Origin of the sequence: Pseudomonas sp. ChxA, from assembly GCF_030263855.1 — a bacterium.
GTDB lineage: Bacteria > Pseudomonadota > Gammaproteobacteria > Pseudomonadales > Pseudomonadaceae > Aquipseudomonas > Aquipseudomonas fluorescens_CB.
On sequence record NZ_JARPMK010000001.1, the window covers coordinates 4,424,170 to 4,653,159 of the forward strand.

General features: G+C 60.5%; 212 protein-coding genes and 4 pseudogenes (1 of these 216 only partly in view). 114 read left to right on the plus strand and 102 right to left on the minus strand.

The genetic code is table 11. The features are described 5' to 3' along the window. Positions 1–129 precede the first annotated feature (129 nt). The 4 genes from P5706_RS19505 to P5706_RS19520 all read left to right on the plus strand — a co-directional run bounded on the left by P5706_RS19505 (position 130) and on the right by P5706_RS19520 (position 4,325). Positions 130–738 carry an SCO family protein gene (locus P5706_RS19505; RefSeq protein WP_017134494.1) on the plus strand — a complete coding sequence of 203 codons (609 nt, stop codon included), beginning with the start codon at positions 130–132 and terminating at the stop codon, positions 736–738. After that, the gene (locus P5706_RS19510) at positions 738–1,214 is read left to right on the plus strand and encodes a copper chaperone PCu(A)C (RefSeq protein ID WP_285681015.1); all 477 of its coding nucleotides are present in this window, start codon (positions 738–740) and stop codon (positions 1,212–1,214) included. The genes P5706_RS19505 and P5706_RS19510 overlap by 1 nt, the downstream gene beginning before the upstream one ends. A gap of 476 nt (positions 1,215–1,690) precedes the next feature. Next, positions 1,691–3,319 (plus strand): argininosuccinate lyase, encoded by a 1,629-nt coding sequence (locus P5706_RS19515; RefSeq protein WP_285681017.1) that lies wholly within the window; start codon positions 1,691–1,693, stop codon positions 3,317–3,319. Positions 3,320–3,410: 91 nt separating this feature from the next. After that, positions 3,411–4,325 (plus strand): LysR family transcriptional regulator, encoded by a 915-nt coding sequence (locus P5706_RS19520; RefSeq protein ID WP_285681019.1) that lies wholly within the window; start codon positions 3,411–3,413, stop codon positions 4,323–4,325. Here P5706_RS19520 and P5706_RS19525 read toward each other — a convergent pair. Next, positions 4,279–5,214, minus strand: a complete 936-nt coding sequence (locus P5706_RS19525) for a LysR family transcriptional regulator (protein WP_285681021.1) — start codon at positions 5,212–5,214, stop codon at positions 4,279–4,281. The two genes, P5706_RS19520 and P5706_RS19525, sit on opposite strands and share 47 nt — an antisense overlap. An 86-nt stretch (positions 5,215–5,300) precedes the next feature. Here P5706_RS19525 and curA point away from each other — a divergent pair, with 86 nt between their 5' ends. Beyond that, positions 5,301–6,332, plus strand: a complete 1,032-nt coding sequence (gene curA, locus P5706_RS19530) for an NADPH-dependent curcumin/dihydrocurcumin reductase (RefSeq protein ID WP_285681023.1) — start codon at positions 5,301–5,303, stop codon at positions 6,330–6,332. On the opposite strand, the gene P5706_RS19535 is transcribed toward curA, so the two are convergent. Beyond that, positions 6,319–6,648, minus strand: a complete 330-nt coding sequence (locus P5706_RS19535) for a DHCW motif cupin fold protein (RefSeq protein ID WP_285681026.1) — start codon at positions 6,646–6,648, stop codon at positions 6,319–6,321. The two genes, curA and P5706_RS19535, sit on opposite strands and share 14 nt — an antisense overlap. Positions 6,649–6,787: 139 nt before the next feature. On the opposite strand from P5706_RS19535, the gene P5706_RS19540 reads away from it, so the two are divergent. Beyond that, positions 6,788–7,270, plus strand: a complete 483-nt coding sequence (locus tag P5706_RS19540) for an HIT family protein (RefSeq protein WP_285681028.1) — start codon at positions 6,788–6,790, stop codon at positions 7,268–7,270. 18 nt (positions 7,271–7,288) lie between these two features. On the opposite strand, the gene P5706_RS19545 is transcribed toward P5706_RS19540, so the two are convergent. The 6 genes from P5706_RS19545 to P5706_RS19570 all read right to left on the minus strand — a co-directional run bounded on the left by P5706_RS19545 (position 7,289) and on the right by P5706_RS19570 (position 13,547). Beyond that, positions 7,289–7,753 (minus strand): GNAT family N-acetyltransferase, encoded by a 465-nt coding sequence (locus tag P5706_RS19545; protein WP_285681030.1) that lies wholly within the window; start codon positions 7,751–7,753, stop codon positions 7,289–7,291. 12 nt (positions 7,754–7,765) lie between these two features. Next, positions 7,766–8,200 (minus strand): GNAT family N-acetyltransferase, encoded by a 435-nt coding sequence (locus P5706_RS19550; protein WP_285681032.1) that lies wholly within the window; start codon positions 8,198–8,200, stop codon positions 7,766–7,768. A gap of 90 nt (positions 8,201–8,290) precedes the next feature. Next, positions 8,291–9,781 (minus strand): aldehyde dehydrogenase, encoded by a 1,491-nt coding sequence (locus tag P5706_RS19555; RefSeq protein WP_285681034.1) that lies wholly within the window; start codon positions 9,779–9,781, stop codon positions 8,291–8,293. A 39-nt stretch (positions 9,782–9,820) separates the two neighbouring features. After that, positions 9,821–11,200: an APC family permease gene (locus tag P5706_RS19560; protein ID WP_285681035.1), complete on the minus strand. Its 1,380-nt coding sequence runs from the start codon at positions 11,198–11,200 to the stop codon at positions 9,821–9,823. Between the two features lie 120 nt (positions 11,201–11,320). Next, positions 11,321–12,703, minus strand: a complete 1,383-nt coding sequence (locus tag P5706_RS19565; RefSeq protein WP_285681037.1) for an aspartate aminotransferase family protein — start codon at positions 12,701–12,703, stop codon at positions 11,321–11,323. 46 nt (positions 12,704–12,749) lie between these two features. Next, positions 12,750–13,547 (minus strand): helix-turn-helix domain-containing protein, encoded by a 798-nt coding sequence (locus tag P5706_RS19570; RefSeq protein WP_200433390.1) that lies wholly within the window; start codon positions 13,545–13,547, stop codon positions 12,750–12,752. Between the two features lie 195 nt (positions 13,548–13,742). On the opposite strand from P5706_RS19570, the gene P5706_RS19575 reads away from it, so the two are divergent. The 4 genes from P5706_RS19575 to argE are packed head-to-tail and all read left to right on the plus strand — an operon-like array spanning position 13,743 to position 17,338. Next, positions 13,743–15,074, plus strand: coding sequence for a flavin-containing monooxygenase (locus P5706_RS19575; RefSeq protein WP_502945499.1), 1,332 nt, complete (start codon positions 13,743–13,745; stop codon positions 15,072–15,074). Between the two features lie 23 nt (positions 15,075–15,097). Next, entirely contained in the window at positions 15,098–15,508 is a 411-nt protein-coding gene (locus P5706_RS19580) for a RidA family protein (RefSeq protein ID WP_003207327.1), read from the plus strand. A gap of 10 nt (positions 15,509–15,518) precedes the next feature. Beyond that, the gene (locus tag P5706_RS19585; protein ID WP_058421955.1) at positions 15,519–16,196 is read left to right on the plus strand and encodes a DUF1028 domain-containing protein; all 678 of its coding nucleotides are present in this window, start codon (positions 15,519–15,521) and stop codon (positions 16,194–16,196) included. Then, positions 16,193–17,338, plus strand: coding sequence for an acetylornithine deacetylase (gene argE, locus P5706_RS19590; protein WP_285681044.1), 1,146 nt, complete (start codon positions 16,193–16,195; stop codon positions 17,336–17,338). The genes P5706_RS19585 and argE overlap by 4 nt, the downstream gene beginning before the upstream one ends. A gap of 284 nt (positions 17,339–17,622) precedes the next feature. Here argE and P5706_RS19595 read toward each other — a convergent pair whose 3' ends face one another. Then, positions 17,623–18,534 (minus strand): LysR substrate-binding domain-containing protein, encoded by a 912-nt coding sequence (locus P5706_RS19595; RefSeq protein ID WP_285681046.1) that lies wholly within the window; start codon positions 18,532–18,534, stop codon positions 17,623–17,625. A 250-nt stretch (positions 18,535–18,784) separates the two neighbouring features. Between P5706_RS19595 and P5706_RS19600 the strand changes: the two genes are divergently transcribed. Then, the gene (locus tag P5706_RS19600; RefSeq protein WP_200433362.1) at positions 18,785–20,200 is read left to right on the plus strand and encodes a purine-cytosine permease family protein; all 1,416 of its coding nucleotides are present in this window, start codon (positions 18,785–18,787) and stop codon (positions 20,198–20,200) included. 57 nt (positions 20,201–20,257) lie between these two features. On the opposite strand, the gene P5706_RS19605 is transcribed toward P5706_RS19600, so the two are convergent. Together P5706_RS19605 and P5706_RS19610 are read right to left on the minus strand one after the other, a co-directional pair. After that, a complete protein-coding gene (locus tag P5706_RS19605; RefSeq protein ID WP_285681048.1) occupies positions 20,258–21,763 on the minus strand; it encodes a sensor domain-containing diguanylate cyclase in 1,506 nt (501 codons plus the stop codon). Positions 21,764–21,944: 181 nt separating this feature from the next. Next, positions 21,945–22,838 (minus strand): LysR family transcriptional regulator, encoded by an 894-nt coding sequence (locus P5706_RS19610; RefSeq protein ID WP_285681050.1) that lies wholly within the window; start codon positions 22,836–22,838, stop codon positions 21,945–21,947. Between the two features lie 94 nt (positions 22,839–22,932). Between P5706_RS19610 and P5706_RS19615 the strand changes: the two genes are divergently transcribed. Beyond that, complete coding sequence (locus P5706_RS19615; protein ID WP_285681052.1) at positions 22,933–24,102, plus strand: MFS transporter; 1,170 nt, start codon at positions 22,933–22,935, stop codon at positions 24,100–24,102. Between the two features lie 173 nt (positions 24,103–24,275). Here the strand turns inward: P5706_RS19615 and P5706_RS19620 are convergent, their stop codons facing one another. Both P5706_RS19620 and P5706_RS19625 read right to left on the minus strand, forming a co-directional pair. Further along, positions 24,276–25,079, minus strand: coding sequence for a YnfC family lipoprotein (locus P5706_RS19620; protein WP_285681055.1), 804 nt, complete (start codon positions 25,077–25,079; stop codon positions 24,276–24,278). Between the two features lie 319 nt (positions 25,080–25,398). Beyond that, positions 25,399–25,656: pseudogene (locus tag P5706_RS19625) on the minus strand (transposase); the annotation flags it as partial. Positions 25,657–25,789: 133 nt separating this feature from the next. On the opposite strand from P5706_RS19625, the gene P5706_RS19630 reads away from it, so the two are divergent. Beyond that, positions 25,790–26,248 carry a GNAT family N-acetyltransferase gene (locus P5706_RS19630; RefSeq protein WP_285681057.1) on the plus strand — a complete coding sequence of 153 codons (459 nt, stop codon included), beginning with the start codon at positions 25,790–25,792 and terminating at the stop codon, positions 26,246–26,248. A 158-nt stretch (positions 26,249–26,406) separates the two neighbouring features. Here the strand turns inward: P5706_RS19630 and P5706_RS19635 are convergent, their stop codons facing one another. Together P5706_RS19635 and P5706_RS19640 are read right to left on the minus strand one after the other, a co-directional pair. Further along, positions 26,407–26,889, minus strand: coding sequence for a GNAT family N-acetyltransferase (locus P5706_RS19635; protein WP_285681059.1), 483 nt, complete (start codon positions 26,887–26,889; stop codon positions 26,407–26,409). Between the two features lie 82 nt (positions 26,890–26,971). Next, a complete protein-coding gene (locus tag P5706_RS19640; protein ID WP_285681061.1) occupies positions 26,972–27,226 on the minus strand; it encodes a hypothetical protein in 255 nt (84 codons plus the stop codon). A gap of 188 nt (positions 27,227–27,414) precedes the next feature. Between P5706_RS19640 and P5706_RS19645 the strand changes: the two genes are divergently transcribed. The 4 genes from P5706_RS19645 to P5706_RS19660 all read left to right on the plus strand — a co-directional run bounded on the left by P5706_RS19645 (position 27,415) and on the right by P5706_RS19660 (position 30,693). Next, on the plus strand, positions 27,415–27,894 hold the full coding sequence (locus P5706_RS19645) for a hypothetical protein (protein WP_285681063.1): 480 nt from the start codon (positions 27,415–27,417) through the stop codon (positions 27,892–27,894). A gap of 323 nt (positions 27,895–28,217) precedes the next feature. After that, the gene (locus P5706_RS19650) at positions 28,218–28,631 is read left to right on the plus strand and encodes a hypothetical protein (protein ID WP_285681065.1); all 414 of its coding nucleotides are present in this window, start codon (positions 28,218–28,220) and stop codon (positions 28,629–28,631) included. A 529-nt stretch (positions 28,632–29,160) separates the two neighbouring features. Next, complete coding sequence (gene fabI, locus P5706_RS19655; RefSeq protein WP_057014706.1) at positions 29,161–29,955, plus strand: enoyl-ACP reductase FabI; 795 nt, start codon at positions 29,161–29,163, stop codon at positions 29,953–29,955. A 312-nt stretch (positions 29,956–30,267) separates the two neighbouring features. After that, entirely contained in the window at positions 30,268–30,693 is a 426-nt protein-coding gene (locus P5706_RS19660) for a hypothetical protein (protein WP_285681069.1), read from the plus strand. A gap of 55 nt (positions 30,694–30,748) precedes the next feature. Here the strand turns inward: P5706_RS19660 and P5706_RS19665 are convergent, their stop codons facing one another. After that, positions 30,749–31,123, minus strand: coding sequence for a tautomerase family protein (locus P5706_RS19665; protein WP_285681071.1), 375 nt, complete (start codon positions 31,121–31,123; stop codon positions 30,749–30,751). Between the two features lie 6 nt (positions 31,124–31,129). Then, positions 31,130–31,465, minus strand: coding sequence for a carboxymuconolactone decarboxylase family protein (locus tag P5706_RS19670; protein ID WP_285681075.1), 336 nt, complete (start codon positions 31,463–31,465; stop codon positions 31,130–31,132). A gap of 110 nt (positions 31,466–31,575) precedes the next feature. Between P5706_RS19670 and P5706_RS19675 the strand changes: the two genes are divergently transcribed. Together P5706_RS19675 and P5706_RS19680 are read left to right on the plus strand one after the other, a co-directional pair. After that, on the plus strand, positions 31,576–32,463 hold the full coding sequence (locus tag P5706_RS19675; protein WP_285681077.1) for a LysR substrate-binding domain-containing protein: 888 nt from the start codon (positions 31,576–31,578) through the stop codon (positions 32,461–32,463). Positions 32,464–32,623: 160 nt separating this feature from the next. Next, on the plus strand, positions 32,624–33,109 hold the full coding sequence (locus P5706_RS19680; RefSeq protein WP_285681080.1) for a MarR family winged helix-turn-helix transcriptional regulator: 486 nt from the start codon (positions 32,624–32,626) through the stop codon (positions 33,107–33,109). Here P5706_RS19680 and P5706_RS19685 read toward each other — a convergent pair. Both P5706_RS19685 and P5706_RS19695 read right to left on the minus strand, forming a co-directional pair. Then, entirely contained in the window at positions 33,101–33,511 is a 411-nt protein-coding gene (locus P5706_RS19685) for an ester cyclase (protein WP_017139675.1), read from the minus strand. The genes P5706_RS19680 and P5706_RS19685 overlap by 9 nt on opposite strands. Positions 33,512–33,743: 232 nt before the next feature. Further along, positions 33,744–34,958, minus strand: coding sequence for an aldose 1-epimerase family protein (locus tag P5706_RS19695; protein ID WP_285681082.1), 1,215 nt, complete (start codon positions 34,956–34,958; stop codon positions 33,744–33,746). 441 nt (positions 34,959–35,399) lie between these two features. On the opposite strand from P5706_RS19695, the gene P5706_RS19700 reads away from it, so the two are divergent. Both P5706_RS19700 and P5706_RS19705 read left to right on the plus strand, forming a co-directional pair. Further along, positions 35,400–35,693 (plus strand): hypothetical protein, encoded by a 294-nt coding sequence (locus P5706_RS19700; protein ID WP_056859523.1) that lies wholly within the window; start codon positions 35,400–35,402, stop codon positions 35,691–35,693. Positions 35,694–35,915: 222 nt separating this feature from the next. Next, positions 35,916–36,902: an F-box protein gene (locus tag P5706_RS19705; protein ID WP_285681085.1), complete on the plus strand. Its 987-nt coding sequence runs from the start codon at positions 35,916–35,918 to the stop codon at positions 36,900–36,902. Positions 36,903–37,099: 197 nt separating this feature from the next. Here the strand turns inward: P5706_RS19705 and P5706_RS19710 are convergent, their stop codons facing one another. After that, positions 37,100–37,291 carry a hypothetical protein gene (locus P5706_RS19710; protein ID WP_200433369.1) on the minus strand — a complete coding sequence of 64 codons (192 nt, stop codon included), beginning with the start codon at positions 37,289–37,291 and terminating at the stop codon, positions 37,100–37,102. 15 nt (positions 37,292–37,306) lie between these two features. Here P5706_RS19710 and P5706_RS19715 point away from each other — a divergent pair, with 15 nt between their 5' ends. Further along, positions 37,307–38,599: an ankyrin repeat domain-containing protein gene (locus P5706_RS19715; protein WP_285681087.1), complete on the plus strand. Its 1,293-nt coding sequence runs from the start codon at positions 37,307–37,309 to the stop codon at positions 38,597–38,599. A 13-nt stretch (positions 38,600–38,612) separates the two neighbouring features. Further along, positions 38,613–38,828: pseudogene (locus tag P5706_RS19720) on the plus strand (fructose-bisphosphate aldolase); the annotation flags it as partial. 56 nt (positions 38,829–38,884) lie between these two features. On the opposite strand, the gene P5706_RS19725 reads toward P5706_RS19720, so the two are convergent. Continuing rightward, on the minus strand, positions 38,885–39,796 hold the full coding sequence (locus P5706_RS19725) for an AraC family transcriptional regulator (protein ID WP_285681089.1): 912 nt from the start codon (positions 39,794–39,796) through the stop codon (positions 38,885–38,887). 257 nt (positions 39,797–40,053) lie between these two features. On the opposite strand from P5706_RS19725, the gene P5706_RS19730 reads away from it, so the two are divergent. The 4 genes from P5706_RS19730 (at position 40,054) to P5706_RS19745 (ending at position 42,777) form a co-directional block, all read left to right on the plus strand. Next, entirely contained in the window at positions 40,054–40,437 is a 384-nt protein-coding gene (locus P5706_RS19730) for a RidA family protein (protein WP_285681091.1), read from the plus strand. A gap of 548 nt (positions 40,438–40,985) precedes the next feature. Then, positions 40,986–41,417, plus strand: coding sequence for a hypothetical protein (locus P5706_RS19735; RefSeq protein WP_200433372.1), 432 nt, complete (start codon positions 40,986–40,988; stop codon positions 41,415–41,417). Positions 41,418–41,788: 371 nt separating this feature from the next. Then, positions 41,789–42,286: a GNAT family N-acetyltransferase gene (locus P5706_RS19740; protein ID WP_285681093.1), complete on the plus strand. Its 498-nt coding sequence runs from the start codon at positions 41,789–41,791 to the stop codon at positions 42,284–42,286. Positions 42,287–42,342: 56 nt separating this feature from the next. Beyond that, the gene (locus P5706_RS19745; RefSeq protein ID WP_285681095.1) at positions 42,343–42,777 is read left to right on the plus strand and encodes a MerR family transcriptional regulator; all 435 of its coding nucleotides are present in this window, start codon (positions 42,343–42,345) and stop codon (positions 42,775–42,777) included. Here the strand turns inward: P5706_RS19745 and P5706_RS19750 are convergent. Then, positions 42,665–43,675, minus strand: a complete 1,011-nt coding sequence (locus P5706_RS19750; RefSeq protein ID WP_285681097.1) for an NAD-dependent epimerase/dehydratase family protein — start codon at positions 43,673–43,675, stop codon at positions 42,665–42,667. The genes P5706_RS19745 and P5706_RS19750 overlap by 113 nt on opposite strands. 1,494 nt (positions 43,676–45,169) lie before the next feature. After that, complete coding sequence (locus P5706_RS19755) at positions 45,170–46,609, minus strand: amidase (protein ID WP_285681099.1); 1,440 nt, start codon at positions 46,607–46,609, stop codon at positions 45,170–45,172. A 101-nt stretch (positions 46,610–46,710) separates the two neighbouring features. Between P5706_RS19755 and P5706_RS19760 the strand changes: the two genes are divergently transcribed. The 3 genes from P5706_RS19760 (at position 46,711) to P5706_RS19770 (ending at position 48,667) form a co-directional block, all read left to right on the plus strand. After that, positions 46,711–47,304, plus strand: coding sequence for a TetR/AcrR family transcriptional regulator (locus P5706_RS19760; protein ID WP_285681101.1), 594 nt, complete (start codon positions 46,711–46,713; stop codon positions 47,302–47,304). After that, positions 47,291–47,710 carry a GNAT family N-acetyltransferase gene (locus tag P5706_RS19765; protein ID WP_285681103.1) on the plus strand — a complete coding sequence of 140 codons (420 nt, stop codon included), beginning with the start codon at positions 47,291–47,293 and terminating at the stop codon, positions 47,708–47,710. The genes P5706_RS19760 and P5706_RS19765 overlap by 14 nt, the downstream gene beginning before the upstream one ends. 63 nt (positions 47,711–47,773) lie before the next feature. Next, on the plus strand, positions 47,774–48,667 hold the full coding sequence (locus tag P5706_RS19770) for an AraC family transcriptional regulator (protein ID WP_285681105.1): 894 nt from the start codon (positions 47,774–47,776) through the stop codon (positions 48,665–48,667). On the opposite strand, the gene P5706_RS19775 is transcribed toward P5706_RS19770, so the two are convergent. Together P5706_RS19775 and P5706_RS19780 are read right to left on the minus strand one after the other, a co-directional pair. After that, on the minus strand, positions 48,609–49,196 hold the full coding sequence (locus tag P5706_RS19775; RefSeq protein WP_285681107.1) for a LysE family translocator: 588 nt from the start codon (positions 49,194–49,196) through the stop codon (positions 48,609–48,611). The two genes, P5706_RS19770 and P5706_RS19775, sit on opposite strands and share 59 nt — an antisense overlap. 308 nt (positions 49,197–49,504) lie before the next feature. After that, positions 49,505–49,945 carry a winged helix-turn-helix transcriptional regulator gene (locus tag P5706_RS19780; RefSeq protein ID WP_285681109.1) on the minus strand — a complete coding sequence of 147 codons (441 nt, stop codon included), beginning with the start codon at positions 49,943–49,945 and terminating at the stop codon, positions 49,505–49,507. A gap of 107 nt (positions 49,946–50,052) precedes the next feature. Here P5706_RS19780 and P5706_RS19785 point away from each other — a divergent pair, with 107 nt between their 5' ends. Further along, on the plus strand, positions 50,053–50,751 hold the full coding sequence (locus tag P5706_RS19785; RefSeq protein WP_285681111.1) for an SDR family oxidoreductase: 699 nt from the start codon (positions 50,053–50,055) through the stop codon (positions 50,749–50,751). 189 nt (positions 50,752–50,940) lie between these two features. On the opposite strand, the gene P5706_RS19790 is transcribed toward P5706_RS19785, so the two are convergent. The 3 genes from P5706_RS19790 to P5706_RS19800 form a co-directional block, all read right to left on the minus strand. After that, positions 50,941–52,386, minus strand: a complete 1,446-nt coding sequence (locus P5706_RS19790; RefSeq protein WP_285681113.1) for a mechanosensitive ion channel family protein — start codon at positions 52,384–52,386, stop codon at positions 50,941–50,943. A gap of 231 nt (positions 52,387–52,617) precedes the next feature. Continuing rightward, positions 52,618–53,244, minus strand: a complete 627-nt coding sequence (gene ycaC, locus P5706_RS19795) for an isochorismate family cysteine hydrolase YcaC (RefSeq protein WP_285681115.1) — start codon at positions 53,242–53,244, stop codon at positions 52,618–52,620. Between the two features lie 85 nt (positions 53,245–53,329). Then, positions 53,330–54,196 (minus strand): pirin family protein, encoded by an 867-nt coding sequence (locus tag P5706_RS19800; protein WP_138815657.1) that lies wholly within the window; start codon positions 54,194–54,196, stop codon positions 53,330–53,332. A gap of 106 nt (positions 54,197–54,302) precedes the next feature. On the opposite strand from P5706_RS19800, the gene P5706_RS19805 reads away from it, so the two are divergent. Further along, entirely contained in the window at positions 54,303–55,211 is a 909-nt protein-coding gene (locus tag P5706_RS19805; RefSeq protein ID WP_285682779.1) for a LysR family transcriptional regulator, read from the plus strand. Positions 55,212–55,328: 117 nt separating this feature from the next. Here P5706_RS19805 and P5706_RS19810 read toward each other — a convergent pair whose 3' ends face one another. Continuing rightward, positions 55,329–56,531: a multidrug effflux MFS transporter gene (locus tag P5706_RS19810; RefSeq protein WP_285681121.1), complete on the minus strand. Its 1,203-nt coding sequence runs from the start codon at positions 56,529–56,531 to the stop codon at positions 55,329–55,331. A 101-nt stretch (positions 56,532–56,632) separates the two neighbouring features. Between P5706_RS19810 and P5706_RS19815 the strand changes: the two genes are divergently transcribed. The 4 genes from P5706_RS19815 (at position 56,633) to P5706_RS19830 (ending at position 65,968) form a co-directional block, all read left to right on the plus strand. Next, positions 56,633–57,739 (plus strand): efflux RND transporter periplasmic adaptor subunit, encoded by a 1,107-nt coding sequence (locus P5706_RS19815; RefSeq protein ID WP_285681123.1) that lies wholly within the window; start codon positions 56,633–56,635, stop codon positions 57,737–57,739. Between the two features lie 2 nt (positions 57,740–57,741). Then, positions 57,742–60,825: an efflux RND transporter permease subunit gene (locus P5706_RS19820; RefSeq protein WP_285681125.1), complete on the plus strand. Its 3,084-nt coding sequence runs from the start codon at positions 57,742–57,744 to the stop codon at positions 60,823–60,825. A 158-nt stretch (positions 60,826–60,983) separates the two neighbouring features. After that, positions 60,984–65,657 carry an RHS repeat-associated core domain-containing protein gene (locus P5706_RS19825; RefSeq protein ID WP_285682781.1) on the plus strand — a complete coding sequence of 1,558 codons (4,674 nt, stop codon included), beginning with the start codon at positions 60,984–60,986 and terminating at the stop codon, positions 65,655–65,657. After that, positions 65,654–65,968, plus strand: a complete 315-nt coding sequence (locus tag P5706_RS19830; protein ID WP_285681127.1) for a contact-dependent growth inhibition system immunity protein — start codon at positions 65,654–65,656, stop codon at positions 65,966–65,968. Before P5706_RS19825 ends, P5706_RS19830 begins: the two co-directional genes overlap by 4 nt. A gap of 1,309 nt (positions 65,969–67,277) precedes the next feature. On the opposite strand, the gene P5706_RS19835 is transcribed toward P5706_RS19830, so the two are convergent. From P5706_RS19835 to P5706_RS19855, 5 genes are all read right to left on the minus strand, one after another. Beyond that, positions 67,278–68,507: a M20/M25/M40 family metallo-hydrolase gene (locus P5706_RS19835; RefSeq protein WP_285681130.1), complete on the minus strand. Its 1,230-nt coding sequence runs from the start codon at positions 68,505–68,507 to the stop codon at positions 67,278–67,280. Positions 68,508–68,554: 47 nt separating this feature from the next. After that, entirely contained in the window at positions 68,555–69,613 is a 1,059-nt protein-coding gene (locus P5706_RS19840; RefSeq protein WP_285681132.1) for a diguanylate cyclase, read from the minus strand. An 80-nt stretch (positions 69,614–69,693) separates the two neighbouring features. Beyond that, positions 69,694–70,326 (minus strand): LysE family translocator, encoded by a 633-nt coding sequence (locus P5706_RS19845; RefSeq protein ID WP_285681134.1) that lies wholly within the window; start codon positions 70,324–70,326, stop codon positions 69,694–69,696. Between the two features lie 67 nt (positions 70,327–70,393). Next, the gene (locus tag P5706_RS19850) at positions 70,394–71,263 is read right to left on the minus strand and encodes a sugar phosphate isomerase/epimerase family protein (protein WP_200434702.1); all 870 of its coding nucleotides are present in this window, start codon (positions 71,261–71,263) and stop codon (positions 70,394–70,396) included. A gap of 27 nt (positions 71,264–71,290) precedes the next feature. After that, positions 71,291–71,455, minus strand: a complete 165-nt coding sequence (locus P5706_RS19855; RefSeq protein WP_016968943.1) for a rubredoxin — start codon at positions 71,453–71,455, stop codon at positions 71,291–71,293. A gap of 158 nt (positions 71,456–71,613) precedes the next feature. On the opposite strand from P5706_RS19855, the gene P5706_RS19860 reads away from it, so the two are divergent. The 4 genes from P5706_RS19860 to P5706_RS19875 all read left to right on the plus strand — a co-directional run bounded on the left by P5706_RS19860 (position 71,614) and on the right by P5706_RS19875 (position 76,581). Next, positions 71,614–73,023: an aminotransferase-like domain-containing protein gene (locus tag P5706_RS19860; protein WP_285681136.1), complete on the plus strand. Its 1,410-nt coding sequence runs from the start codon at positions 71,614–71,616 to the stop codon at positions 73,021–73,023. Between the two features lie 117 nt (positions 73,024–73,140). Next, the gene (locus P5706_RS19865) at positions 73,141–73,881 is read left to right on the plus strand and encodes a response regulator (protein WP_285681138.1); all 741 of its coding nucleotides are present in this window, start codon (positions 73,141–73,143) and stop codon (positions 73,879–73,881) included. Then, the gene (locus P5706_RS19870; protein ID WP_285681140.1) at positions 73,878–75,185 is read left to right on the plus strand and encodes an ATP-binding protein; all 1,308 of its coding nucleotides are present in this window, start codon (positions 73,878–73,880) and stop codon (positions 75,183–75,185) included. Before P5706_RS19865 ends, P5706_RS19870 begins: the two co-directional genes overlap by 4 nt. A gap of 313 nt (positions 75,186–75,498) precedes the next feature. Then, a complete protein-coding gene (locus tag P5706_RS19875; protein ID WP_285681143.1) occupies positions 75,499–76,581 on the plus strand; it encodes an LLM class flavin-dependent oxidoreductase in 1,083 nt (360 codons plus the stop codon). Positions 76,582–76,728: 147 nt separating this feature from the next. Here the strand turns inward: P5706_RS19875 and P5706_RS19880 are convergent, their stop codons facing one another. Together P5706_RS19880 and P5706_RS19885 are read right to left on the minus strand one after the other, a co-directional pair. Continuing rightward, positions 76,729–77,523, minus strand: coding sequence for a class II aldolase/adducin family protein (locus P5706_RS19880; RefSeq protein ID WP_285681146.1), 795 nt, complete (start codon positions 77,521–77,523; stop codon positions 76,729–76,731). Positions 77,524–78,174: 651 nt separating this feature from the next. After that, on the minus strand, positions 78,175–79,080 hold the full coding sequence (locus tag P5706_RS19885; RefSeq protein ID WP_200434298.1) for a LysR family transcriptional regulator: 906 nt from the start codon (positions 79,078–79,080) through the stop codon (positions 78,175–78,177). Positions 79,081–79,305: 225 nt separating this feature from the next. Between P5706_RS19885 and P5706_RS19890 the strand changes: the two genes are divergently transcribed. Together P5706_RS19890 and P5706_RS19895 are read left to right on the plus strand one after the other, a co-directional pair. After that, positions 79,306–79,917: a cysteine dioxygenase family protein gene (locus tag P5706_RS19890; RefSeq protein ID WP_200434299.1), complete on the plus strand. Its 612-nt coding sequence runs from the start codon at positions 79,306–79,308 to the stop codon at positions 79,915–79,917. Then, a complete protein-coding gene (locus tag P5706_RS19895) occupies positions 79,914–81,497 on the plus strand; it encodes a rhodanese-related sulfurtransferase (RefSeq protein ID WP_200434300.1) in 1,584 nt (527 codons plus the stop codon). The genes P5706_RS19890 and P5706_RS19895 overlap by 4 nt, the downstream gene beginning before the upstream one ends. A 37-nt stretch (positions 81,498–81,534) precedes the next feature. Here the strand turns inward: P5706_RS19895 and P5706_RS19900 are convergent, their stop codons facing one another. From P5706_RS19900 to P5706_RS19920, 5 genes are all read right to left on the minus strand, one after another. Beyond that, entirely contained in the window at positions 81,535–82,314 is a 780-nt protein-coding gene (locus P5706_RS19900) for a Type III secretion system effector HopBA1 (protein ID WP_285681150.1), read from the minus strand. A 228-nt stretch (positions 82,315–82,542) separates the two neighbouring features. Beyond that, a complete protein-coding gene (locus P5706_RS19905; protein ID WP_285681152.1) occupies positions 82,543–83,904 on the minus strand; it encodes a hypothetical protein in 1,362 nt (453 codons plus the stop codon). Between the two features lie 60 nt (positions 83,905–83,964). Beyond that, positions 83,965–84,933: a lytic transglycosylase domain-containing protein gene (locus P5706_RS19910; RefSeq protein ID WP_285681154.1), complete on the minus strand. Its 969-nt coding sequence runs from the start codon at positions 84,931–84,933 to the stop codon at positions 83,965–83,967. Positions 84,934–84,977: 44 nt separating this feature from the next. Beyond that, on the minus strand, positions 84,978–87,320 hold the full coding sequence (locus tag P5706_RS19915; protein ID WP_285681157.1) for a type III effector HrpK domain-containing protein: 2,343 nt from the start codon (positions 87,318–87,320) through the stop codon (positions 84,978–84,980). 102 nt (positions 87,321–87,422) lie between these two features. Further along, positions 87,423–87,959: an RNA polymerase sigma factor gene (locus tag P5706_RS19920; RefSeq protein WP_200434308.1), complete on the minus strand. Its 537-nt coding sequence runs from the start codon at positions 87,957–87,959 to the stop codon at positions 87,423–87,425. Positions 87,960–88,204: 245 nt separating this feature from the next. On the opposite strand from P5706_RS19920, the gene sctW reads away from it, so the two are divergent. The 14 genes and pseudogenes from sctW (at position 88,205) to P5706_RS19990 (ending at position 100,975) form a co-directional block, all read left to right on the plus strand. Next, complete coding sequence (gene sctW / locus P5706_RS19925; RefSeq protein WP_200434309.1) at positions 88,205–89,320, plus strand: type III secretion system gatekeeper subunit SctW; 1,116 nt, start codon at positions 88,205–88,207, stop codon at positions 89,318–89,320. Then, positions 89,320–91,416 carry a type III secretion system export apparatus subunit SctV gene (gene sctV, locus P5706_RS19930; protein WP_200434310.1) on the plus strand — a complete coding sequence of 699 codons (2,097 nt, stop codon included), beginning with the start codon at positions 89,320–89,322 and terminating at the stop codon, positions 91,414–91,416. Before sctW ends, sctV begins: the two co-directional genes overlap by 1 nt. Before the next feature lie 17 nt (positions 91,417–91,433). Further along, positions 91,434–92,378, plus strand: coding sequence for an FHA domain-containing protein (locus tag P5706_RS19935; protein WP_285681160.1), 945 nt, complete (start codon positions 91,434–91,436; stop codon positions 92,376–92,378). Beyond that, positions 92,375–93,724, plus strand: coding sequence for a FliI/YscN family ATPase (locus P5706_RS19940; RefSeq protein ID WP_200434312.1), 1,350 nt, complete (start codon positions 92,375–92,377; stop codon positions 93,722–93,724). Before P5706_RS19935 ends, P5706_RS19940 begins: the two co-directional genes overlap by 4 nt. 2 nt (positions 93,725–93,726) lie before the next feature. After that, the gene (locus P5706_RS19945; protein WP_200434313.1) at positions 93,727–94,170 is read left to right on the plus strand and encodes a YscO family type III secretion system apparatus protein; all 444 of its coding nucleotides are present in this window, start codon (positions 93,727–93,729) and stop codon (positions 94,168–94,170) included. After that, entirely contained in the window at positions 94,160–94,714 is a 555-nt protein-coding gene (locus P5706_RS19950) for a type III secretion system HrpP C-terminal domain-containing protein (RefSeq protein WP_200434314.1), read from the plus strand. The genes P5706_RS19945 and P5706_RS19950 overlap by 11 nt, the downstream gene beginning before the upstream one ends. Further along, positions 94,711–95,433: a type III secretion system protein gene (locus P5706_RS19955; protein ID WP_200434315.1), complete on the plus strand. Its 723-nt coding sequence runs from the start codon at positions 94,711–94,713 to the stop codon at positions 95,431–95,433. Before P5706_RS19950 ends, P5706_RS19955 begins: the two co-directional genes overlap by 4 nt. Continuing rightward, positions 95,426–95,788, plus strand: coding sequence for a FliM/FliN family flagellar motor switch protein (locus tag P5706_RS19960; protein ID WP_285681163.1), 363 nt, complete (start codon positions 95,426–95,428; stop codon positions 95,786–95,788). The genes P5706_RS19955 and P5706_RS19960 overlap by 8 nt, the downstream gene beginning before the upstream one ends. Next, positions 95,785–96,438 carry a type III secretion system export apparatus subunit SctR gene (gene sctR / locus P5706_RS19965; protein WP_200434317.1) on the plus strand — a complete coding sequence of 218 codons (654 nt, stop codon included), beginning with the start codon at positions 95,785–95,787 and terminating at the stop codon, positions 96,436–96,438. The genes P5706_RS19960 and sctR overlap by 4 nt, the downstream gene beginning before the upstream one ends. 8 nt (positions 96,439–96,446) lie before the next feature. Next, on the plus strand, positions 96,447–96,713 hold the full coding sequence (gene sctS, locus P5706_RS19970; protein ID WP_200434318.1) for a type III secretion system export apparatus subunit SctS: 267 nt from the start codon (positions 96,447–96,449) through the stop codon (positions 96,711–96,713). Further along, a complete protein-coding gene (gene sctT, locus P5706_RS19975; protein WP_285682783.1) occupies positions 96,713–97,507 on the plus strand; it encodes a type III secretion system export apparatus subunit SctT in 795 nt (264 codons plus the stop codon). Before sctS ends, sctT begins: the two co-directional genes overlap by 1 nt. After that, positions 97,504–98,579 (plus strand): annotated as a pseudogene (gene sctU / locus P5706_RS19980) (type III secretion system export apparatus subunit SctU). The gene sctT and the pseudogene sctU overlap by 4 nt, the downstream one beginning before the upstream one ends. A gap of 75 nt (positions 98,580–98,654) precedes the next feature. Beyond that, positions 98,655–99,584 carry a hypothetical protein gene (locus P5706_RS19985; protein WP_285681166.1) on the plus strand — a complete coding sequence of 310 codons (930 nt, stop codon included), beginning with the start codon at positions 98,655–98,657 and terminating at the stop codon, positions 99,582–99,584. Further along, positions 99,575–100,975, plus strand: coding sequence for a hypothetical protein (locus P5706_RS19990; protein ID WP_285681168.1), 1,401 nt, complete (start codon positions 99,575–99,577; stop codon positions 100,973–100,975). The genes P5706_RS19985 and P5706_RS19990 overlap by 10 nt, the downstream gene beginning before the upstream one ends. 1,008 nt (positions 100,976–101,983) lie before the next feature. On the opposite strand, the gene P5706_RS19995 is transcribed toward P5706_RS19990, so the two are convergent. The 12 genes from P5706_RS19995 to P5706_RS20050 all read right to left on the minus strand — a co-directional run bounded on the left by P5706_RS19995 (position 101,984) and on the right by P5706_RS20050 (position 110,166). Then, positions 101,984–102,331 carry a type III secretion protein HrpV gene (locus P5706_RS19995; protein ID WP_285682785.1) on the minus strand — a complete coding sequence of 116 codons (348 nt, stop codon included), beginning with the start codon at positions 102,329–102,331 and terminating at the stop codon, positions 101,984–101,986. Positions 102,332–102,336: 5 nt separating this feature from the next. Continuing rightward, positions 102,337–102,546, minus strand: a complete 210-nt coding sequence (hrpT, locus tag P5706_RS20000; RefSeq protein ID WP_285681170.1) for an HrpT family type III secretion system protein — start codon at positions 102,544–102,546, stop codon at positions 102,337–102,339. Continuing rightward, a complete protein-coding gene (gene sctC / locus P5706_RS20005) occupies positions 102,543–104,669 on the minus strand; it encodes a type III secretion system outer membrane ring subunit SctC (RefSeq protein ID WP_200434746.1) in 2,127 nt (708 codons plus the stop codon). The genes hrpT and sctC overlap by 4 nt, the downstream gene beginning before the upstream one ends. A 1-nt stretch (position 104,670) precedes the next feature. Continuing rightward, positions 104,671–105,099 carry a type III secretion protein gene (locus P5706_RS20010; protein WP_200434745.1) on the minus strand — a complete coding sequence of 143 codons (429 nt, stop codon included), beginning with the start codon at positions 105,097–105,099 and terminating at the stop codon, positions 104,671–104,673. After that, positions 105,086–105,310 (minus strand): type III secretion protein, encoded by a 225-nt coding sequence (locus P5706_RS20015; protein ID WP_064455080.1) that lies wholly within the window; start codon positions 105,308–105,310, stop codon positions 105,086–105,088. The genes P5706_RS20010 and P5706_RS20015 overlap by 14 nt, the downstream gene beginning before the upstream one ends. Before the next feature lie 101 nt (positions 105,311–105,411). Continuing rightward, positions 105,412–105,987 (minus strand): type III secretion system stator protein SctL, encoded by a 576-nt coding sequence (sctL, locus tag P5706_RS20020; RefSeq protein WP_285681174.1) that lies wholly within the window; start codon positions 105,985–105,987, stop codon positions 105,412–105,414. Positions 105,988–106,000: 13 nt separating this feature from the next. Continuing rightward, complete coding sequence (locus P5706_RS20025) at positions 106,001–106,504, minus strand: type III secretion protein (RefSeq protein WP_285681176.1); 504 nt, start codon at positions 106,502–106,504, stop codon at positions 106,001–106,003. Next, entirely contained in the window at positions 106,501–107,304 is an 804-nt protein-coding gene (gene sctJ, locus P5706_RS20030; RefSeq protein WP_285681178.1) for a type III secretion system inner membrane ring lipoprotein SctJ, read from the minus strand. The genes P5706_RS20025 and sctJ overlap by 4 nt, the downstream gene beginning before the upstream one ends. Positions 107,305–107,311: 7 nt before the next feature. Beyond that, positions 107,312–107,668 (minus strand): type III secretion system inner rod subunit SctI, encoded by a 357-nt coding sequence (gene sctI, locus P5706_RS20035; RefSeq protein WP_200434742.1) that lies wholly within the window; start codon positions 107,666–107,668, stop codon positions 107,312–107,314. 57 nt (positions 107,669–107,725) lie between these two features. Next, a complete protein-coding gene (locus P5706_RS20040) occupies positions 107,726–108,745 on the minus strand; it encodes a hypothetical protein (protein ID WP_285681180.1) in 1,020 nt (339 codons plus the stop codon). Positions 108,746–108,804: 59 nt separating this feature from the next. Next, positions 108,805–109,155 carry a type III secretion system major pilin HrpA gene (locus P5706_RS20045; protein ID WP_200434740.1) on the minus strand — a complete coding sequence of 117 codons (351 nt, stop codon included), beginning with the start codon at positions 109,153–109,155 and terminating at the stop codon, positions 108,805–108,807. A 27-nt stretch (positions 109,156–109,182) separates the two neighbouring features. After that, the gene (locus P5706_RS20050; protein ID WP_200434739.1) at positions 109,183–110,166 is read right to left on the minus strand and encodes a sigma 54-interacting transcriptional regulator; all 984 of its coding nucleotides are present in this window, start codon (positions 110,164–110,166) and stop codon (positions 109,183–109,185) included. A gap of 829 nt (positions 110,167–110,995) precedes the next feature. Here P5706_RS20050 and P5706_RS20055 point away from each other — a divergent pair. The 4 genes from P5706_RS20055 (at position 110,996) to P5706_RS20070 (ending at position 117,264) form a co-directional block, all read left to right on the plus strand. Beyond that, the gene (locus tag P5706_RS20055) at positions 110,996–111,427 is read left to right on the plus strand and encodes a type III secretion system chaperone family protein (RefSeq protein ID WP_200434738.1); all 432 of its coding nucleotides are present in this window, start codon (positions 110,996–110,998) and stop codon (positions 111,425–111,427) included. Then, entirely contained in the window at positions 111,427–113,547 is a 2,121-nt protein-coding gene (locus P5706_RS20060; RefSeq protein WP_285681185.1) for a hypothetical protein, read from the plus strand. The genes P5706_RS20055 and P5706_RS20060 overlap by 1 nt, the downstream gene beginning before the upstream one ends. Before the next feature lie 1,323 nt (positions 113,548–114,870). Continuing rightward, positions 114,871–115,800, plus strand: coding sequence for a hypothetical protein (locus P5706_RS20065; protein WP_285681187.1), 930 nt, complete (start codon positions 114,871–114,873; stop codon positions 115,798–115,800). Between the two features lie 15 nt (positions 115,801–115,815). Next, positions 115,816–117,264 carry a hypothetical protein gene (locus tag P5706_RS20070; RefSeq protein WP_285681189.1) on the plus strand — a complete coding sequence of 483 codons (1,449 nt, stop codon included), beginning with the start codon at positions 115,816–115,818 and terminating at the stop codon, positions 117,262–117,264. Between the two features lie 46 nt (positions 117,265–117,310). Here the strand turns inward: P5706_RS20070 and P5706_RS20075 are convergent, their stop codons facing one another. Beyond that, the gene (locus P5706_RS20075; protein ID WP_200434830.1) at positions 117,311–117,781 is read right to left on the minus strand and encodes a CesT family type III secretion system chaperone; all 471 of its coding nucleotides are present in this window, start codon (positions 117,779–117,781) and stop codon (positions 117,311–117,313) included. A gap of 329 nt (positions 117,782–118,110) precedes the next feature. Here P5706_RS20075 and P5706_RS20080 point away from each other — a divergent pair, with 329 nt between their 5' ends. From P5706_RS20080 to P5706_RS20095, 4 genes are read left to right on the plus strand one after another with little or no spacing between them, the layout of a single operon-like run. Next, positions 118,111–119,085: an ABC transporter substrate-binding protein gene (locus P5706_RS20080; protein ID WP_200434829.1), complete on the plus strand. Its 975-nt coding sequence runs from the start codon at positions 118,111–118,113 to the stop codon at positions 119,083–119,085. A 14-nt stretch (positions 119,086–119,099) separates the two neighbouring features. Then, entirely contained in the window at positions 119,100–120,440 is a 1,341-nt protein-coding gene (locus P5706_RS20085; protein ID WP_200434828.1) for an LLM class flavin-dependent oxidoreductase, read from the plus strand. Then, complete coding sequence (locus P5706_RS20090; RefSeq protein ID WP_285681193.1) at positions 120,437–121,693, plus strand: acyl-CoA dehydrogenase family protein; 1,257 nt, start codon at positions 120,437–120,439, stop codon at positions 121,691–121,693. Before P5706_RS20085 ends, P5706_RS20090 begins: the two co-directional genes overlap by 4 nt. A 13-nt stretch (positions 121,694–121,706) precedes the next feature. Next, positions 121,707–122,654 (plus strand): D-isomer specific 2-hydroxyacid dehydrogenase family protein, encoded by a 948-nt coding sequence (locus P5706_RS20095; RefSeq protein ID WP_200434827.1) that lies wholly within the window; start codon positions 121,707–121,709, stop codon positions 122,652–122,654. A gap of 122 nt (positions 122,655–122,776) precedes the next feature. Here the strand turns inward: P5706_RS20095 and P5706_RS20100 are convergent, their stop codons facing one another. Then, complete coding sequence (locus P5706_RS20100; protein ID WP_200434826.1) at positions 122,777–123,658, minus strand: LysR family transcriptional regulator; 882 nt, start codon at positions 123,656–123,658, stop codon at positions 122,777–122,779. 954 nt (positions 123,659–124,612) lie between these two features. Beyond that, positions 124,613–126,451 (minus strand): amidohydrolase, encoded by a 1,839-nt coding sequence (locus P5706_RS20105; RefSeq protein ID WP_285681196.1) that lies wholly within the window; start codon positions 126,449–126,451, stop codon positions 124,613–124,615. A 135-nt stretch (positions 126,452–126,586) separates the two neighbouring features. Between P5706_RS20105 and P5706_RS20110 the strand changes: the two genes are divergently transcribed. The 3 genes from P5706_RS20110 (at position 126,587) to P5706_RS20120 (ending at position 128,308) form a co-directional block, all read left to right on the plus strand. Then, positions 126,587–127,009 (plus strand): helix-turn-helix domain-containing protein, encoded by a 423-nt coding sequence (locus P5706_RS20110; RefSeq protein WP_138453781.1) that lies wholly within the window; start codon positions 126,587–126,589, stop codon positions 127,007–127,009. An 83-nt stretch (positions 127,010–127,092) separates the two neighbouring features. Next, positions 127,093–127,815 (plus strand): pirin family protein, encoded by a 723-nt coding sequence (locus P5706_RS20115; RefSeq protein WP_285681198.1) that lies wholly within the window; start codon positions 127,093–127,095, stop codon positions 127,813–127,815. A gap of 145 nt (positions 127,816–127,960) precedes the next feature. Continuing rightward, positions 127,961–128,308, plus strand: a complete 348-nt coding sequence (locus tag P5706_RS20120) for a hypothetical protein (RefSeq protein ID WP_285681201.1) — start codon at positions 127,961–127,963, stop codon at positions 128,306–128,308. 400 nt (positions 128,309–128,708) lie between these two features. Here P5706_RS20120 and P5706_RS20125 read toward each other — a convergent pair whose 3' ends face one another. Then, the gene (locus tag P5706_RS20125; RefSeq protein WP_285681204.1) at positions 128,709–129,707 is read right to left on the minus strand and encodes a quinone oxidoreductase family protein; all 999 of its coding nucleotides are present in this window, start codon (positions 129,705–129,707) and stop codon (positions 128,709–128,711) included. Between the two features lie 102 nt (positions 129,708–129,809). Between P5706_RS20125 and P5706_RS20130 the strand changes: the two genes are divergently transcribed. Continuing rightward, positions 129,810–130,673 (plus strand): LysR family transcriptional regulator, encoded by an 864-nt coding sequence (locus P5706_RS20130; protein WP_285681207.1) that lies wholly within the window; start codon positions 129,810–129,812, stop codon positions 130,671–130,673. A 1-nt stretch (position 130,674) separates the two neighbouring features. Here the strand turns inward: P5706_RS20130 and P5706_RS20135 are convergent, their stop codons facing one another. Continuing rightward, entirely contained in the window at positions 130,675–131,631 is a 957-nt protein-coding gene (locus P5706_RS20135; protein WP_285681209.1) for a GlxA family transcriptional regulator, read from the minus strand. A gap of 106 nt (positions 131,632–131,737) precedes the next feature. On the opposite strand from P5706_RS20135, the gene P5706_RS20140 reads away from it, so the two are divergent. Continuing rightward, positions 131,738–132,280, plus strand: a complete 543-nt coding sequence (locus tag P5706_RS20140) for an acyl-CoA thioesterase (protein WP_285681211.1) — start codon at positions 131,738–131,740, stop codon at positions 132,278–132,280. Between the two features lie 6 nt (positions 132,281–132,286). Here the strand turns inward: P5706_RS20140 and P5706_RS20145 are convergent, their stop codons facing one another. Both P5706_RS20145 and P5706_RS20150 read right to left on the minus strand, forming a co-directional pair. Beyond that, positions 132,287–133,639 (minus strand): Fic family protein, encoded by a 1,353-nt coding sequence (locus tag P5706_RS20145; protein WP_285681213.1) that lies wholly within the window; start codon positions 133,637–133,639, stop codon positions 132,287–132,289. Between the two features lie 154 nt (positions 133,640–133,793). After that, positions 133,794–134,684 carry a LysR family transcriptional regulator gene (locus P5706_RS20150; RefSeq protein ID WP_200433618.1) on the minus strand — a complete coding sequence of 297 codons (891 nt, stop codon included), beginning with the start codon at positions 134,682–134,684 and terminating at the stop codon, positions 133,794–133,796. 118 nt (positions 134,685–134,802) lie between these two features. Here P5706_RS20150 and P5706_RS20155 point away from each other — a divergent pair, with 118 nt between their 5' ends. Further along, the gene (locus P5706_RS20155; RefSeq protein ID WP_200433617.1) at positions 134,803–135,237 is read left to right on the plus strand and encodes a GFA family protein; all 435 of its coding nucleotides are present in this window, start codon (positions 134,803–134,805) and stop codon (positions 135,235–135,237) included. Positions 135,238–135,240: 3 nt separating this feature from the next. Here the strand turns inward: P5706_RS20155 and P5706_RS20160 are convergent, their stop codons facing one another. From P5706_RS20160 to P5706_RS20175, 4 genes are all read right to left on the minus strand, one after another. Continuing rightward, positions 135,241–136,029: an ABC transporter ATP-binding protein gene (locus P5706_RS20160; protein WP_285681217.1), complete on the minus strand. Its 789-nt coding sequence runs from the start codon at positions 136,027–136,029 to the stop codon at positions 135,241–135,243. Continuing rightward, the gene (locus P5706_RS20165) at positions 136,023–137,012 is read right to left on the minus strand and encodes an ABC transporter permease (protein ID WP_285681219.1); all 990 of its coding nucleotides are present in this window, start codon (positions 137,010–137,012) and stop codon (positions 136,023–136,025) included. The genes P5706_RS20160 and P5706_RS20165 overlap by 7 nt, the downstream gene beginning before the upstream one ends. Continuing rightward, positions 136,999–138,057 carry an ABC transporter substrate-binding protein gene (locus tag P5706_RS20170; protein ID WP_200433614.1) on the minus strand — a complete coding sequence of 353 codons (1,059 nt, stop codon included), beginning with the start codon at positions 138,055–138,057 and terminating at the stop codon, positions 136,999–137,001. The genes P5706_RS20165 and P5706_RS20170 overlap by 14 nt, the downstream gene beginning before the upstream one ends. 163 nt (positions 138,058–138,220) lie before the next feature. After that, positions 138,221–139,552 (minus strand): LLM class flavin-dependent oxidoreductase, encoded by a 1,332-nt coding sequence (locus P5706_RS20175; RefSeq protein WP_285681222.1) that lies wholly within the window; start codon positions 139,550–139,552, stop codon positions 138,221–138,223. Between the two features lie 195 nt (positions 139,553–139,747). Between P5706_RS20175 and P5706_RS20180 the strand changes: the two genes are divergently transcribed. Further along, positions 139,748–140,692 carry an aliphatic sulfonate ABC transporter substrate-binding protein gene (locus tag P5706_RS20180; protein WP_200433612.1) on the plus strand — a complete coding sequence of 315 codons (945 nt, stop codon included), beginning with the start codon at positions 139,748–139,750 and terminating at the stop codon, positions 140,690–140,692. A gap of 107 nt (positions 140,693–140,799) precedes the next feature. Here P5706_RS20180 and P5706_RS20185 read toward each other — a convergent pair whose 3' ends face one another. From P5706_RS20185 to P5706_RS20195, 3 genes are read right to left on the minus strand one after another with little or no spacing between them, the layout of a single operon-like run. Beyond that, positions 140,800–142,275, minus strand: coding sequence for an FGGY family carbohydrate kinase (locus P5706_RS20185; protein ID WP_285681225.1), 1,476 nt, complete (start codon positions 142,273–142,275; stop codon positions 140,800–140,802). Positions 142,276–142,280: 5 nt separating this feature from the next. Then, positions 142,281–143,213 (minus strand): transketolase family protein, encoded by a 933-nt coding sequence (locus P5706_RS20190; RefSeq protein ID WP_200433610.1) that lies wholly within the window; start codon positions 143,211–143,213, stop codon positions 142,281–142,283. Then, positions 143,203–144,039 carry a transketolase gene (locus P5706_RS20195; protein WP_285681227.1) on the minus strand — a complete coding sequence of 279 codons (837 nt, stop codon included), beginning with the start codon at positions 144,037–144,039 and terminating at the stop codon, positions 143,203–143,205. Before P5706_RS20195 ends, P5706_RS20190 begins: the two co-directional genes overlap by 11 nt. A gap of 362 nt (positions 144,040–144,401) precedes the next feature. On the opposite strand from P5706_RS20195, the gene P5706_RS20200 reads away from it, so the two are divergent. From P5706_RS20200 to tal, 7 genes are all read left to right on the plus strand, one after another. Next, positions 144,402–145,406 carry an ABC transporter permease gene (locus P5706_RS20200; RefSeq protein ID WP_200433608.1) on the plus strand — a complete coding sequence of 335 codons (1,005 nt, stop codon included), beginning with the start codon at positions 144,402–144,404 and terminating at the stop codon, positions 145,404–145,406. A gap of 50 nt (positions 145,407–145,456) precedes the next feature. After that, entirely contained in the window at positions 145,457–146,389 is a 933-nt protein-coding gene (locus tag P5706_RS20205) for a sugar ABC transporter substrate-binding protein (protein ID WP_056857914.1), read from the plus strand. 15 nt (positions 146,390–146,404) lie between these two features. Then, the gene (locus P5706_RS20210) at positions 146,405–147,913 is read left to right on the plus strand and encodes a sugar ABC transporter ATP-binding protein (protein ID WP_285681232.1); all 1,509 of its coding nucleotides are present in this window, start codon (positions 146,405–146,407) and stop codon (positions 147,911–147,913) included. Positions 147,914–148,060: 147 nt separating this feature from the next. Further along, a complete protein-coding gene (locus tag P5706_RS20215; protein WP_285681235.1) occupies positions 148,061–148,825 on the plus strand; it encodes an SDR family oxidoreductase in 765 nt (254 codons plus the stop codon). A 20-nt stretch (positions 148,826–148,845) separates the two neighbouring features. Next, on the plus strand, positions 148,846–149,646 hold the full coding sequence (locus P5706_RS20220) for an SDR family oxidoreductase (protein WP_285681237.1): 801 nt from the start codon (positions 148,846–148,848) through the stop codon (positions 149,644–149,646). 45 nt (positions 149,647–149,691) lie between these two features. Beyond that, positions 149,692–150,645, plus strand: coding sequence for a sugar-binding transcriptional regulator (locus P5706_RS20225; protein ID WP_200433604.1), 954 nt, complete (start codon positions 149,692–149,694; stop codon positions 150,643–150,645). A gap of 24 nt (positions 150,646–150,669) precedes the next feature. Continuing rightward, positions 150,670–151,593 carry a transaldolase gene (gene tal / locus P5706_RS20230; protein ID WP_285681240.1) on the plus strand — a complete coding sequence of 308 codons (924 nt, stop codon included), beginning with the start codon at positions 150,670–150,672 and terminating at the stop codon, positions 151,591–151,593. 164 nt (positions 151,594–151,757) lie between these two features. Here the strand turns inward: tal and P5706_RS20235 are convergent, their stop codons facing one another. The 4 genes from P5706_RS20235 to P5706_RS20250 form a co-directional block, all read right to left on the minus strand. Beyond that, a complete protein-coding gene (locus P5706_RS20235) occupies positions 151,758–152,114 on the minus strand; it encodes a lysozyme inhibitor LprI family protein (RefSeq protein WP_056857920.1) in 357 nt (118 codons plus the stop codon). 13 nt (positions 152,115–152,127) lie between these two features. Continuing rightward, complete coding sequence (locus tag P5706_RS20240) at positions 152,128–153,312, minus strand: sugar transporter (RefSeq protein ID WP_285681243.1); 1,185 nt, start codon at positions 153,310–153,312, stop codon at positions 152,128–152,130. A 111-nt stretch (positions 153,313–153,423) separates the two neighbouring features. Continuing rightward, a complete protein-coding gene (locus tag P5706_RS20245) occupies positions 153,424–153,786 on the minus strand; it encodes a type 1 fimbrial protein (protein WP_285681245.1) in 363 nt (120 codons plus the stop codon). Between the two features lie 86 nt (positions 153,787–153,872). Further along, positions 153,873–154,871, minus strand: coding sequence for a bile acid:sodium symporter family protein (locus tag P5706_RS20250; RefSeq protein ID WP_065930231.1), 999 nt, complete (start codon positions 154,869–154,871; stop codon positions 153,873–153,875). An 85-nt stretch (positions 154,872–154,956) separates the two neighbouring features. Between P5706_RS20250 and P5706_RS20255 the strand changes: the two genes are divergently transcribed. Further along, positions 154,957–155,745, plus strand: coding sequence for an AraC family transcriptional regulator (locus P5706_RS20255; protein ID WP_285681248.1), 789 nt, complete (start codon positions 154,957–154,959; stop codon positions 155,743–155,745). 1,018 nt (positions 155,746–156,763) lie between these two features. Here the strand turns inward: P5706_RS20255 and P5706_RS20260 are convergent. After that, complete coding sequence (locus P5706_RS20260; protein ID WP_285681250.1) at positions 156,764–157,777, minus strand: ABC transporter substrate-binding protein; 1,014 nt, start codon at positions 157,775–157,777, stop codon at positions 156,764–156,766. 165 nt (positions 157,778–157,942) lie between these two features. Here P5706_RS20260 and P5706_RS20265 point away from each other — a divergent pair, with 165 nt between their 5' ends. After that, positions 157,943–158,371 (plus strand): hypothetical protein, encoded by a 429-nt coding sequence (locus P5706_RS20265; protein WP_285681253.1) that lies wholly within the window; start codon positions 157,943–157,945, stop codon positions 158,369–158,371. 134 nt (positions 158,372–158,505) lie between these two features. On the opposite strand, the gene P5706_RS20270 is transcribed toward P5706_RS20265, so the two are convergent. The 6 genes from P5706_RS20270 to P5706_RS20295 are packed head-to-tail and all read right to left on the minus strand — an operon-like array spanning position 158,506 to position 164,430. Next, complete coding sequence (locus P5706_RS20270) at positions 158,506–160,248, minus strand: ABC transporter substrate-binding protein (RefSeq protein WP_065930235.1); 1,743 nt, start codon at positions 160,246–160,248, stop codon at positions 158,506–158,508. Positions 160,249–160,280: 32 nt separating this feature from the next. Next, on the minus strand, positions 160,281–160,553 hold the full coding sequence (locus P5706_RS20275; RefSeq protein ID WP_285682787.1) for a DUF2160 domain-containing protein: 273 nt from the start codon (positions 160,551–160,553) through the stop codon (positions 160,281–160,283). Between the two features lie 11 nt (positions 160,554–160,564). After that, on the minus strand, positions 160,565–161,365 hold the full coding sequence (locus tag P5706_RS20280; protein WP_003174634.1) for a carbohydrate ABC transporter permease: 801 nt from the start codon (positions 161,363–161,365) through the stop codon (positions 160,565–160,567). A 10-nt stretch (positions 161,366–161,375) separates the two neighbouring features. Beyond that, the gene (locus tag P5706_RS20285) at positions 161,376–162,242 is read right to left on the minus strand and encodes a carbohydrate ABC transporter permease (RefSeq protein ID WP_017137728.1); all 867 of its coding nucleotides are present in this window, start codon (positions 162,240–162,242) and stop codon (positions 161,376–161,378) included. Continuing rightward, a complete protein-coding gene (locus P5706_RS20290; RefSeq protein WP_285681257.1) occupies positions 162,239–163,336 on the minus strand; it encodes an ABC transporter ATP-binding protein in 1,098 nt (365 codons plus the stop codon). The genes P5706_RS20285 and P5706_RS20290 overlap by 4 nt, the downstream gene beginning before the upstream one ends. Continuing rightward, positions 163,336–164,430, minus strand: coding sequence for an ABC transporter ATP-binding protein (locus tag P5706_RS20295; RefSeq protein WP_058421312.1), 1,095 nt, complete (start codon positions 164,428–164,430; stop codon positions 163,336–163,338). Before P5706_RS20295 ends, P5706_RS20290 begins: the two co-directional genes overlap by 1 nt. Before the next feature lie 366 nt (positions 164,431–164,796). Between P5706_RS20295 and P5706_RS20300 the strand changes: the two genes are divergently transcribed. After that, positions 164,797–166,614 carry a sigma-54-dependent Fis family transcriptional regulator gene (locus tag P5706_RS20300; RefSeq protein WP_285681261.1) on the plus strand — a complete coding sequence of 606 codons (1,818 nt, stop codon included), beginning with the start codon at positions 164,797–164,799 and terminating at the stop codon, positions 166,612–166,614. 1 nt (position 166,615) lies between these two features. On the opposite strand, the gene P5706_RS20305 is transcribed toward P5706_RS20300, so the two are convergent. The 3 genes from P5706_RS20305 to P5706_RS20315 all read right to left on the minus strand — a co-directional run bounded on the left by P5706_RS20305 (position 166,616) and on the right by P5706_RS20315 (position 170,521). Continuing rightward, positions 166,616–167,548 (minus strand): FecR family protein, encoded by a 933-nt coding sequence (locus tag P5706_RS20305; protein ID WP_285681264.1) that lies wholly within the window; start codon positions 167,546–167,548, stop codon positions 166,616–166,618. Continuing rightward, the gene (locus P5706_RS20310; protein ID WP_285681267.1) at positions 167,545–168,087 is read right to left on the minus strand and encodes a sigma-70 family RNA polymerase sigma factor; all 543 of its coding nucleotides are present in this window, start codon (positions 168,085–168,087) and stop codon (positions 167,545–167,547) included. The genes P5706_RS20305 and P5706_RS20310 overlap by 4 nt, the downstream gene beginning before the upstream one ends. Before the next feature lie 319 nt (positions 168,088–168,406). After that, positions 168,407–170,521 carry a TonB-dependent receptor family protein gene (locus P5706_RS20315; protein ID WP_285681270.1) on the minus strand — a complete coding sequence of 705 codons (2,115 nt, stop codon included), beginning with the start codon at positions 170,519–170,521 and terminating at the stop codon, positions 168,407–168,409. Between the two features lie 242 nt (positions 170,522–170,763). On the opposite strand from P5706_RS20315, the gene P5706_RS20320 reads away from it, so the two are divergent. The 3 genes from P5706_RS20320 (at position 170,764) to P5706_RS20330 (ending at position 172,133) form a co-directional block, all read left to right on the plus strand. Beyond that, positions 170,764–170,922, plus strand: coding sequence for a hypothetical protein (locus P5706_RS20320; protein ID WP_285681272.1), 159 nt, complete (start codon positions 170,764–170,766; stop codon positions 170,920–170,922). 5 nt (positions 170,923–170,927) lie between these two features. After that, entirely contained in the window at positions 170,928–171,554 is a 627-nt protein-coding gene (locus P5706_RS20325) for a helix-turn-helix domain-containing protein (protein ID WP_285681275.1), read from the plus strand. A gap of 63 nt (positions 171,555–171,617) precedes the next feature. Then, a complete protein-coding gene (locus P5706_RS20330; protein WP_285682789.1) occupies positions 171,618–172,133 on the plus strand; it encodes a hypothetical protein in 516 nt (171 codons plus the stop codon). Positions 172,134–172,373: 240 nt separating this feature from the next. Here P5706_RS20330 and P5706_RS20335 read toward each other — a convergent pair whose 3' ends face one another. Both P5706_RS20335 and P5706_RS20340 read right to left on the minus strand, forming a co-directional pair. Then, positions 172,374–172,673, minus strand: a complete 300-nt coding sequence (locus P5706_RS20335; protein ID WP_200433589.1) for a hypothetical protein — start codon at positions 172,671–172,673, stop codon at positions 172,374–172,376. 117 nt (positions 172,674–172,790) lie between these two features. Continuing rightward, the gene (locus P5706_RS20340) at positions 172,791–173,531 is read right to left on the minus strand and encodes a hypothetical protein (RefSeq protein WP_285681278.1); all 741 of its coding nucleotides are present in this window, start codon (positions 173,529–173,531) and stop codon (positions 172,791–172,793) included. Positions 173,532–173,959: 428 nt separating this feature from the next. Here P5706_RS20340 and P5706_RS20345 point away from each other — a divergent pair, with 428 nt between their 5' ends. From P5706_RS20345 to P5706_RS20355, 3 genes are read left to right on the plus strand one after another with little or no spacing between them, the layout of a single operon-like run. Then, complete coding sequence (locus tag P5706_RS20345) at positions 173,960–174,418, plus strand: (2Fe-2S)-binding protein (RefSeq protein WP_285681280.1); 459 nt, start codon at positions 173,960–173,962, stop codon at positions 174,416–174,418. Continuing rightward, the gene (locus tag P5706_RS20350) at positions 174,418–176,655 is read left to right on the plus strand and encodes a xanthine dehydrogenase family protein molybdopterin-binding subunit (RefSeq protein ID WP_285681283.1); all 2,238 of its coding nucleotides are present in this window, start codon (positions 174,418–174,420) and stop codon (positions 176,653–176,655) included. Before P5706_RS20345 ends, P5706_RS20350 begins: the two co-directional genes overlap by 1 nt. A 16-nt stretch (positions 176,656–176,671) precedes the next feature. Beyond that, entirely contained in the window at positions 176,672–178,009 is a 1,338-nt protein-coding gene (locus P5706_RS20355) for a c-type cytochrome (protein WP_285681285.1), read from the plus strand. Between the two features lie 146 nt (positions 178,010–178,155). On the opposite strand, the gene P5706_RS20360 is transcribed toward P5706_RS20355, so the two are convergent. Together P5706_RS20360 and P5706_RS20365 are read right to left on the minus strand one after the other, a co-directional pair. Next, the gene (locus P5706_RS20360; protein WP_285681288.1) at positions 178,156–178,518 is read right to left on the minus strand and encodes a hypothetical protein; all 363 of its coding nucleotides are present in this window, start codon (positions 178,516–178,518) and stop codon (positions 178,156–178,158) included. Between the two features lie 2 nt (positions 178,519–178,520). After that, positions 178,521–179,509, minus strand: a pseudogene (locus P5706_RS20365) (hypothetical protein). A gap of 612 nt (positions 179,510–180,121) precedes the next feature. On the opposite strand from P5706_RS20365, the gene P5706_RS20370 reads away from it, so the two are divergent. The 4 genes from P5706_RS20370 to P5706_RS20385 all read left to right on the plus strand — a co-directional run bounded on the left by P5706_RS20370 (position 180,122) and on the right by P5706_RS20385 (position 183,471). Next, the gene (locus tag P5706_RS20370; RefSeq protein ID WP_285681291.1) at positions 180,122–180,436 is read left to right on the plus strand and encodes a DUF6124 family protein; all 315 of its coding nucleotides are present in this window, start codon (positions 180,122–180,124) and stop codon (positions 180,434–180,436) included. Positions 180,437–180,742: 306 nt separating this feature from the next. Continuing rightward, positions 180,743–181,690 carry an ornithine cyclodeaminase family protein gene (locus P5706_RS20375; protein WP_285681293.1) on the plus strand — a complete coding sequence of 316 codons (948 nt, stop codon included), beginning with the start codon at positions 180,743–180,745 and terminating at the stop codon, positions 181,688–181,690. Between the two features lie 21 nt (positions 181,691–181,711). Continuing rightward, the gene (locus P5706_RS20380) at positions 181,712–182,845 is read left to right on the plus strand and encodes an NAD(P)/FAD-dependent oxidoreductase (RefSeq protein WP_200434876.1); all 1,134 of its coding nucleotides are present in this window, start codon (positions 181,712–181,714) and stop codon (positions 182,843–182,845) included. Further along, positions 182,845–183,471 (plus strand): helix-turn-helix transcriptional regulator, encoded by a 627-nt coding sequence (locus P5706_RS20385; RefSeq protein WP_138815588.1) that lies wholly within the window; start codon positions 182,845–182,847, stop codon positions 183,469–183,471. The genes P5706_RS20380 and P5706_RS20385 overlap by 1 nt, the downstream gene beginning before the upstream one ends. Before the next feature lie 1,165 nt (positions 183,472–184,636). Here the strand turns inward: P5706_RS20385 and aotJ are convergent. Next, the gene (gene aotJ / locus P5706_RS20390) at positions 184,637–185,413 is read right to left on the minus strand and encodes an L-arginine-binding protein AotJ (RefSeq protein ID WP_285681298.1); all 777 of its coding nucleotides are present in this window, start codon (positions 185,411–185,413) and stop codon (positions 184,637–184,639) included. Positions 185,414–185,802: 389 nt separating this feature from the next. Here aotJ and P5706_RS20395 point away from each other — a divergent pair, with 389 nt between their 5' ends. From P5706_RS20395 to P5706_RS20405, 3 genes are all read left to right on the plus strand, one after another. Then, positions 185,803–186,552 (plus strand): response regulator, encoded by a 750-nt coding sequence (locus P5706_RS20395; protein WP_200434097.1) that lies wholly within the window; start codon positions 185,803–185,805, stop codon positions 186,550–186,552. Continuing rightward, complete coding sequence (locus tag P5706_RS20400; protein WP_200434096.1) at positions 186,549–187,610, plus strand: ATP-binding protein; 1,062 nt, start codon at positions 186,549–186,551, stop codon at positions 187,608–187,610. Before P5706_RS20395 ends, P5706_RS20400 begins: the two co-directional genes overlap by 4 nt. Before the next feature lie 220 nt (positions 187,611–187,830). Further along, on the plus strand, positions 187,831–188,136 hold the full coding sequence (locus tag P5706_RS20405) for a hypothetical protein (RefSeq protein ID WP_200434095.1): 306 nt from the start codon (positions 187,831–187,833) through the stop codon (positions 188,134–188,136). A 259-nt stretch (positions 188,137–188,395) separates the two neighbouring features. On the opposite strand, the gene P5706_RS20410 is transcribed toward P5706_RS20405, so the two are convergent. The 4 genes from P5706_RS20410 to moaB all read right to left on the minus strand — a co-directional run bounded on the left by P5706_RS20410 (position 188,396) and on the right by moaB (position 192,367). Further along, a complete protein-coding gene (locus tag P5706_RS20410) occupies positions 188,396–189,250 on the minus strand; it encodes a DNA/RNA non-specific endonuclease (protein ID WP_285681302.1) in 855 nt (284 codons plus the stop codon). Positions 189,251–189,395: 145 nt separating this feature from the next. After that, the gene (locus P5706_RS20415; protein WP_285681305.1) at positions 189,396–190,337 is read right to left on the minus strand and encodes an AEC family transporter; all 942 of its coding nucleotides are present in this window, start codon (positions 190,335–190,337) and stop codon (positions 189,396–189,398) included. Positions 190,338–190,640: 303 nt separating this feature from the next. Next, on the minus strand, positions 190,641–191,828 hold the full coding sequence (locus P5706_RS20420; protein ID WP_502945511.1) for a molybdopterin molybdotransferase MoeA: 1,188 nt from the start codon (positions 191,826–191,828) through the stop codon (positions 190,641–190,643). Then, the gene (gene moaB, locus P5706_RS20425) at positions 191,828–192,367 is read right to left on the minus strand and encodes a molybdenum cofactor biosynthesis protein B (RefSeq protein ID WP_200434091.1); all 540 of its coding nucleotides are present in this window, start codon (positions 192,365–192,367) and stop codon (positions 191,828–191,830) included. The genes P5706_RS20420 and moaB overlap by 1 nt, the downstream gene beginning before the upstream one ends. A gap of 219 nt (positions 192,368–192,586) precedes the next feature. Between moaB and P5706_RS20430 the strand changes: the two genes are divergently transcribed. Beyond that, positions 192,587–193,483, plus strand: a complete 897-nt coding sequence (locus P5706_RS20430; protein ID WP_200434090.1) for a LysR family transcriptional regulator — start codon at positions 192,587–192,589, stop codon at positions 193,481–193,483. Between the two features lie 200 nt (positions 193,484–193,683). On the opposite strand, the gene P5706_RS20435 is transcribed toward P5706_RS20430, so the two are convergent. Both P5706_RS20435 and P5706_RS20440 read right to left on the minus strand, forming a co-directional pair. Continuing rightward, positions 193,684–193,983, minus strand: coding sequence for a putative quinol monooxygenase (locus P5706_RS20435; RefSeq protein ID WP_058421281.1), 300 nt, complete (start codon positions 193,981–193,983; stop codon positions 193,684–193,686). Positions 193,984–194,358: 375 nt separating this feature from the next. After that, a complete protein-coding gene (locus P5706_RS20440; protein WP_285681314.1) occupies positions 194,359–194,847 on the minus strand; it encodes a DUF2938 domain-containing protein in 489 nt (162 codons plus the stop codon). Between the two features lie 81 nt (positions 194,848–194,928). Between P5706_RS20440 and P5706_RS20445 the strand changes: the two genes are divergently transcribed. Further along, the gene (locus P5706_RS20445; protein ID WP_285681317.1) at positions 194,929–195,354 is read left to right on the plus strand and encodes a helix-turn-helix domain-containing protein; all 426 of its coding nucleotides are present in this window, start codon (positions 194,929–194,931) and stop codon (positions 195,352–195,354) included. Between the two features lie 3 nt (positions 195,355–195,357). On the opposite strand, the gene P5706_RS20450 is transcribed toward P5706_RS20445, so the two are convergent. Further along, entirely contained in the window at positions 195,358–196,242 is an 885-nt protein-coding gene (locus P5706_RS20450) for a LysR family transcriptional regulator (protein WP_285681320.1), read from the minus strand. Positions 196,243–196,361: 119 nt separating this feature from the next. Here P5706_RS20450 and P5706_RS20455 point away from each other — a divergent pair, with 119 nt between their 5' ends. Together P5706_RS20455 and P5706_RS20460 are read left to right on the plus strand one after the other, a co-directional pair. Next, positions 196,362–197,747 (plus strand): M20 family metallopeptidase, encoded by a 1,386-nt coding sequence (locus P5706_RS20455; protein ID WP_285681323.1) that lies wholly within the window; start codon positions 196,362–196,364, stop codon positions 197,745–197,747. Positions 197,748–197,813: 66 nt separating this feature from the next. Beyond that, positions 197,814–199,103, plus strand: a complete 1,290-nt coding sequence (locus tag P5706_RS20460; RefSeq protein ID WP_200434085.1) for an MFS transporter — start codon at positions 197,814–197,816, stop codon at positions 199,101–199,103. Between the two features lie 73 nt (positions 199,104–199,176). Here the strand turns inward: P5706_RS20460 and P5706_RS20465 are convergent, their stop codons facing one another. Together P5706_RS20465 and P5706_RS20470 are read right to left on the minus strand one after the other, a co-directional pair. Next, the gene (locus tag P5706_RS20465; RefSeq protein WP_352231401.1) at positions 199,177–200,541 is read right to left on the minus strand and encodes an ArnT family glycosyltransferase; all 1,365 of its coding nucleotides are present in this window, start codon (positions 200,539–200,541) and stop codon (positions 199,177–199,179) included. Between the two features lie 180 nt (positions 200,542–200,721). Beyond that, complete coding sequence (locus P5706_RS20470; protein WP_285681330.1) at positions 200,722–201,531, minus strand: AraC family transcriptional regulator; 810 nt, start codon at positions 201,529–201,531, stop codon at positions 200,722–200,724. 96 nt (positions 201,532–201,627) lie between these two features. Between P5706_RS20470 and P5706_RS20475 the strand changes: the two genes are divergently transcribed. From P5706_RS20475 to P5706_RS20495, 5 genes are all read left to right on the plus strand, one after another. Further along, a complete protein-coding gene (locus P5706_RS20475; RefSeq protein WP_200434083.1) occupies positions 201,628–201,879 on the plus strand; it encodes a hypothetical protein in 252 nt (83 codons plus the stop codon). A gap of 394 nt (positions 201,880–202,273) precedes the next feature. Beyond that, positions 202,274–203,050, plus strand: coding sequence for a hypothetical protein (locus tag P5706_RS20480; RefSeq protein ID WP_285681333.1), 777 nt, complete (start codon positions 202,274–202,276; stop codon positions 203,048–203,050). A gap of 147 nt (positions 203,051–203,197) precedes the next feature. Next, complete coding sequence (locus P5706_RS20485) at positions 203,198–203,653, plus strand: GNAT family N-acetyltransferase (RefSeq protein ID WP_285681336.1); 456 nt, start codon at positions 203,198–203,200, stop codon at positions 203,651–203,653. A 15-nt stretch (positions 203,654–203,668) separates the two neighbouring features. Then, a complete protein-coding gene (locus P5706_RS20490) occupies positions 203,669–204,700 on the plus strand; it encodes an alpha/beta hydrolase (protein ID WP_285681339.1) in 1,032 nt (343 codons plus the stop codon). Next, the gene (locus P5706_RS20495) at positions 204,700–205,164 is read left to right on the plus strand and encodes an LOG family protein (RefSeq protein ID WP_285681342.1); all 465 of its coding nucleotides are present in this window, start codon (positions 204,700–204,702) and stop codon (positions 205,162–205,164) included. The genes P5706_RS20490 and P5706_RS20495 overlap by 1 nt, the downstream gene beginning before the upstream one ends. Before the next feature lie 400 nt (positions 205,165–205,564). Here P5706_RS20495 and tssM read toward each other — a convergent pair whose 3' ends face one another. From tssM to vasI, 7 genes are all read right to left on the minus strand, one after another. Then, a complete protein-coding gene (gene tssM / locus P5706_RS20500) occupies positions 205,565–209,188 on the minus strand; it encodes a type VI secretion system membrane subunit TssM (RefSeq protein WP_285681344.1) in 3,624 nt (1,207 codons plus the stop codon). A gap of 85 nt (positions 209,189–209,273) precedes the next feature. Then, positions 209,274–210,524 carry a T6SS immunity protein Tli4 family protein gene (locus P5706_RS20505; RefSeq protein ID WP_285681347.1) on the minus strand — a complete coding sequence of 417 codons (1,251 nt, stop codon included), beginning with the start codon at positions 210,522–210,524 and terminating at the stop codon, positions 209,274–209,276. Beyond that, a complete protein-coding gene (locus P5706_RS20510) occupies positions 210,524–211,765 on the minus strand; it encodes a T6SS immunity protein Tli4 family protein (protein ID WP_285681350.1) in 1,242 nt (413 codons plus the stop codon). Before P5706_RS20510 ends, P5706_RS20505 begins: the two co-directional genes overlap by 1 nt. After that, on the minus strand, positions 211,762–213,567 hold the full coding sequence (locus P5706_RS20515) for an esterase/lipase family protein (protein ID WP_285681353.1): 1,806 nt from the start codon (positions 213,565–213,567) through the stop codon (positions 211,762–211,764). The genes P5706_RS20510 and P5706_RS20515 overlap by 4 nt, the downstream gene beginning before the upstream one ends. Further along, positions 213,564–216,086 carry a type VI secretion system Vgr family protein gene (locus P5706_RS20520; protein ID WP_285681356.1) on the minus strand — a complete coding sequence of 841 codons (2,523 nt, stop codon included), beginning with the start codon at positions 216,084–216,086 and terminating at the stop codon, positions 213,564–213,566. Before P5706_RS20520 ends, P5706_RS20515 begins: the two co-directional genes overlap by 4 nt. 4 nt (positions 216,087–216,090) lie before the next feature. Continuing rightward, positions 216,091–217,509 carry a type VI secretion system protein TssA gene (tssA, locus tag P5706_RS20525; RefSeq protein ID WP_285681359.1) on the minus strand — a complete coding sequence of 473 codons (1,419 nt, stop codon included), beginning with the start codon at positions 217,507–217,509 and terminating at the stop codon, positions 216,091–216,093. Then, the gene (gene vasI, locus P5706_RS20530; protein ID WP_244657919.1) at positions 217,497–218,159 is read right to left on the minus strand and encodes a type VI secretion system-associated protein VasI; all 663 of its coding nucleotides are present in this window, start codon (positions 218,157–218,159) and stop codon (positions 217,497–217,499) included. Before vasI ends, tssA begins: the two co-directional genes overlap by 13 nt. Positions 218,160–218,494: 335 nt before the next feature. Here vasI and tssB point away from each other — a divergent pair, with 335 nt between their 5' ends. The 11 genes from tssB to P5706_RS20585 all read left to right on the plus strand — a co-directional run. Next, positions 218,495–218,998, plus strand: coding sequence for a type VI secretion system contractile sheath small subunit (gene tssB / locus P5706_RS20535; RefSeq protein WP_200434728.1), 504 nt, complete (start codon positions 218,495–218,497; stop codon positions 218,996–218,998). A gap of 37 nt (positions 218,999–219,035) precedes the next feature. Then, positions 219,036–220,508: a type VI secretion system contractile sheath large subunit gene (gene tssC, locus P5706_RS20540; protein ID WP_200434735.1), complete on the plus strand. Its 1,473-nt coding sequence runs from the start codon at positions 219,036–219,038 to the stop codon at positions 220,506–220,508. After that, complete coding sequence (gene tssE, locus P5706_RS20545; protein WP_285681364.1) at positions 220,509–220,922, plus strand: type VI secretion system baseplate subunit TssE; 414 nt, start codon at positions 220,509–220,511, stop codon at positions 220,920–220,922. Between the two features lie 7 nt (positions 220,923–220,929). Then, positions 220,930–222,696 (plus strand): type VI secretion system baseplate subunit TssF, encoded by a 1,767-nt coding sequence (tssF, locus tag P5706_RS20550; RefSeq protein WP_285681367.1) that lies wholly within the window; start codon positions 220,930–220,932, stop codon positions 222,694–222,696. Further along, positions 222,660–223,682, plus strand: coding sequence for a type VI secretion system baseplate subunit TssG (gene tssG / locus P5706_RS20555; RefSeq protein ID WP_285681370.1), 1,023 nt, complete (start codon positions 222,660–222,662; stop codon positions 223,680–223,682). Before tssF ends, tssG begins: the two co-directional genes overlap by 37 nt. Beyond that, positions 223,679–225,028, plus strand: coding sequence for a type VI secretion system lipoprotein TssJ (gene tssJ, locus P5706_RS20560; RefSeq protein ID WP_285681373.1), 1,350 nt, complete (start codon positions 223,679–223,681; stop codon positions 225,026–225,028). Before tssG ends, tssJ begins: the two co-directional genes overlap by 4 nt. Before the next feature lie 37 nt (positions 225,029–225,065). Next, positions 225,066–226,412 carry a type VI secretion system baseplate subunit TssK gene (gene tssK / locus P5706_RS20565; RefSeq protein ID WP_285681375.1) on the plus strand — a complete coding sequence of 449 codons (1,347 nt, stop codon included), beginning with the start codon at positions 225,066–225,068 and terminating at the stop codon, positions 226,410–226,412. A 1-nt stretch (position 226,413) separates the two neighbouring features. Then, entirely contained in the window at positions 226,414–227,250 is an 837-nt protein-coding gene (icmH, locus tag P5706_RS20570) for a type IVB secretion system protein IcmH/DotU (protein ID WP_285682791.1), read from the plus strand. Between the two features lie 105 nt (positions 227,251–227,355). Further along, entirely contained in the window at positions 227,356–227,868 is a 513-nt protein-coding gene (locus tag P5706_RS20575; RefSeq protein WP_285681378.1) for an Hcp family type VI secretion system effector, read from the plus strand. A gap of 79 nt (positions 227,869–227,947) precedes the next feature. Further along, positions 227,948–228,205, plus strand: coding sequence for a PAAR domain-containing protein (locus tag P5706_RS20580; RefSeq protein ID WP_285681381.1), 258 nt, complete (start codon positions 227,948–227,950; stop codon positions 228,203–228,205). Between the two features lie 25 nt (positions 228,206–228,230). Next, a protein-coding gene (locus P5706_RS20585) for a type VI secretion system Vgr family protein (protein WP_285681383.1) crosses the window boundary here: on the plus strand, positions 228,231–228,990 show its 5' end (the start). The gene runs 1,178 nt beyond the window's last position; the window shows 760 of its 1,938 coding nt (coding positions 1–760); its start codon is at positions 228,231–228,233; the stop codon falls past the right edge of the window.

Sequence of the window (228,990 nt, forward strand, 5' to 3'; positions counted from 1 at the left end):
TGTGGCAGAACGTCGCAGATTACGTGGGCTGGCCGGGGTTGGTAGACTGTGCGCCCGCATCATTACTCCTTTTCAAAGCCTGAACTGTAGATCCAGAGCAATGCAGGCGTTTCACAGGATGCACAGTTGATGAGTACGTTATTCACCCGCCGCAAAGTGCTGACCGGTATGGGCCTGCTGGGCCTGGGCAGCCTGCTGGGCGGCTGTGACTACAGCCCCAAGCTGAACTTCAAGTACGGCAAGGACCTCAGTGACAAGATTATGGGCCGCACCTTCAAGCTCAAGAACACCGACGGCGAAACCGTCACCCTGAGCTCGTACCGTGGCCTGATGCCGGTGGTGTTCTTCGGCTTCACCCAGTGCCCGGCCGTATGTCCCACCACCCTGGCCCGTGCCGCCCAGGCCAAGAAGCTGATGGGCCGCGATGGCAAGATCATGCAAGTGGTGTTTATCACCCTCGACCCCGAGCGCGACACCCCCGAATTGCTCGACCGCTACGTCAAGGCCTTCGACCCCAGCTTCGAAGCGCTGTACGGCACCCCGGAAGAAATCGCCGTGGCCGCCAAGGAGTTCGGGATTTTTTATGAAAAAATCCCGGCCGGGGACACCTACACCCTGTCCCACACCTCCACCAGTTTCGTGTTCGACACCCGCGGCAATCTGCGCCTGGGCCTGTCGGCATCCCTTACCGCTAAAGAGTGCGCAGAAGACCTGCTCACCGTCATGGAGGTCTGCTAATGACTGCCGTTCAAACCCTCAAGCGCCTGACATTCGGCCTCACCTTGCTGGGCCTCGCGGCGCACGCCAGCGCCCAGGTACAGGTCAGCGACGCGTGGGTACGCGCAACCGTGGCGGGCCAGACCTCCAGCGGCGCGTTCATGACCGTCACCGCCGACAGCGACAGCAAACTGCTCAGCGTGGCCTCGCCTGTGGCCAAGGACGTGCAGATTCATGAGATGAGCATGAAAGATGACGTGATGCGCATGGGCCCGGTGGATTCGGTGGCCCTGCCTGCCGGCAAAGCGATCAAGCTCGACCCGGAGGGCTACCACGTGATGCTCATGGGCCTCACCGGCCAGATCAAGCAAGGCGACCAGGTGCCGCTGACCTTGACCGTGGAAAACGCCAAGGGTGAGAAGCAGACCGTTGAAGTAACAGCCCCGGCCCGCGCGCTGACCGATATGGGTGACATGGACCACAGCAAGATGCACTAAACCGCCCGTGGGGAGAGCCCGACTTGCTGTGGCTGGCAAGAGGCTCTGGGGCAAGCAGGATTGTTGTGGCGAGCCTGCTTGTTGTGGCAAGCCTGCTTGTTGTGGCAAGCCTGCTTGTTGTGGCAAGCCTGCTTGCTGTGGCAAACCTGCTTGTTGTGGCGAGCAGGCTTGCCCTGCGCTGGGGCGCGAAGCGGCCCTAAAACCAGACGCCGCATTCTTGCTGATTAAACGCGGTGGCCCTATTGGGGCCGCTGCGCAGCCCAACGCAGGGCAAGCCTGCTCGCCACAACAGCCTTGAGCCACAGCAAGTCCTCTAACCACAACAAGCCTTTAAGCCACCCCCAGCCCCTTTCACGCCCATATCCAAAACCTCTGCCATCAACACTTTCTATATATTTTCAATCTACCCAAACACCCGCTAGCCTGATTTAGCCGCAACGACGGCCCATAATTCCAACAATAAATCAGGTGTCTCTGTGAACAACACATCCCCCCAACGTGCTGTGAAAAGCCTGCTTTCCCTTGCCGTGGCCTTTGCCCTGTTCAACAGCCTCAGCGTCTATGCCGCCAACACTGGCGAGCTGCCCTGCACCACCACCGAACAATGTGCGGCACAGGCGGCGAAAGTCGGCGCCACGCCCGACAGTTCCCAAACCGAACACAAGGCCAAGGGCGACCCCACCCAGACCCAATTCGCCTGGCTCAACCGCATCAACAAAGCCTCGATCGTGATGCTCACCGAAGAAGGCATCGTCAAACCCGAGATGGGCCAGAAAATCGCCGGGGGTGTGCGCTACGCCATCGCCCAGGCCGACCAGCCCGGCGGCACGCGCCCCAGTGATGTGCTGCAACTGGAAAAAATCATGACCGACAAGATCGGTCCCGAAGCTTCCTTGATCCACTCCGGCCGCAGCCGCCAGGACATGCTCGCCACCTACCGCCTGGCCGCCCTGCGCAGCCAAGTGCTGGCCTACAGCGAAGCGCTCAACGCCACACGCCAGCGCCTGCTGAACATCGCCGACAAAAACGTCGACACCCTGGTGCCCGCCTACACCAACGGCGTGCAGGCCATGCCCATCAGCTATGCGCATTACCTGCTGGCCTTTGAAGCCGCGTTCGACCGCGACGGCCAGCGTATTCGCGAGCTGTACACACGCCTCAACCAGAGCCCGATGGGCACCGCCGTGCTGGCGAACTCGGCGTACCCGCTGAACCGTGAGCGCCTGGCCGAGCTGCTGGGCTTTGATGGCGTGCGCGAGAACTCGCTGGATTCAAGCCAGGTCTCGACCTATGACATTCCCATCGAAGCGGCCAATATGGCGTCATCGTCTGCCATCCGTGTGGGCGCGATGATTGGCGATATTCACACCCAGTACCATCAGATCCGCCCCTGGTTGCTGCTCGATGAAGAAGCCACCTACACCAGCAGCGCCATGCCGCAAAAACGCAACCCAGGTTTGCTGATGCGCGCGCGGGAGAGCGCCTCGGACGTGGTGGGGCTGGCCCAGGCCGTAACCTTGCGCGCGCATAACGTCACCACCGGCATGACCGACTACAAGTTCGCCTTCGATTCGCTGGGCGTGTTCCGCTCGACCCAGGAGATGTTCCACAGCCTGGACGCGGTGCTCGACGCGCTGCAGATCAACCCGCAGCGCGCGCTCGAAGAACTGGAGTCGGAATGGACCACCTCGATGGAATTGGCCGACACGCTTGAGCGCCAGTACAAAGTGCCGTTCCGCATCGGCCATAGCTTTGCCTCGCTGATCGTCACCGAAGCGCGCAGCAACGGCACCACGCCGAAGACCTTCGCCTATGCCGACGCGCAGAAGCTCTATAACCAGGCGGCGGACAAGTACAAATGGACGCCCAATACCCTGCCGCTCGATGAAGCAGGTTTTAGAGCGGCGCTGTCGCCCACCAACATGGTCCAGACCCGCAAAGGCACCGGCGGCCCACAGCCGCAAGAGGTCAAGCGCATGCTGGTGGAGGCACGCAAGACGCTGCAGGCTGATCAGCAGTGGCTCAAGGAGCGGCGTGAAAAGCTCAAAGGCGCCGAAACCCATCTCGACCAGGCCTTCGATAAGCTGGCCGACAGCAAGCGCTGAACGGATTGTGGTGGTCGCAGGCTTTGGGCATATTGACGGCCGGGCCGCTCGCGGCCACCCACCACTGCGTCTTGTCACGGGATAGGCCACCATGGAACTACGCCATTTACGCTATTTCATTATGGTGGCCGAAGAACGACATTTCACCCGCGCCGCCGCACGCCTGAACATGCAACAACCGCCGCTGAGCCAGCAGATTCGTGCGCTGGAGCAGGAGTTGGGATTCGATCTGTTCAAGCGCCACCCCAAGGGCGTGGACCTGACGGCCGGCGGCCTGGTGTTTCTTGAAGAAGCGCGGATCATCCTGGCGCGTGTCGAGCATGGCGCGCTCAAGGCCTCCCGCGTGGCCCAAGGCATCGAGGGCACCCTGGCCATCGGTTTCACCAGCTCGGCCGCCGCTCACGCGCTGATCCCACGCATCATCCGCGCCTACCGCGAGCGCTACCCGGCGGTAGAGCTTTCGATCAATGAAGGCAGCGCCCGGGAATTGACCGAAGACGCCATCGAAAAACGCATCGACATCGGCATCCTGCGCGCCCCGGTCCGCACCCATCAAAGCCTGACCTTCCACCGCCTGCTCAACGAAGAAATGCTGCTGGTGCTGCCCACCGGCCACCCATTGCTGGCCGCCGCCGGCAGCGCCATCCCCATTGCCGCACTCAAGGACGAACGCTTTATTCTGGTACGCCGCCCGGGCGCGCCGGGCATGTACGCCAACCTGATCACCGCCTGCCAGAACGCCGGCTTCGAAGCCAAAATCGCCTTTGAAGTGGAACGCATGCTGACCAACGTCAGCCTGGTGGCGGCTGGCGAAGGCATCTCCGTGGTGCCTGCGTCAATGCGCGATGTACACCGTGACAGCGTGGTGTATTGCCGAATCAAAGACGCCAGGCCCAAGCTGCTGGCGCCGATTACGCTGGTGCGGCGCACGTTTAATCCGTCGGCACCGTTGCAGAATTTTATCGGGCTGGCGCGGGAGCTGGGGGCGGTGTATCGAAAAGGGTGAGACCCTTCACCCTTGGTTTCGTCATCAAGTGAAACCCCTCGCTGAGCAATTCGACCGTGGCACGGATGCTTTCGGTCTGGCGCGGCACCGCGAACAACCCATAGTTGACGCCCAATGCGGCATTGCCAGCGGGCGTCAGCGCAATCACGCGCATGGTGTGTGGGTTGATATTGTCGGCAGGCAACAGGGCAACGCCCAGACCGTTTTCGACAGCCGCGCTGATCACACCGACGTTCGGGCTGGTGACGGTCACGCGAAAGTCGCGACCGGCCGCCAGTAATGCGTCGAACATCAAGCGTCGCCACGCGCAAGGCTCGGCGTACACGATCACGTCCAGAGGCAGCGCCGGATCGACTTCATCGTCAATCGCGCACACCCAATAAAGCGGCACATTCCAGGTGCGTACCGGGTCGGCGGCGAATACCGAGCTGACGCCGATGGCCACATCCAACAGGCCGTCGTGCCAGCGCTGCGCTAACGCATCGCCATGGTCCACGGTGATTTCCATGTGCATATGCGGGCAGGTGCGACGTAAACGGCCCAACGCCGCCGGCAAGGTGGTGACCGCCACGTCTTCGGACAAGCCCACGCGCACAGTGCCCATCACCGTACGCTCCTTCAAGCGTGTGGCGACCGTTTCACCCAGCGCCAGGATGCGAGTGGCGTAGCTGAGCAACAACTCGCCCTCAGTGGTGGGCACCACGCCACGCCCGGTTCGGCGCAGCAGGCGTTGCCCAAGCACTTCCTCCAGACGGCGAATCTGCGCACTCAGGGCCGATTGCGCTCTGCCCGCCTGCAGGGCGGCGCCACTGAGGCTGCCGTGGTGGCACACCGCGACGAAAGTGCGCAGCAAATACGGTTCGAAGGCATCGGATATCATGTTTGCCATAACTCTGAATCAACTGTTATGAGCCTACCTTGATAGCTTACCGATGGCTACGCTGCTCAGCCTGTTCAATCAGTGAGTAATACGCCATGAACCACACCGAAAACACACGCATCGTTTTGGCTGCACGCCCCGACGGACGCCCGAAAACCAGCGACTTCCGCCTGGAACACTCACCGGTCCCCGAACCCGCCGACGGCGAAGTGTTGCTGGAAAATCTCTACCTGTCCCTCGACCCCTATATGCGCTGGCGCATGAGCGCGGCCAAATCCTATGCCGAGCCGGTGGGCATTGGCGAGGTGATGGTGGGTGGCACCGTCGCGCGCATCAAACAGTCGCGTCACAGCGATTGGCACGAAGGCGATATTGTTCTGGCCTACGCCGGTTGGCAGCGTTTTGCCTTATCCAACGGCCAGGATCTGCGCCGCCTCGATCCCAGCATCGCGCATCCCACCACCGCTCTTGGTGTACTCGGCATGCCGGGGTTTACCGCCTACGCCGGGCTGCTGAATATCGGCAAGCCCAAACCGGGCGATACCGTCGTGGTGGCAGCGGCCAGTGGTGCCGTCGGTTCGGTGGTCGGCCAGATCGCCCAGCTGCAGAGTGCCCGCGCCGTGGGGATCGCCGGCGGCGCCGACAAGTGCGCCTTCGTGAAGGATGAACTGGGCTTTGTTGCAGTCATCGACCACCGCGCCCCGGACTTTGCCGAGCAACTGGCCAAAGTCTGCCCGGACGGCATTGATGTGTACTTCGAAAACGTCGCCGGGCCGGTGTGGGACGCGGTACGCCCACTGCTCAATAACTTCGCGCGGATTCCGGTGTGCGGGCTGATCGCCCACTACAACGACGGCGCCATCCAGCACGCACAGGCCGACCGATTGCCGGCGACAATGCATGACATCCTCGCCAAGAGCCTGACGGTGCGCGGGTTTATCCAGACCGAATTTGTCGACCAACACCAAGACAGGTTCTTGCAGGAAGCTGCGCAGTGGATCGCCGAGGGCAAACTGAAATTTCGCGAAGACATCATTGACGGCCTGGCCCAGGCACCTGAAGCGTTTATCGGGCTGCTGGAGGGGCGCAATTTCGGCAAGTTGATCGTGCGCCTCAGTCCACAATAAACAGCTTCGCGCCACTGTGGGTGGATGAGCGATGGCCTTCCATGTCATTGCCCACCTGGTAACTCATCCCGGCCGTCAGCGTGAACTGGCAGCCGTCCTCCAATTCGGTGTGCAATTCCCCTTCCAGGCACAGCAGAATATGCCCGCGCCAGCACCAGTGATCGGCCAGGTAACCGGAGGTGTACTCGACCATGCGCACGCGGGTGGTGCCGAAGTTGCAGGTTCGCCACAGGGCACTCCCGGTAATGCCTGGGTGAAGTTCGGGCTCGACGGTAGACCAGTCGGTGGTGCCAAACGGGACAGCGGTCAGTTCCATGGTGGGCTCGGTCGTCAGTTAACGTGGCACGACAATATCCGCGTGGCACCCGCAGCGACAGACACAGATCGCCAGCTTTTGTGCGATACAGGCGCCCACGCTTGTTATCCTGCCACCCTGCCCTCATGGACGCGTGCTTATGCAGATTGACCCCGCTTTCATCCTTCATGAAACCGAGCACTGGCGGCTCAACCATCACCTGGTGTCAAAGCTGCCGGGCTACCTGATGCTGGGCGCCAAAGCGCCGATCGACTCCCTGGCTGCTATGCCCGAGGCCGCGCTGGCTGAACTGGGTGGCCTGCTCGCCAAAACCCAACGGGTGATGGAGACGCAGCTGCGGCCGAAATGGCTGTACATCAGCCGCTACGGACACATGCCAGGCTTGCCGCTGCACTTTCACTTCATCCCGGTGTATGACTGGGTGGAGCAGGCGTTTTGGCGAGATGAGCGCTATCGGGTGCTGCAAGATTTTGGCACGCAGGAACAGGCGCTCACCGATGGGGCCGAGCTGACGCTGTTTGTATGGCGTGAATTTGGCGAGAGCCTCACGCCGCCGGCCATCCAGGGTCCCACCGTGGAGCACGTTATTCAGCGACTGCGCACGGCCTTCAGCGCTGGTTGAAATCAACGGTGGGAGCGGTCAAAGCCGCTTTACCATTGGGATACACGCCAACGCCAATCCCGAGGGCGAGTGATACACCGCCTGCTTCTCACACACATACCCGCAGGCCCGGTAGAAACTCGCCGCATTCAACGTCGAATCCAGCACCACCTCTTCAATCGCCAGTTCTCGCGCGAGCTTTTCCAGGTGATCAAGCATGGTCTTGCCGTAACCACGACCCGTAAACGCGGGCAGCACAAACAGCGCGCCCACTTCGTTGTTGTCCAGATCGAGCATGCCGGTGGCGACCGGTTCGTCGTTGACCCAGCCCAGGTAAAACGGCTTGTCCATCAGTGTGTCGTAGCCGTCTTCAGCGCTGCCGCGTGTCCACAGCGCCATTTGCTCGGCGGTGTAGGCGCCGACGCATTGGCTGCGAATCGCTTCGCGGCGGATGTCAAAAGCGGTGGTGGCGTCGTCGCGAGTGGCCCGTTTGATTTGCAGCATTGAGTCCTTCCTTCATGCGTTTTCATTACCCTTTTGGGTGAATGAATAACGGTCGATATCCGTTCGTAGCGTCCAGCCCTGGCCTTGCCAATACTCGGCGGCATGGGTGTTGGTCTTGAACACGTCGAGGTGGCATTTGTGGATGCCCTGTTGCTCGAGCGCACTGAGGCAACGCTCGACCAACGCTTGGGCGATGCCCTGGCGGCGGTAGTCCGGCAGCACCAGCAGATGTTGCAGGTAGCCCCGCCGGCCATCATGGCCGCACATCACACAGGCGATCACGCGGCCTTCGGCTTCAGCGACAAAACTCATCTGCGGGTTGCGGACCAGGTAGCGCGCGGTGGCCTCGCGGGAGTCGGCGTCGCGCAGGGAAATGCCAGGCGTGTTTTGCATCAATTCGAGTACGGCGTCGTAATCGCCAGCCTGCATGACGCGGATATTGACCATGGTGATAACAACCCTCTGAGTGATGCACCAGTTTGCCTGCATCCGTGCCGGCCGTGCACCCATGAATACACGACCGGCTGACCGTTTTGGCTATCGCAGCGCAAACCAGGTGGTTTTCAGCTGCGTGTACTTATCGAAGGCGTGCAGCGACAAGTCGCGCCCGAACCCGGATTGCTTGCCGCCGCCGAACGGCACCGCGACATCCAGGGCATCGACGGTGTTGACCGAGACGGTGCCGACATTCAGTGCACGCGCCACCCGATGCGCACGGTTGAGGTTGTCACTCCAGACCGAGGCCGCCAGCCCATAGACGCTGTCATTGGCTTGTTGCACCGCTTGCTCTTCAGTGTCAAAGGCGCTGATCGCCAACACCGGGCCAAACACTTCATCGCGCGAGAGCTGCATGTCGCCGGTCACCTCAGCAAAAATCGTCGGCTGGATGAAATTGGAGGAGCCATTAATGCTCACTTGCTCGCCACCCGCCAGCAGCTTGGCGCCCTCGCCCTGGGCCTGATTGATCGCCCGCATGATACGAGCGGTTTGCTCACTGTCGACAATCGCACCGGCAGCGCTGCCAGGGTCCAGCGGATCACCCGGCATCCAGGCACGTGCCTTGGCAATCACACGCTCGACAAATTCAGCATGGATGGAACGTTGCACATACAGCCGCGAGTTGGCCGAGCACACTTCGCCCTGGTTGAAGAAAATCCCGAAGGCGGCTTTCTCGGCCGCCAGGTCCAGGTCCTGGCAGTCGTCAAACACCAGGTTCGCGCTCTTGCCGCCACACTCCAGCCACACCTGCTTCAAGTTGGACTGCGCTGAGTACTGCATAAAGTATTTGCCGACCTGCGTGGAGCCGGTGAACACCAGGCAATCCACGTCAGGGTGCAGCCCAAGCGCCTTGCCGGCACTTTCGCCAAGGCCCGGTACCACGTTCAGCACACCTTCGGGGATACCCGCTTCCAGGGCCAGCTGGGCCAGGCGCAGGGCCGAAAAGGGCGACTGCTCGGCCGGTTTAAGCACCACGCTGTTACCGGCTGCCAACGCCGGTGCGAGCTTCCAGGCCGCCATGTCCAGTGGGAAGTTCCACGGCACCACCGCCGCAACGACGCCCAATGCTTCACGGGTGATGGTCGCCAATGCGTTGCGCGCGGTGGGTGCGACTTGATCGTAGAGTTTGTCCAGTGCCTCGCCGTACCAGGCAAATACATTGGCGGCGCCGGGCACATCAATGTTGTAGGCGTCCATCACCGGCTTGCCCATGTTCAGCGAATCCAGGAGCGCCAGCTCTTCGCGGTGAGTCATCAGCAACTCGGAGAGCCTGATCAGGATTTTCTTGCGTTCCACCGGCGGCATACGCCGCCAAGGGCCGGTGTCAAAGGCCTGGCGGGCGCTGCGCACGGCCAGGTCTACCTCTGCGTCGCCACAGGCGGCCACACGCGCCAGCAACTGGTGGGTGGCAGGGTTGATTGCATCAAAAGTCGCCCCGCAGGCTGCGCTAACGGGCCGACCACCGATCAAGGCGGTGTCGATGAACGTCTGGCGGGCAACGCGCTGTTGCCAGTAATGAAGGTCGAACACGGTGTACTCCCAATCAAGGTCGATGGACAGGTGAAGGTTTTATTCTGCGATCTGCAATTCAGGCATCTTCACGCGCAAGCCGCGCGTGATCCCCAGCAGACAAATCAGGCCAACGCCCATCCAGCACAGACCGATGGTGAAGGACAGGCTCGACAGGCTGGTCCACAGCCAAATAGTGCTAAGGAACCCCAGCGCCGGCAGTGCGGCATACAGCAGGTAGTTGCGGGTGCCGCGTAATTGCTGGTCGACCACGTAATGCTTGATCACCGCCAGGTTCACCGCCGAGAACGCGAACAGCGCGCCGAAGCTGATCATGTTGGCCACCGTGTCGAGGGTGATAAACAGCGCAATCAACGAGAACAGGCTGACCAGCACAATCGCCGTAGCCGGCACGCGTTTTTTCGTCACCAGCTTGCCGAGCACGCGAGGCAGCGCGCCGTCACGGCCCATGGCGAACAACACCCGCGACACACTGGCCTGGGAGACCATCGCCGAGGCGAAACAGCCGGCCACATAAGTGGCGGTAAACGCCGTCACCAGCACCTCGCCACCGACCCGGCGCATTACATCCACCGAGGCCGAATCCGGGTCGGCGAAGGTGTTCCATTCCGGGAAGACCATTTGCGCGAAATACGACACCAGCAAAAACAGCAAGCCGCCGAACAACGACACCACCATGATCGCCAGTGGAATGGTGCGACGCGGGTTGGGGGTTTCCTCGGCCATGGTCGACACCGCATCGAAGCCCAGGAACGACAAGCACAGCACCGCCGCACCGGCCATGATCAAGGGTGCGCTGAAGCCTTCATGATGGAATGGCGCCAGCAGCGAAACGGGCGCCGGCTGACCGCTGAGGTTGTGCACCGACAGCGCCACGAACACCGCGATGAACACCAACTGGGCCACGATCAGGACCCAGTTGACCCGAGTGATGGACTCGATGCCCACTAGGTTCAGCGTGGTCACCAGCGCAATCGAGCCGAGCACCCACACGGCGGTCGGCACGCTGGGGAAGTACTCGGACATGTAGATGCCGATCAACAAATAACTGAGCAGCGGCAAAAAGATGTAGTCGAGCAGTAAGGTCCAGCCGGCGATAAAACCGAAATACGCGCCGAACGCCTTGCGCGTATAGGAGTAGACCGAGCCGGAAAATGGATGCGCCTGGACCATGCGCCCATAGCTGTAAGCAGTCAGCAACATCGCCGCCAGGGTCAGCATATAGGCGGTCGGCAAGTGCCCCTTGGTCATCTGCGTGACCAGCCCGTAGGTGGTAAACACCGCCAGCGGCACCATGTAGGCCAGGCCGAACAGCACCAGCCCGACCAGCCCCAGCGGCTGGCGAAAGCGCCGCGTTGAAGCGGCTTTGGGTGAAGTGTGATGGGAGGGAGTTTCGGCCACGCTTGTTATTGTATTCATGGGTGACTCCTGGAAAGAGGGATGCAGGCCATCGCGGCAGTCGATGGACTCGCTGCCGTTCAAGCCGTATCTGATGCAGGCTGCTCACCACCCCGCACCCAGGGTGGTGACCAGGTCACTTCAGAGTTTTCCCGCGATCCGTGCGGTGCGGTCTACCGCAATGCGGGTCTTGTCGACCAGTTCATCCAGCTCTGCGCGTGTGGCCACCAGGGCCGGCGCCATGATCATGCGGCCCAGGGTCGAGCGGATGATCACGCCCTCTTCAAAACCAAAGGTGCGGCATTGCCAGGCCAGGTCGTTTTCGTTGGCAAAGCGTTTGCGCGTGGCCTTGTCTTCGACGAACTGCAACGCCCCGAGCAGGCCCGTGCCCTGGATCTCGCCGACCATTGGGTGGTTGCCAAACGCGTCGTGCAGCAGTTGCTGCAAGTACGGCCCGGTGTCGTCCTTCACCTGACGCACGATGCCTTCATCGCGCAGCGCCTTGAGGTTGGCCAGCGCAACCGCCGCCGCCACCGGGTGGCCGGAATAGGTCAGCCCGTGGGCGAACACACCGCCCTGCTCCACCAGCGCCTCGGCGATGCGCTTGCTCAGCACCAGGCCACCCATGGGCAGGTAGCCGGAGGTCAGGCCCTTGGCAATCGACAACGTGTCGGGCTCAAAGCCGAAGTGTTGGTGGGCGAACCACTCGCCGGTACGGCCAAAACCACCAATCACCTCATCGGCGCACAGCAGCACATCGTATTGACGGCAAATGCGCTGGATTTCGGGCCAGTAGCTTTCAGGCGGGAAGATCATGCCACCCGCGCCCTGGAACGGCTCGGCGATAAACCCGGCGACGTTTTCGGCGCCCAGTTCCAGAATCTTTTCTTCCAATTGCAGCGCGCACCGACGACCAAACTCGGCCGGTGTCAGCTCGCCGCCATGGGCAAACCAATACGGCTCGTCAATGTGCGCGACGTCGGGAATCATGCCGCCCATCTCGTGCATGAACTTCATCCCGCCCAGCGCCGAGGCCGCGAGCGTTGAGCCGTGATAGCCGTTCCAGCGGCCGATCATGATTTTCTTCTGCGGCTGGCCGACCACTTGCCAATAACGGCGCACGGTACGGATCAACACCTCGTTGGCCTCGGAGCCGGAGTTGGTGTAGATCACGTGGCTGTAGTGCCCCGGCAACAGGCTGAAGAGCAGCTCCGACAGCTCGATCACCGCCGGGTGGGTGGTGTGAAAGAACATGTTGTAGTACGCCAGCTGGTCCATCTGCGCGGCCGCGGCGGCGGTCAAATCCCGACGCCCATAACCCAGTTGGGTACACCACAGGCCGGACATGCCGTCCAGGTAACGCTTGCCTTCGCTGTCCCACAGGTACAAGCCTTCGCCACGCACCATCACACGCGGGCCTTCAGCATTCAGCGCCTTCTGGTCGACAAACCCATGGATATGGTGGGCCGCATCAGACTGTTGGTAATCCTCGGTGCGACGGTTGATTTGGGCGGGTAGATTCATGGCTTTTCTCTCTTATTGGTCGTGACGCAAGGGCTAGCAAGGCCGCTCAGCGGTGCTTGCTCATGTAACTTTCAAGCGGGTCTTTGCTCAGCACGCCCTGGGCTTCGGCGAGCGAGTCGATAAACAACGCAAACAGTTCCGACTGCGCGCCGATATCGAGTTTGGTGTAGATGTGTTTGCGATGGGACTTGATGGTGTCTTCCGACACCTCAAGGCGCTCGGCCAGCGAGCGGGTGGAATGCCCGCGCAAAATGAGTTGGGCGATGCGGCATTCACGCTCGGTCAGGATCGACGAGCCGAAGTTGTTCAATGCTGCGTGAATGCGTTGCTCCAGCAGGTTTTCGAAGCGTGCACCGTGGGCATCCAGGCCGACAAAATGTTTGCCCAGCACGGCCAATACCCAAGGGGCTATGCGCTTGAATAGTGCGGTGGTGGCGGCGTCGAGCTTTTGCGTAAACGCCAGCGACACCGCCAGGCTGGAGCCTTTGCTCGATTGCAGGATGTAATTGAGCTCGTCTTCGAGCTGAGAGTGCCGGTAGAACGACTGGAAGTATTCGCTCATTTCGAAGTGGTCAGGCGCAACGTCGGCCAAGGCATAACAGCCTGAGCTGACGCCTTCCACGCAGGCGTCGTAAAACGGGTCGAGCAAGTAAAAGCCCGACAGGTACTGGCGCACATTGCCTTGCGGCAACCACGGCCCGTCCAGCTCGAACAGGGCACTGGGCATGCCGCCACGCGGGTAAAAATACAGCGTCGTGGCCTGTATCGGCTGCACACACCCGAGGGCATTGAACAAGGCGGCAGCGAACCCCGATTGCCCGATGTTCTCGGTCACCAGGGCCATCTGTTCAAACCATTGCGCAGAAGAAAGCCGGTCGTTTTCCACGTCGAAGCCTCGCTCAAAGAACTGCGAGGATGGTCACACACCCGCCGCGTCCTCGAAATCACCCGATAGGGTGAGCTTGCATCCGATATTTATGCTCACTCCAAAGCTTAATAATATTTTATTAAAAATCGCCCTCCCCCTAGCCTTGAAGCCATGCCCAAGCTGAATCCAACTGCATTACGCAAGGACAGACACATGACTCAAGCCATAACAAAAACAGACACGCTGGTAGTGGGAGCCGGTCAGGCCGGTGTGGCCATGAGCGAGCACCTGAGCAAGCAAGGCGTGCCGCACCTGGTGCTGGAGCGCAGCCGTATTGCCGAGCGCTGGCGCACCGGGCGCTGGGATTCGCTGGTCGCCAACGGCCCGGCCTGGCATGACCGCTTTCCTGGCCTGGAATTTAATGATGTAGCCGCCGATGGTTTTGCGCCAAAAGAGCGCGTGGCCGATTACTTCGAAGCCTATGCCCGCAAGTTCAACGCGCCGATCCGCACCGGCGTGGAGGTGACCTCTGTGGTGCGTAACGTCGGCCGCCCAGGCTTTACCGTGCACACCAGCGAAGGCGTGATCGAAGCCAACCGCGTGGTCGCCGCCACCGGGCCGTTCCAGAAGCCGGTGATCCCGGCCATCGCGCCTGAAGACAGTGCGCTGCATCAGATCCACTCCGCCGACTACCGCAACCCCGCACAACTGCCCGCCGGCGCGGTGCTGGTGGTCGGCGCCGGCTCATCCGGCGTGCAAATTGCCGATGAATTGCAGCGCTCCGGGCGCCAGGTGTACCTGTCGGTCGGCGCCCACGACCGCCCGCCGCGTGCTTACCGCAACCGCGACTTCTGCTGGTGGCTGGGCGTGCTGGGCGAGTGGGACCAGGCCGCGATGAAACCCGGTCGCGAGCACGTGACCATTGCCGTGAGTGGCGCCCACGGCGGCAAGACCATCGATTTTCGTGAGCTGGCCCAGCAAGGCATGACCCTGGTCGGCCTCACCCAAGCCTTCGACGGCAGCGTCGCGCGCTTCCAAGCCAACCTGGTTGAAAACCTGGCACGCGGCGACGAGAACTACCTGGCCCTGCTGGATGCCGCAGACGCCTACATCGAGCGTAACGGCCTCGACCTGCCGCTGGAGCCCGAAGCGCGCCGCGTGTTCGCGGATGCCGAGTGCATCAAAAACCCGATCCTGGAACTGGACTTGGCCAAGGCCGGTATCACTTCGATTATCTGGGCCACCGGTTTTGCCGTGGATTACAGCTGGCTGAAAGTCGATGCGTTTGATGCCGCCGGCAAGCCGCAGCACCAGCGCGGTGTGGCCAGCGAGTCGGGCATCTACTTCCTCGGTTTGCCGTGGCAGTCGCGCCGGGGTTCGTCGTTTATCTGGGGCGTGTGGCATGACGCCAAGTACGTGGCCGACCACATCGCCATCCAGCGCCAATACCTTGAATACCGCGAACCTGTACCGGTTGCGCAAAAATCGCCTGTCATTGCCTGAGCACTTTTTTCGGAGTTTTTTTGATGCCTACTCACACTCGCATCCGCATGTTCAACACCAAGGAAACCTACCCTAACCAGAGCCTCGACAACGACCTGTGCCAGGCCGTGCGTGCCGGCAACACCGTGTATGTGCGCGGCCAGGTGGGCACCGATTTCGACGGCAACCTGATTGGCCTTGGCGACCCGCGCGCCCAGGCTGAGCAAGCGATGAAAAACGTCAAGCAACTGCTCGAAGAAGCCGGTTCGGACTTGAGCCACATTGTAAAAACCACCACTTACCTGATCGACCCGCGCTACCGTGAGCCGGTGTACCAGGAAGTCGGCAAGTGGCTCAAAGGCGTGTTCCCGATCTCCACCGGGCTGGTGGTGTCGGCACTGGGCCAGCCACAGTGGCTGATGGAAATTGACGTGATCGCCGTAATCCCCGAATAAGGAGCTGCCCATGACCTTTTCAATCGTCGCCCGTTGCGCGGACACCGGCCAGCTCGGCATCGCCATCAGCTCCTCAAGCATCGCCGTAGGCGCCCGCTGCCCATGGTTGCGGCCCGGTGTGGGCGCAGTGTCGACCCAGAACATCACGTTGCCGGCTTTGGGCCCCGACGTGCTCGACCTGCTGGAACAAGGCCTCGACCCTGCGGCCGCCGTCGACAAAGCCCTGACGAGCAACGGCTACAGCCAATACCGACAACTGACGGCGATTGATCACCTGGGCCGCAGTGTGCATTTCAGCGGCAGCGAAACCCTTGGCACCCACCATGCCGTGTCGGGCGAACAGTGTGTGGCGGCGGGCAATATGCTCGCCGACCGCGCAGTAATCGAAGCGATGGTGCATGCCTTCGAACACGGCGAAGGCCAGCTCGCCGATCGACTGCTGGCGGCGATGCACGCCGCCATCAACGCCGGTGGCGAAGCCGGGCCGGTGCATTCCGCCGCGCTGGTGGTGGTGGGCGAACTGACCTGGCCGATCATCAACCTGCGCGTGGACTGGGCCGATGAACAGCCCATCGCCGAACTGCAAAAGCTCTGGGATGCCTACCGCCCGCAAGTGCAGGACTACATCGACCGCGCCCTCGCCCCCGACCGCTCACCGGGCTACGGCGTGGCCGGAGACGAGCGATGAGCCGCAGCCGCGAACTGCTGCAGACGCTGGTGGGGTTTGATACCACCAGCCGCGAGTCCAACCTGCTGCTGATCGAATTTGTGCGCGACTACCTCGCAGGCTTCGGCGTGGCGTGCGAGCTGGTCTACAACGAGGCACGTAGCAAGGCCAACCTGTTCGCCAGCATCGGCCCGGTGCAATTGCCGGGCATTGTGCTGTCCGGGCATACCGACGTGGTGCCGGTGGACGGCCAACCGTGGACGGTGCCACCGTTTGAATTGACCGAGCGCGAGGGCAAGCTGTTTGGCCGCGGCACGGCGGATATGAAGGGTTATATCGCCTGTGTGCTGGCGTTGGTGCCAGCGTTAGTGAAAGCCAACTTGCGTATCCCGGTGCATATCGCCCTGTCTTACGACGAAGAAGTCGGCTGCCTGGGTGTGCGCTCGCTGCTCGCGGTGCTGGAGCAGCGGCCGGTCAAACCGATGCTATGCATTATCGGCGAGCCGACCGAGCTGAAACCGGTGCTCGGCCACAAAGGCAAACTGGCGATGCGTTGCGATGTGCATGGCGAGGCCTGCCACTCGGCGTATGCGCCGTATGGCGTGAACGCGATTGAGCACGCCGCCGAGTTGATTGGCGAGCTGGGGCGCATTGGCCAGCGCCTGCGCGAACACCAGGACCCGCGGTTTGACCCGCCGTTCAGCACGGTGCAGACCGGCGTGATTGCGGGCGGCAAGGCCTTGAATATCGTGCCTGCCGACTGCCGCTTTGATTTTGAAGTGCGCGCATTGCCGTCGATGGACCCGGGTGAAGTGGCTGAAGAACTGCAAGCCTATGCCATGCAACAGGTGCTGCCGCGTATGCAGGCCGTGAGTAAACAGAGCGCGATTCGGTTTACTGAGCTTTCGGCATATCCGGGCTTAGTCACCGACGAGCGCAGCCAGGCCGCGCAGTTGATTGCCGCGTTCAGTGGCTCGCGGGACTTCGGCACCGTGGCGTTTGGCACCGAAGGTGGATTGTTTGATGCGGTGGGCATTCCCACGGTGGCGTGTGGGCCGGGGAGCATGGACCAGGGGCATAAGCCGGATGAGTTTGTGAGCCTCGAACAGTTGGCCGGATGTGATGCCATGCTGGAGCGCATGCTCGATTCAATCCGCGCTTGAGCCATCTCCCTACCAAACACCACAGATCAACTGTGGGAGCGGGCTTGCTCGCGAAAGCGGTCTGTCAGACACATGGATGCTGGCTGGACCACCGCATTCGCGAGCAAGCCCGCTCCCACATTTTTTGCCCTATGCTCCAATCCAACCACCGCCCAACCTGTGGGAGCCGGGCTTGCCCGCGATGGCGGTGTATCAGGTGGCACATTTGCAGCGGACCCACCGCTATCGCAGGCAAGCCCGCTCCCACAGTAGAGCTTTAATATTTATCAGAGGGTATTTCAAGGTTAGCCCAGCAAACGGGCGAGCTCTTCGCGGCAGTAATCCACAAACAACTGCACCGGCTTGGTCAACGGCGCCCGTCGCAGCCAGACGGCGGATAGTCCTGAGCCGGTGACCGTTTCTGCCAGCGGCACACACACCACCTTCTGCCCATCGTAGGTGTACTCGGTAAACGGCTTGGTCACCAGAATCGAAAAGCCAAACCCGCGCCCTACCATGCCGCGCACCATTTCGATGGACGGCGAGCTGAACACAATATTCGGCGTTAACCCGCGCTCTTCAAAGATGCTCACGAAGTACGTTCGGCTCGGCAGCACATCCAGCAAAATCATCGGTTCCAGCACCAGGTCCGCCAGCGACACCTTGGCTTGTTGCGCAAAGCGGTGATCGGCCGGCAACAGCGCATACGGCTGCTGCGGCGGCATCAATGGGGTGGTTTCGATGGTGCCGCCCAGGTCATGCTCAAACAGCATTGCCACATCGATACTGCCGGCCGTCAGCGCCTGCACCAACTCTTGCTGCTCGCCGTCGCGAATGCGGATTTCCACCCCCGGCCACAGCGCCTTGAACCCCGCGATCAAGCGCGGCAAGTACAACGGCGCTACCGTCTCAAAGCAGCCGATATCGATCTGCCCCGCCACCACATCATTGTCGGCCAGAGCGTTTTGCTCGAACTCATGGGCTACCCGCAGCAACTCCAGCGCCTTGCGATAAAACCTTGCACCGCTGGGCGTCAGCGAAACGCCCTGGGCGTGATGGCGGATAAACAGCTGCACGCCAAAGCTGTCTTCGAGCTGTTTGATCGCGGTCGACACCGACGGCTGGGCGATATACAGCTTGCGCGATGCCTCGGCGACGCTGCCGCACTCGGCCGTGGTAACAAAATATTTGAGCTGGCGCAGGTTATAGGCAGCCATCGGGACCTCCAGAAACGTGGGACTTCGCCCCAAACAAGTGCGTAAAAATCGGCTTTTTCACACTGATTCAAGACCATGCAACATACCGGAGCAAAAAATCCGATGAGCTATATTTTTTAAGGTCTATAGCAACAAACTTACTAATTTACCTCCCTGCGCCCATTGCAGATGATCACTCCAACAACAAAGCGCCGCCTTGGCTGCGCACAGCGAAGTACGTCAACGTACTCACCTTGCCTTGGAGCTCGTCATGGTCACCACTGCAACATCCTCCGCCCCGCTTATCGAAAAACACACGATCGGATACGTGCCCCCCGAAGACCGCCATGGAAAGGTAAGAGACCTGTTCACCCTGTGGTTCGGCGGCAACATCGCGCCGTTGCCGATCGTGACCGGCGCGCTGGGTGTGCAATTGTTCCACTTGAACCTGGTATGGGGCATCGTCGCCATCCTGGTTGGCCACCTGGTAGGCGGCGTGCTGATGGCGCTGCACTCGGCCCAAGGCCCGCAAATGGGCATCCCGCAAATGATCCAGAGCCGCGCGCAATTCGGCTCCCTCGGTGCCCTGCTGGTGGTGGTGATCGCCGGCGTCATGTACATCGGCTTTTTCGCCTCCAACATCGTACTGGCGGGTAAATCCCTGCACGGCGTGGTCGACAGCGTGCCCGTGCCCGTGGGCATCGTGATCGGTGCGATTGGTTCCGGCATCATCGGCATCATCGGCTACCGCTTTATCCACGTGCTCAACCGCATCGGCACCTGGGTGCTCGGTGCCGGCATCGTGCTGGGTTTTGGCTACATCTTCACCCACGTGCAAACCACCGACTTTTTGACCCGTGGCAGCTTCAATATCTCTGGCTGGCTGGCGACTGTGTCGCTGGCTGCGCTGTGGCAGATCGCCTTTGCGCCTTACGTGTCGGACTACTCGCGCTACCTGCCGGCCGACGTACCGGTGGCATCGACCTTCTGGACCACCTATCTGGGCTCCGCCCTCGGCTCCAGCCTGGCTTTCATCTTCGGCGCCGTCGCCGTGCTCGCCACCCCGGTGGGCATGGACACCATGGAGGCGGTAAAACTCGCCACCGGCGCCATCGGCCCGCTGATGCTGGTGCTGTTCCTGCTCAGCGTGATCAGCCACAACGCCCTTAACCTCTACGGCGCCGTACTGTCGATCATCACCCTGATCCAGACCTTCGCCTACCGCTGGATCCCCACCGCCAAAAGCCGTGCGGTGATCTCCACCCTGGTGCTGGCCGCCTGCGCCATCGCCGCCGTGTTCGCCTCCAAAGACTTTATCGGCCACTTCGTCGACATGGTGCTGGTGCTGCTGGTAGTGCTGGTGCCGTGGACGGCAATCAACCTGATCGACTTCTACGCGATTCACAAAGGCAAGTACGACATTGCCTCGATCTTCCGCGTCGATGGCGGCATCTACGGCAAGTACAACCCGCAGGCGCTGCTGGCGTATGCAATCGGGATTGCGGTGCAGATTCCGTTCATGAACACGCCGCTGTATGTGGGGCCGATTTCCGCGCACATCAACGGGGCGGATTTGTCCTGGGTGGTGGGGCTGCTGGTGACGTCGCCGTTGTATTACTGGCTGGCGAGTCGGGACAGTGCGTATAAGCGCCGGATGGACGGTGGGAAGTTGGTCAGTGGGGTTTGAGCTAACTGACTGAAACGGGCTGGCCCCGTTCAATAGGGGTTCGATTGTGAACCCCTGTCACCAGTGCCCCGTCATGCACTGGTTACGCCCCGCCGCCTTGGCGCTATACAACGCTTGATCCGCCACCTCAACCAACCCTTGCAAATCCTCCAGTTGATCGCCTGCGGCCGCCGCAAAGCCGATGCTCGCTGTCAGCCGCCCGAACGGGCTGGTGCTGTGCATGATGTTCTCTTGCTTCAACAGGTCGAGAATCAGCTCGGCCACCACGGCGGCGCCGTCCCTGTCGGTGTCCGGCATGATGATGCCGATCTCCTCGCCGCCATAACGCGCCACCAGGTCTGACGGCCGCTTTACACTTGCCTCGAAGATTCGGCTCACTGCCTGCAAGCAGGCGTCCCCTGCCACATGCCCGTACGCGTCGTTAAAGCGCTTGAAATAGTCGATATCAATCATCAGCAACGCCAGCGTCGTGCCCTCACGTTTGGCGCGCAGTGCTTCCATGGCGAGGCTCTCATCAAAACAGCGGCGGTTGGCCAACCCCGTCAGCGCATCCTTCATCGCCAGCAACTCAAGCTGCCCGTTCGAGGTGAGCAACTGCTGCTGGGTTTCACGCAATTGATCTTCTGCTTCGGTGCGCCGACGAATATCCAGGATCAAAAACCAGCCGATAAGACCGGTAAGCCCCAGCAGCCCCGCCACCACCACCGCCGACAGCAGCGCCTCGGTGCGCCACGCGGCGAGGGCTTCACGTTTGCCGAGCGCCACCGTGGTGATCAGCGGCAGCCGGTCACTTTTGCGGAAGGCGTAAAGCCGCTCCACGCCGTCGAGGCTGGAGGTAAACGAGGCGGTGCCGACTGACTGATCAACCAGGTACTTTACATAGATGGGCGACGTGGAAAAGTTGCGCCCCATGTCCTGCTCGCGAAACGGATAGCGCACCAGCAACGTACCGTCGGTGTGCGACAAGCCGATCGCGCCGTCCTGCCCAACGTCGATCTTGCCAAATAACCGCAAGAAGTTTTCGATGCCCAAGGTCACCGATACGACGCCGGCAAAATCACCGCGCGAATCATTGAAACGCCGGCTGATGGTCATCACCCATTCCTGATTCGACCGGCTGATAATCGGCGGGCCGATAAAAATCTCGCGGGAAGGATCGTCACGGTGATGAATGAAATAGGCACGGTCGGCGCTGTTGGCGCCCGCCGGAATCGGCCGGTTGGAGGACATCAACCAGTGCCCATGACTATCGTAGATCGTGATACCACTGAGCTGCGGCATCAACGGCTGCTGGCGGCCGACCAATGTGCTCAGCCGCTGGATTTGCGCAGGCCCGCTGCCTTCGGTCTCCAGGCGCTCGACAAGCCCGAGCAACAACAACGCGCTTTGGCGCACGATGCCGTCGGAATAAGTAGACAGCGCCTGGGTAAGGTTCAGGCCATGGACGTTCACCTCCTGCAGGGCGCGATCTCGAGAGGCAAACACCTTCCAGACCGTCAATGACGCCAGGGAGCAACCGATAACGACCAGCAAAAGCACAACCAGGTGGGTATCACGCTTCACATTGCTACCTTTGGCAAGCACGGTTTTCCATAACAGCGGACAGTGGACCTGGGCACCGGCGACAGCCATTCGCCCTTTTTCGCGGGCAAGGATACAAGCAGTTATAAGCCGCCGCAGCAACAGATTATGCGCACGAAAAAGGTTCACATTGCCGCGCCTCACGGTGCCCGCAAACCGACGCTTACCGCTGATGATGTTCGAGCAAGAAGTCCACAAACAAGCGCACCCGCGCCGGCATGGCCGCGCCGCCGACGAACACCGCGTGAATCGGCTCAACGTCGCCGGGGTTCCAGGCTTGCAGCAGCGGTATCAGCTCGCCGCGCCGCAGGTCTTCGCTGACGGTGAACTCGCCGATACGCGCAATACCGGCCCCCACACGAGCAAGCTGCGCCAGCGCCTCACCACTGCTGCATTCGATATTGCCGCTCACCTTGAGGGAAAACGCTTGCCCGTCGCGCATAAACGGCCAGTTGGGTTCGGCACGCCGAAAGTTGAAGCGCAGGCAATTGTGCCGCAGCAGGTCTTCGGGTTGCTGCGGGGTGCCATGGCGCTGCAGGTACTCGGGCGAGGCCACCACCACCTGGCCGGTTTCACCGAGCCTGCGCGCCGTCAGCGGGCTGTCGGGCAGATGGCCAAAGCGTATCGCCACATCGGCCTGGCCGCCGAGAATGTCGACCACCTCATCGCCCAGGGTCAGGTCGACCACGATGTTCGGGTAGCGCGCGCTGAAGGCGGCCACCAAGGGCACGATCGTCATGCGCCCATGGCCCAGGGCGGCGCTGACCCGCAACCGGCCCTTCGGCACACCCTGGTCGGCGATGGCCTCTTCCACCTCGTCCATGTCGGCCAGGATACGCCGGGCACCCCGCAGGAACGCCTCGCCCTCGGCGGTAAAGGTGATCGCGCGCGTGGTGCGCAACAGCAGCCGAGTGCCGAGGCGTTGTTCGGCCCGCGCGATGATCCGGCTGACCGCCGACGGCGTAAGCCCCAACACGCGCGCGGCCGCCGACAAGCTGCCCTCCTGCGCCACGCTGGCGAATACCAACATCTCACCCGACCTGCCGTTGAAGTCCATTTGTGCCTCTTACGCAAAGGTGATTGCCAAAAACGCCATCTACCGCCTTCAAAGGCTGGATCGTAGCATTGGCGGCATAGATAAGGAGCCTTCCATGCGTATCAATCCACCCCTCGTTGCACTCGCCATGGGTGCCTTTGGCATCGGCGTCACCGAATTCGCCCCCATGGGCATGTTGCCGGGCATCGCCGCCGACCTCGGCGTATCGATTCCTGCCGCCGGCCTGTTGGTCAGTGCGTACGCCCTTGGCGTACTGCTCGGCGCGCCGCTGATGACCCTGACAACCGGCAAGATCCCTCGGCGCTATTTGCTGATCGGGCTGATGGCGATTTTCACCCTGGGCAACCTGATGTCCGCCCTCGCTACCGACTACTACAGCCTGATGATCGCCAGAGTCGTCACCTCGCTGAACCACGGCGCGTTCTTTGGCGTGGGCTCCGTGGTCGCCGCCAGCGTGGTTGCCCCGGAGAAACGTGCCGGCGCGGTGGCCGCCATGTTTATGGGCCTTACCCTCGCGACCATCGGCGGCGTGCCGCTGGCCGCCTGGTTCGGTGAACTGTTCGGCTGGCGCACCGCGTTCTGGGGCATTACCGGCCTCGGCGTTGTCGCCATGGCAGCGCTGTGGTTCGCCCTGCCCAACCTCAAGGCGCCGCCACACGTCAGCGTGATGGCCGAAATCCGCGTATTGGGGCGTGGCCCGGTGTTGGGCGCACTGGCCCTCACCGTCATCGGCTCGGGCGCCATGTTCACCGTATTCACCTACATCGCGCCGATTCTCAGCAGCGAAACCCACGCCTCCACCGCCTACATCACCGCCATGCTCGTACTGTTCGGCGTAGGCCTGACCCTCGGCAACCTGTGGGGCGGCAAGGCGGCGGATCGCTCGATAGACCGCACCTTGATCGTGTCGCTGAGCGTGCTGATTGCGGTGTTGCTGGCGTTCACCGTACTGATGCGCTGGCCGCTGCCGGCGGCCGTGGCCATCTTGATATGGGGCGTGGCCAGTTTTGCCCTGGTGCCGCCGTTGCAGATGCGGGTGATGGAGGCGGCCAAGGACGCGCCTAACCTGGCGTCGGCGGTGAATATCGGGGCGTTTAATTTTGGCAATGCGATTGGGGCGCTGCTGGGCGGTGTGGTAATTAATGCGGGGTGGGGCTATCCGGCGATTTCGCTGGCGGGGGCTGGGATGGCGGGCTTGGGGTTGTTGATGGTGGTGGGGTTTGCTTGGCGGTCGAGGGTAAAGGGGCTGTTAGCCGCCAATTAGGCGTGACGGCCAGCGCTCCAGACTGTGCCAAAACGGACGCCGAGGAGCATCCTGTCCAGCTAGAGCAGCATCGGGGTAGCAGCATCGGGGTCAGCCCCTTAGGCCTTAGGGATTCCTCAGGGTTTGACCCCGATTTCTGACCCCGATCTCCCAGCGAGATAAAAGCTGAAAGATCAATAATAGTTGTTTTTGTACATGTATTTTATATTTTTATTTTCAGAATTTATATTACGAGCCACGTCACAATACGATGGATTTCTATTGGCATCAAAGTCAAAGCATGTCGCTTCTTCATTTGCTGAACTGCCCCCCATGTGAACAGAGGTTACAATCCCCGTTGTGGTATTTTTACTTTTTAGATACTCTAATTTCTGCACATATTCATAGGGTGCATATTGGGTGACTTCAATGAGCTCATTTTTAGCGTTAAATTTGAAGCTTTTTACAATCTCTCCATTTTTCCTCACCTCGGATATCAAATTATTTTCATAGAGATACTCTTCATTGGTTTTTATATTTTTTACTATCCTGCAATCAGCATCAAGATCATAATATCCCTCTTCAGCCTTCCCGTGAAATGAGGTCATTTTGTTTTTTATTTTTTTTAAGTTCACAGAAGCCTCCCCAGCATATGTATTTTGCAATTTCATGGACTCAATGCATCCATTTGCACCAAAAGAAACAAAGTATTCTTTCGTGACTTTTCCATCCTCGACATATCTAATAAATTGAAGGCTATCTTTAACATTCCCATGCATAGGTTCAAATCCAATCAAGGCTGCATAGGATGCTATTGCATCTGAATATTCTTTTTCAGTGGGTGCACCCTGGCTACCAGCAGCTGCAGTAGTTGCAAAAACACTCAATAGAATTAAAAGAAAACTCCCGATATGGTTAAAGGTCTTGAAAGGCAGCCTTGGATTGCTATTGGGATCGTTCACTTTCATCAGGTTGGGTTCAGTTCTACTATCGATCATTTGCAAAGTCCTTTTTATTGCGGCTAGAGCACTCGATTATTATTTGTAACGACCTGCACCAGGTTCAGAAATAGACAGAGTCATGGGTGCGCCTCGATTTACGGAAATATTTTCTTCTGGCATATCGATTTCCTTTTTCAAACTGAGATCAAAAATAAGAGCCAGAACAAGCTTATTTGAATGAAAGTCTTCTGACTAGTCAATGATCGCCCTCCTGTATCTACGACGCGTTAGAGGACACAAGCCAACACACAGAAAAACTGTTTATAAACACAGCGATTCCTCAGGGCCTGACCCTGATTTATGAGCCTGATTTATGCTCGGCCTCACGGTCAAGCCGGTGACTGGACTGAATACGATTGAGATAGCCGTAGATGTAGATCTTCAGCAAGACCGCTGGGTGATAGGCAGGACGACCCGTTGCAGCAGGATCGACACCCTCAAATCCGAGTGCACCCAAGTCGAGTTCATCGACGAAGACATCAACCAGACGCACCGTTTTTTCTTCCGTCACGTAATCGTCCAAACACTCCGACAGTAAGGTAACTGAGCCCGAGCATTCCATGAACCACTTCATCATCGCCTCCGCTGTCTCTGTGCTCAAAGGTTAGACGATCCCCCTGACGTTGACATAGTCTGTACCGCAGGCAGACGGCTGTATGACTGTCACTACCCCTACCCGCCTGACAAATACATAAGGAGCGTTTCAGATGCTGCGAGTGGATTGGCTCGATAAACAAATGGACAAGTGCGGCGTTATGGCCGAATGGCTTTATCGGGAATTCAGTTATGAGTTTACGCAGCAATCTCTGTCGAGTTGGAAGCGCGAGTTCGCTGATGGACAGCGTGATGGCAGTTGGAAGTGTCTGATCGCAATGGAACGAGGTCAGTTGCTAGGTGGCGCTACGCTTGCCAATAACGACCTATCTGACCGGCCGGATCTAGGCCCGTGGCTTGCGTGTGTGTTCATCGCACCTGATGCCCGAAGAAGAGGGCTCGCAGCGCAGCTAATCGAAGGCATCTGTGCCCATGCAAGAGACGCTGGGTTCACTACTTTGTACTTGCACACCCACAGCCAGAGCAATTATTACACCAAGCTTGGCTGGAAAGTGTTGGAGCGCTTTGAGGCTTGGGGGAAAGAGCAATACCTTATGTCACGGAGTTTATAGTCATAGCCGACTTCAAATTTCCGCCGATTTTTATAAGCAGCAAAACTCTGATATGTCGTCTGCGTTTTCACACAGCCTGGGTCGATAGCAGCTCTTCACGACAGGCAGCTATCGGCCCAGAATGTGCCAAAACGGACGCCAAGGAGCATCCCGTCCAGCTAGCAAGCCGGGCCAATCGCCGGAACACTCCGGCGAACATAATAATGGTCGAATTCACCGCTTTCCATGAATTGGAAACCATGGCGGATATAAAAGCGATTCGAAGCGCTTTCTTTGAGAGCACCCACTTTAATAGGGAGCGCAGCGGCATCGGCCTCTTTGAAAATTTGAGTGAGCACCGCAGACCCTATACCTGATCCTTGCGCGCCCGGCCTCACATACAAATGGTCGAGCAAGAGCTCATTGTGGTGATGCTTGACCACTACAAAACCAACCCTCTCGCCAACTGCCTCGATGTAGCGTGTGTTGCGAGCTTCAAAACCGCCAACAAACCGCTCGCGCGCGCGCACTGGATCAAATCGCCCAACACGCTCCAGGCTTTCGCGCATGGCCTCAATCCGAATGGCTACCAGATCATCCAAGTCACTTTCTTGAGCCGGGACCAAAATGATTGGGGAGTTTTGATTGGGTGTGACGGGCATGGTCTGCGCTCAACTACCATCCTGGGATGGCCAGTATAAAGAGCCTGGCATGAGGCTCCCAGGTGTAGGAATGCGGGGTGGTTCAGTTTTCTAAAAAGAACCAGCTGATAGCCATCCCTGTGATTGATACATCCGCGACGAGTGGCGGCATAACCATCCAGAATTCGAGACGTTGTGGGTTTTTTTCAACGTCCTCAACCCGTACCCAATGCCGCCACTGAAACACTTTGGGAATAAGAATGATGAGAGCCATGACGACTACGCGCACGTGCCGCCCCCCAAAATGAGCATTACGGAAAATATGCCTGTGCCCGACTACATAGTCGCTGCGTTGCATGTAGGGCTCTGCAACATGAAGTTTTTTAACATCACGTAAAAAGTAAGCGGAATGCTGAGTACCATGAGGATGAGGGAGCACGTACCCAACAGGGGGCCACAAGCAGCCCATCGTGATCAGAAACGTTTGACGTCAACGCGCGGCTCTCGCACTCTGTTTTACCCCCTATTTCTTCACAAGGCTTCCCTATGTCATTCGCAACCGTAGTGCTGCTCGACTCCTGGCCACAGCCAAGTACGTCGCCCGAACCCGTCGTGTTTGCCACGGACACGCAGCTATGTTTACGGTATTGCACCGCAGAGGAAGAAATAGCTGTAATCCATTTTCCCCTAGTTAAAAAAATTCAGTTCGGCTCACCAAACGACGAGGCTTTGGGCGGCCATCCGCTTATTAGACTTGGCATCAAGCCTTATCAAATTCATCGAATAGATAATTCGCCTTGGCTAGCAGAGCTTGAGCACAGAAACGCCATTCATCCGCGACACGAAAAGCAGCGGTTTCTAAAAGACGCCATCCATTATGTCTTTACGTTTCAGGATTCCACACTGGAATGCATCGTAATTGAGGGGCAGTTCTGGCATCCAAAAGTACAAATATTTACCTCGGAGCAGAAGGCACAAGATGCCTGGCGCGAACTGATAAACGACGTGGACGCATGGCCCCAATAGTCACGAGTGGATGATCGCTTTGGGTCGTTTTGAGTCTTTCTCGACCGACAGCAATCGACCATGTAGCGCCCAAGTTATGCTTGTGAAAAAAACTGTACTCGGAGCGGAAACTTAGCGTGTGCCGTTCAGTCTGAATGGATAGTGGCATGCTGCCATGCCAGCTGGTCCAGATGTATGTGAAAGCCGCGTTTCTATCTAGGCCTGATCAGCCGGATCGAAATACTGTGCCACTCAGACGTTCTATCGTATGCCAATCGCTCTCGCATGGTCGCGTGGGGCTGATGTCTCGCCATTAATCTCGAGATCTATCGTAAGGAATTTTCATGAAGCTTAAGGCTGTTCTGCTGGGTTCGATTCTATTTGTATCGCCGCTGTATCCTGTCTTGGCTGACAGTTGCAGTGCAAATATTAAAGGGGGTTACGATTGTCGATACGACGATGGTACAACCTCAACCAGCAGTTCAAACATCAAGGGTGGGCAGGATACGCAATACAGTGACGGGCGCCGCTCAAGCAGCCGTGCAAACATCAAAGGCGGGCAGGACACGGAATACAGTGACGGGCGTCGCTCAAGCAGCAATGCAAACATCAAGGGCGGGCAGGACACGCAATACAGTGACGGGCGTCGCTCAAGCAGCCGTGCAAACATCAAGGGCGGGCAGGATACGGAATACAGTGACGGGCGTCGTTCAAGCAGCCGTGCAAACATCAAGGGCGGGCAGGATACAAGCTATTAGAAAGACGATTTAAACGGGAGTTTCTCTGGCCGTACTAGAAGCTTAATGCCCCTTCCTGAAGGACCATGCCTTAAGACCTTCAGTCGCTTGCAGTAGTACTCTTGCGACTGCTCGGTGTTTCCGTCATGAGTATATCGTCGCAGATGGTTGGATGAATATGTTCCTCCTTATAAGTGGCCGCTTCCGGCCAAAAGGAGCCAGTCGGATGCCTCCAGGAAATCAGGGCCGATTCACCTCGTCGAATTATTCGCAACCCGCCTTCATGATGAACTTTCACCCGTTGAACTGCCGTCGCGTGTAACTCCATGATAGTTTCCCGCGTCACATCAGCGTTGCAGCGCCCACCGCTCTGCGTTCCGAGGCTCCCTGATTTGGGATGCCAAGAACAGAGCACAGCAACCCGTCCGCTGCTCCTCGAGTAACGGCGGTTAAGTCATGGTGGGATTTCAAGCGCAAAAAATGGCGTTGTTTAGAGCCTATTAAATGCGCACGACACACTATTGGATAGTTAGACATCAAGGAGCTACACATGGGTTTTCTCACAGGCAAACGCGTTCTGATCGTCGGTGTAGCCAGTAAACTGTCAATAGCCTCCGGTATCGCTTCAGCCATGCATCGCGAGGGCGCCGAGCTTGCCTTCACCTACCAGAATGAAAAACTCAGAAGTCGAGTGGAAGAGTTCGCGACTGAATGGGGTTCAAGCCCTGAGCTGTGCTTCCCCTGCGATGTCGCCAGCGATGAGGACATCGCTGGCGTGTTTGAAAAGCTGGGACTGCAATGGGATGCACTGGATTGCATCGTCCATTCTGTAGGTTTCGCGCCAGGTGACCAACTGGATGGAGACTTCACAGAGGTCACGACACGTGACGGTTTCCGCATCGCGCACGACATCAGCGCATACAGTTTCGTAGCCTTGGCGAAAGCCGGTCGCTCAATGATGCAGGGCCGTAACGGTAGTCTCCTGACTTTGTCCTACTTGGGCGCAGAGCGAACTATGCCGAACTACAACGTCATGGGTATGGCCAAGGCTAGCCTGGAGGCAGGTGTGCGCTATCTGGCGGGTAGTCTTGGTCCGGACGGTACTCGGGTCAACGCAGTGTCGGCAGGCCCCATTCGTACCCTTGCAGCCACCGGTATAAAGAACTTTCGCAAGATGCTGGCAGCCAACGAAGCGCAAACTCCATTGCGCCGGAATGTGACTATCGAAGAGGTAGGCAATGCTGGTGCCTTCCTTTGCTCCGACCTGGCATCTGGTATCAGCGGTGAAATCTTGTACGTGGACGGCGGTTTCAATACGACCGCAATGGGGAATGTAGACGATTAATCCAGCAGGGCGCCGTGGGGCGTTAGCGAATGTTGGCATGATTGCTGTGCTTGAAATGGGCAGCAATCGGCCAAAAGAGGCCATTGCGCCTAGCTAATAAACCGAGGGCGACTCACCTTTATTTCAAACCTGGTCAGACGCCATTCTTCGCAGTTATTGCTTGACTCATTCTGATTGATCAGGCCTGTTAACGCCGCCTCTACCGCCATTAATAAGGAAATTATGAAGCCTCTTTACCTGTGCTCAGTTCTGCTACTTGCAGGCTGCGCCCCAGTGCCTAAATACCTTGTGCCTGCGGGGGCGCCCCAGGCGATGATCCGCAGCGAATTGGTGTCGATGGAAAATTATCGAAACAACGTGACGCTGGTCCAGGCGCCAGCCATCGGCTGCAAATACGGCAGAACCGTGGCGACTGAGTCGGGAATGGGGAAGCAGTTGGTTTCCGTTTCTGAGAACGTCTCGACGCCGGAGGGTTATTTCCCGATTGAAGCCGGCAAGCCTATGCATTTGGAAATGCGCGGCATGGCCAATGCCAATCGCTCGTGCAGCGTATCGTTTATCAGCGAATTTGCGCCGGGCGCACGCTATGTGATCAAAGGCGGGATTGCTGACGTCCCGGGCTCGTTGAGCCGTTGTTACATCGACATATTCAATGTCGATACGGGCGTGCGCGTGCCTACGGCCAAAGAGCCGAAAATAGAACGTAGTTGTGCGTTGGATCGGCTGCCGACGCTGTAGCGTAAAAACGGGATCATACTTAGCTGTTGTATGAACCCGGTTTTAATGAAAAAGCCTAGTTGCCCCGCCCTCCCCCAAACGACCACTCATCACCGGCCGTGGTGGTGATCACCACCATCACGTCTTCCGCGTTCAACCCAGTCGCCCGCCCCAGTTTCTCGACCAGATCACGATAAAAATGCTGTTTAGTCGTAACACTTCGAGCACGCCCGGCAGTAATCGCGATCAGCACAAAGTCATGGCTACGCGGCCCACCCATGTAGTGGGGATCGAATATCAACTCGCCGACCTCATGTTGGTGAATGACTTGGAATCGATCTGTCTTCGGCACTTCGAAGCTCTCGACCAAAGCGTCGTGCACCCCCTGAGACAACGCCTGTAAATACTCGGCCGACTTGCCTCGGTGCAGTGAAATTCGTGCAAACGGCATCAGCGCTTACTCCTGGCGTGCTGAAAGGCAAAGCTGTAGTTCGCTCAGCACATTCAGCGCCGAAGCGGCCGTCGGCCAGCCTGAATAAAACGCCAGATGGGTGATAACTTCGGCCAGTTCGTCGGTACTCACGCCGTTATCCAGCGCACGCTGCAAATGAAACGGCAGTTGCTCAAGACGGTACATCGCCACCAGCGCCGCCACCGTCACCAAACTGCGTTCACGGGGCTTGAGCTGCGTGCGCGTCCACATGTCGCCGAACAATACGTTGTCGGTCAGCTCGGCAAACTTCTGCGGGTAGTTGCCCTGGGCTTCTCGCACAGTGGCCGTCGATGCATTCATGATGGTTTTCCCTCCGATGTCCCACTCTGAAGGATGAAAATTATCAAGTCGCAACCCTTCCGAATATCAGATTTAATAGCACCGATCATCCAGAATTAGTGGACTATTGAATGCGCCGCCCCACCTTCGACCTTGATGTATTACGTACCTTCGTCACGGGTGTGGAGTTCAACAGCTTTGCCAAAGCTGCGGATCGTCTCGGTCGGTCGACATCTGCCGTGAGTGCTCAGTTAAAGAAACTTGAGGAGCAGATAGGCACGCCGGTATTGGCTAAATCCGGTCGCGGGCTGATCTTGACCCCCGCAGGAGAATCACTGCTTAGCCACGCCCGTCGGTTACTGGAGTTGAACGACAGCATTTTCCACAGCGTGCATCAAAGCCAGACCGCCGGGACCCTGCGCCTGGGGCTTCAAGAGGACTTTGGCGAACATTTCCTAAGCGATATCCTGCGACGCTTCGTACAGACTTACCCGAGGGTGAGCCTCGAAGTCAGGATCGCCCGTAATGCCGAACTGCTGACGCTGGTCGAAAGTGCAGCCCTGGACCTGGCACTGACTTGGGACACCGGGCCCATGTCGCCCTACGCTACGCGCCTGGGCGAAACACCGATGCACTGGATCGGGCCGCGCGATACGCCATCGCCGACCGCCGCCGACGACTCACCGCTGCCCTTGATAATGTTCGACGCGCCTTGCGTACTCCGCAGCGCCGCCACCCAGGCGCTGGACGCCGCGCAAATACCCTGGCGCATCGCCCTCACCAGCCCCAGCGTGGCGGGTATCTGGGCGGCCGTCGCCGCCGGGTTGGGCGTGACGCTGCGTACCCGCATTGGGCTGCCGAGCCATCTCAGTGTTGTTTCCGGCTTACCCGTCGTGCCAAGCCTTGGTTATGTGCTGCACAGCGGTGGCGGCGAGCCCACTGCGGCGGCCCAGCAATTGGCTGCTTTGATCGAAGCGGGCCTGCAAGAACAGGCGTTTCGTTTTACGGTTGCGACATAATTGAAAATGCGTAAGGGTTTAGTACGAGTGATATGGATGGGGAGCGTAACTGAGCAGAATCGGCCCAAAAGCAGTCGTTGGCGATGGACAGCTCCTGGTCAGAAGCGGTCATTCTGAACTCATGTATGCTTATCTGCTCAACCACATCTGAGAAAGCCCATTGTCCTCCCCTTCAGAATCTCCCAATCATCACTCTGCTTCTTTTGAAGAGGCAGTTGAACAGTTAGCCGAAGATCTGCGAAGCGTGGTCGGCAATCTTGTCCGGGAAGTGCGCAGTGGGTCGGACACACCGTCCTCGGCACAATCTGAAACGCTAGGTTTGCTTGACCGTCATGGCCCCGCGAGCATAAGCGCGCTTGCTGCACATCGTCACGTCAAGCATCAAAGCATGCGGCTGGTTATCGCCCAGTTGGAGCAGCAGCAGCGGGTTACACGAGGTCCTGATCCGAGCGATGCACGAAAGCAGCTCTTTGAGCTGACGCACGCTGGTCGAGCTGCGCTTGAACACAGTCGTCTTCAGCGCAGTGACTGGCTGGCACGCCAGCTTAAGGAAAAAGCCACCGCGTCACAGCTGCAAACACTCGAAGCTGCGGTCAGAATCCTGGAGCAATTGATTGCCGCCGCGCCAAACGGTCAGTCAACCTGAGCGCAAAGCCGCCAGCACACTCGGCAACGAATTGACGCCCCAGTGCTCGACATATTGGCCGTTGCGGATGCGAACGATGTCGATGATATCAATGGACACTGCACGTCCCGTTGCCTGTATTCCGGCAATCACCCCGGAGTGGCGGCCGGTAATGCGCTTTCGGGTCGTCACCTTGTCGTCTTCAGCAACCTGATCCAGCACCTCGACCTGGAGGTCGGACAAGCCCGGATGCAGAACATTGTGAAAGGTATGCCATAGACCTTCCCGACCGCCGTCTTGCCCCGCCGCCGCTGAATGGTTTATGAAATCTTGCGCCACGAGCACTTCAAATTCGTGGCGGTCGCAGTTCTCAATAACCTTCTGATTGAAACGACGGACGATAGCTTTGTTCACTGCTGACATAACGCCACCTGATGCTTGAATGCGTAGAATCTCAAATATATACAGTTAGACTGTACATATCCAGAGCATCAGTGAGCGCTGTCCGATGACATCCGCAGGGCATTGATCTATTGCTGCCAGTCGCAGGCTCAAGGTCACGCGCTCGCGGGCGGACCTTGAACAAGCCGACGGGATCGGACGCGAACACTTGGCCGTGGGGTTAAAATATCGGCCCACAATGTTCCAGCCGGCATCACTCCTTGGTCAGATCAACCAACGGCGTCTGCCGCACCTCAGTCTCCCGCCCATCCTGAATCTCACTCACCTGCTTCAAGGCCTTATCCACCGCTGCCTTATCCGCTAACAAGCTGTAGCTGATGCGGAACTGCTTGTGTTCCTTGGGCCCAATTGTCGGTACCAGGTTCAGTGGCCGCTGGTAACGGCGGTTGTAGGAAAAACTTGTTCCTGGCTCCAGCCCCGTGACATAGCCCTGGCCTTGGGTGTCGGTGTTTTTCCACAGGGAAAACACCGGCAGTGTCTGGGTATTGAAGCCGACCGAAACGCCCAGGCTGCCGGCCTTGTTATGCAACACGGTCAACGTATCGCCGTTGGCATCGGCATACGGCACCACGTTGTAAACCGTTTCGTCGTAGTCCTTGGTCGGTGCGCGGTAGGTTTGCCAGTCGGGCAGATCGCCCTTGGCCTTGTCGTTGAACGGCGATACCTGTTTCACCGGCGCGGCGAAACGAGCGTCCTGCTCCAGGAACGGGGTGCTGAAGTTGCTGTGATACAGCGCCTGGTATTCCTTCGGATAGTCGCCGTTGTTGGTCAGGGTGTCATTGAGGGCGAACACGACGCTGCCGGGTTCGGTGACCAGTTCGGTCGCGACCGAGAAGTCGACCTTTTTGAACGCCTGCTCTTTCAATTCGCCGCGCAGGGTGATGGCGTACGGTGGTTTTTCATCGATATGCAGCGTGACTTTGTTCGCAGGAATGTTAGCGGCCCGACCGTGCAGGGTCAGCAGTTCGCCGTTGTCGACGCCGGGGTGGCCGACCCATTCGTATCCGCAGCGGGCGACCAGTTCATTGAAACCTTCCAACCAGCCCAGACCACCGCGGCCATTGAGTTCGATGAAGGACGGATTGACCACTTCCTTGACCGGAGAATCCCAGCCCATGCGCACACTGCCGACCGAGGCCTGCAAGACGTTCATGCCGCGAGTCGGCACTACCGAGAGTTTCATGGTGCCGTTATCGATGTCGACGATGCTGACGCCCTCCTGGCGACCGCCATGCAAGGTGCGCAGGCTAACGCTGAAGGGCTTGTCGGTTTTTATTCCGAGTTGCTGGCTGGTGATCTGCCAACTCTGAGCGGCTTTGTCGGTGTCGAGCAGAACGTAATCCCAGGCCATGGCGTGGGAGGCAGCGGACAGCGCGCTGAGGGCAACGAAGAGTTTGAGCGGGGTCATGGCGACAGCCTTTCTTGGAGTTGTGCCATTTTTATAAACTTGATGAAACGTTTCAGCAAGCTAAAAATGGACTCAAATCCGACGAGATTGGCAGCGTGCAGTGAGCGCGGGGCAAAAACGGTAATGGGGAAAAGTTAATGACTGAGGTTGATACATCCTCTCAGTTGCACCCTGGCTACCCACACCTTATAGTTCGCCCCGTCGCCGACCTCAGTCAGCGATTGGGTTTCGCAGCCCTACCAAAATAGAATCAACCTGCACAGTCATCAGACCCTCAGGCGGAGCCCGCCTGCGTCTTGTTTATGGCGGCTGTGCGTGGGAGACCTTCGGGTCTGCCGGGGGTGATTCTTCCTGGTCTGCGAACCCGCGCACAGTTGCCACCCAGGCTGTTTCGCAGCAGCAAGGTGGCAGTTCTTTTTTCCCAAAATAGAATCGAACCTTATGACTACTCAACACCCGCCCCGCCGCTTCACCCCCATGTCCCAAACCGCAACCGAATACCCTGTCCTGCTCATCGACAGCGACGCCCCGCTCAGCGAGCTCCACGCCTGCGCCAGCGAGCGTCTCAATGCTGCCCTCGCCTACCTGCACCTGATGGCCTGTTCCAATGTGTCCGACTATGCCGAGCATGATGTGAATACCGTCGCCAATACCGCGCGGATCATGATCCAGGACGTGTCGGATGTGTTTACGGTGATGGAGCGGCGCGGGTTTGATGTGCCTGCTGTGAGTTGATGTGATGTGAGCTGTGAGGAAACCCGCCTTTGCGGGTTTTCTGACTTTTGGGGCGGCTACTGCCTACCAGACTTGATGTATCTAAATAAATGCATCCCCTTTTCCCACGTCCCCTTTTCCCATATCAGGCAAGTCGCTAGCGCTCGTCGGCATGGGAACCAGAACCTCTGCACACCCACTCACTGCCCGTACATTCGTACTGACCTGGTGGGGATAGATGAGATGTTGCAGCGCATCATGGGTAAAAGTGTCAACAATACAAACGCCGATCCAAGCCAACCAAAAGCCAAATCCAAGCGCCAGGACCCACCCGCTCACTCAGCCGAGTCATTGCGGCCACCCCGCCCCGATGCCCCCCGCTCGACTCCCCGCGCCTCGGCCCTGACGCAAAGCCAGCTTGAACGCAGCCTGCAAGCGGGAGCCTCACAGACGAGTCGTTGGAATGAAATGCCCACTGAGATGCAGCTTGAGGTGGTCAAGCACTTGCCTATCAGTGCCCAGGCGACGTTCTCTAAAGTCTCGCGTGACACGCAAGACCTACTGCCGGTTGCGCGCCAGGATCATCGACAGTTCAACACCTTGATCAAAAACCTGGGGGACGAGCTCCACAACTCTGAATTCAAGTACACACTGCGCGCTATGGCGCTGCTCGAGGGCGGGCTTCATCCCGACGACAGCGCAAAGTTAATGCACAATTTGCTGTGGAACATGAACCTTCAGTTAAGCCAGCTAAAGCTGCGGAACAATCAACCGCAGGTCATCAAAGAAGTGTTCAAAAAAGCCATCGTGCTGTTAAAGGCCGTGGAAAATCCAAACGATAAAATGCGCCTAGCGCAGGCCATCAGCCAGAAATTGCCTGTTCTCGCGGACTTCCCGGGTTCCTCGATTACTCAGTCGGTGCCCTACCAACTGCGCGACACTGTCGGCAGAGCAGACACCACCCGCCTCTCCCGCGAGGGCGCGCAGCACATGGCGAGTACGTTGGTGAACTTGAACCGCCACGGGATCGAGCATGGTCCTGAACAGCACCGTCAAGACGCATTCGACTTTCACATCATGGCGATGAAAAACCTCCACGCCGTAAACCCGCCACTGACTGCCGCACAAAACCCACTGCCGACTGCGTTGCACCTTGTCGCAAGTTTTGCGCCGCAGTCCAAAGCACGGGCCCTGTATAACCTGAACAAATTGAACCACTGGAAAACCTGAGGCCCCCAACGCAAAGGTGCTGGCGGAATCAGCTGCCAGCTCTTCCGCGCGATACACCGCCACACGATAGTGGGTACTAGTCGCGAAGGTCTGGAAGGCCAATGCTGTTTGCAACTCAAGCAGATGTTCAGGTCGGGTCTGCTCCCGCTGTCCATAGTCTTGCCGCTAACCTTCCGGCACCTTGAGTGGGTCCGTTACTAATCTCCAGGCAGCAGACAAAACTGACCTTGGTTGCCTGCATTGACAAAGGCTTGCGTGCCAGCCTTTTCAGAATCGACACGCCCAATAGCACGATGAAATAAACCGCTTGATGTCATCCCGCTCAGATCAAAAAAAGGAACCGAAAACATGATATTGCCACTCATTACAGAATGTTTTCTGTTATTCACGTAGGGGCTCTATTTATGATCTCTAGTCGGTATACACAACCTGCCCACGTTAGCAGTCAACCTGCTGCCGAACCTTTTCATGATGCCGTTAAACGGGGTGATGCTTCCCAGATCAAACAGCTGCGCCAACAGGGGCTGCTGGCCAACCAATTGGACACCCAGGACCGCTCACCTCTCGACATCCTGGACAGTATGCGAAATATCGATTCGCGCAGCCGTTCAAGTATTCGTATGGCTCTGCTTGAGTCGCTGAACAACACCGCGCCGCGAGGCCATATGAAACCTGAGGCGTTTCACGGCACACCCTGGGGGTTGGAGGTATTAGTGTCGGGCGGCCTAATGGGCGGGGCCAATGACAAAAAGGGTGGCAGTCAATCGCTGGAAGGACAGGTATTTTTTTCAGACCGAACTCAGGAAAGCGATGGTGACAAAACTACGCGCAAGGGGCTTCGCACCAAACCGCGTATTTACGCAAAAGGCGCGGGAATGAAGCCCAGCAACGCATTTTCACGAGCACTGCAACACGGTCTAACTCAAGTAATACTTAAAAACCTGGACAGCGGTCAGGTGCTTAAGCCAGAGATGCAGCCCGGTAAAATCAATGTTGCCAATCTGAACCATATAACGGCGCAAGAAGCAGTTACCTGGCTTCAACAAATGCTACACGATAGCCACATCATGAAAGGCAATCACAAAACACCCGGAGATTTGTACGCACTCGGAAAATTCCTCCCGACGTCCGTAGTTCTACAGCAGGGAGAACAGCAAAAAGTACTGAAAGGCGATTCGCTGCGTCGTTTTTATCAGGACACAGTCAATACCTTGCAACGGGATCTGGAAAACGGCAAAGCGCCTTTTTTGAGTCTTTTGAACCAAGGTAATGTGGTCCCGATGGTTTTTGGTTTTGAGAAAATCAATCACCTGTCGTCTCATTCGATTAACAACACGCTCACCAGAAAAACGAGCCACTTCTCTTACCAAAGCCAAGCGCACCCACTTCAAGGTGGCCCCAATGGCGGAAAGCTCAAAGAGCTGGAAGTCCGCAGCCTGGATGATCTCGCTACACTCTGCCTGGGATGCGCAGCCAAGGGCACAGCCCTACCCCAAGGGTTGGTCGTACGTTTGAAGGCTCGTAAAGATGTTAAGGCGCAGTACCTGGATGCATCGAAGGTCACTCGATTCCAAACGGAAATTCTTCGTCAGGCCCAGCATCTGGCGGGTAATCAACAGTTGGGCGGACAGCCTATGGAGCGCCTCCAGTCGATTAATGTAAAACTTCGTTCTAACAATCTGCATAGCTTAGTGTAAAAGCGGAGGCCCTGCCGACGCCCCGCTCAGCGAGCTCCACGCCTGCGCCAGCGAGCGTCTCAATGCTGCCCTCGCCTACCTGCACCTGATGGCCTGTTCCAATGTGTCCGACTATGCCGAGCATGACGTTAATACCGTCGCAAATACAGCGCGGATCATGATCCAGGACGTGTCGGATGTGTTTACGGTGATGGAGCGGCGCGGATTTGATTTGCCTGCTGTGAGTTGAGGTGATTTGAGTTGTGAGGAAACCCGCTTTGGCGGGTTTTCTGGTTTTGGGGGCGGCTACTGCCTACCGGTCTTGATGTTCACAACGTTCTTCCTAGGCGGCTCGCCAAACAGGCGTTTGTATTCTCGACCAAATTGATTGGCACTTTCATAGCCGACCGCCAAGGCGGCCTGGATAACATCGTAATGTTCAACCAGCATCAGGCGCTGCGCTTCATCTAAGCGCAGGCGTTTCTGATATTGCAGGGGGCTGAGCGAGGTGACTTCCTTGAAGTGTTTGTAGAGTGTGGAAGGCGCCATATTGAGTGTTTCGGCCAATTGATCTACCTGCAATATTTCTCGGTAGTTTTCCCGCAGCCATGTGATTGCCTGATCAATCTTGTTAGTTTGAGAACCCACTGTATTCAAAAGGCGAAGTTGATGCCCGAAGGGTGTGGTGAGTAGGCGGTAGTGAATTTCTTGATAGATCAGCGCGCCCAATGCCTTGGCCTGCTCGGGATGATCGAGTAACTCCAGCATGCGTAAAAATGCGTCCAGCAGTTCCGGGCTTAGTGCTTGCACCGCTGCGCCCAGGGCAGTGTCGGCGTTGTATTCACTGGGCTGTGGCGTTTTAGCGGCCAGGGCGGCCATCAGGTGTCTGTCCAGGTCCAGGGACATCGACAGGTAGGGCATTTGCGGGGTCGCTTCGACGAGACAGCTGGTGACGGGCATGTTCACACCGGCGATAAAACACGTGTGCTCGCCGAATGAAATGTCTTTGATACCGATACGCACCCACTTCTTGCCCTGCACGGCGACGATCAGTATCGGGTTGTAGAAATGTGGCTTTGCTGTGTCTGGATGGTCATAGCGGTGCAGCGCAAAACCCTCAATGGGCGTTGGGAACCGGCCCGCTTCAGGCAGGTGCTCAAGTAGTATTTCCCTGAGCGCTGCGCGCCCCTCCTCAACTGAGAAACGATAGTTCTTCACCCGCTCGACCCTCCTGTATAGAACTATTGGGTATGCCCGCTATTTACACGCTGCAAAAAGAAACTATGACACACGCAGCAAGTGCAGAACATTAACAATATTAGGCACATAGAGAATCAGGCAGTAACTGTATAGAAACGTGACTGTTGTGTATTAACGGCTTTTGAGAGTATATCCAACTCGTATACGGCCTGACCAAGTGCATGACGCCAGGCATACCAAGATCACTTATCCACTAGAAGTTTGGAGACAATAAGATGCCAGGCACTGCTATCCAACGTAAAACTTACGCTGCACTTCCGCCTGCCGTGGGGCCTTACTCGCACGCAGTGAAACATGACAATACGCTGTATCTGTCAGGCTTCACTGCATTTGGTACCGAGGCTCAAGGCCAGAGCCTTGAGAAACAGGCCCATGCTATTTTTGAGCAGATTAAAACGGTTGCCGCCGAGGAAGGCACCTATATGTCTTCCCTGTTGAAAGTGACTCTATTCATCACCGATTTCGGCCAGGTGGGTGAACTGCGCAAGGTGTTGGCGCAACACTATGATGGGCATTTTCCGGCCAGCTCGCTGGTGGAGGTCTCCAAGTTGTTTTCGCCGGAACTTAATATCGAAATTGAAGCCATTTTTGGGGTGTAAGAGGGGCACGAAGCCTGATTCACCGTCACCTCTGCTATTGGCGGACGTGGCTGTTGGGAAACCCGCTTTGGCGGGTTTTCTGGTTTTTGTGGGGCTGGAAACGGGGAGTTGATCCAGCCTTGTTGGTAGCTGTGCCGCCGCCTTCGCTGCCTCGCTGGGGCTCGAGAGCTCCCACAGTTTGATGGGTGTTCGTCACCGGCGCGGCATGAGAGGGTGATGGCACCTTAGGTGGTTATTTTTCTGTTGACCTTTGTGTATAGGGATTTTTTGCCCGTCAGTCGCGCTTGAAGGGCAACAGTGCTTCAACAGGTAAGAAGCGTTCCTCCATCGCCAACTTCTGGCGCTCAACTTGAATCGTCGCACAACAATTCAAGCCACGAACTACAGACGTACAACTCGCGCTGTGAGTGCAGCCAGCGGCGTTTCATCCCGTTACATCCGCCAAAAATCAACGCATTGAATGTCTTTGTACGGCTCAGTAGCCTGCGAATCACCTGGCCGGAATAGGTTCCGGCGGGTGTTTTGTTGACCATCAAAGAGGTGCACGTATGCTTTCAATCAATGCTTCAACCGCTTCGTTCTACGCTCACTATGAAGCCGGCAAGGCCAATAGCGAGAAACCCACACACAACCCTTCCGAATACGAGGATGGAAATGACGTGCTGGTAGGCGGCCCGCAAAGCGGGAATGATGTCCTGATTGGCGGACTGAAGCCAAGAGATCTGCAAACCATCCACGCTATGTACGAGCGTTTTTACAAAGAGCTTGAAGCAGAACAGTTCGATAACGACACCCCCATGCACAACGCCAGTGATAGCACCGCCGGTGATGATGCCGAGGTGTTCGACCCCGCTACACAAACCTGGCAACCCACCCAATCAGCCGGTAACGGCCAGTACACCTCGCTGGGCGATCCTTACCGCGAGGCCATAGACTTCGAGATCAAGGCCGATAACATGGGAGGCTGGCAACGGGCGTGAAGCAACCGGCGATATGCCCGCCGATAACCCTGGCGCATACCGCTCAACCGGCACCGATCAAGAGCCAATGATGAACGCCGAACCTCATTGAAGCGTGCGGCGGGATTGGCGCCGCTTCACCTTGCGATGCAGAACCCAACCGAATCCCGGACAAGGTCGAGCAACACCGGTTGCAACGGCTGGTTTTTGGGATGGTGTGATGTGAGGCTTAGCTGGATTTAGGGTGGCTGTCCTGCCGCCTTCGCAGCCTCGCTTGGGCTCGAGAGCTCCCACAGTTTGATGGGGGCTCGTCACCGGTTGAGCGTGAGATGGCGAGGGGTTGGGCACACCGCTATGATGTGGCCTTTCGCTTAATGCCCCAGGAACCTCCCATGCCCGCCCTCACCTTCCGCAACGCCCTGCCCGCCGACGCCGCGCGTTGCTTTGAAATCGAAACCAGCGCCTACGAAGGCGACGAAGCCGCGACGCTGGAGAAGATCGCCACGCGTATTGCGCAGTACCCCGAGGGCTTTTTGATTTTGGAGGCGGATGGCGCGGTGGTGGGGTTTATCAATTGTGGCTGCGCCCATCAGGTGGTGATGTCGGATGAGGCGTTCAAGGAGTTGGTGGGTCATGCGGCCGAGGCGCCGAATGTGGTGATCATGTCGGTGGTGGTCGACCCGGCGCAGCAAGGTAAGGGGTACTCCACATTGCTGATGACTGAGTTTGTGCAGCGCATGCGCGCGATGGGCAAGCAGACGATTCATTTGATGTGCAAGGAGCAGCATGTGCCGTTGTATACGCGCATGGGTTACGGCTATGTGCAGCCGTCGCCGTCGGCGCATGGCGGGATGGCGTGGCATGAGATGGTGATGACGTTGCAAGCCTGACGCTGCAACTGCCTTGGCATTGACGCCATTCAACACCCCAGGAAAGGATCACCTGCATGTTTATCGGTCGCCTCGCCCATCTGACGGACTGTACGCCAAAAGCCATCAGGCTGTATGAGCAGATGGGCCTGATCAACCCGCCCCAGCGCAGCGGGCGGTATCGGGTGTATAACGCGCACCATGTGCAGATGGTGCACTTGATCCGCAAGGCGCAGGTGGCGGGTTTCAAGCTGGTGGAAATGGCGCCGTTGCTGGCGGCCAAGCAGGTGTTGAAGGCCTTTCCGCTGGGGTTGGCCAACGAGGCCGTGGATGCCAAGCGGTTGGAGTTGCAGGCCAGCATCTGCGCGTTGCAGGCCTTGGACGCGCACTTGGCGGGGCTTAAGTCGCAGATGAACGAGATGTTCGGTGAACAGGTTCATACGGCTGAACCTGGCGCTTGTCCAGATAGGCAAACGCTTCACGCAACGCCTGTTGCGGTGGTCGCGGGCTGAAGCCCAGTTCTCCCCTGGCCTTGGCGATGGTGTAGTGCTGGCGCACGTTGTGGAACAGGCGCACTTGGCTGATCAGCAACTGGGCCGGTTTGCCGCTGAGTTGCGCCCAGCGCTCTTGCATCCAGGCAACGCCCATCAATAGCCATCGGGGCGCGCGTGGGGGTTGGCGGTAGCCCAGAATAGTGTGCATGTCGGCCAGGGAGGATGGATGCTCGTTGGCCAGGATGTAGCGCTGGCCTGCGCGACCTTTTTGCGCGGCGAGCAGCAGCCCTGTGGCCACGTCGCGCACGTCCACGAAGTTGAAATGAAAACCGGGGTCCAGTGCCAGCTTGCGGTCTTTGACTGATTGCACGAATCCCATGGTGTCGGTCAGGCGTGCGGCGTTCGGGCCGACCATTGCGGAGGGTAATACCGAGACCATCCAAAGCCCCAGCGCGTTGGCGGTTTGCCAAGCCATGTGCTCGGACAGCATTTTTGAGCGGTAGTAAGGGTTTGCCAACTCCGCGCTCCACGTGGACTCATCCAGCGCGCTGCCGTCATGCCCGACGGCGGCTACCGAGCTGACATACACCACGCGTTTGACCCCGGCACGGCTGGCGGCCTGCAGCACGGCGCGCGTGCCTTGCACATTGGGTTGGACGATTTCCTGCTCCGGGTTCCTGGCCCAATGTTTGAACACAGCGGCGACTTGAAACAACACCTCCACACCGTCCAGCGCGTTGAGCATGGCTGGCTCATCAAGCAATTCGGCATACACCAACTCGCAATCCAGCCCGGCAAACGGCGCGTGGTTGTGAATGTCGCGCACGCCTGCACGCACGCGATGGCCTTGTTCGAGCAGCGTTCTGACCAGAGTATTGCCAAGATGCCCATTGGCACCGGTTACCAGACACAGCATGCATTAACGTCCTTTTTCGCTTGGAAACCTGAGGGGTGTGGAGCGAAAACAGCATGGCGTCTGCCCCTTGGGACAGAGTCAAGGCTCAGCAGAACGGGTGGCACAAAACGATCTGTGGCGAGCCGGATTTTTGTTGTTGTGGCGAGCAGGCTTGCCCTGCGTTGGGTGGCGAAGCCGCCCCAATCCAGACGGCGCGGTGAGTCCGGTACAAAGAACTGGGACTGCTGCGCAGCCCAACGCAGGGCAAGCCTGCTCGCCACAATAAGCCTGCACGCCACGGGGGGTGTTTTTCCTTGGCGGATGAAAAACCTTTAAGCACGGCGGGCCAGATGTTGAGCGGGCAAGAAGCAACCTATGGCGAGCCGGTTTTTTGTTGTTGTGGCGAGCAGGCTTGCCCTGCGTTGGGTGGCGAAGCCGCCCTAATCCAGACGGCGCGGTGAGTCCGGCACAAAGAGCTGGGGCTGCTGCGCAGCCCAACGCAGGGCAAGCCTGCTCGCCACAATAAGCCTGCACGCCACGGGGGGTGTTTTTCCTTGGCGGATGAAAAACTTTTAAGCACGGCGGGCCAGATGCAGAGCGGGCAAGAAGCAACCTATGGCGATCCGATTTTTTGTTGTTGTGGCGAGCAGGCTTGCCCTGCGTTGGGTGGCGAAGCCGCCCCAATCCAGACGGCACGATGAGTCCGGTACAAAGAGCTGGGGCTGCTGCGCAGCCCAACGCAGGGCAAGCCTGCTCGCCACAATAAGCCTGCACGCCACGGGGGGTGTTTTTCCTTGGTGGATGAAAAACCTTTAAGCACGGCGGGCCAGGTGCAGAGCGGGCAAGAAGCAACCTATGGCGAGTCGGATTTTTGTTGTTGTGGCGAGCAGGCTTGCCCTGCGTTGGGTGGCGAAGCCGCCCCAATCCAGACGGCACGGTGAGTCCGGTACAAAGAGCTGGGGCTGCTGCGCAGCCCAACGCAGGGCAAGCCTGCTCGCCACAATAAGCCTGCACGCCACGGGGGGTGTTTTTCCTTGGCGGATGAAAAACTTTTAAGCACGGCGGGCCAGATGTTGAGCGGGCAAGAAGCAACCTATGGCGAGCCGGATTTTTGTTGTTGTGGCGAGCAGGCTTGCCCTGCGTTGGGTGGCGAAGCCGCCCTAATCCAGACGGCGCGGTGAGTCCGGTACAAAGAACTGGGACTGCTGCGCAGCCCAACGCAGGGCAAGCCTGCTCGCCACAATAAGCCTGCACGCCACGGGGGTGTTTTTCCTTGGCGGATGAAAAACCTTTAAGCACGGCGGGCCAGATGTTGAGCGGGCAAGAAGCAATCTGTGGCGAGCCGGTTTTTTGTTGTTGTGGCGAGCAGGCTTGCCCTGCGTTGGGTGGCGAAGCCGCCCTAATCCTGACGGCGCGGTGAGTCCGGTACAAAGAGCTGGGGCTGCTGCGCTGCCCAACGCAGGGCAAGCCTGCTCGCCACAATAAGCCTGCACGCCACGGGGGTGGTGTTTATCCTTAACTGATGGGTATTTCGCCGGCCCACACTTTGGGTCGTCGGGCCGCCCACGGGGCCGCTTGCTCCAATTGTGCCCCCAACGCCAACAGCAACCCTTCACAACCAAACGCGCCCATAAACTGCATGCCGATCGGCATTCCATCGTGCATGCCCAAGGGCACGGACATCGCCGGGCTGCCGGTCACGTTGGCCAGCGCGGTGAAGGGCGAATGGGCGAACACCCGTTGCATCCAGCCTCGGCCGTCGAGCTGTTCCTGGCCTTGGTTGTAGTCGCCGATTTCGGGCGCCAGCCCAGGCAGTGTGGGTGACAGCAGTACGTCGTAGCGTTGGAACAGCTGCCCCATGTGTCGAGCAACGAGGTTGCGCTCCCACAGGGCGCCGAGCAGGTCGGTGGCGTGCAGCGATTTGCCCAATGCATACAGGCTCAAGGTCGCAGGCTCCAGGTACTGGGCGCTGACTTCGCGCCCGGTGGCGGCGGCGATGGCGTCGATCCAGGCGGCGGTGTTGGTGGACCAGAAGCGCGTATTAAGTTCGACGAAGGCTTCCCAGCTCAAACCGATATCCGGCTGGATTTCTTCGACGTGATGGCCGAGTGCTTGCAACTGCCGCGCCGTATCCAGCAGCGTCTTTTGCACCGCCGGGTGCAGCGCCTGGCCATTCAGCGGGCGGGTTTGCAGGGCAATGCGCAGGGCTTTGGGTTCATGTTGGGACAGCGCCGCAAAGCTGTGCTGCGGTGGCGCAATCTGGAACGGGTCGCCCGGCGCGGCGCCGTGGATGGCGTCCAGCAGGGCCGCGCTGTCGCGGACCGAGCGGGTCAGCACGCCGTGTACGGCGAGGCCGCTCCACACTTCGTCGACGTCCGGCCCCATGGGCACACGGCCGCGACTGGGTTTGAGGCCGAACAGGCCGCAGAGTGACGCCGGTACGCGGATCGAGCCGCCACCGTCGGTGGCGTGGGCCACCGGTACCAACCCGGCGGCCACGGCGGCGGCGGAACCACCGCTGGAGCCGCCGGCGCTGCGTTGCAGGTGCCAGGGGTTGCGCGTAGGGCCGCACAGGCGGCTTTCGGTGGTGGTGCTGGCGGCGAATTCCGGTGTGGTGGTGCGGCCCAGCGGCAGCAGGCCGGCGCGGCGAAAACGCGTCATCAGTTCGGAGTCCGCCTCGGCGGTGCAGCCCTGGGCCAGGGCGCTGCCCAGTTCGTTGCGGCGTCCGGCAGCGCTGATGCCGACGTCCTTGAGCAACATCGGCACGCCGTGAAAGGCGCCGGGTGCTGCGGATGGTTCGTCGCTCCAGGTGTCCACCAGGGCATTAATCTGCGGGTTGAGGGCGGCCATGGCATGCAGTGCGGCGCGGCGTACTTCATCGGCGCTGACGGCTTTGGCGTGGATCAGCCGCGCCAGGCCGGTGGCGTCCTGGGCAGCGTATTCGGACAGGTACATGGGTGGCTCCAAACGGGTATGATGGATACTCATCGGTATCGAACGATACCGGTTAGTATCATGCGATACTCATGGGTATCGCTGTCAAGCGGAGATTCTGCATGCGTGTGCAACAAGCCCCTCAACTGCCGCCCCGGGAGCGTATTGTCGAGGCCGCGCAAAGCCTGTTTGCGCAGCAGGGCATCACCCGTGTGAGCGTGGATGCGATTGCCGCGCTGGCCGCCTCGACCAAGATGACGGTGTACCGGCATTTCGAAAACAAAGACGCGCTGGTGCTGGAATGGCTGCAACGCCTGACCGAAAGCTACAGCGAGGTGCTCGACAGCCTGGCGCAGCAATACCCCGACTCGCCCCGCGAGCAGTTGCTGGGCTTTACCGGGTTTACCGTGGATGACCTGCAACGCGCGGGTTATCGCGGCTGCCCGTTTACCAACAGCCTGGCCGAAATACCCGAGCCGGATCACCCGGCACGCCAATTGATCGAGGCGCACAAGCAGCGCCAATTTGCGCGGGTCGCTACGCTGTGTGAGCAGATGGGCGCGCAAGCGCCGCAGGCGTTGGCGCAGGAGCTATCACTGTTGATGGAAGGCGCGCAGGTGGTGGCGCAAAACAAAGGCTTCGATCGGGTGGGTGAACGGCTGATGCATATGGTGCGCCAGCGGCTTTCAGAAGCAGGAACGCATGAGCATGATTGAAATCAGCGACCAACCCAACCCCGACGCCGAGCGCCTGCTGGGCGATGGCCTTGCCGCGTTCAATGAGGCCTTTACTGGCTGCAATGATCGTCGGCCGTTGATGGTGTTGCTCAAAGACCCGGACACCCAGCAGATCCTGGGTGGCATCACGGGCAAAACCACCCTGGGCATGGCCTTCCTCGACCTGTTCCACTTGCCCGATGCCCTGCGCGGTTCGGGCCTGGGCAGCCAGTTGCTGCACGCCTTTGAAGACGAGGCGCGGCGCCGGGGTTGCCGGAATGCGGTGCTGTACACGATCAGCTTCCAGGCACCAGGATTTTACGAGAAACAGGGGTGGGTGCGGTTTGGTGAAATACCTTGCCAGCCCGAAGGCAGCAGCCGGGTGTTTTTGTCCAAGCAGCTTTGAAGCTGACGACCATGGCGGTCTGTGCAATGATCGCAACTCGCCTCAAGGGATGGAGCCACCGCCATGTCGCTGAACACCCCGCCTCACCTCGCGCACGCGCCACGCTTCTGGCGTGACGAGCGCTTGCCGTTCATCGAGGCGCGCACCATTGCTGACGGGCGCAAGGTCACTTACACCCGTCACGCGCACGAACATTTTTCCATCGGCGCCATCACCAGCGGGCGCAGTTATTACCACTACGGGGCGCAGACCTTCGAGATCAGCGCCGGCACGGTGGTGCTGATGAACCCCGGCGATGTGCATGCGTGCAACCCGATCCACGACCAGCATTGGTCGTATCACATGCTTTACCTCGACACACCGTGGCTCACGGACCTGCAATACCAGCTGGGTTTCAGTACCGAGCAGGGTTATCGGTCGTTCAATACGCCGCATACCCGTGACACTGTTTTGTATAACGGCCTGCTCGATCTGTACGCAATACTGCTGGATGAACAGGCCGAACTGCTACAGAAAGAGAGTGCGCTGGTGAGTTATTTCACCGAGGTGCAACAGCGCTTGAACCCGCCGCTGACGCCGGTGCGTGAGGTCAACCACAAGCTCGAGCGCGCCGCCGAGTACATCCGCGCGCACTGCACCGAAGCGTTGAAGCTGGAAGATATTTGCCTGGCGGCCGAGCTGTCGCCGTCGTATCTGATTCGTGCGTTCAAGCAGTATTACGGGCTCACGCCCCATGCGTTTCTGGTCAACCGGCGCATTCAGTTTGCCCGCACGCAATTGCGCAATGGCGAGCTGATCGCCGATGTGGCGCTGGCCGCCGGGTTTGCCGACCAGGCGCATTTTCAGCGCACTTTCAAACTGCATTTCGCCGCCACGCCGGGGCAATACCGCGACTTGCTCAAGCCATCAGCAAATAACCCACACTGGCCACCAGCAACGCGGCCATTGAGCGGTTGAACAGGCGCACGCCTTGCGGGTTGCTCAAGTAGCGCCGCAAGAAGGTTCCGGCGTAGGCCCAGCACGCCACCGACAGGTAGCAGATCACCAGGTACAGCGCCGCAAACAGCCACACTTGGCGCGCATCGCCATCGGCCACGAACAAGCCCATGCCCGCCACGCAGGCCAGCCAGGCCTTGGGGTTGAGCCATTGCATGATCGCGCCGTAGAGCATCGATGGCGCGGTGGCAGTGCCTTCGGCGTCGAGCCGACCATCGTCGGCTGTGAGTTTCCAGGCCATGTAGAGCAAAAACGCGACCCCGCCCCACTGGATCAACTGGGTGAGGATCGGCCAGCGCACCAGCACTTCATGCAGGCCCAGGCCGATCAGCACCAGCAGCAAGGTAAAGCCCACGGCGGCGCCGACTACGTGTTTCTGGCTGGCGGCAAAGCCGAAACGCGCGCCCGAACTGAGCGCCACCACATTGACCGGGCCGGGTGTGATGGAAGTGGCCAAAGCGAAGGCGGCCATGGAGATGATCAAGCTCATTGCAGTTCCTTTTGGTGATGCCGAGTGACGATGGCCTCACGGTAAAGGGCTGAACGGCGGTGGTATTGAAGAAAATGCCCCTGAGGTCTTGGAGGCTTTGTCTGAGAGCGTTTCAGGTCGCCATGTTGTTATGGCGAGCAGGCCGGTTGTGGCGAGCAGGCTTGCCCTGCGTTGGGCTGCGAAGCAGCCCCAGCTTTTTCTGCCTGACTCACCGCACCGCCTGGATTGGGGCGGCTTCGCCACCCAGCGCAGGGCAAGCCTGCTCGCCACAACAGCCCATTTGCCACAGGTTTTGTGTAAATAGATACCTAGGCTAATGCCGCCGGTGGCTGGGTGATGATGTCTTCCAGGCCCAGCACCCGGCCGTCTTCGGACACGATCTCGACCTTGCGCAGGGGCTTGAGCAAACGTGCATCCAGCAAGTGGGTGCTGCCATCGGCCGGCTGCGTGAAGGTTTCGCCCCATTGCGCCAGGGTTACCAGCACCGGCATCAGCGCACGGCCTTTGTCGGTGAGTTGATATTCGCTGCGCGCGCCCACTTCACTGGTTTGCAACAGGCCTTGTTCGACCATGTCCTTGAGGCGCGTGGCGAGGATGTTTTTTGCCACGCCCAAGTGTTTTTGGAAGTCACCGAAGCGCGTCACCCCGGCGTAGGCATCGCGGATGATCAACAGCGTCCACCAATCCCCCACCACGTCGAGTGCGCGGGCGACCGGGCAGCAGTCGCCTTCCAGGCATTTGCGTTTCATCGTCGGGCCTCCGGGTATGCTGAAATATTAGGTTGCATTATAGAACCAACAGGCTCAGGATAAAAACGGTTTCATTATTAAACCTAATTCATCGCCTGGAGTGCATCATGGATATTCGTGGAAAAGTGGTGTTGGTTACAGGTGCCAATCGTGGCCTGGGCAAAGCGTTTGTCACCGCGCTGCTGGCAGCGGGTGCGGCCAAGGTGTATGCCGGTGCGCGCGACCCGGCCAGCGTGGATATCCCCGGCAGCACGCCGATTGCCCTGGACATCACCGACGCGGCCAGCGTACAGCGCGCCGCCGAGCAGTGTGGCGATGTCAGCGTGTTGATCAACAACGCGGGCTGGCTCAAGTACGGCTCGTTGCTGGCCGAAGACAGCATCGAAAACCTGCAGCAGCATTTTGAGGTGAACACCTTCGGCACCTTGCGCCTGAGCCGCGCGTTTGCGCCGATCCTGGCCCAGCACGGCGGCGGCGCACTGATCAACATCCTTTCGGTACTGAGCTGGCTGAGCCCGCCCGGCTCCGGCGGCTACAGCACCTCCAAGTCGGCGCAGTGGGGCCTCACCAATGGCTTGCGCGGTGAATTGCGCGAGCAGAACACGTTGGTGATCGGCGTGCACCCGGCCTATATCGACACGGACATGGTGGCGGATGTGCAGGCACCGAAAAGTACCCCGCAGGAAGTGGTGGCCATTACCCTTAAAGCACTGAGCGAAGACCGCGAAGAAGCGCTGATCACCGACATGACCCACGCGGTAAAAGCCTCGCTGTCCACCGACAGCCCGGTGTATTTGAGTCATTGAGCAAACGCACACTGCCCAACTGAGACCACTCGGTCTGAATGTGGGAGCTGGCTTGCCTGCGATGCAGACACCTCGGTCTATCAGCCATACCGAGGTGATGCCATCGCAGGCAAGCCAGCTCCCACACTAGTCAGCTTCCAGGCAAGCCAGCTCCCACAGGTTTCGCTTTTGATTTGAGGCGTTACGGGCTCACAACCCGCGGTTACGCAGCCATTGCAAAAAGCCTTTCTTGACTGGCACCACGGGCGCGTCCTGGGTCAGGGCTTGTGCGGCGTGCACGCGGAAATCCAGCAGCGCTTTCATCGCTTCGCTGATGTCGTGGCGCGCGTCCAGGCAGGGTTTGAGGTATTCATTCTCGATGCGGTACAGCGTGCAGAAGGTCTTGGCGGTAAAGTCTGCCAGCGCCGCTTGATCGGACAAAATCCCCGACTCGCCAATCACCTCGCCCGGCCCCATGCGCCCGGCTTCGAACTTGTGGCCATCCTTGATCAACATCACCGAGACCACGCCGGATTCGACGATAAACAAATGGTCGCTGACCTCCCCCGCCGGCAGGATCATCTCGCCGGCACGATAGGTGTGCAGGGTCATGTTCTGGCTGAAGGTGTCTTTCTCCTCTTGGCGCAGCGTGGAGAATATCGACGAACGCTCCAGCAACGCCCGTGCTTGGGACATCACCGGTGGCGCGCTGCTTTCGGTGGCCGAAAGCACGCCCACGCCCGCCGCTTGCAGGTGACGGAACGCCAGATCGTAAAGCTGGTTACGCACTTCACGTTTTTGGCCCATGGCCGGCACAAACCCGCTGATCTCGTATTCCACGCCGCCACTGGCTGAAGCCTTGAATGCCACGCTGGGCGCGGGCTTGGCCAGCAATGGCCGGCAACCTTGCATCGCGCGCTCCAGCGCTTCGATCACGGTTTGCGGGCGCGCATGCGGGCTGACTTGCAGGCTGACCGCCAGGCCGAACATGTCCGCCGGGCGTGAGAAGTTGATGATCTTGGCCTTGGCCGCCAGGGAGTTAGGGATTACCGCCATGCTGCCCTGTGAGGTTTGCAGGCGCGTGGCGCGCCAGTCGATATCGGTGACGCGCCCTTCGGTGCCGTCGATGGAGATCCAGTCATCCACCTGATACGGCTTGGTGGTGTTGAGCACGATCCCGGAAAACACGTCGCTCAAAGTGCTTTGCAGCGCCAGGCCGACGATGATCGCCACCGCCCCGGAGGTGGCGAGCACGCCCTTGACCGGCAGGTCGAGCACATAGGCCATGGCGGCGATGATCGCGATCAAAAAGATCACCGCGCCCAGCAGGTCTTGCAACAAGCGCCCGCCGTGCCCGACCCGGTTCATCATCACGGTGCCGAGCAATACCGTGAGGGTCCGCGCGGCAAACAGCCACCAGCCGATCTGCAACGCCGTAGCCGCCAGGTGCAGCGCCGTGTTGTCGGCATAGGGCGCGAGTTGCATAGGGTTCATGCCGTCGTTGAACAACACGGCGCTGAACACCGCAAAGATCGCCAGGCGCGCCGCCAGTTTCCAGTTGGCGAGGTTGACGGAAATAAGCCGCCACACGGCGATGTCGATAAAGATCAGCGCCACGGCGCACAGCATCGGGTGATCAGCGATAAATGAGGGCATCCAGGCGACTCCAGGGTGTATGGCGAGAAGATCGCATGAATCGGCAATACTGAATAACAAAATGTGGGAACAGGCTTAATGTGGAAGCAGGCTTTGTGTGGGAGCTGGCTTGCCTGCGATGCGGACACCTCGGTATGACTGATAAACCGAGGTGATGCCATCGCAGGCAAGCCAGCTCCCACACTAACCCGCTCCACACAGGGGGTATGTGGCAACCCTTGGGTCTTGCGCTTACTTAGCGCCAGTCAGCGCGTTATAGCTGGTAAACAGGTTGCGATAGTCCGGGATATGGTTGGCAAACAAGGTGCCCAGGCCTTCGATATCGTTGCGCCAATCGCGGTGCAGCTCACAGGCCAGGCCGAACCAGGTCATCAGTTGCGCGCCGTTGGCCGACATGCGATCCCAGGCCGAATGGCGGGTGATCTCGTTGAAGGTGCCGGAGGCATCCGTGACTACAAACACCTCAAACCCTTCCGCCAAAGCCGACAGCGCTGGGAACGCCACGCAAACCTCGGTCACCACCCCGGCGATGATCAGTTGTTTCTTGCCGGTGGCCTTGATCGCCTTGACGAAATCTTCGTTGTCCCAGGCATTGATCTGGCCAGGGCGCGCAATGTACGGCGCGTCCGGGAACAGTGCCTTCAGCTCCGGTACCAGTGGGCCGTTGGGGCCGGTTTCGAAGCTGGTGGTGAGGATGGTCGGCAGCTTGAAGTACTTGGCCAGGTCAGCCAGGGCCAGCACGTTGTTCTTGAACTTGTCCGGTTCGATATCTCGCACCAGAGACAGCAGGCCAGCCTGATGATCAACCAGCAGAACGGCGGCGTTGTCCTTGTCCAGACGCGTGTAGGGAGTAGTCATGAGTGCTTCCTCTTTTCCATGGGCGACAGCCATCCTTGGCCGGTAAACCGGCCTGGCCATCTGGGTTGGGTGTTGCGGGGGTGAATCAGTGATGCATCTGGCCGAACTGGCCGGACTGGAAGTCGGCAAAAGCCTGGTGGATCTCTTGCTCGGTGTTCATCACGAACGGGCCGTGGCCGACGATGGGTTCGTCGATAGGCTCGCCGCTGAGCAGCAGGAACATCGCGTCGTTGTTGGACTCCAGCGCGAGTTGATCACCGTCGCGTTCGAACAATGCCAGTTGCCCTTCGCGCACCAATTCCTGGCCATTAACCTGCACAGTGCCTTTGAGCACCACCAGCGCGGTGTTGCGCCCGGCGTGCAGGTCGAGGGTCACGGCCTTGCCGGCGTTGAGGCGCACATCCCACACGTCGATCGGCGTGAAGGTGCGGGCCGGGCCTTGTTTACCGGCAAACTCCCCGGCAATCAGGCGCAGGCTGCCGGCGTTATCGGCCAGAGGCAGCGCCGGGATATCGCCGTCGAGGATGGTCTGGTAGCCGGCGTCGGTCATTTTGTCCTTGGCGGGCAGGTTGACCCACAACTGCACCATTTCCAGCGCACCGCCCTTTTGGGCAAAGGCTTCGGAGTGGAACTCCTCATGCAGGATGCCTTTGGCCGCGGTCATCCATTGCACATCGCCTGGGCCAATGGTGCCGCCAGCGCCGGTGGAATCGCGGTGCTCGACTTCGCCCTTGTAGACGATGGTCACGGTTTCAAAGCCGCGATGCGGGTGCTGGCCGACGCCACGACGTGCTTGAGTCGGGGTGAAATCGGCCGGCCCGGCGTGGTCCAGCAACAGGAACGGGCTGATGTGTTTGCCCATGGTGTCGTAGGAAAACAGCGTGCGAACCGGAAAGCCGTCGCCTACCCAATGGCTGCGTGGGCTGGTGTAGATACCGATGATGTTTTTCATGGCGTTTCTCCAAAGGCGTGAAAGCAGTGCATGTACACAGCTTAAATCCGCTACCTTTACCGCGCTAGACGGCAAAAATAACCCTTAGCGTTCTATTTGGAGAACGATAGTGGAAGACCTCAACACCCTCTATTACTTCACCCAAGTGGTCGAGCACCGTGGTTTTGCCGCCGCGGGCCGCGCGCTGGACATGCCCAAGTCGAAGCTCAGCCGGCGCATCAGCGAGCTCGAAGAGCGCCTGGGGGTGCGCCTGATCAACCGCACCAGCCGGCATTGTTCGCTCACCGAAATCGGCCAGGTCTATTACCAGCGCTGCCTGGCCATGCGGGTGGAGGCCGAAGCCGCTGCCGAAGTGATCGAGCGCAACCGTTCCGAGCCCCAGGGCATTGTGCGTTTGAGCTGCCCCACCGCTCTGCTCAACTCCTGGGTCGGGCCGATGCTGACCCGCTATATGCTCAAATACCCGCTGGTGGAGTTGCATCTGGAGAGCACCAACCGGCGTGTGGATGTGATTCACGAAGGCTTTGACATCGCCCTGCGCATTCGCTTTCCACCCTTGGAAGACACCGACCTGGTGATGAAGGTTCTGGGCAACAGCACGCAGTGCCTGGTGGGCAGCCCGGCGTTGGTGGCGCGCCTGTCCAGCCCGCCATTGCCGGGGGATTTGAACGGTTTGCCGAGCGTGTATTGGGGCTCGGCGCAGCGCGAGTATCAGTGGGAATTGTTTGGCGAGAACGGTGCCAGCGCGGTGATCCGGCATTTCCCGCGGATGATCACCGATGACCTGTTGGCGTTGCGCCACGCGGTGTGTGCCGGGGTGGGGATTGCGCACCTGCCGAGTGTGGTGGTGCGCGAGGATATTGCCGCCGGGCGCCTGGTCAACTTGATCCCGGGTTGGTCGCCAAGGACCGGGATCGTGCACGCGATTTTCCCTTCGCGCCGTGGGCTGTTGCCGTCGGTGCGCACCCTGATTGATTTTCTCGGCGAGGAATTCGCGCACAGCGACATGGCCTGACCGCTGATCGTTCCCACGCTTCGCGTGGGAATGCATCCAGTGACGCTCTGCGTCACGACTGCCAGAGCGGGACGCTGAGCGTCCGGGGCGGCATTCCCACGCAGAGCGTGGGAACGATCAAGCCGCGGCCAGCAGCGCCCGGCGCTGGCGCAGCAAGTGGAACGCCACAAACGCTAAAACTGCAAAGCTCGCCTGGATCATGATCATCGGCGTGGCACTGCCATCGCGCAGATGGCTCAACAACAGGCCACTGCACGTCGCGCCAAACATCTGCGAAAAGCCCATCAACCCCGCCGCCAACCCCGCACGATGGGCGTTGGGCATCACCCCGCCCGTGACAGAGCCCGGCAACACCAGGCCGCCACCCAGGGTGACCAATGCCACCGGAATGTCCAGGCCCAGCGCCGACAGCCCGAACAGTTCATAAATCACCACCGCCAAGATCCCACCGACGGCGACCAACGTCACGCCCATCGACACAATGCGTTGCGGCCCCAGGCGCAGGATATTGCGCCGGGTGTAGGTAGAACCCACGATCAACATCGACACGATCAGGCCAAAATTAAGCCCGTACTCAAGGCTGCTGAACCCCAGCAAGTTGATAAACACCGCCGATGAACCCGCGATCACCGCGAACATCGCGCCATAGGTGCAAGCCAAGGCCACCGCGTACGCTCGATACTGGCGGCCCTTGAGCAGATCCAGGTATTGCCCGCCGAGGGTGCGCCAATGCCCGGCCTTGGGGTCCAGAAAGTGATTGCTCTCGCGAAAGAACAGCAGCACCAACATCAGCACCACGCTGCCGATCACCAGCGCCAGCACGATCGGCGCCTGCCAGCCCAGCAGCTTGATCAGCAGGCCACCGATCATCGGCGCCACGACAATGGCGTAGAGCATGCCGATCATGGTCAACGCCAGCGCCGGCCCGGCTTCGGCCTTCCACACATCGCGCACCACCGTGCGCGCCAACACCAACGCGGCGCAGGCACCCAGGCCTTGCAGCACGCGGGCAGCGATAAATTGCTGAATATCGCTGACCAGCAGCATCGACAAGGTGGCCAGCACATACAGCGCCAGGCCGCCAAGCAGCACGGGGCGACGGCCGATGCGGTCCGACAGCGGCCCGAACAACAATTGCCCAAGGCCAAAGGCGGCGACAAATGCCGACAACGCCATCAACGCCGAACCGGCTGGCGCGGCCAGTGCCTGCTCAATAGCGCCCAGGCCGGGGATGAGCAATTGGGTCGAGACTTCACCGAGCGCGGTGAGCGCCACCAGTAAAAACAACAGGCTTCGCGAGGGGGCCGGGGCGTTCGACATTGGAGATATCCGGGGGCTGGATTAATTTATATTTCGACCATAATATGAGTAAAAAATTATGTCCATAATTTTTTGTCCAATGGTCACCCCCGGAGCCCGTCATGCACCCTCTTCCCCTGCGTCTTCTCACGCCCCTGGCTTTATTGATTGTCCTCGGCGGCTGCAACAGCAAGGCCGACACCGCCGCCGAAGTGCCGCTGCCGCGTCCCGTTCTGGCCGCCAAGGTAGAAGCCGCCGGCACCCAGCAAAGCGCCTACACTGGCGTGGTCGCGGCGCGCACCGAAAGCGATTTGGGCTTCCGGGTCAGCGGCAAAGTCATTGAGCGCAAGGTCGACCCCGGCCAGCACGTCTCCCGTGGTGACACCTTATTGGTGCTGGACATCGGCGACTTCGAACTGGCCCTGCGGTCGGCCAAAAACCGCGTCAACGCTGCCCAGGCGCAATTACGCCAACGCCGTGATGACGAGAACCGCTACCAGCGCCTGGCCAACACCGGCGCCGTGTCGCGGCAGATCTTCGACCAATCGGCGACCAACCTGCGCGTGGCCGAAGCCGAGTTGGCGTCGGCGCAATCGGATGCCAGCCAGATTGAAAACCGCCGCACTTACTCGGTGCTCAAGGCCGACGGCGACGGCATCATCACCGATGTGCGCGTGGACCGCGGCCAGGTAGTCGCCGAAGGCCAGATTGTGGCGCGCCTGGCCCATGACGGCGCGCGCGAAGCCATCGTCAACCTGCCGGAAAACCAGCGTGACCAAGCCGCACAAAAAGCCCTGGCCTTCCCGTTCGGTGCGCCGGACCAGGCCGTGACCGCCACCCTGCGCGAGCTGTCGGCGAGTGCCGACCCCACCACCCGCACCTACCGCGCACGCTATGTGCTGCATGGCGCTGTCGACCGTTTCGCCCTCGGCTCGACCATCACCGTGCGCCTGCAAGGCAACGGCCAGGCCCAGCAAACCCGCGTGCCCATCGGCGCGTTGCAGGATGCGGGGCAAGGCACCGGCGTGTGGGTGATCGGCGCGGACGACAAGGTCAGCTTCGCCCCCGTCAACGTGGCCAGCCTTGGCCAGGAAGACGCCTTGCTCGACAGTGGCCTGACGCCCGGCCAAATCGTCGTCGCCCTCGGCGCGCACCTGCTGCACAGCGGCGACACGGTGCGCCTGCTGCCGGCCCAGGCACTGGCCCTCAACCGTAAACAGGACCACTGAGCATGCGCGGCATCAACCTCTCCGAACTGGCGGTAAAGCACCGCGCCGTCACGCTGTTTCTGATCATTGCGATCCTCGCCGCCGGGATCTTCTCGTTCGGCAAGCTGGGGCGCGCTGAAGATCCGTCGTTTACCGTCAAGGTCATGACCATCACCGCCGCCTGGCCCGGCGCCACCGCCCAGGAGATGCAGGAACAAGTCGCCGACCGCCTGGAAAAACGCCTGCAGGAACTGGACTACTACGACCGCGTCGAGACCATCGCCCAGCCCGGTTTTGTGTCGATGCGCATGACCTACAAGGAGTCCACGCGCCCCAGCGAAATCCAGGACCTGTTCTACCAGACCCGCAAAAAGCTTAGCGACGAAGCGGCGAAACTGCCCAAAGGCGTAATCGGGCCGTTCTTCAATGATGAATATTCCGATGTGTATTTCGCCCTGTATGCACTGGAAGCCGAACATCTGCCGCATCGCCAGCAAGTGCAGATGGCCGAGGACTTGCGCCAGGGCTTGCTTAACCTGCCGGGCGTGAAGAAGGTCAATATCCTCGGCGAGCAGGCGCAGCGGATCTTTGTCGAGTTCTCCTATGAGCGCCTGGCCACGCTGGGCATCAAGCCGGACCAGATCTTCGCCGCCCTCGCCGCGCAAAACGCCGTGGCGCCGTCGGGTTTTGTCGAAACTGCAGGTGCCCGCGCGTATATCCGCATCGACGGCGCCTTCGACAGCCTGGCGCTGATCGAAAACGTACCGCTGGAAGTCAACGGCCGTGTGCTGCGCATTGCCGATGTGGCGACCGTGAGCCGTGGTTATGAAGACCCGCCCAGCTACCGCATCCGCCATCAGGGCGACCCGGCGCTGATGCTTGGCGTGATCATGGAGAAGCACTGGAACGGCCTGGAATTGGACAAAAGCCTCAAGGCCCAGGAAGCCAGAATCCAGGCAGACCTGCCGCTGGGGGTGAACTTCGCCAAGGTCTCCGACCAGGCGAAAAACATCAGCCTGGCGGTGAATGAATTCATGCTCAAGTTCTTCGTCGCTCTGGCCGTGGTGATGGTCATCAGCCTGCTGGCCCTGGGCTTTCGCGTCGGGCTGGTGGTGGCCGCCGCAGTGCCGCTGACCTTATCCGTAGTGTTTGTGATCATGCTGCTCACCGGGCGTGAATTTGACCGTATTACCTTGGGCGCGCTGATTATTTCCCTGGGTTTGCTGGTGGACGACGCGATCATCGCCATTGAGATGATGGTGGTAAAACTGGAAGAGGGTTTTGACCGGATTCACGCTGCCACTTTCGCCTGGAGTTCCACCGCGGCGCCGATGCTCACCGGCACGTTGGTGACCATCATCGGTTTTCTGCCGGTGGGCTTTGCGCGCTCCGGCGCCGGCGAATATGCCGGCAATATCTTCTGGATCGTCGGCTTTGCGCTGATCTCGTCCTGGCTGGTGGCCGTGGTGTTCACGCCATACCTGGGCGTGAAGTTGCTGCCGCAGATCAAACCGGTGCCGGGCGGGCATGACGCGATTTACGCCGGCCGTTATTACCAGAAACTGCGCAACCTGGTTCAAGCCTGTGTGCGCCAACGCTGGCTGGTCACCGGCCTGGTGGTCGGCGCCTTTGTGCTCTGCGTGCTGGGCATGGGCGTGGTGAAGAAGCAATTTTTCCCCAACTCCGACCGTTCCGAGCTGATCCTTGAGGTGTATATGCCGCCCGGCAGCGCCTTCAAAAGTACTGAGGCGGTGGCGGCGCAGCTGGAAAAAGCCTTGCTGCAAGAGCCGCAAACCAGCCTGGTCGACACCTATGTAGGCGGCGGCGCGCCACGCTTTTTCCTGTCGCTGAACCCCGAACTGCCCGACCCGGCGTTTGCCAAGCTGATCGTACAAACACCCGACTCCCATGCCCGTGACGCATTGAAAGTGCGCATGCGTGAACGCATTGCCGCCGGTGAATTCCCGGCAGCGCGGGTGCGCGTCACGCAGTTGCTGTTTGGCCCGCCGGTACCGTTCCCAGTGGTGTTTCGTGTGTCCGGGCCGAATGTGGATGTGCTGCGCGGGGTGTCCGAAGACGTGCGCCGCGTCGTGGCGGCCAACACGCTGACCAAGGACGCCTTCCTCGACTGGGGCGAACGCACCAGCGGTTATCGGCTGGTGCTGGACCAAGACCGCCTGCGCCTGCTGGGCTTCACGCCCAACGAGGTCAAATCCCAGCTCAACGCCTTGCTCAGCGGCAACCCGATCACCGAAGTGCGCGAAGGCAACCGCACCGTGTCGGTGGTCGCGCGTGCCCAGGGCAACCAGCGCGAGAACCTCGGCAACCTCAACAACATGACCCTCACCAACAGCGCCGGCACCTCGGTGCCGCTGGCCCAGGTCGGGCACTTCCAGGCGGTGATGGAAGAGCCGATCCTCAAGCGTCGCAACCGTGCAAGCACCGTGGAAGTGCGCGCCGACATCATCGACGGCGTGCAACCGCCCGACGTGGAAATGGCCGTGTACAAAGACCTGCAACCCTTGATCGCCAAGCTGCCCGCCGGTTACCAGATCGAGATCGGCGGCCCGGTGGAAGAAAGCGCCAAGGCCAACGTGGCGCTGGCGGCACTGTTCCCGATCATGATTTTACTGACCCTCACGGTGATCATGTTCCAGGTGCGTTCGTTCGGCGTGATGTTCATGGTCTTCGCCACCGCGCCGCTCGGGTTGATTGGCGCAGTGCCGACCCTGCTGCTGTTCAACCAGCCGTTCGGCTTTAACGCGATTCTGGGCCTGATCGGGATTGGCGGCATTCTGATGCGCAACACGCTGATCTTTACCGACCAGATCCGCCAGAACCAGGACCATGGCATGGCGGTGCGCGAGGCGATTATCGAAGCCACCGTGCGCCGGGCGCGGCCGGTGATCCTGACCGCATTGGCAGCGGCGCTGGCGTTTATTCCGTTGACGCTGTCGGTGTTCTGGTCATCCCTGGCCTACGTGCTGATTGGCGGGGTACTGGTAGGAACGGTGTTGACGCTGCTGTTCCTGCCGGCGCTGTGCAGCCTGGTGCTTGGGCGGGAGCGCACGAAAGATGTTGAAACTTCCCACGTAACCACCGGATAAGCTCTACAGATATGTCCTGAAAACCGCTGCAAAGTCCTTCGCCTGATCACACAGTGCGAGGGATTGCAGATGGTTTTCCTGGTTAAGGCCCCGGTTTTCGGGGCTTGGTTTTGATCGCCGCCACCGGCCAGACCATTGGCCTGCTGGTACTCGCGGCCATGGATTCAAAGACGCCTGACGTCGAGTCCGTGCTTGGCGATTTCCGCCGCTGCCTGAATTCATACGACAGCTGGGCGCAGAGCTTCTTGAGCTTTTCGGCGCTGGATGTCGAGCAGGTGTTCAAGGTCGGCAATGAAGTGGCGCTGGTCGCGCCGATCAACCGTTCGATTATTCCCAGCACCACCGTCGCCACCTGCCAGGCCAACGGCACGTTGACCCTGGTGCATATGTTCCAGAGCACACGCTTTGTGCCCATCGGCAATACGCCGGTGATGCTGCAACGCGTCGATCCCAGCGGCGGCCCATTGGGCGAGCCGATCCACAAGACCATCGGCCCCAGCGGCATCCTGCAAATCACCGAGTGTGATCGCAACCAGCAGTACCGGGTCAGTTTTTACCCCAATGTTTCCTCCGAACACTTCAAGGCGTTGTACGCCTCCTATCAGTCGGTGATCGCGCCGCTGGAAAGCTGGCTGCGCAGCGAGTGGAGCGGCACGTTTACAGGGTTGTGGCAGGACTACGCCGAGGCCAATTTCCTCAAGCGCTACCACTTGCTGGACCAGGCGTATGCCAAAGGGTTTGGCGAGGCGCTGTACTCACTCTGGGACAGCCTCAAGCAGCTGTTTGAGTGGCTTGCACACCCGCTGGACAACGCTGAGAAGCTGCTGAGTTACCTGTCCCAGGCCGAGTTTGAAAAGCTGCTGAACGTCAGCGCCGAGACACTTGCGAAAGCTTTGCTGGTGCTCAGCGACGAGCCGCTGTTGTTCATCTACCTGTCGGCCATGGTCAGTTGGATGCGCATGCTGCCACCGCCATATTTGAACGAATTGCTGGGTTCGATCAGCGCCGACGTGTTGATCAACCTGTTGCTGGTCCTGGCCACGGGCGGCATGGGGATTGCGATACGCATGAGCGCCCAAGTGCTGGGCGGCATCAAGTCTCAGCGCGCGCGCCGGTGGTTGGAGCAACTGGCCGGGCAATTCGGTAAATCTCGCTTGGATGAGCATGTCGAGGCCGCCAAGCCGATCTTGCTGGGCAGTGCCCCGACGCCGATCAAAACCGTACCGGTTGCGCCGCTGAAGGCTGGGGACCAGTTGGTTGCCAACCCGGTGCCGGCGGTGCGCGGCAAGACGCAGCAGACCGCGTTGGTGCGCCAGGAACCTGTGGATGATGTGCCGGCTTCGGGCAAGAACCTGAATGGCGATGCGGCGGCTGCGGCGAACAAAACCGTTACCAATGGTTGCCCGGTGTCGATGGTCACCGGCGAGGAATTGCTGACCCTTACCGATGGCACGCTGGACGGGGTTTTGCCGTTTGAGTGGACGCGGCTGTATCGCACCAGTGCGGTGGAAGTGGATGGCGGGTTGGGGTTTGGCTGGAGCCATTCGCTGGCGCATAGACTTTGTGTTTCCGGTGATTCGGTGGTGTGGACGGATCATGAGAATCGCCGTACCGAGTTTGTGCTGCCTACCGCTGCTCGACCAGCGATTACCAATAGCTTGGCCGAAGCGGCGATCTATTTGGGCGACTTGCCCGATGAACTGGTGCTGGCCCAGGCGTCGCGCTTTTATCACTTTCACGATGGCGTGCTGGTTGCCATCAGCGATGCGTATGACAACCGGCTGCGAGTTTTTCACGATCGTTTGGGGCGGGTTGAGCGGCTGGATAATGGCGTAGGCCGCTCGCTGCTGTTGCGGTATGAATTGGGCCGCATTGTGGCGGTGGACTATCAGGTTCACCGGGCCAAAGGGCACGAACCCTTCGAATGGGTCACCGAGCAGAAGATTGTTTCCTACGCCTATGACGACCTTGGCCGACTGGTTTCTGCGACCAATGCTGTGGGTGAAAGCGAGGTTTATCGCTACGACGAGCAGCACGTCATTCTTGAACGCGGGTTGGCCGGTGGGGCGAGCTTCTTTTGGGAATGGGAACGGGCTGGCAAGGCGGCGCGGTGTGTTCGGCATTGGGCCAGCTTTTCGCAGATGGATACGCGGTATGCCTGGGGGGATGACGGCCGTGTCACGGTTAATAACGCTGATGGCAGCCGGGAAGTGTATGTCCACGATGACCGCGCACGCTTGGTGCAGCGCATTGATCCGGACGGTGCTGAGCACTTCAAATCCTATGACGACAAGGGCCGGCTGACGGTCGAGCAGGATCCGCTTGGGGCGGTGACGGGGTATCAGTACGACGAAGCCGGACGCTTGGTGGCGTTGTTTCCGGGGGATGATGAGCCGACGTCCTACGAGCATGACAACGGGTTCGTACGAGTTGTACGCCGTGGTGAGGCAGTTTGGAAATACGAACGTAACGATCAGGGCGACGTCACGCGTAAGACCGATCCTGACGGCAATATCACGGACTATAGCTATAACAAATATGGGCAACTGACGGGGGTTTGGTTTCCCGACAACAGCTGCCATCGGCTGGTCTGGAATGAGCGTGGGCAGTTGCTTGAGGAGCTGCTGCCCAATGGCGGTAGCAAGCGTTATCGCTATGACGATCTTGGGCGACAGATTGCTCGCGAGGATGAGCACGGCGGGCTCACGCAGTACCAATGGGACGCTGCCGGGCGCCTGCGAAAACTAACCCTTCCAGGCGGCGCGACGCGCGAATACAGCTACAACGCTTACGGAAAAATCACCGCCGAACACGATGAACTCGGTCACGTCACCCGCTACGAATACGCCGACGGCCTGCACCTGATCAGCCGCCGTATCAACGCCGATGGCACCTACGTTAAATACCGCTACGACAATGCGCGCCTGCTGCTGACCTCGATCGAAAACGAGGCAGGCGAAACCTACCAACTCGATTACCACCCCAATGGCCTGATCCAGCAGGAAATCGGCTTTGACGGCCAGCGCACGGTTTACGTGTATGACCTCAACGGCAATCTGGCGGAAAAAACCGAACACGGCGACGACGGCAGCCAGTTCGTTACACGCTACCAGCGAGACCACGCCGGTCGCCTCGTAAGAAAAACCCTGCCAGACGGCAATATTGTCGACTATGCCTACGACCGCCAAGGCAACCTCCTTAGCGTCGACGACGGCCACTGGGCACTGGCCTACGAATACGACCCACAAAACCGCCTCACTGCCGAACACCAGGGCTGGGGTACCTTGCGCTACGGCTACGACGCCTGCGGGCAGTTGCACCATCTACGCCTCCCGGACAATAACCGGCTGGTGTTCAACCACGACAAAGGCGGCCACCTTTCCACCGTCGAACTGAACGGCGAAACCCTCACCTCGCACCTGTTCAAAACCGGCCGCGAACACCAACGCCAACAAGGCCAGCTCCTCAGCCACTATCACTACGACGACCAAAACCGCCTGCACGCCCACGCCGTCAGCCAACAGCAACACACCCTTTACCAGCGCCAATACGACTACGACAAAAGCGGCAACCTCACCCGCCTGTTCGACACCCGCAAAGGCGAACACCACTACCACTACGACCCCCTCGCCCGCCTGACCCGCGCCGACCACTCGCAAGACGTGCAGGAACGCTTCGGCCACGACCCGGCCGGCAACCTGCTCATGCAAGACCGCCCCGGCCCGGACATCGTGGCGGGGAATCGGTTGATGATCCAGGGCGATCATCATTATGACTATGACGCCTTCGGCAATCTGATCCGACAGCGACGTGGCAAGGGCCATCAGCTCGTCACTGAATACCGCTACGACTGCCAGCATCGGCTGGTGGGTATTACTCAACCAAACGGGCAAACCGCCAGCTATCGCTATGACCCGTTTGGACGGCGGATCAGCAAAACGGTGGACGGAAAAACCACGGAGTTTTTCTGGCAAGGCGACAAGCTAATTGCCGAACACGAGGCGGATCGGCATCGCAGCTACCTCTACGAGCCGGACAGCTTTCGACCACTAGCACTGCTGGAAGGCTTTGGGCCTGAAGACACCGAACCCTTCCACTACCAACTCGACCACCTCGGCACGCCGCAGGAACTCACAAATCCCGAAGGCGAAATCGTGTGGTCCGCGCACTACCGCGCCTATGGGAAAATAGCCCGACTAGACGTCAGGAAAATCGACAATCCGCTGCGCTTTCAGGGCCAATATTTTGATGCGGAAAGCGGGCTGCACTACAACCGCCATCGCTACTACAATCCAGATATTGGTCGTTACCTGACGCCGGACCCGGTGAAGCTGGCGGGTGGGATTAATACGTACCAATACGTGCCGAACCCTACAGGGTGGGTGGATCCGCTAGGTCTAAGTTGCAAGGTAGGAGATTGCCCAGATTCAAAGGGCAAACAAAAAAACAAGGCACCTGCCGGGTTGTTAGTCACCCACGAGAGGGCAGGAGGACACCTGATTAGAAAACATGTCGGAAGGACAGATGAACAGCTGGCGGCGAGATTCGAGTCAGAGCCAAATCTCCCTGCATCATCTTCGTTCAAGTCTCTAGAGGAGGCTGAAACTATAGTTTCTAAAAGCTTGGCAAAACATCAGCAAGAAATAATAAACTTCAAAAACGGAAGCAAAAGTAAACTCATAATTAAAGACAACTCAACCAACCCCGTAGGAGTCAGCATTTTAAAAGAAACTACAGAATCCATACCCGTTTATAATTTCGTGTTAGTGTTAAAACGAGCCCAAAGGATGCCAGATGGCTATCTATTACTGACCGGATACCCAGAAAAGTGAACGAACTACTGACAGAGCTCCAGCAGTTTTTGGGTGCGTACCTCCACCAGGACTGGGTGGAAGAGCACTCCTCTGCTGATGAGGTTATCGATTCATTTCTGCTGGATTCGTCGAGAGACGTAATTATCACAGTAAAACAGGAAATTTTAGAATTGATAAGCTCGTATAAGAACGAGTTAGACTTTCAAGAAAAATTATTGCAAGTATATAGTTGCTATTACTATTACCCAAACCAATGGATATCAGGCCCACTATGGCTGAATCACATAGTCAACAAATTCGATTTACACTTACTCAAAACCATTGAATAGAGAACACCACCTACCTCACTGAAACGCCCTCATCACTGTGGCGAGCGAGCTTGCTCGCGCTGGACCGCGAAGCGGTCCCAATGAGGGCGGTGCGTTTTTCCAGGGGTATCGGGGGTAACGGTTTTGGGGCTGCTACGCAGCCCAGCGCGAGCAAGCTCGCTCGCCACAAAAACCTCACTTACGACGAAAACCTCACTCACCACAAAATAGCCTACGACGAATGAGTGGTGGAAAGACGACCTCCAAAAAGCCAGCCTTGAAGCCCCATCAACATGGTAAGCACACCAGCTTTCTCACTGCCCCACTCCCCCTGTGGCGAGCGAGCTTGCTCGCGCTGGAGCGCGAAGCGGTCCCAATGAGGGCGGCGCGTTTTTCCAGGGGTATTGGGGGTAACGGTTTTGGGGCTGCTACGCAGCCCAGCGCGAGCAAGCTCGCTGCCACAAAAACCTCACTTACGACGAAAACCTCACTCACCACAAAATAGCCTACGACGAATGAGTGGTGGAAAGACGACCTCCAAAAAGCCAGCCTTGAAGACCAATCAACATGGTAAGCACACCAGCTTTCTCACTGCCCCACTCCCCCTGTGGCGAGCGAGCTTGCTCGCGCTGGAGCGCGAAGCGGTCCCAATGAGGGCGGCGCGTTTTTCCAGGGGTATCGGGGGTAAGGGTTTGGGGCTGCTACGCAGCCCAGCGCGAGCAAGCTCGCTCGCCACAAAAACCTCACTTACGACGAAAACCGCACTCACCACAAAATAGCCTACGACGAATGAGTGGTGGAAAGACGACCTCCAAAAAGCCAGCCTTGAAGACCCAACAACATGGTAGGCACACCAGCTTTCTCACTGCCCCACTCCCCCTGTGGCGAGCGAGCTTGCTCGCGCTGGAGCGCGAAGCGGTCCTAATGAGGGCGGCGCGTTTTTCCAGGGGTATTGGGGGTAACGGTTTTGGGGCTGCTACGCAGCCCAGCGCGAGCAAGCTCGCTCGCCACAAAAACCTCACTTACGACGAAAACCTCGCTCACCACAAAATAGCCTACGACGAATGAGTATGGAAAATGCGACCTCCAAAAAGCCAGCCAGGAAGACCCATCAACATGGTGAAAACACCACCCATCTTACTGAAACACCCCCACCACTGTGGCGAGCAGGCTTGCCCTGCGTTGGGCTGCGAAGCAGCCCCAATAGGAAAAAACGAGATACTAGCGTAAACCCGTGTCGTCTGTTTTGGGGCTGCTGCGCAGCCCAACGCAGGGCAAGCCTGCTCGCCACATGAGTACGGTCAGCCGTTCAATGAGCCCTGCGAACCTCTCACCGCTTCGACAGCTCCATAATCATCCGGCTCAACAAATAAACCCGTGGCGCCACGCTTTCCACCTCGGCATATTCTTCCGGCGTATGGATATTCCCGCCGACAATCCCAAACCCATCCAACGTTGGCGTCCCGACCCCAGCCGACAAGCTCGCATCTGCGGCGCCGCCGCTGCCTTCAATGGTCAGTTTGCGGCCCAGTTCGCCGTAGATCCCCTGGGCAATCGCGACCAATTTGTCCGACTCCGGCGTCTGTGGCATCGGCGGCAGGCCGCGCTGCAGGCTGGTTTTCACTTCGGTGTCCGGGATCAACTTGTTGGCTGACACCCGCGCCAGGTCTTTTTCGATCCGATCAAATTCTTCCGGCAGCGCCGCGCGCACGTCGGCTTTTGCGGTGGCTTGGTCGGGGATGACGTTGGTGCGGTCGCCGGCCTTGATCACGGTGAAGTTGATGGTGGTTTTCTTCTCTTCATCGCCGAGTTTGCCCAACTGCAGGATCTGGTGCGCGGCTTCCATCGCGGCGTTGCGGCCCAGCTCGGGGGCGACACCGGCGTGGGCGGCTTTGCCTTTGACTTCGACCACCGCAGTGGCGCTGCCTTTGCGCCATACCACCAGGCCGTCGGCTGGGCGGCCGGGTTCCAGGTTCAAGGTTACGTCGTTGGCCTTGGCGGTTTTGCGGATCAGCTCGGAGGCGGCTTCTGAGCCGGTTTCTTCGCTGGCGTCGAGCAGGAAGGTGATTTGTGCGTAGTCCTTGAAGCCTTGGTTTTTCAGGACTTTGAGCGCGTAGATGCCGGCGACGATGCCGCCCTTGTCATCCATCACGCCGGGGCCATAGGCGCGGCCATCCTTGATATGAAACGGGCGCTCGGCGGCCGAGCCTTCCTTGAACACGGTGTCCATGTGCGCCATCAGCAGGATTTTGGCTTTACCGGTGCCCTTGAGGGTGGCGATCACATGGCTGTTGTTGGCCGCTTTGTCCGGCACCAGCTCAATGCTGAAACCGAGTTGCTTGAGTTCATCCACGGCGATGTCGCGCACTTGGGTCAGGCCCGGCTCGTAGCCTGAACCCGAGTCGATATTCACCAGGCGCTCGAGCAGTTTCAGGGCCTCGGCCTTGTACTGTTCGGCATCCGCCTGGATCTGCTTGTGGGGTTCGGCACTGTAGGCCGGCACAGCGAAGGTCAGGGCCAGGGTGGCGGCCAGAAGGGTACGGGAGAAGGTGAAAAGCATGGACCGATCCTTGTTGTTGTAGGGAGGTGCTGCGCTACCCTACCCCACTAGACCGAGCGTAACCAACTGCCCTGCACGGAACTCACGCGGTTGCGCCCACTGCTCTTGGCTTCATACAGCGCCTGGTCGGCGTCGTTGAGCCAACTGGTGGAATCGGCGTGCGCCGGCTGGTACGGCGCCAGGCCAATGCTTAAGCTGGCCCGCAGGGTTGGGTCCTGGGCATAGGCCAGTGCGCTGAAGCGGTCACGCAAAGCGTCCATCACTTCGGTGGCGCGATTGAGCGGCATGCCCGGCAAAATCACGCAGAACTCGTCGCCGCCATAGCGCCCGGCCAGGTCGGACGCGCGCAGGTTCTGGCGCAACACCTTGCTGAGTTGGCGCAGCACAATGTCGCCGGTGACGTGCCCGTAGGTGTCGTTGATGGTCTTGAAATGGTCGATGTCGATCAGCGCAATGGCTGCGCCCACCTGTTCACGGCGGCAGCGCTGGAACTCGATCTCCAGATGGTCCTTCCAGGCGCCGTGATTGAGCAGGCCGGACAGACTGTCGGTGCGGCTCAAGGCCAGCAACTCGCGCTTGTGGCGGGCCAGGGTCACGGCCTGGCGGTAGCAGATCCAGCCCAGCGCCAGGGGATACAGCATCAGGATCGGCAGGCACGCATACAGCTGCGCCTCGCTGGTCACCGCGACAAACGCCGGCGCGAACACCAACAGCGCGGCGCCGATGCCCAGCCCCTGCGCCACCCACCCGGCGAGCATAAAGCGCGGCCCGCCGATGGCGACGTTGTTCATGGTCATCATCGACAGCGTGGTCACGCTGGGCAACGGGTTGAAGTGCATGGCACCGACCCAGAAGCCGCCGCAGAACGAATCGAAGAGTAAATTACGCCGTTCGCTGCGCAGTGAGTTGCTCGCGCGGCGCGACCACTGGTAGGCCAGGTGCGGCCAGACAAAGGCGTTAATCAGCATCCAGGCCCACACCCACAGCGACGGGTGCAAGGGGTACATGCCAAATACCACGCAGACAAAACCCAGCGTCAGCCCCAAGAGCCGCGATTTGAACAGGCGCGAAGCGAGCGGAAGTCCATTTCCTCCGACGGCTGGCATGGTGGGGTGCAATCCTGGATGAGTGCCTGGAGTCTATCAGGGCAACGTCAAAGCGCCACTACTGCTTACCAGCTAATACTTCAGTGCGAAAACCCGCGCGCCAGCATCAATGCAACGCCCAATAGCAGCACCGCCGTGATCCGTTGCAACAGCACACGGCGCTTGGGGTTTTCCAGCACGTGCTTGATGCGCTGGCCGAAATAACAGTAGAGGCAGCCGCTGGCAAACTGCAGGGTCAGAAACGTCAGCCCGAGAATGGCGATATCCGCCGCCGAGCTGTGTTCGCCTGCACCGGCAAACTGCGGGAACACGGCGCTGAACATGATGATGGTCTTGGGGTTGGAAAATCCGGTGAGCAAACCCTTGCCGAACAGGCTGCGTGAGCCTTCCACGGCGCCGCCCTGGTTGATCGACACACCGCTGCTGGTCCACTGCTTGTAGGCCAGGTACAGAATATAGGCCACGCCGACACACTGGATGGTCTGGGTAATGGCGAGGTTGCCCTTGATCAATTCCGAAAAGCCTACGGCAAAGATCAGGATGGAAATCAGGTAAGACACACTGGCGCCGATCTGCGCCGGGATAGAACTGCGCAAGCCGTCCTTCAAACCCAGGCTCAACAGCAACAGGGTCATGGGGCCGGGGCTGAAGGTCATGGTGGCGCAAAACAGCAGGAAGTAGAGAAACGAAGACAGCGTTAACGCACTTGTCATGGGGCCGGAACCTTGGATTGATAAAAACGACAACGGGGCGCGCTTAAAGCACGCGCCCCTGGGCCTGTCAGGCGACGGCAATTTCAGTGGTGAGGGATTCGCGGTACATCAACGCCAGGTCGGCCAGGGCGGCCTTGGCGGTCTGGTTGCGGGTTTCGAACGCCACCAGCCCCTTCCAGTTGGTTTCAACGATGGCCTGCACCACGTCGGCGTAATCACAGTTGCCGTCATGAATGCCGAAGTGCTGATCCTGCACACCATTGTTGTTGCTGAAGGAGATGCCTTTGATCAAGTGGTGATATTTGCGCACCACTTCGGCCGGCAGGCCGTTTTCGATGTTGGCGTGGCCCGCATCCAGGAAGAAGTACACGTTGCCATGGGCCTGCAGGCGCTCGAACACAAAGGCGTACTCGGCTTCGTGGGTGAAGATGTAGTGGAACGGCCGGTAGTTGACGTAGTTGGACAGGTTCTCCAGGTAGATATCCGTGCCCTTGGCCTCGGCATAGCTCGCCAGTTCCTGTACCGACTTGAGGTAGTGCTCCAGCGCGACCTTCTTGGCCATTAACACCATTTTCGGCTCGACGATGCAGCCGCCGTGAATGATCAACGGCGCGCCGAGGCGGCTGGCGATATCAATCTCTTTTTTCACGTAGTCCACCGCTGCCGCGCGGAACGCCTCGACGTCACTGCCCAGCGGCGCCTTGAAGTTACCGTGGAAGATCGGCTTGACGCCGGTGGCGGCGATTTGCGCCTGCAGGCTTTCAATGCGCGCATCGGTCCAGTCATCGACCATCTCGCCGAACAGGCTGCCGTCGATGTACCAATGGGTGCAGTCGCCTTCGATAGCGGTTTGCAGGCCTTTTTCGGCGCTGAGGTATTTCTGGTGTGCCACGCCGGTGCAGAACGGCACGGTGGGGTTGATCAGTTTGCTTTCCATGGAGCGATTCCTTTCGTTGATGGAGGATTAGAGTTCAATGGCCATAAAGTCGGCCTTGGTCACGCCGCAGTCAGGGCATGTCCAGTCTTCCGGCACCTCTTCCCAAGGGGTGCCTGCCGGGATTCCGTCCTCCGGAATACCCAATTCTTCTACGTACATAAAACCGCAGGGGGCGCACATATAAGTCTTCATGAGAATGCGAAATCCATTGCTCGCGTGTAAGAAACGTCGCCGGTTTCCGGCGAGATGGCGCGCAGTCTAGGGCAGCGTCATTGCACAAGGCAGGTAAAGTGGTGCCTAATCCGGCCTAACTTCACCGGTAAAAGCACCGGCAAAGACAAGGAAGGTTTATGTTTGTATCGGCCATCGCTTTTGTGGAAGGCACGCCTAAGGTGCAGCAGATCGTCGACGCCTTCAGCCAGGCCATCGAGAGCGGTGAATGGGCACCCGGCAGCAAGTTGCCGTCGGTACGCGAACTGACCCAGACCCTGGGCGTCAGCAAGTTCACCCTTAACGAGGCACTGGACCGCCTGCGCGGGCGCCACCTGCTGACCTCCAGCCAAGGCCGCGGCTATTTTGTGGCGATGGAAACCGCGCGCCCAGCCGCCGCGGCCTGGGTCGACCTGCTGCCCCAGGACTTGCTCAGCGTGCTGCGCCGCCCGCTGGTCACCGCCAGCGGCGAGCTGCGCCCCGGTGGCGGGCACTTGCCGGAGGACTGGTTGAACGGCGAGGCCATCCGCCAAACGATGCGCAGCGTGGTGCGCGCGCCGTCACTGCGCATCGCCGGCCTGGGCACGCCGGCCGGGCTGCTGCCGTTGCGCCAGGCCCTGCAACAGAAGCTGCACGGCGAAGGCCTGTCGGTGCCGGTGGAACAGATCATCACCACGCCCAATACCGTGCAAGGCCTGGACATGCTCATGCGCCTGCTCGCACGCCCTGGCGACACCGTGCTGCTGGACGCGCCTTGCTACTTCAACTTCCACGCCAACCTGGCCCTGCACGGGGTCAAAGTGGTGACCATCGAGCGGCGCCCCGACGGCTTTGATTTTGCCGCGCTCGAACAGCTGCTGGCCGAGCACCGCCCCAGCCTGTACCTGACCACCAGCGTGCTGCATAACCCTACCGGCCATTCCTTCAGCCCCGGCCAGGCGTTTCGCCTGCTGCAACTGACCCAGCAGTACCATTGCCATATCGTCGAGGACGACCTCTACGGCGACCTGCACCCCAACCCGCCACCGCGCCTGGCCGCCCTCGCCGGGCTGGATCAGGTCACCTACCTTTCCGGGTTCTCCAAGATCCTCAGCGCCAACACCCGCGTCAGCTACGTGGTGGCCGCGCCGCAATTGGCCGCCAACCTCACCAACATGAAGCTGATGAGCGGCGGCGTGACCTCGGAATTGTTCGAGCAGATCGTCTACCGCATGCTCAGCGAAGGCAGCTACGCCAAGCACCGCAAGCGTATGGTCCAGCGGTTGATGGAGTCCGGCGGGCGCGTCGAGCAATGGCTCAAGCGCTGCGGCTGCGAGTTGCCGATGGCGTATGAAGGCGGGATGTTTATCTGGGCGCGCCTGCCCAAGGGCGTAAACGGTGAATTGCTGGCCCAGGAAGCGCTGAAACGCAGCCTGGTGTTGGCGCCGGGCGCGCTGTTCGGCTACGACCCGGCACACCTCAATTCGATGCGCTTCAATGTCGCCCACACGGACGAACCGCGCGCCCAGCGGGTATTCGAGGCACTGTTGCTCAAGGCCGTGCGCCACTGATTTTTGCTTCGCTGTGTATCTCGTCAGTGCCAGATACACTGCAATACAAAGGGCACAAGGCAAAGCCTGCGGCGATGGCTAGACTGCCGCCCAAGAGCATTTAACGAGGAAGGCAGCATGGATCATGTCGATCACATCCTGATCGTCGATGACGACCGGGAAATCCGCGAACTGGTGGGCAATTACCTGAAGAAAAACGGCATGCGCACCACCGTGGTTGCCGATGGCCGCCAGATGCGCAGCTTCCTCGACACCACGCCCGTGGACTTGATCGTGCTGGATATCATGATGCCCGGCGACGACGGCTTGCAGCTGTGCCGCGAACTGCGGGTGGGCAAGCACAAAACCACGCCAGTGCTGATGCTCACGGCGCGCAACGATGAAACCGACCGCATCATCGGCCTGGAAATGGGCGCCGATGATTACCTGGTCAAGCCTTTCTCCGCGCGTGAATTGCTCGCGCGCATCAATGCCGTACTGCGGCGCACCCGCATGCTGCCACCGAACCTGATAGTGAGTGAAACCGGGCGGCTGATTCGCTTTGGCCGCTGGCGCCTCGACACCACCGCCCGCCATCTGCTCGACGAAGACGACACTCTGGTGGCCCTCAGCGGCGCCGAATACCGCCTGTTGCGGGTGTTTCTCGACCACCCGCAGCGCGTACTCAACCGCGACCAATTGCTGAACCTGACCCAGGGGCGTGACGCCGACCTGTTCGATCGCTCCATCGACCTGCTGGTGAGCCGCTTGCGCCAACGCTTGCTGGATGACGCCCGCGAACCGGCCTATATCAAGACCGTGCGCAGTGAGGGTTATGTGTTTTCACTGCCGGTGCAAATCCTCGGGGCCGAGCAATGAAGCCATGGCGGTTTGGGTGGCCGCGCACACTGGCGTCCCAGCTGTCGCTGATCTTTTTGATCAGCCTGCTGTGTGCCCATGGGTTGTCGTTCAGTGCGCAGTTCTACGAGCGCTATATCAGTGCGCGTACGGTGATGCTCGGCAACCTGGAAAACGATGTGTCCACTTCGGTGGCCATTCTCGACCGCCTGCCCGCCAACGAGCGCGCCGGCTGGCTGGCGCGTATCGACCGGCAGAATTACCGATACTTGCTCAACGCCGGCGAAGTCGGTGAACCGATGAGCAGCAACGACGTGCCAATGGCCGCCACCTCGATTGCGGACGCCCTGGGCGAGCATTACGCCCTGACCTTCCGCGAGATCCCCGGCATCCAGAAACACTTCCAGGTACACCTGACCCTGGCTGATGGCAACCCGATCACCCTCGACGTACGCCCCGCCGCCCTGCCCGTGGCCTATTGGTTGCCGGTGGTGCTGGTGCTGCAACTGGCGCTGCTGCTCGGCTGCACCTGGGTCGCGGTGCGCCTGGCCGTGCGCCCGCTGACGCGCCTGGCGCGTGCGGTCGAAACCCTCGACCCGAACGCCCACCCAACGCCATTGGACGAAAGCGGCCCGAGTGAAGTCGCGCATGCCGCTGCGGCGTTCAATGCCATGCAACAACGCATTGCCGAGTACCTCAAGGAGCGCATGCAAATCCTCGCGGCGATTTCCCATGACCTGCAAACCCCAATCACCCGCATGAAACTGCGCGCCGAGTTTATGGATGACAGTGCCGACCGCGACAAACTGTGGAGCGACCTCAGCGAAATGGAGCACCTGGTACGTGAAGGCGTGGCGTATGCGCGCAGCGTTCATGGCGCCACCGAGGCCAGCCACCGCATTGACCTGGACGCCTTTCTCGACAGCCTGGTGTTTGACTATCAGGACATGCAAAAGCAGGTCAGCCTGCGCGGCAAAAGCGCGATGATCCTCGACACCCGCCCGCACGCGCTGCGCCGCGTGTTGGTGAACCTGGTGGACAACGCCCTCAAATTCGCCGGCAGCGCCGAGCTGGAAGTCGGCTCGACAGCCCATGGCGAGCTGTCGATCAAGGTGTTGGACCCAGGCCCGGGAATTGCCGAAGCCGAGCTGGCGCAGGTGCTGCAGCCGTTCTACCGGGTAGAAAGCTCACGCAATCGTGGCACCGGCGGCACCGGGCTGGGCTTGGCGATAGCCCAGCAACTGGCGGTGGCGATCGGCGGTTCGCTGACCTTGAGTAATCGGGTCGAAGGCGGCTTGTGCGCCGAGATTCGTTTGAGTCTTTAGCGGTATCCGTTAAGGGCGAACACTGTTCTGCGGCGAGCAGGCTTGCCCTGCGTTGGGCTGCGCAGCGGCCCCTTTCAGCTGCCTCACCGCGCCGTCTGAATTGGGGCGGCTTCGCCACCCAACGCAGGGCAAGCCTGCTCGCCACATTGAGTGCACAGATTTAATAAAACTTACGCATGATAATTCTGCTTTTTATAATTAGGTTAGAACCAACAGGCATTTTACAGACCCCGCCACGGCCCTTACTTTTGACCCGAGTGACCGACCCCACGCCCGGAGGAGGTGTTAATCGCGCAATCGACAAGGACAGACCATGAGCATCGAATTTATCGGTTATATCGGCGGCCATCACGCTTCCGAGATTCACCCGCGCAGCGGCCCTACCCTGCAACCGGACTACGTCGAAACCGTGGCCCTCGCCCACGAAGCAGCGGGCTTCGACCGCGCGTTGGTGGCGTTTCATTCCAACAGCCCGGACAGCACGCTGATCGCCGCGCATGCCGCCAGCGTGACCCAAAAGCTGCAGTTCCTGATCGCCCATCGCCCAGGTTTTGCACAGCCGACCTTGGCCGCACGCCAGTTCGCGACCCTGGACGTGTTCAACGGCGGGCGCACGGCCGTGCATATCATCACCGGCGGCGATGACCGTGAACTGCGCGCCGATGGCAGCCACATCGGCAAGGACGAACGCTACGCACGTACCGACGAATACCTGAGCGTGGTGCGCCAGGAATGGAGCAGCGAACAGCCCTTCGATTTCAAAGGCACCTACTATCAGGTCGAAGGCGCGCACTCGACGGTGAAATCGCCGCAGCAGCCGCATATCCCGCTGTACTTCGGCGGCTCTTCAGCCGCTGCGATTGCGGTGGCTGGCAAGCATGCCGACGTGTATGCGCTGTGGGGTGAAACCTACGAGCAGGTGCGCGAAGTGGTGAACCAGGTGCGCGCAGAAGCGGCCAAGCACGGGCGCACGATTCGCTTCAGTTTGTCGTTGCGACCGATCCTTGCGCAAACTGAGGAGCTGGCTTGGGCACGTGCCGAGACCATCTTGCAGCAGGCGACGGCACTGGCTGAAAAGCAGGGCTTTGTGCGCCGCGAACCACCCAACGAAGGCTCGCGCCGCTTGCTGGCAGCGGCAGCGCAGGGTTCGCGCCTGGATAAGCGCCTATGGACCGGGATCGCCGAGTTGCTGGGCGCGCAGGGCAACTCCACTTCATTGGTCGGCACCGCCGAACAAGTCGCGCAGGCATTGCTGGACTACTACGACCTGGGCATCACCACCTTCCTGATACGCGGGTTCGACCCGCTCAACGACGCAATCGACTACGGCAAGCAGCTGATCCCACTGACCCGCCAGCTGGTCGCCGAGCGCGAACAAGCCAAACAGGTCGCCTAATCACACCACAAAACCCATGTGAGAGCTGATCAACTGTGGGAGCTGGCTTGCCTGCGATAGCGGTGTCTCAGTCAACATCAATCTTGACTGTTACACCGCTATCGCAGGCAAGCCAGCTCCCACAGGAGTCTGGCGTCGAGCACGGATTCAGTTTTTGTAGTCGGTATCCGTACGCTCCAACTGCCGAACCAACGCATTCCAATGCCGCACCACACCCGGCCCTGCGCCATTGCTGAACACCTTGGCCTGCTCCTCCACCTTGGCCACCACCTCTGCCGGCGGGAAGACAAGCTCGGCATTGCCGCCCGCCTGCGCCGCGATCTGGATATTGCACGCGCGCTCCAGCCCTTGCAGTTGCTGGAAGGCGTGTTCCACGCTGATACCGGCAGTCAACAGCCCATGGTTACGCAAGATCATCACACTCTTGTCACCCAGGTCGGCCACCAGCCGCTCGCGCTCATCCAGGTCCAACGCCACGCCTTCATAACCGTGGTAGGCCACGCGCCCGGAGAACGCAATGGAGTGCTGGGAGATCGGCAGCAGGCCATCCTTCTGCGCCGACACCGCAATGCCGTCGCGCGTATGGGTGTGCAGCACCGCTTGCAGGTCATGACGCGCGCCGTGGATGGCGCTGTGGATCACGTAACCTGCGTAGTTGATACCCAGGCCGGTCGGGTCGTCGACAATCGTGCCGTCGAGGTCGACCTTGACCAGGTTGGAGGCGTTGATTTCATCGAACAACAGCCCGTAGGCGTTGATCAGGAAGTGCTCATCCGGCCCCGGCACACGGGCAGAAAAGTGCGTGTAGATGTGGTCGGTCCACTTATACAACGCCGCCAGCCGATAGGCCGCCGCCAGTTTGACGCGCACCTCCCACTCTTCTGGCGTGACGCGTTGGCGGACGTTGCTGGAAACGCTGGAAATCGAGGTGACGCTGCTCATGGCAAAACTTCCTGGATGGCCTTAAGGACTTCCAGTCAGCCTATGGGATGGCCAAAAATAATAAAAAGCACATTTTAATCTAAGCTAATTATTATTTTTTTTTATGAAAAGAGTGGGTGGTAGACGCGACCAATGTGGGAGCTGGCTTGCCTGCGATGGCATCAACTCGATGTGCCTGATACACCAAGGTGTCTGCATCGCAGCGATGCGGCGACCCGACAAGCCAGCTCCCACAGAAAAGCAGCTCTTAAGTGTATTCAGAGAGGCTTTTGCTTTGCACTTGATCTGGCTCTTGCTTCAACCACTCAGATCGGCTTTCAGGCCGCCGTGCTGTAGATCTTGATCTTGATCTGCTTTTGATCTGAGACGCCCCGTTAACCACGATGGCCGAACGCAGGCTTGAATCCGTGGGTAACCCGGCAGGACGCCGGGTTAGCCGCGCTGGGCCAAGGATGGCCCATCGCGGCGGCCCACGGATTCAAGCCGGAGTGAGGGCACACCGAGCCTAAGCGAGGTGCCGAGTGGTGGGGCGAAGACTTTTTGGTTACTTTTGTGTCTTTACAAAAGTGACCCGCCGTAAGGGCGGAACCCTACTCAGCCGTTACCGCAGCAACGGATATACACCCCGACAAACAGCTCCCCCCCTCAATCTCAAGCAGCATTGCGAATCTTGTGTAAAGACGCAGCCACCAGCGTCCCAAATGCATCCACCGGCCCTTGCAGGTTGCCCAGAAAGTGCGGGTAGATCAGCCACAAATCCATCACCGGTTTGAAGTCCTTGAGCGGCACCACCGCCAAGTGCTCAAGGTGCGCACTGCGCTCCAACAGCGGGCGCGGCACCAGTCCCAAGCCCAGGCCGTCCGCCACCAGGCCCAGTTGCAACTCGGTGCCAAAGGTTTCCAGATTCACCCGCAGCGCCAAGCCCTGGTCGGACAAGGTGCGCTGCAACCCGGCACGAAAACCACAGCCATCCGGGTTGAGAATCCAGCCGCCCTGATACACATCAGCCAACTTGCAGGGCTTTTTCGGCAACTGTGCCTTGGCACACACCACCACTAACTCCATCTTGCCGATGGACTCACCGACAATGTTGTCCGGGAAGATCTTGCCCGCCGGGAACAACGCCACCGCCGCATCCAGCTCGCCACGCTCGATCTTGCCGACCAATTGGCTGCCCCAACCCGTCGCGACCTGGGCGCGCAGGTCGGGGTATTCGCTGCGCAAGTGCTTGAGTGCATCCAGCAGCACCACATCGCCGATGGTCTGCGGCACACCCAGGCGCAACACACCGCTAGGCGGCGCATCGGTGGCCACCAACTCACGCAGGGCATCCATCTCGCGCAGGATCAGCCGGCATTGTTCATACACACGGGTGCCGATCAGCGTAGGTTTGAGAGGTTTGGTGTTGCGGTCGAACAACTCCACGCCCAGCGCCTGCTCAAAGTTCTGCACGCGGCGGGTGATAGCCGGCTGAGTCAGCTGCAACGACTCGGCGGCGTGGCTGATGGACTGGCAACGAATCACTTCGACAAAGGCATCGATATCGTCAATTTTCATTTGGGCCGCACATAGAGAACAGTCATTAAGATGTGTGGCAAGCATAGTTGTCACACGGCTGTCTGGATAGCCCGCGCTGTGATCGATAACGTCTAACGCTATTCAGACCGGTTCTAAATTACCTAAAGCTATAAGCTAATCATTAAAAAACAGCATATTAACTATAAACATTATGCTTATATAAACCCATCACGCCATCCCCATAACCGCAATGATGGAATTGCCATGACCCAGGCCCGACACCCCGAAAGACTCAGAGCCTTTATAGGCGCCCTGGCGGAATTGATCGACGGCAACCCACGCGAAGGCGATCTGTTGCACCGTGGCGGCAAGCTGTTGGCGCAACTGGTCAGCCATGACGACTGGCTCCCCGACGAGTACGCCCAACCGGATCCCGAGCGCTATCAGCAATTTTTGCTCCACGCCGATTCACGCCAGCGTTTCAGCATCGTCAGCTTTGTCTGGGGGCCGGGCCAGCGCACGCCGATTCACGACCATCGGGTGTGGGGCCTGATCGGCATGTTGCGCGGTGCGGAGTTTTCCCAAGGTTTTGAGCGGGCACCCGATGGCAATTTGATCGCCGAAGGCAAACCGGTCCAACTGCTGCCCGGCCAGGTTGAGGCAGTGTCGCCCAAGGTCGGTGATATCCATCAGGTCAGCAATGCCCACAGCGACCAAGTGTCGATCAGCATTCACGTATACGGCGCCAATATCGGTGCCGTGCGCCGTGCGGTGTACCAGCCCGACGGCAGCGAGAAACTGTTTATCTCCGGTTATTCCAACGCCTACCTCCCGAACATCTGGGATTTGTCCAAAGAAAAGAGCCCTGCCCTATGACCACCGTATCGAACCGCAGCTTCGCCCAGATTCGCCAGGCCCTGTTGGACCGTGAAGAAGTCGCCTTGGTCGACGTGCGCGAAGAAGCGCCCTTTGCCGAGTCGCATCCGCTGTTCGCTGCGAATATCCCGCTGTCCAAGCTGGAGCTGGAGGTGTATGCGCGCATTCCCCGTCGCGATACCCAAGTGACGGTCTACGACAATGGCGAAGGGTTGGCCGAACGCGCCGCCGCACGCCTGGTTGCGCTGGGCTACACCCAGGTCAGCCTGCTCGAGGGTGGCCTGGACGGTTGGCGCCGCGCCGGTGGAGAGCTGTTTATCGACGTCAACGTACCCAGCAAGGCCTTCGGCGAGTTGGTTGAGAGCGAGCGCCACACGCCCTCGTTGGCCGCCGAAGAAGTGCAGGCCCTGCTCGACAGCCAAGCCGATGTGGTGGTGCTCGACGCGCGCCGCTTCGACGAATACCAGACCATGAGCATTCCTACCGGCATCAGCGTGCCGGGTGCCGAACTGGTGCTGCGCGCGCGTGAGCTGGCACCCGACCCGGCCACCCGCATCATCGTCAACTGCGCCGGGCGCACCCGCAGCATTATCGGCACCCAGTCGCTGATCAACTCAGGCATCGCCAACCCGGTGTCGGCACTGCGCAACGGCACAATCGGCTGGACCCTGGCCGGGCAGAAACTCGCCCATGGCCAATCGCGCCGCTTTGCGCCGACCAGCGAAGAACACCGCCAGATCGCCGCGCAGGATGCGCGCCGGGTGGCCGACAAGGCGCAGGTTGGCCGCGCCACGCTCGCCGATCTGCAACGCTGGCAGCAAGAACCCAAGCGCACCACGTACCTGTTCGATGTGCGCACGCCGGAGGAATTCGAAGCCGGCCACTTGCCGGGCGCGCGCTCCACACCGGGCGGCCAGTTGGTGCAGGAAACCGACCACGTGGCCAGCGTGCGCGGAGCGCGGTTGGTGCTGGCCGATGACGACGGCGTGCGGGCCAATATGTCCGCGTCATGGCTGGCGCAATTGGGCTGGGAGGTGCATGTGCTGGACGCACTGCAACCAGCGAACTTCAGCGAACACGGTGCGTGGGTCGCGCCGGTGCCGGCGCCCTTGCAGGCCGAACTGATCAGCCCCCACACCCTGGCCGAGTGGCTGCCCCATGGCGATACGGCGGTGCTGGATTTCACCCCAAGCGTCAACTACGTCAAACGCCATATCCCCGGTGCCTTCTGGGCTTTGCGGGCGCAATTGCCCCAGGCCCTGGCCAAGGTGCCGCCCGCCGAACGCTACGTGCTGACCTGCGGCACCAGCCAACTGGCGCGCCTGGCGGTCGCCGAGGTCGAAGCGATCACCGGCAAGCCGGTCTTCCTGTTGCAAGGTGGCACGCTTAACTGGATCGCCGAAAAACTGCCGCTGGAAGAAGGCGAGACCCATCTCGCGTCACCGCGTATCGACCGCTACCGCCGCCCATACGAAGGCACCGACAGCCCGAAGGAAGCCATGCAAGCGTACCTGGACTGGGAATTCGGCCTGGTCGACCAACTGGCGCGCGATGGCACCCACGGTTTCTACGTGATCTGAGCCGCCCACGCCTGCCTGCATCCCTGTGGGGTGCAGGCTAGCTATTCGCGAGGGTGGTTTCGATCAGCGGTTTATTATCAAGCGAGCGCATCCGACTCTGCCCCAGGGCCAGAGCATCCTTTTCACCTTCGAAGGCAAATCCCATCACCGGCCCAGGACGCATGTCACTGGGCCCATTTGCATCGCCTGTTCGAAAGTGAGTCGCGCCGCCCCACACAATCGCCTTGCTCATGGATGCGCTTGACAGCTCTCGGACAAGCGCCATGTCCCACGCACCATTCAACGCCAGCCTTTTTCTCATGTAGGCCAATGACTCGCGCAGGTTGGTAGGCGCTGGCCCCGCAACGGCGCGGTCGATGCCGACTACTTTTATGCCGGCAGTCTTTAAGTCACAGATCGCCTTGGCCACGCGACCAGTCCATTCGTAACCATGCTTGCCCCAGTCCTTATTCAAGAAATCCTGCACGGCGCCCTCGCCATGGGACAAGGCAGCTTGAAAGGCAGCATTCTCTGAATACTTGACGAACTCGACCCCAGCCATTTCGACTCCAGCCTCTTTGAGTTTACTGGCCGCGCCGCTGACGAAGGCGGGAATCCCCAGTTTGCCGTGGGTGTCAGCCAGGTAAGTCACCTCATTCTTCGCGCACAGGCTCGCCAATATTTCCTGGGCGGGCATATTGATATGCCCGCTTCTATCGATTGGAAACTGCGGAACAACAACCTTGGAAACAACGGGTGACGCCTTGGGTGTGCTGACGCTTGGCGCTGCAATCGCAGGCTGCCTAAAAACGTGGTTTACAGGACCAACAGGATTCATCGAATAGCCTCACTGGGTGGGCACATCGGGAGCGCTTCGCGGCACAGTTTTTTCAAGCATTTCCGTGAGTGGGTAACCACGCAGATGGGTTCCCTGGGGCGTGCGCCCAAAGCACGCGCACTACACTGCGGTAGCGCCCTGGCTATTGGGTGCGACAGCGCGCGCTCGCAGCTGACCAAGCAAAAAAAACCCGGGAGCGAACCCCCGGGACTTTTTCATACCCGCCAATCAGACCTCGGAGCCACCTTGCGGATCAACGCCCCGCGCCGGGCGCTGGCGCAACCGGTTCGCCAAACCGGCGACTGCGTTAGCACCCGCCTCGGCGGCTGACGACAGGCCTTCAGCCACAGCGCTTGCTGCGCTCATCGCCTTGGCTGGCACGTCTTCTTGCAACGTCTTGGTCGCAGCCTTACTGGCCGGGTCGGTCAACACCCCCACCGCGCCGTAAGCGCCAAACGTCATGGCTGACATGGCAACGTTGGTAGCGCCGTCTGCGGCGGCGATGGCCGCAGGCGAATACCCGGCCTTGGCCGCCGCGCCCTTGACCATGCTGCGGGCTACGGTTGCCAAGGCTCCGCCACCGCCCAGCGCCAAGCCGTTTGCCGTTGCACTGCTGGCAGAAATGACGCCACCCAGGGACTTGGCCGTGTCCGTCAAGATGTCCAGCGGCAGTTTGGCCAACCGCTTGCCACTGTTGATCAACGGGTCGCGTGTGGTGCTGCAATCTCTGAGGGTTTCATACTGCTTTTTCCAATCCTGGCGCCCGAACAGGTATTCGGGGCCGGCGCGGTGAGCGTGCAGGTCACTGCGGCGCGTGGCCACCGCATACCCGGCGCCAGCGGCCATGCCGCCGGCCGAACCAAACACGGTATCCGCCGCCGCAGCCGCCTTGGGGTGGCCGGTGCCCATCAGCGCCGTTGCTACCAGGCCCCTGGCAACGTTACGCAAACTGAACGTCTGATTCGCCAGCGCCGAATCCAGCGCACGGCGGCCCAGGTTCTCCGTGCCCCTGGCCTCCTGAGCCTGCTGCATCACTGGCTCAAGCACCTCGGCCGGCGCCTTGAGCCACATTGAGTCATGGGTAGTACGCGCCAGCACGCCACTGGCTGCCGTGTCGATCGCGCCCGAAAACGCCCCCCCAATAAACCCGGTATAGGACGGGTTTCCAGCGGCCTTTTGAGTGATGTCCGGCACCTTGTCGAGCAGCACCGAGGCCACCGCAAAAGGTGCCGACCCCATCGCCCCAAGTGCCGGCAATGTTACCCGATCCATACGCGTGGCCTTGTCGAGCAAACGCTCCACATCGGCCGCTGTCTGCCCCATCGCCTGCAACTGCCCGGCGCGGTCCTTGACCAATGCGCCTAGGGCTTGCTTGTTGTCGGGCGTTTCGTGCGGGGCAAAAATATCCGCCATTTTTTGCTCCAGGTCCAACAGCACCTGAGGATCATTGACGCTACTGACCGGCGCGGCGCCGGCTATCGCGCTATGGCCCAGCGGCTGCATCGGGATGCCCTGGTTGCGTCGCTCGACTTCAAATGCCAACTCGGGCAATACCGGTGGATGAGAACTGATTCTTGGGGGATTACTCATGCTTATAGCCTCCTGGCAAATCGGGTAACAACGTACTGCCTACACGGGTGAATAATGTTTTTAAGCCGGTAATTGCCCCTGGCCGCTGCCGATGATCTGGGCGAAGTGCTGCACGTTTTTCACGTAGTCCGGGTCGCCCACGCCGCCGACGTCCGCCAGGTTATTGCGGTTGACCTTGTCCGGCCCCGAGTTGTACGCACGCAGCGCCGCGCCGATATCACCGCCAAACGCCTTGCTCTGGTCACGCAGATAGAGCGCGCCGGCCATGATGTTGTCGTGGATCGCGTTGCCGTTGAATTTGTCCGGGTTCTCGCTCTTCATTTCCGCAGCGGTGTCGGCGTTGACCTGCATCAAGCCGCCATCGGTCTTGCCGTTGACGTTGGTGCTGGACGCATTCGAATCGCCACGAGATTCGGCCCAGATCTGCCCAGCGATAACGCTGGCGGGCATTCCGGTTTTCTGCGCGGCTTCCTGGATGTCGGCGCGATACGGTTCCAGTGCCGGTGGCAGGTGCAAGTCACCGCTGCCCGTCACGCTGGTGTTGCCCGACGCTGCACTCGCAGGCGCATTGCCGGCCGCCGGGGCGGCTTGCGCTGGAGCCGCAGCGCCACCGCCCTGGTCAGCCACGCCGCTACGTGGAATGTGCGGGGCCGGCTTGGCCGAGCCCGAGCCCGAATCGCCACTATCGGACCCCGAGTCGCCATTTTTTTGCATCAGTGACTGCAGGAACTGCATCACCACCTTGAGGATGTCTTCGATCATCTGATTGAGCGAACCACTCTGGTCCGCGTCATTTTTCTGATCAGCCGACTTGGGCTGTGTGGTGGTCGAGGAAGGGTCTGAAGGCGTGCCGAAGTCGATAGGTTTGTCCGGGCGTGCAGCCGTCAGTTCCTTGGCCCCGGCAGGCGCGCCCTGCCCAGCTTGCCCATGCTGCGCTGAGGCAGGCTGGGAACCCTGGCCCAGGACTTTCTCAAGGTCTTTCTCAATGTCTTGAATCGCGGTACGCAGCGACGCAGGGGAAATATTCAAAGCAGTACTCCTTGGTGGCTAATCTCAGGAACGAGGCGTGTTGATCAATGCGGTTTCGGAATGCCGAACTGGTTGAGCGTCGGGTCGACGTTATGGTCGAACGCCTTGGCTTCTGCGTGCTTCTTCACCGCCGCGATGATCGCGGCGATGCCCAGGCCAATACTCGCGAGGGCATCCACTGCCCAGCCGATAGGGCCGGCAGCGGCGCCGATAACGCTGGCAGCCATCGCCCCGGCAGCTTCTGCACCGACTGCCACCCCCACGCGAATCGCCGCACCGGCCGCCATGCGGCCCAGGCCCACGGTGGCTTCGTGGCCCGCCATCGAGCGCACCGCGTCCACACCGTCCTTGACGCTGCTGATGCCCTTCTTGACGTCATCCACGTCGTCTTTGACGTTCTGCGCCTTTTGCGTGGCCGTCATCGCCAGGGTCGCGGTGGCCGTCGCATCGCCATTGGCCGCACTGTTGAGGAAGCTGCGTCCGGCCTTGGACTGCTGCAAGGCATCGAGGGTAGAACTCTGGAAGCCCGCCTGCTGGGCGCCGACAAACGCGGGCGGCAATACGCTTTCATAGGCCGCGCGGTGATCGTTCACGGTTTGCAGCGCTTGGGTGGCGTCGGGTTTCTTGCCACTCAGGCCCTGCTGCAACTCGCCGCCCTGGGTGAAGTTGGCCTGGTAGGCGTCCTGCATTTTCCATTGCAGCGCGGGCTGGTTGCCCAGCACCTGCTGCGCCGTCGGCACCTTGGCGTTAGGGCCAAGCAAATCCTGCTGCAACTGCAACTGGGCCGACAGGCCGTTGGCCGCGCTGCTGTAGTCGGGCGCCGCGGCACCCTTTTTCATGTTCTTCTCGGCCGTGTCCATATCCGCGCTCAGGGCCGAGCCGTTGTTGACGTTTTTCATCTGGTCGTAAACCGCCTTGGTCAACGAAGGGTCGCTGGCTACCAGGGCTTTTTCCTGTTCCGGCACAGCTTTTTGCAGATAGGCCTGCACGTCCGGGTCGTTTTGCAATTGGCTGATATCGTCGGACAGGGCTTTTTCGGTATCGCCGGTTTTGCGCAGGTCGCTGCCTGCATCGACGCTCAGTTTGGTCTGTTGCAACTTGACCATCACCGCTGCTTTTTGCGCGCCGGAGTAATTCTGCGGGTTCTTGAAAACGTCGGCGCCCAGCTTGCTGATATCGACGTTGGCCACCGCATTGATGGTCGCGGCATCGCTGACCATGCTGGCGAATTCGCCGCCATTTTTGGGCGCCTGGTTTTTAATCCAGCCACTGATATTCGCCGCGTTAAACAAACCATCCGGGCTATGGGCCGCCAGAGCGTGACCCGACAGCCCGCCTTGATCGAGCAGGTTGAAAAAGCCCGGTTGCGACCAGGTCTTTGCGGCTTGGCGTGTCACACCTGCCAACCCCGGGTTGCTGTTTTGCAACGCGGCCAGGCCGGCCTGGTCGGTGAGGCCATCGACCTTGGTCTGGCCGTTGGCACCTGCGGCGTGCGCCGGGTCCGCAGCGGCAGTCAAGGGTTCGTTGGCGCGCATCACCGACGCGGAGATCACCATTTGCAGCGATTGCTCGTCGGCGTTCGGGTTGGCTTTCTGGTACGCCGCCAGGTCCTTGCTGGCGCCGTCGGCGGAGCTTTGCATCTGGCTGACGAACTTGCTGAGGTCTTTGTTGTTGATGATCCCATCGGCCTTGGGGTTGATCGCGGTATCGATAGCGTTTTCCAACGCCGGGTTGGCCTTGATGAACGCCATGGCCTGCGCACCATTGGCCCCGCCTTCCTGGGCCATCTGCGCGGCGGCGATCGGTCGGTTGAGCTCTTTTTCGGCCTGCAACTGCTGGTCGGGCGGCAGGTTCGCGACCATCGGCGCCCAGCGCTTCAAGGCATCCGGGGTGTTGTATTTGGAGTCGTCCAGGAACTTACCGCTGTCACTGGCGGGCGCTACCGAGCTGGTCGCTGGTGCCGCGGGTGGTGCTGCCGGGGCCGCGCCTTGCACCGGCGCTGCGGCCGTGGTCGGCGCAGATGCTGTTGCAGGCGCAGCGCCTGAAGCCGCGCCTGACCCTGCTTCTACCCCTGGCGCCGACGCCGGGCCGGGTGCCGACTGCGGGTCAGCCGGCGGGTTGAACAGGTTCTTCATGAACTGATCAATCTGGTTTTTGAACGAGTTCAACTCAGTGCCCAGCTGCTTCTCGAAATCCGCGATCTGGGCGTTGCCGGCATCCAGCGTATCTTGCGTTTGCTTCAGGAACTCCAGCGGCTGAGCCTGGGAGCCGAACTGCACGCCGCCGTTTTTCGCAGGCCCACCGCCCTGCGCGTCCGACGTTGCGGGCGACGCCTGGGAATCTGCGACAGAGCTGCTACTGGAAAACGGGGAATTGGAAATGCGCATAGGGGGCCGCCACTTTCTGTTGGACATTTGTAATGCGTGGGACCAGAGCCACAAGAGGTTCCCTCCTCCTGTGTAATTAATTGGCCATCTGTGCCGCGCAGATCAAAATCCGCTGGAGACTCGTCGCTTGAGTTGCTCGCGCGCCCGCGACAACCGCGAGCGCACCGTCCCCACCGGCACCCCGAGTTGCGAGGCGGTGTCCAGGTAGTTGCCTTCCATCTCCATTGAGACGTGGATGATCTCCTGCATGTTCAGCGGCAAGGTGGCGATGGCGCCCACCACCCGCACCAACTGACGGCTGCCGTTGACCTCGCTGAACACATCGCTCTGATCGGTAATATCCAGCACTTCACGCTCCTCCAGGCAGGCCTGGAATGGCTGGTTGTAGAGCTGGCGAAAATGGCTGCGAATCAGGTTCATCGCGATACCGCACAGCCAGGTCAGCAGCAGCGATTCATTGCGAAATTTATGCTCGTTTCGCAAGGCTTCAAGAAAGGTGCCTTGCAGCAGGTCCTCGACATCATCGGGGTTCATCACCTTCTTTCTGATGAACAACCGAACCTTCTGCAACAGCGTCTCATCGAGTTGGCGAAGCGCGGAAATACCAGTGGAAAACGTCAGCGAATCGATCACACACATGGACAAATACCATTTCAAGATATGTCCTGCTTATAGAGCGATATACATGCCACAAATACACAAGCCCTATCTGACTGTTTTATAAGCATATTTTTTCTAAGGCTTTTGAAAAAATGCAAGATTCTGCACAAACGTATCTTGACCAATACATATTTATGCACACTTTTTCTATTGCCTTATTAAGTGGAACCGGTTAGCCAAAACCCCCACTCACTACGCATGATCCCCTGCGTCAGTGCCGCGCCATGAAAATCTCCGCGTTCAACCCCATCGTCGCGATCCAGCCTGTTTTCCCGGTTACGCCAAGGCCCGAAGCCACGTCTGCGGCCATGGCGCCGACGATCGCCAAAGACCAGGGCAGCACGCCGCAGCAAGTGGCCCGATTCACCTCGGCACTGATCCAGCAAAGCCAGTCACTGAGCCAGCGCGACCTGGTGATCAGCAGCACGGCGCTGCAATCCAAAGCGATGAAACTGGGTGAGCTGTACCAGTTGCTGATGGGCACCCAGGACTTGAACCTCGATTCCGTGGTGCGCAATTTGCGCAAGGAACTCAAGCGCCAGGTGATCGACAACAGCATCCTCGATGAGGTGCTGCGCTCGGCCGGCGGCGATGCGGCAAAAGCCCATGTGATGCTGCAAGCCGCCGCGCGCCAAGCCTTTAACGAAGGTGCCAGCGAGGAGCACGTGCTGCTGTCACAGCAACTGCGGGTGCTGCGTCACCAACACGGCAACCGCGCACGCGCGGGCATCAACACGGCCCGCGCCTTTGCCCGCTCCAGCCTTAACCCACGCCGCCGGCAAACCCTGCGCGATCTTTACTACAACGGCGTAGTGGGCCAACCCACGATTTCCAGCCTGATCGACACCCTCCTCGGCCAGGAAGAAGGCGAGCACCACTTCGAGCCGACCCTGCGCGACCTGCGCAGCGCGATCGCCGACGACATGGCCGCCTTCACCCCGTCCAGCACCCGCCAGCAACTGCGCACGCTGATGCACGGCCTTAATACCGCCCGACATGTATCCACCTTGTTGCACAACTGCGAACACTTGCTGGGGCGCATGCGCGGTAAAAACCCGGCGTTGCAGCTCAACGCGCCGACCTTTCTCAAGCACCTGCTGGTGTTGTCGGGTAAAGGCATGAACCTGCATGAGACCCTGCAACTGACGCAATTTATCGGCGGCTCACAACTCAAGCATCAGCTGTCGTTTCTCAATGGCCTGCGTCCGATGCTGCAACAGTTGCCGATCCTGTTGTGGAAAGACCTCAAGGCCCGCCAGAACGCCCTGGGCAACTTGCTGATGCTGATGGCCGAGTTGACCCAGCAAGAGCAAAAACTGGCCAAGGGGCGACCTGTCTGATGCACAAGATCGTCAACCTGCTGAACCAGATCGCCCTGGCGGCCATGCGCCGCTCCGAGATCGTGGGGGCATTTGTGGTGCTGGCCATCGTGTTCATGATGATCACGCCGCTGCCCACCTGGCTGGTTGATATCCTGATTGCAGTCAACATCTGCATCTCTTGCCTGCTGATCATGCTGGCCATGCACCTGCCCCGGCCCCTGGCTTTCTCGACGTTTCCGTCGGTGCTGCTGATCACCACCATGTTTCGCCTGGCGCTGTCGATTTCGACCACGCGCCTGATCCTGCTGAACCAGGATGCCGGCCACATCGTCCAGGCCTTCGGCCAGTTTGTGGTAGGCGGCAACCTGGCGGTGGGCATGGTGATCTTCATGATCCTCACGGTGGTCAACTTCCTGGTGATCACCAAGGGCTCGGAACGGGTGGCTGAGGTGGGCGCACGCTTCACTCTCGATGCGATGCCCGGCAAGCAAATGTCCATCGACAGCGACCTGCGCGCCAACCTGATCAACGTACAGGAAGCCAAGCGCCGGCGCTCCGAATTGGGCAAGGAAAGCCAGCTGTTCGGCGCCATGGACGGCGCGATGAAGTTCGTCAATGGCGACGCCATCGCCAGCCTGATCATCGTGGCCATCAACATGATCGGCGGCATCTCCATCGGCGTTATCCAACATGGCATGAGCGCCGGCGATGCGGTGCAGCTCTACACCGTGCTGACCATCGGCGACGGCCTGATCGCGCAGATTCCGGCCCTGCTGATCTCCGTGACCTCGGGCATGATCATCACGCGCGTCTCCAACGACAACGCGGCGGCCGACGCCAACATCGGCCGCGAAATTGCCGAACAGATCACCAGCCAGCCCAAAGCGTGGATCATCGCCTCGGTGGCCATGCTCGGCTTTGCCGCCATGCCGGGAATGCCCACCGCCGTCTTTATCACCATCGCCATCATTTGCAGCCTCGGCGGTTTCCTGCAATTGCAGCGGGCCAAACCCAAGGTGGTGACCGAACAACCGGTACACGTCGCCCCCGAGAACAATGGCAAGGAAGACTTGCGGATGTTCCTGCCGAGCCGGCAATTTGTGCTGCAATTTCACCCCTCACAGAACCGCGCACTGGTGGAATCGCTGGTCAGCGAGATCCGTCAGCGTCGTAACCGCCTGGTGGTCAATTACGGCCTGACGTTGCCCTCGTTCATCATCGAGTACCTGTCCCATCTAGAGCAGGACGAGTTCCGTTTCGTGGTCTACGAAGTGCCGATGTTCAAGGCCACCCTGAGCCAGACCCATGTCGCCATTGACGGCCAGGCACAAGTCGTCGATCAGCTGGAACAGGCCATCACCGGCACCGTGGACCGCCAGGAAAGCCAATGGCTGTGGATGCCCGTCGATGCACCGCAGTTGCAGAGCCTGCCGGTGGTGACCGCCAGCACCCTGATCATCGAACGCATGGAGCGCGCCTTGCAGGTGTGCGGCCCACAATTTATCGGCTTGCAGGAAACCAAGGCGATTCTCGGCTGGCTGGAGTCGGAACAACCGGAAGTGGCCCAGGAGCTGCAGCGCGTGGTGCCGCTGGCGCGCTTTTCCCAAGTGCTGCAACGCCTGGCATCGGAATGCGTACCGCTGCGCGGCGTACGGGTGATTGCCGAGACGCTGATCGAACACGGCCAGCACGAACGCGACGTCACCGCCCTCAACGACTATGTGCGCATCGCCCTCAAATCCCTGATCTACAACCAGTATTGCAGCGCGGTTGGCCTGCAGGTGTGGCTGCTGACCCCGGAAAGCGAAGGCATCCTGCGCGACAGCTTGCGCCAGACCCAGACCGAAACCTTTTTTGCCCTCAACAGCGAGTCCAGCCTGTTGCTGGTACAGCAACTGCGCATGGCGTTCCCGCTGCGCTCCACCGAGCGCGCGGTGATGTTGGTGGCCCAGGATTTACGTAGTCCGCTGCGCACGCTGCTGCAAGATGAATTCCACCATGTGCCGGTGCTGTCCTTCGCCGAAATCAGCAATGCCGCCGAAGTCAAAGTGCTGGGTCGCTTCGACCTGGAAGACGAGTATTCCCCACAGGAAGAAGACGACTATGCCGCCTGACACCTGGAGCCTCTGCGATGTTTGAACTGCGTGTACTCAACGGCCTGCACCAGGGCGCCGCACTGCCGCTGATCGGCGAGCAATGGCTGATCGGTGCGCATGCCGACCATGACCTGGCGCTGTACGACCCGGGCATCGCTGCGCTGCATTGTCGCCTGAGCCGCACCGAAGCGGGCTGGGCGCTGGACGCCGAACAAAGCCTGATCAACGACGCCGAAGGGCATGCCCTCGCCACCACCGTGCTGACCCCCAACCAGACCTTTGTGCTCGGCAATGTGTGGCTGTGCCTGGCGCCCGCCGAAGAGGCGTGGCCACAAGTGCCGATGCTGGTGGCGCCGACACGGCCGCCGGTGCACGAACCGATCGCCGCACCGCGCCCGTTGCCGCCGCCGCGCGTGTCACGGCTAAAGCTGGCGTGCGGGGTGCTGGCCGGTTTGGTCGTCGGTGCGGCAGGCGCCTCCTGGGGTTTGAGCCGCACTGTGGCCGCTCCGGCGCCGGCCACCGTTGCGCAACAGAGCCCGCCCGCCACTGCACCCGCCAAACCCGCGCAGGCGCCGGCATCGGAGAAAATCAGCCTGACCAGCCGCGATGAAGTACGCCGCCGCCTCAGCACCTTGCTCAGTGATCGCCTGCTGACCGAGGTCAGTGTGGAAGACAGCGACGACGGCCTGGTCCTCCAGGGGCACCTTAAAGACGACGCGCTGCCGATCTACACGCGCATGCTCAAGGGCTTCAACGAACGCTTTGCATCGGCTGTGCCGGTGCTCGACAAAGTCACCGCCGTGGGCACCGGCCTGCCGTTTGCCATTGTGCAAATCATCTCGGGCAATAACGCACACCTGGTCACCGCCGACGGCCATCGGATGTACCTCGGCGACCAGTTAAAGGGGCTGCGGCTCACGCGCCTGGATGAGCAGCACATCGAGTTCGACGGCGACCAACACATCGAGATGCACTGGTGAACCCCGCCCTCGCGCGCTGGACCGAGGAGCAGCGCACACGCCTGGCCCACTGCTCGGCCGTGCGCATCAGCGGGCGAGTGTCGGCGGTCAGCGGGATCTTGCTGGAGTGCCAGGTACCGGCGGCCAAAATCGGCGACCTGTGCCAGGTCAGCAAGGGCGACGGCAGCACCATGCTCGCGGAAATCGTCGGCTTTACCCCGCAATGCACCTTGCTCAGCGCCCTTGGCACGCCCGAAGGCATCCAGGTCGGCGCGCGTATCGAACCGCTGGGCATGGCCCACCGCATTGGCGTGGATGACCAACTGTTGGGGCGCGTGCTCGATGGTTTCGGCCGACCGCTGTTGGGCGATGGCGACGGCGCCTTCGCCGGCTTGCACGACCCGCGCACCACCACCCCGGTGATTGCCGCCGCGTTGCCGCCGATGCAGAAACCGCGTATCAGCAATGCGTTGCCTACAGGCATTCGCGCGATTGACAGTGCCATTCTGATCGGTGAAGGGCAGCGCGTCGGCCTCTTCGCCGGCGCCGGTTGCGGCAAGACCACGCTGCTGGCGGAGATGGCCCGCAATATCGACTGCGACGTGATCGTGTTCGGCCTGATTGGTGAGCGCGGGCGCGAACTGCGTGAATTCCTCGACCATGAACTGGATGACGAACTGCGCCAGCGCTCGGTGCTGATCTGCGCCACATCCGACCGTTCGAGCATGGAGCGTGCCCGCGCGGCCTTCACCGCCACGGCCATTGCCGAAGCCTACCGCCAGCGCGGCCTGAAAGTGCTGCTGCTGATCGATTCGCTGACGCGTTTTGCCCGCGCCCAACGGGAAATCGGGATTGCCGCCGGTGAGCCCCTGGGGCGCGGCGGCCTGCCGCCCTCGGTGTACACCTTGCTGCCGCAGTTGGTGGAGCGTGCCGGCATGAGTGAAAACGGCTCGATTACCGCGATTTATACGGTGCTGATCGAGGCCGACTCGATGAACGACCCGGTGGCCGACGAAGTGCGCTCGCTGCTGGACGGGCACATTGTGTTGTCGCGCAAGTTGGCCGAACGCGGGCACTACCCCGCCATCGACGTGCCGGCCAGCATCAGCCGGATCCTGGGCAATATCACCAGCCGCGAACACGTGCGCAACAACAACCGCCTGCGCCAGTTAATGGCCGCCTACCGACAAGTGGAAATGCTCCTGCGCCTGGGGGAATACCAGGCCGGGACGGATCCGGTCACCGACTGCGCGGTGCAGCTGCACGAAACCATCAACCAGTTCCTGCGCCAGGACCTGCGTGAGCCTGTGAGCCTCGACGACACCCTGGCGCGCCTCGATTACATCACCTCGCAATTACCGGATTGAACATGGACGAAGACCTGGAAGTAGACCTGGACCGCGCTGCATTGGAGCACGCCATCGGCGTCCTGAAACCGTTGCGACAACACCGTCAGGCAAGCGCCGAGCGTGCTCGCCGGCAAATCGAGCAGGAGCTGCACCAGCTCCACGAGCAGTTGCTGATCAGCACGGCTTCGCTCAATCAGGAGCGCGATAACCAGAAGCTGCGGCGTCAACAGCTGTCGGACACGCACCTGGAAAGAACCATGGAGCTGAGCGATATCGACCGTTGGCACGAAAAGGAGCGACGCATGCTCGACCGCCTCGCGCACATCCGTCAGAGCGTCAGCCAGTTGCGCGGACGCATCGAGGAGCAGGAACACCAACTGCAGCAGGCGCAGCAAGCCGTCAAGGCGCGCCAGCGTGCGGTGGAAAAACTCGCCTGCATGAGTGAGAGCCTTGATGAGAACTGAGCCGATCAAGCACCTGGCACCGCCGCCGGCGCCGGTAAAAACCGCCGCCGTGCCCGCCACGCCTTACCCGACCGGCAACCCGGCGCCCAAGCGCAATGACGTGCTGCGCAACCGTCAGGCCGACAGCAGAGTGCTGAGTGACAGCAGCCCGCAGCTGGACGCCGACGGTGTGCTCTTTGAGCAATTGATCGCGCCGCTGCCGGGCGAGCAGGACGATCAGTCCGGCTCGCAGGACGGTGGGAGCAGCCATTTTTCAATGTTCGCGCCCATCGAGGGCGTCCCGACACAGCTGGTCGATGAACTGGCACTGCGGCTGCCAGACGTGGGCAATCGCCCGTTCAGCGCCACCCTGCTGATGCCCAACCTGGGCAAGGTGCAGATCCAGGCGCAAAAAAATCCCGGCCATTGGGCGATCCGCCTGAGCTTCTCGCGTCGCGATGTGCTGGAGCGCCTGGGGCGCCATCAGCCCGCCTGCGAGGAAGCATTTTCCCACGCCCTGGGCCATGCCGTGGAGCTGTCTTTACAGCCGGCGGGTGATGCATGAAAGCCCTGGTACTGCGGCGCATGTCCTCGACGGTGGCGAACGCGTGCCAGGCGCTGGGGCGCGGACGCTGGCTGGCGTATGGCAGCGGCGAGACGTCCGGCTACCTGACCCTGGGTCCGTTGCTGCCGCCTGGCAGCTACCCCGATGACCTGCGCCTGAACCTGTCGGGCAAACACGGCCCGCTGCAACTGAGCAACGCCGACGCACTGTTGAGCCTGCTGGGGGAAACCCCGGTTATTGCCGCTGGGGAACTGCAAGCGTGGTACTGGCAGTTGATCAATCAACAGTTTCCAGACGCTATTTATGACCTGCTTTCGCCTCTCGAACCCTCGCCGCTGGCTTGCCCACCGCAGGCCGAGTGCCTGGAGTGCCGCATCAGTGTCGAGCGCGGCGGCGAGCGGGTCCACGGGGTAGTGAAGTGCAGCGCCGACACCCTGCTACAGCTGTTCGATGCCGCTCCTTGGCACTACCTCGAACAGCAATGGCCGCACGACTGGCCCTTGCACTACCCGCTGGAACTCGGCCGCTTGCAGCTGAGCGTGAATGAACTGCGCTCATTACGCCCCGGCGATGTGTTGCTGCCCGCCACCCCGCGCTTCGACCCCCAGGGCCAGGGCCGATTGCAGTTGGGTGAGCGCCTGTGGCGTGTGCACAGCGAAACCTTGAACGACCATTTGCAGCTGCGGCTGATTCACGAGGAAGACCTGCACCATGAATGAGCCATACTTTGGCGCCGACAGCGACGTGGGTGAGGAAGAAGCCAGTGTCCCGTTCGACGAAGAACCTGGGCAGCCCTGGGACGACCAGGCCCCGGCTGACGCACCAGCTCACGACGCCGCGCCCGCCTCGGCGCTGAACGGTTTGAGCCTAGAACTGACGGTACGCGCAGGCGCTGTCAGCCTTACCCTCGACGCGCTGCAACGCCTGGCGCCGGGTTCGGTGGTGGGCATTACCGGCATCGCGCCGGGTGAAGCCACCTTGTGCCATGGCGAACGCGTGGTTGCCCACGGTGAGCTGGTAGACGTCGATGGGCGCCTGGGCCTGCAGATTACCCGTGTGGTGTTTGATCGATGATTCTGGACGGCATGAACCCGATCATGCTCGCGCTGTTTCTCGGCGCGCTGTCGTTGATCCCGCTGTTTCTGATCGTCTGCACGGCGTTCCTGAAGATCTCCATGGTGCTGCTGATCACCCGCAACGCCATCGGCGTGCAACAGGTGCCGCCGAACATCGCGATGTATGGCATTGCCCTGGCCGCGACGCTGTTCGTCATGGCCCCGGTGGCCCATGAGATTCAGCAACGGATCAACGACAACCCGCTGCAGATCGGCACCACCGAAAAGCTCGAGGCCAGCGCCAACACGGTCATCCAGCCGTTGCTGCACTTCATGACCCGCAATACCGACCCGGATGTGCAGGCCCATCTGCTGGAAAACACCCACCGCATGTGGCCGGCCGAGATGGCCGATAAAGCCACCAGCAACGACCTGCTGTTGGCCATTCCGGCGTTTGTGCTCTCGGAGCTGCAGGCCGGGTTTCAGATCGGCTTTCTGATCTACATCCCGTTCATCGTGATTGACCTGATCGTTTCCAACCTGCTGCTGGCGCTGGGCATGCAAATGGTGTCGCCGATGACCATTTCGCTGCCCCTCAAGCTGCTGCTGTTCGTGCTCGTGCAAGGCTGGTCACGCTTGCTCGACAGCCTGTTCTATTCCTATCTGTGAGTGTGGCCGTGGAAGCGTTGGAGCTGTTCAAGCAAGGCATGTATCTGGTGGTGATCCTTACCGCCCCGCCGTTGCTGGTGGCGGTATTGGTGGGCGTGCTGACCTCGCTGTTGCAGGCCCTGACGCAGATTCAGGACCAGACCCTGCCCTTCGGCGTCAAGCTGGCCGCCGTGGGCCTGACCCTGGCCGCCACCGGGCGCTGGATCGGCGTGGAGCTGATCTCGTTCATCAACCTGGCGTTCGACCTGATCGCACGCACCGGTGGCGCGCATTGATTCCGTTTGACGGCGAACATCTGTTCGAGCTGATGCTCGGCACGGGGTTGGCCATGGCGCGGATTCTGCCGTGCATGATCCTGGTGCCGGCGTTCTGCTTCAAATACTTGAAGGGGCCGCTGCGCTACGGCGTGACCATTGCGGTCTCGCTGATCCCGGCGCCGAGCATCGGCCGGGTGCTGGCGGCACAGAACGACGACTGGTTTTTAATCGCCGGCCTGCTGGTCAAGGAGTCGGTGCTGGGCATCTTCCTGGGCCTGTTGCTGTACGCGCCGTTCTGGATGTTTGCCACCGCCGGCGCCCTGCTGGACAGCCAGCGCGGCGCCCTGAGTGGCGGCCAGCTCAACCCGTCCCTGGGGCCGGACGCCACGCCCCTGGGTGAGTTGTTCCAGGAAATGCTGATCATGCTGGTGATCCTGTCGGGTGGCCTGTCGCTGATCACCCAAGTGATCTGGGACAGCTACGTGATCTGGCCGCCCACCGCCTGGCTGCCGGGCATGGATATCCAGGGTCTGGACGTGTTCCTTGGGGAACTGAACCGCACCCTGCAACACGCCCTGCTGTACGCCGCGCCGTTCATTGGCTTGCTGCTGCTGATCGAAGCGGCCTTCGCCATCGTCGGCCTGTATGCCCAGCAACTCAATGTGTCGGTGTTGGCGATGCCGGCCAAGAGCATGGCCGGTCTGCTGTTTTTGCTGGTGTACCTGCCGACCCTGCTGGATTTTGGCAACGGCGAACTCAAGCACTGGCTGGACCTGAAGTTCATCCTCGGCCAGATCGTGCACGTGCCATGAGTGAAAAAACCGAAAAGGCCACGCCCAAGGCCGAACGCGACGCGCGGGAAAAAGGCCAGGTCGGGCAGAGCCAGGACCTGACCAAGCTGCTGGTGCTGCTGGGCGTCAGCGAGGTGTGCCTGGGGGCCGCCGATGACAGCGTGAACCGCCTGCAAACGCTGATCGCCCTGCCCTTGCAACGGATGCGTGAACCGTTCATGCACACCCTGGTGGAGCTGGGCGGCGAAGCCGTGTGGACACTCATCTCCTTCACCTTGATGACCATTGGCGTGGCAATCCTGATGCGCCTGGTGGGCAGCTGGCTGCAAATCGGGTTCCTGTTTGCGCCCAAGGCATTGAAGATCGACCTGGGCAAAATAAACCCCATCTCGCACCTCAAGCAGATGTTTTCCGGGCAAAGCCTGATGAACCTGCTGATGAGTATCCTCAAGGCCCTGGTGATCGCTATCACCCTCTACGTCTCCATCAAGCCGCTATTGGGCAAGCTGGTGTTGCTGGCCGACACTGACCTGACCACCTACTGGCATGCGTTGCTCGCGGTGTTTCGCAGTGTGCTGCACACCACCCTGGGTTTGTTGCTGGTCATGGCACTGGTCGACTTCGCCATGCAGAAGTACTTCCACGCGAAAAACTGCGCATGAGCCACGAGGACATCAAGACCGAATACAAGCAGTCCGAAGGCGACCCGCATGTCAAAGGCCATCGCAAACACCTGGCCCAGGAACTGCTCAACGGCGCGCCGCCACCGCCGCGCAAACCCGTCGAAGAGGCCGATGTGCTGCTGGTAAACCCCACGCACTATGCGGTGGCGCTGTACTACCGACCCGGGCAGACGCCGCTGCCGGTGATTCATTGCAAGGGCGAGGACGAGGACGCTTTGGCGCTGATCAAGCGCGCGCAAAAAGCCAAGATCCCGGTGGTGCAATGCGTGTGGCTGGCACGGGCGTTGTACAAGGTCAGAACCGGCCGCCATATCCCGCGGCCCACGCTCCTGGAAGTGGCGCATATCTATCAGGTGATCAAACAATTGGACGAGGTCACGGCAGACATCATTCAGCTCGAAGAACCCTGATCCAGAGCGGTTAATTCACGAAACTGCAATATTAGAAGGTTTCAATACGAGTCAAAACTTTCGGAAGTCTGACCGATGAAATCCGCACCTTCATTGCCCCTCGAAAAAACCGTCGGCGCCTGGTTGCTCGAGGCTGGCGAACGCCTCGGCGTGCCCCCTGCCCTGGCCCGGGATTTTGCCCGGGATGCCGTACTGAATTTGCCTGGCATGACCTTGCAACTATCGCCCTGGCAAACCCTGCCGGTGCCGCAATGGGTCGCCTTGGGACTGCTGCGACGGCCCAACGGTTTGCCTGCCGAAACCTGGAGCGAACTGTTGTTGCGGGCCAACTGCGGGGTATCGGCGATGAGCAGTTGCAGCCTGGCTATGAGCGAAACCGGCGAGGGCTTGCTGGTGCAACGGCTGGCCTCGCGCCCCGATGCAGACGGCGCACAGCTGAGTGACGAGTTGGCCCACCTGCTGGCGCTGGGCGAAAGCCTGGTAGCCGCCGCCACAGCACTCAACGCCGGGCCGGGAAGCGCCGGTACACCCGCCGGCCCCGTACCGGCCCAGGCCGCACCCACCCTGCAATCGGCCCAGGCCGCGCTGCACCAGGACTGGCACCGGTCGTTGCTGCTAAGCGCCCTGCAGCGCCTGGGCGTCAGCGCACCGGCGTCGGAACAGATCCACACCGTGGGCGTGATCAAAGCCAACGGACGCAGCTTCGAAGTGATCGCCGACGGCGACCGCTGCCACTTGCTGGTCAGCACGCCGATCGAGACCGCCTTGCGCACCCCAAGCCAACGCGAACGCTGCCTGCGGGCCAACCTGCAATTGATCCTGTTGACCCACAGCGCCGTAGCCCTTGCGCCACACGGCAGCACACTGCAAGCGCGCTGGAACAGCACCGCGCTGAACGGCGAAGACTTCGCCGACTGGCTGCTGGATTTCGGCGTGCTGGCCGACAGTTTCGCCGCCCCACCTTCACCCGCTGCCACCGCACCAAGGAACCCTGCATGGACATGAGAAGACCTGCCCCGGCAGGCGGCATGGCGCCGCCAAACCCGGCCATCGCGTTGCAACCCCTGCGCCGCGCGCGCACGCCTGACGAGCTGGAACGCGGCGAACCGGCAGCGCCACCACCCGGCTATACCGCACGCGCAGCGGCGCAAGTCAGCGGGTTGGGGCAAGCCTTCCATCGCAGCTACCTGGCGCCCGGCTGGAAAGCCGCCGGCAGTGCCTGGACCAGCGTCAGCGGCTATGGCGCCGCCGCAGGCCACAACCTCAAGCAGGGCGCAGTGCAAGCCTGGAGCGACAGCGCCGCCAACCTGCCGTCCGGGCGCACCACCCTGGCCGCCGCCGGGCAGACCTTGCAGCAAATGGCGACCTGCGGCGTGCCCACCTACCTGCGCGAAGTGGCGTTCATGCACACCTATAGCGCGCTGGCCGACGGGCTGGCGAAAAAAAGCCCGGGGGGTGCGCTGGCCTTGCAGGCGGCGATTTCCCTGGCCTCGGTCGCCACCCAAATCTACGTGCGTCAACCGCGCCTGGATCGGCTGGGCAACGAGTCCAGTGTGGCGGTGCGCGGCCACTTTGCCCTCAGCGAACCGAAATGGAACGCCCTGCTGCCGGCCAAACAAGACGCGCTGCGCCAGCAAATGCAGCGGGATTCGCGCAACGTCACGCGTAACCAGATCATTGCCGAAGCGGTCTACCTGGGCATGGGCGCATTGGGTGCTTCACGGGGTGACGGCGCGCTGAGTGCGCGGGTGCTGGCGACGCAACTGCGCAATGTGATCTATGCGATTACCCGCGAGTCGATGCAAGCCAGCCTGAGCATGACCGGCAAGCATGGCCCGACCAAGACCCATGGCGTCCATCAGGACGATATGTCGGTGTTGGGCTGGGCCTACGGGACCATGACGCTGAGCATGGGCTTTGTGCAGGATTCCATCAGCCCGAAAGTGCTGCCGCCCGGGCAGACACTCACCAGCCCGGCCTTGCTGGATGATCATCATCAACCGCTGCGCGGGGATGCGCTGGCGGAGTCGATTCAATCGTTGGCAGGTACGCGTGCGGCGTTCAATACGGTGATTGCGGTGCTCGATAACCATCTGCAAAAGCACTTCGATACCCAGCGTGCGGGGACGACCCAGCAGTGGAAGCCGAGCTTGCCGCTGGAGGATTATGGGCGGGTGCTGGACCAATCGCCGGCGCGGGTGGCTTGGACGAGCCTGGCCAGTGCGATCAACATGGCGACCGGCGAGTTATTGCGCGGTAAATTGCCGCCGGCGTTGGCGGGGTTTCTGGGGAATGCCAGCAGTGCGGCGGTGATGGGGTTGGCTTATCGCACTACCAACCAGACGTTTCAGGCGCATGCGAGTGTGCGTAAGGCGGTGGCTGCTGGGGTGGTTTGAATCGCTGAGTACATATCCGTTATTTGGGTAACGGCTGATATTGGTTCCGCTCTTACAGCGGGTCACTTTTGCAAGGACCGGAATGCCGGCCCAGTCAAAAGTAACCAAAAGGTCCTCGCCCCAACACTCGGTGCCTCGCTTAGGCTCGGCATGCCCGCAATCCGCCAGTGATTTGGGGGGCCGCCGCGATGGGCCATCCTTGGCCCAGCGCGGCTAAACCGGCATCCCTGCCGGTTTACCCCCCAAATCACTGTCAGATTCCGGCCATCGTGTTTAACGGGGCGATTTCAGATCAAGATCAAAAGCACAGATCAAAAGACCGCTGACTTCGTCATCGAAAAGGATGTACGAGCAACAGCAACAGCAACAGCAACAGCAACAGCAGAGCCATACTCGGTTTAATGTGGGAGCTGGCTTGCCTGCGATGGCATCAACTCAGTGTGCCTGATGTACCGAGTTGTCTGCATCGCAGGCAAGCCAGCTCCCACAGAAAAGCACATGTTCAAAACTGCATGCGATCAACTGTGGGAGCGGGCTTGCTCGCGAATGCGGTGGGTCAGTCAATTCATCTGTAACTGACCCACCGCATTCGCGAGCAAGCCCGCTCCCACATTTTGACTGCGTTGCATCAGTTAGAGAGGCATTTGCTTTGCACTTGATCTGGCTCTTGCTTCAACCACTCAGGTCGGCTTTCAGGCCGCCGTGCTGTAGATCTTGATCTTGATCTGAGACGCCCCGTTAACCACGATGGCCGAACGCAGGCTTGAATCCGTGGGTAACCCGGCAGGACGCCGGGTTAGCCGCGCTGGGCCAAGGATGGCCCATCGCGGCGGCCCACGGATTCAAGCCGGAGTGAGGGCATGCCGAGCCTAAGCGAGGCACCGAGTGGTGGGGCGAGGACCTTTTGGTTACTTTTGACTGGGCCGGCATTCCGGTCCTTGCAAAAGTGACCCGCTGTAAGAGCGGAACCCTAGGCCGCCGTTACCGCAGCAACGGATATGTACACCATCAACCCACCCCCCCAACCCCCGCCAACATCAACTGATGCTCACAAATATCATCCAGCGCCCCACCCCCCTGAAACGTCAGCGGCGCCGCATGCCACACCACAAAATCCCGCTGCGAATCAAGCGACAAAAAATAATCCGGAAACAGATGCGACTGGGTAAACCGCCGCTCCAGTGCCCCACGCAATTGCTGCGGCTGCAGCGTGCGGCTGTCGATATGCAACGCAATCCCCCAGTCATGATGCTCACGACGACTCACAAAGGACACCCCGTGAGCCACCGGCCAAACCGCAGCTTGCCCAGCCGCTACCCGCTCATAGAATTCCGCTTTCTCTGACACTCGGATCATGATGCTCAATCTCTCAATGGCACGACTGTAAAGTCTTGGTTCCTTTGTGGGGTATCCAGTCCCGGCCGCATATCCTCGGGCCACCAGATCACCAGCTCGCGATCGCTCGAATCAGGCCGCTCGCAAGCAGCCCCAGCGCAACCCGCCGGGTGCATCGCACACCCGGTCAAGGTCGCGCACAGCAAGCAAAAACCGATCAACACGAAGGGCTTCATGGCTTCGCCTCCCGCAGCAATGAGACACGCGTGGTGGCCGTGGCCTTCAGTGCCTGAGGCTGACGCACCGCCACAAACACCTCACTTTCCGCACCCGGTTGCAACCAGGCATGCGGCCAGGCACTCACCCCCAGCACCCAGCGTCCGCCGCAGGTGCTTTCGTCCAGACGTACCGGTTGCGCACTGGTGTTGCGGGCAACCACCACGCCAACACTCCAGGTGGTGCGCTCGTACCACTGGGTACGTTTGCCATCGATCACAATGCCCGGCTGTTGGTCGCACAGGCTTTGCGGCACAAACAACGGCACCTTGCTCTCGCTGAAACCCGCCGGCTGCACGTTGTTGAGCAGTTGGGTAAAGGCGCGCTGCACATCGATGCGGGTTGGCTGCACGCCGTCGTGCCGGTCATCGATGCGCTTCATGGCCGCGTCTACGTCGTTGGGGTCGCCACTTTCCACGTAGCGCGCCGGGTCAACCTGGTCGCCAATCAAGCGCGGCGTGAGGATGAACAGACGTTCACGCTTGCTGGTGTGATGGCTGTTGGAGGTGAACAGCAGTTTGCCGATCCAGGGGATGTCGCCGAGCCAGGGGATCTTGCGCACTTTGTCATCGGTTTCCTGTACGTGGAAACCACCCACCACCAGTGATCCATGCTCGGCGATTACCGCCTGGGTGCTGACGTTGCCCGTGCGCACGCTGGGCTTGGTGTCATCCAGCACCGACTGCTCTATCTGCCCGTCCTCAATGTCGAGGATCAACTGCACTTCGGATTTGCCGCCATGGGATAACGAACGCGGAATCACCTGCAGGCTGGTGCCCGCCGTGATCGGCTGAATATCGGCCACCCGCTCACCCGTGGCGGTGAGGTATTCGGTACGGCTGAAATCAATCACCGCCGGCTGGTTCTCAAGCGTCAGGATCGACGGGTTCCCCACCACCGTGGCCGCGCCCTTGCCTTCCAGGGCATGGATGGCCAGGGCAAAACGCCCGGAGTTTTCCGCCGACAAGGTCGAGTTGGAGCCTGAGTCCAGCAGCGACGAGGTCACATTGGTGCCGCCGAACCACACGTTCCAGTTGCTCGACAGCTCCGCAAGGTCATCGCGGTTGATATCCAGAATCACCGCGTCGATTTCAATCAGGTTGCGCGGGATGTCCAGCTGTTTGACCAGCCGTTCATACAACGCCTTGCGCTTGGGCGAGTCGTAGATCAGCACCGCGTTGTTACGCACGTCGGCGGTCACGCGGATTTTCGATTTGCTCGAGCCGCTGCCGCCCTTGGGGTTGAGCAGGCCGGACCCCGACAACACCCGGTCCAGGCCTTGTTGCAGGTTTTCGGTGTCGACGTTGCCGAGCAACGACGCCCCGCCGCCATACGGAGTGCTGCCGTAGTTGTTGCTGGTGCCCGAGGAGCCGGTGCCCAGCGCCGTGCCCAGACCGCCACCCAACCCGGCGCCTTGCAGCAGGTTGAGGTTATTGATCGAGTCGCCACGTGAACGGCTGTCGAGCAAGTCCTGGAGGATGCTCGCCACACCGGCAACCGTCAGTGTCTCGTCGCGGTACTTGATGCTGCGGTCGGCAGCGTTGGCGTAACGCAGCGGCAGCACCACCACGTCTTGCTTTTCATCCGGCTTGTCGACGGTCTTGCTGTACTCGCGCACAAACTGCACGTAACGCGGTGGGCCGCTGACCAGCACCACACCGTCATCCGACAGCGCGCCCCAACCGAACCTTGGGTCCAGCAAGCCGACATCGCTCAACGCGGTCTTGAGATCATCCACCGCATCCGGGGAAACCTCGATGCGCGCCGAGGTCTGCTCGCTGGTATTGCTGACATACAAGGTGTCGTTGTACACGAACCACTGGAAGTGATGTTCCTGGCCCAGGCGATCCAGAAAAGCCTCGGGGCTGGCGGCACGGATACGGCCATCGACTACACCGGCAATCGGCGCCATCTCAAGGCCAATGCCGAACTCCTTGGCGAAGGCTTGCAACGTGGTGGACAGGTCGGTTTGCTGCGCATCATAGGAATACGCCACGTGCTTCCAGTTCGGCGGCACGGCCGCGAGCGCCGAGGCACTCAAGCACATCAGTAGCCACGGCAACCAGCGGTAGGCCTTTTGCATTTCACACTCCAGGGAGCCAGTTGGGGGTTACGGCACGGGACTCGGCAGGGTGCGAATCAAGCACGTTTTGGTGCATCTGGCTGAGCATCGCCCCGCGCTGGTTGGCCAGGCTTTGCAGGATGCCCAGCACAGCGTCAACCGTGCACGGCAACGCCAGCCAGTACACCAACACCAGGCATTTGCTCTCGGGGTCGATGGCCAAGCCACCGTCGCAGTGACAGGCCACACTCGCGCCGCCCAGGCTGAGGATGGCCATCAGGCGCTCCGGGGCACTGGCGTCATAAGGGTCGAGTACGTCGATGCTGCAGCGCAAACCGCCTTCCACAGGCGACAACCGGGCGTTGGCATCGTCGATCCAGCAATCAAGCGGCGCGCCGCCCGGGTGCTCGAACCATTGGCTCAGGACCGCGACAAAATCACTGAATTCCATCGATGATCGACTTGGTGATGCCGTGCTCGGCACGCAGTCCTTCGTTCATCACCGAGGTGGTGGTGGCCATCTTCTGCGCCGCGTCGGCGAAGGCCCGGAAGTCTTCAGGTGAGGCGGTGTCTTCAGCGTCCAGGGCCGCCGTGTCAGTGCTGCCCTGATTGCGGGTGAAGTTGTGCTCAAGGTGAGTTTGCAGAGACTTGAAGCTGATCATGCGGAGGGCTCCATGAATTTTGTTACAAAGTGAGTGGAACAAACCCCGACACAGGTTCCACGCTTTCTATCAATTCACAGGAGAATAAATCGCGGTTTTGATCAGCCACCCGGAGCGAGCATGCAGCGCTGCAAACTCGCCCAGTCAAGGTCGAACTCCCCGGCGTCATTACTCAAGCGCAACGCGTCGATGGGCATCGCGCCGTCTTCGCGCAATTGCCACAACGCGGCAAAGCGACTGCTGGCGACCCACGCTTGCACCTGCGCAAACACCTGTGGGTGGCAGCTCAGCGTGGCACCGGTGGCGTGGCTTTGGCCGGCAGCCAGATGCGTGATCAGGGCCTGGGCGCGTTCGCCGAGGGTACATTCGCCGAACAAGCGCTCAATGGCCTGGTTAAGCAATTGCCGAGCAGCCTGCACCACATGGTTGTGCGCCGCCTGCGCCTGGGTTTCGATACCTTGCAAAAAGGCCCCGGCGTCTTCCCAGAATTGCGCGCTGGCCTGATCGATTACCTGTTGGCGCTGCTGCTGGGCCTCAAGCAGCAGTGCCTCTGCCTGCTCGCGCGCCTGCGCCAGCAGGTCGACCGCCGCCTGGGAATCACGAAATTGTTCATGGCGCACAATGCCCACGGGGGCTGCGTGCTGGTCGCCGAGCGATAATGTTCTACGCACTAACATGCTGGGGTTCGCCTCACGTCAACACCTTCCACAATACTGCGTGCCACACGGCATCGAGTTTGCGCGCCGGCACATTCAAGGCCGGCACCAGCACCTCATCCGGTGCCCAGGCCAAACGCAGGCGCGACCAGCAGCCCTCCCCCAACCAGGCACCGAGCAAGCACCGTGCATCGAGCACCTCGGCCCCCAGCCAAAGTCCGGGGCGCAGCGCCTTGGCCAGGCCTCGGCACCATGCCCATTGCTCATCCGACACCTGTGCCTGCAACGCTGGGTTGGCAAAACAGATCGCCGCCACCAACGCCAAGGCCTCGGCTTGCTGTTGCTCAGTGAGCGACAGCCAATGCATGGCATCAACCTGCGGCGCGGGCGGTTGGGAGGGCGTGATGCCCAAGCAATTCAACAGGTCAGTGTGCCGGCTGCGCGACACCGGGGTGAACGGCACCAATTGGGGTTGCCAACCTGGGTGCATCCAGCGCCAGGTGCAGCACCACCAGTTGACCCAGTCGGCCTCGGTCACAGACGCGCCGGGTAGTTGGCGCCGGAACGGCCAGGGCGCAAGCGCCCGAGCAACCCGGCACGCCAGTCGGGTCGCAGCAGTAGCGCAAGCACCAGCAACACCACTAACCCGCCCAGCGGCGCCGCAATGACCAGCATGCTCCAGAAACCGGCGTCGTCGCTGTTGATCAGGAATGGCCCGAAATTGACCAGGGTCTGCTTGTCTTTGAATTCCACCGCCGGCACAAAAATGATCGAGAATTTTTTCGAGTTGGCCGAGTCCTGGCTCATCCCCGGAATGCTGCTGGCGACCATCTGCTGGATACGCCCGCGCACACTGTCAGGGTCGAGCACCGACGCGGCATATTTGATAAACACCGCGGCCGACGCCGGCTGCACCGGTTCGCCCGGCGCAATGCGCTCCGGCAGCACCACGTGTACCCGCGCCACAATCACCCCGTCGATTTGCGACAAGGTCGACTCAAGCTCCTGGGACAGCGCATAGATATAGCGGGCGCGCTCTTCCAGCGGGGTAGAGATCACCCCTTCCTTCTTGAAGATTTCGCCCAGACTCGCGCGGGCATGGTGAGGCAAGCCTGCGGCATCGAGCACCCGCACCGCACGGTTGATATCGGCGGCCGCCACCAGCACGGTCACGCCGAGTTTCTCCATCTGCTTGTGGGCCGTGATGTGTTCGTCGGCCAATTTGGCGATCACGTCGTTGGAGTCCTGCTCGCTCAGGCCACCGAACAGCACGGTGTCGTCGCTACAACCGGCCAGCAACAACAGGCATACAACCACCAATAAACGAGGGAATTTCACGCCGGGCCTACTGCAGGTTGGTCAGTTTATCGAGGGCCTGGGCACTCTTGTTCACCACTTTGGTGGTCATCGCCATTTGCAGGGAGTACTGCGACAGCGCCTGGCTCATTTTCACCATGTCCATCGGCTCGCTGGTGCCGGAGGCCGCTTTCATCGAGCGCATGGCCTGTTGCGACAGGTGCTGCTGGGTGCCAATGCGTTCGGAGAGCGCGCCCATCAGGCCATCGGCCAGCCCGGCAGGCTCGTGATCGCTGCGCATCGCGCTATTGAATAGATCGACATCCGCTTGGGCAGGCCCGGAAACCATCTCGTGTTCGTGATCCAGAGCGAGGCTCTTGAAGGAATTGACGCTGGAAATGGTCACGGGGGTTTCTCCGGCAAACGGTGTCGAAAGGTGCAATTAACAGTACAAGCCCTGGGATCAGGAAACGCCTGCGCTCATCACGGATAGAATGCTTTGCGCCGCCTGCGCCGCAGAAGCCTGCTGGTTCTGGTCCTGCATTTGAGGGCTTTGCGCGTCGTGGTGATGGTGGTGGCCACCCTGCTGGGCGCCTTGCATTCCGGAGGCGGCACCCAACAATTGTTCAAGCTGCTGCAGTATTTGCTGGAGCTGCTGCTGCTGCGAATTAGCCGCCGGTGCGTCAGCCGAATCTGCCGAGTCATCACTGCCCGAATCATCCGCGCTTGCTTGTGGCGTGCCGAGGCCGCCCTGCGTGGTGGTGCCGCTGTCATCCGACGCATCGTCGTCGGATGCGTCACTCTGCAGATCGTTTTGCGCGCTGCCCAAACCGCCCGCGGTGCTTTGCGGGGCTGCTGAGCCGCTGACGCTGTCGGAGCCGTCCATCTGTTGCGAAATCTGCTCAAGGGCGGCACGAAATTTCGAGGTTTCGTCTTTGTTGAGGTAGTTGTCTTCGTTGAGTTCCTTGCGCCACGAACCCGAATCCGGCGTGCCAAAGGCGGCCTTGTTCTGGTCCATGAAGTCAGCCACTTTACGCAACAGCGGCTTGTCCGCATTCGAGAAGGTCGAACCATCACCTTCAGGGGTCAGTGCCTGGTTAAGCGCCGCCTTGCCCAGCCCCTTCATGACCTGCGACATCAGGTCCTGGCCGCCACCCATGCCGGCGCTGGCCGAGGCGCCAAAATTATTGCCCAGCGTGTTTTTGATCAGGTCCGACACCGCATTTTTGACGCTGTCGGCGTTTTGCCCGATACCGAGCGCGGCGAAGGGATTGTCTTTTTTAAGCTGCTGCTCAACCATTTTCCCAAGCGGCGTATCGGTATCCAGGTGTCCGCTGGACGTTAACGCGTTGGTAATCTGGTCCACTACACCCTTGAGGGCTTGTGGAGTCTTGGAACCGGCCAGGTCCTGTAGGGTGCCATCGCGTGGAATGACGGTTCCGATATGCAGGGCCGCAGAATTGACGAAGCCAGAATTTGCCATGAGGAGATCTCGCTAAGGATCAAAATAGCCCTCCGAAGACTCGGAGGGCTCAGAAATGATTAGTAGCTGATGGCTTTGGCGAGCTGAGCGGTGCCGGAGATTTCTTTTTCCGCGGAGTCAGTCTTGGCGTTGGCGATGGCCTGCAGGGTGTTCAATTGCTGGGTCTGCATGGCTTGCTGGCCTTGGGCAATGATCAGTTGGGCGGACTGGGCGTCCTGCTGCTTCATCATCATTTCCTGAGCGCTGGCAGCCTGGCTGTTGGTCTGGTCAGTCATGCCCTGTTGCAGGTTGGCGTTGCCGTTTACAGTGCCGGCTGCTTGTGCCGCGCCCTGGAACGCATTGATACCGGCGTTGGCTGCGTGTGCTGCGGCGTTAGCAAAGCCACCTGTAGGACGGAAAGGGTTTGTCATGGTCATTACTCCCAATATTCACTCGCGTCAGTACGAGGTAATAATTTGTGGAGAATTCGTGGATACAGGTTCCACATTTTTTTCAAGAGCCGAACTTTTTCCGAATATGTCCAAGCATTTGATGCGGTGATACAGCGTCCGGCGCGGTATACCCAGCTCCACGCACGCCGCGTCGATGCTGTGGTCGTGCCGCTTGAGCGCCTCCTGGATCAGCACCCGTTCGATCACGCGCATTTGCGCCTTGAGGGTCTGGCCTTCCTGTTCGGCAGGCGTGTCCGGCCCCAGAAATGGAAACCCCAGGGCAAAGCGCTTGGCGGCCGATTTCAGCTCGCGGATATTGCCCGGCCAGGAGTGGCTGAGCAGCACCTGAATGATCGAGGGGCACAACGTCTTGTGGGCGGCCCCCAGGCCTTGGGCGGCGGCGTCTACGAACTTGGAAAAAAGCGGAATGATCTGTTCGCGGCGCTCACGCAGCGCCGGCAACTGGATGGTCAACACGTTGAGGCGAAAATAAAGGTCACGGCGAAACCGGCCCTGCTCCACTAGCTCCGACAACGAGCGCTGCGCCGAGGCGATCACGCAGATATCCAGCGCAATGGTGGTGGTCGACCCCAAGCGCTCGATGGCCCGCACCTCCAACACCCGCAGGAGCTTGGCTTGCAGGCTCAGGGGCATGCTGTCGATTTCATCCAGGTACAAGGTGCCACCTTGCGCCGCCTCGATGTAGCCTTTGCGTGAGCGATTGGCACCGGTAAAGGCGCCGTTGACCACCCCGAACAATTCACTCTCAGCCAATGATTCCGGGATAGCCGCACAGTTCATCGCCACAAAACTGCCTTTGCGCCCCGACAGCGTATGGATGCGCTCGGCAAGGGTGTCCTTACCCGTGCCTGTCTCGCCGGACAACAGCAAATCAATGCCCAGCAATGAGGTACTTTGCGCAATGACTTTAAGGTCGGGAAAATCGTTGATGCCGTCATGCTCGCCATGAAAATAATCGCGCACAGTCATATATACAACCTCCCAATCGGCTTACTCAATCCAGTCCCCGATCCATAAGGCTGCGATATAGATTCAATGTAACTGCCCCGTGACATTCCGATGGGTGACGAATGTACTTGCTACTTACGGCAATTGTTTTCGTTGCAGGTTTGACAGTAAGAAGCAAGTAAATAAACCGAACGCTTATTCTAATTTCAGGCATCGCTTTAATACTCAACCTGAATGAAAGCTGAACGAAACCTCACTCAGCGTGCCTGGCAGCAGCCATCCCTACAGAACCGACGAGTCTTGATAGGGCTCGAGAAACCGCAATTGGCTCCTCACGGCGAGTCTGCGCGCGAGGCATTACATATTTTTTATTATCTAAGCGCGCAATAAAGATTAGCCGCCATATGTTTGACAGACTAATTATCATCGACACTAAACGGTTCAAAAAATTGACTGAACAGGTTCGAACACGCCCTTTTCAATACAATACTTAAGCCGTCGACCCCTTAGATCCCGTTGTTTGTAGCGCCAGAGAATACATTTGAATCACAGCATGTCAATCGCCATAAAAAATCTTGAATGTTGAGTTTCTCTCAACACGGCTGGCAATTAACCTCCTTGCCACCGATGTATAAAAATACTTTAAGTGCCACTACGGGAAGCAACTCCAACAAACATTGAAGCTTCGCGGTTATTACCGGTAGTTGAGTTTTATTGGCACACGACATTGTTAAAAAAACCTGGAACCTGAATCGACTTATTCCCCACTCACCTTGCGGACTGCTGCGTAATTTTTACGCAGCGCCTAAAAAAGCCTCAAAGGCCGCGTGTGCGCCTGGAGAATAAAAATATGGCTAACGAACACTTTCGCCAGTGGGTAGATGAGCTCTGCCAACTGACCCAGATCCCCAGTGCGTGCTTGTTGTACGAAGCCCCCCAATTGACTGTTCGCGGCGTTGATTTTTCTTTGCGCCCGCTCGAGAACGCCGAGGCGGAAACGGTACTCATGCATGCCGACTTCGGCCCCCTGCCCGCGCGCCAGCGCGAGGCGATTTTATTGCGCCTGCTGGACACCAACTTCCACCTGATAGATGGCGTACGCCACAGCAGTTTTTCGCACAATGAACACACCGGCCACGTGATGTTCGGCAGTGCCCTGGCGCTGGAAAGCACCACGGCGGCGCAGGTTCTGCTGCTGATGGGGCATATTGCCGAGTACGCCCAAGCGTGGCGCCAACACTACTTTCTCGACGACCAGCGCACGCGCGCGAGGGCTTTTTGATGCGCACTCCCGGGATCAATCAAGGCCCCACGCCGGCCATCGTCCATAGCGAAGTGCACGAAACACCCAGCGGCGATATTAGCTTGGTGCGCCTGGCCTCCAGGCCGCCCAGCGACCTTGCGCCCGCGCCCGCCGCCGCGCCCAGTGCCACCCTCAAAAGCTACGCGCAGCGCCAGCGCCCTTCCGCGCCTTTGGCCAGGGAAGCCGCCGCGCTGGCCCAGTCCATCAAGGCCGGCGCCGGCAGCCCACTGGCAACCGCTGAAAAAATGATGGTGCTCGAAGGCAAATATTTGCTTGAACAGTCCCATGCGGCCTTCCAGACCATTGCCGAGAAGCTCTTCCCGGAAGTGGACGAACACCTGAGCCCGGTGATCAACGATGAGTTGCTCAGCCATGCGCAAACGTCCCGCCTGGAGATGCACAAGGCACTGGCCGAGCTGAGCAAAATGCCGGGTAACACCCCCGACGTTGCTGCTTACGGGCGCGTAATCAAACAGGCCGTGCAGGCCCAGACCGAATTGTTTGCCGGCAAGGTTGCGCTCTACCAGGAAGTGCTGGCGCAGCCCGAACTGTCGGCCACCGACCGTGCGCACATTGAGCGTAGCGAGCATGCTTTCGCGCGTTATGCGCAACAGGTCGCCACGCAAATCCCCGGTGCGTTGAAACAGGCCTCAGCCAAGGCTGAAGCGACGGTCAAGGCCTTGCATCACCTGCACCAACCGGCCCAGGAATGGGAGGACATCAGCCATCAGCTCAAGGCCCTGGTCCGCCAGACCAGCGCCGAAGGCGAGTTCAAGGATGCCTTGGACAACGCCCGCTTGCCCGATGTGCTGGAAGACCTGCACCAACACAATGACGGTTGGGCCGCGACCACTAAAGCGTTCGTCGCCGGTGCCGTGCCGCAAATGCTCGCCTCGGGCCTGGCCTTTGGCTTTGCCCGTGCGGTGGTGGAGTCGGCGATCCCCCACGACTTGCCCAAGCAGGTATTTGCCGCTGGCGTGACCATGGCCGCCGCCCATGAAGTGGGTACCAACCTGCTCAAGCCGATCGGGCAAGAGTTGGTCGGCCCGTGGAACCTCAAGCCGATCAAAGCCGCGGAAGTCATCCCCAATCCTAACCCACGGATCAGTATCCTGGGGCAGATCCAGCCCCTGAGCGATGCCGCCAAAACCCAGGCCAAGCAAGCCGTGGACGATTTGCGCAGCCGCCATTTGAACGCCCAGCAAGCGAATAAAAACGGCACCGGTATCGGCGAAGCCCAAGCCTTCGGCGCGTTCGGCCTGGCACAAGGTATTCGCCGTGCCATTGGCTTTGCCGCGCCGCAACTGCATGTCAACGATTACGGCCCGCGAACACTCACCTCCATGGGCGGCGGGCTGCTGATGGGTGGGGTGCAATCGAGCAGTCAATTGCGCAGCACAACGCCCGACCAGCGCGGCCGTGAACTGCCGACCCATACCTTCAAGGGCACCGATAAACCCTTGGCCCAGCGCATTGCCAAGGCCGCCAGCGATGCGGTGCTGGCCAGTGACCCGAGCAAAAGCGAGGTGCGCCAGAGCCTGCTGAGCAAGACCTTCGGTTCGCTGATCGGCCTGGGTAATGCGGCAGCGGTGAGTACCGTGGCCCGCACTCTCGGCTCCGACACCGTGGCGCAGAAATTCGGCCAGGTGGTGATGGCTGCGTTGGGGTCGCCAGCGCTGTTGATTCCCGCGTATGCCGCCTTCCAATCCGGGCCGGAAACCAAGGCACACACTGCTGCGCTCAAGGCTGCGCAGTTGCCGGGCACCGCGGCGCAGGCCAGTGCGCCGAACTTCCCGCGCACCCGCACGGCGTTGCAGAATATGCGGGCGCCGGATCGCGCCGATTTACCCCACGGTTCATTGCCTGGCACTTGGGGGCGCACCGCAGAAAATACCTACCACCGGGTGCGTGGTGGGTTGCAGATTGCGTCGCAACTGCCTACTGAAACTCTTGAGCATGCGCCACAACTGCTCAAGGCCGCACCAGGTGCTCTGGCCAGTGCCGCAGGGGTGGTGGGCAAGGCTCTGAGTGGTTCGCACAGTGTCGTCGAGGCAGACATTCCTGACCCGCAGCCACCTGGGGCATTTCCTCTGGGTTAAACATATGCGTGGTAGTGGGGCTGGGTGGTACAGAGCGAAAGCAGATCCTGAGTACGCTGTGGATCTGCTTTTCTGTGGGGGCTGGCTGCTGTGTTGAAACTGGTTTTTGTGTGGGAGCTGGCTTGCCTGCGATAGCGGTTTGTCGGTGTACATATCCGTTGCTGCGGTGATGGCTTCTATTGGTTCCGCTCTTACAGCGGGTCACTTTTGCAAGGACGCAAAAGTAACCAAAAGGTCCTCGCCCCACCACTCGGCACCTCGCTTAGGCTCGGTGTGCCCTCACTCCGGCTTGAATCCGTGGGCCGCCGCGATGGGCCATCCTTGGCCCAGCGCGGCTAACCCGGCGTCCTGCCGGGTTACCCACGGATTCAAGCCTGCGTTCGGCCAGCGTGGTTAACGGGGCGTCTCAGATCAAGATCAAGATCTACAGCACGGCGGCCTGAAAGCCGACCTGAGTGGTTGAAGCAAGAGCCAGATCAAGTGCAAAGCAAATGCCTCTCTAACTGATGCAACGCAGTCAAAATGTGGGAGCGGGCTTGCTCGCGAATGCGGTGGGTCAGTTACAGATGAATTGACTGACACACCGCATTCGCGAGCAAGCCCGCTCCCACAGTTGACCGCATGCAGTTCAGAACATGTGCTTTTCTGTGGGAGCTGGCTTGCCTGCGATGCAGGCACCTCGGTGTGTCAGGTACACCGAGTTGATGCTATCGCAGGCAAGCCAGCTCCCACATTAGACCGAGTATGGCTCTGCTGTTGCTTTGCTGTTGCTTTGCTGTTGCTTTGCTGTTGCTGTTGCTGTTGCTGTTGCTCTTACATCCTTTTCGATGACGAAGTCAGCGGTCTTTTGATCTGCGCTTTTGATCTTGATCTTGATCTGAAATCGCCCCGTTAAACACGATGGCCGCAATTCGACAGGGATTTGGGGGGTAAACCGGCAGGGATGCCGGTTTAGCCGCGCTGGGCCAAGGATGGCCCATCGCGGCGCCCCCCCAAATCACTGGCGGATTGCGGGCATGCCGAGCCTAAGCGAGGCACCGAGTGTTGGGGCGAGGACCTTTTGGTTACTTTTGCGTCCTTGCAAAAGTGACCCGCTGTAAGAGCGGAACCCTAAGCCGCCGTTACCGCAGCAACGGATATGTACACCGCCCTACCCAGCCCATGAACCCGCTGTCACAGGCAACCCCCCCCACATTTGAATGCGTTCAGCTTCCAGGATCAAGCCAGATTAACGCCGCCAGCTGTTTTCAATCACCGCAACAAGGAACCGGATGCCCCAAACCCCCACTCATTGATTTGGCCTGCGATTCCTGAGAACACCCTATGCCATTAGCCCCGCCTGGCGCCCGGTTCCGTGCAGATCCGGCGCTGTTCAACACCCCCAACTCCACCCATCGAGTACCGACAAACCAGGTATTGGTGCCCCCGACCAGCCAACACGGGGGTTATACGACGCGCGTGTCGAGCCTGGAAATGGACATGCTGCTCGCAGCCAACCGGGCCATCTCCGACACTTGGCAGGTGTTGAACAAAGGCTCGGGCAACCAGGAAAAGCACCTGCGCAGCACCGGCGGCGACGCGTTCAAACGCACGGCACTGGTCCACGAACGGCGCGACCATCTGGGCAATGACTGGGCGGGCATTGGCCGCGTCGCGGCGCGCTTCCAGGCGGGTAACTGCGCAGAGATGGCCGCTGTGTGTGCCCTGCTGGGCGCCAGCTCGCCGCTGAATCAGCCGGTGTCGGTGGTGTATTCGCCGGAACTTGACCACACCGTTGCCGAATTCGGTGACCGCCGCGCCACCAACAATACCGTGATCGCCGACCCCTGGCCCGAGTTCGGGCGGGCCATGCGCAAGGCGGATTTCTTCCTGATCGACCGTCACCCTGCGGTGTTGCAAACGCTGCAGCCCTACGATTACCAACCGCTGGAACGCAAGCGGTTGCTCTACGACAACAAAGTGTCCCAGGAACGTGTCGACTATGAGTTCGGCAAGCTCTACCCCGCTTATCCAAAGGGCGGCGAAGCGCTGGTCAACACGATCCTCAACGAACAACCGGTGTACAGCCAGGAACACTCGGCCAAGCACCTGGGCATGCAATACGAGGCTTACGACAGCCAACGCAACACTCGCCGAGCCGACCTCAACCTCACGCAATACGAGTTCAAGCAACGCCTGGTCCAGTTGGGCCTGCACCCGGTCACCGGTCAACCCACGCCCGGCAATCGTCGCCCACCCACCTCTGCGCCATGAATAAACGGAGTTAGCATGCCTATCACCCCCAACAGCTTCCCGCTAACCGGCAGCCCCGCGCTGTACAACACCGATAACCCGCACCATCGTGTCCCTATCAACCAAGTGCTCGCCGACTCCACCGACGCCATCTTCGGTCGGCACCAGGTCACCGTGCAGCGCGTCTCCAAAAGGGAAATGAAAGCACTCACGGTGGGGAACCAGGCGATCGATGACACCTGGCGGATCTTGAACAAAGGCTCGGGCAACCAGCAACGGCATATCGTGCGCACTAACGGCGACTCTTTCAAACGCACGGGCCTGGCACAGACAGAGTTCAAACAAATGGGGCGTGACGGCTGGGACCGTGCGCGCATCGCCGCGCGCTTCCAGGCAGGTAACTGCTCGGAAATGGCCTCGGTCTGCGCCGCCCTCTGCGCCACCTCGGGCCTGAACAGGCCGGTTTCAGTGCTGTACTCGACCCAGCGCGACCACGCCGTGACCGAAATAGGCGACCACCGCATGTCCGAAGGCAGCGTGATCGTCGACGCCTGGCCAGACTTTGGACGCGCCATGCGCCGGCAGGATTTCGCCCTGATCGACCAGCAGCCCATGCTGTTGAACCACTTTGAACCGCGTCAAGACCCGGGTTTACGCAACCGCTTGCTGTACGACGCGAAGGCGAGCCAGGCCGAGGTCGACCACAATTTCAGACTCATCGCCCCGAACATGCCCTCCGACGGCGACAAGTTGGTCAAGCACGCCTTGAACCAAGGTGGGGTTTACGCCCAACGCCACACCGCAAAAAACCTGGGCATGCATTACCATTACAAAAGCAGCAAGGGCGAGTCGCAATACCTGGATCTCAACCTTTCGCAGGCCCAGTTCAAAGATCGCCTGACCCAGCTGGGGCTCGATCCGAAGACCGGCAATGTTCCGAGCAAATCACTGTTTGCCCCCTTGATGCGCGCCATTGGCAGTGCCCGCGCACGCACGCCTTCCGTCAGCGCCACCGCTGCGCCCGTCATCGTGCCCTGGGAGGCTCCTGCTGTGCGCCCACGCCATGCCTCAACCGCAGCCGCAGAACGCCCACGCGCCCCGCACGAAGAACGACGCCGCGAGCCTTCGGTAGAGCCGCGCAGCCGGGCCACCGCCACCGCCGACACCCGGGCGCCGCGCGCAGAGCGTTATCGCTCGGCCTCGGTTGACCCACGCGGTCGTGCCCCAGCGCCTGCGCCCCGAGCGCCGCGGGAAAGCCGTCGCGAGCCAGAAATAGACTCACGGGGCCGACGTACCACCGAAGCCCCACGCGCCTCTCGTTCTGAGCGTCACCGCGAGCCCTCGGCGGATGTCCGCTCGCGGCCAGCCGAAAGCTCGCGCGCGCACCGCCATACCTCACGTGACCGTCACCCGATGGCCACACCTGCACGACGTGAGCGCGCCGACACGTTCATTGCCACGCTTAACCGTCGGCCTGGGGGTTAAGCGTCAGCCCGAATCGAGCATGCCCATGGGCATGCTCGCATAGGGGTCAAACCCTCGGCGCGGGGCGTTTGCCGCCACCAGGCAAATCGGCACGGGAGCCAGCGGCTGCGGGCTGCTCCTGTGGCCTGGCCAACCACGCGGCGGTCTTTTGCACCTGCTCCACATAGCGCTCAAACAAGCGCTTGATGCCATGAGCGTCGAGCATCAGGAACGGTTGGCGGGTCCACACAATGATCTTCTTCTGCTCGACAATCGCCCCGGTCAGCACCGGTGGATGCTCCAACCCCAGCAGGTTGGTCTGCAGGAGGATTGCCAGGGTTTGCGGGTCATCGAAACGCTCGGTGGAAATCGGCAACAGGCAACTGACGGTGAGATAGTCGGGGGGTGATTCACGCAGCTCCACCTTCAGGCCGTCGTCCAGGGTCATGACATAGTCGGGGCTTGCCTCAAGGCCACTGGCGTCGATTTTCATCAGTTGGAAAACCGGCTGCAGGATGTGTTTCAAACGGCTTTGCATGGGTCCAGCTCCTGGGTTGCGGCCATGGCCTGTAACGGCGTATTTCAATAGGCAGTGAGTGGTCAGAGCAGACGTTGGGTTCCCGCTTTTTACCCACTACCCGCTAACAGCACCCGTGGCCTGTGCCCTTGGAGGCAGGCCTTTCAACGCTTTCCTAATGCAATTACAGAATAATCAATCAGCACATAATCAATTATTTTAATAATTAACTTATAACCAAAAAGAACTTCACAGGCGGTTTTTATGGGCATAACGTAAACCTCTCACCGACCCCTTCTCCAGGCGGAGGTAGCCAAACCTTTATTCGATTTGCCTGGAGCCTGCGTCCCATGGTTTTTTCCACCCCCTTCAAACACCTGCTCCTGGGCAGCGCCCTGGCCCTCGGCTTGATCGGCACTGCACACGCCGCCGACCTGCAACCGCTGCGCGTGGCCAACCAGAAATCCACGATCAAGGCGCTACTGGAAGCCTCGGGCGAAACCAAGAACGTGCCCTATCAAATCCAGTGGTCGGAGTTCCCTTCCGCCTCGCCGCTGGGCGAAGCCCTGAACGCGGGCGCCGTCGATATTGGCGCCCTCGGCGATGCGCCGTATGTGTTCGCGTTGGGTGCCGGTGCCGCGCTCAAGGTGGTCAGCATCATCCACGCCGAAGGGCGCAACACCACCGCCCTCGTAGTGCCCAAGGACTCGCCGATCAAGACGGCCGCCGACCTCAAGGGCAAGAAAATCGTCACCGGGCGCGGTTCCATCGGGCACTACCTGGCGATCAGGGCTTTGGCCAGCGCGGGCCTGACGACCAAGGATGTGCAGTTCATATTTCTGCTGCCTGCCGAATCCCGGCTGGTACTCGATAACGGCACCGTCGATGCCTGGGCGACATGGGATCCCTACACCACGGTGGTCACCTCACAAAGCCACGCCCGGGTTCTGGTCAGCGGTAAGGAGTTACTGAGCAACCACCTGTATTTCGCCGCCACCAGCCAGGCCATCGCCAACAAACGCCCGCAACTGGATGACTTCGTGGCCCGCGTCGACCGCGCCTACGCCTGGGCCAATACGCACCCGGATGCCTACGCTGCCGCCCAGGCCAAGATCACCGGCCTGCCATTGGCGGTGCACCTGGAGGTGGCCAAAGACACGCAACTGAACCCCGTGGTGATTGACGACAGCGTGATCAAGGGCCTGCAAGCGACCGCCGACACCTATCAGAAGGAAGGCCTGCTGCCCAAGCGCATCGACGTATCCCAGGGTTTCGACACCAGCTTTAACGCCGAACGTTTTCCCACTTCCCAAGCATCGCGCTAAGCAAGGAGCCGCACATGAGCACGCCACGTTATCTGAAACTGGGCGCTATGGTCCACGGTGTCGGTCACGGCTGGGGCGAATGGCGCCACCCGCAGGCGCAACCGAATGCGAGTACGAACTTTGGCTTCTATAAGCAACAAACCGAGCTGGCCGAAGCGGCCAAGTTCGACTTCGTGTTTATCGCCGACAGCCTGCACATTCACGCCAAATCCAGCCCGCATTACCTCAACCGTTTCGAGCCGCTGACCATTCTCTCGGCCCTCGCCGCGTTGACCACCCACATCGGCCTGGTCGCCACCGTGACCGTCAGCTACACCGAGCCCTACCAGGTGGCGCGCCAGTTCGCCTCCCTGGACCATATCAGCGGCGGCCGCGCCGGCTGGAACGTGGTCACCTCCTGGCTGAGCGGCACCGCCGACAACTTCGGTAAAGCCGAACACCCGCCCCACGCCGTGCGCTATCGCATCGCCAAGGAACACTTGAACGTGGTCAAGGGCCTGTGGGATTCCTGGGAAGACGACGCCTTTGCCTACAACAAGCAGAGCGGCGAGTTTTTCACCCCCGACAAGCTGCATGCGCTGAACCACAAGGGCGAGTTTTTCTCGGTCAAAGGCCCGCTGAACATCGCCCGCTCGCGTCAGGGCCAGCCGGTGATTTTCCAGGCGGGCACCTCTGAAGATGGGCGCAACTTTGCCGCTGAGCATTCCGATGCGATTTTTGTGCATGTTGAGACGATCGAAGAAGGCAAGGCTTACTCGGCTGATTTAAAACGCCGCGCCAAGGGTTTTGGCCGTGATGCGGGCAGCCTGTCGATTTTGCCGGGCATCCGCCCGATTGTCGGGCGCGATGCCGCCGAGGTGGAAAGCCGCTACCAGCAGGCCGTGGACCTGGTCACCGTCGAAGATGCGATTGTGGCGCTGGGCCGCCCGTTCAACGACCACGACTTCAGCCAGTACCCGCTGGACGCACCGTTCCCGGAGCTTGGCGACCTGGGCAGCAACAGCCAGAAAGGCGGTTCCGACCGTATCAAGCAACTGGCCAGGGACGAAAACCTGACCCTGCGCGAAGTGGCCTTGCGTTTTTCGCGGCCCAAGCGCGAGTTTGTCGGCACCCCGGAGCAGGTCGCCGATGCGATTCAAACCTGGTTCGAGTCCGGCGCCAGCGATGGTTTCATCATCAACTCGGTACTGCCCGATGGCTTGCAGTACTTCACCGAACTGGTGGTGCCGGTGCTGCAACAACGCGGGCTGTTTCGCAGCGAGTACAGCGGCCAGACCTTGCGCGATAACCTGGGGCTGGAGGTGCCGAGCAATCGGTACAGCGAAGTTGAAGAGCAACAGGAAGCGCTGGCATGAGTGAACCTCTCAACCGACTAGCCAAGGTGGGAGCTGGCTTGCCTGCGATAGCGCTCTCTGGGCCTGCATTGCGGGTGGCTGAGACACCGCCATCGCAGGCAAGCCAGCTCCCACAAGGGTCGGCGCAATTCAACGCCCTGCTCGAACGCCTCAGCGCCGAGCTGGCCGGCACCGCGCACCTGTATGACCAAAGCGGGGCCTTCCCCCACGCCAACTTCAAACTGCTGCATGAACATGGCCTGGTCGCCCTCACCGTGCCCAAGGCCCTGGGTGGTGGTGGCGCCAGCTTGGCGCAGGCGCGCAAGGCCATCAGCGCGATTGCCAAGGGCGAGCCTTCGACCGCGCTGATTCTGGTGATGCAGTACCTGCAACACACCCGCCTGCAAGACAGCAAAACCTGGCCCCGACACCTGCGCGTGCAAGTCGCCGAAGACGCCGTGCGCAACGGTGCGTTGATCAACGCCCTGCGCGTCGAACCCGACCTGGGCACCCCGGCCCGTGGCGGGCTGCCGGCGACCACGGCGGTGCGCACCGCCGAAGGCTGGCGCATCAGCGGCCGCAAGATTTACTCCACCGGCAGCCATGGCCTGAGCTGGTTCAGCGTGTGGGCGCGCAGTGATGATGCCGACCCGCTGGTGGGCGCCTGGCTGGTGCCGAAAAACAGCCCCGGTGTGAGCATTATCGACACCTGGGACCACCTGGGCATGCGCGCCACCTGCAGCCACGAAGTGGTGCTCGATAACGTCCTGGTGCCGCTGGACCATACCGTCAGCGTCAGCCCCTGGAGCGCACCACAACCGGAGTTGGATGGCGACGGGTTCCTGTGGATGTCGGTGCTGCTGTCATCGGTGTACGACGCCGTGGCCCAGGCTGCGCGGGACTGGCTGGTGAACTGGTTGGAAGAACGCAAGCCGTCCAACCTTGGCGCCGCGCTGTCGAGCTTGCCGCGTTTTCAGGAAACCGTCGGCCATATCGACACCCTGCTGTTTGCCAACCGCAGCCTGCTCGATGCTGCCGCCCAAGGCCACACGCCAGCCGCCAATGCGGCGCAGCTTAAATACCTGGTGACCGGCAATGCGATCCGCGCCGTGGAGCTTGCCATCGAAGCCTCGGGCAACCCTGGCCTTTCGCGCCATAGCCCGCTGCAACGGCATTACCGCGACGTGCTGTGCAGCCGCGTGCATACGCCGCAGAACGACGCGGTGCTGCAAGGTGTGGGTAAAGCGGTGTTCGCTCAACGTGCGCAACAATGAATAAGGAACGCTCATGAGTCAGGTGATTATCGCCAGCCAGCTGGACGAAGATTACAACCAGGTATTGCGCGAACGCCTTGCCTCGATCCACCCCCAGGCCCAGGTGATCGGCGTGCCGGCCGGTGTACCCAGCGACCTGCCGCCCCAGGCCAATATCCTGCTGCTGCGACCTATCAATGTGCGCGGCTACACCGCGCCCGATACTCCGCCGCCGGGCTGGCCGTATGGCGCGCAGTGGGTGCATCTGGTGTCGTCGGGCATCGACTTCTACCCGCAGTGGCTGTTCAACGGCCCGCCGGTGACCACCTCACGGGGCAGCGCCGCCGATAACCTTGCCGAGTTCGCCCTGGCGGCGATCTTTGCGGCAGCCAAGCATTTGCCGGATATCTGGGTGAAGGATGCCCAGTGGAATTTCACCGCGTTGCGCCCGCTCAAGGGCACTACATTGGGCATTCTGGGCTTTGGTGCGATCGGCAAAAGCCTGGCGCAAAAAGCCCTCGCCCTGGGGATCAACGTGGTTGCGCTGCGCCAGAGCCAGGCGCCCTTTGAGGTGGATTCTGTTGAGGCCGCCAAGGACATCCACGACCTGTTCGCCCGCGCCGACCACCTGGTGCTGGCAGCGCCGCTCACTGAGGCCACGCGGCATATTGTCGACCGGGATGTGCTCGGCAGCGCCAAGCCGGGCTTGCACCTGATCAACATTGCCCGCGGTGGTTTACTGGATCAGGAAGCGCTGCTGGAAGCCTTGGATAACGGTCAGATCGGCCTGGCCTCGCTGGATGTGACCGAACCGGAACCACTGCCGCAGGGGCACCCGCTGTACAGCCATGCACGGGTGCGGTTATCGCCGCATACCTCGGCAATTTCGACCAACAGCCAGCAGGAGATTGCCGATACGTTCCTGGCGAATCTGCAGCGGTATGTGCAGGGTTCGACGCTGGCCAATCTTGTCGGCCCTTGAACGTGTGTGGGAGCTGGCTTGCCTGCGATGCCGTCACCTCGGTGTGTCAGTCACACCACGGTGATGCTATCGCAGGCAAGCCAGCTCCCACACAAGCCCGCCTTCACAGGGATGAGTGTGACTCAACAACCACCCGCCAGGCGCTCGCGCAAAAACTCCACCAGCGCCTGCACCGGCCTTGAGCTTTGTCGGTGCTGCGGGTACACCGCCGACAGAGTCAGGGCTTCGGGGGCGAAGTCTTCCAGCAGGGTTACCAAGCGCCCGTCTTTCAAGGCCTCGGCGACAATAAAGGTCGGCAGGTAGGTAACGCCCAACCCGGCGATCGCGGTGTCGCGCAGCAACTCGCCATTGTTCACGCGCATGCGTCCACTGACGCTGAGCGCCTGCAACTTGCCTTTGAAGCGCCATTGCACCTGACGGCCATGGCCGTAGGGCAGGCAGTCGTGGTCGGCCAGGTCTTCGGGCTTGAGCGGCGTACCCTTGGCGGCGAGGTAATCAGGGCTGGCGCAATACACCCGCTGCACGCTGGCGATGCGCCGGGCAATCAGGGTCGAGTCTTCCAGCGTGCCGATGCGCAAAACCAGGTCGTAGCCCTCGCCGATCAGGTCCACCGGGCGATCACTCAAGTCAACTTCCACCGACACCTGCGGGTAGCGTTGCAGGAACTGCGGCAACAAGCAGCCCAGGTGGGCCATGGCAAACGACAACGGCGCGCTGAGCCGGATCGTGCCCCGCGGTTCGCTATTCTGGCCGGTGATGCCCTGCTCCACTTGCTCGACTTCACCGAGCAGGCGCAAGGCCGATTCGTAGTAACTCTGGCCCAGTGGGGTGACGTCCAATCGACGTGTAGATCGGTTGAGCAGGCGCACGCCGAGGCGCTCTTCCAGCTGGATCAGGCGGCGGCTGACGAACTGCTTGGACAGGCCCAATTGCTCGGCGGCCGCGGTGAAGCTGCCGGACTCCATGACTTGGCAAAACAGGCGCATGTCTTCGAAGGGGTTCATTGTCGCTTCTCGGTGGACATTTGGCGGGTTTATAGCCTGGCAGTCGCCAAACCGCAAAGCAAATGCTGGTGAGGGGGATGAGATCTGGGGGGTGCAGGAGCGCTGGGTGCGTATCCGTTGCTGCGGTAACGGCGGCCTATGGTTCCGCTCTTACAGCGGGTCACTTTTGTAAAGACACAAAAGTAACCAAAAAGTCTTCGCCCCAACACTCGGTGCCTCGCTATGGCTCGGCATGCCCGCAATCCGCCAGTGATTTGGGGGGTCGCCGCGATGGGCCATCCTTGGCCCAGCGCGGCTAAACCGGCATCCCTGCCGGTTTACCCCCCAAATCACTGTCAGATTCCGGCCATCGTGTTTGACGGGGCGATTTCAGATCAAGATCAAAAGCGCAGATCAAAAGACCGCTGACTTCGTCATCGAAAAGGATGTAAGAGCCGGAGCAACAGCAACAGCAACAGCAGAGCCATACTCGGTCACCTGTGGGAGCTGGCTTGCCTGCGATGGCATCAACTCAGTGTGCCTGATGTACCGAGGTGTCCGCATCGCAGGCAAGCCAGCTCCCACAGAAAAGCAGATCCCAGGTCTATGCGAATCCGCTTTCGCTTTTGATCTAACCACTCAGGTCGGCTTTCAGGCCGCCGTGCTGTAGATCTTGATCTTGATCTGCTTTTGATCTGAGACGCCCCGTTAACCACGATGGCCGAACGCAGGCTTGAATCCGTGGGTAACCCGGCAGGACGCCGGGTTAGCCGCGCTGGGCCAAGGATGGCCCATCGCGGCGGCCCACGGATTCAAGCCGGAGTGCGGGCATGCCGAGCCATAGCGAGGCACCGAGTGGTGGGGCGAAGACCTTTTGGTTACTTTTGGGGCGTTTGCCAAAAGTGACCCGCTGTAAGAGCGGAACCAATAGAAGCCATCACCGCAGCAACGGATATGCCCCCCCCACATAAGCAATCAAAAGGCAAAACACGAACACCCAAACGCCCCCCAAAAACCCTGAAAGTCGCTGACAGGAACGCTCGAAAGCCGCGCCTTCTCATGCCCATGGGCATGCACACCACAAGGCCCACTGCATTGATGCACCTGCGCCTGTAACGGCGAACTCGGCCGCCAATGCCCCGGCACCTTGACCACCGGCGACCAGTCCGGCAACACCGGCACCTGCGGCGGCGCGAAATCTTCAAAGTCGCCAGCGCCATACACTACCTTGCCGCCCACCACCGTCAACACCGACTCAATCCACTTGATCGCCTCTTCATCAACACTGAAAAAGTCCGCCGACAACGCCGCCACATCCGCCAGTTGCCCAACCTTGATCTGGCCCTTCTTGCCCTGCTCCGACGAGAACCAAGCGCTGCCGTGGGTAAACAGTTCCAGCGCAGTGAGACGCGGCAACCCTTCGGCATGCAGTTCCAACCCACCCACCGTGCGCCCACTGACCATCCAGTACAGCGAGGTCCACGGGTTGTAGCTCGATACCCGCGTCGCGTCCGTGCCCGCCCCCACCGGCACGCCTTCGGCCAGCATGCGCTTGATCGGCGGCGTGGCCTCGGCTGCCTTGGCGCCGTAACGCTCGACAAAATACTCACCCTGGAACGCCATGCGATCCTGAATCGCAATACCTCCGCCCAAGGCACGTACACGCTCGATATTGTGTGGCGTAATGGTTTCCGCGTGATCGAAAAACCACGGCAGGCCATTGAAGGGGATATCCCGATTAACCTTCTCGAACACATCGAGCATGCGCGAGATGGACTCGTTGTACGTGGCGTGCAGCCGGAACGGCCAACGTTGCTCGACCAAATGCCGCACCACCGGCTCCAGCTCCTGCTCCATGCTCAGCGGCAAGTCGGGGCGCGGCTCAAGGAAGTCTTCGAAATCCGCTGCCGAAAACACCAGCATCTCACCGGCGCCGTTGTGACGCAGGTAATCATCGCCCTGATGCAGCGTGACGCTGCCGGTCCAGTGTTTGAAGTCGCTGAGTTCTTCCTTGGGCTTCTGGGTAAACAGGTTGTAGGCGATGCGCACCGTCAGCTGTTCGTCCTTGGCCAGTTGCTCGATCACCGCATAATCATCGGGATAATTCTGGAAACCACCGCCGGCATCAATGGCACTGGTAAGGCCCAGGCGATTGAGTTCACGCATAAACTGACGCGTCGAGTTGACCTGATATTCCAGCGGCAATTTCGGCCCTTTGGCCAAGGTTGCATAAAGGATCATCGCGTTGGGCCGCGCCACCAGCATGCCGGTGGGGTTGCCATGGCTGTCACGCACGATCTCGCCACCGGGCGGGTTCGGTGTGTCCTTGGTGTAGCCGGCCACCCGCAGGGCGGCGCGGTTGAGCAAGGCGCGGTCATACAGGTGCAGTACGAACACCGGCGTGTCCGGCGCGGCCTGGTTGAGTTCGTCCAGGGTCGGCATACGTTTTTCAGCGAACTGGAATTCGTTCCAGCCACCCACCACGCGCACCCATTGCGGCGTCGGGGTGCGGTCCGCCTGGTCCTTGAGCATGCGCAACGCATCGGCCAGGGACGGCACACCTTCCCAGCGCAATTCGAGGTTGTAGTTCAGCCCGCCACGAATCAGGTGCAGGTGCGAGTCGTTAAGGCCTGGGATCACGGTGCGGCCCTTGAGGTCGATGACCTGGGTGCCACTGCCGCGCAGAGCCATGGCCTCGCCGTCGGTGCCGACCGCTACAAAGCGACCCTTGTGGATGGCGACGGCAGTGGCATGCGGGTTTTCACGGTCGACCGTGTGGAACTGGCCGTTGAACAGAATCAGATCGGCGTTCATAGGGTTTCCTTGGCAGAGGCCGCCTGGCGGCAAGAGCGTTGGGCCCAGTGTGCGACGGCGCTGTAGCAAAAAATTGCACGTATGTGCTCTACACTGGGTTTTCACTCTCCGCCACGCTGTCCACGGGTATTGATCATGGCTCAACCAGGCGCAACGTTGTGCTCCGAGCGGGAACAGAAGGTCAAGCAACTGATCCTCGCCAACCTGGCAGAGCCGCTGGAGGTGACTGAACTGGCCCGCGCCTGCGAGCTGTCGCGCAGTCATTTTTCCCGCGCCTTCAAACGCACCACGGGCGTGGCGCCGCAGGAATGGATTCGCCAGCAACGTATCCAGCAGGCCAAGCTGCTGATCACCGGCTCTGCTCTGAGCCTGACGCAGATCAGCCAGGAATGCGGGTTCTGCGACCAGGCGCACTTCTGTCACCAGTTCAGCCGCAGTGAAGGGCTGAACCCGTTGGCCTGGCGCAAACGCCAGCTGAGCTATCGCCATCGCCTACGGGCGGCGCAGCTGGCAATCGTCAACTGCAAAGAGACAGTCATTCAGATTGCAGCGTCTTAATCAACTCTCCGCTAAACAGTAAGCTTCTCCTCACACCGAAGCCCTGCACCTTGCAGCCCGGCTTCCCTTGAGGAGAACACCCTATGCTGACCCTTCGCAAAGCCTCGGAACGCGGCGCCGCCAATCACGGTTGGTTGAAGTCGTTCCACACCTTTTCGTTTGCCAACTACTGGGATCCCAAGGAGCAGGGTTTTTCCGACCTGCTGGTGATCAACGATGACCGCGTCGCCGCCGGCAAAGGCTTCGGCCAGCACCCGCACCGCGACATGGAGATTTTCTCCTATGTGCTCGAAGGCGCCCTGGAACACAAGGACACCCTGGGCACCGGCTCGGTGATCCGCCCTGGCGACGTGCAATTGATGAGCGCCGGCAGCGGCGTGGCCCACAGCGAGTTCAACCACAGCCAGAGCCATGGCGTGCACTTCCTGCAGATCTGGATTGTGCCGAATGTGGTCGGCGCCGAGCCGCGCTATCAGCAGGAGCACTTCAGCGCGGCGCAAAAACGAGGGCGCTTGCAGCTGATCATCTCGCCGGAAGGCACGGATGGCTCGCTGAATGTTCGCCAGGATGCACGGGTGTATGCCGGGCTGTTCGACGGCGACGAAGCCGCCACCCTGGAGGTGCCAGTGGACCGCCATGTGTATGTGCATGTGGCCCGCGGCAGCGTCGAACTCAATGGCCAACGCTTGCAGGAAGGCGACGGCGCACGGCTGCGCAATGAGCGGCAGGTCCGCCTGAGCCATGGCGAAGACGCCGAGGTGCTGGTGTTTGACCTGCGCCCTCAGGAACAGCCGCAGATGCCTTGAGCGCCTGCACGATGGCCCGCCACAACGGGCCATCGCTGGCGTCGATAGTCACCATCAGCGCAATGAAGTTCTCTTAAAAAATCCAACGCGTACCATCAAACCCATACCCGGCAACACCCAACTACAACTCTCGGAGCACACCACCATGAAACGCCAACTCTTGCTTAGCCTCGCTTTCTCGGTACTGGCTGCCAACGCTTTTGCCCACCCGGTTGTCGCTGAAGGCGGCGCGGATCGCCTGCAAGGCAGCCACGTAGCCGAAAATGGTTCCGACCGTCTGCAGGAACGCCGTATAGCCGAAGGCGGTGCTGATCGCTTGCAAGAGCGCGGCCTGGCTGAAGGTGGTGCTGATCGCCTGCAAGAACGAGGCCTGGCTGAAGGTGGTGCTGATCGACTGCAAGAGCGCGGCCTGGCTGAAGGCGGTTCGGATCGTCTGCAAGAACGTGGCCTGGCTGAAGGTGGTTCGGATCGTCTGCAGAGCAACCACGTATAACCCTCGCTGTTGGCGAGGCACCCCAAACCGGCCTGATCAGCCGGTTTTTTTTCGTCTGCGATCTGGCCATATACCCACCCAACTTCTGGTGAACACAGTGCCTGTGGCGATCGGGCTGTTGTGTGGAGCAAACTTGTTGTGGCGAGCAGGCTTGTTGTGGCGAGCAGGCTTGTTGTGGCGAGCAGGCTTGCCCTGCGCTGGGCTGCGAAGCAGCCCTAAAACCTGAACACGCGGTTTAACTGAAAAATCGCATTAGCCGAATTGGGGCTGCTTCGCAGCCCAACGCAGGGCAAGCCTGCTCGCCACAACAAGCCACTCACCACACTAGGCCTGCTCACCACACTAGGCCTGCCTGCCACACTAAGCCTGCTCACCACACCCAGCCTACTCACCCCACCAATCAGCGCAGGTCTCGGTCCACCCACACCACCGCCTTGCCGATCTGCTGGCGCGCTTCGATGCGTGCGTGTACCTGTTGCACCGTCTCCAGGCGGTAATGGCCCTCGATCTCCACGCTCAACGCCCCTTCCAGCATCGCCGCGAACACCGCATTGGCACGCCGTTGCACAGTCGCCCCGTCGGCCATATGGTCGGCCAGGCGTGGTCGGGTCAACAACAGCGAGCCCGCTTCGCCCAATTCAATCGGGTCCAGGTCAGTCAGTGAGCCCGACACGTTGCCGTAATTGACGATCAAACCCCGCGTGCGGCAAGCGCGGAAACTCTCGCGCAAGGTGGTTTTGCCGACGGAATCAAACACCACATCCACCCCGCGGCCATCTGTGGCTTGCAGCACCAGATCGGCAAAGCCGTCATAGGTCCAGGCGTGGTGAGCGCCGCGTTGCCGGGCAATCGCGCATTTTTCGGCACTGCTGCCGGTGGTGAACACGGTCGCGCCCAACCGCCGCGCCATCTGCACCAGCAACTGGCCAATGCTGCCGGACGCCGCGTGAATCAGGCAACTGCTGCCCGCCTGCAAGCGCGCAACATCCTCGATCAGATAGTGCGCCGTGCAACCCTGAAACATTGCGGCTGCGGCCTGATCGAAGCCGATAGCAGTGGGAATCTGCGCGACTTTGTCCGCAGGCACGTTGGCGTATTCAGCATAGGCGCCCCAGGCAATGCACCAGGCCACGCGGTCGCCCACGGCCAGATGGCTTACGCCGGGGCCCACCTCAACCACTACGCCGGCGCCCTCCATGCCCAAGGTGCAGGGCAAGCGCACCGGGTAGGTCATCGACGCGGCGTATTTGCCCTGGCGGGTATGAATATCCATGAAATTAATCCCGGCGCAGGCCACCTTGACCAGCACATGCCCGGCCGTAACCTGGGGTCTGGCCACATCCTGGCGCAGTTGGGCAACATCGGGACCGCCGTAGGTTTGCAGGGTAATGGCTTTCATCGGGGAACAACTCCGTTTGCACTGGGAAGCGGCCATGGTAAAAAGGTTTTTTCGGTTGGAATATTCCCCAATCCCTCCCAGCCTCTGTGCGGAAATAACCCGATGTTCGATTGGCAGGACCTCTACTACTTCACCGTGCTGGCCCGCACCCAGTCACTGTCGGCCGCCGCCCGCGAGCTGCAGGTAGAACATGCCACTGTCGGGCGCCGGGTCGATGCGCTGGAAAAAGCCCTGGGCGTAAAACTGGTCGACCGCCTGCCCCGCAGCCGCCCACTCACGGCGCAAGGCCTGGCCGTGGCGCAAGTGGCGGCGGGCATGGGCGATATGGCCACGCAGGTGATGCGCCTGTCGCGCGTGGCCTCCATCGAACTGGCCGGCACTGTGCGCGTCAGTTGCCCGCCGTCCATCGCCAATCATTGCATTGCACCTCAGCTTGCACGTTTACGCGCCCACTACCCGCAGCTGAATCTGGTGCTGATGCCCTCCACCCAGCTGGCTGCGCTGGACAAGGGCGAAGCCGACATCGCCTTGCGCACCCTGCGCCCCGACGAAGAGGCCCTGGTGCGGCGCAAGGTCGGCGTGGTGCGCTTCGGCTTGTACGCCGCGCCTGCGCTCGAACACCTGCCGGCAGCGCAATGGACCTTCATCGCCTACGACGCCAGCCGCGACCACCTGCCCCAGCAAGCCTGGCTGCACCAACTGCGCGGCCCGCGCCCCGTCGTGTTTGCCGCCAGCGAGTTGATCACCCAGCAAATGGCCGCTCGCGCGCAGGTTGGCGCAGTGGTGCTGCCCACCTTGGTGGGCGATGCCGACCCGCTGTTGACGCGGTTGCCCACGCCCAGCGACGGCCCGGTGCGTGATATATGGCTGACGGTGTACCCGGATATGCGCCGCTCACCGTCGGTGAAAGTGGTGATGGAGTTTCTGGTGGAATGTATTGAAGCGCAGGCGCAGCTGCGTCGCTGAATCACGCCGTGGCGAGGAATTTCTTGCGATACGCCGCCGGCAACATGCCCACGCGCTGCTGGAACAGGCGGCGAAACGAATTACTGTCTTCATAACCCACCGCGTAGGTGATGCTTTCAAGGGTCATACGCGTGGACTCCAGCATCTGCTTGGCACGCTCCAGGCGCAGGGTTTGCACATAACCGATGGGCGTATAGCCGGTCGCCTCCTTGAAACGTCGCTTGAAATTGCGCACGCCAAAGCCGAAACGCAGCGCCACGTCATCGATCACCAACGCCTGGGCAAAGTGCTGCTCCAGCCAATGCTGCACCCGCAGGATCTCGCCGTCGCCGTGGTTCTTGGGCAACGACCAGAGGGCGTACACCGATTGCTCGGTGCGCACACCGTCGATCAACAGGTATTTGCCACAGGTGTGCGCAAGTGCAGGTGAACCGAAGCGGCGGATCAGGTGCAGCATCAGGTCCATCGCCGCGCTGGCGCCACCGCTGGTGATCAGACGATTCTCTTCACACAGGATCTGCGCATCCTCCAGGGTCACGTCGGGGTAACGGCGCCGGAACAACTCGGTAAACGCCCAGTGGGTGGTAGCGCGCAAGCCTTGCAACAGGCCGGTTTCGGCCAGCAAAAACGCTGCGGTGCACATCGATGCCAGCACCGCGCCCTGGGCATAGTGCGCGCGCAGCCACGGGCCGTAGGCGTGAAAGGTGGGCAAGGCCTGCTTGAGGGTAAACAGGAAACCAGGGATCAGGACCAGGTCGGTGCGGCGCACCTGCGCCGCCGCGCACGCCACCTGTATCTGCATCCCGCCTCCGGTGGTGACGGGCTGGCCGTCAAGGGAGACCACCACAACCTCAAAGGGTGGGCTGTCGGCAAACAGATTGGCGGCGCCGAGCATTTCCAGGACCAGGGTGGCATTGGCGGCGGAGCAATCGTCGGCCAGGAGCAAGGTAATGTGCATAAAAAGCCTGTTTGCGTTTTTCGCATGTAATAAGTCATTTGCGCACCTACCTTAGCCGATTCTGCCCCCGTACAGTGCGGCTTCCGATCAACTGCCTGGCACGTTTATGAATCTCTGGTTTCGATTGCTGTTCATGTTGTTCCGTCGGCCCTGGGGCAAGCCCGTGCAGGGTTTGGACACCACGGTGGTGCGCATGCGCGTGTGGCCACTGGACCTGGACATCAACCGGCACGTCACCAATGGCCGGTATTTCACCCTGGCAGACGTTGCGCGGATGGATTTCGTGCTGCGCACCGGCGCCTTTCGCGTGGCCCTGCGCAACAAGGCAGTGCCCATCGTGGGCGACACCTGGGGCAAGTTCCGCCGCGAGCTGAAGCTCTTTGAAGTGTTCGAGGTACACACGCGCATGCTCGGCTGGGACCACAAATGGAGCCTGATGGAGCATCGTTTTATCAGCAAGGGCCGAGTGGTGGGCGTGGTGGTTATGCGCGGCCTGTTCCGCTCCGCCAAAGGCACCTTGCCCCCAGCCGACTTTGTGCGCGAACTCGGCTTGGCCGAAGCATCACCGCCGATGCCGCAATGGCTGAGCGACTGGGCAAACAGTTGTGATGAGATGAGTGTGCAGTTGCGGGCGCAGGAGCAGGTTTGAGCGCACCTAGGTCTTAGATGCGAGCTTCTTCAGGTTGGCTTCGGCGTCATCCCTGGCGAGGTACAGGAAGCTTTTGCCTTCCTGGACCTTGAACAGCACCTTCATGCCGACCAACTTCTCCAGGTCCTTACGCGCAGTATTTTCGGAAACGTCATAGTCATGGGTGATCTCCCTGGGCGTAAAGGTACGCCCTGGGTGTTGCAGCACCTTTTTCAGGAAATGCCCCTGCCGATAATTGAGTGCATCTTTCAATTCAAGCGTATCCAGCCAGCCCATCAGCGCGGTGGCCTCTTTCCTTTTGGTCTCGAAATGCATCATGAACGCCTGCATTGCCCGCTCAATGACGCGCAATTGATAGATCACGAAATAGGTCAGGTCGAAGGCGTCGGTTTCCGTGTAGACATAGGAACGCCCATATTGCATTGGCGCCTCTTTAAGCAGCGTGCTGATAGAAATATATTCAAACGGCCAGTAACCACTTTTGAGCATGAACCAATAAAACACAGCGCGCGCGGTTCGCCCGTTCCCGTCCCTGAAAGGATGCTCATAGCCCAGCATAAAATGCAGGATGATGGCTTTGACCACCGGGTGGATAAAGTGCCGGCCCTCCTGCCCATCATGCCGCTCATTGGCAAACCGGCAGAGGGCTTCAAGCCTGGCTGGCAGCAGGGCTGCCTTGGGTGGCTGATGCACAATGTCGTTGCCCGCAAGGCCGACAAAAACATCGTCTTCGTCCCTGATGGCTCCCGGGTGAACATGCTCTTCATCAATGCCCGCTGTGGCAATACCATGAAACTCGCAGATCAACCCGAGCGACAGACTTTCGTCCTTGTTGTATTTGGCATGCTTCATCAGCTGATAGTTATTCAGGATCATCCGCTCATCATCATCTTGAGGCGGGCGTTCCTTAACCAACATGTCCTTGGCGACTTTTCGGGTCGTCGCCGCGCCCTCCAGTTGGGCGCTGGAGATGGCTTCTTCCATCATCAAGGCGTCAACCAGGTAGCGGGTGTTATCCCGGTATTGGAGAGAAGACGCCGCAGCCCCGCCCAGCTTGCACGTCAGCGACTCTACGGCGTGAACGACCGCGTCGCAGAAATCCGTGGTGCACACAAAAAAAGGGCTGCCGCACTCACTGCGTAACTCGAGGGTCTTGCTTGCGCAGGCCCGCGACATTTTGATCGCGGCCCAAGCGGCTTCCTTATTGATGCCCGGCGCGGGATATCGACGAAATTCGTCCCAATGCAAGTACCGTCCTTTGTCGTCGACTGCTTTGTAGAGGCGCGCCAGCTCGAAAACCTCCAAGCCGTATTGCTTTAACAACTCTGCGAAATCGGTTGGCTTATGAATTCTTGCCATCACTGAAACTCAATTTTTGAAAATTGAGTTGATCCTTGCGCGTTGGGGTTGGTGGTGTCAAGGCTCACGCAGTCAGGAACTGCATGAGTGCGACTCTGGCGATGCGGGACGCGGAGCGTCCCAGGCGGCGTTCCCACGCAGAGCGTGGGAACGATCAGGCGGCCAGGAACTGCGCCATAGCGGCTGACACCTCGTCAAACACCATCGCCACCCGCTGCACCCGGCGCATGTCCTGATGCATGGCAATCCACACGTCCACCGTGAAATCCACCTGTTCAGCCAACACCCGCACCAGGCCGTGGCGTTGCGCCAATTGGCGTGCGCACACGCCGATGCCCAAGCCTGCGCGCAGTGCGGCGAACTGCGCCAGGTGGTCGTCGGTACGGATCGCACTGCGCGCCGCGCCACATTCGAAACCTTGCTGGCGAAGAAAGTCGATTTCTTCCAAGTGACGATCCGGGCCGATCAGCGCAAACGCCTGCAACTGCGCCAGGCTATCAGGTGTGCCCTGCTCTGCCAGCAACTCAGGCGCGGCGTAGAGGCCGACGTGCAAGTCGCCGACCTTGCGCGTCACTACCGTCGTTTCCGTGGGGCGACGAATGCGCACGGCCACATCGGCCTCTTGCAGGGCCAGTGCCTGTAAACGGTTGGACACGCTCAATTCAATCGCCAATTGCGGGTGGTTGCGCCGCAGGTCGCGCAGCATCGGCGGCAAGACCTCGACGCCGAGCAACTGGCCGCTGGTGAGCCGCACCGTGCCCGCCGCCACAGCGGAGTCCGCCGACGCCGCGCGGTTGAAGGCATTCGCCGCGACGGCCATGGCTTCGACATGGCTGATCAATTCGCGGGCCATGTCGGTGGGCAACAGCCCTTGTGGCGAGCGGATAAACAGGCTGACGCCGACACTCTGTTCCAATGCCTCGATCCTTCGTCGCGCCGTGGCCTGGGCGATCCCCAGCAGCCGCGCGGCGCCCGACAGGCTGCCGGTGCGCAGCACGGCGAGAAAGGCACGCTGGGTGTCCCATTGCAGTTGAGGGGCGTTCATACATTTCCTGTGAGCCGGTGGGCAGTTTTGGCCAATGGTCTTTGTGCAGACGCGCAGGCATGCTGGCGAGCATACCCGATGGGCCTTGCGCCCTGTCTCGCCTGAAGGATCAACCGCTATGATTTTTACCGGCCAATGCCGTTGCGCCGCCGTCACTTACCAGCTGGACATGGACGCACTGCCGGCGGTCTACGCCTGCCATTGCCTGCATTGCCAAACCTTGAGCGGCAGTGCCTTCGCCCTGCATGCGTTGCTGCCGGAGGATGCGCTGCGGGTTGATGGGCCAGTAACGGAGTACGCCTATGCGGTGGATGGCGTGCAGTCGCATCACCAACTGTGCGGCGTGTGCCATACGCGGATCAGCAACACCACCACGGCGGCGCCCGGCATGCGCGTGCTGCGGGTGGGCACCCTGGATAACAGCCAGGCCGCCGCGCCGGTTGCGCATATCTGGGTCAGCCGCAAGCAGGCTTGGCTGAACCTGCCCGACGGCCTACCGACCTGGCCCCACAGCCCGACGCCGCAGGCATTTGCCCAGGCGTTGTTTGGCTGAGTGCTACCAGCTCTCCCCCAACCCCAACAACCCCAGAATCTGCCGGCGCAAATCCACCAGATAAGCATCATCGCGATGCCGAGGATAGGGCCGATCAATGCTCAACTGCGCCTGGATCTTCGCCGGGCGGTCGCTGAACACGATCACGCGGTTGGCCAGCAGCAAGGCTTCTTCCACGTCGTGGGTCACCAGCAGCGCCGTGTAGCCCTGGCGCTGCCACAGGTCGATAAGCTCCTTTTGCATGGTGATGCGCGTCAGCGAGTCCAGCTTGCCCAGGGGCTCATCCAGGATCAGCAACCGAGGCTGGTTGACCAGCGCGCGGGCCAACGCCACGCGCTGGGCCATACCGCCGGAGAGTTGCCGAGGATAAGCGCGCGCGAACGGGCTGAGGCCGACTTTTTCCAGGGCTTGATCGACCTTGGCCGAATGGGTCTTGAGCAAGCCCTGGGCTTCCAAACCCAGCGCAACGTTGTCCCACACGCGGCGCCACGGGTATAGGGTCGGGTCCTGGAACACCACCACGCGGCTTGGGTCCGGGCCGGTGATGGCTTGCCCATCGGCCAGCAAGCGGCCGGAGTCAGCCGGTTCCAACCCGGCCACCAGGCGCAGCAAGGTGGATTTGCCGCAGCCCGAAGGCCCCAGCAACGCCACGAATTCACCAGGCGCCACGTCCAGGGAAACCCGCTCCAATACCGGCAAATGCTGGCCGTCCAGTGCAAAGCCATGGCTGAGGTTTTCAATCCGCAGCGCCAGCCCCGTCGAGGGTTGGACTGCCTGTGCCAGCGCTACCATTTCATCGCTCCTTTCTGCCAGGCCAACAAGCGGTCACGCACCAGAAACAACCCGGTGATCAGCCCCGAACACGCCAGCGCCATGATCAATAATGCCGCGTACATGTTCGCGTAGGCAGCCCAGCCCTGAGCCCATTGCAAGTACCAGCCGATGCCGGATTTGACCCCCATCATTTCTGCCACCACCAAGGTCGAGAACGAGGCGCCCAGGCCCATGAACAAGCCGACAAACACGTGGGGCAACGCGGCGGGAATCGCCACTTTGAAAATCAGGAAGTCCGGCTTGGCACCCAAGGTGCGCGCCACGTCGTAATAAGCTTTATCGACACTCGCCACACCGGACCAGGTGAGCACCGTGACCGGAAACCAGGTCGCCAGCGCGATCAAGAAAACACTTGCGCTCCAACTGCTGGGAAACAGGAAAAAGCACAGTGGCAGCAACGCCGTCGACGGCACCGGCCCGAGGATGCGCAGCACCGGGTGCAACCAGTAGCCGATGCGTGTGGACCAGCCGATGGAGACACCCGCGACAAAACCAGTCGCCGCCCCCAGTGCCACGCCCGAACCCAGCAGCAAGGCCGAATGCAGCAGGCTGTCGGCCAGGCGCGCATAGTCTTCGATATACACCGCGAGCAAGGCCTGGGGCGGCGCGAAAAACGGTACCGGCAGCAGCGCCAGCTTGGCGGTGAGCAGTTCCCAGATACCCAGCAACACAGGCAAGGCAATCAGCCACGGCCCGGCGTTTTTCAGGCGCTGGCCGAGCCGCGAAAAACGCAGGCCCAGCAGGCTCAACAGAATGAACAGCGCAGCCACCACCACGCACACATTGGCCAGCCCTTGGGTCATTGGCCAATTGCGCACGGCATTGGGCCAATAGCTGATCAACAACGCCACGGCCACCCAGGCAGCCACCACCGTTGCGCCCTGCCAGCCGGCCTTGAATGTCAGGCTTGGGTTCAGGGTGGTTGCATCAACTGAAGACATCAGCGGTGATCTCCTTGGCAAACTCCACCGGGTCGGTGCCCTTGCTGATCACCTCGACGGTTTTCAGGTCGGTGACATAGGTGGTGATTTCCTGCGTCAATGCCGCGCCGACCGCATGGTGACCGTGGGTGTGATCGTGCAGGATCGCTTGCACTTCCTCAGTCGTGGTATTCAGTGCATAGGCCTGGAAGCCCTTGGCGACTTCTTCGGGGTGCTGCACGGAATAGTCGTGGGCTTCAAGAATCGCCTGGGTCAACGCCGCGACCACGCGCTTGTCTTCACGCACCAGCTTGCCCGTGACGCCGACCACGCAGCAGCTGAGGTTGGCGTATTCCTCCACCAGGTTGGTGGACAACTCCCGCGCCACGCCGGACTTGATCAGGCGGTACATGAACGGGTCACTCCCGCTGACCGCCTGCACTTCGCCACGCTCCAGCGCGGTGCCCAGCAGGTCGGCCGGGTACAGGCGCCATTCGACGTCGCGCACCGGATCGACGCCGTGCTTTTTCAGCAGGATCGAGAAGAAGTTGCGATCGGGGCTGGCCATGTCGGTAACGCCGATGGCCTTGCCCTTGAGGTCTTCGAGCTTATTCACGCCACCGTTCGCCGCACTCAGCAAGCGCAAGCAACCGCCGTGGGTGCCAGCCGTGAGCTTGACGTCAAAGCCTTGCTCCAGAGCCTTGAGCCAACGCAACGCCATGCCGATACCGGCATCCGCCTTGCCGGTGGCGATGGCTTCGAGCAGCACTTCGGTGGAGTTGCCAAAGTTGACCAGCTCCACATCGAGGTTGTGTTTGGTGAAAAACCCCTGGCCGTGGGCGATCACCACCGGCGCCAGGCACACAGCGTTGAGGTTGACCGCCAGTTTGAGCTTGCGCGGCGCGTCGAGGCGGATGAACTCGCCGGTGCCGGCAGGTTCCGCAGGCGTGCCGTGCCCGGCGTGCTCGTCGGCCGCAAAGCCGAGGCTTGGCAGCGCCAGGCCAGCCAGGGAAATACCGGCCATGCCGAGCAAGTGGCGACGGGTCAAGTGATCGAAAACAGCCATGCGCACTATTCCTTTAAATTGATGTACCCAATAAAAAAACCACCACGGTCCAAATGTGGGAGCTGGCTTGCCTGCGATAGCGCAGTGTCAGTCAACTACGATGCAAACTGACCCACCGCTATCGCAGGCAAGCCAGCTCCCACATTCAGTTCATTCAGTGCATTCAGTGCGTGAGATCCGCCAGACCGAGGTGTTCACGCAGCGTCGAACCTTCGTAGGCGGTGCGGAACAAGCCCTTGCGCTGTAAGTGCGGAATCACGCTCTCGACAAATTCAGTGAACGAGCCCGGCAAGTACCCCGGCGAAATCACAAAGCCGTCGCAACCGCCTTGCTCGAACAGCTCAGCCAATTGGTCGGCGATCTGCGCGCCGGTGCCCACTAGTTGCGGCACGCGCACGCTGCTGGCGAAGATCCGGCCAAGCTGCTCCAGGGTCAGTTCGGGGCCTTGCATCCGCAGTTTTTCAGCGGCCGCCGCGTGGATCAGCGGCGATTGCGCCACCTCGGCCAAGGTGGCCGACAACGGGAATGGCGACAGGTCCACATTCAGCTGCGAAGCCAGTGTCACCAACCCCAACTCCGGCCGCGCCAGGGCGTTGTGCTGGTCGCGCTTGGCGCGGGCTTCGGCTTCACTGCCGCCAATAAACGGCATCACCGCCGTGAGTATTTTGCAGCTGTCGGCGGCGCGGCCTTGTTGCACCACCTGGGCGCGCACGTCATCGCGAAACGCCCGCATGGCCGCCAGGTGCGGGTGAATGGTAAAAATCGCCTCGGCCCAGCGCGCGCCAAAGCGCCGACCACGCCCGGACGAACCGGCCTGGATCAGCACCGGCCGGCCCTGGGGCGAGCGCGGGATATTCAGCGGGCCTTCAACCCGGAACCACTCGCCCTGGTGTTGCACCGAGGTAATCAATGCCGGGTCGGCAAGCACGCCGCTTTCGCGGTCGAGTTTGAGCGCGTCCTTGCCCCAACTGTTCCAGAGTTTCAGCGCGACCTCGACAAACTCATCGGCGCGGTCGTAGCGCAGGTCGTGCTCCAGGTGCTTGGCCTTGCCGAACAGGCGCCCTTCGCTGTCATTCATCGAGGTGACGATATTCCACGCCGCGCGGCCCTTGGACAGGTGGTCCAAGGTGGCGAATTCACGGGCAATATGCGCCGGTTCGTAATAGGTGGTCGAACGGGTGGCGCCCAGCCCTAGCTTGGTGGTCTGGCCCACCAGGTACGACAGAATCGGCAACGGGTCGAGGCGCGTGGCGTCCTGGGCGCCATAGCGCAAGGCAAACTCACGGGAGCCGCCCATCTGGTCGCCCACGGCCAGGCGATCGGCGAAGAACAGGAAGTCGAACAGGCCTTCTTCCACGACTTTGGCGATGCGCGTGTAGTACTCGGGGTCGAGGTAATTGCCTACGGTTTGCGGGTGGCGCCACACCGCGTGGCTGTGCACCACCGGGCCGCTCAACAGGAAGGCTGACAAATGGATCTGGCGGCGTGAGGTCATAAAGCGTCTTCGCGGGAAAATTCGCTTTTGATTATATTAATCACATACGATTATGAAAGAATCATATAACTCTATGGTTATGCCCGATTGGTCGGACGCTGCAAAAAGCGCCCTAAGCTCAGATCGAAAGAGTATTTATCGAATGCTTTTCATAACTTTAAGCTTGGCGCTATTTCGCTGAAGATCGAGCGCGCCATGTCTATTCGTCGTCCCCTCGCCGCTGTTATCGGGTTGTTGGCTTTTTCCGTCGCGGTGAGTGCCGAGGCCCAGGAAACCGTACGCATCGGTTACCAGAAATCCTCGACCCTGATCACCTTGCTGAAAACCCAGGGCACCCTGGAAAAAGCCCTCAAGGCCGACAATATTGACGTGAGCTGGCACGAATTCCCCAGCGGCCTGCCGCTGCTTGAAGCGCTCAATGTGGGCAACGTGGACATCAGCGCCGACGTGGCCGACACCGTGCCGATCTTCGCCCAGGCAGCCCAGGCCAAACTCACCTACTTCGCCCAGGAGGCGCCCTCGCCGTCCGCCCAGGCGATCGTGGTGCGCAAGGACTCGCCGATCCAGCAGTTGGCGGATTTGAAAGGCAAGAAAATCGCGGTGACCAAAGCGGCCGGCACCCATTATTTGTTGATCGCTGCGCTGGCTAAAGCCGGTCTGGCGTTTTCGGACATTGAACCGGCTTACTTATCGCCAGCCGATGGTCGTGCGGCGTTCGAAAACAACAAGGTGGATGCCTGGGTTACCTGGGAACCCTTCCTCACCAGCGTGCAGCGACAATTGCCGACACGCACGCTGGCCGACGGTGCGGGCCTTGCCAGCTACAAGCGCTACTACCTGACGGGCACGCCTTACGCCAAGGCGCACCCCGAGGTTTTGAAGGTGGTGTATGAGCAGTTGGAAAAGGCTGGCCAGTGGGTGAAAACCCACCCGCAGGACGCGGCCAAAGTGCTCGGCCCGCTGTGGGGCAACCTGGATGTGGCAACGGTAGAAGCAGCCAACGCGCACCGCAGTTATCAGGTGCAGCCGGTGACGGTGGAGCAGTTGGGTGAACAGCAGAAGATTGCGGATGCGTTCTTCAAGGCGGGGTTGTTGCCCAAGGCGGTGGATGCCAAGGATGTGGATACCTGGAAGCCGTGAAGGTTGGCGCGGTTTAGGTGGGGGCTGGCTTGCCTGCGATAGCGATCTGTCAGCCACCACCGCTATCGCAGGCAAGCCAGCTCCCACCCTTTGATCTCCCTCTGTCTTTAGAGCAGGGTGCGGGCCAGAGCTTTTTTCCAGTCGGCGTAACGCGCTGACATCTGCACATCCGCCTGCGGCTCAAACCGCTCACGCTGGCGCTCAAGCGCTGCCAGCGCCTCGTCATTGGCCCAAATCCCGAGCGCCCTGCCCGCCAAATGCGCAGCACCCAGTGCCGAGACTTCCGGAGACAAACTGCGCACTATCGGGCGTTGCAGCAGGTTGGCCAAAAACTGCATCAACCAGCGGTTACGCGTGGCGCCGCCGTCCACCCAAAGCTCCTTGAGCGGGCTGCCGATATCCTGCTGCATCGCCTCGAACACATCACGAATCTGATAGCCGATGGACTCCAGCGAGGCCCGCACCAGATGCGCGCCGGAAGTGGCTTCGGTCAGGCCGCAAATAAGCCCGCGCGCGTCGGCTTTCCAGTGCGGCGCGCCCAGCCCGGACAGTGCCGGCACGAAGTACACGCCGCCATTGTCCGGCAACTGCGCGGCCTGCTCGGCCAGGGCCTCCAGCGACTCGCCCGCCACCAGCCGCGAGGCCCATTGCACGGCGGCGCCGGTGTGCACGATGTTGCCTTCCATGCCGAACGTGGGCTTCGTGCCGTCATGCCAGGCCAGAGTGGTTGAGAGGCCATGGGTGGAAGCAATCGGGCCGCTCATGGGCGTCATCAAGGATGAGCCGGTGCCCAGGGTGGCCTTGACCAGCCCCGGTACAAAGCCGCCCTGCCCGTACAACGCGGCATGGGAGTCGCCGATCATCGCCATGATCGGGATGCCTGCGGGCAAGCCACCGGCTGCGACGGTCTCAGCGAAAAAGCCGGCGCTGGGCCGGGTCGGCGCCAGCGCGGCAAGCGGAATGCCGAACAGGTCCAACAAAACCGGGTCCCAGGCGCAGGTGTGCAGGTTGAACAGTTGCGTGCGCGCCGCGTTGGAATAGTCGGTGGCAAATACCTGGCCGCCGCTGAGTTGCCACAACAGCCAACTGTCGACGGTACCCAGGCAGATTTCACCGGCAGCGGCACGGGCATGCCCGTTGTCCAGGTTGTCGAGAATCCAGCGAAACTTGCCTGCCGAGAACATCGGGTCCAGGGCCAAGCCGGTTTTCTCCAGAATCACGGCTTCGTGGCCCTGCGCATGCAGTTGCGTGCACAGCGCTGTGGAGCGCCGGCATTGCCAACTGATGCACGGCGACAGCGGCTCGCCGGTCGCACGGTCCCACGCCACCACGGATTCGCGCTGGTTGCTGATGGCGAGCGCCGTGATCGGGCGACTGACCTGGGCCACGCAGTCGTCAATCGCCGCCAGGGTGTTCTGCCAGATCAGCAGCGGGTCCTGCTCGGAAAACCCGAGGCTTGGGTGGTTGATAGTCAACGGCCGCGAGCCCCGCGCAATCACTTGCCCGAGTTCATTGACCAGCACTGCCTTGGCATTGCTGGTGCCTTCATCTATCGCCAGAATCAGCGGTTTATTGTCAGTCATTGAATTCACCGCACGCGAGTGGCTGCTGCCACAATCCCAGCCGCATCAATGTTATGCAAGGCGCGGGTGGGTTCGCGTGCACCGGCGGCAGCGTATTCACCGTCGCCGATGCCCAGGCGGATCAAAGGCACGCCCAGCCCGGCCTCGGCCAGCACTTCGGCCACCAGGCTGCCGACGCCGCCGTTGATGTTGTGCTCTTCCACGCTGATCACCGCACGCGTATTGCGCAGGGCGTTGAGCAACACCTCACGCTGCAACGGCCGGATCGACGACAGGTTGATCACCTGCGCCTGAATGCCCTGCTCCGCCAATAAGGCCGCCGCCTCCACCGCTTCATGCACGACTGAGCCGAGGGCGACGATGCTCACATCGGCACCCTGGCGCAGAATGTCGACTTGGCCTGGCTGGAACTGATAGTCGGCGCCATGCACATCCGGCAAGGCTTTGCCGTCGAGGCGGATGTACACCGGGCCTTGATAGCGCAGTGCGTAATCGACGATCTGGCGGCATTCGATGGCATCGGCCGGGGCGAAAATCTGCACATTGCCGAAGCCGCGCATCACCGAGATATCGTCGAGGCTGTGGTGTGTGCTGGCGAGCGGGCCGTAGCTGGTGCCCGCGTTCAAACCGAACATCTTCACGTTGGCTTGGTTGTAGCAAACGTCGACCTTGATCTGCTCATTGGCGCGTGAAATCAGAAACGGCGCGGCATTGCAGGTGGCCGCGATCTTGCCGCCGAGCGCCAGGCCCGCCGCGACGCTGACCAGTGACTGCTCGGCAATCCCGACGTTAATCAGCCGCTCGGGAAAACGCTGCACAAACGGGCCGATCTTGGCCGTGGAGGTGGAATCGCTGACCACCGGTACCACATCGAGGCCCGCCTCTACCGCAGCAATAAAAGCCTCAACCATGACGCTCGCCAGATGTTCACTCGCCATGATTCAACTCCTCCAATGCTGCGTGGATTTCATCACCCTTGGGCACGCGGTGGTGCCATTCGGGGCGGGCTTCGATAAAGGACACGCCCTTGCCTTTGATAGTGTGGGCGATCAGCACCTGCGGGGCGCCGGTGTGGGTCTGCATGCTTTCCAGCGCCGGGATCAACTGGCTCACATCGTTGCCGTCGCACTCGCTGACGCGAAAGCCAAAGGCAGCCCATTTCACGTCCAGCGGGTCGAGCGGCATGATCTCGGCAGTCAAACCCGCCAGCTGCAGTTTGTTTTTGTCGACGATCACAAACAGGTTATCCAGCCCGTACTTGGCCGCCGCCATCGCCGCTTCCCAGTTCGAACCCTCGGCCAACTCGCCGTCGCCGGTCAGCACATAAATGCGCTTTTTACTGCCGGACATCTTTGCCGCCAACGCCAACCCCACCGCCACCGGCAAGCCGTGGCCGAGGGCGCCGGTGTTCAACTCGATGCCAGGGGTTTTCTGCCGCACCGGGTGGCCGGGCAAGTGCGAGTTGAAGTGCTGGTAGGTCGGCAGCCAATCGGTGGGGATGTAGCCGGCCTGCGCCAGGCAGCAGTACAAACCGCCCACGCCATGGCCTTTACTCTGGATATAGATATCGCGTTCGGGGTCTTGGGTGCGTTCCGGGCCGGTGTTGAGGATGCGGAAATACAGGGTGGCGAGAATGTCGGTTTCCGACAGGTCGGCCCCGGTATGCCCGCCCGCCGGCGAGTCGGCATTCAGGCGGATCACGTGGCGCCGGATCAAGCGGGCCTGTTCTTTGATCTGGTGGGCGTCGTACTGGAAGGCATTCATGCAGCGGCTCCTTTGAGGCTGACCACGCGGGGTGAAAGTGTTCAGCACTGCTTTTGAATATTTATTCAGCACTGACAATATATTTCTATTTAGACGCCGATCGGCCAGCAGGTCAAGTGAGTGAGCGGCGGAAAAATGAAATAAAAGTCGGCAAAACTCCTCGGACCAGCGGCCAAAATCCGCCACGCGCTACTCTAAACCGTGGCTTTGCGGCCCATACGAACAGCGCTTTAACCGCCTGCATGAAAAATTAAGCGCTTGACTTTGACACGGTGTCACTAGAATCTGAATTAACAGTCAGGCATGCATAAATATTCAAGCCGCCTGAATGAACTCCAAAAAAAATAAGCCAGGAGAACAAAGTGGACGCCAAAGCCTCTGTCCATCCGGCCGATCTCAAGCCGACCCGCCGCCCGCGGCTGGTGAAATTGCTCCCGAGTAATATCGGCGGCCCGCTGATCGGCCTCGTACTGCTGGTGCTGGTCTTCTCCTTCAGCTCCGAATTCTTCTTTTCCTTGCGCAATGGCCTGAACATCCTGGATCAGGTCACCGTGCTGGGCATCCTGGCGATTGGCATGACGGCGGTGATCGTGATTGGCGGCATCGACTTGTCGGTAGGGTCGGTGCTGGCCTTTTCGATGATGATGCTCGGCTGGTTGTATCAGGACCAGGCGGTGCCGCTGGGCTTTGCGATTCCGATTGCGATTGCCAGCGGCATGCTCGCCGGGCTGGTGTCCGGCGGGCTGATCACCTACGCCAAGCTGCCGCCGTTTATTGCCACGCTGACCATGATGTCGGTGGCCCGTGGCCTGGCGAACATTCTTACCGAAGGCCGGCAGATCGTCGGCTACCCGGACTGGTTCACCAGCCTGGCCACCGTGCGGCACTTTGGTTTCCTGTCGGCAACCGTCGGCTTGTTCCTGGTGATGCTGGTGATTGCCTGGGTGTTCCTGCGCTTTCGTGCCGGTGGCCGCAACCTCTACGCCATGGGCGGCAGCCCGGAAGTGGCGCGCTTGTCGGGCATCAAGGTGCGCGCCATTACTTTGTGGGTGTACGCCGTGAGCGGTGCGCTGGCCGGTATCGCCGCCGTAACCCTGGCTGCGCGTCTGGACTCTTCGCAACCGAGCGCCGGGCTCAGCCTGGAACTGGACGCCATCGCCGCCGTGGTGATCGGCGGCGCCAGCCTCAGCGGCGGCGTGGGCAGTATCGGCGGCACCCTGGTGGGTGTGCTGATCATTGGCGTGCTGCGCAATGGCCTCAACCTGCTGGGCGTTTCGCCCTTTATTCAACAAGTGGTGATCGGCGTGGTCATCGCCCTCGCCGTGACCATCGACACCCTGCGACGCCGTTCCAGCACTGCCCGTTAAACCTGTTCGACAGTTGACACCCTCCAACAATAAAACCAGGAGTCACCGACATGTTCAGCCCCAAGAAACTGCTTATCGCTACTGCTCTGGCTGCCGCAACGCTTACCGCCGCCGGCACCACCTGGGCCAAGGACCTGACCATCGGCCTGGCCGTGGCTAACCTGCAGGCCGACTTCTTCAACCAGATCAAGCAGTCGGTGGAAGCCGAGGGCAAGGCCAAGGGCATCAAGGTGATCACCGTGGACGCCCAGGGCAACTCCTCCACCCAGGTCAGCCAGATTGAAGACCTGATCACCCGCCAGATCGACGTGCTGATCTACATCCCCGCCGGTGCCACTGCCGCCGGTGTGCCGGTGAAAGCCGCCAAGGCTGCGGGCATCCCGGTGATCGCCGTGGACCGCAACGCGCCTGACGCGCCGGGCGACACGTTCATTGCCAGCGACAGCGTGGCAGGTGCCAAGGCGCTGGCTGAATACGTCGGCAAAATCACCGACGGCAAAGGCCGCATCGCCGTGTTGCAAGGCCAGCTTGGCACCACGCCCGAGATCGACCGCGCCAAAGGCTTTGAAGAGGGCCTGAAAGCCTTCCCGGACCTCAAGATTGTCGCCCAGCAACCCGCCGAATGGGCCCAGGACAAAGGCTTCGCCGTGGCCCAGGACCTGCTCCAGCGGGACCCGAATATCAGCGTGTTCTTCGGCCGCGCCGACGCCATGGCCTTGGGCGCCGCCCAAGCGGTGAAAGTCGGCAACCTCGACCACAAGGTCGTGGTGGTTGGTTTTGACGGCGACGTGGCCGGGCTCAAGGCCGTGGAAAGCGGCGTACTGGATGCCACCATGACCCAGCAGACCCAGAAGATGGGCCGCCTGGCCGTGGCCTCGGCGATTGACCTCAAAGCCGGTAAAGCCGTGCCCAAGGAGCAACTGCTGCCCACCGTGCTGACCACCAAAGACAACGTCGCGCCGTTCCTGCAACAGCACCCGTAAACCTGGGAGGTCGCCATGCAAGCAGCAGCTCTGGACACAGCAGCCGACGCGGTGCTGTGCCTGCGCAACATCAGCAAGGCCTATGGCCCGGTGCAGGTGTTGTCGCAGGTCAACGTGGATATCCGCCCCGGCGAAGTACTGGCCTTGCTCGGCGAGAACGGCGCCGGCAAATCCACCTTGTCGTCGATTATTGCCGGGCTGGTGCAACCCGAAGCCGGCGGCAGCATGACCTGGCTGGGCCAACCCTATGCACCCGCCTCACCGGGTGCGGCGTTGGGCGCGGGGATCGGCTTGATCCACCAGGAAATCCGCCTGCTGCCGCAATTGTCGATTGCCGAGAACATCTTTGTCGGCCGCCTGCCCATGCGTCACGGGAAGGTCGACCGCGAGTACATCGAGGCCCAGGCGCAGATCCAACTACAGCGCCTGGGGCTTGACGTGCTGGCATCGCGCAAGGTCGAAGGGCTGAGCGTGGCGGCGCAGCAACTGGTGGAAATCGCCAAGGCGCTGACCCTCAAGGCACGCCTGCTGATCCTGGATGAACCCACCGCCGCCTTGGGCGGCGAAGAAACCGAATTGCTCTTTCAGCAGGTCGAGCGGCTCAAGGCCGAAGGCGTGTCGTTTATCTATATCAGCCATCGCCTGGAAGAAATCGCGCGCATCGCCGACCGCGTGCTGGTGCTGCGCGACGGTCGCCAGATCGCCCTGCACGCCACGGCCCAGGTGCCGGTGCGTGAGTTGGTGGAGCAGATGGTGGGGCGCAGCCTGGAGCGGATTTTCCCCACGTTGCAGGCGCCCAAAGAGCAGGTGATGTTGCAGGTCAAGGGCTTGAGCTGCCGTGAGTTTGCCCTGCACGACATTGATTTCAGCGTGCGCGCCGGTGAGGTGTTCGGTATTGCCGGAGTGGTCGGTGCCGGGCGCACCGAACTGGTACGCACTATTGCCGGTGCGGCCCAGGACATCCAGGGCCACATGCAGCTCGACGGCGAAGTTCGCCAATTGCGCTCGCCGTTCGAAGCGATCCAGGCCGGTGTGGTGCTGGTGCCCGAAGACCGCAAGCAACAAGGCGTAGTGATGGAACATCGCATCGAAGACAACCTGATTTATGGCAACACCGACCTGCTCGACAAGCGCGGCTGGGTGTTCCCTGCCCCACTGCGCGAATTTGCGCGCACTGCGGTGGCGCGCCTGGGCGTGAAAGGCGCGCCGCAGTCGCGGATCTCGAGTTTGTCCGGTGGCAACCAGCAGAAGGTGATCATTGCCAAGTGGCTGGCGCGCAACCCCAAGGTGTTCATCCTCGATGAGCCCACACGCGGCATCGACGTGGGCGCACGCGCAGCGATTTATGAAGTGATCGCAGACCTGGCGGCCAAGGGCATGGCGGTGATTGTGGTGAGTTCGGATTTGGATGAAGTGCTGGGGTTGTCCCATCGGGTGATGGTCATGAGCCGGGGGCGGCAGATGGGGATTCTGGAGCGCGGCGAGGCCACGCCGGTTTCGGTGATGGAAATGGCCACCGCTTAACCCACAAACACTAGAGATCAACTGTGGGAGCTGGCTTGCCTGCGATAGCGGTGGCCCAGCCACTACCGATGTGACTGAACTATCGCTATCGCAGGCAAGCCAGCTCCCACAGGGGTTGTACTGTGATTTTCAAGAATGGAGTAATGCATGCAACTTTTTAGTCTTCAGGGCCAGGTGGCCTTCGTCACGGGTGCAGGCAGCGGCATCGGCCAGGCCATCGCGGTGGGCCTGGCCGAAGCCGGCGCCGACGTAGCCTGCTTTGACCTGCCCGGCAGCCCCGGCATCGCCAGCACCGTCGAACGCATCCAGACCCTCGGCCGTCGCGCCCTGGCCTTGAGCGGCACCGTCACCGACCGCGCCAGCCTCGACGCCGCCGTGGCCCGCACCGAAAGCGAACTGGGCGAGCTGAGCGTGGCGGTCAATTGCGCCGGCATCGCCAACGCCCAAGCCGCCGAAGACCTGGAACTGCAACGCTGGCAGGCCACGCTGGACATCAACCTCACGGGCATCTTCTTGAGTTGCCAGGCCCAGGCCGCCGTGATGCTGCCGCGGGGCAAAGGCGCCATCGTCAATATCGCCTCGATGTCCGGCAGCATCGTCAACCGTGGCCTGCTACAGGCGCACTACAACACCTCCAAGGCCGGCGTGATCCACCTGAGCAAAAGCCTGGCGATGGAATGGGCCGACAAGGGCCTGCGAGTCAATTGCATCAGCCCCGGCTACACCGCCACGCCCATGAACTCGCGGCCGGAAGTTGCCGACCAGGTGAAGATCTTTGAACAGACTACGCCCATGGGCCGCATGGCCAGCGTGGACGAAATGGTCGGCCCGGCGATCTTTCTGGTCAGCCAGGCGTCGTCGTTCTGCACCGGCGTCGACTTGTTGGTCGATGGCGGTTTTGTCTGCTGGTAAACCTCTTTTTGGAGCCTGTCATGTCGCAACGATTCAGCGGTAAAACTGTAGTCATCACCGGTGCCTGCCGTGGCATCGGCGCCGGGATTGCCGAGCGCTTCGCCCAGGAAGGTGCCCACCTGGTGCTGGCCTCCAACGACCTCGAGCGCGTGACCTTCACCGCCGAGCAATTGGCCAAGGAATACCAGGTCGAGACCCTTGCCCTGGGCATCGATGTGACCAGCGAAAGTGACATCGAAACGCTTTACCGCGAAGGCCACGCACGCTTTGGCAGCATCGATGTATCGGTGCAGAACGCCGGCATCATCACCATCGACCACTACGACAAAATGCCCCGCGCCGACTTCGACAAGGTGCTGCAGGTCAACACCACCGGCGTGTGGCTCGGTTGCCGTGAAGCCGCCAAATACATGGTCAAGCAAGGCAGTGGGCGGCTGATCAATACCTCGTCCGGCCAGGGCCGCCAGGGGTTTATCTACACGCCGCACTACGCCGCGAGCAAAATGGGCGTGATCGGCATCACCCAGAGCCTGGCGCTGGAACTGGCGCGGCATAACATCACGGTCAACGCGTTCTGCCCCGGCATCATCGAAAGCGAGATGTGGGACTACAACGATCGCGTGTGGGGCGAGATCCTCAGCACCGAGGAAAAACGTTACGGCAAAGGTGAGTTGATGGCCGAATGGGTCAAGAACATCCCCCTGCGCCGCGCCGGTAAACCCTCGGATGTGGCCGGGTTGGTGGCATTTCTGGCCTCCGATGACGCGGCTTACCTGACGGGCCAGGCAATCAATATCGACGGCGGCCTGATCATGTCGTAAGGGTTTGGTATCCTCACCGGCATTGAAACATCAACTGAGGCCTTCATGAGCCAGATCGAAGAACAGCGCCTGATCACCAAGATCGCGAGCCTCTATTACGAAGAAGGGCTCAAGCAGTCCGAAATCTCCGCGCAGCTGGACCTTTCGCAGTCCTTTATCAGCCGCGCCCTGCGCCGGGCGCTGCAGGAAGGCGTGGTGAAGATCAGCGTGATGCGCCTGCAAGGCCTGCACCTGGAGCTGGAAACCCAGTTGCAGCGCCGCTACGGCGTGCGCCAGGTGGTCGTGGTGGAAGCCACCGAGCCGGGCAACGACGAAAGCATCAAGCAGGCCATCGGCTCGGCCGCCGCGCATTACCTGGAGACCAGCCTGTCGCCCCAGGACCATATCGGCATTTCGTCGTGGAGCAGCACCATTCGCGCCATGGTCGGCCATCTGCATGCGCAACCGGGCAAGCAAGGCGCCCAGGAAGTGGTGCAATTGCTCGGCGGCGTCGGCAACAAAGGCGCATTTGAAGCCACCTTGCTCACCCAGCGCCTGGCCACCCTGCTCAACTGCCCAGCGTTTTTGCTGCCGTCGCAAAGTATCGAGCAATCGGTGGAAAGCAAGCAGCGCATTGTCGAGATGGAAGAGGTCAAGGAGGTGCTGCAACGCTTTGACAGCATCACCCTGGCGATTGTCGGCATTGGCGACCTGGAGCCCTCGCAACTGCTGCGCAACAGCGGCAACTACTACACCGAAGACATGCTGCGCCTGCTGGCCGAACGCGGCGCGGTGGGCGATATCTGCCTGCGCTACTTCGATGCCCAGGGCAACCCGGTACTGGATGAAGACGAAGAATTTGTAGTGTCGGTGGCGCTGCCCAAGTTGCGCTCGATCCAGCGCGTGCTCGGCCTGGCCGGCGGGCTGAACAAGGTGCAGGCCATTCGCGGCGCGCTCAAGGGCGGCTACCTCGATGTGCTGATCACCGACCTCGACACCGCCCAGGCCCTCAACCACTAACCTTATTTCTGGAGACTGCCGTTCATGACGTCCAAGCTCGAACAACTCAAGCAATTCACTACCGTGGTCTGCGACACCGGCGACCTGGAAGCCATCAGCCGCCTGCGCCCGGTGGATGCCACCACCAACCCGTCACTGCTGCTCAAGGCCGCCGCCATCCCGGAATACGCCGAGCTGCTGCGCAATGCCGTGAGCCTCTCCAAAGGCAATGTGGACCTGGCCTGCGATCACTTTGCGGTGTCGGTGGGTGCGGGCATTCTCAAGGTGATTCCGGGGCGTATTTCCACTGAAGTCGACGCGCGTTTGTCGTTCGACGAGCAAGCGCTGTGGGCCAAAACCAACCAACTGATCGCCCTGTACGACCAGGCCGGTGTCGGCCGCGACCGCGTGCTGATCAAACTGGCCTCCACCTGGGAAGGCATCCGCACCGCCGAGCGCCTGGAAAAAGCCGGTATCCAGACCAACCTCACCCTGCTGTTTTCCTTCGCCCAGGCCCAGGCCTGCGCGGATGCCGGGGTGTTTTTGATCTCGCCGTTCGTGGGCCGCATCTACGACTGGTATCGCAAAAACACCGGCCTGGACTACACCGGTGCCGAAGACCCAGGCGTGCAGTCGGTAACGCGTATCTACAACTACTACAAGACCAACGCAATCGACACCGTGGTGATGGGTGCCAGCTTCCGCACCTTGAGCCAGATCGAAGAACTGGCCGGTTGCGATCGCCTGACCATCAGCCCTGATCTGCTGCAAAAACTGGCTGACGATAACGGTGTGCTGGAGCGCAAATTGGCGCCGGGTGCCGAGGGTGAAGCGCGTCAGCATTTGACCGAAGCGCAGTTCCGTTGGGCGTCGAATGAAGATGCGATGGCCACCGAGAAACTCGCCGAAGGCATTCGCCAGTTTGCGCGGGACCAGGAGAAGCTCGAGGCGGTGCTGGCTGCACTGTAAGGTTCTAAAACCGCATGCGGTCAAATGTGGGAGCTGGCTTGTCTGCGATAGCGGTGGTGGCTGACAGATCGCTATCGCAGGCAAGCCAGCTCCCACAGAAAAGCCTGCTCTCCATTACAAGCCAGCAAGCCACAGGTTACTTTTTTGCCTGCTGGATTGCGGGCTCAAAACGGCCCTTTCGTCATCACCCGCTCATCAATGAACCCGCGCAACATACCAATCCGCTGCGTATAAGCAGCGCTCAAACAACTGACTTTTGCCCCGCAGGCATGCCGCTGTTTGAGCCATTCGGCCTGCCCGTCCATCAATGAACCGCGCCCGCCCATGGCCATAAAGTGCTTGTTCAGGTCGTAGAGCAACGCCATGGTCACGTCCTGGTCGTTGAGGCTGACGTTTTTGCAGATGGTGATTTCGTCAGGTGCCCGAGCCTTGGCGCAGTCGAAACTGGCGGCAACGCTCGAAGGGCTGAGCAACAGCGCAGACACACTGGCAAGCATCGCGAAAACAGCAGGTTTGATCATCAATCGTTACTCCTCAGTTACGCACCACACCCGTCCCAAACTTGCGAATCGCCAGGCAATACCCGATCAACGCCACCGCTGCCAACGCCCCGCCCGCCACGCCGATCCAGGCGAAGCCGAAGTGGCTGCCGACCCAGCTGCCCATCAGGGCGCCGCCGCCGATGCCGATGTTGTAGATGCCGGAGAACATTGCCATGGCCACGTCGGTGGCGTCGGGTGCCAGCACCAGCACCTTCGATTGCATGGCGAGGCCGAAGCCCATGATGGCCATGCCCCAGAAAATGCTCAGTATCACCAGGTACGACTCGGCGCCGCTCAAGGGCAGCATCAGGGTCAAGCAGGCCGCGAGCAGAAACACCGCGCTGACCACGAAGATATGCGGGTTGAAACGGTGCACCAGGCTGAACAGCAGCGAGCCGATGATGCCCGCGCCGCCGAACACCAGCAAAATCAGGGTCACGGCACCGCCGCCCAAACCGGCCACGCCTTCAACGAAGGGTTCGATGTAGCTGTAGGCGGTGAATTGCGCGGTGACGGTCATGGCGGTGAGCACGTACAGCGCCACCAGTGCCGGGCGTTTGAACAGCAACGGCAGGCTGCGCAGCGAGCCGGAGTTCTGGCTCGGCAACGGCGGCAAGGTGCGCGCCAGCCAGAACACCAGCGCAGCGGCAAACCCGGCGATCACCAGGAAGGTGGTGCGCCAGCCCATCGCTTCGCCGAGCAGGCGGCCCAGCGGAATGCCCAACACCATCGCCAGGGACGTGCCGGTGGCCAATAATCCAAGGGCTTGCACCTGCTTGCCTTCCGGCGCCAGGCGCACGGCCAGGGACGCGGTAATTGACCAGAACAGCGCATGGGACAAGGCGATGCCGATGCGACTGACCATCAACAGACCAAAGCTGTTGGCGACGCTGGAGAGGATATGGCTGGCGATAAACAGGCCGAACAGCACGATCAGCAACTTGCGCCGCTCGACGTTACGCGTCAGCAGCATCACCGGCAAGGAGGTCAGCGAAACGATCCAGGCATAGATGGTAAGCATCAAGCCGACGCTGGCGATGGGCATGTCGAAGCTCGCACCAATGGCGCTGAGCAACCCGACGGGCACGAATTCGGTGGTATTGAACACAAAGGCGGCCAGCGCCAAGGCGATGACCGGTTGCCAATTGGCTTGGGGCGTTGCGGCTGAAATGCTCATTGGCGGGCGAGATACTCTGGCGATGATCCAACGGCCGCGCAGAACAGCGCCGCCGCCGAGCATTCTATAGGTTTCTTGGCCCGCTGTTGACGCGGATCGTCGCCCGAAGGCTTAGGGCGAGGTCATGGTAATCACGTAGTTGCCCGACTGGATCGGCTTCCCAAAGGCATCCACCAGCAGGTAACGCTGGTTGTAATAACGCCCGTCGCCGCTGTCTACCACCAGCTTTACATGGGCGGCGTTGACGCTGGCCACTGGCGCTATATTGCGCACCTCGAAGCGACTGCCGCGATTGGCACTGGCGCACCCGGTCAACTCCATCACCGCGCCACTGCGCGCATTTGTCGCACAGCCGGGCTCGACGATGGCGCCGCGAAATTCAATGGTGCCCTGCCCTATGGTCTGCGCGGCACCACAGGCTCCCGCCCATAGGCAAAACAGGCCGGTAAACAGCGAAATACCTTTAACGTTCATGCCGACACTCCTTATTGGGCTCTCAATAAGGAAGTCGTCTGCTCGGGCGTTAACTTGAGGTCAATCTTGCCAAGGTGTGCGCTGGATCACGGATCGACCTGGCCCATCATCTCGGGAATGCTTTCCGGGCGCTTGGCATAACGCTGCGCCAGCGCTGCGCAGACCATCAACTGGATCTGGTGAAACAGCATCAACGGCAAAATCAGCACGCCCATGGTCGCCCCGGCGAACAGCACCTGGGCCATCGGCACACCGGTGGCCAGGCTCTTCTTCGAGCCGCAGAACAAGATGGTGATGCGGTCTTCCTGGCTGAAGCCGAACGCCTTGCCCAGCACGGTAGAGGCCACCAGTACCAAGGCCAGCAACACGCAGCAGGCGACGACCAGACCGCCCAACTCCCACAGCGGGATCTGGTGCCAGATGCCTTCGTTGACCGCTTCACTGAAGGCGCCATACACCACCAGTAGAATCGAGCCTTGGTCGACGAACTTCAGCCAGGACTTGTTACGCCCCACCCACTCGCCAATCCAGCGTCGGGCGATTTGGCCCGCCACAAAGGGCAGCAACAATTGCACGCTGATTTTCAGGATCGCGTCGACCGTGGAGCCGCCATCGCCGTGTACGTTAAGCAGCAAGGTCACCAGCAACGGCGTCAGGAAGATGCCGAACAGGCTGGATGCCGCCGCGCTGCAGATGGCGGCCGGGATGTTGCCGCGCGCCAGCGAGGTGAAGGCAATCGCCGATTGCACCGTGGCCGGCAGCGCACATAGATACAGCATGCCCATGTACAGGTCGTTGCCGATCAGCGGCGACAGCAGCGGCTTGAGCGCCAGGCCCAGCAATGGGAACAGCACAAAGGTCAGGCTGAACACCAGCAAATGCAGGCGCCAGTGCCCGGCACCGGCGACGATGGCCTGGCGCGACAGCTTGGCGCCGTGCAGGAAAAACAGCAGTGCGATGGCCAGGTTAGTCACCCAGCCGAAGGCCACGGCGGTCTGGCCGCTGGCGGGCAGCAATGACGCCAGGATCACCGTGGCGATCAGGGTCAGGGTGAAGTTGTCAGGTAGAAAACGCGGGCGGGTCATAAGCAAATCTTCCAGGGGTTGCCAAGAGCATCGCTGCGACTCTAACGTAACCGCCTGTTACCGACTAACGCCAATGAGCCAGTAAATGCCGCCTAAAGGACATGACAAGACGGTTCGACGCAGTGTGCCCGGGCTTTCCAGCCTGCCACGCCCGGTGTATGGGCGCACCGAATCACTGCCCAACCGCGCGCTGACCCGCCGGCACAGCCACCCGTGGGTGCAGTTGTCGTATGCGATTTCGGGCGTGCTGGAGATCCAGACCAGTGTCGGCCGTTTCGTCGCCCCGCCCCAGCGCGCCGTGTGGATTCCGGCGGGCGTGCCGCACCGGGTTTTCAGTTCACCGCACACGGAAATGCGCAGCCTCTACCTCGATTGCAGCGTCACCGCCTGGGCGGCCGAGTGTTGCCAGGTGCTGGAGGTGAGCAGTTTGTTGCGCGAGTTGATCCGCAGTTTCAGCGAGTTGCCGGTGGAGTATGCCGAAGACGGCCCGGACGGGCGGCTGGCCCAGGTGGTGCTCGACCAACTTGCGGCCGCGCCCCAGGTGGATTTGATGCTGCCGTTACCCCATGACCCACGGCTACGGCAGATTTATCGCAGCCTGAACCTGCACCCGGAGCAGCAGACCACCCTGGGTGACTGGAGCCACAAGCTTGGGGTCAGTGAAAAAACCCTGAGCCGGTTGTTTTTGAGTGATACCGGGCTGACCTTTCGCGCCTGGCGTCAGCGCCTGCGGTTGCTGAGCGCCCTGCCCGCGCTGGAGCAAGGGGAGCGGGTGACGGATGTGGCGCTGGGGTGTGGGTATGAGTCGACTTCGGCGTTTATTAATGCGTTTCGGCAGCAGTTCGAGTCTACACCGGGTGAGTTTTTCCGCTGACGCTCAGATGGCAGTGGTGAACTGTGGGAGCTGGGTTGTCTGCTGTGGTGGTTTGTTGGTGGGGTACATATCCGTTGCTGCGGTAACGGCTGAGTAGGGTACCGCTCCTACAGCGGGTCACTTTTGGAAAGACCGGAATGCCGGCCCAGCCAAAAGTAACCAAAAAGTCTTCGCCCAAACACTCGGTGCCTCGCTATGGCTCGGCATGCCCGCAATCCGCCATCGTGTTTGACGGGGCGATTTCAGATCAAGAACAGCAACAGCAACAGCAACAGCAACAGCAACAGCAACAGCAACAGCAACAGCAACAGCAACAGCAACAGCAACAGCAACAGCAACAGCAACAGCAACAGCAAAGCCATACTCGGTCAAAGGTGGGAGCTGGCTTGTCGAATCGTCGCACCGCTGCGATGGCATCAACTCTGTGTACCTGATGTACCGAGGTGTCTGCATCGCAGGCAAGCCAGCTCCCACAGAAAAGCACATGTTCAGGACTGCATGCGGTCAACTGTGGGAGCGGGCTTGCTCGCGAATGCGGTGTATCAGTGACAGATGAATTGACTGACCCACCGCATTCGCGAGCAAGCCCGCTCCCACAATTAGACCGCGAAGCATCAGGTACATAGGCTTTTGCCTTGCACTTGATCTGGCTCTTGCTTCAACCACTCAGGTCGGCTTTCAGGCCGCCGTGCTGTAGATCTTGATCTTGATCTTGATTTTGATCTGAGACGCCCCGTTAACCACGATGGCCGAACGCAGGCTTGAATCCGTGGGTAACCCGGCAGGACGCCGGGTTAGCCGCGCTGGGCCAAGGATGGCCCATCGCGGCGGCCCACGGATTCAAGCCGGAGTGAGGGCATGCCGAGCCTAAGCGAGGCACCGAGTGGTGGGGCGAGGACCTTTTGGTTACTTTTGCGTCCTTGCAAAAGTGACCCGCTGTAAGAGCGGAACCATAGGCCGCCGTTACTCAAATAACGGATACGTACACCAACAACCCCCCCCAGAGTGCGCAAATCAGCTAGCCGCCATCACCCCCATGGGCTTCTTCAAAGAAGTAATCCTTCCAGCTCCCCGCCTTGTTCTTCAACACACCCAATTCCTGCAACTTCTGCGCATAGATAAACGTACGCTGCGGCACGATAGTGAAGTCAATCTCCGGATCCTGAACAATTTTCTCCACCAGATCCAAAGGCAGCTTGGACTCCTCTACACGAATATACGTCTTGGCAGCCGCAGGCTTGTCAGCCTTGATGATCTTCTCGGCCTCCGCCAGCGCGTCATAAAACGCCTTGTAGGTCTTCGGGTTGTCATCGTGAAATTTCTGCGTGGTATAGAGCACGTTAAACGACGCCTGCCCGCCAAGAATGTCGTAGGAACTGAGCACCTTATGCACGTTGGGGTTCAACAACTCCTGATACTGAAACGGCGGGCTGGAAAAGTGTGAATTAATCTCCGAACCACCAGCAATCAACGCCGCCGTAGCATCCGGGTGGGCCAGGCTGATCGAGATATCATCAAACTTCTTGAAATTGGCATCGCCAAACAGCTTGGCGGTCTCGATCTGCAAGGTCCGCGACTGGAAGCCCACGCCAGCAGCAGGCACGGCGATGCGGTCTTTGTCGGTGAAGTCCTGCAAGGTCTTCACCTTGGGATTATTGGTCAGCAAGTAATTGGGCATCGACCCCAGCGAAGCGATAGCCTTGACGTTCTGCTTGCCCTTGGTGCGGTCCCACAGCGTGAGCATCGGCGGCACACCGGCCGAGACCACATCCAGGGCGCCGGCCAGCAGCGATTCATTCATGGCGGTGGCGCCGGAAATGCTGTTCCACTCCACCTTGATATCCAGGCCCTGCTCCTTGCCATGCTTTTCGATCAGGTGCTGGTCGCGCACCACATCGAGGATCAGGTAGCCGATACCGAATTGCTGGGCAATGCTGATCTTGCCTTCGGCCTGGGCGCCAGGGCTGAGCAAGGTACTCGCGGCCGCCAGGGACGCGGTCAACAGGGTCAGGGAGGAACGCTTGAAAGTCATGGGAATCTGCCGCGTTTTCGAGAAAGTGATAGAGCCTAGCGACGAATTTTAAGACTGGAAAAGAATATCGGGATCTATTGTTATGCAAATCATCCCCAAAATGCCGTGTGGCTGTTATTGTGCCGCGATTTAAATACACCTGCCAAACCTGCGAGGAAATGGACGTTGAACACTGACGATAAAATGACTGGGGATCTGTTCGAGGTCGATAAACGCCTGTCACTCAAGCCCGTGGTGGACTTCAACGCTTACCTGCGCAGCGCGTTCGGCGATGGCCCGTGCACCTGCGTGCGCTGCACTGCCGCCAACGGTGACGAAACCGGCTACGCGTTCCAGCACACTTTCAGCTTTGACGGCAAACCCACGCACCGCCGCTTCGCCTCCACGGCGGGCAGTGATGTGTTGATGGTGTTGAAGAAGGCATGGCTGTCCTACGCCAAGGCCGAGCTGCCGCTCAGTGGCGTATTGGTGTTGGAGACCGTTAAGGAGTTTGTCGAGCCGCAGTTGCACAAGCGCTTGGCGCCGCTGTTTCTGGCCAGTGGGTTGGTCAAGGATGTGGATGGGCAGTTGCACATCCAGCCGCAGGCCGCCTGACCTAGTGTTTACCTGCCCTTGTGGCGAGGGAGCTTGCTCCCGCTGGGCTGCGCAGCGGCCCCAAAAATGGGCCTGCTACGCAGGCCAGCGGGAGCAAGCTCCCTCGCGACAGGTACAGTGTTTCGGCCTATGGGTTATTTACGCGCCGCCTCCCACTGCTTCAACAGATCACCATAAGCCACGGTTTCACCTTTGGGCTTCTCATTCGCCAGCTTAGGCTTCGGTGCACCCGGCTGATCAAACCAGTATTGCGCATCCCGCTCCGGGTTCATTTTCGGGCCGCACACCGGCTGCACCTTGGAGCGTTCCAGGCGCGTCATGATCGCGTCCTGTTCCTTGGCCAGGTTATCCAGCGCCTGTTGCGGGGTTTTCTCGCCGCTGGCCGCTGCGGCGATGTTGCTCCACCACAGCTGCGCAAGGCGTGGGTAGTCGGGCACGTTGGTGCCGGTCGGGGTCCACTCCACCCGCGCCGGGCTGCGGTAGAACTCCACCAGCCCGCCAAGTTTGGGCGCCATGTCGGTCATGGCCTGGGAGTTGATGTCGGACTCACGAATCGGCGTCAGGCCAACGATGGTTTTCTTCAGTGACACGGTTTTCGAGGTCACAAACTGCGCGTACAGCCAGGCCGCAAGCTTTTGCTTCTCGGGCGTGGACTTGAGGAAGGTCCAGGAACCCACGTCCTGATAGCCCTTCTTCATGCCCTTTTCCCAATACGGCCCGACCGGCGACGGCGCCATGCGCCATTTCGGCGTGCCGTCGGCGTTCACCACCGGCAGGCCCGGTTTGGTCATGTCGGCGGTAAACGCGGTGTACCAGAAAATTTGCTGGGCGATATTGCCCTGGGACGGCACCGGCCCGGATTCGGAGAAGGTCATGCCCGCCGCTTCCGGCGGCGCGTAGGCTTTCATCCAGTCCACGTACTTTTGCGTGGCAAACACCGCGGCCGGGCCGTTGGTGTCGCCGCCACGCGTGACGCTGGAGCCCACCGGGTGGCAGTCCTCTACGCGAATGCCCCACTCGTCCACCGGCAAACCGTTGGGCAGGCCCTTGTCGCCGCCACCAGCCATGGAGAACCAGGCATCGGTGAAGCGCCAGCCCAGGGATGGGTCTTTTTTGCCGTAGTCCATGTGCCCATAAATACGTTTGCCGTCGATTTCTTTGACGTCTTCGCTGAAGAATTTCGCGATATCTTCATAGGCCGACCAGTTCACCGGCACACCCAGCTCGTAGCCGTACTTTTCCTTGAACTTGGCTTTGAGGTCCGCACGTTCAAACCAATCGGCGCGGAACCAGTAGAGGTTGGCGAACTGCTGGTCGGGCAACTGATAGATCTTGCCGTCCGGCGCAGTGGTAAAGGAGATGCCGATAAAGTCCTTGATATCCAGGGTCGGCGAGGTGAAGTCCTTGCCTTCGTTGGCCATCAGGTCGGTGATGGATTCGGTCTTGCCATAGCGAAAGTGCGTACCGATCAAGTCGGAATCGTTAACCCAGCCGTCATAGATATTCTTGTCGGACTGCATCTGGGTTTGCAGCTTCTCCACCACGTCGCCTTCCTGCAGCAGGTCGTGGGTCAGCTTGATGCCGGTGATTTCGCTGAAGGCCTTGGCCAGTACCTTGGATTCGTACTCATGGGTGGTGAGGGTTTCCGACACCACGTTGATCTTCATCCCACGGAACGGTTCCGATGCCTTGATAAACCACTTCAACTCTTCGAGCTGCTGGGCTTCGGTGAGGGTGGATGGTTTGAACTCGCTGCCGATCCATTTTTTCGCGGCATCTTCGTACGCATCGGCCCAGGCCGTGGCGCTCAAACCGCTTAAGGCCAGTACGGCGGCCAATGAAATGCTATGTCGCAGCTTATTGTTTTTATTCAACATAGAGACCTCCTGGTGGTTTATTCATAAGGGCACTAGCCCCAACGCATCACACTCAACAGCCATACCAGGGATAGCGCAGACGCCACCCAGATGCTCCAGTCGGTAACGCCAACTACCAGCAAATGCAGGTAGGCGCTGCCGAGAAGACCGATAAACAAACGATCACCACGGGTGGTGCTGATCGGCAACAAGCCGCGCCGAGGAATACTCGGCGAACGCAGTTCCCAGGTGGTCATGCCCGCCAACAGCAGGCCAATCGCCACAAAGAACAGTGCGGTGGGGGTGGTCCAGGCCATCCATTCCATCATCGAACCCTCTAGACCCGGCCCAGGGCAAAGCCCTTGGCCACGTGGTTGCGAACAAACCAGATCACCAGCATGCCCGGCAGGATGGTCAACACCCCCGCCGCTGCCAGCACGCCCCAATCAATGCCGGAGGCCGAGACCGTACGCGTCATTACCGCCGCAATCGGCTTGGCGTTAACCGAGGTCAAGGTGCGCGCCAGCAGCAGTTCGACCCAGGAAAACATAAAGCAGAAAAACGCGGTCACACCGATACCGGAGCCAATCAACGGGATAAAAATCTTCACGAAAAACTTGGGAAAACTGTAGCCGTCGATGTAGGCGGTTTCGTCGATTTCCTTGGGCACGCCGGACATGAAGCCTTCCAGGATCCACACCGCCAACGGCACGTTGAACAGGCAATGTGCGAGCGCCACGGCGATGTGCGTATCGAACAGCCCGATGGACGAATACAGCTGGAAGAACGGCAGCAAAAACACCGCCGGCGGCGCCATGCGGTTGGTCAGCAGCCAGAAGAACAGGTGCTTGTCGCCGAGGAAGCGATAACGCGAAAACGCATAGGCTGCCGGGAGCGCCACGCTCAGGGAGATCACCGTGTTCAGGCTCACGTAGTACAGCGAGTTGAGGTAGCCGGTGTACCAGCTCGGGTCGGTGAAGATCACCTTGTAGTTGGCCAGGGTAAAGTCCTGCGGAAACAGGGTCAGCCCGCCGAGGATTTCGGTGTTGCTCTTGAAGGACATGTTCAGCAGCCAGTAGATCGGCACCAGCAAAAACAGGATGTAGATCAGCAGTGGAATAACCTTGCGCTTGCTCATGTTGGCGGCCTCAGCGGTTGGCGTCGGAGTGGGTCATGGCGGTGTAGAACAGCCAGGACACCAACAGAATGATCAGGAAGTACACCAGGGAAAACGCTGCCGCCGGGCCCAGGTCGAATTGGCCTACAGCCATTTGGGTCAAGGTCTGACTGAGGAACGTGGTGGCGTTACCCGGCCCGCCGCCCGTCAGTACGAAGGGCTCGGTGTAGATCATGAAGCTGTCCATAAAGCGCAGCATCACCGCGATCAGCAGCACGCTTTTCATCTTTGGCAACTGGATATGTCGGAACACCGCCCAAGCGGATGCGCGATCAATCCGCGCCGCCTGGTAGTACACGTCCGGAATCGCACGCAGCCCCGAGTAACACAACAGCGCCACCAGTGACGTCCAGTGCCACACGTCCATCACCAGCACCGTCACCCAGGCGTCCATGGTGTTGGCCGCATAGTTGTAGTTGATGCCCATGGCGTTAAGGGTCGAACCCAACAGGCCAATGTCGGCGCGGCCAAAAATCTGCCAGATGGTGCCGACCACGTTCCACGGGATCAGCAGCGGAATCGCCAGGATGATCAACACTAATGACGACCAGCGGCCCTTGGTCGGCATGGTCAGGGCGATGGCGATGCCCAGCGGGATTTCGATCAGCAGCACGCAGGCCGAGTAGATGAACTGACGCAGCAAGGAGTCGTGCAGCCGAGGGTCGAGCAGCACCTGTTTGTACCAGTCCGCACCGACAAAGTAGCGGCTGGACTGGTCGAAAATGTCCTGCACCGAATAGTTGACCACGGTCATCATCGGGATTACCGCGCTGAACGCCACCAGCAGGAACACCGGCAACACCAGCCACCAGGCCTTGTTGTTCTGCACCTTATTCATGGCTGCACCTCCAGCAGGTAATCGTCGGCGTACACCATCAACCACTGCGCGGGAAAACTGATCGAGGCTTTGCCTTCGGGCACCGGTTTGTCTTCGGCCAGGCGCACTTTCAACGGCGCGCCGTCGAGGTTGAGGGTCATGATCTTGTAGGTGCCGAGGTCTTCTACATGGATGACGTCAGCCTGCAGGGCGTCAGGGTTGTACTCGTCCCACACGTGGATAAATTCCGGGCGGATACCCACCTGCAGCTTTTTGTAGTCGGTCTCGCGCAGGCGCTGTTGCAAGGCCGCGGATAACGGCAGCAACGTACTGGCAAAGCGCACGCCGCCGGCTTCGGCCTGCACCTCGATCAGATTCATCCCAGGGCTGCCGATGAAATAGCCGACAAAGGTATGGCTGGGCCGCTCGAACAACTCGCGCGGTGTGCCGAACTGCACGATCTGCCCGCCGTACATCACCGCGATTTTGTCAGCAAAGGTCGACGCCTCAAGCTGGTCGTGGGTGACGTAGACCATGGTGATATTGAACTGCTCGTGAATCTGCTTGAGCTTGCGGCGCAATTTCCATTTGAGGTGCGGATCGATCACCGTCAGCGGTTCGTCGAACAGGATCGCCGACACGTCATCGCGCACCAGGCCACGGCCCATGGAAACTTTTTGCTTTTCATCGGCGGTGAGGTTGCGGGCTTTTTTACTCAGCAGGGCTTGCAGGTCGAGGACTTCGGCAATTTCCTGCACCTTGCTGTGGATTTTCGCCTCAGCCATGCCCTGGTTTCGCAGGGGAAACGCCAGGTTGTCGAACACCGTCATGGTGTCGTACACCACCGGGAACTGGAACACCTGGGCAATATTGCGTTTTTCCGGGGTCAGCTCGTTGACCACTTTAGCGTCAAACAGCACCTGGCCTTCGGACGGGCTGAGCAAGCCGGAGATGATGTTGAGCAATGTCGACTTGCCGCAGCCCGACGGCCCGAGCAAGGCGTAGGCGCCGCCCTGCTCCCACACATGGTTCATGGCCCGAATGGCGTAGTCCTCAGGCCCATTGGGTGTAGGGCTGTAGCTGTGCGCGAGGTTCTGCAAATGGATCTCGGCCATCAGGCAACCCTCGCGACGCGGCGCCCAGGGGCCTGGACCAAACGGCCCTGGCCATCGAACACAAAGAGTTTATGGGTGGGGATATACACACGGATCGGCGCGTCGACGTCGTACTCATGGACGCCCGGTAAGTGCAACACCAACAAAAAGTGCTCGCTGCGCACATGCAGGAAGGTTTCCGAGCCGCTGATCTCGGCCACTTCCACAGTCACCGCCAGCTCCAGGTCATCGTCGTTGCTCGGCACCAGGCTGATATGGCTGGGGCGCACGCCAAAACGGAACTCGCCCTCGCCGATGGGGCGCAGGTCCACGTTCAACGGGAAGTGCACGACATTGGCAAAACTCACTTCATTGCCGCTGATACGCCCGGGCATCAGGTTGATCGGCGGCTCGGAAAACAGCTCGGCGGCCAGCACCGTCTGGGGCTGGTGATACACCTCGGCGGCCTTGCCGCTCTGAATCACGCGGCCTTCGTGCAGGATGGTGGTGGTGCCACCCAGGGCCAGGGCTTCATTGGGTTCGGTGGTGGCGTAGATGGCAATGGTGTGGCGCGCCTTGAACAGTTCGCGCATTTCCTGACGCAGCTCTTCGCGCAGTTTGTAGTCCAGGTTTACCAGCGGTTCATCGAACAGGATCAGTTCGGCGTCTTTGACCAAGGCGCGGGCCATGGCCGTGCGTTGCTGCTGGCCGCCGGACAGCTCCAGCGGGTGGCGCTGCAGGAACTTCTCGATGCGCAGCATCTGCGCGGTTTCCAGCACCTTGCTGTGGATCAGTTCGTTGGACACACCGGCCTGGCGCAACGGCGAGGCGATGTTTTCGAACACGGTCATGGTCGGGTAATTGATGAACTGCTGGTAGACCATCGACACATTGCGCAGGCGCACCGGCTTGTGGGTGACGTCTACGCCGTTCATCAGGATGCGGCCGCTGTCGGGCTTGTCCAGACCGGCCATCAGGCGCATCAGGCTGGTCTTGCCGGACAGCGTGCGACCGAGCAATACGTTGAAGGAACCGGCTTCGAAACGCAGGTTGGCGTCGTCGATCCAGGTCTGGCCTTCGACGACGCGGGAGACATGTTCCAGGGTCAATGACATGACACGCCCTTTTTATTATTGGAATGATTCTGGCCATTCATAGCAGCGAGTTTCGTGCCAGAAGTGGCAGGTAGTTGATCTGTAAGGAAATGGGTTGAACAGGATGTTCAGGCATGAACACAAATGAACAACCAGCGCTGAACAACTGAACAGCGGGCGGGTTGACATTGAACAGTTCTGAACAACAATCGATGGGCGCCACAGATTTAATGTGGGAGCTGGCTTGCCTGCGATAGCGATGATCCAGTTTGCCAATTCGGTGGCTGACAAACCGCCATCGCAGCGGTGCGACGGTTCGACAAGCCAGCTCCCACAGTTGGACGGCGCAAGGCTTGATAACAATAAAAATAAAAGAAGGTCGCCCCCATGGCCGAACCCCTGGCACACGACACCCTTATCCAGGAATCCTGGCGCCGTTGCCGCGCCTTTGGCCTGGACCACCAGAGCCCCCCCAGCTTCGATCAATTGCCCGCCGAAGGCATCAGCCAGTTGCTCGAAAGCCAGCATTCCCTGGTGCAGACCACCCATCAGGAAGTGCTGCCCTACTACGAAAACATCCTCAGCAATTCCAACTGCCTGATCATGCTGGCCGACAACCAGGGCCAGGTGCTGACCTCGTGGGGCACCCAGCGTTTTATCGAGCCGAAGCTGGCGCGCGGCTTCAGTGCCGGCGCCAGTTGGAGGGAGCGCTCAAGCGGCACCAACGCCATCGGCACCGCGCTGGCCTGTGCGCAGGCGGTGCATATCGAGCACGATGAACACTTTCTCAAGGCCAACCGCTTCATGACCGGTTCCGCGGCGCCGATCTTCGATGCCCAGCGCGAAATTATTGCGGTGCTGGATGTGTCCAGCGACAGCTACCTGCCGCCCTCCCACACGTTGGGCATGGTCAAGATGATGAGCCAGACCGTCGAGAACCGGCTGATCCTCAACCTGTTTCGCGGTGAGCATTTTCAACTGACCTTCAACACCGGCCTGAACAACCTCGACAGCCAGTGGGCGGGCCTGATCATCTTTGATGACAGCGGCCAGGTGCTGTCGGCCAACCGCCGCGCCGATAACTTGCTGGGCATCAGTTTGTCGCGGGTGCTGATCGACAGTTTGTTCAAGGTCTCGCTGCTGGAGTTGTTGAATCAACCGGAGGGCATGCCGTTCTCGTTGCAGGCGGCGGGCCGCAATCGGTTCCAGTGTTTATTGAAGCGGCCGAAGAAGATGCCGGTGCAGGCGCGGGTGTTTGCTGAACCCAAGCCCACAAAACCTGCGCCGATGAGCATCCAGACCCTGCATTTTGGCGATGTGCGCGTGGAAAAGGCCGTGCGCCAGGCCGAGCGCTTGCTGGAAAAAGACATTCCGTTGTTGATTCACGGCGAGACCGGCGTTGGCAAAGAGGTGTTCGTCAAAGCCCTGCACCAGGCCAGTTCGCGCAGTAAACAGGCGTTTATTGCGGTGAACTGTGCGGCGATCCCCGCCGAACTGGTGGAATCCGAGCTGTTTGGCTATGAAAAAGGCGCCTTTACCGGCGCCAACCAGAAAGGCAGCATCGGCCTGATCCGCAAGGCGGACAAGGGCACGCTGTTTCTGGATGAAATTGGCGACATGCCCCTGCCGACCCAGGCCCGCTTGCTGCGCGTGTTGCAGGAACGCTGCGTGCAGCCGGTGGGCAGCAGCGAGCTGTTCCCGGTGGACTTGCGCATCATCTCGGCCACCAACCGCGTGTTGCGCGACTGGGTGCAGGCCGGGCACTTTCGTGAGGATTTGTACTACCGCATCGGTGGCCTGACCCTGGAACTGCCGCCCTTGCGCGAACGCACCGACAAGCAGGCACTGTTCCAGCAGCTGTGGCAGCAGCACCGTGAACCGACCCAATGGGCCGGGCTGAGTGCCGAGGTGCTGGCCTTGTTCGAGCAACACCCGTGGCCGGGCAACCTGCGCCAGGTCAGCAGCGTGTTGCAGGTGGCGCTGGCGATGGCCGAGGAGCAACCAGTGCGACCGGAGCATCTGCCGGATGATTTCTTCGTCGACCTGAACCTGGCGGCGCCCTTGCCCACCCATGCAAGCGTGGAAGACAGCAGCGATCTGGCCCAGCGCCTGAAAGCGGCGGGCGGCAACATCTCCCACCTGGCGCGGGAACTGGGCGTAAGCCGCAACACCCTGTACAAGCGCCTGCGCCAGCACGAAGGCTGATCTAGCGCGGTTTGACCACCACCATCAGATCGGTAAAGTACTCCACGCGGATCGGCAGGTTGTCGGCCAGCGCCGAGAGCGCCGCTGCCGTGTCATCAAGCTTGAACACCCCGGAAACGCGCAGGTTTTTCAACGCCTGGGGATCAAAGCGCACCAAGCCGTGACGGTAGCTGGCCAGGGTTTGCAGCACCTCACTCAGCGGTTGGTCGTTGACTTTGAGCAGGCCACGCGTCCAGGCATCCGGGTCGGCGCTGGTGGTCGCCTGTACAGGCCCCGCGTGGCCATGATCAAGAACCGCACGCTGCCCGGCCGTGACCTTGACGCCCTCGCCCGTGTCACCTTTGACCGCCACAGTGGACTCGATCACCGTGACCAGGGTGCTGCCGTCCGCCGCACGCTTGACCAGATAACGCGTGCCCAAGGCCGTGGCCGTGCCTTGATCGGTGCGTACCACGAATGGCCGTTGCGCGTCCTTGGCCACGTCAACCCACAGCTCTCCCTGCAGCAGTTCGATCACGCGCTGGTGGCCGTCGAATTTCACGTCCACCGCCGAGTTACTGTTGAGCTGCAACTGGCTGCCGTCTTCGAGGGCGACCTGGCGGCGCTCGCCGACGCCGGTACGCTGGTCGGCCATCCACACCGGCATGTGCTGCACACCGAACCAGCCGCACAGCACTACGCCGAGCACACCCAAGGCCTGCACCCCACGCGAACGTCGTGGCGCAAAGGCGCGATTCAAGGCAATACGTGCCGGTTGCGCGGGCAAGGTATCAAAGCCACCCCACAGCGAGCGCATACGCTCAATGGCCACGGCATGACGCGGGTCGGCCTGGCACCAAGTGTTGAAGGCGTGGCGCTCGGCTTCACTGATGTCTTCGCCGTGCAGCCGCGTCAGCCAATTCGCCGCTTGTTGAATGATCTGTTCGGAGCTCACGGCAACGGGTCCGCCGCGTACAGGCTGTGGTAGCAATGCACCAGCGCGGTGGACAGGTAGTTTTTGACCGTGCTGGGTGACACCTCAAGGCGTGCGGCGATTTCACTGTAGGTCAGCCCGTCCAGGCGGCTTAACAGGAAGGCTTCACGGGTTTTTGCGGGCAGGCCGGCGAGCATCTCGGCGATGCGCTCCAGGGCTTGCAGCGCCACGTGGATGGCGGCCGGGTCGGGCATGCCGGCGTCTTCGCACTGAACCATCAGGGCTTGCAGGTAGGCCTTTTCGATGCTTCGGCGCCGCGCCCCATCGATCAACAGGCGCCCGGCGGTGGTGGCGAGAAAGGCACGAGGCTCCTTGATGGTGTGCGGCTCGGCCAGCATCAACACGCGGATAAACGCATCATGGGCCAGGTTGGCGGCGTACTGGGAACACCCGAGTTTTTTGCGCAGCCAGCCGTGCAACCAGCCATGGTGCTCGCTGTACATCGCCGTAAGGGTCTGCTGACGGGCGCAATCGCCCGGCGCGGCCGGAATGTCATGCATGCGCAAAAACTTCTCAAATGGGAAATATTACCAATTGCGCGAACAATGCCAGTAAAACTGTGGCGGGGCAAGGGCCACTCGAGGTGGCCCGGTGTTGTGGGCGGGCCTGTGTGGGAGGTGGTCTATGTGGGGGGTGATCCATGTGGGAGGTGATCCATGTGGGAGCTGGCTTGCCTGCGATGGCATCACCTCAGTTTAACTGAATGACCGAGGCGCCTGCATCGCAGGCAAGCCAGCTCCCACACAAGCCAGCTCCCCACAAGCCAGCTCCCCACAAGCCCTGCTCCCACAGTTAGACCTAGCTGACAGTTAAATTGGCTTAACGCCAGCTCCATGACACACCGGTGTAGATACCGCGCCCGTCGGCCGGTGTGGAGCGCGCCATATCCAACCCCTTGTCGTCATAACCCGGCGTGACGGTATTGGCATAACGCCAGTTGGTGAGGTTGCGCAGATCAACCCAGGCTTGCCAGTCTTGTTTCGGCGCGTCGTAGCCGAAGGTGGCGCCCAGGGTTGTGTACGCGGCGGCGTAGTAAGAGTTGGCGTAATCCACCGCCACCCGTGAAGCATGCTCGGTGTTGAGGCTGGTGTAGAAACCGGTCGGGTGGCTGTAGCGCACTTGCGCCTGGTAGTAATGCTTGGGGATGCCCGGCAAGGTGTTGGCGCCGAAGCGGTCGTCGTCACGGTAGTGGAAATCGCTGTAGGTGTAGGCCTGGCGCAGGGCCACCTGGCCATTACCACCACCGTCCCACAACGGACTGAGCAGGCTCAACTCCACGCCCTGGTGCACGGTGGGGCTGGCGTTGGCTTCGGCGACGACGGCGCTGCTGGCCTGTGTCTGCGCCTGGGTCTCCACTGTGAGCAGTTCGTGACGCACTTCGGAGCGATACAGCGCCAGGTCCCACTGGCCGAACCATTGCTCACCGCGCCCGCCTATCTCTAGGGTGGTGGCGGTCTGATTGCGCAAGCTCACGCCTTCGCGGGCCAGTCCGTTAGCGGGGCCTCCCGAAAAGTACTTGTTGGACCCCCAGATCATCGACCACGCGTGCGGCGGCTCGACCGAACGGCTGAGGTTGCCGTACACCTGCAACTGCGGGGTGAAGTCATAGCGCAGGCCGATACGCGGTGCATAGTCCCAATCATGCTGGCTGAGCGGTGCCTGCCCTTCGGGGTAGCTGACCTGGGTTTCGCGGCGGGTGTAGATCGCAGCCAGGCCGGTGGTCAGCCACAGGTCTTGCGCCAGTTCCAGTTCGTTGCCGATATGCAGCACCGTGTCGGAACCCAGGTAGCTGTAGTCGCGGGTCTTGGTGCCCGGGGCGTAATAGGTGGCTGGGTTGCTCGAAGGTACGCGCACATATTCCGAGGCGCCGTTGTTGGGCATCGCCTGGGTAGTACGCAGGCCAACGGTGGTTTTGCTGTCGTGGCCAAACCAACTGTCCTGGCGGATGTAGTTCAGGGTGCCGCTCACATCGGTGTAGGCGACTTTCAGGCGATTGAGCCCTTCGCGCAAATCCATCGGGTAATCGTGGTAGGCCAGCCCCACCTCGACACGGGAACTGTCATCGAGCTGCAAGGTGGTCTTGTTGGCGATCCAGGTCGAGCCCGGCTGCAGGCGTTTCGAGTCGCGGACGGCGTTGAGGCTGTTGGCGGCGGTTGGGTCATGGCTGATCTGGTAGCGCGTCAGCTTGCCGGGGCTGTCATTGGTGGTTTCGCGGTAGCGAAAATAGAAGCGCGTCTCCAGGTCCGGGTTGAAGCGGTAGCCAAAGTTAGCCGCGATGCCCTTGCCGGTGCCGGCGCTCTGGTGCTGGTAGCCGTCGGATTCGGAGTCGGTGAGGCTGATGTAATAGTCGGCGTCGCCCAACACCTGGCCGGAGCTGATCTCGCGCTGGGCATAACCGCGACTGCCCACTTCATAGCGCACCTGCAACTTCGGCGCGTCATAGCCGGTATGCGTGACATAGTTGACCGAGCCACCCAGGGCCAGGGCGCCCTGATCAAAACCGTTGGCGCCGCGCAGCACCTCGACACGGCTTTGCCACAGCGGGTCCTTGAGTTCATAGGGCGTGCCGCCGGGGCCGGTGAGCGGCAAACCGTCGAGCATTTCATACAGGCCCGAGGCGTGGGAGCCGGGGCTGCGGTTCAGGCCGGAACCGCGGATCGACAACTTCACCCCTTCATTATTCGCCGCCTTGGCGTACACACCGGCCTGGTACTTGAACACGTCTTCGTTGGTGCTGACGCGACCCTGCTGCACGCTGCTCATATCGATGAAGTTAGTACCGCCAGGCACACTCTTGAGCTGCGCCTGGGCCACTTCGGCGGCGCTGGCCTCGCTGCTGGAGACTTCGACCGGTGCCAGTTGCAGGGTGTCGGCTTGCGCCAGTGAACTGAGGGTCAGGGCGGCAAACAGCAGTGGGGGTTGACGCAACAACATGGGGGTAAATCCTTGGAATTCGGGGGCGTGAAAAAGCCTGGGCCATCACGCGAACAGTGATGGGAAGCCAGGCAGGCCCACCAGGTCACGCTTAATTAACGGACCAGACCCTTCCCACAACAGCATCGGACCGAGATTATTTTCTAAGTCCAAAATCGCATTAACACATGCAAACTCAGTATTTAAAGAAATAACCAGCACGCATTACTGTGGGCTCATTGAGTCGCCCACGAGATCCCAGCATGCACACATCCGCCAGCGTTATTGACTTGACCCTCCACCGCAAACGCCGCCAGGCGCGTGCCGCGGCCGAGCTGATGTGGGCCATGTACGCGGCACGCGCGGGGCTTGCGGTGTTCTCCGCCCACACCGCAACCGCCAGTGATACGCGCCGGGCGTAACGCCGATGAATTTTTTACAAGTACTGCCCGAATCAGCCGAAGCACTGCCAAAACCTGCGATTGAGGATGACGACACCAGCCTGTGCGTGGCGCAGAACCTGCAACGTTTGCGCAGTAAACGCCACCTCTCGCTGGACGGGCTGGCACGCGCATGCGGCGTGAGCCGTGCGATGCTGGCGCAGATCGAGTCCGGCCGCAGCGTGCCGTCGATCAAGGTGCTGTGCAAAATCGCCAAAGGTTTAAAGGTGTCGGTCGCGGCCTTTCTGGAGGACCGTGCCTTTGAAGGCGTCGAGGTATTGCCGGCGCAACAGAGCAAACGCCTGGTGAGTGCCGACGGAGCCTTCGTCAGCCGTGCATTGTTTCCCTTTGATACCGCCCGCCAATCGGAATTTTACGAAATCCGCCTGCGCGCGCTCGGCGAGGAAATTTCCGCCGGCCACGGCCCCGGCATTCAGGAAAACCTGGTTGTGGCCCAGGGCGTACTGGAAGTCAGCGTCAACGATGAGCGCTACTTGCTCTCCACCGGCGACTCGATCCTGTTCTACGCCGACCAGCCCCACCGCTACCGCAACCCGGCGGACAGCGAGGCAGTGGCTTTTTTGGTTATCACCTACCCGGAACGCCTGGACTGAATGCAAAAAGCCCCGACGAGTCGGGGCTTTTTTGCACCTGTGTTACACAGCAGCGGTCAGCAGGTGCAGCACATCATCGGCATGCCGTTGCAGCTCATCATCATCGGCATGGCGCAGTCATTCATCAGTTTGTTCATGAGCATGCAGCAGTTTTCCATCATGGCCATGCTCATGCCTGGCATCGGCATCATTTTGCACATCATGCTGTCGCCCATCACGCTGCATTCCATCATGCATTTCATCATCGGCATCGGCATCGACATGCCCATGGTCATCATCGGCATGTTCATGTCAGCCATCATCTTCATGGCATCGGCCGACATACACAGCATCGACATGTTTGCGCACTGCATCATCATCGGCATGCCGCAGTTCATCATCATCGCCATCATGTCGGCATTGGTCTTGAACTGCGCCATGTCCATACCGACCGCCGGCTTCATGGTGCACATCATGGCATCGCCCGCCATTTCGCACTTCATGGTCGCCATCATCATCGGCATGCCCATCATCGGCATCATTGGCATGGACGTGTTCATCGGCATCTGCATTGCGTTCATCATGTTCGAAACTCCGTAATCGACAGGAAATGGCTAAGTTCTGGCGCCGATTCTAGAGCCACCGAGCAACGGCGCAAGACGCCGGCAGAGCAGCACAAATGGCTGTTCGGGAGCTTGCTTGGGTGACCAATACAGCGACACCGTATGCGATCACGGACGAATCGATGCAAAGACATGCAAAGCCGCTTCTGGCACTGCGTTAACGCCAAGATGGATATGCGATTAAAGCCTTGCCACCTCACTTAAGGAAATAAACGATCTAACCCGTGGGCAATTTCTGATAATCAGCCTCGCCCGTCAGCGGTTCGATCGTGCGCATGAAATCATCCGCTTCAGACCCCCAGGGGAAACTGAACCCCGCCATTTCATCGCACGCCAGGATGTCAGCCAGGGCTTTACGTAACTGAGACTCCGCCGGCGAATCGCGCAGCAGTTTATGTGCACTCAGTAACACCTCGGCAGGAACCCCCTGGGCGCTTGCCACATCGATCACTGCATAGAGGATAAATCGCAGACGAACCTCGCGATCCGTAGGCCAAACCGTTTTCCGCTTACCCAAGGTAGGCACTCATCCGTTGAGAAAAGCCCGAGGCTATTGCCCACCGAGGGGTGTTTCAAGTGTGGGGACTCAAGATAGGCCGTTTCCTACACTTGAAAGGGACATACCGTACCTACATTACTGCACGGGCAAGAAATTCATCAGCAGCAAACTCTGCGCATAGTTGAGCGCCACACGTCGGTAGCGTTCATCGAGCATCTGCGCGAGCAGGTCGAGGCGCGCGACTACTTTGCCGAACTCGACCGCAAAGCTGAGGTTGCTGCCCTCCTCCGATATCTCGTTGGAAAACAGCAGTAATACGCCGTTGGCGTCCTGGCGTTGGCTGAGCAGCCAGGTGGCTTTCTCGATATTGCGTGCGGCGTTGCTGACAAACTGCGGGTTGATCGAGTCGGTCATATAGAACTGGGTGCGGCCGCCGTGGGCGGTCACCAGCATGCTGCCGATCGCGTAGATAAACGCGCCGACCCGGTCGCCTTTAAAATCCGGGCTCAACGAGTAACTCAAGGCCGCGAGATCGCGCCGCTCGCCCAGGGCCGGCAGCGGTTGCTGCTGCTCGATGGCCTGGCGAATTTCCCGCGCGGCGCTCACCGCATCCGGGTAACCGGATTGGCGCCACTGGCTGGGGTTGCGCAGGTAGAGCTTGCTCATCAGCAGATACAGGCTTTGCAGGTTGTCGCGCATGCTCAAGGTTGCCATACGGTCGACGCTGGTCTGGAAGAACTCATCGGGCCTGCCCTTGCTGAACTGGCTGGCGATATCGCGGCCCTGCTGCTGGCTGCAACCGCTGGCAAACAGGGCCAATAGAGCCGCTGACAACAAAGGCCAGCGGGAGATAAAAGTAGTTGAGGTTCGATCCATCGGCACCGGGTCTGGTTCTGCTGCCTCGCTCTGAATGAGCGGGGTCGTGACAGGGGTAGATCAGAAGAATCAAAAAAAGTGCGGCGAGCCGGGTCGGTTCAGAAGTTGCCTACGCGCAAAGGAGTGCCTATAGGATCGTTACCACGCGCCGCAAAGGAATGCCGCCCGGGACGCTCCGCGTCCCGCTTTCTGACGCCGTGACGCGGAGCGTCACAGGATGCGTTACCACGCGGAGCGTGGGAACGATCAAGCGGCCGGGTAGTGCATTCCTGCGAAATACTTGCCTGATCCTCCGACTTATCGACTAGTGAATAGATAGCCCTTGCGCCGTGGTCTAGAGTGCAACGATGGGCCACAAGTCCCACCATTCTTATAAGAGCTCAAAAGAGCTCAGCAACACCAACCGATGATCAGCAGGTGAACCCGCCATGGAATTACGTATCAACCAAAAGACCTACCAGGTCGATGCCGACGCCGACACGCCGCTGCTGTGGGTGATCCGTGACGACCTCGGCATGACCGGCACCAAGTACGGTTGCGGCCTGGCCCAGTGCGGCGCCTGTTCGGTACTGGTGGACGGCAATGTGGTGCGCTCTTGCGTCACGCCGGTGGCGGGTGTGGTCGGCCGCGAGGTCACGACCATCGAGGCCATTGAGGACGATGCGGTGGGCAAGCAGGTGGTCGCCGCCTGGGTCGAACATCAGGTGGCGCAATGCGGTTATTGCCAGTCCGGGCAGGTGATGGCGGCCACGGCGCTGCTCAAGCACACGCCCGCGCCGACGGTCGCGCAAATTGATGCGGCGATGGTCAACCTGTGCCGCTGCGGCACCTATAACGCCATCCACACCGCCATGCAGGATTTGGCCCAGCAGAAGGAGCGCGCCTGATGAACACGCGCAACGAACTGCTTGACGTGGCCCTGGGCGACCCGGTCAACCTGTCGCGCCGGCGTTTTCTGGCCAGCACCGCCGTGGGCGCACTGGTGATTGGTTTCGGCCTGCCGCTGGGTAGCGGCCGCGCATTCGCGGCCACCGCCAACCCTGCGGAACGCGGCACCCAAGTGCCGGCGTTTCTGGAGATTCGCCCGGACGGCACGGTGCGCCTGCTCAGCCCCTTTATGGAAGGCGGCCAAGGCACCCACACCGCCATGGCGCAAATTGTCGGTGAAGAACTGGACGCCGATCCCGCCACCTTCATCGTCGAGGCCGCGCCACCGGGCGATGCCTATGTGGTGATGGAAAACGGCATGCGCATCACCGGCGGCAGCATGTCGGTGCGCATGAGTTACCCGACCATGCGCCGCCTGGGCGCCCTCGCCCGCGCCATGCTGTTGCAAGCCGGCGCCGAGCAACTGGGCGTGCCGGTCGCACAACTGACCACCATCCCCGGCCGCGTAGTACACGCCGCCTCGGGCCGCTCGCTGGGGTATGGCGAACTGGCCAGTCGCGCCCTCGACATGCCGGTACCTGACCCGTCCACCATTACCCTGCGCGATCCGAGCCAGTTCCGCTGGATCGGCAAGCCGGTCAAACGCCTGGATGCCTACGACAAATCCACTGGCAAGGCGCAATACAGCATCGACCTCAAGGTCGACGGCATGCTCCACGCCGCCGTGCAGCATGCGCCGCGCCTGGGCATGACCGTGGGCAGCCTGCGTAATCAGTCCCAGGTCGAAGCCATGAAAGGCGTGCACTCAGTGCATCAACTGCCTGGCGCCGTGGCCGTGGTGGCCGAGCGCTGGTGGCACGCCAAGCGTGCAGTAGAAGCTATTCAAGTCGAATGGCTGGAAGCCGCAGCCGACTCTACAGTGCGCGCCATGCCGGCAGACTTTTCCAGCGACAAATACCGTGACTTCCTTGCCGCCCAGCAAGGCCCGGCCCGCGACGAAGAAAACGAAGGCGACGTCAACGCCACACTGGCAAACGCCAAGACCAAGGTCGAAGCCACCTACCACAACCAATACGTCAACCATGCCCAACTGGAGCCGCCATCGGCCCTGGCGCGCTACAACCCGGACGGCACGCTGGAAGTCTGGCTGCCGAACCAGGCGCCGGACATGTTCCGCGCCGATATCGCCAAGCGCACCGGGCTGGATGTGTCGAAGATCACCCTGCACTCGCCGTTACTGGGCGGTTTTTTCGGCCGGCACTTCCTGTATGACTCGGCCAACCCGTATCCGCAGGCTGTCGCGCTGGCCAAGGCCGTGGGCCGCCCGGTCAAGCTGATCTGGAGCCGCGAAGAAGAGTTCCTGCGCGATGTGCTGCGCCCGGTCGCGGTGGTCAAGTTCCGCGCGGCGCTGGATGACAAAGGCTTGCCGGTGGCCATCGAAGCCGTGAGCGCCACCGAAGGCCCATCCGAAGCCATCGCCGGCAAACAGGGCGATAAAATCGACCCGACGGCCCTGGAAGGGTTGTCGGGCAAGTCCTACGCGATTCCCAACAAACGCATCGCCCAGATCTACGTCAAAGGCCCGACCATGCTCGGCTACTGGCGTTCGGTGGGTAACTCGCTGAATGACTTTTTCTACGAAGCCTTCCTCGATGAACTGGCCGACAAAGGCGGCCATGACCCGTACGAGTTGCGCCTGCACCTGCTGCGCGACAACAAACGCCTGACCACGTTGCTGCAAGCGGTGGGCGAGTTGTCCGGTGGCTGGAAACGTGGCCCGTATACCGCCGAAGACGGCAGCCGGCGTGCCCGTGGGGTGGCCATGGCCTCGCCCTTTGGCTCGCATGCGGCGGTGGTTGCCGAAGTGTCGATCGAAAACGGCCAGGTCAAGGTGCATCACATCTGGGAAGCGATTGACCCTGGCAGCATCGTCAACCCGGCGATCATCGAGGCCCAGGTCAACGGCGCCGTAGCGTTGGGCTTGTCACAAACGTTGGTGGAAGAAGCGGTGTACGTGGACGGTAAACCACGGGCGCGCAACTACGACCTTTACCCGATCCTGCCACCCTCGCGGATGGCCAAGGTGCACGTAAAGATCGTCGAGAGCGGCGAAAAGATGGGCGGTATCGGCGAGCCGCCGCTACCCGCAGTGGCGCCTGCCGTGGCCAATGCGGTGGCGCACTTGACCGGCCAGCGCATCCGCAGTCTGCCCTTGAGCCGCTACACCTTCGCCTGACCGACAAGGAACGCCTATGAACAACCAACGATTGGCTAGAACCGCTGGCTGGCTGGTGCTGGCCGGCGCGGTCGCCGCCGGCCTGCTGGCCTGGTACGTCACCCGTCAACCGGCTTCGCCGTTTGAACAGGCCAACGCCACCGCCGACCCGACACTGGTCAGCCGTGGCGAATACGTCGCCCGCGTCAGTGATTGCGTGGCCTGCCACAGCCTGCCGGGCAAAGCGCCGTTTGCCGGCGGCCTGGAGATGGCCACGCCGCTGGGCGCCATCCATGCCACCAACATCACCCCGGACAAGAACGTCGGCATCGGCACCTACAGCCTGGCCGACTTCGACCGTGCCGTGCGCCACGGTGTGGCGCCGGGTGGGCGACGGCTCTACCCGGCCATGCCCTACCCGTCCTACGTGAAACTCAGCGACGACGATATGCGTGCGCTGTATGCGTTTTTCATGCAAAGCGTGCAACCGGCCAGCGAGCCGAACATCCCCAGCAGCATCCCGTGGCCACTGAACATGCGCTGGCCCATCGCGCTGTGGAACGGCGTGTTCGCGCCGACTAAAACCTATGCCGCCAAACCCGAGCAGGACGCGTTGTGGAACCGTGGCGCCTATATCGTCCAAGGCCCCGGCCACTGCGGCAGTTGCCACACGCCGCGTGGGCTGGCGTTTAACGAGAAGGCATTGGACGAGTCCGGCGCGCCGTTCCTCGCCGGCGCCCTGCTCGACGGTTGGTATGCACCGAGCCTGCGCCAGGACCACAACACCGGCCTGGGCCGTTGGGGCGAGCCGGAGATTGTGCAGTTCCTCAAGACCGGGCGTAATAAACACGCGGTGGTGTATGGCTCGATGACCGAGGCATTTAACAACTCCACGCAGTTCATGCAGGACGACGATCTGGCGGCCATTGCGCGTTATCTCAAGTCGTTACCTGGGGATCCGCAGCGTGACGGTTCGCCGTGGCAATACCAAACGGCATCGCTCGACACAAGCGCTCCGGGCGCCCACACCTACGCCACCCGCTGCGCCTCCTGCCATGGCCTGGACGGCAAAGGCCAGCCGGATTGGATGCCACCGTTGGCCGGTGCCACCTCAGCTTTGGCCAAGGAAAGCGCCTCGGCGATCAACATCACCCTCAATGGCTCGCAACGCATCGTGACCGCCGGCGTGCCGGATGCGTACCGCATGCCGGCGTTCCGCGAGCAATTGTCCGACCAGGAAATCGCCCAGGTGTTGAGCTACGTGCGCGGCACATGGGGCAACAACGGCGGCGCGGTGGACGCTGCGGCGGTGAACAAGCTGCGCGGGCATACGGACCCGGCAAGCAGCAGCCCGATTATTTTGCATATGCGCTAACAGATCGTTCCCACGCTCCCGCGTGGGAATGCAGCCCGTGACGCTCTGCGTCACAGCTGCGCAAAACTTGAATGTTGTGAGCGGGACGCAGAGCGTCCCAGGCTGCATTCCCACGCAGAACGCGGGAACGATCTGATGGCCGCAGGCTACCAGCCATACAAGATGGACCAGAGGATACAGCCAGCAAACCATACCATCCCAAAATGATACGGCCACACCGCCCAACGCTTGAGGGACACGGGGACGGCCGCCACCTCTGCCTCGGTCACCTCGCCTCTTTTGATGTGAAATTTAGGCATGCCCAACAGGTCACTGATCACGAGCATGCGATGAAACCTGTCGATGTGCTTGTTTCTGCCCCAAAACCGTTTGTTGGCGCAGACCACCTCGTTTTCGCTGAAGTAGCTTTCCAGGGCTTCGAGCTTTGTGCACTCGGCGTATAAAGTGAGTCCCGAAAAAACGAAAGTCGATATGAATAGAATCATTGCAAGGATGAATTGAAAATCCATGCTTATGCGCCCTCTGGTTGAAAGATCAAATCACCGTCAATCTCTTCGATTTTTCCGCCCAGAAACGCACCGAAATCGCCAATTCCATTGCCCACTGCATACCCTCCCGCAGCACCGCCGATCACTGCGCAAGCCAGGTCACCGTTTCCTTTAGCCACGACGCCCAAAAAAACCTTGCAGCCGAGACGGGCTATTTTCGCGCCCGCCCTCCCTCCGCCATAAGCCCCCCCTACGCCACCCACCAACTTCCCCGTCTCCACATACTTCGCCCGCCGGCACTGCGCCTCCCGCCCCTCCACACATGCCTCCTTGATCTCCAACCCTGCCACGCCCACGTCCAGTGCCAACCCCACATAGGTGCCCTTCCCCAACCACTTCGAGGTCTGCGCAATGCTCCGCATCCGCTGCGCATACCCGGCAATCTCACCCTTGTGCAGATAGCTTTTGGTTGAAATCCCCAATATCTTTTTCAGCGCCTGATTACCTCGCAACCCCGTGCCAAATCGCGCCGCGCCTTGCAACTGGGTGTCCAGCAGCCCAAACAACGCCTGGCGCTGGCGCAAAAAGCCTCACGCTCCAAGCCTGCGGTTTTCAGGCGCTGGTGCAGCCGCTCAATCTCTTCCAGCGTCTGCGCCACTTCGTCCAGATGCCGCGCCCACGCCGATGTTGCGCTGCCCACTCCCAACGAGCCGTACCCCAGAAGGCTTTGCCGCAAGTCATAGTTGTTGACCACTTGGGTTGCAACGCGCGCGTCCAGCTCCCGACTGATTGCCTCGGCATGGCGCACAAGCCAGGCCTCTTCCAGTGAGCAGGTCACGCTGTAGGGATCGGGAATAATCACCAACTGCCCCGGCCTTACCAGCCCATGACGCAGGTGCCGGTTCAGCACATCGAAATGATCGGCACGCTGCCGGCCCGGGGAATGGCCCATCAACTGGGTTTTCAAGCTGAGGTAGTCCGTCAGGCGGTCGTTGATATAGCCCTGCGCCATGCTTCGTATCTCTGAATGCAATGAAGATGGCGTCGGAATATAAGCAAGCGAACAGGGCTCGGACACAAGGTCGGGATGGCTGAGTGATATTTGGGAAGTTGCCTACATCACTAGGAATTTACGCCTACAAAAATGGCCGGACTTGATAGATCGTTCCCACGCTCCCGCGTGGGAATGCAGCCCGTGACGCTCCGCGTCACACCTGCGCAAAACTTGAATGTTGTGGGCGGGACGCAGAGCGTCCCAGGCTGCATTCCCACGCAGAGCGTGGGAACGATCTGATTAGTGGCATTTGGTCATGTTTTTTAAAGGGCCAGCAGGGCGCGTCTCTTTAAATTGCAGGACGTTTCCTAGACAATCCTTGCCGCCTTGTGCCTGCTGGAATCGATGGCTAGTCTGCGATCCGTCACTGCTTATCAGTGATCGGGTTTAGTCGCTCGGTATTCCAAAAGGTGCATGGCCCTCCGTGAGGTTTTATGGTGGCTGTGCGCAGGGCGCCCTCGGGTGCGCCGGTTTTTACCTTTTGGTCCGGTCGACTAACCTGCGTACAGCCGCCACCCTACGTTTAGTCGCGAACGGTTCGGCTCCCTGAATCCAAAAGGTAGCTAAACAATGAAAAAAGTCGTCCCCGACCCACCCCGCAACACCACCAAAGACCGCGCCGCCTTCAACCGCGCCATCGACCATTACCTACCCTCCAACGGCGTTCAAATCGAAGACCTGAGCTTCGAAGACGCCCTGCTCTACACCGCCAGCTTGCTCGACAGTGCTTCAGCTACTGCACTCAACTGCGGCGATTTGCTGGCCAGCCCCCAGCGGGCGAAGATTCTGGCGGTCTGGCATTTGCTGGAGATGGCCAAGACCACGGTGGACCGCTCCATCGAGTGCCTGAAACCCACAGCCCCGCCTGCCCGCTCCCACAGTTGATCGGCTCTGTCAGTTAGATCATTCCCACGCTCCCGCGTGGGAATGCAGCCCGTGACGCTCTGCGTCGCACCTGCGCAGAGCTTGAATGTTGTGCTGGGGGGGCGGGACGCGGAGCGTCCCAGGCGTCATTCCCACGCAGAGCGTGGGAATGATCTGAAACTGTGCGGGCTTGCCCGCTCCCACAGTTGATCGGTCCTGTCAGTTGGACATCTGCGCTGGCCGGTGCATCCTAAATCTGTGCATGGATATTGCTCTATGGAACTAAATGTCCATAATGGACAAATTAGTTTATCTGCGGAGATTGCCATGTCCAGCACGCCCCTCGTCATGAACCAGGCCCAAGCCCGTGAATTGCTTGCTCAGGTCGATGTGCCTCACATCCTGCACAAGCTGTTCCGCGACCTGGCGGCCGGGCTGGCGGTGCAGCCGGCGCAGCAGTTAGTGGAGTTCCCGCACGGGGCCGGCGACTTTATCAACTACCTGGGCGTGTTGGCCGACGAGGGCGTTTATGGCGTCAAGACGTCGCCCTATATCGTGCGCGAGCAAGGCCCGCTGGTAACGGCCTGGACGTTGTTGATGTCGATGCACACCGGCCAGCCGCTGATGCTGTGTGATGCGGCCGAGCTGACCACCGCGCGCACCGCTGCCACCACGGCATTGGCGGTGGACGTGCTGGCGCCTGCTGCCGCGCGGCGCCTGGCGATTATCGGCAGTGGCAAGGTGGCGCAAGCGCACCTGCACTACGTGCGCAACCTGCGCGACTGGCAGCACATCCGCCTGTATTCACCGAGCCTGGGCCATGCCAACGCCGACACCCTCGCCCACCTCACAGGCCTGGACCCACGCCTGACCCTGGCCGATAGCTGTGACAGCGCCGTGGACGATGCCGATGTGATCCTGCTGTGTACCTCATCAGCCGGCCCGGTGCTAGACCCAGCGCGCTTGCGCAAGCCAGCGCTGATCACCTCCATCAGCACCAATGCGCCACGCGCCCATGAAGTGCCACCTGCCAGCCTGCAAGCCATGCATGTGTTCTGCGACTATCGCCAGACCACGCCGGGCGCGGCCGGTGAGATGCTGATCGCCGCCGAGCAACACGGTTGGGACAAGCGCGCCGTGATCGGCGACCTGCCGGAGCTGCTCAGTGACATGGCGCAGCGCCCGGACTATGACCGCCACGTGTTTTTTCGCTCGATCGGCCTGGGCCTGGAAGACGTCGCACTGGCCAACGCCCTGTACCAAACCCAGCGCTAATCATTGTTTAAGGAGATGTTTATGAGCCATGCAGACTTCATCATCATCGGCGGCGGCATTGCCGGTGCATCCACGGGGTTCTGGTTGTCGCAGCATGGCAAAGTGTTGGTGCTGGAGCGCGAGAACCACCCGGCCTATCACTCCACCGGGCGCTCGGCGGCGCTCTACACCGCGGCTTATGGCACGCCGCAAGTGCGCGCGTTGACCCTGGCCAGCCGTGCATTTTTTGATAACCCGCCGGCAGGCTTCTGTGAGCATCCGTTGCTGACGCCACGCGGGGAGATCACCGTGGATTTCAGCGGCGACCCGGCGGAACTGGAGCGCCAATACCAGAGCGCCAAGGCCACTGTGGCGCAGGTGGAACGGCTGAGTGTCGATGAGGCGTGCGCACGCTTGCCGATCTTGCGTCGTGAAAAAGTCCACGGCGCCATCTTCGACCCGACCGCCAGTGACATCGACACCGATGCCCTGCACCAAGGCTATTTGCGTGGCATCCGCCGCCATCACGGCGAAGTGCGTACCGACAGCCATGTACTGGGCCTGAGCCGTGACGCCGAGGGCCTGTGGCAGGTGCGCACCCAAGACGCGACCTACACCGCGCCGATCATCATCAACGCCGCTGGCGCCTGGGCCGATCATATCGGCGGGCTCGCCGGTGCGGCGACCATCGGCCTGCAGCCCAAGCGGCGTTCGGCATTTATCTTCGCCGGGCCAGAAGGCGTCGACACGCATGCGTGGCCGATGCTGGTGGCGCTCGACGAAGCCTTCTACATGAAACCCGATGCAGGCATGTTCCTCGGCTCGCCGGCCAACGCCGATCCGGTCGAACCCCAGGATGTACAACCCGAAGAGCTGGACATTGCCATGGGCATCTACCAGATCGAAGAAGCCACCACCTTGACCATCCGCCGCCCGACCCGCACGTGGGCCGGGCTGCGCAGTTTTGTGCCTGATGGTGATTTGCTCGCAGGCTTCGACCCGCAGGTGCCGGGGCTGTTCTGGGTCGCGGCGCAAGGCGGTTATGGCATCCAGACCTCACCGGCCATGGGCCAGGCCAGCGCGGCGCTGGTGCGTGGCGCACCGTTGCCGGAGCCACTGACGCGGTTTGGCCTGGACGCTGGTATGCTCTCGCCCGTCCGCCTGGAGCCGCATTGATGAGCATTGCTGAACAAGAAAACGTTGTGCAGAACTTCCGGGCGATCGCCGATGCGATCGCCACGCTGTTCTTTCCCCACGCCGAAGTGGTGCTGCATGACTTGCGCACGCAAAAGGTCGATTACATCGCCAACAACTTGTCGAAACGAGCCATTGGTGACGAATCGTCCCTGGAGGACATGCTCAGCGATGACATCCGCGAAGTGAATATCGGCCCGTACGAAAAGCTCAACTGGGACGGTCAGAAAATCCGCAGTCTGAGCACGGTGTTGCATGACCACAAAGGCCGTCGGCTGGCGGTGTTGTGCATCAACCTGAATATCTCGCTGTTCGAAAATGCCAAGGCGGCGCTGGACCTGTTTCTGTCACCGAGCAAGTTGATTCCGCAGCCGGACTCACTGTTTCGTGATGACTGGCAGGAGCGCATCAACACCTTTTTGCATGCCTGGATGCGTGAGCGTCAACTGAGCCTGAACCTGCTGACCCGCGACCATAAGCGTGAACTGGTGCTGGCGTTGCATGCCGAGGGCGCGTTCAAGGGCAAGAGCGCGTCGAACTATGTGGCGAATGTGCTGGGGATGGGGCGGGCGACGGTGTACAAGCACCTCAAGGAATTGAAGGGCTGAGTAAGCTGCCTTGGAACGCTGATCAAATGTTAGAGCTGGGTTGTCTGCTGTGGCGGTTTGTCGGTGTACATATCCGTTGCTGCGGTAACGGCTTCTATTGGTTCCGCTCTTACAGCGGGTCACTTTTGGCAAACGCCCGGAATGCCGGCCCAGCCAAAAGTAACCAAAAGGTCTGTGCCCCACCACTCGGCACCTCGCTTAGGCTCGGTGTGCCAGAACGAAGGCTTGAATCCGTGGGCCGCCGCGATGGGCCATCCCTGGCCCAGCGCGGCTAACCCGGCGTCCTGCCGGGTTACCCACGGATTCAAGCCTGCGTTCGGCCATCGTGGTTAACGGGGCGCCTCAGATCAAAATCAAAATCTACAGCACGGCGGCCTGAAAGCCGACCTGAGTGGTTGAAGCAAAAGCCAGATCAAGTGCAAGGCAAAAGCCTGTCTACCTGATGCAACACAGTCTAAATGTGGGAGCGGGCTTGCTCGCGAAGGCGGTCTGTCAGTGACGGATGAATTGACTGATACACCGCATTCGCGAGCAAGCCCGCTCCCACAGTTGACCGCATGCAGTTTTGAATATGAGGTCGGCTGCGGATTTGCATGCTCTGAACATGTTCTTTTCTGTGGGAGCTGGCTTGCCTGCGATGCTGACACCTAGGTACATCAGGCACACCGAGTTGATGCCATCGCAGCGGTGCGACGATTCGACAAGCCAGCTCCCACATTAGACCGAGTTTGGCTCTGCTGTTGCTCTGGCTCTGGCTCTGGCTCTTACATCCTTTTCGCTGGCGAAGTCAGCGGTCTTTTGATCTGCGCTTTTGATCTTGATCTTGATCTGAAATCGCCCCGTCAAACACGATGGCCGGAATCTGACAGTGATTTGGGGGGTAAACCGGCAGGGATGCCGGTTTAGCCGCGCTGGGCCAAGGATGGCCCATCGCGGCGGCCCCCCAAATCACTGTCGGATTGCGGGCATGCCGAGCCATAGCGAGGCACCGAGTGTTGGGGCGAAGACTTTTTGGTTACTTTTGTGTCTTTACAAAAGTGACCCGCTGTAAGAGCGGAACCATAGGCCGCCGTTACCTAAATAACGGATATGCCCCCGACCGGGTATGACGCACCCACATGGGTTACAAATCAGCGCCCACAAAAGCTGGCTCCCCCATTCACACTCAATCGCCGTAGATATCGGACTTGAAATACTGCTGTGAAATCTTCTGATACTCGCCATTCGCGCGGATGCCGTCGATGGCCGTATTCAGCTCACTGACCAACTCGGTATTGCCCTTGCGCACCGCGATCCCGGCGCCCTCGCCGACGTATTTGGGGTCTTTGAGTTCCGGCCCGACAAACGCATAGCCCTTGCCGCGTGGCATCGACAGGAAGTCACTCAACGGGATGGTGTCGGCAAAAATCGCATCCAGGCGCCCCGAGGCCAGATCCATGTAAATCTCTTCGTTATTGCCGTAGCGCTTGACGTTGATGCCCTTGGGCTCGAACACCTCGGTGGCATAGCGGTCGGTGGTGGTGGCGCGCTGCACGCCAATGGTCTTGCCCTTGAGGCTGGCGTACTGGTCATCCACCACCGCGCCGTCTTTCATCACCAGGCGCGAGGAAGTGAAGTAATACTTGTGGGTGAAATCCACCGACTTTTTGCGGTCTTCGTTGATGGTCATGGACGACAAGGCCAGGTCGATTTTCTTCACTTTAAGCGAAGGAATCAGGCCGTCGAACTCACCTTCCACCCACACGCACTTGACCTTCATCTGCGCGCACAAGGCGTTACCGATGTCGTAGTCGAACCCGACGATCTTGCCATCCTGGGTCTTGGAGGCGAACGGTGGGTAGGCCGCCTCAATACCGATACGCAAAGTTTTCTCAGCGGCCAGCACATGGCTTGAAGCAAACAGGCCCAGGGCCAGTGCTGCGATCAGCGCGGGTTTCTTCATGGTCGTTATCTCGCAAGTTGTTGTTGGTTTGGCAAGCGTGAAGAAAGAAAGGCAGAGGCTCTTTTGTACTTATAATTCCATATTGGACTTTTAGGTATTAATCGTCAATCCATGCCGCCTTTCTACACGCTGGGGCACAAATTAATGCCCGTCTCCATCGTTTCTCCACAAAACCTCCCATGAAAGCGCACGCTGGTTGCGCACACTTGCGTTCACCGTTGCGTGGGTTCACCAGGAGAACACGATGATGCCTGCCCTGGAGGCCAGCACCCTCACCCAGAAGCTATGATCACTACTGGCAAACGTGGCCATGGACCGGCAGCCACGATAAGGCAGATAAGCACGAGCGCAGGGATGCACAGGCTCGCCGCGTATTCACCGAGCAGACCATGACTGATTTTCCCGTTGCATCGTTACCCCGCCCGGACTGCGTCAGAGAACCCCAGGCCCTCGTGCTGATTGCCGAGGACGAGCCGCAAATCGCCGACATTCTGGTGGCTTACCTCAAACGCAGCGGCTTTCGCACCGCCCACGCGCGTGACGGCCAACAGGCGCTGGACATGCACCTGGCGCTCAAGCCGGAGCTGATGTTGCTGGATGTGCTGATGCCCCACGTGGATGGCTGGCAAGTTCTCGCGCAAGTGCGCCAGCGCGGCCATACGCCGGTGATCATGCTGACCGCGCAAGATCAGGACATGGACAAGCTGATGGGCCTGCGCATCGGCGCCGACGACTATATCGTCAAGCCGTTCAACCCGGCCGAAGTGGTGGCGCGTACCCAGGCGGTACTGCGCCGCTCCATCGCTTATCGCGGCCACGCCTGCCCCACGGTGCTGCGAGTGGACGCGTTTGAAATCGACCTGGAAAGCTACGAAGCCACGGTGACGCTGGCCGGCCGCCGAGTGCCGCTGGCCTTGACCGTCACCGAATTCAGGCTGCTGGCGCAACTGGCCAAGGCACCGAAACGGGTGTTTACCCGCGCCGAGTTGTTGGCCCAGTGTTCACCGGAAAGCGACAGCCTGGAGCGCACGGTCGACAGCCATATCAGCAAACTGCGGCGCAAGCTCGAAGACCTCGGCGTGCAGGGTGTGCCCACCAGTATCCGTGGCGTCGGCTACCGGTTCGGGTGCGTGGTGTGAAAGGGCTCAAAGGCCTGAGCCGCCAGATCATTTTGTCGATGTGCGCCGTGGTGCTGTGCGTGATCGCCCTGGCGGTGATCGGCTCGTATATTTTTTACGCATTGCTATGGACCTACTGGCCGCTCACCGACGCCGAAGTGGATGCCTGGCTGCCGGCCAAGGCTGAATGGGTGTGGATGGGCCTGACCACGTGCGTGAGCCTGGCGGTGGGCTCGATTGTGGCGCTGAAACTGTCGCGACGCATTCTGATGCCGCTCAATTCCGTGGCCGAGAACCTGCGCAAACTGGCCGACGGTGACTTGGACGTGCAGGCGGTTGCCGGTGACCAGTCGATCGGTGAAGCGGCGATCCTGGTCAATGACTTCAACAGCATGGCCAAACGCTTGCAGCGCATGGCGCAGGAGCAAGCGTTCTGGAATGCCGCGATTGCGCATGAACTGCGCACGCCCCTGACTATTCTGCGCGGGCGCCTGCAAGGGTTGGCCGAGGGTGTATTCGAACCCGACACCGCGCAGTTCTACAGCCTGCTGGGCCAGGTCGAAGGCTTGACGCGTTTGATCGAGGATTTGCGCGTGGTGGGCCTGGCCGACAGTGGCTACTTGGAACTCAACCTGCAAGAAGCCGACCTGGCGACAGGCATTGAAGACGATGTGCGGTTGTTTGAACCGAGCCTGGTAGCCGCAGGTTTCGTGCTGCAACTGGACCTGCAACGCCGCACCCTGCGCTGCGACCCGGCGCGCATCCGCCAGGCCTTGCTGGCCCTGCTGGATAACATTCGGCGGCACGCGACACCGGGCAATGTCATCGTGCACCTGAGCACCCGCGACGGCTTCAACTACCTGCGCGTGCGCGATGACGGCCCCGGCATCGACGAAGGTTTTGCCACGCGCCTGTTCGACGCCTTCCAACGCGGGGAAAACTCCCGCTCACGCGCCCAAGGCGGCAGTGGCCTGGGCTTGGCCGTGGTACGCGCCATCGCCCTTGCCCATGGCGGCGCAGTGACCTGCCGCCGCATGGAAAACGGCGGCACGCTGTTTGAACTCAGTTGGCACGTTTGATTGAGCGAGGCACGGCGATGCGTATGTTTTTTTCGGTGTTTAGGCGCCCGCCCCGTTACCGGCACTTTGCTTTATTGGACGCAAAGCAGGTGTGCATCGCCTTTAAAAGCTGCCGCGCCAAACCTGTCGGCGAGCAATGGGTAGAAGTTGAACGGGTCAACCTGTCTTGGCTGGGAACCACGCTCCCAGGCGGCGCGCGTACCGTTGAGGGAGGGTAAACATGAGCAATGACATATCCCGACTCGAAGCCTCGTTAAGGCTGCACACGGCCCGTTTGAAAAGGTTGCAGCGCTTCTGGGTGCCGCTGCAACGTCGTGCCCCAAAGTGGGTACTGGCGTTGTGGATTGTGGGCGTCTTCGTATCGCTGACCACCCAATGTTACGAGCACTGGCTGGTGACCGCGCCGATGATCTGCGCATTGATCGTGGCGGAAATCATCGTCGATGAGCGGCAAATGACGCTGTTATTGCGCGTCGACCAGATGCGTGACCTGCTCAGGGAGGCGCGCAACCGCTATCTGTGTTGATAAGCGCAGGTTGCTGGTGAGCCCTTGCGCAATCATCGTAGTCAATTTTGATCAGCAGATTCTTCAGGTCCTGGAACTACGCCTGGACTATGTGAAGGCCGAGCGAAGCTGATAGTAAAGGCCAGTATCTGCACCGGTAACCTGTGGCGAGGGAGCTTGCTCCCGTTGGACCGTGCAGCAGTCCCTTTTTTCAGGGCTGCTTCGCAGCCCAGCGGGAGCAAGCTCCCTCGCCACAGAGGGGGGACTGATCCTTAACTGGTTACAACGCTTGTTTGCAACCAATGCGGCCCGGTAATTGCCCTTGCTTGGCCTTCAACGCAGCTTGCACCGCTTGCGGTAAACCACTCCAGAACGTCAGCCCCGAACGCTCTTCGATTTGACTCACGGGCACTTGGTAATCGCAGAAATTGGCGCCCTTGGGCGTTTCCTGGTTCATGATGAACGAGGCATACATTCCGCCTTCAGGCGAGCTGCCGACGGAGATGATTTTCCAGTAGCCACTGGGAATGGTGTGCACCTTGTTCGTGCCTGGCAGCGAGCCGACAAAATGCTCATACAGCGGCCCGGTGGCAACATACACCGCGTCGACTCCCGCCTGCTTGCTCAGGTTGCGCTCCTGGTCTTCCAGGTGCGCCCACGGCCCCTGGTTGAGGTCGGACTTCTGTGGGGTGATGTTCGACAAGTAATTGAGGCTTTGCCAATCCGCCACGCCCGCCATCGAGGCCAGGTTGGCCTGATGGCCGCGGTCGACTTTGAGCGCGACATTGGCGCCGTTGTAATCCACCGGGTCGAGGGTTTCGCCGGGCGGGATGTCCGGGTCGGTCTGCCAGTCGCGCGCGCGGCCGCTGGCGGGGGTGGTCTTGGTGATTTTGTACGACACCCAGTTGGCAAACTTGGTCGAGCCATTGTTGTTCAGGGTGTACGCCTGACGGTTCAGGGTCAGTGGGCTGCCGCCGCTGGGGCAGCCGACCGAGCAGTTGTCGAACTGCCAGGCCTGTTGGGGCTGAGCTTGGGGGGTGATGGCCGATTCGCGGGTTCTGTCCGGCGTGGTACAGGCGGCAACCAGCGGGATCAACAGAAACGCTAAGTGTTTGGACTTCATACTTCCTTGCATGGTGTAGCTCCTTGGATGTAGCAGATTGGTGAATCAATGACAAAACGTCTGTCGGCGGCTGCGATCCATCGCAAGCCGACATAAACATTAAACCACTTAAACATTTCAAATTGTGTACAGGTTTCAAGGGACGCAAAAAAACCCGTCACGCCGCCGCAAGCCCGCCGTCGACCAAGTAAATCGCCGCTGAAAAGGTCACGATCGAGAGCAGCGTGCTGAGCAAAATGGAGGTCGTGGCTTCACGCTGATACACACCGGCCTGGTTGGCGAACATCGCCGGGATCGTCGCCGAAGGCAGTGCACTGAGCAGGATCATTTGCTGTGCGTAAACGCCGTGGCGGCCCAGCAGGATCATGGCGGCAAACATCAGCGCCGGCTGAATAAACAGTTTGAGCCCCAGGTTGGTCCACACCTCACCGGACATTTTCAGCCGGTCTGCCGACATGATCAGCCCCAGGCAGAACAGCGACACACCGGGCGTCGCCTTGCCCAGCAGGTTGAATGAGTCGGCGGCAACCGCCGGCAACTTGACCTCCAGCAGCGAGAGCAGCATGCCCAAGGCTGGCGCCCACACCAACGGGCGACGTACCGCCGCCCAAAGGCTTGAGACGAACGCCTGGCCACCGCTGCCTTTGCCATCCGCGAGGGTCAGCAACATGATCGCCAGCGGGATCATGATCAAGGTTGCGACCAGGTTCAGCACCAGCACCGCATACAGGCTGCCTGCGCCATACATGGCCGCAAGGATCGGAATGCCCATGAACGCGGCGTCCGGAAAGCCGTTGACCAGGCCCTTGAGCGTGGCGGCCTTGAGGTCGCGCAGGCGCCACCAACCAATGCCCAGCGCCAGCCCGAACATGCCGACGATGCCGATCACCGTGGCCAGGATAAAGTTGAAGTCCAGCAGTTGCGCACGCGGGGTACTGGCCATGCCCACAAACAGCAGCGACGGCATGATCCAGCCCAGCACCAGACGGCTGATCAGCAGGCTATCGGCATGGTTCAACTTGCCGCGTTTGCCGGCGATAAACCCCAAGGTAATCACCACGGCAACGGGCAACAGCGGCCCGGTAATCCTGTCTAGCACGCTCTCGTTCCTCGTGGTTATTGTGGTCGAACAGCGGCTGATCTCGAGGGCGGATCCTGGCCAGGCGAACGTGCGGCGCAAGCTACGTCAAGGGCGGTTGTTCACCAACTAAATACGCCATGACATTTATTTCATGTTGTGGGTTTCAATCCATGCCTGACCAAATGCAGGTGCAGGCCAAAGCAACCTGTGGCGAGCAAGCCTGTGGTGGCAAGCCTGCTTGCCATAACAAGCCTGCTCGCCACAGTGATTGTGTTCGTCGTTAAATCAGCCGGTGTCTCAAAAGCCTTGAAAAGAGGGTACTCAGAACAATTCACCGAAGGGTATGAAACGCGCCGTGTCACCCGCCTGCAAGGTGCAGCCTTCGGCGATCTCCACCAGCCCATCGGCCCACGAAGCGCCCAGCAATACGCCAGAGCTCTGGTTCGGATACAGCACCGCTCTGCTCTCCTCCAGCCTGGCCCGCAGGTATTCGCGTCGATTGCCGGCTTTGGGCCAGTCAAACCCTGCGGTCACCGCAAAGCTCAGGGGCGTGACTGCTTCGACGCCCTGGATGCGCAGCAGATAAGCCCGCGCCAGCAGCCCGAAGGTCACCAGTGCCGAGGTCGGGTTGCCCGGCAGACCGATCACCGGCACGCTGCCAAAGTACCCCACGGTCAAGGGCTTGCCCGGCTTGATCGCAAGTTTCCAGAACAACGCTTGACCGCATTCGCGCAGCACCTGGCCGAGGCAATCGGCATCGCCGGCCGATACGCCACCGGTGGTGAGGATCAAGTCGATGCCCTGTTGCGACTGCTCAAGCTTGAGCCGGGTGAGGTGCGGCTGGTCGGGAAGAACGCCGCCGTCGATGACCTCACACCCCAATGCGCTCAACCAATGGCTGAGCAAGGTGCGATTGCTGTTGTAGATGCAGCCGGGCTTGAGCGGCGTGCCCGGCTCAGCCAGTTCGTCGCCGGTAGACAACAACGCCACCCGAGGCCGGCGCACCACGTGTACATGGGTGCAGCCCTGCGCTGCGGCGATGGCTAGTTCGAAAGGCCCGAGGCGCTTGCCGGCTGCAAGTAATACTTGGCCGGCATGGTTCTCCTGGCCTTGTGGGCGAATATTCTGGCCGACGCGCAGTGCCCGGGTGAAGCGCACGCTGGCGTCAGGAAGGACTTCGACGTTTTCCTGCATCTCAACGCAATTGGCCCCGGCGGGCAGCGGTGCGCCAGTGAAAATCCGCGCGCAGGTGCCGGGCTGCAAAGCCTTGGGCGCGACACCGGCAAAAATCTGCTGCGACACCACCAGCGGCTCTCCCTGCCAGCTCTCAAGGTTCAAGGCGTAGCCGTCCATGGCGCTGTTGGGCCACGGCGGCAGGTCCAGGGTCGCCACCAGGTCACTGGCCAGCACCCGTTGCCGGGCGTCATCGAGCAATACCGGCTCACTGTCTTGCAGGCGTTGCGCCTGGGCCATGGCCAGAAGCGCGGCAATCGCCTGCTCCACCGTCATCACCCGCGCGTCTCGCACAGCGCCACCGGCTTGAGGTGCGGCACAAAGTTGCACGGCCGATGGCGCGCATCGAGTTGCTCGGCGAGGATGCCTTCCCACGCTGTCCGGCACGCGCCGGTCGAGCCCGGCAGGCAGCACACCAGCGTGCCGTTGGCCAGCCCGGCCAAGGCTCGGCTCTGCACAGTGGAGGTGCCGATATCGAGGATAGAGATAGCGCGGAACAACTCACCAAAGCCATCAATGCGCTTGTCGAGCAAACAGCTGACCGCCTCGGGCGTACTGTCACGGCCGGTGAAGCCGGTGCCGCCGGTAATCAACACCACCTGGACCTGCTCGCTGGCGATCCAGGTGGCGACCTGTGCGCGGATCTTGTACAGGTCATCCTTGAGCAGGTTGCGCTCACTGAGGCTATGCCCGGCTTCCAGCAGCCGGCTGACCAGCAGTTGCCCGGAGGTGTCGTTGGCGTATTCGCGGGTATCGCTGACGGTCAACACGGCAATGTTCAAGGGGACAAACACAGTGTCCGACGTTACGCTCATGTGCATCTCCAGCAGGCCAGTATCCAGTCAATTGCCTGAGGCTAAAGCGCGCCCACGAGGGCTGTCTAATCGTTACGGTTGACCGGGTTATCGAGTGAATCTATGACGCCTTCAATGCAGGTGATTGGACGTGCAGGCCGTACAATGCGATGGTCTGCTGCGGGTGCAGGCACGGGCACTTATCATGACCGCTCACTTATTCCCAGGCTGGGGCTTTAAATGGACATCAAGCAACTCAAATTCCTGATCGCGCTGGAGCAGACCCGGCACTTCGGCCAGGCGGCTGCGCGCTGCCACATCACCCAGCCGACCCTGTCGATGCGCCTGCGCAACCTGGAAGATGAGCTGGGCCTGGAGCTGGTCACCCGCGGCCAGCGTTTCGAAGGTTTCACCCAAGCCGGCGAGCGCGTGCTGGCCTGGGCCAGAACCCTGCTCGCGGCGCATGATGGTTTGTTTGCCGAAGCGGCGGCGTGTCGCGGGCAGCTGGTGGGCAGCCTGCGCCTGGGGCTGGTGCCGCTCAGCGGGTTCAACCCCATCAGTTACATCCAGGGTCTGTCCCAGACATTTCCCGAGCTCAAGTTCAGCCTGTCGTCGATGAGCTCGGACAAGATCATCGAAGCCCTGGGCACCAACCAACTGGACCTGGGTGTGTGCTACCTGGACCACGTAAACCCTAATTACCTGGAAGTTTTCGAACTGGGCGAGACCCGCGTCGGCCTGCTGTACGACACGCGCCACTTCCACTTCGAAGGCACCGAAATGAGTTGGGAAGACGCCGCGCAATTGCCCCTTGGGATGATCAGCAACGGCATGCACTATCGAAAATCCATTGACCTGAGCTTCCGCAGCCGTGGCCTCGACCCGCAGCCCATTCTCGAAAGCGATTCGACCTATCAGCTGTTCCAGGCGATCCACGAAGGGTTTTGCTGCGCGATCATGCCGCTGGACAGCGGCCTGGAAAACCCGATCGAGAACCTCGCCTTTATCAACCTGCCGGACGCCAGCGTACTCGCGCCGCTGGGGTTGGTGATGCGCAAGACCGAACCGCGCTCGGCTATCGCCGAGAAGTGTTTTGCGCACGCCAAGCAGGTGTTTGCCGCCAAGGACACGCACTGACGCGAAAGGACGAACACTCTCACTGTGGCGAGCAGGCTTGCCCTGCGTCGGGTGGCGAAGCCGCCCCAATTCAGGCGACTCGGTGAGTCAGTCGTAACCGGATGGGGCTGCTGCGCAGCCCAACGCAGGGCAAGCCTGCTCGCCACAGGTCCAGCGTCGCACCACAGTTCAGTAGATAACTGTGCAAGATGACGAATGGCTCAGTTCGACACTTGCTCAAGGAAAATCAGTTGCAGCGGCTCGCTTAGCAAATCGTCGGCCGTGGCTGCAAATTGCTTGAAGTACGGCGTGGCAAAATGCGCATCCAGGGCCGCCTGGTCCTTGAACGCTTCACGCATGTAAAAGGTGCCAGGCGCATCACGCAGCTCAAACAGCACATAGTCGAGGTTACCCGGCTCGGTGCGCGTTGGCGCGACCAGGGCCAACAAGCCGTGTTTGAGTGCCTGCTGTTTGCCGGGTTTGGCTTTGAGTACGGCGATGGAAACTAATGGTTTTGGCATAGGGGTCGCTCCGTCAGGGGAATGGCTCGCACACCCTGCAATCAACAGCGCAAGCAGGGTAAAACTCATCGTCTTGAGGGCCATTTGGATATCCGTCGCAGGTGTGTGAGGAGATATCCAGCCTAATGAAACACCCGCCGCGTTAGCCATCCGCCAGGGGCGCATAGACTTTCAATGAAATATTGAAAGCGAGCCAAGCTACAACCGATATTGCAGAGGGCGTACTCGGTCAAAAGTGGGAGCGGGCTTGCTCGCGAAGAGGCCGTGTCAGTCACAGATGCTTTGACTGGCTCACCGCATTCGCGAGCAAGTCGAATCGTCGCACCGCCGCTCCCACATTTATTGCGCATTGCATCAAGAGGGTGTGTTGCTGCCCTACGCCCAAGCCATCGCCACGCCAGCCAGGTACAACCCCACGCCGAACACCGCGTGACTGATCACACTGCGCAGGCAGTTCTTGCCCGGCGTGGGTGTCTTGGAGGAGGCAAACCCCGCGCCCATGGCGGGTTGAATCAAAAACAGCGGAACAGCCACGGTGGCGATACCCAGCACCAATGCCGGCACCAAGGTCGGCGCCTGCAACCAGATGACCCCTTCGACCTCCACCAGCAGCAGCGCAAACACAATCCCGGTGACGTAGTGCGCGATCCAGCCCAAGGCAACTTCGCCACGCACGGGCGCCACCAGTGCAATGCTGCGATGGGTAAACTGCCCGTGGCACGCGTGCCCGACCCAGCGCCCCACGAAGGCGAAATTCAGCGTGGGCACCTTGAGCGCCTTCATCAACAGCATCCACATATCCATCACGACCGTAGCCCCGACCCCCAATAAAATCACCTGTGCAACCACGTGCAGCGATGCCATACCGACCTCTTATTCATGGACCCATTTGACCTGCGCAGGCATCATAGAAGTTGAAGTCAACTTCAAGTCAAGGGTCTGGTAATGGATATCACTGAGGTGGTCAAACGCACGGGCGTACCGGCCCACACCTTGCGTTTTTATGCGAAGAAAGGGCTGATCAGCTCCATCAGCGCGCCTGGCGCTCGCCGCCAGTTTGGCGCGGCGGTGATTGAGCAATTGGCGCTGATCGCCCTTGGGCAGGCGGGCGGCCTGTCACTCGATGAGATACAGGCCATGCTCTGCCCCAATGGCCAGGCCACGGTGGACAGAGCCGTGCTGTTGGCCAAGGCGGATGAGATCGACGCAACGGTCAAACAACTGCAGGCCATGAGTCGCGGATTGCGCCACGCTGCGGCCTGCCCTGCTCCCGACCACGCGCAATGCCCGAACTTTCGTCGGTTACTCGAGATTGCCGCCGCAGGGGCCTTCAAGCGTGCCACGCACGTAGGCGCGTACCTGGCACGTTAGTGTTCAGTTGAGCCTTTGCAGGCAGCCGATCAAGGTCTCGATAAAGCCTTGCAGCGCAGTGGGCAGCGCGCGTTTAGGCATGGTCAGCACCTGGACAGTGCGGTCGGCAAATCGCGGATTCGACAGCGGCACCGAGACCAAGTCACTGCTGTCGTTCACCCGCTGGCTGATCGCACCACCAAATGCGATGGTGTCGGAATGACGCACAAACTCATGGATCGCGCCGGAGTAGTTGCAGGTCATTACATGGTTGAAGTGCAGCCCTTCCATTTCGCACACCAGGTCGAACAGCTGCCGCAGGGTCGTGCCTTTGGGGGTCAGCGCCAAGGGGAACGGCAGCAGCGCACGCATCGGTAATGTCTTTAACGTCGACAGCGGATGGCCGGCACGCATCAGCGCACGAATGGCCGAGCGGCTTGAATAGAGGATCTCGACGCCATCGGTGGGCGCGGTGCTGAACGTCAGCCCTACGTCGGCATCACCACGTTTGATTTTTTCCGCGCATTCAAGCGGCGACATCACCTCCAGCACGTACTGGAAGTCTGGGGTTTGCTGGTAGTGCTGGATCAGCACATGGGGCAGGAAATACCGCGAAAGGCCCTCCGTGGACACCAGGCGAATCACCCGCGCGCCGGGGTAATCGCCGCCGCGCAGCTCCGACAGCAACGCTTGCTCTTCCAACGACGCCCGTCGGGCATGGTGGGCCAACGCGTTACCCGCCGCCGTCGGCTCCATGCCGCGTGGCCGGCGCTCGAACAACGCCACGCCGACACTCTCTTCCAGCAACGCGATCTGACGGCTGACCGCGCTGGGCGCGATGTGCAAACGCTCACCGGCGGCGGCCAGGGAGCCGCAATCGAATACGGCCAGAAAGTAACGGTAATCCACGGGCGTCTTCCTTTAAAAAGCATCTATTAATTAGAAGCCACTCTTCAAAAAACAGCAATATACAGTCTGCTAGGTGACTTCTATATTGGCCTGAATCTTTCAGCCTTAGTGGAACGCTCATGTCCAAGCAACAGGCACTCGCCAGTGTTCACCAGCACTTCTCTGCCGGCCATTTTGAAGCCGACCTGCGCCGCCGGGTAGCGATTCGCAGTGAAAGCCAGGCACCTGGGCAGGCGCACGAATTGGCGCGTTATCTGCACGAGGAAATGCAGCCGGCGCTGGAGCGCATGGGCTTTGCGTGCCAGCCGCTGCACAACCCGACAGGCGCAGGCCCATTGCTGTTCGCGGAGCGCCACGAAAGCGCCGACCTGCCGACCGTGCTCACCTATGGGCATGGCGATGTGGTCCTGGGTTACGCCGAGCAATGGCGTGAAGGCCTCAACCCTTGGGTGCTGACGCTAGAAGGTGATCGCTGGTATGGGCGCGGCACCGCCGACAACAAGGGCCAGCACAGCATCAACCTGGCGGCGCTGGAAGCGGTGATCAACGCTCGCCAGGGGCGACTGGGGTTTAACGTCAAGGTGCTGTTTGAAACCGGTGAAGAGTGCGGTTCGCCCGGCTTGCGTGAGGTCTGCACGGCTCACCAAGCGCTGCTGCACGCCGATGTGTTTATCGCTTCAGACGGCCCACGCCTGAACGACAGCCGCCCGACGCTATTTCTCGGTTCTCGCGGTTCGGCACTGTTCTCCTTGCAGGTGCAGGCCCGCGACAAAGGCCTGCACTCTGGCAACTGGGGCGGCGTGATGTCCAACCCCGCCGTGGTGCTGTCCAACGCACTGGCCAGCTTGGTGGATCAGCATGGCCGCATTCGCTGCCGAGGGCTGGTGCCGGCATCGATCCCCGACTCGGTGCGTGAAGCCATCCATGACCTGGGCATCGATCAGCACGCGCTCGGCCGCCCATTGGATGTGGATTGGGGTGAGCCAGGGCTGACCCTGGGCGAACGCCTGTTTGCCTGGAACACCCTGGAGATTCTGGCGTTTACCGCCGGCAACCCTGCCAAACCGGTGAATGCCATTCCACCGTCAGCCATCGCGCATTGCCAACTGCGTTTTGTGGTCGGCACCGATTGGCAGAACCTGGAGCAACTGTTGCGCCAGCACCTGGACGCGCAAGGTTTTCACAGCGTGAACATCGTGATTGATCGGTGCACACCCAGCACGCGCCTGGACCCGGACAATGCCTGGGTGCGCTTCGCGAAAAAAGTCATCAGCGACACCACGCCCAGGCAGGTCGCGGTGCTGCCCAACCTTGCCGGTACGCTGCCAAACGACATTTTCGCCGATGTGCTGGGGCTGCCGACCGTGTGGGTTCCGCACTCCTACCCCGGCTGTTCACAGCATGCGCCCGATGAACACCTGCTGGGTTCGGTGGCACTCGAGGGCCTGCAGATCATGACGGCCCTGTTCTGGGAACTGGGCGACATCGCGCACTCGCGCGCCTAATAAAAACAACGGGCTAGATCCTTTGCCTCTGCCGCTCACACACTTACAAAACCAGGAGCGTCGAACATGACAGCGTTATCACCCACCCTTGAGACACCGGCAGCTGCCCCGGCCAAATCCATCTGGAAACCGGTCGGCGCCGCCTTGATCGGCAACACCCTTGAATGGTTTGACCTGTCGGTCTACGCCTACTTTGCGTTGACCATCAGCAAGGTATTTTTCCCCGCCGCAGACCCGGCCGTTTCATTGTTCCTGGCCTTTGCGACCTTCGGTATTTCGTTCCTGATTCGCCCGTTGGGCGCTGCGGTGCTGGGCTCGTACGCCGACCGCCAAGGGCGCAAGAAAGCCTTGAGCCTGTCCATATTGCTGATGCTGATCGGCACCGCCATGATCGCGGTAATGCCAGGCTATGCAAGCATCGGAATCATCGCGCCCATCGGCATTTTGTTTGCGCGCCTGCTGCAAGGTTTCTCCGCCGGCGGCGAGTTTGGCAGTTCAACCGCGTTCATGATGGAACACGCGCCGCAAAAGACCCGCAACTTCGTCGCCAGCCTGCAGTTTGCCAGCCAGGGTTTTGGTGTGGTGATTGCCTCGTTGTTCGGCTACTTCCTGACCACCTGCTTGAACGATCAACAGATGCTCGACTGGGGTTGGCGCGTGCCGTTTTTGTTTGGTTTGATCCTGGGTCCGGTGGGGCTTTACATCCGCCGCACCGTGGATGAGTCCCCCGACTTCAAGGAAAGCGAGCCAGGCTCGCAGCCATTAAGGGACGTACTGTATTCACAGAAGACCTTGTTGCTGGTGGCCATGGGCGTGCTGATCGTGTCGACGGCCTCCAACTTCATGATCAAGTACATGCCGTCCTATGCCGCGACCACCTTGAACATTCCCCAGTCATCAGGCTTTTTGGCGACCCTGACCGGGGGCTTGATCCTGACCCTGGTCACACCGGTTGTCGGCTTCATTACCGGCTTTGTCAGCCGTATCAAGATCATGCTGTGGGCGTCGATCCTCTATATGTTGATGATCGTTCCGGCGTTCATGTGGCTCAATACAGTTCCCAGTGCCACGTCGCTGCTGCTGGTTGTGTCGATGATGGCATTGATCAAGGCCGTGTATTTCGCACCGCTGGCCTCACTCATGGCCGATGTGTTCCCGGTGCAAACCCGCGTCACGGGCATGTCGCTGAGCTACAACCTGTCGGTGACGATCTTCGGCGGGTTTGCACCGGTGATCGCCACGGGGCTGATCGCACTGACGGGTTCGCAACTGGCCCCCAGTTTCTACCTGATCCTGGCCGCCGCCCTGAGCATAAGTGCCTTGTGGGTCGCCAAACGAAGGTTAAAACTGCGATAGCCACCTGCACTACCAAAACCACGCCTTGCCAAAACCACGCCTCACCAAAACCACGCCTTACCAAAACCACGCCTCACCAAAACCAATAGGGCAGAAACTTGGGTGTCGGCTCATCGGCCAACTCCAGGTGGTAAGTAATCGAATTGAAGAAAAACATATCCAGCACCAAAAAGGCCGCAGCCCCAAAACACAACAGCACGAACTCCCGCTGTGGATGCGTGTGAAACCGTAACTTTATCCAGGGCCGAATGACAACAAGGCCGATCAACCCTGTGCAGGCACCGAGGTAGTTGGGCCGCAGCGGCGTGGATGCATACAGGTCATAAATAAAGGCAAGTAACAACAGGCCCAGGCCGACCACAGGCAAATTGAGGCAGAATCTCAGAAACTTGTCGCGAGTACTTGCAAAGCGCTGGCTGCGATCCACGAAGATATACGCGGCCAATAATGAAATAGCCGGCGTAATCGAAAGGATGTAACGCGCCTTCTTTGAACTTGGAATCGTGAACAGTACGATCACCACCAATAACCAACCCGTCAGGTACAGCAGCATCTGGGTGGCTGGCGCCGGCGCGCGCGCAAAGAAGTGTTTACCCTGCTTGATGATCACGTTTAATGCGATAAAGGCCGTGATGCCATAGGTGAGCAAGCCTGCGGAAAAGTAGAAGTAATACCGCGGTGCGTGATCAGTGCCAAAGCGCCCCAAGCCTTGCATGACCAGCACCTCTTGCACAAAAGCCTGCCCACCTTGCAGGTAGGCCGCGCAGCTCAGCACGGCTATGCCTGCAGCCAGCACCAGGCCCGCGAGCAGGCAGAACACCAGCAACAGGCGCCACTGTCGACTTAACAGATAATAAGAGGCGACCACGCCCGCCGGGCCGATCAGGCCAATAGGGCCACGAAAGGCAAAGCCCAGCGCCAGGCCCAGGAGTACCGGCAGCAGGTGAAAACGCTGCGGGTGCAACTGGCCCGCATAGGCCAGGTAAAAACACATCACGGTAAACAGCGCCGGGTAGATGTCCAGCGCCAAGGAATTCACGCCGTCGAGGAATGACCAGGTAAACAGCGCAAATACCACCGCAAAGGTGCCCCATTTTTTGTCATGCAAGGCACCCAGCTTGTAAATAAACACCAGCATCAAGGCGGCTGCCACGCAAAAAGGCAGCCCCATCGACAGTATGGATACACGCCCAAACGGCAAGGAGACCAAATACACAAGCAGTGTATTGAGCACCGTGTAATCAGGGTATGGCTGCAAGTCATCGGCAATCGGAAACAGTGTTACACCCTGCGCGAGCATATACTCGGCAAAGTCGACAAAACGCGTGGTGTAGTTGAGCACGGCCGGTTTATATTGCAGGGCAGCCAACACAATAAACGCCACTATAAATATAGCTGAACAGGGTTTGTTTACAGCCAGTTCCTTTAGCCTTTTCATGCGACCTGGTGCCTGTTGAAAACGCGCAGGCTAGCATGTTGTTTTTTCGAGCATCCAGACCGCAAAGGTAAAGAGTTGTAAAGGTAATAGCGTCTGTTTATTCAGCTTAATAGATCCTGAACAATCGCTTAATAGGTTCTTAACAACAGCTGAACAACCGCTAATTACAGTACCCATCACTTAACGCAGGTATTGATTTTTTACTTCCACACTCGGTTGCGCCGCGAAGTAACGCCCAGGCGTCACCCCAAACGTGCGGCGAAACAGTGCGATGAAGGCACTGACGTTGTCATAGCCCAACTCCAACGCGACACGCGTGACTGGCGCGCCCGTGGCCAGCCTCTCCAGCGCGCGCAACAAACGCACGCGCTGACGCCACGCGGTAAAGCTGAACCCGGTTTCCAGCACAAACCGACGCGTCAGTGTGCGCGGGGCGATGCCCGCCCAGGCCGCCCACTCCTGCAAGTGGCGCTCGTCTTCAGGGCAATCGGACAGCGCCTCGGCGATCTTGCGCAGGCGCAGATCCTGAGGCATCGGCAAGCCCAAGGTCACACGCGGCAATGTGCGAATCTCATCCACAATCACCTCAGCCAAGCGACGCTGCGCAGCATCCAGTTCAGGGCTCTGCCAGGCGGCAGCGCGCATCACCGCCTCGCGCAAAAGGCCGGAGGTGGCGAGGATGCAAGGCGTATCCGGCAGCTCGACACACCCCTGCGGCGACACATACACACTCCAGCCTGCGAAGGGGCCATGGGAGCACGCACCATGGGAGACATTCGGCGGGATCCACACCGCATGGGTGGCCGGCACCACCCACTGGCTGGCGCCGGCGTCCACCGACAGCAAGCCCTGGCTTGTGCCCAGCAACTGCCCACGCCCATGGCAATGACGTTCGGTGATACGCCGTTCAGCGTCCACTCGAACCACGGCGACCACCAGCGGGGCATCGACAGTAGCTAATACCGAAGAGGGAATTAACGCAGTGGGCATAAGTGGCCTTAACAGACTATTAATTGTCTTCGATAGCGTACTCAGGCCACATTGACGCGTCTATAGTCGCAGCCTCTACTCCCAGGAATACACAGCATGCGCGCCGATGAACTGTTACCCGATGACCAGAATCAGACCGAACGCCACGGCGTTGTCATCCGCAAAGGCAGCGTAGGTGCCTTCCTGGTGAATGCCCAGGCCTGGTGTGACCCAAACACCGATGCACAGCTGCGAACTGTCGCCGAGCAAGACCTGCTGGCGTTGCTGCCGGCATTACGTGCCCTTGGGCTGTTTGAGGTGTTCACGATTCGAGACCCGCAGTTGCAGCGCCTGGTGGATCAGTATTGAGCGCACGATTGGCGGGCGGGTTACTACCAGGATGCAGCCGATCTGCTGGCGCAATACGCCCGTGCGGATGGCGGCGCGCAGTTGAGATAAACAACACAGCCTACGTAATGCCAGCCAGTTAAGCGTTCGAGCTGACAAGCATTGACCCGTGGCGAGAGCGCTTGCTCCCGTTGGACTGCGTAGCAGTCCCATTTTTGCGGCGGCTGCGCGCCCCAGCGGGAGCAAGCACCCTCGCCACATTTGCATAACGACAAAACGCGAACTACTGTATTTATATACAGTCATCAAGTGAAGCCACTTTTGCGCTGTAGAAAACAGCGTTATGACGGCGGTCATACGCTTCGGGCCATGTCGACCCGCACCCAAGCACGCACTTTACTTAAGGATGAGTATCATGAACGACGACTTGCAGCAGTCAGGCTCTACCACTACCACCCAGAGCACCGTCTCGCAGGAGCAGATCAAAACCGGCAGAGTCCTGGATTTCACCTGGGCGCCTAGCGCCAACACGACCAGCACCATCGTCTCGGCAGACTACATCGACTACCAGGTCGATACCTCCCAGGGCAGCCCTACGGGCGACAGCCACTCCATTGCCCGTTTTACCTATGCTCAGGGCAAAGGCGGTGGTCAGATCGGCGAACTGTTTCTGGAAGAGTTACGCGCCGGTGTGCGTGCCAACACCCAGATCGGGCTGATGGTAGGACGCAAATGGGCGCTGGACTCCAGCACAGACGTCTCCGGCAGCATCGGTACCTATGTGCTGGAACAGTTCGATGACATGCGCGCCAGTGTCAACTATGTCGGCACCTTCGCGCGCGTCTTCGCCGACCCCAGAATGGTCACCTACCACGCCGGGGGCCACGTGCACACCAGTACCTCGATCACGGCCAGCAGGCCCTTGAGCATGGCCGATTCAGGCAAGTCGATCCTGGTGATCAGCAACACTGACGTCACACTCACCCTGGGTGATGATGTGACTGAAGGGTTCAAGGCCACGCTGATCCAGGCGGGTGCCGGCAAGATCAACATTGCGGCATCGGGCAGCCATACGCTTTATAGCAACGCAGGGGTGCGAACGAACACGCTCAATCCACTCGATGAACTGGAAGTCAGTACCTTCCCGGCCGGCCCGGTCTTCCTGGCGTTCCGCGTCAGGCCTGGCGCTTGACACGCTAACAGCAAAGCGCTGGCCAAGGAGGCGCTCAAGGCCAGCGCTACCTGTGTGCTGCTGATGCACTTGCCCGTTGTACTTTTTTGAACAATGCAAACGCCTTCAACACTAACACCTTACCCATTCGCTCCAACGGTGGTTCCCATGGCCCAAGACAGACACCCGCCGGCCCCTGAAAACCGGCTAATCCGCCAGGCTACGCCTGATGACGTACGCGCCTTGGTCGAATTGGACGCCTACGCCACAGCCCACGCTCAACGGCGCGTGTTTATCCACGACGCGGTGAATAGCCAACGATGCCTGGTCGCCGTCACTACCGGTGAATGCGTGGGCTACCTGGTATTGACTGATGAGTTTTTCGGCTACGACTTTGTTGCGCTGGTGGTCGTGTCGCCGATGCATCAACGCCAGGGTCTGGCGCTGCAGTTATTGGCGTGCGCAGAAGCGTTATGCAAAACGCCCAAGTTGTTTGCCTCCACCAACGCCTCCAACCGGGCGTCCCAAGCCATGCTTGCCAGGGCCGGGTTTATACCCAGCGGGCGAATCGAGAACCTTGATGAGCATGACCCTGAGCTTGTCTATGTAAAGTTCGTGCGTTAATCGGGAGGATTTCCTTTGTCCACGTTCATATTGACTTCGCGGATTTACCATACGCCGCGCCATACCACCCACTATCTGGAGTCGGGCCCGGCCGATGGGCCATTGATGATATTCCTGCACGGCTGGCCAGAGCTCAGCCTGATCTGGCGCGCGCAAATCGAGGCGTTCGCCGCCCAAGGCTGGCACTGCGTCGCACCCGATATGCGCGGCTATGGCGGTTCCTCTGCGCCGTCCGACACCAACGCCTATACCCTTGAAAACATAGTGGCCGACATGGCCGAGCTGCATGACCATCTCGGTGGAGCGCCCGCCATTTGGGTGGGCCATGATTGGGGCAGCGTGGTGGCGGGTGAACTGGCCGCCCATCAACCGCAGCGCAGCCGTGGCGTGGTGCTGGTGTCGGTGCCCTACTTCCCAAGCACCAACGCACTGCCCACGCTCGTCCCGCTGGTGGACCGCACGCTCTATCCGGTGGACCAGTACCCAGACGGTCAATGGGACTATTACCGCTACTACAACACCCACTTTGCGAGCGCTGTCGCTGATCTTGATGCAGATAAAGCCGCATCGCTGGCGTCGATTTATCGACGCGGCGATCCGGCGAACATCAGCAAGGTGGCATCAAACGCCGAAGTCACCCGCAAAGGTGGGCGGTTTGGCGAGGCGCATCGGGCGCCACCCACCCAACCAGACCCGGCGCTGTGGCCGCAGGCGGACTTCGCTGCACTGGTACGCAGTTTCGAGGCGCGTGGTTTCCGCGCGCCCTGCGCGTGGTACCTGAACGACGCTGCCAACGTCGATTACGCCCACCGCGCGCCCAATGGCGGCCGCCTGTTGTTGCCGGTACTGTTTGTGAACGGCGATTACGACCCGATGAACACCATCAAGGGCAATCGGTTGGGCGACCCCATGCGTGCAGCTTGTGCAGACCTCAGCGTGTCGAGCCTGACCGGCGGGCATTGGTTGCCGGTGGAGTGCAAGGCAGAACTGGTTGAGGTCATAAGTACCTGGCTACAGAGTAAAAATTTTAGCGGACAGCCAGGCTAGTGGCCGGCTCAATTCATCGAGACCAGTTTGAGCCCAATCACGCCTGCCAGGATCACCGCGATACAGAGTATCCGCGGCAGCGACGTCGGTTGTACGACCTCGGGCACCTGTACCCAGGCCTGACCCGGCATGAAGTGACACCCGACATGCGCAGCCGCAAGGCCCGCATGAGCGAATGCGCCCACGCATTCATTGCCCTGCCCGGTGGCCTGGGAACCTTTGAGGAGTTGTTCGAGGTGGCCACGCTGACGCAGCTCGGCGAACACCACAAAGGCGTCGCGTGCTTGAACATCGGAGGTTTTTTCGAGCCGCTGCGCAGCCTGCTCACTCACGCGGTGAGCGAGGGTTTCATGAAGACCGAACACAGCGAGATGCTGGTGTTCGATACCGATCCGGTGGCGCTGATCGATACGCTTGAACGATGGCAGGCGCCGACCGTGACGAAATGGATCGGCGCCCAGTGATTTGAATGCTTTCAGGTCCTGGCGGGATTCGATGTGCGTAATTGTGTACTCATTTGTGGAGGCTGGTACGGCACCGTTTTCCAAGCCGCTCAGGAGCCACGCCGGCTTCAGGTGTCAGCCATGTCCGAGATCCCCGTACGGCATCGCCGACAGCGACCTCTGAAAAACACGCGGAGGGCGAGAAAGGCCAGGCGACGGTCGGTCAAATGCGTTATCTAGTGGCCACTACCGGCGCGCTCGGCCAAGACCTATTGCATCGTGAAAGGAGCGGAACTCGCCCTGCAGGTGGACACTTGCACCGGGCCTTTATGATTGACCACTCTCCCCCGCCAAGGCGGTCTGCTCACAGCTCCCAATATGCGGCACCTGCCGATACGCCCGACCTCACATGCAGGTAGCCTCATCTCTGGGTGACGACATCGACGCTCTTGTCATGGCGACGCTCCTCCAGCAAGGTCCGAGGTAATGCAAACCCTTCAAAACTGCGCTGTGTGATCGGGTTGTTGGCCTTCTCCGCCCCAATCCGATAACGCATCAGCCCATCGGCGACGGCAAAGGTCAGGTCCACGCTGGTGTCGGTTCTTCCATTGAGGTGCCCACGGCTGAGCAGCCGGAACAACGACCACGGCCCGCGATAGCTCAGGCTGGCGGTATTGCCAGTGCTGTGTACCAGGGTCAGCTGGCTGCCATTGGTGTTGCCCAGGCTGTTGGGCCACACCAGCCCCGTGCGTTGCGGCGCGCCGTGCTGATAGGGGATCAGTTGGCCGTCGACGCTGAGCATGCTGCTCAGGCGGGTGGCGCTCAGGGCCAGGGGTTCGATGGTGAGCTGCACGGCCAGGTGGCCGCGATGGTTGAAGAAGGTGTCGCGGATGCGTTCGACCTTTTTCAGCTGTTCCAGCACGTCGCTGCGCACCAGGTAGCCGCCGAGGCTGTCGGAGTACAGGGCATCGAGGTTGTCCTTGAGGAACACGTTCAGGTATTGATCGTGGAATTGCTGCAGGCGTCCCTGTGGGCCGAAGAAGGCCTCGAAGTCTTCCAGCGAGGCGTCCTCGCCGCTGGCTTTGAACGGGTAGCGGCCCGCCAGGCGGTCGCGGTAGAAGCTGTAGATCTCACTGTCCCAGCGTTTTTCCAGTTCGCGCAAAGCCGCAATGACCAACACCTGGGAAGTCTGGTCGGCGAGTTTTTTGACGTGCTGGTTCAGCGGTTCGGGCAGTCCCACGGCGACGCGTTGCAGGTTGGCAATCGGGTCAGCACCGTCCAGGGAGAAGCGGTTGAGTACGGTTTTCAGCGCCGCCTTGCCGGGGTCGGGGTTGTCGTGCACGGCTTTGGCATAGTCGTAGACGGCACTGACCGAGCGCAGGGTTTCTTCGTAGTAAGACGGCTGCTCGCCTCGTGCGCTGATCAGCTCTGAAAGACTGGAGAATGCGCGCCGAATCCCTGCTGCCTGTTGTTGTCCCTCCGGAACCTTGTCCAGCTTGAGCGGCGCTTGCCCTTCAGCCAAAGGCACGGCCGGGTAGATCACGCTGTTGTCGCGCAGGGTTTCCAGCAACCGTCGTAGCGGTGCGGCCGGGCCGGTGACTTGTTCCAGTACCGCCACGCCGTGGCTGAGGTCGTCGAAGTCGGTGACCGCGAACTGATTCAGCGCCCGCCGCCAGCTGTCCACGTAGTCGGCGCTGTACAGGGCACGGATACGTTGGGTCAGCACTTTGCGGTCTTCGGCTGAGTAGTCCAGGCGTTGTCGTTCACCGAGCACCCACTGGTCGATCATGGCCAGTTCGATGATGCCCTCGGTACCGGGCTCGAAGTAGTCCTTGAAACCCTTGGCGGTGAGCAGCGGCGGCAATTGCAGGCCGCTGCCCTCTTGATCGGTGTTCAGCGGACGGTAGACGATATCGAACGCGGGGCCGACCTCATTGCGCAGGTCCAGTGGGCGATGCAAGCGCTCCAGGGCGTCCTGTTTCAGGCTCATGTAGACCCGCTCGGCCATGGGCAACTGGCGCAATTGCTGTTGCACCTGGGCAATGCGTTCACGGTAGTGCGGCAGGTCGGCGTCGGCGTATTTCAGTGCGTAGCCCAGGTGCCCCATCAGATCGGCCTGCAACTGGCCCTGGCCCGGATAGGCGTGCTGCCATTGCTTGGCAACCCATTCTTCCACGATGGCCGGGCGGCGGTTTTGCCGTTCCTCAAGCATGCGGTAGACGCGCAGGGCCGCCAGTTGCTGATTGCTGCCGGCGGACGCGGTGTTGATCGCCTCAAGCACTCCGCTGGCAATTGCGGGCAGAAAGCGTTTGGACAACAGATTCAGATACGCCTCATCCACGGTGGGGCCAATCGCTCTCCCCTGATACAGCCCCATATCCGACAGCAACGGCCAGGCCTCACGATAGTCGCCGTAGACCAGCACCGCATCACGGATCTGGTCCAGGGGCAGCAACAGGTTGCGCCCGGTGGGGTCGACCTTGGCGTCGATGTCCCGCTCACTGAACTCCTGGCTCTTGGTCAACACGTTCGCCGCCTTGTCGCGGTTGATAGTGAAGTAAAACTGCCAGGTCCCGATGACCACCAGACAGCCCAGGGACGCGACGCTGAACCCGGCGATCAGCAACCGCCGCTTGCTGCGTGCCACCTTGATGTTGTCGCCCGCCAAGCCTGCTTCGGGGTAGATCACCCGCTGGAACAGTTGCTGGGCAAAGTAGATGGCCGTGCCGCCGGCTGGTTTGACCTCCGGTGGAGGTGGCGGCAGTTGATAGGCCTGCCCCGCTTCTTCGACGAACGCGTTGCGCAGGGTGCCTTGCTGCAGCACCGAGGAAAAATACAGCCCGCGCACCAACGCCGGCGTGGTGAAACGATCGCTGCCGAGCATTTCGCTGAGGAAGCCAAACAGTGCCGGGCGCAAGCCCGCTACCTGATACATCAGCGCCTGCAAGCGGTCACGCTCATCCGATGTGCGCGACGCCCTGGTGCTGTTGAAAACCTGCTCGGACAGGCAGTCGACAAAGGTTTGGTATTGGCGCGTCAGTTCTGCCAGCCAGGCATCAAAATCATCCACCGCGTCCAGACTGAAAGTAAAGCCCAGCAGGTCTTCACGCCCGCTGCGCGATAACCGGGCAAAGAATTCTTCGAAGCCTTCCAGCAGGTCGAACTTGCTCAGCGTGATGTACACCGGCAAGCGCGTGCCCAACTGCCGCGTCAGTTCAAACAACCGGGTACGCAGCAGGTTGGCGTGGGCCTTGCGTTGTTCGGGACGTTGCGCCAGCAAGGCCTGTACATCGATCACCAGTACCACGCCATTCAATGCGCGACGGCTGCGGTTACGCGCCAGCCAGTCGAGCAAGTGCGACCAAAGACGCGGGTGGGTGCCGGCGGGCAATAGCGGTTTGACCTTGCCCTGCACCGCCCCCGGCTGCGCAGCATCGTCACCGGTTGGCTCCGGATGGCTGAGAAACTCACCCGGAGGATCGATCAAAACCGCCTCGTCACCGATCCACCAATCCACCGGATAGGCCAGTTGCTCTTCCTGATGGGCTCTGACCCCGGCCTTGGTCACATGGGACAAGGCAAAGCTCTGGTTGGAACGCGTGATCAGGCTGGTCTTGCCGGCATTTTCCTCACCCAGCACCAGGTACCACGGCAGTTGATACAGCGAACGGCGGCGCTCCATATTGTTGAGCAAATTGCCCAGGCTCCGATCCAGGGCTCGTTCCTGCGCCTCGATATAAGGCAGGCAGGAATCGGCTTGCACCGCCACCTCGTGTTGGCGTTCAACCTGCAAACGCTGATAACGATTACGCACCCGCCACGCCCAGATCAGCAACGGCACCACCAGCACGACGACACTGGCCGACACGCGCATCGCCAGTTCACCCAGCGGTTGATGCTCGCGCCAGGTCCACTGCGGGCCCAGCCACCAGATGGCGATCAACAAAAACACCATGCCCAGCAGCACTAAAACCGGCACCGCTTGGTTGAACTGACGCAGTACCGGCAGGCCCCAGCGTTTGAGGTAACCCCAGACTGTTTTCATGAGTCGCTCCTAGCGTATTGATGGGGTTCACTGCTCACGGTTCGGCACACCCCTTTTCCCGTGATTGCATTTGTTTGGCTACCCATCACCCCTCCTGTCCCGGCTTGGGCTTCTCGAAGCTGGCGATGAATTCATCGAGGATGCGTTTGCTTTCAGCCGCCTCTTCAGCGCTGGGGCCGCGATAGTTGGCCCATGGGTCCGGCTTGGGCGCGACGGCGCCGTAACGGATACGTACCGACTTGAGGATCGCATCCCACACGGCCATGGCTTCGTAGTCGGTGAGTGAGGGGTTGACGGGTTCCGGGCTTGCGGGTTGTTGCCAGAGCGGTAGGTCGTAACCTTTGTTGGCGAACTGGGGAAGGGTCCAGCGGACGAGGTCTCTGGGTTTATCTGGATCAATCGGCGTTCTTTTTATGCCTCCCGCCGACATGCGGAAATTCATGCTCGGGCGACTCATAGAGGGGTTGTCGCGATAGTTTTCGCACCCGAAGAGTATTTGACGGTGGGTGTCGTCACTGAAACCGATCAAGGACTCCTCTGCCGACATTCCTGCCAGGGTGATTTTCCTCGCCCGTAAGTTCTCGTAATCGCCGGCGAGGAACACCCGAACACCTTCCTCGGTCCGGGTCTTTATGCTTTTTGTTTGACTCGCCGAAAGCGCATTAACATAAACCTCCAGCGAAACATCCGACGCAGGGGGCCGAAAGTAAAAATTGGCGATTTCCTGATCGTGATGACTTCTGATCACCACAGGTCCCAACGCAAAGCCTGCCCCTGCGTTTTCCGGTGCGACCTTGAATATTTCCTTGGACAGCTTCAACAGCCGGGCCTCAACGGGAGCTGTGTTGCCGTTGTAGGACTCGGCGCGGAGCATGACGTAGGCATCGCCTGCCAGTAGATGAAATTCGTGAACGAACGTATCCGGGAGTTCGGTGCTCTCGAAATACTGCAGCGTTACACTCTGCGGCGAGAGCCGTACTGCCGACACCAGCATGGATGCATCCTGCATTTCATCGTTTTTAATTGCCGCGATTCGATGCGCACGCTCATTCAAGGCGGCGTCAAATCGTTGTTGCGTCACGCCTTCTCCCAACACCCGCACGTCAACCGACGAATGATCGGCGCCGAGCCCGTAGTACAGCTTCACATCGCCGCCGCCAGTCCAGTTGGCGGGTAAGTCGATCAGGCCCCGGCCCAACGCCCAGGTGCGCATGTGGGTAGTCATTTCGCTCACGTTGTGTTTCTCCTGTTCGCTGGGTTGCTTGAAGGCGGTACATGCGCTGAGGGAACCCAGCACCAGGCAGGCAAAAAAAGCGGTCAGTTGACGCATACTCATCAACCCTCCTTCCACGGATCCGGCTTGGGCTTCTCGAAGCTGGCGATGAATTCATCCAGGATGCGTTTGCTTTCAGCCGCCTCTTCAGCGCTGGGGCCGCGATAGTTGGCCCATGGGTCCGGCTTGGGCGCGACGGAGCCGTAACGGATACGTACCGACTTGAGGATCGCATCCCACACGGCCATGGCTTCGTAGTCGGTGAGTGAGGGGTTGACGGGTTCCGGGCTTGCGGGTTGTTGCCAGAGCGGTAGGTCGTAACCTTTGTTGGCGAACTGGGGAAGGGTCCAGCGGACGAGGTCTCTGGGTTTATCTGGATCAATAGCGGAGCGCTTTTTCCCCCCTGCAGATAAACGGATACCCATCGCCGGACGACTTAGGGAGGGGTTGTCGCGATAGTTTTCGCTCACGAAGAGTATTTGACGGTGAGTGTCGTCACTGAAACCGATCAGGGACTCCTCGGCTTGCATTTCAGCCAGTGTGATTTTTCCGGCGCGTAAGTTTTCATAATCGCCAGCGAGAAAAATCTGTGTGTCTTTTTGGGTTCGAACGTGAAGGCGCTCGTCGTCATCCGGTGACAGCGCGTTGATATAAATACTCAGTGAGACATCCGAAGCGGGCGGACGAAAGTAAAAATTGGCGATTTCCTGATCGTGATGGCTTCTGATCACGACAGGTCCCAACGCAAAGCCTGCCCCTGCGTTTTCCGGTGCGACCTTGAATATTTCCTTGGACAGCTTCAACAGCCGGGCCTCAACGGGAGCTGTGTTGCCGTTGTAGGACTCGGCGCGGAGCATGACGTAGGCATCGCCTACCAGCAGGTGGAATTCGTGAACGAAGGTATCTGGGAGCGCGGCGCTCTGAAAATACTGCAGCTTTACACTCTGCGGCGAAAGCCGTATCGCCGACACCAACATGGACACATCAGACTGCTTATAGTTTTTAATCGCCGCGATTCGATGCGACCGCTCATTCAAGGCGGCGTCAAATCGTTGTTGCGTCACGCCTTCTCCCAACACACGCACGTCAACCGACGAGTGATCGGCGCCCAGCCCGTAGTACAGCTTCACATCGCCGCCGCCAGTCCAGTTGGCCGGTATATCAATCAGGCCCCGGCCCAACGCCCAGGTGCGCATGTGGGTAGTCATTTCGCTCACGTTGTGTTTCTCCTGTTCGCTGGGTTGCTTGAAGGCGGTACAAGCACTGAGTGGCCCGAGCACCAGGCAGGCAAAAAGAACGGTCATCCGGCGCACAGGGGCTCCTTGGCTTTCGCCGCAATTTTGATGATTGAATAAAGGGTGAATTGCTGTGTTAACGGGTTGGTATAGGACGCTTCATGATCAAAGCCTGGGGCCTTGATTTGCTGGCGAACGCCACCATAAGGCGCCTGTTTTATCGGCGCGCTGCCCGAACTGACCGGCACGGTGCCGTCGCCGGAGCCGTCCTGCATTTTGCAATGCAGCTCCCAGTAGCTGGTCTGCACGGTTTTGACGGGTGCATCGGGATCGCCCCGCAGGGGTGGTATGGCTTGCTCGTGGCCGCCGACGTAAACCGGGCTGCGGCCGTCATCCCTGACCTGATGCATCTGCAGATTTGAAACCGTGTAGCTATCGGGGCGTGAGCCGTGAAGGCCATTGACAGTGGCCCCGCGAGTCATTTTCCAGGTGATGGACTCGAAGCTCGGGTGCTTGTCTTCACTGCCGTAGTAGACATAGGTTTGGGGGTGATAGGAGCGACTGATATCCTGATGAAAGACTTTTGCTTTTTTTATGTTGTCTGCAAATATCCCCCACGTGATCGGGGTTCCATCCTTCGGCGCCAACCATTCTTCACGCAGCAATCCCCACCAGCGGTCACGGCGCAGATAGATCTCTTCATAAGGATCTGTTACCGGCTGACGCGGCATTGCCGAAAGGCCTTGGTCGTCGACTAACCTTAGCCAGCCGGGCGTGTAATCCTGAGTCGGCAACAATTGCAAGGCACCGGGTGCCTGGGCGAAGACCGCCGTAACTTCTTGACCGGTTGGACCAATCACCGCACCGGCAATAGGGTCTTCATCTTTCATGCCGACCTTGCAGCGGCGATAGGCGACTGGCGCGCCGGTTGCCGGCATGACGCCATGCACAACGCCGGCAATTTTGTCGGCCATGCCGGGCAGTTGCGCGCACCGCCTTGCCACCAGCCCGCCCATGGAATGCGTGACCAAAATTACCTGCTGGCAATTGCGGCCGTATTGGCGCATCAGTTCATCAATACGTTCAGCTAATCCAAATGCCGCATCCTCGTTGGAATCCAACCAGTTATACCCACACGCATGCACCGGCATCCGATAACCGCCACGCGCCACCAGCTCATCCGACACAATCGGCGGCAACTGACTGGCCAGGGTGGCACCCAGCCCTGGCATGCCGATGTTCAAAGCGGGCTTAAGACGGGTGATGTGATTCGGCCCCGTTTCGACGGCGACGGTATGCAAGTGCTCCGGCCGAATATCGAATTGAGGCCACCGGTGGGGCAAGAACTCGTTATTCAGGGTCTCTTCCAGCCAAAGAAGAAACGCGTGATAGCTGGTTTCGCTGACTTCGCCCCAACCGCGCTCCTGATAGCGTTTGGTCAGGGCAAGAAGCGTGCTTTTCTGGTCCGGCCCAGGCGGGGTCAAAACCGTGCCTACGGGACGTTTGGGCACCGCGCCTTCTCTATCGACTTCCACCCTTTGCGGGTGTAACAGGCGCTGGCGTATGCCTGCCTTTTTGTTGATCCAGTTGACGGCCAGCCACACATTTTTGCCCATGAATCCCGCATCCAACCGCCAAACAGGCACTCCTTCCTCTCCCGGGTCCCCATCCTCCTGCTCTTCAGGCTTACTCTTCAAATTCGACCCCATAATCCCCGGCACAAAGATCACCGGCAGCACTCCATTCGGCGGCATCATGCATAGAACCGGGTCGGTGATATGGCTGGGCGTCAGGGTCCAGGTATGCACGGGATTGCCGCGTGCGTTATAGGTCGTGGGCGCAATACGAGGCGCCGAAGGCTTATCGGTCATAAGGGTTCTCCGTTTTCGAGCCATTCCAGTACAAGCCCTTCCAGCGTCATGCCCTGTTGCAGGGTGACAAAGCCTTCAGCATCGGTTCGCCCTTCAAAGCGTGCGCCGTCCTTGCGAACCAAGGCATAGGCGCAGTTTCGGATAGGGTTGCCGTCGGTGAGGAGGGGCTGAAAGCGTTCGTTGAACGATGTGCTGGGCCAGCTATTGAGTTCGGTGGCGGCATTGCTTGGGTCAATGAAGTACTTGTTCGCCGCCTTGACCGTGAAATTACCGGGCATCCCCAGCTCGATATTGCCGCCCTGCATCTTGATATACGCCCCACCGCACAGCAGGGTGATGTGCTTGTCCGCCGCCACCAGCACATGTTGCTGGCTGGCGCTGATCTCCACGCTCTGGTCCGCCTGCACCCGGATGCTGTTGTGCTGGGCCTGCAACAGCAGTTGGCCGTTATGGGCGATATGGCGCATGTCGCCGCCTTGGGCGAACAGACCGATTTCGTCGCCTGCATTGATCACCACTTTTTTGCCGGCGGTAAGTTGCTGGTTTTGTTGTGCCACGCTATCGATGTGCTCGCCTGCGCCTATGGCGATGCTGCGGGACGTCGCGGCAGCGATGCCGGCAGGCCCACTTAACGCGATGATGGGTTGCGCGCCATTGCCGGTGCCATTGGCCTGATCATTGGCACCATGGCCCAACGCATTCACGGCATCAGTCAGGGACTGCTGCGGCTGCGCATCCAGAGCAATTGCCTGGGCATTTTCGGCAGAGGCTCCCAGCTGTTTGGCCAATGTCAGGGCGGCTTGCAATACATCAATCACCTGCTGGCGCTCTAGCTGACCCGCACCGGCCTTCAGTTGCGCCTCGGCAGTCAGCAACAATCCTTTTGCTGCACGCAACGCACCGTGACCATCCGTGCGTAATTCAAAGCCTTCGCCCCTTGGCCGGCCACCACCATAGTGACGTGGATGCGTGAGGTAACCCAGGTGCAGAGCGCTGTGCGTGTGTTCGCTCATTAATGCCGCACTGATTTGCCCGGTAGTGTCGTCAATACGCAACTCATTGGCTTGGGTGCCGCCAAACTCGCGGCTTTTGGTTGTTGCTATAGCTTTCAGCTTGGGTAGCTCATAGGGCGGCAAATTGGTCTGCCGGTACGCTCGCCCAATGGCGATCGGCTGATCGGGATCTCCGTCCAGGTGGCTGATCACCAATTCCTGCCCCACACGGGGGATGGCCATCGAGCCCCAGGTCGCCCCGGCCCAGCCTTGAGTGACGCGGATCCAGCAGGAGCTGTGGTCGTTGTTCTTGTCCGAGCGATCCCACGGAAACTGCACTTTCACCCGGCCCCATTCATCGCAATAAATCTCTTCCCCAGGTGGCCCAACCACCGTGGCGATCTGCGGGCCGTCGATGCAGGGTTTGGGACGTAGCGGCGCCTTCCAATCCGAGGTCCAGCGGATGGCGCGGGCCTTCAACGTGTAAGAGGTACCGAGGCCGCTGCCGAACGATTCTTCCTGCAAGCTGGTGTGCTGTTTGCTCTCGTGCTTGATGGCGATGGTGCGCCAGCGATCATTGAAGTCTTCACGGGGATGATCCTTGAGGTCGAACGCCAACCCCGGTTGCAGGCGTTCATCGTCGCCTTCCACATGGGCCAGCTTGGCGTCGTTGCGCAGCGCCGCCAGCCGCGTCTTGGTGAAAGGCTTACCGGCGATGTCGCGTTTGTAGCGGCCGGGGTAGTCGTAGCGTTCGTAGTCCTTGTGCTGGTTGTTCAGGTCCTGGTCGCCGGTAGCGGTGTGCTGCTGGTCGTAGCGCGGGTGGGTGAAGGTGTAGTCGCGCTGCACCTGGCGCGCGGTGCGCACTTGTTCGGTGTAGTGGAAGCGGTTCAGTGCCGGTTCTGTGGCGTCGCCGCCACCCATGGATTGGTAAATCACCGGGCAGTCTGTGTGCGTGCCAATAGTGCCCAGCCCGCCAACGCGGTCGGTGAGGACCAGGGTGTGGCCGTCGGCGCGGTGTTCGAAGGTGTAGAGCAGGCCTTCTTCGGCGGCCAGGCGGGCGATGAAGTCGAGGTCGGTTTCGCCAGCCTGTACGCAGTATTCGCGGGGTTGGTGTTCGAAGCAGATTTCGCTGCGGATGTCGGTCAGTTTCTGCTCGGCCAGCATGCTGGTGATGATGTCGGGCACGGTCTGGCTTTGGAAAATGCGCCAGTTGGAGCGCAGGTCAAAACGCTTCAGGGTCGGTTCGACCACGGCGGTGTAGCGGGTGCGGCGAAAACCGGTGTCGCCCTGTTGGAACAGGCTGACCAAGCCATGGACATAACGCACCGGTGTTTCGCCACGCCAAATCGTGAACAGCCCCGCCAGATCCAACATGCGATTGAAGTCGATGGCAGCATCGAAACTGGCCAGCTCCAGGGTAAGCTTGAACGGTTCGGACAGCCCTTCTTCGAGCGTAAATGAAACCACCTCGAAGGCGTCTTCTTTCAAGGGAACAAAGGTGAAACGCAGGTCACTTTGGCGGGCCATATGACTAATCCTTACCTTCACTGATAACAGTTGCCACCTTCTGATACAGCTCTGGCTCCCACCCTTGTGCCGTGGTGTCGCGCATCAACCGCGCCACACTGGCGTACAGGTCATCCGCCAGCCACGACAAGCCACGCGAAGCCAGCAAGTCGGCGGCAATCACCGTGGCGTAGCTGCGCTGGCGCGGGGCGTCATGGGTGGCGTGCAGTTCCTGCAGGCGCAGTAGCACCACTTCCACGCCTTCGGTGTTGAGCTGGGTAGCCAGTTCGTCGCGCAGCCCGGCGTATTCCTGCACCGGGCTGCCGGTGGTTTGCGCCTGATCGGCGCCGGTGATCCAGGCCTGGGTCTGCGCATCCACGAACGGTGTGCCGTCGCTGAAGCACAACTCCAGCAAGGCCGGCAAACGGCAAACGAACCGCTCGCAGGTCTGGCGAGTGGCGGCCGCCACTTCTTCCATCGCCAGACGCGAGGCGACCTGAGCAGTCAGGTAACTACCGCGTAGCCAGTACGGCGAGGCGCAGACGCTTTTTTCGATGCGCAGCAGCAGGTTCGGCTCAATGGCGTTGTGGTTCAGCGCGTCCTGGTAGCCGTCGACGATATCCTTGGGCACAGCGGTCAATTCGGTGCGCCGGTCGCGGGTGATGGGCGGTGCAGTACGCAAATGCGACCATAGGCCGAAGCGTCGTAGTTGGTAGCCGGTGGGGTCGTAGGGGTCTTGCTGATTGATCTGCTCGGCCATGTTCAACACGGCGCGGCGTTGTTCGCGTTCATTGCTCGGCGCTTGCGGTTTGGCGCGAGCGAAAAAGGCCGACTCCAGCACACTGCCGGAGGTGGCCGCACGCGCGGGCTCAGTGGCAGCGACCGGCTCGCTGTATTTGTCCAGCTGGCGTTGCAGCGCGTCCAACGGGGCCGGGTCGAGCTTGGCGCTTTCGGCACAGCGTTGCAGGTTGGCCAGGGCCAGTTCCGCTGCGGCTTGGTAGGCCGGTTCAAAACTGCTGCGCTCCAGGGTCGGCAACACCTGCCCCAGGTCGCCCAACAGGCGCTGCACTTGCTTGCGTTTGTTGAGGTAGCCGGTGGGACCGGGCTTGGGGTGGGCACTGTCCCAATACAGTTCGACCATGCCGGCCAACAAACCCAGGGCATCGGCCCAGCGCGCCCATTGTCGGGTGCGCAGCCACACCACCTGCTGGTGAGCGACGACGCGCCAGTGCTTGCACTGGGTCGCCAGATATTGGCGGGAGGCTTCGTCGATATACGGCCAGTCAATGTCGCCTTCGCGCAGGCCGCCGAGCTTGACCATCTCCTGATCGATGGCCTGGTAGGTTTCGTCCTCCACATCGAAATGCCCAGCGGGCTGTTCGGGGTCAATGGGGGTCAACAACAGCTTAATGGTGTCCGCCGGCACGTCGATTACCAGCGACATACTTGGCGCTCCTGTTCGATCAGTTCGCCCAACCCTTCGGCGTCAAATACCAGCCCGTGCAGCCGCGGATAGTCGCTCTCCAGTCGCAGGCGCTGGCCGCCGCCCATGTTGCGCAACAAGGCAATCGCCTGCAGCCCGCGCCCGGCATCCACCACCAGACCGGCGTCGTCCAGCACCTGCCACTGATAGGCCTCGGAGACCGGGCGTTCGTCCTTGAACAGCTGGATCCGAATTTTGTTGGGCTTGGCCGGCTCATCCAGCACCAGTTGCAGGCGCGAGATTTTCGATTCGCAACTGATGGCCAAGTAAGGCCGGGGTGGTAGCGCGCCCAGTGCTGGGGCTGAGATCACCAGCCGGTGTTGCTGGTCGTTGTCCGGCTCCGGAAATGACGACAGCAGGAATCGCTGACCCTCGGGTGGGCGCTTGGCTTCATTGCGTTGGACCAGATCGACAATCGGCAGCACCCGGCCCAGGGCGCGTGGCGGCGCAGATGGCTGATGAATGGGCGTGCCGGCCGCCAGGTCAAAGCATTCCAGGCGCTTCAACGGCGATACGATGGCAGGGCAATCTTGAGTTGCTGCCTGCGCGTCCATTACCGCCATAACCGCCAAGCACAGCCCCCATTTATATCCTCGCCATCCGTTGCGCATCAACGCCTCCTGATATGCCTCATTGAAATCCAAACCGAACACTTTCAACTTTCCAACTAACGTGACCCGGACAGAAAGTTAAATCAATTAACTTGCGAAGCGTCACCTACGCTCAATGGATAGCGCAAGTAAAAGTCGGGCAACACATCCCACAACTCCGAATAAAAAGAAGTGTCTCTCAGAAGCATCCATAAATAACGTAGGAAATTTACCAAAACAAAGCATGGCGCCATTTCCTACATCCAAAGACCACTAATCGCGTCCACATCGTCCTACATGACAAACTTTTCAATAGCTGGTTCTAATACGCCAACCTTACGAAAAGGATTATTCCCATGTCGAAAACTCAGGGTTCTGTCGCCCCAAAAGAACGCGTCAACATCAAGTACGTCCCGGCCACAGGCGATCAACAGTCTGAAGTTGAGTTACCTCTTAAGTTGCTGATCACCGGTGACTTCAAAGGCCACGGCGAACTGACCGCCCTGGAAGACCGCCAAGCTATCCGCATCGACAAAGACACGTTCAACGAAGTACTGACCAAAGCTGAAGTTGCTCTGGGCATGGCGGTTCCGTCTGTGCTGAACAACGACCAAGACACCGACTTGAACGTGCAACTCCAATTCAAAAACATCAATGACTTCGGCCCCGACGCGGTCGCCCGTCAAGTACCAGAGTTGAACAAGTTATTGGAACTGCGCGAAGCCTTAGTCGCGCTAAAAGGCCCCATGGGCAACGTCCCGGCCTTTCGCAAACACCTGCAAAATTTGCTGACCGATGAAACCGCCCGGCAACGCCTGGCCAGCGAACTCAACTTGGTGCTCGACGCGCCAAACAACTGACTTGAACGCCCTTCTCAACGGAGTACTCCCCATGCCTATGGAAAGCGCCGCCGCCCAAGTATTGGTGGCTGATGAACCGCCGTCGTTGCTTGACCAACTGCTGGCCAACACCACCATTCGCCCGTCCCAGGAAGGCTATGCCGTTGCCCGCCAAGGCGTGGCCGCGTTCATCAGCGAAATCCTGCAAAGCGGCGATCACCAACAGCCGGTAAACAAGCACCGGGTCGACCAGATGATTGCCGAAATCGACCGCGCGTTGAGTAAGCAGATGGATGTCATCCTGCACCAGCCGCAGTTCCAGCAATTGGAGTCGTCGTGGCGTGGGTTGAAGCTGTTGGTGGATCGCACGGATTTTCGCGAGAACATCAAGCTGGAGATGCTGCACGTTACCAAAGAAGAACTGCTGGACGACTTCGACAACGCCGGTGACATCACCCGCAGCGGCTTGTACAAGCACGTCTACACCGCCGGCTACGGCCAGTTTGGTGGTGAGCCGGTGGGTGCTATGGTCGGCAACTACACCTTTGGCCCCAGCTCGCCAGACATCAAGTTGCTCAGCTATGTGGCCTCCATTGGCGCCATGTCCCACGCGCCGTTCGTCTCGGCGGCAGGGCCTGAGCTGTTCAACCTCGAAGGGTTCCAGGGCCTGCCAGACCTCAAGGAAGTCAGCGATATTTTCGAGGGGCCACGCCATACCAAGTGGCGTGGCCTGCGGGAATCCGAGGATGCCCGACATCTGGCCCTGACCCTGCCGCGCTTCCTGCTGCGCACGCCCTACAGCACCGAAGACAACTCGACGCGCAGCTTCGGCTATGACGAAAGCGTCGACGGTAAACACGATAATTATCTGTGGGGTAACACTGCGTTTCTGATGGCCTCGCGTATTACCGACAGCTTCGCCCGCTACCGCTGGTGCCCGAACATCATAGGCCCGCAATCGGGCGGCGCGGTGGATGACCTGCCGGTGCACCTGTATGAATCCCTGGGCCAATTGCAGGCCAAGATCCCGACCGAAGTGCTGATCTCTGACCGCAAGGAGTTCGAGCTGGCCGAAGCCGGTTTTATCCCGCTGACCATGCGCAAGGACAGTGACAACGCGGCGTTCTTCTCTGCCAACTCGGTACAAAAACCGAAGAACTTCCCCAAGACCCGCGAAGGCCAGGAAGCCCAGACCAACTACAAGCTCGGCACCCAGTTGCCGTACCTGTTTATCGTCAATCGCCTGGCCCACTACATCAAGGTGCTGCAACGCGAACAGATCGGCAGTTGGAAGGAACGCCAGGACCTGGAGCGCGAGCTGAACGACTGGCTCAAGCAGTACATCGCCGACCAGGAGAACCCTTCGTCCGACGTGCGCAGCCGTCGCCCCTTGCGCGCCGCAAAAGTCGTGGTGCAGGACGTGGAAGGCAATCCAGGCTGGTACCAGGTGTCCTTGGCCGTGCGTCCGCACTTCAAGTACATGGGCGCCAACTTCGAGATCTCACTGGTCGGCCGCCTGGACACCCAGTAAGTGGGCGCCAGCCTGTTCGAACGCCTGGAACCCGACGCACCGCGCTACCGCCAAGGCAGCGCGGATGAACAAGCGCACCAGCGTGTCGAGGCGATCAAACGCCACCTGGAACAGGTGCTCAACTCACGCCAGGGCTGCTCGCAAAGCAGCCCTGAACTGGGCCTGCGTGATTTCAACGGCGTCACCCAGGCCAGCAGTGATCTGGTGGTAGCGATCAGCGCCGATATCCGGCGCTCGGTGGAATCGTTTGAACCGCGCATCAAGGTCACGGGCGTGCGCTTTCAGCCCGACCCGGACCTGCCGCTGGAGCTGAACTTTCGCCTGGATTGCCAGGTGCGAGTCAATCACAAGGAAGAACAGGTGCAGATCGAGGTGGCCATGCACGGCCGCGACGGCTACACCCGCGTGAAATGAGAATGCCATGGACTTGAAACAACGCTTTGCCGAGGAGCTGCGCTACCTGCGTGAACTCGGTCGCGAGTTTGCCGAAGACAACCCGCAGCTGGCGCAATTTCTTGGCGACAAGGCCGGTGACCCGGATGTGGAGCGGTTGCTGGAAGGCTTTGCCTTCCTCACCGCCAAGCTCGGCATGAAGATCGACGACGACTTGCCGGAGCTGACCCATCCGCTGTTGCAGATGCTCTGGCCCAACTACCTGCGGCCCTTGCCCAGCGCGACCATCATCCGGTTTACGCCACTGCCCAATGCGATCAGTCAACGCAAGGTGATTCCCAAAGGGACGCGGCTGTTTGCCAACCCCGTGGACGGCGTCTCCTGCGAGTTTCGTACCTGCACCGACGTCAACCTGTACCCGTTAGCGTTGCACGAAGTCAGCGATGCCCACAGCCGCGAAGCCTCGACACTACGCATCGACCTCGACGTGTTGACCCAGCAACCGCTAAACAGCCTTGAGTGCGACCAGCTGGACTTTCACTTGGGTGGTGACAATGCCACGGCTCTGACGCTGTACCTGTGGCTGGCCCATTACCTCAAAAGCATCACGCTGTACGTCAACAACACGCCTTATCGCCTGAACTGCGACGAGCTGGGCTTTCCCGGCTTCACTCCCGAAGAGGCATTGCTGCCCTACCCGCGCAATGTGTTCGATGGCTACCGCATCCTGCAGGAATACTTTGTGTTCCCGCAGCGCTTCCACTTTTTCAGCCTGACTCGACTTGCCAAGATCTGGCCGGCTGTCAGCACCGGGCAGATTCGTTTCGAGTTTCAGTTCTCCCGGCCGATGCCGGTCAATACGCATTTGCGTACATCAGACCTTCACCTGTTCTGCGCGCCGGCGGTCAATCTGTTCTGCCACGATGCCGAACCTATCATGCTGGATGGACGCAGCCAGGAACGCCGTATCAGCCCCACGGGCAACCGTCACGATGCTTATGAAATTTTCAGTGTCGACCACGTGGCCGGTTGGGACGCCGCCGACAAGGAGCGCAAAGGCGACCCATTGCGGCGCTTTACCCCGTTCGAGTCGTTCCAGCATGAGATCGAACATGCGCGAGGCCGCACCGCGCTGTACTTTCGCACGCATATCGAGGAGTCCCACGGGCGTGAAGGCTTGCGCCATCGCATCGCCTTCGTGCGCGGCGATGAAAGCCTGTATATCGGCGAAAACGAAGCAGCTTCGATCGAATTGACCTGCACCAACCGCGACCTGCCGCAGCAGCTCGGCGTAGGGGATGTGTCGCGGTCCACCGAGGCCACGCCGTCGTTTGCCACCTACACCAACCTGATTGCGCCGACGCGCAGCTACCGGCCGGTGCTGGACAGCAGCCTGCACTGGACGCTGATTTCCAACCTGTCACTGAACTACCTGTCGTTGCTGTCGGCCGAGCCGCTCAAGGCGGTCATCCGCGCCTATGACTTCGCGGCCCTGCACGACCTGCAACAGGCCCGCGCCACGCGCAAACGCCTCAACGGCATTCGTGATGCGGTGACTATGCCCATCGACTGGCTGATGAAAGGCCAGCCGGTACGTGGCGTGCAAACCCGTTTGCAATTGGATCAGAACGCCTTTCTCTGCGAAGGCGAGTTGTACCTGTTCGCCAGTGTGCTTTCGCACTTCTTCGCTCTCTACGCGAGCATCAATTCCTTCCACAGTCTGGAAGTGATCAATACCACTAACAACGAGTGCTATGAATGGCCACTGTTGACCGGCAGACAACCCGTGATCTAGCTGATGCGCTGCTGGCTGACGCGCGGAACTATTCGTTTCACCGTCTGCTGGAGCACCTGCACGCTTTACACGGTGATGATCTGGAAGCGCGACCCTTGAGTGCGGCGGCGCGCCGTCGCGTACGCCTGCAAAGCCATGCAGGGTTAGGTTTTCCGGCCTCCGATGTAGTCGAGGCGGCGCGCATTGAAGAGGATCGCGAAGAGGTGCGCTATCGCTTGCAGACAAGCTTCTTTGGCCTGCACGGCACCGACTCGCCACTGCCCGGTTACTACCTGGATCGCCTGGCCTACGAGCAGGCTCAGGAGCGCGGGATTCGCCCGGCATTCATGGACTTTTTCAACCATCGCTTGCTGACCCTGCTGCACACCAGTTGGCGCAAGTACCGCTACTACATCCGCTTTCAGGCCGAGGCCAGCGACCGCTTTTCGCGCTACGTATTCTCCATGGTCGGGCTGAACGACAACGACCTGCGTGGTGCGACGCCGCTGCCGTGGGGTCGCCTGCTGAGCTTTGCCGGGTTGATTGCCAACCGCAGCCGCTCGCCGTCGGTGGTGTCCGGCATCGTCGAACATTGTTTCGATCTGCACGGCGTGCATATCCGTGAGTTCGAGGCGCGCTCGGTGAGTTTGGACCAACGCCAGCGCCTGTCACTTGGCAAAGCCAACGGTGTTCTCGGAAGCGATTTCGTGGTGGGTGACCGCAGCAAGACCCGCGCCAGCAAGTTCACCCTGGTAATTCCCAACCTGACCCAGGCGCGCTTTCGGCAGTTTTTACCCAGCGGTGATCAGTTCGGGCGCTTGCGCCAATTGATGGATTTTCTGCTGCGCGATGCCACCGCCTACGACCTGGAACTGGGGCTGCGCGAAGAAGATGTACCGCCGTTCAACCTGCAACGCGCCAGCGGCACCCACCTGGGCTGGACCAGTTTTATCGAACATCAAGAACAACGTCATCCCGCCGTGGTGCGGATTCGGGGGCGCGCATGAAGCTGACCCTGGTTATCAACAATCCTGCGCAGTTGCTGCACGGGTATGTGCCCCTTCATCGGTTTGGCCCACAGGGCGGCAGCATCGGCAGTGCCGCGGTGGACTGGTGCCTGGACGATCGCCACAACAGCGTACGCCCCAACCACTGCGACATCCGCGTCGTCGAAGGGCGGTTCTGCGTGATCGACCGCAGCGGTAGAACCTACGTCAACGGCCACGATCTGTCGCTTGAGCGCCATGTTGCGATAGGCCTCAACGACGGTGATCGGTTGCAGATTGGTGCGTATCAGGTCGCGGTGCAGTTGGGCGAGCACGCTCCAGGGCAGCATTCGCTCGATGAGCTGCTCGGCGACCATCCTGAGGGCATGCACGTGTGGCACCAGGAAGACCTTCCTAGTCGGCCACTGCCGGATGAGCGACCTGCCACTTGCGCGGAGTTCGAGCGTCTCTGCCAACCCGTGGATTTGACGGAGCAAGGCGATCCGCTGCTAGCGATGCACAAGGCGCCGCCGCCCGCACCGCTGGCGGATATCGGCGCGCCTGCACACAAGCGCAGTGTCAGCCTGTTCAGCAACCTGCGTCTGGGCACCCTGTTGCTGGCCTGCCTGACCCTCGGCGGCTGCACCATGCTCGGCAATATCGGCCAGGTGATCTGGACTCCATCAATTTCGGTCGGAGATCCCGACGATCAGCCTAGCCGCTACTCCCTGAGCCTGCACGCCAGCGACGACGTCAACCCGCGCCTGATCAGCACCGGCACCGCAACGGTTGAGGACGAAAGCCGCTCGCCTTACACCCTCAACGTTCAGGCCGCTAGCCCGCAGGCGCTGACGGACAAAGTGCAAACCCTGCTCAACCATCTTTACGAAGCCGTGCCGGCGCAATCGTTGCTGACCGTGGAGCCCACGCCTGCGGAGCAAATGTCGCCTATCGAAGATGCGCTGCTCGGCGCTTACGACGCCCAGGGCGTGAGCCTGACCACCCCGTGGGGCAGCCCGGCGCTGGAGCACGTCGCCACGCCGATCGCCTTCAAGGTGCTGCAACTCACCGATGACTCGCTGCTGGTCAACGCCAGCCCACAAGCCCTGGCCGACGACCTGAAAAAGACCCTGGGCAGCACCTACATCCGCGCCGACGACTACCTGCTCAACCCCGGCCAATTCAAGTTCGTCGACCTGCGCGCCCTGGATGAAGACACCCGCTTTATCGCGGTGATTGCCAACTATCACAGCACTGAGATCGGCCAGTGGAAACAGCGCCTGCGCGTCGAGCCCAAGGGCCGCCAATACGCCGTGCTGGTGCAGTTGGATGCCGCCCAGGTCAGCCTCAAAGGAGAAACCCGATGACGTCTTTTTCAGCCGCTTTTACCCCGAGTAATCACCGATGAGTTCACGCAACCCCGTCATCTGGCATGAAGGTTTGTTTGTCAAGCCCCAGCACTTCCAGCAACAGGCCCGCGCCGCCGAGGCCGCCGTGCACCAGCGCCTGCACAGCCTCAACGACGCGCTCTATGGCTTCAGCGAGCTGGCGTTGAACGACGAATACCTGGGCTTCGGCAAAATCGCCATTACCCGGGCACGCGGGATCATGCCCGATGGTAGTGTCTTCGACATTCCTCACGATCTGGCGACGCCGCCCCCGCTGGAGATCGCTGACAGCAGCGCAGTTGGCCAGATCGTCTACCTGGCCCTGCCGTTGCGCTCCAACGGTGCCCTCGAAGTGCGCTGGCCGGACCAGTACGGCAACAGCCGCTACATCGCCCGCCGCGAGGAAGTCCGCGATACCCACAGTGATGACGGTGATCAGGTCGGTATGGACCTGGCCGTGCCCAACCTGCAACTGATGCTCGAACGCAGCGACCGCAGTGCCTTCACAGGCATCGCCCTGGGCAAAATCAAGGATAAGCGCCCGGACGGCAGTTTGGTGATAGACGAGCACTTCTACCCCACCAGCCTGTCCCTGCAAGCGGTGCCGGCGTTGCACCGCTACCTGGGTGAAGTCGCCGGGCTGATGCGTGAGCGCGCCAAAAACCTGGCCCAGCGTATCGGTTCGCCAGGACAGTCGGGCGTCGCCGATGTCACCGACTTCAACCTGCTGCAAACCCTCAACCGCTTGTTCCCGCTGTTCCAACACCTGGCGCGCCAGCGTCAGGTCCATCCGGAGCGGCTGTACATCGCGCTGGCGCAAGCCTGCGGCGAGCTGGTGACTTTTACCGATGAAGGTCACCTGCCCCAGGAATACCCCGCCTATCAGCACGACAACCTGCGCGAATCCTTCCAGCTTCTGGAACACACCCTGCGCCGCGCCTTGGGCACGGTGCTGCAACCGCGTGCGGTGCCGCTGCCGATTGTCGTTCAGCAATACGGCGTGCGTACTGCCGAGTTGAACGACAAGCGCCTGCTGGACAACGCCGAATTTATCCTCGCCGTGCGCGCCGGACTGCCAGCAGAGACCCTGCGCCAGCAACTGCCCAAGCAGATCAAGATCAGCTCCACCGAAGGCCTGGAACAACTGGTCAGCCTGCAGCTTCCAGGTATCCCGCTGCTGCCGCTGCCGGTGGCGCCACGGCACCTGCCGTTCCATGCCGGCTTCAGCTACTTCGAACTCGACCGCCATCACCCTGCCTGGCAAAGCCTGAGCAGCGGCAGCGGGTTTGGCTTCCATATCGCCGGCGAATTCCCGGAGCTGGAGTTGCAGTTCTGGGCGATCAGGAGTGAGAGAGATGAATGATATGAAGGACAGCATCACCTCTGAGCCGGACGCCAACACTCCGGTGTTTGACGAACTGGTGCAGCACGCCAGAAGCAAGCCCGAACCTGTCGAACCAGCGCAGACAAAACCAAAACCGCCCGTGCTGCTCGCAGACCCAGAATTCGACATGCGCGGCGTGGCCTGGAACCCGCTGTGCGATGCCGCCACGCCGCTGATCGGCCTGGTCATCCGTCTGCGCCGCCTGGACCACCACGATGACGTACCTGCGCTGTACCAAAGCGTCAGCAACCAGATCACCGCGATCATGGAGGAAGTCCGCCAGCTCGACTACGACGCCGGCATGCTCAAGGCCTACTCCTACAGCCTGTGCCTGCTGGTGGACGAGGTGGTCATGCGCACCACCTGGGGCAGGCTCTCCACGTGGAGCGCGCGCTCATTGCTCAGCCAGTTTCATAACGAAACCCAGGGCGGCGAAAAATTCTTTACCGTCATGAACAACATGATCCCCGAAGCAGCCCGGTACCAGCATGTGCTGGAGTTCATGTACCAGTGCCTGATCTCCGGTCTCAAAGGTAAATACGGCACCCATATCAAGGGCGATGACGAAATACAGAAGATCATCGACCAACTGCACGGCCTGTTGCGCCCCCTGCGCGGCGAGACGCCCAAGCGTCTTACCGACCCGCTGAAAAACGTCGCGCCGCGCAACTACCGGATCAAACGCGCCTGGCCGTTGTGGACGCCCTGGGCCATGGCCGTCGTCGTGCTGACGGTCGCCTACACGATCTACTCCATCCGCCTGAACGCCATCACCCAACAGGTGCTGGTGTCGCTGGAGCGAGTGCTCCACCTGTAACCGATTTTCAGTGTGCTCATCACGAGCGCCTGCAAAGCCATGGCCGTGTCGGCCATAACCCTCGACCCCACGGGTCGTTCACTTGATCGCGACAAGGAGTTTGTCATGCCAACACCTGCTTACATCAGCATCCACGGCCAGAACCAAGGCCATATCACCAAGGGCGCATTCACTGCGGACTCGGTGGGCAACGTTTATGTAGAAGGCCACGAAGACGAAATCCTGGCACAGGAAATCGATCACCAGATCACCACGCCTACTGACCCGCAAAGCGGCCAGCCCGCAGGTCAGCGCGTGCATAAACCGCTGATCTTCACCAGCGCCCTGAGCAAAGCCTCACCCATGCTTTACCAGGCTTTAGCCACCGGCGAGATGCTGCCGACCGTCGAGGTCAAGTGGTTCCGTACCTCGGGTGACGGCAAGCAGGAGCACTTCTTCACCACCAAGCTTGAGGACGCCACCGTCGTCGAGATCCACACCGTGCTGCCTCACGCCCAAGACAGTGACAACGCCAACTACACCCAACTGATCAAGACAAGCCTGGCGTATCGCAAGGTCAGCTGGAGCCATGAGGTTGCCGGTACCGAAGCCTCGGACGACTGGCGCAAACCGGCTTAACCGCCGAACCACACGTTCCGCCGTACAGGCCTGTGCACGGCGGAATGTCTCCAGATTCAATACTTATTAAGGAGGCTCTATGCCTGCCGTCGTTCTGGTCGGTCACGACCATGATTGCCCTCTGTGTGGCCCCACCACCGTTAAAAGCGGTACGCGCAACGTCACCGTCAACGGCCGCGCCGTCGCCCTTGTCGGCGACGCCCTGGGTTGCGGTGCCGTGATCACCAGCGGCTCGCCCTCAATGAACATCAACGGCAAAGCCGTGGCCCGCGTCGGTGACAGCACCGACCACGAAGGCGTGCTGGAAAACGGCGACGCCAGTTGGTTGATCAACTGACCCACACTCACCACAAGGAGGTTTCATGCCCCGCCAAAGCGACCTGCGTTACACCTTCCAACCGCTGCGGGGCGATCCCTTCGAAGTGGTCTCGTTCACCCTTGAAGAAGGCCTGTCCCAGCCGTTCAAACTCGAGCTGGAGCTGGTCAGTCACCACCCGGCCATCGACTTCTACCGCATGCTCGACCTCGCCGCCGTGTTCACCATCTGGCGCGACGACACCCCCGTGCGCTACGTCCACGGTTTGGTCAGCCTGTTCCAACAGGGCGACACCGGTTTTCGCCGCACCCGCTACACCGCTGTGGTCGAACCGACCCTGAAGCGGTTCGATCTGCGCTCCAACTGGCGCATTTTTCAGGCCCAGACCGTGCCCGACATCATCACCAGCATGCTGGCCGAACAAAAGCTCACCGACATCCGCAGCGAAATCTGCTTCGAACACCAACCCCGCGAATACTGCGTACAGGCTGGCGAAACCGACCTCGACTTCATCGCCCGCCTGGCCGCCGAAGAAGGCCTGCTCTACACCTTCGAACACCGCGCCGACGGCCACACCCTGGTCCTCACCGACCGCGTTGGCGGGCTGGGCACTATTGGCACGCACACAGACTGCCCGGTGATTTACCAATCCATGGGTGGCGGCGACGCCACAGAACCGGCACTGAACCGCTTCCACTACACCGAACAAGTGCGCACCGCGCGCCAGGTGCAGCGCGACTACACCTTCACCCACCCGCGCTACGACCAGCAGCACACCGCTACCGGCGACCAGGACCTGAACAACC

Excerpts from the sequence above, each read along its gene's own strand:
- sctC (WP_200434746.1), bottom strand. The coding sequence starts at position 104,669 with ATGCAAAAGGCCTACCGCTGGTTGCCGTGGCTACTGATGTGCTTGAGT.
- P5706_RS20430 (WP_200434090.1), top strand. The coding sequence starts at position 192,587 with ATGGACATCAAGCAACTCAAATTCCTGATCGCGCTGGAGCAGACCCGG.
- P5706_RS19955 (WP_200434315.1), top strand. The coding sequence starts at position 94,711 with ATGAAAGCCCTGGTACTGCGGCGCATGTCCTCGACGGTGGCGAACGCG.
- P5706_RS19880 (WP_285681146.1), bottom strand. The coding sequence starts at position 77,523 with ATGAGCAGCGTCACCTCGATTTCCAGCGTTTCCAGCAACGTCCGCCAA.
- P5706_RS20055 (WP_200434738.1), top strand. The coding sequence starts at position 110,996 with ATGGCTAACGAACACTTTCGCCAGTGGGTAGATGAGCTCTGCCAACTG.
- P5706_RS19575 (WP_502945499.1), top strand. The coding sequence starts at position 13,743 with ATGCCCAAGCTGAATCCAACTGCATTACGCAAGGACAGACACATGACT.
- ycaC (WP_285681115.1), bottom strand. The coding sequence starts at position 53,244 with ATGACTACTCCCTACACGCGTCTGGACAAGGACAACGCCGCCGTTCTG.
- P5706_RS20285 (WP_017137728.1), bottom strand. The coding sequence starts at position 162,242 with ATGAATAAGGTGCAGAACAACAAGGCCTGGTGGCTGGTGTTGCCGGTG.
- P5706_RS20475 (WP_200434083.1), top strand. The coding sequence starts at position 201,628 with ATGCGCGCCGATGAACTGTTACCCGATGACCAGAATCAGACCGAACGC.
- P5706_RS20420 (WP_502945511.1), bottom strand. The coding sequence starts at position 191,828 with ATGACGGTGGAGCAGGCGATTGCCGCGCTTCTGGCCATGGCCCAGGCG.
- sctR (WP_200434317.1), top strand. The coding sequence starts at position 95,785 with ATGATTCTGGACGGCATGAACCCGATCATGCTCGCGCTGTTTCTCGGC.
- P5706_RS20060 (WP_285681185.1), top strand. The coding sequence starts at position 111,427 with ATGCGCACTCCCGGGATCAATCAAGGCCCCACGCCGGCCATCGTCCAT.
- P5706_RS20505 (WP_285681347.1), bottom strand. The coding sequence starts at position 210,524 with ATGAGTATGCGTCAACTGACCGCTTTTTTTGCCTGCCTGGTGCTGGGT.
- P5706_RS19780 (WP_285681109.1), bottom strand. The coding sequence starts at position 49,945 with ATGAAACGCAAATGCCTGGAAGGCGACTGCTGCCCGGTCGCCCGCGCA.
- P5706_RS19745 (WP_285681095.1), top strand. The coding sequence starts at position 42,343 with ATGTTTATCGGTCGCCTCGCCCATCTGACGGACTGTACGCCAAAAGCC.
- P5706_RS19580 (WP_003207327.1), top strand. The coding sequence starts at position 15,098 with ATGCCTACTCACACTCGCATCCGCATGTTCAACACCAAGGAAACCTAC.
- P5706_RS19635 (WP_285681059.1), bottom strand. The coding sequence starts at position 26,889 with ATGCCCGTCACACCCAATCAAAACTCCCCAATCATTTTGGTCCCGGCT.
- P5706_RS20470 (WP_285681330.1), bottom strand. The coding sequence starts at position 201,531 with ATGCCCACTGCGTTAATTCCCTCTTCGGTATTAGCTACTGTCGATGCC.
- P5706_RS19520 (WP_285681019.1), top strand. The coding sequence starts at position 3,411 with ATGGAACTACGCCATTTACGCTATTTCATTATGGTGGCCGAAGAACGA.
- P5706_RS20480 (WP_285681333.1), top strand. The coding sequence starts at position 202,274 with ATGAACGACGACTTGCAGCAGTCAGGCTCTACCACTACCACCCAGAGC.
- P5706_RS20445 (WP_285681317.1), top strand. The coding sequence starts at position 194,929 with ATGGATATCACTGAGGTGGTCAAACGCACGGGCGTACCGGCCCACACC.
- P5706_RS20280 (WP_003174634.1), bottom strand. The coding sequence starts at position 161,365 with ATGAGCAAGCGCAAGGTTATTCCACTGCTGATCTACATCCTGTTTTTG.
- P5706_RS19800 (WP_138815657.1), bottom strand. The coding sequence starts at position 54,196 with ATGAAAAACATCATCGGTATCTACACCAGCCCACGCAGCCATTGGGTA.
- P5706_RS19870 (WP_285681140.1), top strand. The coding sequence starts at position 73,878 with ATGAAGCCATGGCGGTTTGGGTGGCCGCGCACACTGGCGTCCCAGCTG.
- vasI (WP_244657919.1), bottom strand. The coding sequence starts at position 218,159 with ATGCGCAACGGATGGCGAGGATATAAATGGGGGCTGTGCTTGGCGGTT.
- P5706_RS19860 (WP_285681136.1), top strand. The coding sequence starts at position 71,614 with ATGTTTGTATCGGCCATCGCTTTTGTGGAAGGCACGCCTAAGGTGCAG.
- P5706_RS20575 (WP_285681378.1), top strand. The coding sequence starts at position 227,356 with ATGCCAACACCTGCTTACATCAGCATCCACGGCCAGAACCAAGGCCAT.
- P5706_RS19920 (WP_200434308.1), bottom strand. The coding sequence starts at position 87,959 with ATGTGTGTGATCGATTCGCTGACGTTTTCCACTGGTATTTCCGCGCTT.
- P5706_RS20080 (WP_200434829.1), top strand. The coding sequence starts at position 118,111 with ATGGTTTTTTCCACCCCCTTCAAACACCTGCTCCTGGGCAGCGCCCTG.
- P5706_RS20125 (WP_285681204.1), bottom strand. The coding sequence starts at position 129,707 with ATGAAAGCCATTACCCTGCAAACCTACGGCGGTCCCGATGTTGCCCAA.
- tssB (WP_200434728.1), top strand. The coding sequence starts at position 218,495 with ATGTCGAAAACTCAGGGTTCTGTCGCCCCAAAAGAACGCGTCAACATC.
- P5706_RS19840 (WP_285681132.1), bottom strand. The coding sequence starts at position 69,613 with ATGCCAGCCGTCGGAGGAAATGGACTTCCGCTCGCTTCGCGCCTGTTC.
- P5706_RS19505 (WP_017134494.1), top strand. The coding sequence starts at position 130 with ATGAGTACGTTATTCACCCGCCGCAAAGTGCTGACCGGTATGGGCCTG.
- P5706_RS19935 (WP_285681160.1), top strand. The coding sequence starts at position 91,434 with ATGTTTGAACTGCGTGTACTCAACGGCCTGCACCAGGGCGCCGCACTG.
- P5706_RS20180 (WP_200433612.1), top strand. The coding sequence starts at position 139,748 with ATGTCTATTCGTCGTCCCCTCGCCGCTGTTATCGGGTTGTTGGCTTTT.
- P5706_RS20160 (WP_285681217.1), bottom strand. The coding sequence starts at position 136,029 with ATGGTAGCGCTGGCACAGGCAGTCCAACCCTCGACGGGGCTGGCGCTG.
- P5706_RS20300 (WP_285681261.1), top strand. The coding sequence starts at position 164,797 with ATGGCCGAACCCCTGGCACACGACACCCTTATCCAGGAATCCTGGCGC.
- P5706_RS20385 (WP_138815588.1), top strand. The coding sequence starts at position 182,845 with ATGAGCATTGCTGAACAAGAAAACGTTGTGCAGAACTTCCGGGCGATC.
- aotJ (WP_285681298.1), bottom strand. The coding sequence starts at position 185,413 with ATGAAGAAACCCGCGCTGATCGCAGCACTGGCCCTGGGCCTGTTTGCT.
- P5706_RS20220 (WP_285681237.1), top strand. The coding sequence starts at position 148,846 with ATGTCGCAACGATTCAGCGGTAAAACTGTAGTCATCACCGGTGCCTGC.
- P5706_RS20380 (WP_200434876.1), top strand. The coding sequence starts at position 181,712 with ATGAGCCATGCAGACTTCATCATCATCGGCGGCGGCATTGCCGGTGCA.
- P5706_RS19620 (WP_285681055.1), bottom strand. The coding sequence starts at position 25,079 with ATGATCGATAGTAGAACTGAACCCAACCTGATGAAAGTGAACGATCCC.
- P5706_RS20325 (WP_285681275.1), top strand. The coding sequence starts at position 170,928 with ATGAATTTTTTACAAGTACTGCCCGAATCAGCCGAAGCACTGCCAAAA.
- P5706_RS19585 (WP_058421955.1), top strand. The coding sequence starts at position 15,519 with ATGACCTTTTCAATCGTCGCCCGTTGCGCGGACACCGGCCAGCTCGGC.
- P5706_RS20410 (WP_285681302.1), bottom strand. The coding sequence starts at position 189,250 with ATGCAAGGAAGTATGAAGTCCAAACACTTAGCGTTTCTGTTGATCCCG.
- P5706_RS20010 (WP_200434745.1), bottom strand. The coding sequence starts at position 105,099 with ATGGAATTCAGTGATTTTGTCGCGGTCCTGAGCCAATGGTTCGAGCAC.
- sctW (WP_200434309.1), top strand. The coding sequence starts at position 88,205 with ATGAAAATCTCCGCGTTCAACCCCATCGTCGCGATCCAGCCTGTTTTC.
- P5706_RS20110 (WP_138453781.1), top strand. The coding sequence starts at position 126,587 with ATGGCTCAACCAGGCGCAACGTTGTGCTCCGAGCGGGAACAGAAGGTC.
- P5706_RS20040 (WP_285681180.1), bottom strand. The coding sequence starts at position 108,745 with ATGGCAAATTCTGGCTTCGTCAATTCTGCGGCCCTGCATATCGGAACC.
- tssF (WP_285681367.1), top strand. The coding sequence starts at position 220,930 with ATGGACTTGAAACAACGCTTTGCCGAGGAGCTGCGCTACCTGCGTGAA.
- P5706_RS19950 (WP_200434314.1), top strand. The coding sequence starts at position 94,160 with ATGAGAACTGAGCCGATCAAGCACCTGGCACCGCCGCCGGCGCCGGTA.
- P5706_RS20140 (WP_285681211.1), top strand. The coding sequence starts at position 131,738 with ATGAATCTCTGGTTTCGATTGCTGTTCATGTTGTTCCGTCGGCCCTGG.
- P5706_RS19890 (WP_200434299.1), top strand. The coding sequence starts at position 79,306 with ATGACCCAGGCCCGACACCCCGAAAGACTCAGAGCCTTTATAGGCGCC.
- P5706_RS19540 (WP_285681028.1), top strand. The coding sequence starts at position 6,788 with ATGCAGATTGACCCCGCTTTCATCCTTCATGAAACCGAGCACTGGCGG.
- P5706_RS20235 (WP_056857920.1), bottom strand. The coding sequence starts at position 152,114 with ATGATCAAACCTGCTGTTTTCGCGATGCTTGCCAGTGTGTCTGCGCTG.
- P5706_RS19545 (WP_285681030.1), bottom strand. The coding sequence starts at position 7,753 with ATGCTGCAAATCAAACGGGCCACTCGCGACGACGCCACCACCGCTTTT.
- P5706_RS19825 (WP_285682781.1), top strand. The coding sequence starts at position 60,984 with ATGGATTCAAAGACGCCTGACGTCGAGTCCGTGCTTGGCGATTTCCGC.
- P5706_RS20250 (WP_065930231.1), bottom strand. The coding sequence starts at position 154,871 with ATGACCCGCCCGCGTTTTCTACCTGACAACTTCACCCTGACCCTGATC.
- P5706_RS19915 (WP_285681157.1), bottom strand. The coding sequence starts at position 87,320 with ATGCGCATTTCCAATTCCCCGTTTTCCAGTAGCAGCTCTGTCGCAGAT.
- P5706_RS20375 (WP_285681293.1), top strand. The coding sequence starts at position 180,743 with ATGTCCAGCACGCCCCTCGTCATGAACCAGGCCCAAGCCCGTGAATTG.
- P5706_RS19990 (WP_285681168.1), top strand. The coding sequence starts at position 99,575 with ATGGACATGAGAAGACCTGCCCCGGCAGGCGGCATGGCGCCGCCAAAC.
- P5706_RS19615 (WP_285681052.1), top strand. The coding sequence starts at position 22,933 with ATGCGTATCAATCCACCCCTCGTTGCACTCGCCATGGGTGCCTTTGGC.
- P5706_RS20130 (WP_285681207.1), top strand. The coding sequence starts at position 129,810 with ATGTTCGATTGGCAGGACCTCTACTACTTCACCGTGCTGGCCCGCACC.
- P5706_RS20155 (WP_200433617.1), top strand. The coding sequence starts at position 134,803 with ATGATTTTTACCGGCCAATGCCGTTGCGCCGCCGTCACTTACCAGCTG.
- P5706_RS20100 (WP_200434826.1), bottom strand. The coding sequence starts at position 123,658 with ATGAACCCCTTCGAAGACATGCGCCTGTTTTGCCAAGTCATGGAGTCC.
- P5706_RS19600 (WP_200433362.1), top strand. The coding sequence starts at position 18,785 with ATGGTCACCACTGCAACATCCTCCGCCCCGCTTATCGAAAAACACACG.
- P5706_RS20360 (WP_285681288.1), bottom strand. The coding sequence starts at position 178,518 with ATGGATTTTCAATTCATCCTTGCAATGATTCTATTCATATCGACTTTC.
- P5706_RS20350 (WP_285681283.1), top strand. The coding sequence starts at position 174,418 with ATGAACACGCGCAACGAACTGCTTGACGTGGCCCTGGGCGACCCGGTC.
- P5706_RS19900 (WP_285681150.1), bottom strand. The coding sequence starts at position 82,314 with ATGAATCCTGTTGGTCCTGTAAACCACGTTTTTAGGCAGCCTGCGATT.
- P5706_RS20135 (WP_285681209.1), bottom strand. The coding sequence starts at position 131,631 with ATGCACATTACCTTGCTCCTGGCCGACGATTGCTCCGCCGCCAATGCC.
- P5706_RS19645 (WP_285681063.1), top strand. The coding sequence starts at position 27,415 with ATGTCATTCGCAACCGTAGTGCTGCTCGACTCCTGGCCACAGCCAAGT.
- P5706_RS20310 (WP_285681267.1), bottom strand. The coding sequence starts at position 168,087 with ATGCATGACATTCCGGCCGCGCCGGGCGATTGCGCCCGTCAGCAGACC.
- fabI (WP_057014706.1), top strand. The coding sequence starts at position 29,161 with ATGGGTTTTCTCACAGGCAAACGCGTTCTGATCGTCGGTGTAGCCAGT.
- P5706_RS20370 (WP_285681291.1), top strand. The coding sequence starts at position 180,122 with ATGAAAAAAGTCGTCCCCGACCCACCCCGCAACACCACCAAAGACCGC.
- P5706_RS19595 (WP_285681046.1), bottom strand. The coding sequence starts at position 18,534 with ATGGCTGCCTATAACCTGCGCCAGCTCAAATATTTTGTTACCACGGCC.
- P5706_RS19895 (WP_200434300.1), top strand. The coding sequence starts at position 79,914 with ATGACCACCGTATCGAACCGCAGCTTCGCCCAGATTCGCCAGGCCCTG.
- P5706_RS20225 (WP_200433604.1), top strand. The coding sequence starts at position 149,692 with ATGAGCCAGATCGAAGAACAGCGCCTGATCACCAAGATCGCGAGCCTC.
- P5706_RS19960 (WP_285681163.1), top strand. The coding sequence starts at position 95,426 with ATGAATGAGCCATACTTTGGCGCCGACAGCGACGTGGGTGAGGAAGAA.
- P5706_RS19755 (WP_285681099.1), bottom strand. The coding sequence starts at position 46,609 with ATGTACCTGTCCGAATACGCTGCCCAGGACGCCACCGGCCTGGCGCGG.
- P5706_RS19550 (WP_285681032.1), bottom strand. The coding sequence starts at position 8,200 with ATGGTCAATATCCGCGTCATGCAGGCTGGCGATTACGACGCCGTACTC.
- P5706_RS19535 (WP_285681026.1), bottom strand. The coding sequence starts at position 6,648 with ATGGAACTGACCGCTGTCCCGTTTGGCACCACCGACTGGTCTACCGTC.
- P5706_RS19810 (WP_285681121.1), bottom strand. The coding sequence starts at position 56,531 with ATGTCGAACGCCCCGGCCCCCTCGCGAAGCCTGTTGTTTTTACTGGTG.
- P5706_RS20190 (WP_200433610.1), bottom strand. The coding sequence starts at position 143,213 with ATGGCGAGTGAACATCTGGCGAGCGTCATGGTTGAGGCTTTTATTGCT.
- P5706_RS19675 (WP_285681077.1), top strand. The coding sequence starts at position 31,576 with ATGCGCCGCCCCACCTTCGACCTTGATGTATTACGTACCTTCGTCACG.
- P5706_RS20270 (WP_065930235.1), bottom strand. The coding sequence starts at position 160,248 with ATGTTGAATAAAAACAATAAGCTGCGACATAGCATTTCATTGGCCGCC.
- tssJ (WP_285681373.1), top strand. The coding sequence starts at position 223,679 with ATGAAGCTGACCCTGGTTATCAACAATCCTGCGCAGTTGCTGCACGGG.
- P5706_RS20520 (WP_285681356.1), bottom strand. The coding sequence starts at position 216,086 with ATGGCCCGCCAAAGTGACCTGCGTTTCACCTTTGTTCCCTTGAAAGAA.
- P5706_RS20345 (WP_285681280.1), top strand. The coding sequence starts at position 173,960 with ATGGAATTACGTATCAACCAAAAGACCTACCAGGTCGATGCCGACGCC.
- P5706_RS19995 (WP_285682785.1), bottom strand. The coding sequence starts at position 102,331 with ATGATCCGAGTGTCAGAGAAAGCGGAATTCTATGAGCGGGTAGCGGCT.
- tssC (WP_200434735.1), top strand. The coding sequence starts at position 219,036 with ATGGAAAGCGCCGCCGCCCAAGTATTGGTGGCTGATGAACCGCCGTCG.
- argE (WP_285681044.1), top strand. The coding sequence starts at position 16,193 with ATGAGCCGCAGCCGCGAACTGCTGCAGACGCTGGTGGGGTTTGATACC.
- P5706_RS20455 (WP_285681323.1), top strand. The coding sequence starts at position 196,362 with ATGTCCAAGCAACAGGCACTCGCCAGTGTTCACCAGCACTTCTCTGCC.
- P5706_RS19705 (WP_285681085.1), top strand. The coding sequence starts at position 35,916 with ATGTTGCAGCGCATCATGGGTAAAAGTGTCAACAATACAAACGCCGAT.
- tssG (WP_285681370.1), top strand. The coding sequence starts at position 222,660 with ATGGCCACTGTTGACCGGCAGACAACCCGTGATCTAGCTGATGCGCTG.
- P5706_RS20065 (WP_285681187.1), top strand. The coding sequence starts at position 114,871 with ATGCCATTAGCCCCGCCTGGCGCCCGGTTCCGTGCAGATCCGGCGCTG.
- P5706_RS19570 (WP_200433390.1), bottom strand. The coding sequence starts at position 13,547 with ATGGCCCTGGTGACCGAGAACATCGGGCAATCGGGGTTCGCTGCCGCC.
- P5706_RS20015 (WP_064455080.1), bottom strand. The coding sequence starts at position 105,310 with ATGATCAGCTTCAAGTCTCTGCAAACTCACCTTGAGCACAACTTCACC.
- hrpT (WP_285681170.1), bottom strand. The coding sequence starts at position 102,546 with ATGAAGCCCTTCGTGTTGATCGGTTTTTGCTTGCTGTGCGCGACCTTG.
- P5706_RS19715 (WP_285681087.1), top strand. The coding sequence starts at position 37,307 with ATGATCTCTAGTCGGTATACACAACCTGCCCACGTTAGCAGTCAACCT.
- P5706_RS20290 (WP_285681257.1), bottom strand. The coding sequence starts at position 163,336 with ATGGCCGAGATCCATTTGCAGAACCTCGCGCACAGCTACAGCCCTACA.
- P5706_RS20245 (WP_285681245.1), bottom strand. The coding sequence starts at position 153,786 with ATGAACGTTAAAGGTATTTCGCTGTTTACCGGCCTGTTTTGCCTATGG.
- P5706_RS19560 (WP_285681035.1), bottom strand. The coding sequence starts at position 11,200 with ATGAATACAATAACAAGCGTGGCCGAAACTCCCTCCCATCACACTTCA.
- P5706_RS19630 (WP_285681057.1), top strand. The coding sequence starts at position 25,790 with ATGCTGCGAGTGGATTGGCTCGATAAACAAATGGACAAGTGCGGCGTT.
- P5706_RS19985 (WP_285681166.1), top strand. The coding sequence starts at position 98,655 with ATGAAATCCGCACCTTCATTGCCCCTCGAAAAAACCGTCGGCGCCTGG.
- sctL (WP_285681174.1), bottom strand. The coding sequence starts at position 105,987 with ATGTTAGTGCGTAGAACATTATCGCTCGGCGACCAGCACGCAGCCCCC.
- P5706_RS20050 (WP_200434739.1), bottom strand. The coding sequence starts at position 110,166 with ATGACTGTGCGCGATTATTTTCATGGCGAGCATGACGGCATCAACGAT.
- P5706_RS20515 (WP_285681353.1), bottom strand. The coding sequence starts at position 213,567 with ATGACCGATAAGCCTTCGGCGCCTCGTATTGCGCCCACGACCTATAAC.
- P5706_RS19785 (WP_285681111.1), top strand. The coding sequence starts at position 50,053 with ATGGATATTCGTGGAAAAGTGGTGTTGGTTACAGGTGCCAATCGTGGC.
- P5706_RS20465 (WP_352231401.1), bottom strand. The coding sequence starts at position 200,541 with ATGAAAAGGCTAAAGGAACTGGCTGTAAACAAACCCTGTTCAGCTATA.
- tssM (WP_285681344.1), bottom strand. The coding sequence starts at position 209,188 with ATGAAAACAGTCTGGGGTTACCTCAAACGCTGGGGCCTGCCGGTACTG.
- moaB (WP_200434091.1), bottom strand. The coding sequence starts at position 192,367 with ATGAGCGTAACGTCGGACACTGTGTTTGTCCCCTTGAACATTGCCGTG.
- P5706_RS19850 (WP_200434702.1), bottom strand. The coding sequence starts at position 71,263 with ATGGAAAGCAAACTGATCAACCCCACCGTGCCGTTCTGCACCGGCGTG.
- P5706_RS19735 (WP_200433372.1), top strand. The coding sequence starts at position 40,986 with ATGCTTTCAATCAATGCTTCAACCGCTTCGTTCTACGCTCACTATGAA.
- P5706_RS19670 (WP_285681075.1), bottom strand. The coding sequence starts at position 31,465 with ATGAATGCATCGACGGCCACTGTGCGAGAAGCCCAGGGCAACTACCCG.
- P5706_RS19610 (WP_285681050.1), bottom strand. The coding sequence starts at position 22,838 with ATGGACTTCAACGGCAGGTCGGGTGAGATGTTGGTATTCGCCAGCGTG.
- P5706_RS20075 (WP_200434830.1), bottom strand. The coding sequence starts at position 117,781 with ATGCAAAGCCGTTTGAAACACATCCTGCAGCCGGTTTTCCAACTGATG.
- P5706_RS19750 (WP_285681097.1), bottom strand. The coding sequence starts at position 43,675 with ATGCTGTGTCTGGTAACCGGTGCCAATGGGCATCTTGGCAATACTCTG.
- P5706_RS19905 (WP_285681152.1), bottom strand. The coding sequence starts at position 83,904 with ATGAGTAATCCCCCAAGAATCAGTTCTCATCCACCGGTATTGCCCGAG.
- P5706_RS20460 (WP_200434085.1), top strand. The coding sequence starts at position 197,814 with ATGACAGCGTTATCACCCACCCTTGAGACACCGGCAGCTGCCCCGGCC.
- P5706_RS20485 (WP_285681336.1), top strand. The coding sequence starts at position 203,198 with ATGGCCCAAGACAGACACCCGCCGGCCCCTGAAAACCGGCTAATCCGC.
- P5706_RS19790 (WP_285681113.1), bottom strand. The coding sequence starts at position 52,386 with ATGCCCTCATTTATCGCTGATCACCCGATGCTGTGCGCCGTGGCGCTG.
- P5706_RS19640 (WP_285681061.1), bottom strand. The coding sequence starts at position 27,226 with ATGCAACGCAGCGACTATGTAGTCGGGCACAGGCATATTTTCCGTAAT.
- P5706_RS19665 (WP_285681071.1), bottom strand. The coding sequence starts at position 31,123 with ATGCCGTTTGCACGAATTTCACTGCACCGAGGCAAGTCGGCCGAGTAT.
- P5706_RS20295 (WP_058421312.1), bottom strand. The coding sequence starts at position 164,430 with ATGTCATTGACCCTGGAACATGTCTCCCGCGTCGTCGAAGGCCAGACC.
- P5706_RS19565 (WP_285681037.1), bottom strand. The coding sequence starts at position 12,703 with ATGAATCTACCCGCCCAAATCAACCGTCGCACCGAGGATTACCAACAG.
- P5706_RS19685 (WP_017139675.1), bottom strand. The coding sequence starts at position 33,511 with ATGTCAGCAGTGAACAAAGCTATCGTCCGTCGTTTCAATCAGAAGGTT.
- P5706_RS19525 (WP_285681021.1), bottom strand. The coding sequence starts at position 5,214 with ATGGCAAACATGATATCCGATGCCTTCGAACCGTATTTGCTGCGCACT.
- tal (WP_285681240.1), top strand. The coding sequence starts at position 150,670 with ATGACGTCCAAGCTCGAACAACTCAAGCAATTCACTACCGTGGTCTGC.
- P5706_RS19695 (WP_285681082.1), bottom strand. The coding sequence starts at position 34,958 with ATGACCCCGCTCAAACTCTTCGTTGCCCTCAGCGCGCTGTCCGCTGCC.
- P5706_RS20580 (WP_285681381.1), top strand. The coding sequence starts at position 227,948 with ATGCCTGCCGTCGTTCTGGTCGGTCACGACCATGATTGCCCTCTGTGT.
- P5706_RS20395 (WP_200434097.1), top strand. The coding sequence starts at position 185,803 with ATGACTGATTTTCCCGTTGCATCGTTACCCCGCCCGGACTGCGTCAGA.
- P5706_RS19835 (WP_285681130.1), bottom strand. The coding sequence starts at position 68,507 with ATGCTTTTCACCTTCTCCCGTACCCTTCTGGCCGCCACCCTGGCCCTG.
- P5706_RS20095 (WP_200434827.1), top strand. The coding sequence starts at position 121,707 with ATGAGTCAGGTGATTATCGCCAGCCAGCTGGACGAAGATTACAACCAG.
- P5706_RS20105 (WP_285681196.1), bottom strand. The coding sequence starts at position 126,451 with ATGAACGCCGATCTGATTCTGTTCAACGGCCAGTTCCACACGGTCGAC.
- P5706_RS19775 (WP_285681107.1), bottom strand. The coding sequence starts at position 49,196 with ATGAGCTTGATCATCTCCATGGCCGCCTTCGCTTTGGCCACTTCCATC.
- P5706_RS20205 (WP_056857914.1), top strand. The coding sequence starts at position 145,457 with ATGTTCAGCCCCAAGAAACTGCTTATCGCTACTGCTCTGGCTGCCGCA.
- P5706_RS20150 (WP_200433618.1), bottom strand. The coding sequence starts at position 134,684 with ATGAACGCCCCTCAACTGCAATGGGACACCCAGCGTGCCTTTCTCGCC.
- P5706_RS20405 (WP_200434095.1), top strand. The coding sequence starts at position 187,831 with ATGAGCAATGACATATCCCGACTCGAAGCCTCGTTAAGGCTGCACACG.
- P5706_RS19765 (WP_285681103.1), top strand. The coding sequence starts at position 47,291 with ATGAGCATGATTGAAATCAGCGACCAACCCAACCCCGACGCCGAGCGC.
- P5706_RS19865 (WP_285681138.1), top strand. The coding sequence starts at position 73,141 with ATGGATCATGTCGATCACATCCTGATCGTCGATGACGACCGGGAAATC.
- P5706_RS20085 (WP_200434828.1), top strand. The coding sequence starts at position 119,100 with ATGAGCACGCCACGTTATCTGAAACTGGGCGCTATGGTCCACGGTGTC.
- P5706_RS20090 (WP_285681193.1), top strand. The coding sequence starts at position 120,437 with ATGAGTGAACCTCTCAACCGACTAGCCAAGGTGGGAGCTGGCTTGCCT.
- P5706_RS20240 (WP_285681243.1), bottom strand. The coding sequence starts at position 153,312 with ATGAGCATTTCAGCCGCAACGCCCCAAGCCAATTGGCAACCGGTCATC.
- P5706_RS20170 (WP_200433614.1), bottom strand. The coding sequence starts at position 138,057 with ATGGCTGTTTTCGATCACTTGACCCGTCGCCACTTGCTCGGCATGGCC.
- P5706_RS20070 (WP_285681189.1), top strand. The coding sequence starts at position 115,816 with ATGCCTATCACCCCCAACAGCTTCCCGCTAACCGGCAGCCCCGCGCTG.
- tssK (WP_285681375.1), top strand. The coding sequence starts at position 225,066 with ATGAGTTCACGCAACCCCGTCATCTGGCATGAAGGTTTGTTTGTCAAG.
- P5706_RS20355 (WP_285681285.1), top strand. The coding sequence starts at position 176,672 with ATGAACAACCAACGATTGGCTAGAACCGCTGGCTGGCTGGTGCTGGCC.
- P5706_RS19760 (WP_285681101.1), top strand. The coding sequence starts at position 46,711 with ATGCGTGTGCAACAAGCCCCTCAACTGCCGCCCCGGGAGCGTATTGTC.
- P5706_RS20315 (WP_285681270.1), bottom strand. The coding sequence starts at position 170,521 with ATGTTGTTGCGTCAACCCCCACTGCTGTTTGCCGCCCTGACCCTCAGT.
- P5706_RS19845 (WP_285681134.1), bottom strand. The coding sequence starts at position 70,326 with ATGACAAGTGCGTTAACGCTGTCTTCGTTTCTCTACTTCCTGCTGTTT.
- P5706_RS20340 (WP_285681278.1), bottom strand. The coding sequence starts at position 173,531 with ATGGATCGAACCTCAACTACTTTTATCTCCCGCTGGCCTTTGTTGTCA.
- P5706_RS19700 (WP_056859523.1), top strand. The coding sequence starts at position 35,400 with ATGACTACTCAACACCCGCCCCGCCGCTTCACCCCCATGTCCCAAACC.
- P5706_RS20510 (WP_285681350.1), bottom strand. The coding sequence starts at position 211,765 with ATGACCGTTCTTTTTGCCTGCCTGGTGCTCGGGCCACTCAGTGCTTGT.
- P5706_RS20435 (WP_058421281.1), bottom strand. The coding sequence starts at position 193,983 with ATGCCAAAACCATTAGTTTCCATCGCCGTACTCAAAGCCAAACCCGGC.
- tssA (WP_285681359.1), bottom strand. The coding sequence starts at position 217,509 with ATGTCGCTGGTAATCGACGTGCCGGCGGACACCATTAAGCTGTTGTTG.
- P5706_RS20120 (WP_285681201.1), top strand. The coding sequence starts at position 127,961 with ATGAAACGCCAACTCTTGCTTAGCCTCGCTTTCTCGGTACTGGCTGCC.
- P5706_RS19650 (WP_285681065.1), top strand. The coding sequence starts at position 28,218 with ATGAAGCTTAAGGCTGTTCTGCTGGGTTCGATTCTATTTGTATCGCCG.
- P5706_RS20320 (WP_285681272.1), top strand. The coding sequence starts at position 170,764 with ATGCACACATCCGCCAGCGTTATTGACTTGACCCTCCACCGCAAACGC.
- P5706_RS20045 (WP_200434740.1), bottom strand. The coding sequence starts at position 109,155 with ATGACAAACCCTTTCCGTCCTACAGGTGGCTTTGCTAACGCCGCAGCA.
- P5706_RS19820 (WP_285681125.1), top strand. The coding sequence starts at position 57,742 with ATGCGCGGCATCAACCTCTCCGAACTGGCGGTAAAGCACCGCGCCGTC.
- P5706_RS19510 (WP_285681015.1), top strand. The coding sequence starts at position 738 with ATGACTGCCGTTCAAACCCTCAAGCGCCTGACATTCGGCCTCACCTTG.
- P5706_RS19815 (WP_285681123.1), top strand. The coding sequence starts at position 56,633 with ATGCACCCTCTTCCCCTGCGTCTTCTCACGCCCCTGGCTTTATTGATT.
- P5706_RS19770 (WP_285681105.1), top strand. The coding sequence starts at position 47,774 with ATGTCGCTGAACACCCCGCCTCACCTCGCGCACGCGCCACGCTTCTGG.
- P5706_RS19945 (WP_200434313.1), top strand. The coding sequence starts at position 93,727 with ATGGACGAAGACCTGGAAGTAGACCTGGACCGCGCTGCATTGGAGCAC.
- P5706_RS20215 (WP_285681235.1), top strand. The coding sequence starts at position 148,061 with ATGCAACTTTTTAGTCTTCAGGGCCAGGTGGCCTTCGTCACGGGTGCA.
- P5706_RS19740 (WP_285681093.1), top strand. The coding sequence starts at position 41,789 with ATGCCCGCCCTCACCTTCCGCAACGCCCTGCCCGCCGACGCCGCGCGT.
- P5706_RS19885 (WP_200434298.1), bottom strand. The coding sequence starts at position 79,080 with ATGAAAATTGACGATATCGATGCCTTTGTCGAAGTGATTCGTTGCCAG.
- P5706_RS20165 (WP_285681219.1), bottom strand. The coding sequence starts at position 137,012 with ATGTCTTCAGTTGATGCAACCACCCTGAACCCAAGCCTGACATTCAAG.
- P5706_RS19730 (WP_285681091.1), top strand. The coding sequence starts at position 40,054 with ATGCCAGGCACTGCTATCCAACGTAAAACTTACGCTGCACTTCCGCCT.
- curA (WP_285681023.1), top strand. The coding sequence starts at position 5,301 with ATGAACCACACCGAAAACACACGCATCGTTTTGGCTGCACGCCCCGAC.
- P5706_RS19855 (WP_016968943.1), bottom strand. The coding sequence starts at position 71,455 with ATGAAGACTTATATGTGCGCCCCCTGCGGTTTTATGTACGTAGAAGAA.
- P5706_RS20115 (WP_285681198.1), top strand. The coding sequence starts at position 127,093 with ATGCTGACCCTTCGCAAAGCCTCGGAACGCGGCGCCGCCAATCACGGT.
- P5706_RS19875 (WP_285681143.1), top strand. The coding sequence starts at position 75,499 with ATGAGCATCGAATTTATCGGTTATATCGGCGGCCATCACGCTTCCGAG.
- P5706_RS20440 (WP_285681314.1), bottom strand. The coding sequence starts at position 194,847 with ATGGCATCGCTGCACGTGGTTGCACAGGTGATTTTATTGGGGGTCGGG.
- P5706_RS20185 (WP_285681225.1), bottom strand. The coding sequence starts at position 142,275 with ATGACTGACAATAAACCGCTGATTCTGGCGATAGATGAAGGCACCAGC.
- P5706_RS20255 (WP_285681248.1), top strand. The coding sequence starts at position 154,957 with ATGCCGCCTAAAGGACATGACAAGACGGTTCGACGCAGTGTGCCCGGG.
- P5706_RS19660 (WP_285681069.1), top strand. The coding sequence starts at position 30,268 with ATGATCCGCAGCGAATTGGTGTCGATGGAAAATTATCGAAACAACGTG.
- P5706_RS20260 (WP_285681250.1), bottom strand. The coding sequence starts at position 157,777 with ATGACTTTCAAGCGTTCCTCCCTGACCCTGTTGACCGCGTCCCTGGCG.
- P5706_RS20275 (WP_285682787.1), bottom strand. The coding sequence starts at position 160,553 with ATGGAATGGATGGCCTGGACCACCCCCACCGCACTGTTCTTTGTGGCG.
- sctV (WP_200434310.1), top strand. The coding sequence starts at position 89,320 with ATGCACAAGATCGTCAACCTGCTGAACCAGATCGCCCTGGCGGCCATG.
- P5706_RS20210 (WP_285681232.1), top strand. The coding sequence starts at position 146,405 with ATGCAAGCAGCAGCTCTGGACACAGCAGCCGACGCGGTGCTGTGCCTG.
- P5706_RS20195 (WP_285681227.1), bottom strand. The coding sequence starts at position 144,039 with ATGAATGCCTTCCAGTACGACGCCCACCAGATCAAAGAACAGGCCCGC.
- P5706_RS20175 (WP_285681222.1), bottom strand. The coding sequence starts at position 139,552 with ATGACCTCACGCCGCCAGATCCATTTGTCAGCCTTCCTGTTGAGCGGC.
- P5706_RS20145 (WP_285681213.1), bottom strand. The coding sequence starts at position 133,639 with ATGGCAAGAATTCATAAGCCAACCGATTTCGCAGAGTTGTTAAAGCAA.
- icmH (WP_285682791.1), top strand. The coding sequence starts at position 226,414 with ATGAAGGACAGCATCACCTCTGAGCCGGACGCCAACACTCCGGTGTTT.